Raw genomic sequence first — 205,699 nt, forward strand, 5'->3', positions numbered from 1 at the left:
ATTCCGTGGACCAGGAAAGCGAGCGCGATCCCGGAATGGTCGGCGCCGAACGACTCCAGCATCTGCGCCGACCAGGGCGAGGCGATGAGCGCGCCGCCGCCGAAGCCCATGATGGCGATGCCGGTGGCCATGCCCGGCCGGTCGGGGAACCACTTGATCAGGGTGGAGACGGGCGAGATGTAGCCGATGCCCAGGCCGATGCCGCCGACGAAGCCGTAGCCGAGGACGATCAGCCAGTACTGCTCGGTGGCGGCGCCGAGCGCCGAGACCAGGAAGCCCGAGGAGAAGCAGACCAGGGCGACCGTCATCGCCCAGCGCGGCCCGTTGCGCTCGACGAGCGTGCCGCCGAACGCGGCGGACAGGCCGAGCATGACGATGGCGAGCTGGAAGGGCAGCGCGCTCTGGGTGCCGCTGAGACCGAGCGCCGACTCCAGCGGGGGCTTGAAGACGGACCAGGCGTAGGCCTGGCCGATGGAGAGGTGGACGGAGAGGGCGGCCGGGGGCACGAGCCAGCGGCTCCAGCCGGGCGGTGCGACAGGGGGACTCATGAATCCCGAACGGTAGGAAGGAGCAAGGGCGTTGAGAAGACGGCGGGGTGACCGTCTGCGGTGAACGGTATGCAGTCTGCGCCGAACGGTCGGGCCGGCCGGTTTCTCCCGGATGGGGCGCGGACGGACACCGAGCGGGCCCGGCACGGCCGGAAGACCGGCTGCGGTGTCACCCCACACGTACAGGACAATGAGTGGGTGAAGGTCACCCAGCCGCTCGACAACCCGGTGACCCACGGCATTCTCTGCATCAAGGGCCGCTTCGGCTACCAGCACGTACAGAACCGGGGCTGATCACCACATGGGACGAGTGACCGAACGACGCAAGGTGCTCCGCATACGCGACGGGGCGGTGTCCACCCGTCCGGACACCCTCGTCGCCGAGGAGCCGATGGAGATCCGGCTGAACGGCAAGCCGCTCGCCATCACCATGCGCACACCGGGTGACGACTTCGCGCTGGCGGCCGGGTTCCTGGTCAGCGAGGGCGTGCTGGCCGACGTATCCGATCTGCAGAACATCGTCTACTGCGCGGGAGCGACCGCCGATGGTTCCAACACCTACAACGTCGTCGACGTGAGGACGTCCCCCGGGGTGACGCTTCCCGACTTCACCCTCGAGCGGAACGTGTACACCACGTCGTCCTGCGGTCTGTGCGGGAAGGCCAGCCTGGACGCGGTGCGGACGACGGCCCGCTGGCCGATCGCCGACACTCCCCCGGTCCGCGTCGACGCCGGTCTGCTCGCGGCGCTCCCCGACCGGCTGCGCGCGGCCCAGCGGGTGTTCGACCGGACCGGTGGGCTGCATGCGGCGGCCCTGTTCGGCGAGGACGGCGAGCTGCTGGACGTACGCGAGGACGTGGGCCGGCACAACGCGGTGGACAAGATCGTCGGGCGCGCGCTGCACAACGGTGACCTGCCTCTTTCGCGCACGATCCTGCTGGTGTCGGGGCGGGCCTCCTTCGAGCTGGCGCAGAAGGCCGTGATGGCGGGCATCCCGGTGCTGGCGGCGGTCTCGGCGCCGTCCTCGCTGGCCGTGGACCTGGCCGTGGAGACGGGCCTGACGCTGGTGGGCTTCCTGCGGGGCAGTTCCATGAACGTGTACGCGGGTGAGGACCGCATCGCCCTGCGGACCACGGCCGCCCGGGGGTGACTCGGACCTCCCGGGGCACGGCGGCTGGGCCCCGAACGGCGGGGAGCGCCCCCGGCGCCGCGGGGCCCGCCCCGGCTCAGTCCGCCGCCAGGCGCAGCCGCGCCGCCGGTACGACGGTGCCGAGGCGCGGGAAATCCAGTTTCACCGACGCCTCGTGCTCGGCCTCGGTGAGGGCGGCCATGGCGTCCTCGACGAAGACGAGGTCGTAGCCGAGGTCCGCGGCGGCACGGGCGGTGGACTCGACGCCGAGGTTGGTGGCGATGCCGCCGAACACGACGGTGGTGACGCCCCGGGCGCGCAGCGCCTCGTCCAGGCCGGTGCCGTGGAAGGCGCCGATCGTGCGCTTGACGATCTCCACGTCGCCCGGGGTGAGCAGCCCGTGGACGAGCCCGCTGCCGGGGGGCTGTTCGGCGACGCCGGGGCGTTCGACGCGAACGAGGACGACCGGTGCGCCGGCCGCGCGGAAGGTGCGCGCCAACTCCTCGGCGACGGACAGTACTTCGGTGCCCTTGCGGGGTTCCAGGGGCAGGGCGACGATCCGGTCCATCAGGTCGACGAGGACGAGGGCGGTGCGCGCGGGGGCGAGCGTGAGAGGTGCGGTCATGACGGAACGTTATCCGCCGTGAGCGATCCGTGCCCGGTATCCGGATCAACGGGCCCGTACGGCGGTCGCGTTCGGGTGTCTCACACCGGCGCCGAGGCCCGCTGCGCGAGGTCCGTCCGTGACTCCTCCAGCGGATCGCGCGCCCGCCGTTTGGCGATCACCGCGCACACCATCAGCTGCACCTGGTGGAACAGCATCAGCGGCAGCACGGCGAGCGAGGCGTGCGCGCCGAACAGGACGCTCGCCATGGGCAGTCCGGAGGCGAGGGACTTCTTCGAGCCCGCGAACTGCAGGGCGATCCGGTCCTCCCGGCCGAAACGCAGGGCCTTGCCTCCGTACCAGGTCAGGGCGAGCATCACGGTGAGCAGCACGGCCTCCACGGCGAGCAGCCCGCCGAGGCGCAGGGGGCTGACCTGGTGCCAGATGCCCTGGACCATGCCCTCGCTGAACGCGGTGTAGACGACCAGCAGGATCGAGCCACGGTCGACCAGGCCGAGGACCTTCTTGTGCCGGGCGACGAAGGGGCCGATCCAGCGGCGCGCCAGCTGTCCCGCGGCGAACGGCACGAGCAGCTGGAGCACGATCTCCACCAGGGAGTCGGCGGAGAAGCCTCCGGTGCCGCTGCCGAGGAGCGCGGCGGCGAGCAGCGGGGTGACGACGATGCCGACCAGGGAGGAGAAGGAGCCGGCGCAGATCGCGGCAGGAACGTTCCCTCGGGCGATCGAGGTGAAGGCGATCGACGACTGGACGGTCGAGGGGACGAGGGTGAGGAAGAGCAGGCCCTGGTAGAGCGGCTGGGTGAGGAGGCTCGGCACGAGGCCGCGGGCGGCGAGGCCCAGCAGCGGGAAGACGACGAAGGTGCAGACGAGGACGGTGGTGTGCAGCCGCCAGTGCTTGAGGCCGTCGAGGGCCTCGCGGGTGGAGAGGCGGGCGCCGTACAGGAAGAAGAGGAAGGCGATGGCAGCCGTGGAGGCCCCGGAGGCCACGACGGCGGCGGTGCCGCGGGCCGGGAACAGTGCCGCGAGGCCGACCGTTGCGAGCAACAGCAGGATGTAGGGATCGACCGGCATCCGGCGCGGCCACTGCAGGCGTTTCACGGTGCTCCACGTACGTTCGACGGTGTGCGTCGGGGCCGGAGGGCCCCCCTCCATCGTGCTCCTCCGGCCCGTGATCGGGAATCCGTCATACCGCTCTGACTGTGATCGCGGTATGCGATGACCAGTACAGTGCCGACTGTGTACGATCCCTCCCACCTGCGGACCTTCCTCGCCGTCGCCCAGACGCTGAGCTTCACCCAGGCCGCGCGTCGGCTCGGTCTGCGCCAGTCCACCGTCAGCCAGCACGTACGACGGCTGGAGGACGCGACCGGGCGGGCCCTGTTCACCCGGGACACGCACTCCGTGGAACTCACCGAGGACGGCGAGGCGATGCTCGGCTTCGCGCGCCGGATTCTGGAGGTCCACGAGCAGGCAAGCGCTTTCTTCACGGGGACGCGGCTGCGCGGCCGACTCCGTTTCGGCGCCTCGGAGGACTTCGTCCTGACCCGGCTGCCGGAGATCCTGGAGGGCTTCCGCCATCACCACCCCGAAGTCGACCTCGAACTGACCGTGGAGCTGTCCGGCACCCTCTACGAACAGCTCGCCGCGGGAAAGCTCGACCTGGTGCTCGCCAAACGGCGCCCGGAGGACCCGCGCGGCGAACTGGTCTGGCACGACGACCTGGTGTGGATCGGCGCCGAACGGCTCCGCCTGGACCCCGAGCGCCCGGTGCCGCTCATCGTCTTCCCGCCGCCGGGCATCACCCGCGCCCTGGCCTTCGAGGCGCTCGAACGGCAGGGGCGCGCCTGGCGGATCGTCTGCACCAGCGGCAGCCTCAACGGGCTGATCGCCGCCGCCCGGGCCGGGCTCGGCGTCATGGCGCACTCCCGGGGCCTCGTCCCGCCGGGCCTGGTCCGGATCCCCGACCGGGCGGGACTGCCGGAGCTGGGCCGCGTGGACTTCGTCCTGGTGCACGGGCGGCGGCGCCCCTCGGCCCAGGGAGCCGCGGACGCCCTGGCGGCGGCGATCCTGACGGGCGGGGACCGGCTGCAGCGACGACCGGCGGCGGGGCGCGGGGGTGGTCGGGGCGACTGAAGGGTGCGTACAGGATACGAAGAGGTGCAGATCGCATCCCGTATGCCGCATATCGCACACCAGGCAGGGGCCGGGAGGCGTAAGCGCTGCGGGCAGATTCGGTGGAGATTACGGCACCGAAACTTGCTCAAGCGTCAGTTTTCTGTCCGACCGTTCCCCATGTGAGCTGATTTTGCGGTACCGACCAGGGCAGACGAGAGCATCGCTCGCTTTCCGCCCCCCTCCCGCCCCGCCCGGGCGTGGGGTAGCTTTCACGGCGCTGCGCGGCCTGGAGAAGCGGGGTGCTGGATTGTGCGCGAGTTCACCAACCCTCCGTTGGCGTTGGCGCCGCCGGTCGGCGGTCTGGCCGACGTGGTCTTCCGGCACGCCCAGGAGGACCCGCTCCATGTGGCGCTGGGCCGCAAGGACGAGGACGGCCGATGGCGGGACGTGACCTCGGCCGAGTTCCGCGACGAGGTCCTCGCCCTCGCGAAGGGCCTGCTCGCGCGCGGTGTCCGGTTCGGTGACCGGGTCGCGATCATGTCCCGCACCCGATACGAGTGGACCCTGTTCGACTACGCGCTGTGGACGATCGGCGCGCAGGTGGTGCCGGTGTATCCGACGTCGTCGGCGGAGCAGTGCTTCTGGATGCTGTACGACGCGGAGTGCACGGCCGCCGTGGTGGAGCACGAGGACCACGCGATGACGATCGCCACGGTCATCGACCGGCTGCCGCTGCTCAGACAGCTGTGGCAGCTGGACGAGGGATGTGTGCAGGAGCTGTACGACGCGGGTGCCTCGGTGGAGGACGAGGTGGTGCACCGGCACCGGGAGGCGGTCACGCCGGAATCGGTCGCCACGGTGATCTACACCTCGGGCACCACGGGCCGCCCCAAGGGCTGTGTCATCTCGCACGGCAACTTCATGTTCGAGGCGGACACGGTCATCGAACGCTGGGAGCCGGTGTTCCACTCGCGCAAGGGCGACGAGGCGGCGACGCTGCTTTTCCTGCCACTCGCTCACGTCTTCGGGCGGATGGTGCAGATCGCCGCCATCCGCGGCAAGGTCCGTTTCGGTCATCAGCCCCAGCTGCACGCGGCGGCGCTGCTCCCGGACCTGGCCGCGTTCCGGCCGACCTTCTTCCTGGCCGTGCCGTACATCTTCGAGAAGGTGTTCGACGCGGCCCGCCGCAAGGCCGAACGGGAGGGCAGGTCGGGGCCGTTCGAGAAGGCGGTGGAGGTGGCGACGGCGTACGCGGAGGCGGTGGAGGCGAAGGCCTGGGGCACCGGGCCGGGGCCCTCGGCGGGGCTGCGGATGCAGCACCAGTTCTTCGACAAGGTCGTCTACGCGAAGGTGCGCGCGGCCATGGGGGGCCGGGTGCGGCACGCCATGTCGGGCGGTTCGGCGATGGACCGCCGGCTCGGGCTGTTCTTCGCGGGCGCGGGGGTGCAGGTGTACGAGGGGTACGGGCTGACCGAGTCGACGGCGGCCGCGACCGCCAACCCGCCCGGCCGCACCCGCTACGGCACGGTCGGGCAGCCCATCCCCGGGATGACCGTGCACGTCGCGGACGACGGGGAGATCTGGCTGCGCGGTGACAACGTCTTCCAGGGCTATCTCAACAACCCCAAGGCGACCGACGAGAGTCTGCACGACGGCTGGCTCGCCACCGGCGACCTGGGCTCCCTCGACGAGGACGGCTATCTCACCATCACCGGCCGCAAGAAGGAGATCCTCGTCACCTCGGGCGGCAAGAGCGTCTCGCCGGGGCTGCTGGAGGAGCGGGTGCGCGACCATCCGCTGGTCGGCCAGTGCATCGTCGTCGGCAACGACCGGCCGTTCGTCGCCGCGCTCGTCACACTCGACCAGGAGGCGGTGGAGCACTGGCTTCAGATGCGCGGCAAGCCGCGCATGACGCCTGCCGAGCTGGTGCGGGACCCGGATCTGGAGGCGGAGGTGCGCCGGTCGGTGGTGGCCGCCAACACCCAGGTGTCGCAGGCCGAGTCGATCCGCACCTTCCGTATCCTCGCCCAGCCGTTCACCGAGGAGCACGGGCTGCTCACCCCGTCGCTGAAGCTGAAGCGCAAGGCCATCGAGAAGGCGTACGCGAAAGAGGTCGACGCGCTGTACCGGACGTGAAGCCGCGGGTTCGAATCCGGGAGGCGGTATCCGGTATCCGGTATCGGGTATCCGGGATCCCGGGGTCAGGAATGCATCACGGCGTGTGATCGTTGACGATGGGAGTACGCACATGACGGACAACCGAAGGATCAAGAGCTCGTGAGCAGCAAGGTCCCCCCGATCATCCTCAACAACGGCGTGGAAATGCCCCAGCTGGGCTTCGGCGTCTGGCAGGTGCCGGACGACGAGGCGGAGCGGGCGGTGGCCACCGCGCTGGAGGCCGGGTACCGCAGCATCGACACAGCGGCGATCTACGGCAACGAAGAGGGCACCGGCAAGGCGATCGCCGCCTCCGGCGTGCCCCGCGAGGACATCTTCGTCACCACCAAGCTGTGGAACTCCGACCAGGGCTACGACGCGACTCTGCGCGCGTTCGACACCTCGCTCGGCAAGCTGGGCCTGGAGTACGTCGATCTGTACCTCATCCACTGGCCGCTGCCGGCCCGGGACAAGTACGTCGACACGTACAAGGCGTTCGAGAAGCTGTACGCCGACGGCCGGGTCAAGGCGATCGGTGTCTCCAACTTCCCCGTCGAGCAGCTCGAGCGGCTGACGGGTGAGACGGCGGTCGTCCCGGCGGTCAACCAGATCGAGCTGCACCCGCACCTCCAGCAGCACGCGCTGCGGGAGTTCCACGCGGAGCAGGGCATCGCCACCGAGGCCTGGTCGCCGCTGGGCCAGGGCAAGGGGCTGCTGGAGGTCCCGGCGATCGTCGCGATCGCCCAGAAGCACAACCGCACCCCGGCCCAGGTGGTGCTGCGCTGGCACCTCCAGATCGGCAACGTGGTGATCCCGAAGTCCGTGACGCCCTCGCGGATCAGGGAGAACATCGAGGTGTTCGACTTCGGCCTGGACACCGAGGACCTCGCGGCGATCAGCGCGCTGAACGAGGACCGGCGGATCGGTCCGGACCCGTCGACGTTCGACATCGGCTGAACCGGGGAGAGCGCCCGGATCGCCGGATCGGCATGGGAAAGGGGCGTCGCCACGGGCCACGCCCCTTTCTCGGTGCCGGGCCCTCACGCCGGCCCTTAGCTCTCAGGAGCCCTCTTCACCCCCGGCCCCTCACAGCCCGGACCCACAAGCCCGCCCCTCACAGGCGCGCCCGGCCGACCGGAGCCGCGCCGTCCACCGACTCGGAGAGGATCACGGGTACGGCGGTGGAGGGCGGGGAGGTGGGCGGCGCGAGCGTGCCGTCGCCTGCGACGAGATCACGGACGCACGCGTCGAACGCGGGGTCGGAGAAGTAGTCGGAGTGTCCCTTCGGGGGCTGGTAGCAGGTGTCGCCGGGCTGTTTGCACAGCTTCATCGGGTCGAGCAGTTGCCGGTCCCCGTGCTTCAGCCGTACGCCCGGCCGCAACGGCCGCGCATCCCGTACGACCCACCCGCCGATGGGGTCACTGGCGCGGTACAGGTTGTACCAGCGGGTGTCGTCGGCGAGGCCGGGTTTCCCCCCGGGCTCGGGCAGGGGCCCCACCCGGTGGGCCAGGATCTGCCCGAGGCGGTGTACGGAGTCCGCATTGAAGTACGCCGGGAAGAACCGCGCGTACAGCCTGGTCAGCGGGCAGCCGTAGGTCAGCAGGGCGGTGCGGACGCCGGCGGCGGTGTTCGCCTGCATCAGGACGGCCACCCCGATCACGGAACCCTGCGAATGGCAGGACAGCAGCACCCGGCCGCCCGGCGGCAGCTGCTGCTCCCCGGCGGTCGTACCGGTGAGGTGTTCCAGGCGGGTCAGCAGGTCGGGCACGGTCCGCTCGGCGTAGCAGGGCGGGGCGAAGGGGTGGGCGGCGCGCGGCCAGAAGGTGCCGACGTCCCAGAGGATGCCGACCGTGCGCCGGAAGCTCTCGCTGCGGTAGGCCTGGCGTCCGGCCCAGAGCAGTCCGGCGACCAGGCCGGTCAGGACGAGGTTGGCGGCGGTGGTCAGCCAGGGGGAGCCGTCGGTGACGAGCCGGGTGCCCAGGGCCAGGTCCAGGACGACCCCGGCCACCGCGATCACGACGGCGGCGAGCAGCAGCAGACCGAGACCGCCCTCGGCGGCGGGACTGAGGCCCCGCGCGCGAGCCCATACGCCGGCGATGTGCCGGCGCCGAGCCAGGGGCGCCCTCCCGGCGTCGTCGCGAGGGTAGAACTCCTGGACGTGGTGGAGCGCCGCCGCGCGGCCGCGGCGCATGACCGCCCAGGCGCGGGCGGCGAGGAGCAGCGCCACGACGGCGAGGGCGAGCGCGCACACCGCCGCCCAGAAGTAGGCGGTCGGCACCACCAGGGGGCGCTGGTTGCCGGTGGGGTGTCCGGGGACCGTGGGCGCGCCGAGGATCTCCGCCACGCGGAGCGTGACGCCGGCGGCGAGGGCGGTCGCCAGGAGGGTCGCGAGGAGGGCTACCCCGGCCATGCTCATGCCGCCCCAGGCGGGGTGCGGGAAGCGGGGGTTGCCGAGGGCGTTGCCGTCGGGCGGTGTCGTTCTCGCCGTGCCGCGCAGGACGTGGGAGGCGGCGAGGAGCAGCAGCAGCGCGCCTTGGGCGACGAGCAGCCAGCGCACGGCGCCGGTCTGCCAGGGCAGGGCGTGCAGCCCGGCCGTCGTGTCGGGCGGACCGGCCCTCGCCGCGCCCCAGCAGGCCACGGCGAGGGCACCGGCCACGAGCGTGGTCACGAGCCAGGGCAGGACGCGGTAGCCGTCGAGTTCGTCGGCCCTGCGGGCCGCGTCCTGTCCGGGCCGGTCCCGGTCCTTGACCAGCGGCACCTGGATCACGACCAGTGCCACGACGAGGAGCAGGGCGAGGAGCAGGAGGTTGCGGACGACGGCCGCCGCCGGGTGCCAGGTGTCGCCGTGGGACAGGCTGGTGAGGTCCGCGCCGGGCAGCAGCGGCGCGAGCAGCAGGACGCCCACGACGGCGAGGGCGCCGGCGACGTGCAGGGCGCGCAACTCGCGCACGGGTCCGCGGCCGTTCCACAACCGGCGGTCCTCCAGCGGCAGTCGGACGTCCGCGGTGCCCTTGATCTGCGGGACCTGCTGGGCCTCCATGGTGGCCCAGGTCCTGCGGGCGGTCCACCACAGCAGTGCGACGAGGGCGAGCGGCACGAGGGAGGTGACGGCGAGGTGCCGGCCGGTGGAGTCCAGCCAGCTGTAGTGCAGCCAGTTCAGCCAGAACCCGCCGCTGGAGCAGGCCGGTCGGGACGGCCCGGCGTGCGCCCCGCACTGCCAGCCGACCAGGTCCATCGACACGGAAGTGGCGGCCAGGACGTAGGTGCCGGTGAGGGAGAGCGCGAGGAGCCGCTGGACGGCGTTGCGTTCGGGTACGACGCGGGTGCGGTTGCCTACGACGCGGTGTTCCGGGTCCATGTAGTAGGCGAGGTTCAGGAACATGAAGGGCAGCAGAAGCAGCCACAGGGCACGGGAGTTGTCCCCCGAGGTGAGCTTGCCCCAGGAGTATCCCTCGCGGCGGAAGTCCGGCCCGTCGGGGGCGCCGCGGGCGCGTTCCCAGATCCGCCGGTAGAAGCCGGCGAGCCGGTCGCCCGCGACCAACGCGACTGCGGGGTGGCAGAGTTCGGCCTCGGGCGGGGTCCCCGACACTCCGTGCACACGCAACTCGGTCCAGCCGCTGATGTCCTGACTGACGTAACGGTCCATGACGGCCCCCGTCTTTCCCGCACGGCCGCGTCCGGGATGCCGGGTCCGAGCGGACCCGCCCTCCCATCCTACTGCCGAAATGTGACCCAGGTCACTATGGATGACGGAGGGGGCGAGGGCGGGCCGGGCAGGGGGAGGCGGCGGGGACGCGGAGGGGCGGAGCGGCTCGCCGTCCGGGCTACGCGGGCTTCACCGCCGTATGCACGGTGTGCGCGGCCAGCACGAACACATCGGACCTGCGCCGGATGCCGGCCGGGTCGGCGGGGTCGAGGAGGCGGTCGAGCACGGCGCGGTCCTCGGGGTCGAGGATGTCGCCGTAGATCTCGCGCAGCCGGCCCAGTGAGTCGGTGACGTAGGCGCGGGCCCGGTCGGAGGCGGGGGCGGGCAGGTCGAGCAGGAAACTGCGGCTGCGGGTGTGCTTCAGGCCGGCGGAGCCGAGCAGCGCCGGCCAGTCCTCGGTCACCTCGACGGTCCCGGGCAGGTCGGCCCGCATCTGGGCGAACCACTCCTCCTGGAGCGCGTCGAGCCGTGCCTCCAGGCCGGGTCGGCCGATGCCGATGTCCCGCGGCAGGAACCGGCTCGGCAGGCCGCCCTCCATGATCGCCAGCGTGCCGCCGGGCGCGAGCCGCTCGGCGAAGGCGGTGAGGGCGGCGCGCTGGTCGCCGAGGTGGTGGAGACTGCGGCCCGCCCAGAGCAGGTCGGCGGGGTAGTCCAACTCGGCCAGGATGTCCGGGAGTTCACCGGCGAGGGTACCGAAGCGGTCGGCGTACCCGAGCCGGGCGGCGCGCGCCTCGGCCTGCTCCAGCAGGGGCCCGGAGCCGTCGACCGCGAGGACCCGGGCGCCGGGGAAGGTCTCGGCGAACAGTCCCGAGACGACGCCCGGACCACTGCCCAGGTCGACGATCAGTCCCGGTTCGGTCACCTCCTTGCCGAGCCAGGCGAGGGCCCGCTCGTACAGCGGCGTGAACAGTTCCGCCTGGGCCACGAGGTGCGGGGCCATCTCCGCCCAGTCGATGTCGGTGTGGTGCCCGTGGCCGTGCCCGTGGCCGTGGCGGTGCTGAGGCTGGTGCTGGTGCTGATTCTGCTGCTGGTGGTCGCCGTGCTCGTGATCGCCGTGCTCGTGCGGGTGGTGCGCCATGGTGGTCAGCCTCTCGTCGGGGTGCCGCAAGCGTGCTCCGGCACACCGCACGAGGGCCATGATTGTTGCCGGGACCGCAAAAATTTCGCTCCTCCGGTCCCGGAATCCGCCGCGTCCGGCCGCTCCCGGAGCACAGGGAGCGGCCGGACGGGACGCCGCGCCGGTTCCTACAGCGGCGGGTAGGCGTTCTGCATCAGCTGCTGGAACTGGGCCGAGAACCAGTGCCCGGACAGCGGAGCGTTGGGCAGGGCTCCCGACATGCTGTTGCCGTTGCGGGGGTTGCCCGTGTACGTCGGGTCGCACATGCGGTCGAAGCCCTTGCCCTCGTCGTTGGCGACGGCGGAGCTGGCGCCGTCGGACTCACCCGGCGGCTTCATCCACACGTACGCGTCGATCCCGGCGGCCGGTGCGGCCTTCGGGCGCTCGCCGAGGCCGGCGCCGGACTGGTTGCACCAGTTGCCGACGTGGATACGGCGGTCGTAGCGGCCGCCGTTGACATAGGTGTCGACGGTGGTCGTGGCGCCCGGACCGGTGGGCCGTGCGGTGCCGCCCCAGCCGTTGCGGGAGGTGTCGATCAGCATGCCGATGTTCGACCGGAAGCCGGTGGTCACCAGCTGGTTGCGGAAGCCCTGGGCGTACGACAGCTCGTCGACGTACCGGTTCCAGTCCACCCACTTCGACTCACGCACCGACTTGCCGGCGACGTTGTCGTTGATGGTGAAGTTGTCCTCCTTCAGGGCACTGTAGTTGGCCGTGTTGGTGATGAAGCCGTGCACGTCGTCCACGGTCGCCCCCTCCGCGGTGGCGGCCTGGTACAGGATCTGGGCGGAGGGCGCGAAGTTGTCGTCCCAGCCGAGCCAGCCGTGATGGCCGGCGTCGACGTAGTTGTAGACGTTGGGGATCGCGCCGAGCTTCTTCAGCGCGTAGCCGACGCCCTTCACGTAGTTGCCGTTGGCCTTCATGGTGTCGCAGGCCGGGGTCGCCGTGGCCTTGCTGCCGGTGTTGGTGACCAGGTTCGGCAGCGAGTCGATCTCGACGGCGGTGACGATCCGGAGGCCCGCGTACTTGCTGTCCGCGAGGATCGCCGCGATCGGGTCGATGAACTGCGTCTTGTACTTGTCGATCTCGGTCGGGCCCAGCTCGCCGTTGGACGCGAGGGCGGAGCAGTCACGTCCCGGGAGGTCGTAGACGACCAGTTGGACGACTTCCTCGCCGCTGCCCTTCTGCGCGAGGGCCGCGTCCAGGTGGGCGCGCAGGCCCATGTGTCCGCCTGCGCCGTTGATCGCTGCGATGCGGTCGAGCCACACGCCGGTGGGCTGGCTGGAGACGCGCGAACCGCCGGGTTCGGCGGCGGCGTTCGCCGACCACTCGGGGTTGACGTACACCTTGGCGCCGGCATAGGGGTTGTCGACCCTGGTGGAGGGGGTGCCGGGGCCGGTCGGCGTGCCGGAGCCGGTCGGCGTGCCGGAGCCGGTCGGCGTGCCGGAGCCGGTCGGCGTGCCCGGGTCGGTGGTCCCGCCGCTGTCGACGTTGCAGGTGACCCCGTCGAGCGTGAACGAGGCGGGGACCGCGTTGGTGCCGCTGTAGGAGGCCTGGAAGCCGAAGCTGACCGAACCGCCGTTCGGCAGCGTCCCGTTGTAGGTCTCGTTGTTCGCGGTGACGGCCGTACCGGACTGGGTGATCTTCGCGTTCCAGCCGCTGGTGATCTTCTGGTTGCCGCCGTACGCCCATTTCACCGCCCAACTCGACTTGGCGGCGGAGTTGTTGGTCACGGTGACGTTGGCGGTGAAGCCGGTGTCCCACTGGTTCTGCACGGTGTAGGCCACGGTGCACGGGATGGCGGCGATGCCCGGATCGCCCGGGACCACCGCGAGTGCCGTCCCGGAGGCGGCGGCGACCAGCGCCAGCGCGGCGAGCATCGCTGTTCTGCTACGGCTCATGAGTGCGGGTTTCCTTGTCCTTCGCGGATGGTGTCCGTTCTGCCCGTTCCTGACGTCCCTTGCTGCTGGTGGCGCCTATCCGTCGAGGGCGCGCAGATGATCGCGCAGCCCGGTGCCGTACGCGGTGGGGGTTCCGTCGTAGCTGGAGATCAGCGACGGTCCCGAGGAGCAGTCCCAGGTGTTCCAGGTCCAGCCCAGGTAGGAAAGCTGCCGGTCGTCGAACCACTTCATGACCTGGTCGACGAACGCGTGCGAGCAGGTGTTCTCCCCGATCTCGCCCGCCACGAGCGGCACCTGGGCGGCGACGGGGGCGAGCGTGGAGCTCCAGCAGCTCGCGCTCGCGCAGGAGTTGAAGTTGTAGACGTGGTAGGCGGCGGCGAGATTGCCGGTCGGGTCGGTGGGTTTGTAGGTCAGCCACTGGCTGAGGTCGTTGGAGTAGGCGAGGCCGCCGGCGAGGATCACGTTGCGGGCGCCGGTCGACCGTATGGAGTCGACGAGATCCTGCATACCAGCGACCTCGTACCCGATGCCGGGGCAGGTGCCGCCGTCCCGCCAGCACTGCCAGGCCCGGGTGACGGTGGAGGTCGCCCGGTCCGGGTAGGGCTCGTTGAACAGGTCGAACACGACGGCCGGGTCGCCCTTGAACGTGTTCGCGACCGACGTCCAGAACGCGGGGGTGTACTGCATGTCGGGCATCGGTTTCTGGCAACTGGCGTGCACGTCCGCACAGCCGGCCGAGTTACCGGTGTACTGGCCGTAGGTCCAGTGCAGTTCGACGATCGGGGTCATGCCGTGGGCCTCGACGCGGGCGACCAGGTCCTTGACGGCGTTGACGTAGTTCACGCCGCCGTAGGCCGGGTCGATGTTCGACAGGCCCAGCCAGCACTCCTCGTTGAGCGGGACGCGGACCGTGTTCGCCTTCCAGTCGGCGATGGCGCGAAGGGCCGCGTCGTCGACCGGACCGTCCCAGATGCCACGGCCCTGGACACACATGAACTCGCCGCCGGACCGGTTCACCCCGAGCAGCCTGCGGGTGCGGCCGTCGGCGTCCACGAGCTTGTTGCCGGACACGTGCAGCCGGGGCGGTGCGTCACCTGTGCCGGGCGGGGTGGTCGGGGTCGCCGTGGGCGTCGGTGTCGGGGTCGGGGTGGAGCCGCTGTCGACGTTGCAGGTGGTGCCGTTGAGCCGGAACGTCGTCGGTACGGCGTTCGTCGCGCCCTTCGACGCGACGAAGCCCGCGTCGACGCTCGCGCCGGTGCCGAGCGAGCCGTTCCAGCTCTCGTTCGCCGCGGTGACGGCCGTGCCCGACTGGGACCACTTGGCGCTCCAGCCCTGGGTGACCCTCTGCCCGTTCGCGAAGTCGAAGGTCAGGGTCCAACCGGTCACGGGGGCAGCGTTGTTGGTGATCCGTACCGCGCCCTGGAAGCCGGCGTCCCACTGGCCGGTGACGGAGTACTCCACCGTGCACGCGGGCGTGGCTCCCTGTGCCGTCATGACCGGCAGGGCCGCGCCCGCCCCGAGGGCGACCGTGCCGGCGACGGCTAAAAGGATTGAACGAGGGGGGTGTCGCATGAGCGACTCCTTGCAGATCAGCGCGTCGTGACGGACGCGTCGACTGATGGAATCGCTCCCACTGGTGCCTCGAAGCTAGCGCCAAGCCCTGGCAAAGAACAGGGGCGACGCTGACTTTCCCTCAACTTTTCGAGTCGAATGTTTTCGACTCTTCAAGCACCTTGACCGCCTTCACCCCCTTCCCCACTATGGGAGCGCTCCCACTGGTTCAGAGCTTGTTGCTCCTCCCCCCACCGCTTAGAGCCGCAAGGAGGAACCGGAACCATGGATCCCGTACGCAGACGTCGCACGACGCGGCGCCTGTGGACCGCCGTAGTCGCGGCCCTCGCGCTTCCGTTCGCCATGCTGAGCACGCTGCCGACACCCGCCCAGGCGGCGGCTCTCCAGTGCAGCGTGGACTACAAGACCAACGACTGGGGCTCCGGCTTCACCGCCGACCTCACCCTCACCAACCGGGGCACCGACCCCATCAGCGGCTGGAGCCTCACGTACGCCTACACGGGCAACCAGACGCTGTCGAACGGCTGGAACGGCACCTGGTCGCAGTCCGGCCGGCAGATCACGGTGAACAGCGCCTCCTACAACGGGACCATCGCGGCGGGCGCCGCGGTAAGCACCGGCGCGCAGTTCACCTACAGCGGCACCAACACCGCTCCCACCGCCTTCGCCGTCAACGGCACCCCCTGCACCGGTGCGCACCAGCCGCCGGCCACCGTGCTGACCAGCCCCACGGCGGGCGCCGTCTACACCCAGGGCGACGCGGTGCCGCTCGCGGCGACCGCCGCGGCCGCCGACAGCGCGACCGTCACCAAGGTCGAGTTCTACGACGACACCACCCTGCTGGGCACGGACACCACCGCGCCGTACACCCTGTCGGCCTCCGGTTTGTCGGTGGGCAGTCACTCGCTGGTGGCGAAGGCCTACGACAGCCTGGGCGCGTCGGGGACGTCGACGCCGGTCGGTATCACGGTCGCCTCCGGACCGGCCGTGGTCGCCTCCACCAACCAGCTGGCGGTGCAGCAGGGCAAGACGGGCACCTACGAGGTGAAGCTGTCGACCCAGCCGTCGGCCGCTGTGACCGTCACGACCGCCCGGACCAGCGGCAACACAGGTCTGACGGTGACCGGGGGCGCCTCGCTCACCTTCACCCCGTCGAACTGGAGCACCGCCCAGAAGGTGACCGTCACCGCGAACGCCTCCGGCACCGGCGCGGCCGTCTTCGAGTCGACCGCCACCGGGCACGCGAAGGCGTCGGTCACGGTCACCGAGATCGCCGGCAGCAAGGTGTACGACGCCCGGTTCCTGGACCTCTACGGCAAGATCACCAACCCGGCGAACGGCTACTTCTCCCCCGAGGGCATCCCGTACCACTCGGTGGAGACGCTGATCGTCGAGGCGCCGGACCAGGGCCACGAGACCACGTCGGAGGCCTACAGCTACCTTCTCTGGCTGCAGGCCATGTACGGCAAGATCACCGGCGACTGGACCAAGTTCAACGGCGCGTGGGACATCATGGAGAAGTACATGATCCCCACCCACGCCGACCAGCCGACGAACTCCTTCTACAACGCGTCGAAACCGGCGACGTACGCGCCCGAGCTGGACACGCCGAACGAGTATCCGGCGCGGCTGGACACGGGTGCGTCGGTGGGATCGGATCCGATCGCCGGTGAACTGAAGACCGCATACAGCACGGACGACGTCTACGGTATGCACTGGCTGCAGGACGTCGACAACGTCTACGGCTACGGCAACGAGCCCGGCAAGTGCGAGGCGGGACCGACCGCGACCGGACCGTCGTACATCAACACCTTCCAGCGCGGTGCGCAGGAGTCGGTGTGGGAGACGGTTCCGCAGCCGACCTGCGACGCCTTCAAGTACGGCGGCAGGAACGGGTATCTGGACCTGTTCACCGGCGACTCGTCGTACGCCAAGCAGTGGAAGTTCACCAACGCCCCGGACGCCGACGCCCGGGCGGTGCAGGCGGCGTACTGGGCGGACGTCTGGGCGACCGCGCAGGGCAAGGGCAGCGCCGTGTCGGCGACCGTGGGCAAGGCCGCGAAGATGGGCGACTACCTGCGGTATGCGATGTACGACAAGTACTTCAAGAAGATCGGCAACTGCGTCGGTCCGAGCGCGTGTGCGGCCGGCACCGGCAAGGACGCCTCGCACTATCTGCTGTCCTGGTACTACGCCTGGGGCGGCGCCACGGACACCAGCGCCGGCTGGTCCTGGCGCATCGGCTCCAGCCATGTCCACGGCGGCTACCAGAACCCCCTGGCCGCGTACGCGCTGAGCAGCTACGCCGACCTCAAGCCCAAGTCGGCGACGGGGCAGGCCGACTGGTCGAAGTCACTCACCCGTCAACTGGAGTTCTACCGCTGGTTGCAGTCCAGCGAGGGCGCCATCGCGGGCGGTGCGACCAACAGCTGGGCGGGACGTTACGCCACTCCCCCGTCCGGCACGTCGACCTTCTACGGCATGTACTACGACCAGCAGCCCGTCTACCACGACCCGCCGTCGAACCAGTGGTTCGGGTTCCAGACCTGGTCGATGGAGCGGGTCGCCGAGTACTACCAGCAGACGGGGAACGCCGCCGCCAAGGCGGTCCTCGACAAGTGGGTCGACTGGGCGCTGTCCAAGACCACGATCAACCCGGACGGCACCTTCCGGATCCCCTCCACCCTCCAGTGGTCGGGCCAGCCCGACACCTGGAACGCCTCCAGTCCCGGTGCCAACACGGGACTTCACGTCACCGTCGCCGACTACACCAATGACGTCGGTGTGGCCGGCTCGTACGCCAAGACCCTGACGTACTACGCCGCCAGGTCCGGTGACACGAGGGCGAAGACGACCGCCAAGGCGCTCCTGGACGGCATGTGGACCAACTACCAGGACTCCCTCGGCATCGCGGTCCCCGAGACCCGCACCGACTACAACCGCTTCGGCGACGGCGTGTACGTCCCGAGCGGCTGGAGCGGGAAGATGCCGAACGGCGACACGATCAGCTCGTCCTCGACGTTCACCTCGCTGCGTTCCTTCTACAAGAACGACCCGGCGTGGTCGAAGATCCAGAGCTATCTCGCGGGCGGTGCCGCGCCCGTGTTCACGTACCACCGGTTCTGGGCCCAGGCCGACATCGCCCTGGCCATGGGCTCGTACGCGGAGCTCCTCGAATAAGTCCCCGCTAACGCTCCGCGTACCGCGCCGGGCGGCCCCTTCCCGCATGGGGGGCCGCCCGGTAGTGGCGCATCCCGCCCCGGCACGTCGTACTTCCCGCACCTCCCCCCGCACACATGGCTTCGCGAGGAAGGACCCCACCGTGCGAAGAAAGCGCATTCTGACGGCGGTGCTGGCGCTCGCCGCCGGCCTGCTCTCCGCCGGCCCGTCCGCACTGGCCGCCGACGCGACCCCGAAGGCGACGCTCGCCGCAGAGTCGTACACCTGGAAGAACGCCCGGATCGACGGCGGCGGTTTCGTCCCGGGCATCGTCTTCAACCGCAAGGAGAAGAACCTCGCCTACGCCCGTACCGACATCGGCGGCGCCTACCGCTGGCAGGAGTCGGGCAAGACCTGGACGCCCCTGCTGGACTCGGTCGGCTGGGCGCAGTGGGGCCACACCGGAGTGGTGAGCCTGGCCTCGGACCCGGTCGACCCGAACAAGGTGTACGCGGCGGTCGGCACGTACACCAACAGCTGGGATCCGACCAACGGCGCCGTACTGCGCTCCGGCGACCGGGGCGCCAGCTGGCAGAAGACGGACCTCCCGTTCAAGCTGGGCGGGAACATGCCCGGCCGGGGCATGGGCGAGCGGCTCGCCGTCGACCCCCACCGCAACAGCGTGCTGTACCTCGGCGCACCGAGCGGCAAGGGGCTGTGGCGGTCGACGGACTCGGGGGTCACCTGGTCGCAGGTGACCAACTTCCCCAACGTCGGCAACTACGTACAGGATCCCAGCGACACCAGCGGGTACACCAGCGACAACCAGGGGATCGTCTGGGTGACCTTCGACGAGTCGACGGGCACGTCCGGTACGGCGACGAAGACGATCTACGTCGGCGTCGCGGACAAGGACAACGCGGTGTACCGGTCGACGGACGCGGGAGCGACCTGGTCGCGGCTGGCCGGACAGCCGACGGGGTATCTGGCGCACAAGGGTGTACTGGATACCGTCAACGGCTATCTGTACATCGCATACAGCGACAAGGGCGGTCCGTACGACGGCGGCAAGGGCCGGCTGATGCGGTACGCGACGGCGACCGGGACCTGGACGGACATCAGCCCGGTGGCGGAGGCCGACACCTCCTACGGTTTCAGCGGGCTCACGGTCGACCGGCAGAAGCCCGGCACCGTGATGACGACCGCCTACAGTTCCTGGTGGCCCGACACCCAGATCTTCCGCTCCACGAACAGCGGCGGGACCTGGACGAAGGCGTGGGACTACACGTCGTACCCGAGCCGCGCCAACCGGTTCACCATGGACGTCTCCTCGTCGCCATGGCTGACCTGGGGAGCGAGCCCGACGCCGCCGGAGCAGACGCCCAAGCTCGGGTGGATGACCGAGGCGCTGGAGATCGACCCGTTCAACTCCGCCCGCATGATGTACGGGACGGGCGCGACGATCTACGGCACGGAGAACCTCACCAACTGGGACAGCGGCAGCCAGTTCACCGTCAAGCCGATGGTGCAGGGGCTGGAGGAGACGGCGGTCAACGACCTCGCCTCTCCCCCGGCCGGCGCACCGCTGCTCAGTGCGCTCGGTGACGTCGGCGGTTTCCGGCACACGGATCTGACGAAGGTGCCGTCGATGATGTTCACCTCCCCGAACTTCACGACGACGACCAGCCTGGACTTCGCGGAGACCACCCCGAACACGGTGGTCCGGGTCGGCGACCTGGACTCGGGCCCGCACGTGGCGTTCTCGACGGACAACGGGGCCAACTGGTTCGCCGGGACCGACCCTTCGGGGGTCAGCGGCGGCGGGACGGTGGCCGCGGCGGCGGACGGCAGCCGGTTCGTGTGGAGCCCGGCCGGCACCGGGGTGCAGTACACGACCGGTTTCGGTACGTCGTGGCAGGCGTCGAGCGGGATCCCCTCCGGCGCGATCGTCGAGTCGGACCGGGTCGACCCCAAGACCTTCTACGGCTTCAAGTCGGGCAAGTTCTACGTGAGTTCGGACGGCGGGGCGTCCTTCACCGCGTCGTCGGCGACGGGCCTGCCCAGTGGGGACAGCGTGCGTTTCAAGGCGCTTCCCGGAACGAAGGGCGATGTGTGGCTGGCCGGCGGGGCGAGCGACGGGGCCTACGGGCTGTGGCACTCCACCGACTCCGGCGCGACGTTCACCAAGCTGTCGAACGTCGAGCAGGCCGACACGATCGGCTTCGGGAAGGCGGCGACCGGTGCCTCGTACCAGACGCTCTACACCAGCGCCAAGATCGCCGGAGTGCGCGGGATCTTCCGTTCGACCGACAAGGGCGTGACCTGGACCCGCATCAACGACGATGCGCATCAATGGGGTTGGACGGGTACCGCGATCACCGGTGACCCACGGGTCTACGGCCGGGTGTACGTGTCGACGAACGGCCGGGGGGTCATCTATGGCGACACCTCCGACACGAGCGGAGGCGGCGGAGGTGGCGGTGGCGGTACGGATCCCAACCCGACCGGGGCCTGCGCGGTGACGTACACGATCACCAACCAGTGGTCCGGCGGCTTCCAGGCGGACGTGAAGCTCGCCAACACGGGTACCGCCGCGTGGTCCGGCTGGAGCCTCACCTGGTCCTTCCCCAACGGCCAGACGGTCTCCCAGCTCTGGAACGCCGACCACACCCAGTCCGGTGCGGCGGTGACCGCGAAGAACATCACCTGGAACGCCAATGTGGCGGCGGGCGCCTCCGTGAGCTTCGGCTTCACGGGCAGCTGGACCGGCACGAACGCGAAACCGACGGCGTTCAGGCTGGGGGATCAGAGCTGCACGGTGGTGTGACCGTGGGAGGCCCCGTCCGTGGTCGGGCGGGGCCTCCGCATGGTCCGGTCAGGAGACACGGACTTGATCCAGCCGGTCCGGGGCTGGTTCGACGCGGCCGCCGAGTTCAGGCGTCCGAGCGCGGCTCCGGCAGCGCGCGCGGTGGTTTGCGGAAGGCGCGCAGGGTGAACTCCGGTTCGGGGCGCGGGCGTTCCTGGTCGGGCAGGGCGGCGAGGCGGGCGGCGAACTCGTCGGCCAGCGGGTCTCCGGGCGGCAGGGTGACGAACCACCCGCGTCTGAGGTCCGCGATCGCCCGGCGCGGGCTGCGCCCCTGCCCCCGGCCCGCGAAGCGGGCCTGCCCGGCGGGGACGAGACCGCAGTCGGCGGTGTACGACTCGACGAGTGCCGCGGCGTCGGAAGCGGGGCGGCGCGGGCGGGACGAGAGGACTCCGTCGATGTCGCTGCCCACGTTGTGCGAGGCGCCCTTGTCGACGGTGGTGACGTACACCCCGCCCGGCCGCAGCACCCGGGCGCACTCGGCGACGATCCTGCGCACGTCGCCGGGGTCCTCGACGAGGTGCAGCAGCCACACGCTGCTCACCGCGTCGAACCGTCCGTCGGGGAAGGGCAGTCGGCGGCTGTCCGCGCGGACGATCGAGCCGGGCAGCCGGGCGCCCGCGTGCCGGGCCATCTCGGGAGACAGATCGACGCCGGTCACCCGAGGGGCGCCGGGGCCTGCGGCGAGCCGACGGGTGACGATGCCCGTGCCGCAGGCGACGTCCAGCAGACTGCGGGCTCCGGGCGGCAGCAGGCCGAGGACGGCTTCCGCCGCGGCGGCCGCGCGGGGTTCGCCGCCGCGCGAGGCGTCGTAGCGTTCGGCTTCCCGGTCGTAGTCCAGCACGCGCGCTCCCCCGTCCGCCCGTCGGGCCGTATGCGATGTGCGGTGTGTGATGTGCAGTGTGCGGTGTGCGCCGCACTGTATGCGGCTGGGCGCATACAGCCCGCCGTATGTCGTCCCTCGCATGCTGTCGACCGGATGCCGCCTACATCGCACCGCATACCGACGACCGGCGACCAGATCCTGTCCGCAGGAGTTCGCAGATTGCATACCGTCGCCGCCCCGACGGCCTCACTCCGCCCCGTGCACGCCCGCCGCCGTCTCCACCCGCTGCGCCAGCTCGAAGTCCAGCGCGGTGACGGCCCCGCCGACGCTGTGGGTGTTCACCGTCAGGGAGACCGTGTGGTAGCCGAGGGTCAGGTCCGAGTGGTGGTCCAGTTCGTCCTGGATCCGCGCCACGTGGACGACGAGGGCGGTCGCGGCGAAATGGGAGGCCAGGCGGTAGGTGCGGGTGAGGCGGTCGCCCTCCACGGCCCAGCCGGGCAGTTCGGTCAGGCGGTCCTCGATCTCCTTCGGGGAGAGCGGTTCCACAGCCACGGGGAGACTCCGTTCGTGGGGGGCGCGTACGCGTCCAGCCTGCCACAGCACGACAGCGGCGGCCCTGGTCAGAGGACTAACGTTGCTCCTCATGACGACCACCGGGACGGACACCGCCGAGGACATCACCGAGGATCTGATCCGCGCTCTGCTGCGCGAGCAGTACCCCCGCCTGGCGGATCGGCCCCTCAGACTCGGGGCGCGCGGCTGGGACAACCAGGTGTGGCGGCTCGGGGAGGACCTCGCCGTCCGGTTGCCCTGGGCGACGCCGACCGCGGACGCGCTGCTGCGCAAGGAGCACGCCTGGCTGCCCCTCCTCGCCCCGCGTCTTCCGCTGCGGGTCCCCGTCCCGCAGCACCTGGGTGAGCCCTCCGCACGGTTTCCGCGGCCCTGGCTCGTCACCACCTGGGTGCCGGGCGAGCCCGCCGACCGCGCGCCCGCCACCCGTGCCGCGGAGTCGGCCGACGGCCTGGCCGCCTTCCTGACCGCCCTGCACCGCCCGGCCCCCGACGCGGCGCCCGCGGGCCGGGACCGCGGGGGCCCGCTGGCCGGCACCGCCGGACACGTCACCCGGGGGCTCGACTCGGCCACCGGGCTGGGGCTGATCCCCGACCCGGAGGCCGTCCGCGCGGTCTGGGAGGACGCCGCCGCCGCGCCGCAATGGACCGGGCCGCGGCTCTGGCTCCACGGCGATCTGCACCCGGCCAACGTCCTGACCTCGGACGGCGCCTTCTGCGGGGTGATCGACTTCGGCGACCTCTTCGCCGGCGACCCGGCCTTCGACCTCGCCGCCGCCTGGCTGCTGCTGCCGGACGGGGCCGTCGACCGCTTCCACGCGGCCTACCGGCCGGTCCCGGACGCCGCGACCCTGCGCCGCGCCCGCGGCTGGGCGGTGCTGCGCGCGCTCGCCCTCCTGCACATCGGGGACGCGGGCGTCCACGGCCGCCCCGGCGGCAAACCCACCTGGGGTCCACCCGCCCAGGCCTCGCTGCGGCGTCTCACCTCGGCGTTCCGTCCCTGACGGCGTGCGCCGGCGGGAGGGCGTGAGGCCCGGTCGTCCACCACCTCTCGCCCGTACCCCCGCGCGGGCCGCGTCGACTACGGTCGTACGCATGGGCACTGTCGCGACCAGTACGAACGCCGCGTCCGCCGCTCCCGCCGGGCCGGGGGTGGGCCCGTTGCTGCGGGCCTGGCGCGAGCGGCGGCGGGTCAGTCAGCTGGAGCTGGCGCTGCGGGCGGGTTCCTCGGCGCGGCACATCAGTTTCGTGGAGACGGGCCGCTCGCGGCCCAGCGAGGAGATGGTGCTGCGGCTGGCGGAGCATCTGGAGGTGCCGGTCAGGGAGCGCAACGCGCTGCTGCTGGCGGCGGGTTACGCCCCGCACTACCCGGAGACGCCGCTCGACGACCCCGCGCTGGCGGGGCTGCGGGCCGGTCTGGAGCGGCTCATTCAGGGCTACGAGCCGTATCCGGCGCTGGTGGTGGACGCCAGGTACGACGTGGTGGCGGCCAACAGGGGCGTCGCGATGCTGCTGGAGGGGCTGCCGGAGTCGCTGCTCGCGCCGCCGCTGAACGCGATGCGGCTGACGCTGCATCCGTCCGGTCTGGCGCCGCGCATCCGCAATCTGCCCGAGTGGCGGGGCCATCTCCTCGCCCAGATGGAGCGTCAGATCGCCCTGCACCGTTCGGCTCCGCTGCGGGCGCTGTACGAGGAGGTGGCCGCGTATCCGGTGCCGCGGGAGAGGGGGTGTTCCGCTGCCGAACCCCCGGAGCCCGTGCCGTACTTCGCGCTGCCGATGCAGATCGAGCACGCGGGGCGGACCCTGTCGTTCATCTCGTCGATCTCCACGTTCAACACGCCGATGGACGTGACCGTCGCCGAGCTGGCCGTCGAGACGCTGCTCCCGGCCGATCCGGCGACGGTCAAGTACCTGCATTCACTGATGGGTTGAGGCCTTCAGGGCGACGTGCTGGAGTGCGGCGAAGCCGGCCACCGTCAGGGCCTGGAGCACGGTCCACACCGCGCCCGCCGCGGTCGGCGACAGCCACAGGGCGAGGGCGAGGCAACTGAGCGCGCTCCAGGCGAGGTTGGCCTCCACCACCGCACGCACCGGCAGGGCCGCCGGCCGGGCCCGCGAGGCCAGGACGCCGACGGCGACCGCGTAGACGGTGAGGAACGCGCCGAGGGCGAGGAGCAGCGTGGAGTCGACGCCGAGGAGGCGGCCGAGGGGGCCGGACGCGGCGAGGTAGGCGAGGCCGTTCACGCCGGTGACGACGGCGTCCGCGGCCAGGAAGCGGCGCAGGGCGGTGTACGGCTCGGCGGTGCGGGCGAGCGCGGTGAGCGGGGCGGACTGGGCTGCGGACATGGCGAATCACCCTCCGTCGAGGTCGGATCAGCTGGGGGCTCGGTCTCCCGGGCGGGTTCCGGGCCGGAGTGCGCCGGCCCGGAACCCGGTGACTTGACGATCCCGCACGGAAGGAGACGAGTCGATTACCCCGGACGTCATGAACGGCCGACCGCGGGTACCTCGGGGGTCACGCGTGGCGAGGACCTCATCGCCGTACCCGTGAGACTGCGGCTGGAACATGACAGACTGACCCGCGTGCCTCGACACGTAGGGGAGACGTGGCGTGAGTGAACGGCGGCCCGCGCCCACGGTGGGTCAGGTGGTGCTCGGCAGACGGCTTCAGGAGCTGCGCGAGGCGGCCGGTCTCGGCCGCGAGGAGGCGGCCCGCGCGCTGCGGGTGGCTCCGGGGACCGTACGGCGCATGGAGACGGCCGAGGTCGCGCTGAAGATCCCGTACGTGCAGGTGCTGCTGGACGCGTACGGCGTGTCCGCGGAGGAGGCCGAGGCGTTCGTCCGGCTCGCCGAGGAGGCGAACCTCCCCGGCTGGTGGCAGCGTTTCCACGACGTGCTGCCGGAGTGGTTCAGTCTCTACGTCAGTCTGGAGGGCGCGGCCCGGCTGATCCGGAGCTACGAACCGCACTTCGTACCGGGCCTGTTGCAGACGGAGCGGTACGCGCGTGCCGTACTGGAGGCCGGCACCGTCGGGCGGACCACGCCGGACGCGATCGAACGGCATGTGTCGCTGCGGATGGCCCGGCAGCGGCTGCTGGACGGTCCGAACCCGCCGCATCTGTGGGCGGTGCTGGACGAGACGGTGCTGCGCCGCCCGGTGTGCGAGGATCCCTCCGTCATGCGTGAACAGCTGGACAAGCTGCTGGAGTTGACCGAGCGGGACCGGATCACCGTGCAGATCGCCGAGTTCGCCGACGGTCCGCATCCGGGGACGGCCGCGCCCTTCTCGCTGTTCCGTTTCGCCGAGCCCGAACTGCCCGACATGGTCGTCACCGAGTATCTGACGGGCGCCCTGTATCTCGACTCACGGGGGGAGGTCTCCGCGCACCTGGAGGTACTCGACCATCTGACGACGCATGCCGCGTCCGCCCAGGAGACCCGGGGCCTCCTGGAAGACCTCCGCAAAACCCTCTGAGCGGCGTCTGGCCGCCCTGTCCGCCCCCACCCCCCCCCCACGCGAGGAGAAGAGCCCACATGACGACCGGACCCGAGGACCGGAAGGCACCCGTCCGTATCGACACCAGCAGACCGCATCCGGCGCGTGTCTACGACTGGTGGCTGGGCGGCAAGGACAACTACCCGGTGGACGAGGAACTCGCCCGGAAGATCCTCGCCGTGGACGGCACGGTGCTGCGCGGCGCCCGCGGCAACCGGCGTTTCATGCAGCGGGCCGTGCGCGCCGCCGCCGAGGCGGGGATCCGGCAGTTCCTGGACATCGGCACGGGTATCCCCACCGAGCCGAACCTGCACCAGATCGCCCAGCGCGTGGCGCCGGAGGCGCGGGTGGTGTACGCGGACAACGATCCGATCGTGCTGCGGCACGCCGAGGCGCTGCTGCGCGGCACCCCCGAGGGCTCCACCGAGTACGTGCACGCCGATGTGCGGGACCTGCCGACGCTGCTGGAGCGGGCTGCGGACTCCCTCGACCTCGACCGGCCGGTGGCGCTGTCGCTGGTCGCGCTGACGCACTACCTCGACGACGGCGCGTACGACCTCGTACGGGAGTACGTGGCGCGGCTGGCGCCGGGCAGCTGGCTGATCCTCTCGCAGGTGACCCCGGACCTCAGCCCGGAGGCCATCGAGAACGCGGCGAACCACTTCCGGCGCAGCGGCACCCCGTTCTTCCCGCGCTCCCTCACCGAGTTCGCGCGCTTCTTCGAGGGGCTGGAGCTGCTCGGCCCCGGTCTCATCCCGGTCTCGGGCTGGCGGCCGGAGCCGGAGGACGTGGCGGCGCAGGCGGAGGGCATCGTGCCGGTGTACGCGGGGGTCGCCCGCAAGGCGTGAGCCGGGGAGGCCGCGCCGTCACAGCCGGCGCGGCCGGGTGCACGGCTGCGGCTGCGGCTGCGGCTGCGGCGTCAGGCTCCCCTCGCCTGGTCGGTGTCGTCGTCGACGATCTCCGCGTCGACGACCGTCTCGTCGTCGTCCGTCGCCCCGCCGGTGTCCCGGCGGGCGCCGCGGTCGGTGTCGTGGTCGGTGTCGTGGTCCGCCGTGGGGGCGGCGGTCGGCGGCTGCTGGGCCTGGGCGTACATCGCCTGGCCCATCTTCTGGCTGACGGTGGCCAGGTGGTCGAGGCCGGCCCGCAGGGCGGCGGTGTCGGCCTGCCGCTCCAGCAGGTCCTTCAGGCCGGTGACCGCCGAGGAGACCTCCTGCCTGGTCTCGGCCGGTACCCGCTCCTCGTTCTCGCGGAGGAACTTCTCGGTCTGGTAGACGAGTTGCTCGGCCTGGTTGCGGGTCTCGGCGGCCTCGCGGCGGGCGCGGTCCTCGTCGGCGTACTGCTCGGCCTCGCGCATCATGCGGTCGATGTCGTCCTTGGGGAGCGCCGAGCCGCCGGTGACGGTCATCTTCTGTTCACGGCCGGTGGCGAGGTCCTTGGCGAAGACGTGCATGATCCCGTTGGCGTCGATGTCGAAGGCGACCTCGATCTGCGGGACCCCGCGCGGGGCCGGCGGCAGGCCGGTGAGGTCGAAGACGCCGAGCTTCTTGTTGTAGGCGGCGATCTCGCGTTCGCCCTGGTAGACCTGGATGCCGACGGAGGGCTGGTTGTCGGCGGCGGTGGTGAAGATCTCCGAACGGCGGGTGGGGATCGTGGTGTTGCGTTCGATGAGCTTGGTCATGATGCCGCCCTTGGTCTCGATGCCGAGGGACAGCGGGGTGACGTCGAGGAGGAGGACGTCCTTGACGTCGCCGCGGATCACCCCGGCCTGGAGGGCGGCGCCGACGGCGACGACCTCGTCGGGGTTGACGCCCTTGTGCGGGTCCTTGCCGGTCAGCTCCCGCACCAGATCGGTGACCGCGGGCATCCGGGTGGAGCCGCCGACGAGGATGACGTGGTCGATCGCGGACAGTGTGACCTTGGCGTCCTTGACGGCCTGGTGGAAGGGCGTACGGCAGCGGTCGAGCAGGTCGGCGGTGAGCTCCTGGAACTGCGCGCGGGTCAGTTTCTCGTCGAGGTGCAGGGGGCCTTCGGCGGAGGCGGTGATGTAGGGGAGGTTGATGGAGGTCTCGGAGGACGAGGACAGTTCGATCTTCGCCTTCTCGGCTCCCTCGCGCAGGCGTTGCACGGCCATCCGGTCGGCGCCGAGGTCGATGCCGTACTGCCCCTTGAACTTCTTCACGAGGTGCTCGACGATCCGCTGGTCCCAGTCGTCGCCGCCGAGCAGGGTGTCGCCGTTGGTGGCCTTGACCTCGATGACGCCGTCGCCGATCTCCAGGAGCGAGACGTCGAAGGTGCCGCCGCCGAGGTCGAAGACGAGGACCGTCTGTTCCTGGCTGCGGTCGAGTCCGTAGGCGAGGGCGGCGGCGGTCGGCTCGTTGATGATCCGCAGCACCTTCAGGCCGGCGATCTCCCCGGCTTCCTTGGTGGCCTGCCGCTGGGAGTCGTCGAAGTAGGCGGGGACGGTGATCACGGCGTCGGTGACGTCCTCGCCGAGGTAGGTCTCGGCGTCCCGCTTGAGTTTCTGCAGGACGCGGGCGGAGAGTTCCTGGGCGCGGTAGCGGGTGCCGTCGACGTCGCCGTGTTCGGGGAAGCGCCAGTGGGCGTCGCCCATGTGACGCTTGACGGAGCGGGCGGTGCGGTCGACGTTGGTGACGGCCTGCCGTTTGGCGACCTCGCCGACGAGTACCTCGCCGTTCTTGGCGAAGGCGACGACGGACGGGGTGGTCCGTGCGCCCTCCGCGTTGGCGATGACCGTGGGGTCGCCGCCCTCCAGGACGGCCACCACCGAGTTCGTGGTGCCGAGATCGATGCCGACCGGACGTCCCATCGCCGTCCCCTTCCGCCAGGGAGCCACCCGTGCCACCGGACTTCCAGCACAAATCGTGCGCGGGATTCTGTCAATGGGGCATGGGGGGGCGCACCCCCCGCGGCGGGCGCCCCGGCCGTCGGGGCCGGGGCGCGCGGCACCGGCCGGTACGCGGGTGCGGGCCGGCCGGTGGGGTGGGGTGTCGGGTCAGGCGAGCTTGGCCGACAGGGTGATCGTGGTGCCGGTGAGGGCCTGGCTGACGGGGCAGTTCTTCTTGGCGTCCTCGGCGGCGGCGGCGAACGCGTCGTCGTCGATGCCGGGGACCGTGCCCTCGACGGTGAGGTGGATGCCGGTGATGCCCTCACCCGGCTGGAAGGTGACGTCGGCCGAGGTGACGAGCTTGGTGGGCGGGGTGCCCGCGCCGGCCAGCCCGTGCGAGAGGGCCATGGAGAAGCAGCTGGAGTGGGCGGCGGCGATCAGCTCCTCGGGGCTGGTCTTGCCGTTCGCCTGCTCGGCGCGCGACGGCCACGACACCGGCTGCTGACCGATGCCGGAGGAGTCGAAGGTGACGACGCCGTTGCCCTCGAGCAGGTTGCCTTCCCAGACGGTGTGAGCGGAGCGCGTGGTGGCCACGGTTGTTCCTTTCGCGTGGGTTTCCCGTCGGACGGGTTTGTCGTGAGGCCCATCCGATCACATTCCGGCTCAGCGCACCCGGAACACGGGCCCCTGAGCCGTGAACGGCAGCCGGGCGCCCTGCGGAATCAGGTAGGCGTGCTCGCGGCGGACGCGCAGGGTGTCGCACCAGCCGTCGGTGATGATCAGCACGGGAGCGTCGCGCGGGAAGTCGTCGGCGCGGTGCACGAGGTCGATGCCGGGCTGCAGGACCGTACCGCCGCGGCCGCGTACCCGGACCCGGCCGGCGATCTCGGTGACGGGGAGGTAGCCGGCGTCGTGCGGGGCGGCGTCGCAGAAGACGACGCGGGCGGCCGAGACGTCGCGGGCCCCGGCGTAGGAGGCGATGGCGCCGAGGGCCTTGCCGAGGAGGGAGGTGTTCATGGAGGCGGAGGTGTCCAGGACGACGCCGAAGGTGCAGCGGGGCACCTCCTCGGGCGGGAACCAGCGGCCGGCGCGCGGGATGTCGGGGGTGGAGGCCTGCCGGCGCGCGGGACGGGCGTACGACCGGAGGGGCTCCGGGCGGGGGACGAACTCGTCGAACCAGCGGGCGAGGCGGGCGTCCCAGGGCAGCGGAGGATGGCTGAGGGCGCGGATCTCCTCGACGAGCCCGCCGGGGAGCAGCCCGCGTTCCTCGCGCTGGTGCAGGTCGAGGCCGTGGGCGAGGCCGCGCCGGTAGAAGCCGTCGAGGCCGGCGCAGTCCCGGGGCGGGCCGAGGGGGCCGCCGAGGACGTCACCGACGCCCTTGCCGCGCAGGGTGGACAGCCGGCGCAGTCGGCGCAGATCGCCGGCGATGCGGTCGTAGACCTCCTCGGAGGAGAGACCGGCGAGCCCGGGGTCGTACAGCAGCCCCTCGGGCATGGTGCCGATCTGCATCTCGCGCAGCCAGCCGTTGATGACGTAGTCGCAGGCGACGTTGAAGAGGTAGGGGTCGCGGGTGCCGCAGCGGTCGCCGTGGCGCAGGGCGGCGTGCAGCATCTCGTGGGCGAGGACGAAGCGCCATTCGTCGTCCTCGAGGTGGTGGAGCGGGTTGAGGTAGATCTCGCCGGCCTCGGCGTCGACGGCGGCGATCTGGATGCCGTGGGCGCGGGCGAGCTCGGCGTCGGGGACGAGCCTGATGCCCGCGGCGATGCCGCCGAGCAGGGGGTAGGAGGAGACGAACCAGCTCAGGGCGCGTTCCCAGGGGCGGGTGGGGTCGAGGTCGTCGTCGAGGGAGGCGCGTCTGCCGCCGGCCATGTCCATGGCGGCGGAGACGGTCCGGGTGAGGGCGGTGGCGAAGGCGAGCTGCCGGTCGGGGGGCCGGCCGTCCCGCCGGGTGTTCCAGGGCACGAGCAGCTGGTCGGGTTCCGGGCCGGCGGTGCCGCAGTGCTGGTAGGCGGTGGGCAGGCCGTCGCGGCGCCAGCGGGCGGCGAGCTGTTCCTCGTCGCCGTCGGGGTAGGTGAGCGGCTGGTCCTCGGCAGGGCTGCCGACGGGGAAGGTGAGCAGGAAGCGGTTGACGACGGCGCAGCGGGCGGCGATGTCGTACCGGTCGGGCTGGACGCGGGGGCCCTCGGCCGCCGGGAGGTGGCCGAAGCCGTGGTGGAGGGCGGCGTGGGCGAGGGACCAGGCCCAGACGGCGGGGTCGGCGATCCGGGCCGGGTGGACGTGGGCCGTGCCGTAGGAGTCGACCCGGACGAGGCCGCCCTGGGGCGCGATGTCGCAGTCCTCCTCGCGGCAGACGTAGAGGGCGACGGCGTCGAGGGCGGGATTGGCGTGCAGCAGCCGCAGTCCTTCGGTGAACGCCTCGGCCGCCAGGTCCCTCTTCTTCCTGCCCCGGCCGCCCTTGCTCACCGTCGTGTCTCCGTCCGTCTCGTCGCCGCGTCCGTGTCCTGTGTGTCGCCGGGTGCTCGCCGGCCCGTCCGGTGCTCGCCTCTCATCGCCGGGCCTCCACCAGCCGGGGCATGTCGCGGGCCGCCTCGACCAGGAACCAGGCGGGTAGGACGGGGTTGCCGTCGGGGTCGGAGGCGATGACGGTCTGGGCGACCTCGACGGAGATCTCGGCGAGCTGGACGAGGAGCGATTTGGCGCGGTGGGCGGTCTGCCGGCCGCCTGCCGACATGTGCTCCTTGACGGCGGGAAGTTCCTTGATCAGCCGGCCGCGGAAGGAGTCGGCGAGGTAGTAGAGCAGGTCGCGGTCCTCGACCCGGTGCGGCCAGGGCGCGTCGCCCCGCAGGACGGCCTCGATGCCGTACCGGCTGCGGACGATCTTGACGTAGCCGCAGAAGGCGGTGGCGTGCGCGGGGGTGAGCGTGCCGTGGGCGAGGACCTTGAGGGTGTCCTCGTCGAGGTCGCGGCCGAAGGAGTGCAGGACGTCGGAGAGCATGTGCCAGGAGCGGGGCGTGGAGAAGGGTTCCTCGGTCTTCGGCGGCTTGGACCACAGGTGGTCGGGCCGGTCGGTGAGGTGGTCGAGGACCCAGGGGTGGATGCCGTGGGCGGCCGCCCAGGCCAGCCAGTCCCTCGGGGAGGCCTCCAGGTGGACGTGGGTGAGGCGGTTGACGAGCGCGGAGGCGATGGGCCGGGCGAGTGCGTTGTCGGTGGCGCGGTTGCCGGCGCCTATGACGATCGAGCCCTTGGGCAGTTCGTAGCTGCCGATACGGCGGTCCAGGATCAGCGAGTAGAACGCCTTCTGCACGTCCGGGGTGGCCGCGTTCAGCTCGTCCAGGAACAGGCAGTACGGCTCGTCGCGGGCGATGGCCTCCGGCGGGCAGAACACCGACCGTCCGTCCCGGATCTGGGGTACGCCGATCAGGTCCTCCGGGGCGAGCTGGGTGCCGAGCAGGCTCACGCACTCCAGGCCCAGGGACTCGGCGAACTCCCGGACCAGGGAGGACTTGCCGATGCCGGGGGCTCCCCAGAGGAAGACGGGCCGCACGGTGGCGAGGCCGAGGAGGAGGTCGGGGATACGGGAGGGCGTGACGGTGACGGCAGCCTGCAACGCTGCTGCTCCTCGGGGCCGGAGGGAGGGTGACTCGGCCAGTGTGGGTGTACGGCCGTGGCGGCGCAGCCGATTTTCAGGCGGCCCGCTCCTCCGGGGCCGGCTCCAGCGGTATCTGGGGTCCGTCGGATTCGCGGAGCCAGCGGCGCAGGACGCGGTGCACGTGTTCGGCGCCGGTGAGGGGCTCGCCGTCGTCGGCGGGGGCGGACAGGACGAGCGGGGAGAGCAGGAAGGGCCGGGACTGGGCGCCGCCGAGGCCGCCGTGGGAGCCGATCTGCTCCTCGAAGGCGAGGACCTCGCCGTCGGCCGGGTCGTGGAGGGAGTTGACCATGATGTCGGCGGTGTGCGGGAAGGAGTGGGTGCGGCGCACGGCGTCGGCGGCGCCGGGCCCGAACGGGGCCAGCGGGCCGGGGTCGTCGTCGAGCCGGTCCAGAGGGGTCTCGGCGCCGTGGGCGCCGAGGACGACGCCGCCGTGCTCCTCGCTGCGGACGAGGAGGAAGCCGATGCCGGGGTGGTTGGCGAGGGTGGGCAGCAGTGCGGGGTGACGGGCGTCGATCTCCTCCTTGGTCATCCGGTGCGGGACGTCGGGGAAGGAGATCAGGCCGAGGTTCCCGGAGGCGAGGACGATCGGCTCGGAGCGGGGGCCGGCCGGGCGGTGGTGGGCGCCGCGCTCCTCGACGGGCCGGCGCAGGGCGGCGCGGACGGCCGCGCGGGCCTCGGCGCCGCTGTGCGTGCGTTCTGCGTGGCGTGGCACGGGCAGGCCGCTGCCGGCGCGCACCAGGTCGCCGAGGGTGAGGCCGTAGCGGGCGCGGAAGGTCTCGCCGGGGCTCTGGCCGTGGTCGGACAGGACGACGATCCGGTAGGGGCGGGGGGCGTGCTCGGCGGCCTTCTCGATCAGGGCGAGGGCGCGGTCGAGTCGGCCGAGGACCTGGTCGGTGTCCCGGCCGAGGGGGCCGGAGTGGTGGGCGACCTCGTCGTAGGCGACCAGATCGGCGTAGACGGCGGTGCGGCCGGCGAGGAGGTCGCCCATGACGGCGGCCACGACGACGTCGCGTTCGACGACGGTGGCGAAGGCGCGGACGAACGGGTACAGGCCGCCGCGGCGGACGCGCGGGCGCTCCTTGCGCAGCCGGGCGCGGGTGGACTGGGCGATCTCGCGGATCACCTCGGCGGCGAAGGACAGGGCGGTGCGCACGGCGTTGGCCGGGTCGGAGAAGTAGGCGAAGTAGCCGGCGCGGGAGCGGGTCTCGCGGCCTCGGCGGCGGGTGGCGATGGACAGCACGAGGGCCTGTTCGTCGGCTCCGCCGCCGAAGAGGTTGCCGCGGCTGGCGCCGTCGAGGGTGAGCAGTCCGCCGTCGCCGGTGCGCTCGACGGCGCGGCGCTGGAGTTCGGCGGCGCTGGTGGGGCGGTTGCAGACCATCACCTCCCGGCTGTCCTTCTCGTACCAGCGGAAGGCGGGGACGTCGTGGTTGCTGCCGTGCAGGATGCCGAGCTGGCTGGCGCCGGTCTGGCTGGACCAGTCGGTGTGCCAGGGGGTGAGGCGGTGGGTGGCCAGGGGGGTCGGGCGGGTGTCGTGGGTATCGGCGGGGGTGCCGGCGAGAAGATCGGCGGGAAGATCGGCGGGAAGATCGGCGGAGGGGGCGCGGCCGGTGCCCGGGGTGCGGCCGAGCCAGGTGGCGATCGTCGGCATCAGGCCCTTGTCGACGGCGGCGGACAGTACGTCGTGGCCGACGCCGTCGAGCTGGAGGAAGACGGTGCCCGGGGTGGTGGCGCAGGGCGGGCCGCCCCGGCGGCGGCGGTCGGCGAGGCGGTAGAGGCGGCGGCGGTAGGCGTCGTCGTCGCGGACGGCGAGGGCGCCGCCGGTCGCGGAGGCGACGGCGGACATCACGGCGGCGACGATGACGGCGGTCTGGGGCGCGGCCTCGGTCTGTCCGGAGGGCGTCAGCCGCAGCGCTATCAGCAGCAGGGAGCCGTTGAGGAAGAAGACCAGCAGGCCGAGGACGAGCGCCGGCACCAGCAGCAGGAGACGGACGAGGAGGGGCCAGACCAGCGCGGACAGGAGACCGAAGACACCGGCGCCGACGGCCGCGGTGACGGCGATGGTGGTGGCGCTGTCGCCGTCGGCGGACTGGAGCCGGAAGTCGGGCAGGATGCCCGCGAGCACCAGCATCGTCAGCGTGGAGACGGCCCACACGGCGAGGCTGCGCCCCACCTGGCTGACGGCCCCCCGCCACCGCACCCCTCGCACGCCCCGTCACCCGGCCCTTCCGGCCCCGACGCCGAAAGGAGGGGCCGCCGTCCACCCTGTCACACGGGACGGACAACCGGCCCGGTCACCGTCCGTCGTAGCCGGCCGTCGGCATCGACAGCCGCCGGTGGACGTGGGCCTTCATCTGGGCGTCGTAGGCGGGTTCCGCGTAGCCGACGGTCTCCACGCGCACCCCGCGGCGGGCGCACTCCTCGGTGAACTCCTCGACGTCCGACAGGGCGCTCTCGAGGACGCGGCGGCTGGGCGCGACGAACAGGTCGACGCCGGGCCGCACCCCGTCCCAGAGCACGCAGTGGTCGGCGCGCAGCCGGCGGACCAGCAGTTCGCGGCTGACGGTGTAGCCGCGCTGGGCGGCCCAGCGCGCGCACATGGCGTGCTGGCTGCGGGAGTCCACCAGGAAGGGATCGGCGTCCAGTTCCTCGAGCGGTGTCAGACTCGCGATCGCCGTGACCCGCACCGGTCCCATGGCGTCCCCCTCACCTCCGGGTTTCGCCGCCGACCCTACTCCTGCCCGTAGGCTTCGGGGGAGTCGCGCGGAGGAGGCAAAGGGGTGCCGGTGGAGATCACCTGGTGGGGTCACGCGACCTGTACGGTCGAGGATGCGAACGTGCGCGTGCTGACCGACCCTCTGTTCGCGCGCCGGCTCGCGCATCTGCGCCGCCGCCGGGGCGTGCTCCCCCCGCCGGCCGCCTGGCGGGCGGACGTGGCGCTCGTCTCCCATCTGCACGCCGACCATCTCCATGTGCCGTCGCTGGCGCGCCTCGCGCCGGGCACGCGCCTGCTGGTGCCCCGGGGTGCGCCGCGCGCCGTCCCGGGGCTGCGGCGGCTGACGCACCTCCAGGTCAGCGAGGTGGAGCCGGGTGAGGTGACCTCGGTGCGCGGGGTACGGATACGGGCGGTGCCCGCGCGGCACGACGGGCGGCGGCTGCCGGTGGGCCGGCACCGCTCCCCCGCGCTCGGGTTCGTCGTCGAGGGTGAGGCGCGCACGTACTTCGCCGGGGACACCGGGCTGTTCGAGGACATGGCGCGGGAGGTCGGGCCGGTCGACGTGGCGCTGCTGCCGGTCGGCGGCTGGGGGCCGTACCTGGGCGAGGGGCATCTGGACGCGGGCCGGGCGGCCGAGGCGCTGGCCCGGCTGGCGCCGGGGAGCGCGGTGCCGGTGCACTACGGCACGTACTGGCCGATTGGGATGGACGCCGTGCGCCCCCATGAGTTCCATGCGCCGGGTGAGGAGTTCGTGCGCCTTGCCGCGCTGCGTGCGCCGGGCGTGACGGTGCACCGGCTGGATCACGGCGAGAGCGTGCGCCCCGAGGTCGTGCGGTGAGGTGGTGGCTGGCCGCGGCCGCCACGACGGTCGTGCCGACGGAGTCCACCCAGCAGGCGCTCGGCTATCCGTCGCTGTTCCTGCTGGTGCTGATCGGGGCGCTGGTGCCGGTGGTGCCGACGGGGGCGCTGGTGAGTTCGGCGGCGGTGGTGGCGTTCCACCAGACCGCGCCGTTCTCGCTGGCGCTGGTGTTCGTGACGGCGTCGCTGGCGGCGTTCCTCGGCGACGCGACCCTGTACTGGCTGGGGCGGCGCGGGATGCGTTCGAGGAACGGCTCGCGCTGGCTGGAGGCGATCCGTGCGCGGGCGCCGGAGCAGCGGCTGGAGCAGGCGCAGACGCGGCTCGCCGAGCACGACGTGGCGGTGCTGGTGCTGTCGCGGCTGGTGCCGGCGGGGCGGATCCCGGTGATGCTGGCCTGTCTGCTGGCCGACTGGCCGCTGCGGCGGTTCGCGCGGGGCAATCTGCCGGCCTGTCTGGCGTGGGCGCTGACGTATCAGTTGATCGGGATCCTGGGTGGTTCGCTGTTCCCGGAGCCGTGGCAGGGGGTGGTCACGGCGATCGCGCTGACCGTGGTGATCAGCGCGGCGCCGAGTGTGTGGCGGAGGTTCCGTCCGGCCAAGTGAGACGGGGTGCCAAGTGAGACGGGGTGGGGCGGCCTTCTCAGGGGCGTTGCAGCAGCCGTGAGCCGCCGATGGGGAGGTCCCAGAGGTCCTCGCGGTCCAGGCCCGCGTTCTCCCAGGCCTTGCGGACCCGTTCCAGGGGTTCCAGGACCGGTTCCGCGGAGAGGACGAAGGTCGCCCAGTGCATGGGGGCCATACGGCGGGCGCCGAGGTCGAGGGCGGCCCGGACGGCCTCCTCGGGGTCGCAGTGGACGTCGCTGAGCCACCAGCGGGGGTCGTAGGCGCCGATGGGCAGCAGGGCGAGGTCGATACCGGGGTGGCGGCGGCCGATGAGGGAGAACCAGTGGCCGTAGCCGGTGTCGCCGGCGAAGTACAGGCGCTGTCCGTCGGGGGCGGTGAGCACCCAGCCGCCCCAGAGCGAGTGGCATGTGTCGAGGAGGGTGCGCTTGGACCAGTGGTGGGCGGGGACGAAGTCGAGCCGGACGCCGGACAGTTCGGCCGCCTCCCACCAGTCGAGCTCGGTCACGGTCGTGAACCGGCGCCGCCGGAACCAGCGTCCGAGTCCGGCGGGCACGAACACGGGTGTGTCGCGCGGCAGTCGGCGCAGGGTCGGGGCGTCCAGGTGGTCGTAGTGGTTGTGGCTGATGACGACCGCGTCGACGGGCGGCAGGTCCTCCCAGGGGACGCCCACGGGGGTGATGCGGGCGGGGGTGCCGAGGATGCGCCGGGACCAGACCGGGTCGGTGAGGACGGTGAGTCCGCCGATGCTCAGCACCCAACTGGCGTGTCCCGCCCAGGTGACGGCGAGGGTGCCGGCGTCCGCGCGGGGCAGCGGGGCGGGGGCGAAGGGCAGCCGGGGGACATCGGTGAGGCCTTCCCTGCCGGGGCGTACGGAGCCCTCGCGGGCGAAGCGGGCGAGGGCTTTGAGGCCGGGCAGCGGGGCGGTCAGCCGGTCGTGGAAGGAGCGCGGCCACACCCGCCGCTCGCCCAGCGGGCGGGGCTCGGCGAGCGGCGGAAAAGGGGGCGGCACCAAGGGGTCGGCGTCCCGCGGTGGCACCGATCCGCCCGGGATGGCAGGGCCGGCGGTGGCGGGTCCGGCAGTGGTGCCGGGTCCGACGGCGGCGGGTGCGGCAGTGGTGCCCGGTCCGACGGCGGCGGGTGCGGCAGTGGTGCCCGGTCCGACGGCGGCGGCGGTGGGTCCAGCGGCGGCGGCGGTGGGTCCGGCGGTCGGGGAAGGTTCGGCAGTGGTGGGCGACTCGGACTGCTGCGTCATCGAGGAGGCTCCCGTCGCTCAGCGTCGTCACGGAGATCGTCGAAGACCGACCTCAGATGCGTCAACGCGCGTTGCACGTGTGGCAGTTCCAACGGCGTGGGCGAGGTGAGGCATTCCGCGCGCTCGGCGTCCGTACCGCCCAGCAGGGGGCCGGTGGACAGCCGTACGCGCAGCGCGCCGAGGTCGTCCCCGAAGCGGTGGCCGCCGGGCGCGGGCATGCCGAGCCGGGCGGTGAGGTGGTCCTCCAGGTCCTGTGCGTCGCCCACCCCGCGCGCGGCGAGCGCCTCCCGCAGGGGGCCGAGGTCGGCGTACACATGGCGCCCGGCCTGCGGCGGCGCGGCGAGGGCTCCGGCGGCGACCACCGTGGCGTGCACGGCGCGGGCCACGCGCGCGTGCAGCCGTACGGTGGCGGCCCCGCGCGCGGTGACCGGCTCGGGCCCGGTCAGGGCGTACGCGGCGGCCGCGGCGACGGGGGCGGCCACGCGGGCGTCGAGCGCGGTGAGGACGTCGAGCACGCGTGCGTGCAGGTCGTCCCCGGCGGCCGTGGCGGGCAGCCGGGCGACGGCGGCGGGCCAGCCGCCGGGCAGCAGCGCGCCCGCCAGGTCGGTGACGACGGTGACCCGCTCGGGCAGCATCTCGGCGGGGCCGACCGGCACCGTTTCGAGAGGGGTGTGCAGGGTGTCGCGCCAGGTCTCGTCGCTGACCAGGTGCAGGCCCTCCCCGGCGGCGGCCTCGACGGCCTCGTGGAGCACCTCGGGCGGGGCGACGGTGGCGGTGGGGTCGTCGGCGGGGGACAGCACCAGCAGGCGCGGGTCCCCGCCCTCGGCGCGCACCCGGCGCACGGTCTCCAGCAAGGCGTACGGGTCCGGTACGCCGCCGCATTCGGCGGGGGTCGCCACGTGGAAGACGGGCCGGCCGAGGAGGCGGGCGTACGGCGCCCACCAGGCCGCGCAGGGCCGGGGCACCAGGACGTCACCGCCGAGCGCGGCGGTCAGCGCGACCAGCAGCGCGGGCGCTCCGGGCGCGGCGACGGTACGGCCCGGACCGGCGGGGGCGCCGCGCCGTTCCAGGTGGCCGCGGGCCGCGTCCCGCAGTTCGGGGCCGCCGCCGACGGGTTCGCCGTACGCGCGCGTGGCCGCCCGGGCGAGGACGTCGGCGAGTTCGGGGAGGACGGGCAGTCCGTCGGGCGGGAGCGAGGGGCCGTAGCGGACGGGCCCGTGGCCTTCCGGTTCCGTGCGCCGCATGGGGTCCTCCGCGCAGTCCGTCCCTGGTGGCGGTGCCGGCGCCCGGCGGGGCCGCGTGGGTGCGGTGCCGTGGGTGCCGGTGGTACGTGCCGTTTCCTCCGGGGCGGGTCGTGCCCCCGGGCTCTGTGTACCCCGTGGGTCCCGGACCCATGGCCGCCCGTCCGCGTCGCGCCGGTCACAGTGGGCCCGGACCGGCCGTCGACCGGGTCAGACTCCCGACGGGGTCCTGCGGCGGCGCAGCAGCCGGTGGGCGGCGGCGCCGCACGCGCCCGCGATCAGCAGTCCGCCGGCGACGAGGGCGGGCACGGAGTCACGGAAGGCACCGCCCGCACCGGCCCGTACGCCGTGGCCGACGGAGGCCGGGCCGGTGGGGCGCTCCACGGGGTGCTCCGGGGGGCGTCCCGTGGGGTGCTCCACGGGGTGCTCCGTGGGAGGGGTGATGGGGCAGGGCTTGTCGTGGGGGCAGGGCGGCACGCCGCCCCCACCGACCCCCGCGCCGGCCCCCGCCCCGATGCCGGCGCCGAGATCGGTCGCCGGATCCGTCGCGAGATCGGTCGCGAGATCCGTTGCGGGATCCGTTGCCGGATCCGTTGCGGGATCCGCGCCCAAGCCCGCGTCGAGGCCCGCTCCCCCGCCCGCTCCCCCGCCCGCACCGCCGTCCGCACCGCCGTCCCCGCCCGCGGTGGCGGGCCGGTCGACGTCGAAGGTGGCGCTCCAGGGGCTGCCCTGGCCGCCGGGGGGCGCCGGGCAGGTGCCGTCGACGGTCCAGGCGGTGTCCGGGCCGAGCCCGCCGTCGTCCGCGCCGAGGCCGGCGGCGACGACGGCGCTGCCCCGGTAGGCGGGTCCGGCGGCCGTCCCGTCGGAGCCGGGGACCTTGGCCAGCTTGACCGTCCCCGCGGAGAACGCCTGTGAGACGGCGTCCAGGGTGTCCGGGGCGGTGCCGCCGAGGGGGTCGCAGGAGACGGACACGGTGACGCTGCCCCCGGGTTCGACGCTGCCGGGGCCGACCTCGGCCGCCGGATCGGCGACCGCGACCGGCCCGGCGGCGACCAGCAGGGCGGCGGCGAGGAGGAAGGGGGCGGTGCGGCGCATGGGACGGCTCCTTCGGCCGACGGGGACGGGGCACGGCGTTCACGCCCCGCCCCCATCACAGCCGCAGACCCGCACGGCCGCGCGCGGCCGCGGTCCATTGGCGGGACGGGACCCGCCACACGGGTGATCCGCGGCCGGTACCGGGCACCGAGCCCGGGGCGGACGGGGGAAGAACCCTGAAGCCCATGGACCGCATGGAACTCGCGGAGCTCATGGAGCACAGGGAACTCGCACGGAACTCGCACGGAACTCGCACGGACCCCGTATGGAACTCGCATGGACCTCGTGCAACCCGTGTCGGCCCGCGCGCCCCGGGTACGCGGTGGGCCGAGCACCCGATGATCTGGAGGGAGACATGCAGCGAGGCAGCGACCGGTTGAGCGTGCACCGGGACGAAGAGATGAAGCACGAGTTGCAGGGCCTGCTCCGCTCGGGACACCCCACGCGGTCCACGGAGTGGCACGATCCGGAACCGTCCGCCGAGGACGATCCGCAGATCTGGGGCGGTCCGGTGGTACCGGGCTCCCCGCAGGCCTCCCTGGCGACGGTCCGTCAGGAGCTGGGCCGGATCCTGGGGCGCGGTTCCTTCCCCGCGCATCCGCGGGAGCTGTCCCAGGCCCTGCGCCGCAGGAACGCGCCCGACGCGCTGGTGGACGCCGTGCACCGGCTGTCGCCCGAGGCGCGTTACGCGAACGCGGCGGAACTGGCCGAGGCGGTGGTCACCGGCGCCCGGTGAAGGCGGCGCGCAGCTCCGAACAGGCGACTGTGCGGCGAACGTGTCCCCCGGACGGCATGCCGGTGGTTGCCGTGAATGGGTCGGCGTGTTGGGGTGCAAAAGGTGCAATCGTAACATACGGTGCACACTCGTAACGTTCAGTTACATCGCGAGACACACCACCCAGACAGCAAAGGGGATGTAATGCGCACGCTTCGCAAGGCCGGCCTCGTGGCCGCAATGATCGGCACCCTCACCCTGACCGGTGCGGGAGTCGCCTCCGCGGGCGGCTCGGACGGCAACGCCCAGAACTGCACCCAGACGGGCGAGGTCAACGTCGGCCTGGTGAACCTGTCGAAGCTGAACCTCGGACTCGGAGCGCTTCTCGGCCTCGGGTCGGCCGAGCAGGACAACGGTACCCAGTTCAGCTGCATCAACGGCAACGGCAACACCGGCGTACAGGCCGATGGCGGCGAGGACAGCAGCCGATAAGGCACGGAGCTGAACAGGGCGGCCCCGGGATCCGACCGCGGGTCCCGGGGCCGCCTCACGTCTGTCACGTCCGGACGGCCGCCGTGGCGGTCCGGACGGGTCCCGTCCGGACGGGTCATCCCGCCCCGGCGTCCGCGCCCGCCGAGCCCGGCCCCCACTTGCCGACCGGAGCCTGCGCGGCGACCGTCCCGCTCGCCGGGCGTGCGCCCCGCCCGCCGTTCGCCACGTCGGCCCGCTCCCTGGCCCCCTCGCGGGTGCGGCCGGGGGCGACGAAGCGGCCCGGGTTGCGGCGCAGGTACTCGCCCTCCAGCTGGGCCATACGGTCGTTGTGGGCGCGCAGGGCGTCGTTCGAGCCGTACAGCAGGGTGTCGTGGCGCGTGCGGTGGATCGTCTCCAGCTCTTTCATGAGCTGCTGGTCGTCCAGCCGGTCAGGGTCGACTCCGGTCATGGTGGTGCCCCGCTCGTCGTTCCGCCTACTGCGTCCCTTCCACTGTACGAACATTCGGGCCCCCGGGCCCCCGGGCGTCGCCTACCGGGCGCGCTCCACGCGCCGTTCGTCCCACACCGGCTCCGGCGTCTCGCGCACCCGGCCGTCGCTGCCGAAGACGAGGTAGCGGTCGAAGGAGCGGGCGAACCAGCGGTCGTGGGTGACGGCGAGGACCGTGCCCTCGAAGGCCTCCAGTCCCTCCTGGAGGGCCTCGGCGGACTCCAGGTCGAGGTTGTCGGTGGGCTCGTCGAGCAGGAGCGCGGTGGCGCCCTCCAGTTCCAGGAGGAGGATCTGGAAACGGGCCTGCTGGCCGCCGGACAGCTTGTCGAAGGCCTGTTCGGCCTGCTGGGTGAGCTCGTAGCGGCGCAGCCGGGACATCGCGGCACCGCGGTCCTGGGAGTGCTCCTTCCACAGGATGTCGAGGAGCGTGCGGCCCTGGAGTTCGGGGTGGGCGTGGGTCTGGGCGAAGTGCCCGGCCACGACCCGCGCACCGAGCCTCCACTCGCCGGTGTGGGCCACGCCGTCGCCGGCGAGGAGGCGCAGGAAGTGGGACTTGCCGGAGCCGTTGGAGCCGAGGACGGCGACCCGTTCGCCGTAGAAGACCTCCAGGTCGAACGGTTTCATCAGGCCGGTGAGTTCAAGTCCCTTGCAGGTGACGGCCCGTACGCCGGTGCGGCCGCCCTTGAGGCGCATCGTGATGTCCTGCTCGCGCGGCGGCTCCGGCGGCGGTCCGGCCTCCTCGAACTTGCGCAGCCTGGTCTGGGCGGCCTGGTAGCGGGAGGACAGCTCGTGGCTGATGGAGGCCGCCTGGCGGAGGTTCAGGACGAGCTTCTTCAGCTGGGCGTGCTTCTCGTCCCAGCGGCGGCGCAACTCCTCGAAGCGGGCGAAGCGTTCCCGGCGGGCCTCGTGGTAGGTGGCGAAGCCGCCGCCGTGCACCCAGGCGTCGGCGCCGGTGGGCGAGGGTTCCACGGAGACGATCTTCTCGGCGGCGCGGGAGAGGAGTTCGCGGTCGTGGGAGACGAAGAGGACCGTCTTGCGGGTCTCCTTCAGCCGCTCCTCCAGCCAGCGCTTGCCGGGGACGTCGAGGTAGTTGTCGGGCTCGTCGAGCAGCAGCACCTCGTCGGTGCCGCGCAGCAGGGCCTCCAGCACCAGCCGCTTCTGCTCGCCGCCGGAGAGGGTCCGTACGAGCCGGAACTGCGCCTTGTCGTACGGCACCCCGAGCGCGGCCGTGGTGCACATGTCCCACAGCGTCTCGGCCTCGTAGCCGCGCGCCTCGGCCCAGTCGGAGAGGGCCTGCGCGTACTGGAGCTGGGCGGCCTCGTCGTCGACGGTCATGATCGCGTGCTCGGCCCGGTCGACGGCCTTCGCGACGTCCTGGATCCGGGGCGAGGACACCGACACCAGCAGGTCGCGTACGGTCGTCTCGTCGCGCACGGAGCCGACGAACTGGCGCATCACGCCGAGGCCGCCGGTGACGGTGACGCTGCCGCCGTGGGGCTTCAGCTCGCCGGAGATCAGGCGCAGCAGGGTGGTCTTGCCCGCGCCGTTGGGGCCGACCAGGGCGACCACGGCCCCTTCGCCCACCCGGAAGGACACGTCGCCGAGCAACGCCCTCCCGTCGGGGAGGTAGTACTCGAGGTGCGCGGCTTCCAGGTGTCCCATGAGGAGGCATTCTGCGGGCCGTGCCCGCCGGGCGGCAAACCCTTAATCCCCGAGCCGCCCGGTGGCGGGCTCGCCCGCCGGGCCGCCCTCGCCTGCCGGCCGTACCGTGGCGCCCGCCCAGGTCAGGACCTGCCAGCCGGACGCGGGGTCGCCCTCCAGGATCACCGTGCCCGTGTTGGCGAGGCGGTGGGCGGCGGCGAAGGGGACGTCGACGTTGCGGGCGCGGGCGGCGGTCCAGGCGCGGATGGCGGCGCCGTGGCTGACCAGGGCCGCGGCGGACGCGCCGGCGGCGGCCTCGGCGACGACGGCGTCGTAGCGGGCGAGGAACTCGGCGCCGCTCTCGCCGCCCGGCATACGCAGGTCCAGGTCGCCGGCGGCCCAGGCGAACACGGTGCGCATGTAGAGAGCGGCCTCGGCGGACTCGCCGGGCCGCATCTCCAGGTCGCCGGCGAAGACCTCGCGGATGCCGTCGCGGACGTGGACGTCGAGACCGCGGGCGGCGGCCAGCGGGGCGGCGGTGAGCCGGGTGCGCACCAGGATGGAGGCGTACACCGCGTCGAGGTTCTCGTCAGCGAGGGCGTCGACCAGGGCGGCCGCCTGCCGCTCGCCGAGTTCGGTGAGGCCGGGGCCGGGGGCGGCGGTGTCGAGGAGGTGGTCGACGTTCGTGGGGGTCTGGCCGTGGCGGACGAGCAGCAGGCGCATGCGGGGACCCTCCCGGTCGCGGACGCCGCCCGCGCGGGCAGCGGCGGCATCAGGGTAGCCGACCTTCTCCTGACGCACCGTCAGTCCATATGGCAAAACGGATGGTCTCAATATGCGGTCGGCGGGCGTACGGTGAGGAGCATCGCCCGGACTCCCGGAGCCCGGGGCCGGGTACGTCGAGCAGAGGGGCCGAGCCATGCCGAAGGCACAGGAGACCGCCGTCTACACGCACGGGCACCACGAGTCGGTGCTGCGTTCCCACACCTGGCGCACCGCCGCCAACTCCGCGGCCTACCTGCTCGGCGCGCTGAAGCCGCACATGCGGATCCTGGACATCGGCTGCGGACCCGGCACGATCACCGCGGACCTGGCGGCCCTGGTGCCCGACGGGCACGTCACCGGCGTCGACCGTGCCGAGGACGTCCTGGGGCAGGCCCGGGACACCGCCGCCGCCCGGGGCCTGACCAACACCGACTTCGCCGTCGCCGACGTCCACGCCCTGGAGTACCCGGACGACTCGTTCTGCGTGGTCCACGCCCACCAGGTGCTCCAGCACGTCGGCGATCCGGTGCAGGCGCTGCGCGAGATGCGGCGGGTGACGAAGCCGGGCGGGTACGTCGCGGTGCGCGACTCGGACTACGCGGCGATGATCTGGTATCCCGCCTCGCCCGGCATGGACGACTGGCAGGACGTGTACCGGCGGGTGGCGCGGGCCAACGGGGGTGAGCCGGACGCCGGGCGGCGGCTGAAGTCCTGGGCACTGGCGGCCGGTTTCACCGACGTGACCGCGACCTCCGCCACCTGGACGTTCAGCAGCCCGCAGGAGCGGGCGTGGTGGAGCGGTCTGTGGGCCGACCGGACCCTGGCGTCGGCGTACGCGGACCGGGCCGTCGAGGGCGGCCACGCCACACCGGAGCAACTGCGGGCCGTGTCGCGGGCGTGGCGGGAGTGGGGCCGGCAGGAGGACGGCTGGTTCGCGGTGCTGCACGCAGAGATCCTGTGCCGAAAGGATGCCTGAGGCGCGGATGATTCGCGGATTCCGGGAAACCCGGAATGCAGGAGGTTCACACTATGGTTCCCATTCTGCTGGTCCTGCTGCTGGTGCTGATTCTTTTCGGCGCCGGATTCGCAGTGAAGTTGCTGTGGTGGATCGCACTCGCGGTTCTCGTCGTCTGGCTGCTCGGATTCCTCTTCCGGGGGACTTCAACGGCGGGAGGCAGGGGCCGTTGGTACAGGTGGTGAATTGAGCGGCATCCGATAAGAAGCACCGTCCGGTAAGCACCATCCGGTAAGCACCGTCCGGTAAGAAGCACCCAGAGGGCCCCGGGGCTCATTCCCTGGGGAGCAGCGGTCCGAGCGGCCCGAGGTCCAGATTCAGGTCCTCGGGCCGCAGTCCGTAGCGCTCGCGCAGCTCGGTCATGCGGTCGTCGAGCAGCATGAGCGTGAGTCCGATGCGCTCCTCCTGCTCCTCGCTGAGGTCTCCCTGGTCGACCCGGCGCAGGGCCTGGCGTTCCATCAGCTGGCGCACCAGCTCCACCACCGTGAGGACGAGTTTGACCAGGTCGCGTTCGACGGTGTCGGGTTCGAGGTCCATACGGTTGCGACGGGTGGCGGTCACCGCGCATCCTCCCAGGGCGAACGCACGTGGTCGTTGACGGAGCTGATCAGCGCGTTCAGGTCGATCCGGACGAGGTCGACGTCCGCGATGCGCAGGGTGACGTCCCCGGTGATGACGACCCCGCCGGCCAGCAGCCGGTCGAGGAGGTCCACCAGGGCCACCTCGCGCCGCTCGACGACGGTCATGGCCTCTCCTCCGGTTCACCGGATCGCTCCGCGTCACCGGATCGCTCCGCGTCCGCCTGCTCGACGAACGAATAGGCGGCCCACGGCCCGGTGAGTTCCACTCGCATTCCGGATTCCTCGCCCTTGGTGCGGTCCACGATCTCCACGAATTCCTCCGACCGGGAGCGCGGTACGAGATAGGCGGCATTCAGCACGTTCTGTCCCGCGCCGGCCGCGGAAAGCGAGGAGTTCTGCGGCGGGTGCAGCCGGGCGTCCTCGGCGTGCGCGCGCAGCGTCGCGTGCAGCCGGGTGGCGAACCGCTCGGCGCGCTGCCAGGTGTCCTCCCGCGTCCTCGCGCGCCGACGGCGCTGCTGGAGATAGTCCCGGCCGGAGGCGGGCCGCGCGGGCGAGGGCGTGGCCGCGACCGGCTCGGGCTCCGGTTCGACGTACACCTTGACGCCCCACTCCACTCGCCCGGTCAGCCGGTCCAGCGTGCGGCGGAAGTGGTCCTCCTGCTGTTCCATCATCACGCGTACGCCGCTGTCGTCGCGGAAAACGGTCGCGAGCCGCAGCGGCAGCGGGGTCGTGACGGCGGTGAGCGCGTCGACGACCTGCTGGTGGGCGCGGGCGGTGGCGGCCAGCCAGTCCAGGTCCTCCAGGCGGCGGCGCAGCGCCTCCTCGGAGAAGTCCCGTTCCGGTACATGGCTGACCACGGCGATAAGGCCGTGGTGGGCGAGCAGCCGGGGCGGATCGCCCGCGACCCCTGTCAGATCGGCCTGCAGGGGTGCGCCGAGCGGTCGGCAGACGGCGTAGACGTAACGCAGTCCGGTCATGGAGACTCCTCACGGACGTCCTGCGGGGCACGGGCCGGGGCCAGTTCCTCGAGCCGGGCGAGCCGGGTACGCAGCTCGGCGTTCTCCCGCGCGAGTTCGTCGCGGCGGGCGCGGGTGGACAGGTTCGGGTCGTCCTCCCACCAGTCGATGCCCATCTCCTTGGCCTTGTCGACGGAGGCGACGACGAGGCGGAGCTTGATGGTGAGCAGCTCGATGTCGAGCAGGTTGATCCGGATGTCGCCGGCGATGACGATCCCCTTGTCGAGGACGCGTTCCAGGATGTCGGCGAGGTTGGCGCCGCCACCCTGGGCGTACGGCTCCGGCAGCCGGCTCGGCACGGTCATCGCCTGCCTCCGCCCTCGTCGGCCGCGGTGTCCTCGGCGTCGTCGTACCCGCCCTCCTCGGCGTCGTCGTACCCGCCCTCCTCGTCCTCCTCGTAGGCGTCCTCCGGTTCCTCGTCGTACTCGTCCTCGGGCTCCTCCTCGTCGTACTCGTCCTCGGGCTCACCCTCCTCGTCCTCGTCCTCCTGGTCCTCGTCCTTCCGGTCCTCCTCGGGCTCCCGGGCCTCACCGTCCTGCTCGTCCTCGGCGCGGGGGCCGTCCTCGCCGTCCGGGCGGTCCTCCTCCTCGTCCTCCCGGTTCCCCTCATCGTCCTCCCGGGCGTCCTCCTCCGCGACCGCGTCCTCGTGGGAGCGCACGACCTCGCCGTCCCGGATCTCGCCGCGCCAGCCTTCGGCCGCCTCTCCCTTCAGGCTGATGAAGCGGGCGAAGTTCTTCAGGTCGAGCCGGACCCGGCGGCCCTGGGCACGCCAGATGTTGCCGGTCTTCTCGAAGAAGCCCGAGGGGTAGTACTCGATGACGAGCACGACGCGGGTGAGGTGGTCGGCGAGGCGGTGGAAGGAGACGACACCCTTCGTGGTGCCCTTGGCGCCCTCCGAGGTCCAGGAGATCCGGTCGTCCGGCACCTGTTCGGTGGTCTTCCCCTTCCAGCTGCGGCTGGACCAGAACACCTTCGCCTGCCAGTCGCTGGCGGTGTCGTCCGCGCGTGAGGCGCTCTTGACGCCCTTGGCGAAGGTGCTGAAGTCCTGGTAGCGGGTCCACTGGTCGTAGGCCGTGCGCAGCGGCACGCCGACGTCGATCTGCTCGATGATGACGGTCGGCTTGTGGCCGGCGCCGCCCTTGCCCTTGCCCTTCCCCTTGCCGCCGAGGTTCTTCAGGGCGCCGGTCACGCTGTCCTTGGCGTGCGAGGCGCCGAGCTCGAGGGCGGTGCGCACCGGGCCCTTGCCCTCGGCGAGCTTGCGGCCGCCGTCCAGTGCCGTTTTGGCGAGGCCGGGGCTGTTGCCCTCGGCGATGTCGTTGAGCTTGCCGGTGGTCTCGCCGAGCTTGCGGCCGACACCCGTCAGCAGGCGTTCGGCCTGGGCGGAGAGGTATTCCTGCACCTCCTCCTTCAGCCGGTCGGCGGCCTCGCTGTGGGCCAGCCCGGCCAGCGGATTCGCCCCGTCGGTGGCCGCGCCCGCCGCCTTGCCGGCGGTCCTGGAGGTCGCGGAGGTCGCGGATCCCACGGTCTCGGTCATCGGTCGTCGCCTCCCTCGCGTCCCCCGCCACTGCGGCTGCCGCCTCCGCCACCGCGGGAGGCCGTGCGCGCCCCGGTCTTGCGGGCGGCGGCCGACTTGCGGTCCGCGGTCTTCTTCGCCGGAGCCTTCCTGGCCGGTGCCTTCTTCGCCGCTGCCTTCTGGGCGCTCTTCTTCGCCGGCGCCTTGCGGGCGGGCCGCTTGCGCGCCGCGCCTCCGGCCTCTTCGTCCCCTTCCTCGTCCTCGTCCTCGTCCCCTTCCTCGTCCCCGTCCTCTTCCTCGTCCTCGTCGGTCTGCGCGTCCTCACGGTCCTCGGGGCGGTCCTCACGGTCCTCGGGCTCCTCGCCCTCGTCCGTGTCGTCGTACTCCCCCTCGGCCTCGGTGTCGTCCTCCCCGCCGTCGGACGCCACGCCCTCCAGCCGGTCGCGCACCTCGGCGGTACGGCCGTGCAGCCGGTCGGCGAGAGCCTCCATCTGCCGTTCCACCAGGGCGCCGGTGGCGGCCTTGCCGACTCCGCGCAGGTCCCCGCGGATCTCGTCACCGATCTCCTTGAACTGGGGGTTGTCCTTGAGCTGCTGTGACAACAGCTCCGTGACGGCCCGCGGGCTCAGGTTGAGCCGCTTGCCGGCCGCGAGCGTGCCGAGGGCGAACGCCAGTTTCAGCTTCTTCGTCCGTCCGAGGAGATATCCGGCCCCGAGCGCGAGGCCCAGTCCCATTCGGTTCATCGTGTCGTCCCGTCGTCCGTCGCCGCGCTCGTGCGCGTCGCGATCTCCAGCCGGTCGAGGAGTTCGTCCTCCAGCCGGTCGAACTCTTCCTCCGTGATCTCACCGGCCTCCAACAGCTCCTCCAGCCGGGCGAGTTCGGCCCGCACGGCGCCCGGGTCGTAGTAGATCCGCTCCGCCTCCCGCACCACCTGTCCGATCACCCACCCGCTCCCCCGCACGGGCGCGAACGGCAGCAGGAGCAGCTCAGAGATCAGTCCCATGGCTCACCTGCTCCCCGGTGTCGCCCGCGGGTACGGACGGTCCCGGTTCGACGAAGCTGTACGGCGGCAGCGGGCCGTTGACGCGCAGGTCGAGGTGCGGGCTGGCCTTGCGCAGTTTCTCGGCGGCCTCCAGGAAGTGGGCGGCCGCGTCCCGTTCCACCAGGAAGGAGACGTTGGCCAGCCAGCCGGTGGACTCGGGGCCCATGCTGGTGGCGGCGGCCAGCGGCCGCAGGGCCTGCTGCACCTCGGCCGCGTCCTCGGCCTCCCTGGCGCGGACCGCCGCGGCGACCACCTCGCCGAGCCGCAGCCGCTGCTCGTAGGTGCCGCCCCCGGCCTGCCGGTTGGCCTCGGCGAGGGTGCGCAGTTCGGTGCTGTCGGCCATGACCTGGTGCAGGACGACCTCCTCCACGTGCGCGGCCTTGACGTTGTACTCGACCTTGCCGTCGAGCGCCTCCAGGCGTTCCCGGTAGTGCTCGGCGCGCTCGGCGAGGACGGCGGTGACGGCCTCGTCGTCGGGGGCGACGCTGCCGAACCGCATGGGCAGCACACAGCCGGTCGCGCCGACCTCGGACAGCACGCTCTGGTGGGCGAGGAGTTCCCTGCGCTTGGGACGCAGTTCCTCGGGCGCGTCGCTGACCACGGCCGCCAGCTCGCCCGCCGTCAGGACGCGCAGCGGCCTCGGCGGGTCGCCGATGCCCGTGAGGCCCTCGGGCAGGGCGGGGTGGGACCGGGCGGCGATGCCGTAGACGTAGGTGCTCACGCCTCGTCCTCCTTCCTGCGGGCCGCGGTGCTCTTGCGGGGCCGCGGCCGGGACTCGCGCTCGGGCTCCTTCGAGGAGCTCTCGTCACGGGCCTGACGGAACGCGTCGGAAACGGTCTCGGCGGCGCCGGACAGCGCGCCCTTGGACTTGCCGCGCGCCCCGGACTCGGTGATCTCGCCGACCACGTCGGGCAGGCCCGGGGTCTTGTGCGGCCCGGCCTCGAGGTCCAGCCGGTTGCAGGCCTCGGCGAACCGCAGATAGGTGTCGACGCTGGCCACCACGACCCGGACGTCGATCTTGAGTATTTCGATGCCGACGAGGGAGACCCGTATGAACGCGTCGATGACGAGACCCCTGTCGAGGACGAGTTCCAGAACGTCGTAGAGACTGCCGCTGCTGCCTCCACCGCCGGCCTGCTGTGCCGGGACAACGGTCATGTCGACCGCGCCTCCTTGTCTGGGTGTGCGTTCGGGTGTGCGTCTGGATGTGCGGGGCGGACGGGCGTGCGACCTAGCGGCCGCCGCCCCGGTGTGCGTCGGACCGCCCCCGTTCGTAGCGGCTCACGCGCCGGTAGCCGGTGAGCCGGCCCTGCGGGTCGAGATCGACGCGGTAGCTCGCCATCAGGCTCATCGTGTCGGGAACCCGGGCGAGTTCCAGGACCTCGATGTCGAGGGTCCAGCCGTCCTCGGTGCGCTCGAAGGACGAGACGGTCTCGGCGTCCCGGCCGGTCAGCTCCGCGAGCTGGGCGCGCGCCTCGCGCAGCACCTCCATGGGGCTCGGCCCCTTGTCGTCGGCCATGCTGGCGTCCTCGCCCTTCGTGTGCCGTACGTCGCTCGTCGTGTCCGGTCTCTCGCGTGCGGTCCGCGTACGCGGTGCCTCTGTGGTGTCGGGCATGGCCACCTCTTCCCGGAAGGGCCACTTCTTCCCTCCGGGTGGCCTGAAGCCCCTTGGCCAAACCTTCACGACTCGCCGGAATCCCTCAGCCGGCGCGCAGGGCGTCGAGCCGGCGCCGGGCGGGTCCGAGGGAGCGGCCGCGCCGGGACGTCGTGGACCAGGGGCGGGTGCGGGCCTGCTCGGCGGCGTCCGCGACGGTCCAGCGGCGGGGGCCGAGCCCGGGGTCGTCGAGCTGCTCCCAGGTGATCGGTGTGCGACGGGCGCGCCGGGCAGGGCGCGCACCGTCCAGGGGGCGACGGCGGTCTGCGCGTAGGCGTTGCGGCCGGTGTCCAGGTAGAGGCGGTCGCCGCGGTCCTTCTTGCGGGCGGCGGTGGTCAGCCGGTCGGGGTACCGGGCGGCGAGCAGCCCGGCGGTGTCCCGGGCGAAGGAGCGCACCTCGTCGAAGCCGTGCCGCGGGTCGAGGGGGACGACGGCGTGCAGTCCGCGGGAGCCGGTCGTCATGAGGGAGGCCGGCAGCCCGAGTTCGCCGAGCAGTTCGCCCAGCCACCGGGCCGCCTCGCGGACCGTGTCGAAGTCGTCGCCGAAGGGGTCCAGGTCGAACACCATCAGGTCCGGGCGGTCGGGCCGCCCGGACCGCGACAGCCAGCGGTGCAGGGTGAGACAGGCCTGGTCGGCGAGGAAGGCGAGGGTCGCCGAGTCGTCGCACACGGCGTGCCGGACCGTGCCGCCCTCCTTCGGCAGCTCGGCCCGGACGATCCACCGCGGATAGTGGTCGGGGGTGTTCTTCTGGAAGAAGCGGGGCCCACCGGGACCGTCGGGGTGCCGCTCCAGCATCAGCGGGCGGTCCCGCAGCTGCGGCAGCAGGAACACGGCGACCGACCGGTAGTACGCGACGATGTCCGCCTTGGTGTACCCGCCGCCGGGGCCGCCGCCCCGCCCGCCCGGCAGGAGCACCTTGTCCGGCCGGTGGATCTCCACGGTCCGCCGGCCCGCCCGCACGGTGCGTACGTCGTCGCCGGCGGCCCGGGTCACGGCACCACCGCCGTCTCCACCAGCAGCCGGACGGCCGCCGCGATCGACTCGGCGTCGATGCCCGCGGCGTGCAGCTGCTCGGCCGGGGACGCGGAGCCCGGTGTCGTACGCACGGCGAGCCGCGCCAGACGGGGCACGGGACGGCCGTCGAGGAACGCCTCGAGGACGGCGTCGCCGAGGCCGCCCTGCGGATGGTGGTCCTCCACCGTGAGCAGACAGCCGGTCTCCTCGGCCGCGCGGCGCAGGGTGTCCCGGTCGACGGGCTTGACCGAGTACAGGTCGACGACGCGGGCCGCGATGCCCGCGCGCGCCAGCGCCTCGGCCGCCGCGAGGGCCTCGGGGACGGTGACCCCGGCCGCGACGATCGTGATCCGGTCGCGGTCGGAGGCGCGCAGCACCTTGCTGCCGCCGACCGGGAACTCCTCGTCGGGTCCGTAGAGCGCCGGGCCGCCGCCGCGCGAGGTGCGCAGGTAGCGGACCCCGTCGAGCCCGGCCATGGCGCCGACCAGCTGTGCGGTCTGGTTGGCGTCGCACGGGTAGAGGACGGTCGAGCCCTGCACGGCCCGGAACATCGCGAGGTCCTCCAGTCCCATCTGCGAGGGCCCGTCCTGCCCGATGGCGACGCCCGCGTGCGAGCCGACCAGGTTGATGCCGGCCCCGCTCACGGACGCCATCCGGACGAAGTCGTGGGCGCGGGTCAGGAAGGCGGCGAACGTGGAGGCGTACGGCACCCAGCCGCGCGTCGCGAGACCGACCGCGGCGGCGACGAGCTGCTGCTCGGCGATGTAGCACTCGAAGAAGCGGTCGGGGTGTTCCTTGGCGAAGTACTCGGCGCGCGTGGAGTCGCTCACCTCGCCGTCCAGGGCGACGACGTCGGGGCGGGCCGTGCCGAGGGCGGCGAGGGCCTGTCCGTAGGCGTCCCGGGTGGCGACCTGCTCGCCGGAGTCCTTCTCCCAGCGGGGCAGGTCGGGCCGTCCGGTGGGGACGGAGTGCAGGGAGCGGGCGGCGGGCGGCTCATGGACCTCGACGCGCAGGTCACGCAGGCCGCCCAGTTCCGCGATCGCTTCCTCGGGGTCGGGCAGCGGCTTGCCGTGCAGGCCCTCGCGGTCCTGGACGCTTTCCACGCCCCGGCCCTTGAGGGTGCGGGCGAGGATCGCGGTGGGCTGCCCCCGGGTGGAGACCGCCTCCCCGTACGCCCGGTCGACCGCGTCGACGTCGTGGCCGTCGATCTCCACGGTGTGCCAGCCGAAGGCCTGGAACCGGCGTGCGTAGGCGTCGAGGTCGTGGCCGTGCCGGGTCGGGCCGCGCTGGCCGAGCCGGTTGACGTCGACGATCACCGTGAGATCGTCCAGGTGCTCGTACGCCGCGTGCTCGGCCGCCTCCCACACGGAGCCCTCGGCCAGCTCGCTGTCCCCGCACAGCACCCAGACCCGGTAGCCGGTGCGGTCCAGTCGCTTGCCGGCGAGGGCGATGCCGACCCCCACGGGCAGCCCCTGGCCGAGCGAGCCGGTGGCCGTCTCCACCCAGGGCAGCCGCTGCGGGGTGGGGTGCCCTTCCAGCCGGCTGCCGAGCGTGCGGAAGGTGAGCAGCTCGTCGTCATCGATGACGCCGGCCGCCTTGTAGGCGGAGTACAGGAGGGGGGAGGCGTGGCCCTTGGAGAGGACGAAGCGGTCGTTGGCCGGGTGGGCGGGACGGTCGAAGTCGTAGCGCAGGTGGCGGGCGAGCAGCACCGCCATCAGGTCCGCGGCCGACATCGACGACGTCGGGTGCCCGGAACCGGCGGCGGCCGCGGCACGGACACTGTCCACGCGCAACTGCTGTCCCAATGCGTTGAGTTCGGTGAGTTCGGCGGTGTCCATCGGGCTACTGGCCTCCTTCGGAAGGGGTGCGGGGCGGGTCGCGCGGGCGTCGGCCCGGCGCCTGGCGACCTGCGGGGTCGGCGCCACCACGGCGGCGTGGCGGTGCTCCTCCGGGGCGCCGTCCGTCGGGCCGGATCGCGTCCGGCCGGATTCCGTCGGACCGGATTCCGGGGGGCGGGATTCCGTGGGGCCGGATTCCGCCGGGCCGGAGTCCGTCCGGTCCGGCTGCTGCCGGCCCTTCACGGCCTCGGGGGTGGGCGCCACCACCGCGGCGTGCCGCTCGTGGCCGCCGGTGCCGCCGGTTCCGCCGGTGTTCCTGGTGCGAGGCGGTGCCACGGTTCACCTCCCGGCCGGGGTGGCGCGTGTGCGGGGCTTCCGCGTCCCCCCGGCCGGGGCGGCCAAACGTGCGCGGCCCCGGCGCCGTCTGCGGCGTCAGGCCCGGTGGTGCGGGTTCTCCGGGTCGATCCCGTCCGCGCCCGCGGGCGGGGCGGGCGGCATCGCCGGGTAGGGGGTGCCGAGACCGGCGGCCGGGCCGGCCGGGGGCAGGGCGCCGGGGACGGGTCCGTGTTCCGCGCGCCGGGCGGCGTGGCCGAGTTCCGTTCCTCCCGCGCTCCCCTGCCCGGCGGGGCGGTGCGGCCGGGCGGCACCGCGCAGGGCGTACGCCACGGCGGCGAGGATCACGGCGGTGATCAGGGCGGCGGCCCAGCCGGGCAGCCCGATGTCGAGGGCGAGGCCCAGCCCCAGGGCGAGGGCCGCACCGGCATAGAGGGCGACGGCGCCGGATGCCGCGTAGAACGTGGCCCTGCGGCGCTGCCTGCGGGTCTGCTCGCGCAGTTCGTCGCGGATCGTCTCACGTGCCACCTGCGCGAGCTCGTCGACGAGATGCCTGTCCAGGTGGTCCAGGTGTTCCAGGTGTTCCGGATGGTCGATGCGCTCCATGGCCGCCGGGTACCCGCCGTCACGGGGGCGTAACGCCCCGGTGCCGACCCCGGCGGGCCGGTCAGCCCTCGCCGGCCGGGGCGAGCGCCGTGACCACCAGGTCGGTGAGGAGGGCGCACGCGGTGCCCTCGGGGTCCAGGTCGGGGTCGTAGATGGTGACGTTGAGGCCGACGCAGCGCGGGGAGGCGAGCAACGGCCGCAGCAGGGAGAGGAGTTCGTCCGGCAGCAGGCCGTCGGGGTCGGGGCTGTCCACCGCCGGCATGACCGTCGGGTCGAGCACATCGGCGTCCAGGTGGACCCAGAATCCGTCCAGTTCGGGGATCTCGAAGGCCTGGGCGGTGGCGTCGCCGAGTGCCCCGGGCTCCCAGGAGCGCAGTTCGCCCACGGTGACGACGGGCACCTTCAGGGCACGGAGTTCGACGACCTCGGGGTCCGAGGCGTAGGCGTCGCGGACGCCGAGGAAGCGGATGTCCTCGTCGCGGAGGTAGGGGCCGAGCCCCTCCAGGTCGGTGAGGTCGCGCTGGCCCCGGCCGGTGGCGAGGGCCGCCTCCTCGCCGCCCGCCGCGCCGATGCGGTCGGAGTTGCCCGGGTGGCGGAAGTCGGGCGACGCTCCCCCACTGCCTCAAGGGCGTGGGAGGTGCCCCCATCCGCCGCCAGCCCGTACCGGCCGAGACGGCGCAGCGCGAGCGACGCGCCGAGCTGGATCGAGCAGTCCCCGCCGAGGACGACGGGAAAGCCGCCGGCCCGCACATGCCGCTCGATCCGGTCGGCGAGCCGACGGGTGTACGCGGCGAGCGCGGCCGCGTTGAAGACACCGTCGCCCTCCCGCCAGTCCCCCCGGTCGTAGCGCGGCGGGACGACCACGCCGCCCTCGGCCGCGCCGAGCCGTCGCAGGATGCCCTGCTCGCGCAGGGCGCCGGCGAGCTTGTGGCAGCCGGGGACGGTGCCGGGCGCGGGCGGCCGCAGACCGAGGTTCGAGGGGGCGTCCACCACGACGAAATTCCGCATGCGGCGCATCCTCGCCGACATACCCTCGGTCGTCCAACTGGTTGAGCGAGGAGCGAACATGACCGAGCGGCACACCTACCGGGTGATCGTCCGGGGTACGTGGGACGGGCTGTCCGAGGAGGCCCGTGCCCGGCTGGTCGCCGAGGCCGCCGGCCACGGTCTGGACAGCATGCGCTTCACCGAGGAGGGCACGCTGTCGTACGAGCCGCGGCCGCTGAAGCACTTCTCGATGCGGTTCGTGGTGGTGTCCGACCCGGCGGACGGCGAGGAGATGGCGGGCGCGCTCGCCGAGGACCGGGCTCAGACGGCGCTGCGGGAGCTCGGCTACGGCTTTGCCGGGCTGAGGTCGACGGTGACGGACCTCGACACCATGAAGATCAACCGGAAGTCCGCATCTCGGCGGTGAGCGCCCACCGTTCGTGGTCGCGCCACTCCCCGTCGATGTGGATCATCTTCGGGGAGAATCCCTCCAGCCGGAACCCGCACGCCCGGGCGAGGGCGATCGAGGCGGCGTTCCCCGGCTGCACGTTGATCTCCAGCCGGTGCAGGCGCATCGGCCCGAACGCGTACCCGATCACCAGGTCGAGACCCTCGCGCATCAGCCCCCGGCCGGCCGCGTGCGCGAAGGCGCCGTAGCCGAGCGCACCGCACTGGAAGCCGCCGTGCACGATGTTGTTGATGTTGACGAACCCGGCGACGGCCCCGGCCGACGCCTTCTCGCACACGAGGAAGCCCGCCTTCGTGGGGTCCTCGATGAGTCGTCCCGCGTAGGCGTCGTACGCCTCGGGGGTGGCCGGCGGGAACAGCCACGGCCGGTGCAGGTCCTCGCTCTCCCGGACCCGCGCGGTGAACTCGGCCCCGTCGGCGTAGGTGAAATGACGTATCCCCACGCGGGGGCCCTCGGCGAGGTGGCGGGAGGCGGTGTGCGGCATCCCGTCAGCCTACGACCGGTCAGCGGCGACGGCGGCCCAGACAGAAGTACGCCCCGCACAGCGCGCCGATCAGCCCGGTGGCGAGCAGCGCCGCCCACAGCGGCATGGTCACCTCGGGGATCAGCAGTCTGATCTTCGTCTCCTGCGTGTTCTCGAAGATGAAGATCAGGGTGAGCGCGGCGAGCACGAGCATGGTGATCCGGCCGGCCGTCAGCGACGCGCGCCAGCCACGGGAGCCGCGATGGGTCCCCGAGGCCTTCCCGGACTTCCCCGTCTTCGCGCCCTTCGTGGTCTTCGCGGTCATACGTCCAGGGTGGGCCGCGAACGGCCGCCCCGCACGTCAGCGCAGGGCCGGCGCGTCCAGGGTGAGGGTGCCGGCGTCCGCGTCGAGCTCGGCGCCCACCCCGAAGGGCACGGTCAGCGCGCCCTCGCAGTGCCCGAAGCCGAGTCCCTCGACGACGGGCACACCGAGCCCGCCGAGCCGGTCGGCGAGCACCGGCCGCAGCTCCTCGTACGGCCCGCAGCGGTCCCAGGAGCCGAGCGCGATCCCGGCGACGCCGTCCAGCCATCCGGTGCGCAGCAGCTGGGTGAGCGCGCGGTCCACGGCGTACGGCGGCTCGGCCACGTCCTCGACGAGCAGCAGCCCGCCGCGCGCGCCGGTCCTGGTGTGCGGGGTGCCGAGCCCGGTGGCGAGGAGGGTGAGACAGCCGCCGAGGGTGACGCCCCGGGCCCGGCCGGGGGCGAGAGCGCCGCCGGGGGTGGCGCAGGTGAGGGTGCGGACGGTCTCGGGGGCGAAGAGGGTGGCCCTGAGGTGGTCCTGGGCGCGGGCGTTCTTGACGAAGTCGATGCCGGCGGCGACCGGGCCGTAGAGCGTGACCAGTCCCAGGCGGACCGCGAACGCCTCGTGGACCGTGGTGCTGTCGCTGAACCCGACGAACACCTTCGGCCCGGCCGCCCGCATCGCGTCCCAGTCCAGCAGGTCGACGACGCGCTGGGCGCCGTAGCCGCCGCGGGCGCACAGCACGGCGTCCACGGACCGGTCGCACCAGGCCCGCTGCAGATCGGCGGCCCGGTCGGCGTCGGTGCCGGCGAGGTGGCCGAGGTCCGGGTGGCGGTCCAGGACGTGGGGCGCGGCCACCGGGTCGAGGTCCCAGCCGCGCAGCAGGTCGAGCCCGGCCTGGAGCCGCTCCTCCGCCACCGGTCCGCTGGGGGCGACGACGGCCACCCGGGCGCCGGGGGCCAGCCGGGACGGCCGCACGAGGTCCTTCACTGCGTGAACTCCAGGGTGGGGATGCCGGGCGGGCGCAGCCCGAACACCTGAGCGTACAGGGACAGCTCGGCCTCCAGCGCCCGCACGGTGGTCTCCGCCCGCCGGAACCCGTGCCCCTCGCCCTCGAACGCGAGATGGGCGTACGGCACCCGCCGACCCGCCAGCCGGGCCAGGAACCGCTCGCACTGCTCCGGCGGGCAGATCACGTCCTCCAGTCCCTGCAACAGCAGAAACGGTACGGTGATCCGCTCGGCGTGCTCGACGGGCGAGCGCTCGGCGTAGCGGGCGGGCACCTCGGCGAGCGGCCCGACCAGGGACTCCGGGTAGCGGGACTCCAGGTCGTGGGTCCCGCCGGCCGCCCAGCCCACCAGGTCGAGTACGGGATACCGGATGGTGGCGCACGCATACACCTCGGTGCCGGTCAGCGAGACGGCGGCGGTCCAGCCGCCGGCGCTGCCGCCGCGGATCGCCAGCCGGGCCCGGTCGGCGGTGCCCTCGTCGGCGAGCGCCCGGGCCACGGCCGCACAGTCCTCGACGTCGACCACTCCCCACTGCTCGCGCAGGCGCTCCCGGTACTCCCGCCCGTATCCGGTCGACCCGCCGTAGTCGACCTCGGCGACCCCGATACCGCGGGAGGTGAAGTAGGCGATCTCCAGATCCAGCACCAGCGGGGCCCGGTCGGTGGGGCCGCCGTGCGCCCACACCACGTAGGGCGGCAGCTCGTGCCCGGGGGCAGCGCAGGCGGGGTGGTGCGGGGGGTAGACGTGGGCGTGGACCTCCCGCCCGTCGGGGCCGGCGAAGGTGCGGATCTGGGGCTCGGGGTAGTACACGGGATCCACCCCGTCCTCGTGCGCGCCCCCGATCACGTGGGCCCGCCCGGTGCGCGCGTCCAGCTCCACCACCTCGTAGCCGGTCCTCGGGCTGGCCGCCACCGCGACCACCCGGTCCCCGCGCACGGCCAGCGTGGAGGCGAACTCCGTCCACGGCCCCGCCGCGTCGACCAGCTCCCCGGTCTCCGGGTCGAGGACGCCGAGCGCGGTGGTGCCCCGGCCGTGCACCACGGCGACGAGCCCGTTGTCCAGCGGGGCGAACCAGCGCAGGCCGAGCTTCCACAGGGCGCCACCGAACTCCTCCTCGCGGGGGCAGAGGGGTGCGTGGTCCCGGTAGAGGTTCCACCAGCCGGTGCGGTCGCTCACATACAGGAGGCGGTCGCCGGGAGACCGGATGGGGTCGCCGGAAGGGTGTGTGAGGTCGGCGGTGGACTGCGGGCGGTCGGCAGTGGGCGGTGGGCGATCGGCAGCGGACTGCGGGCGGTCGGCGGTGGACTGCGGGCGGTCGGCGGGGGACTGCGTACGGTCGCCCGTGGACCGGAGGTCGTCGACCGCGGAATGCATCCCGCTGCCTGCGGACCGGACGTCGTCGACCGCGGACCGCATACCGTCGGCCGTGGACCGGACACCGTCGACTGCGGACCGGTCACCGTCGGCCGTGGACCGGACACCGTCGACTGCGGACCGGTCACCGTCGACCGCGGACCACGGATCGTCGGCCGTCGACCGCTGCCAGTCCACCTGGGCGATCGACTCCTCCGGGCCGCCCGCCACCACCCGTGCCCCGGCCAGGGTTCCGTCCGGGGTGACCTCGGCGACGATCACCTCGGTGCCGTCCCAGGGCATCCGGGGGTGGTCCCAGACCAGCCAGGCGGCGTGCCGGCCGTCGGGGGAGAGTCGGGGGCCGGTGAGGAAGCGGTGCCGGTCGTCGGTGAGTTCACGGACGGCGCCTCGGTCGTCGGCGGCCGAGCCGTCGAGGGGGACGGCGGCCAGGAGACGACGGACGTCGGTGGGGGCGGGTCCGGTGAACTCCTCCAGCACGCACCAGACTTCGCCCCGGTCCAGGAGCAACAGGGGTTCCGCCCAGCGCAGTCCGCCGCCGAGGGCCGACCGTGGGGTCAAGGGGCGCGGCTGGTCGCCGGGGCGGCGGACGTACAGACGTTGGTCGGTGTGGTGGACGAAGACCAGCAGCGGGCCGTCGCGGAGGGGGACGGCCGCCCAGGGGTGGCCGCCGTACTCGTGGACGCGGCTGCGGACGTTCCACGGCGCGGGCAGCAGCGACTCCTCGGTGCCGTCGGGGTGGCGGCGGACGAGGGTGCGGCGGCCCTCCTCGGTGGGCCGGGGCGCGGTCCACCACACCTCGTCGCCGACGAAACCGACGTACTCGGGCCGCCCGTCGTGGGCGGCGGCGAGCCGGGCGTCGATGGGTGAGGGCCAGGAACCGTAGGGCAGGATCTGCACGTCTCCCCGCTCGTCTAGGCCGTGCGCAGGAACCGGTCGAGGACGTGGACGCCGAAGTGCAGGGCCTCGACGGGGACGCGTTCGTCGACGCCGTGGAAGAGGGCCTGGTAGTCGAAGCCCTCGGGCAGCCGCAGCGGGGCGAAGCCGTAGGCGGCGTCGATGCCGAGGCGGGAGAACTGCTTAGCGTCGGTGCCGCCGGACATGCAGTACGGCACGACGTGCCCTTCGGGCGCGAACTCCCGTACGGCGTCCCGCATCTTGGCGAAGAGGGGTGCGTCGACGGGCGCCTGGAGGGCGACGGAGCGGTGGCGGAACTCCCAGTCGACGTCGGGGCCGGTGAGTTCGTCGAGGGTGGCGACGAACTCGTCCTCGGTGCCCGGAAGATAGCGTCCGTCGACATGGGCGACGGCCTCACCGGGGATGACGTTGAGCTTGTAACCGGCTTCCAGCATCGTGGGGTTGGCGCTGTTGCGGACCGTCGCCTCGACGAGGGAGGCGGCCGGGCCGAGCTTGTCCAGCAGGATGTCCACGGCGTCGGGGTCGTCGAGGGTGCTGTGCAGGCCGTAGAGGGCGGCGAGTTCGGTGAGGGCGGCGCGGACGGTGGGGGTGAGGCGCACCGGCCAGGCGTGCTCGCCGATGCGGGTGACGGCGGCGGCGAGCCGGGTGACGGCGTTCTCCCGGTTGACCTTGGAGCCGTGTCCGGCGCGGCCGCGCGCGGTGAGGCGGAGCCAGCCGGTGCCGCGCTCGCCCGCCGCGATGGGGTAGATCTCGCGGCCGGCGCCGTCGTGGAAGGTGAACGCGCCGGATTCGCCGACGGCCTCGGTGCACCCCTCGAAGAGGGCGGCGTGCCGCTCGGCGAGGAATCCGGCGCCGTCCTCGGCGTCGGCCTCCTCGTCGGCGGTGAAGGCGAGGACGATGTCGCGGCGGGGGCGTACGCCCTGCCGGGCCCAGGCGCGCACCACGGCGAGGATCATCGCGTCCATGTTCTTCATGTCGACGGCGCCGCGGCCCCACACCACCCCGTCACGGACCTCGCCGGAGAAGGGGTGAACGGTCCAGTCGGCGGCCTCGGCGGGGACGACGTCGAGGTGGCCGTGCAGGAGCAGGGCATCGGCCGAGGGATCGGTGCCCTCGACGCGCGCGACGACGTTGGTGCGGCCGGGGGTGCGTTCGAGGAGGACGGGTTCGAGGCCGGCGTCGGCCAGTTGCGCGGCCGCGTACTCGGCGGCGGGCCGTTCGCGGCAGTCGCCGCCGCCCCGGTTGGTGGTGTCGATGCGGATGAGGTCGGAGGTGAACCGGACGACCTCGTCCCCGGCCTGCGCGTCAGTCATCCCGCTCCTGTTCCCGCCGTACGGCCCTGTCGCCGTGCCGCCCTGCCGTTCTGCCGCCCTGCCGGATTGCCGGACTCCCGGTCTGCCGGTCTGCCGTAGAGCCGCTCAGCCGTACTGCTCCTCGATCGCGGCCGAGACGACGGTGGTGACCGCCTTGAAGGTGCGGATGCACTCGTACATCGTGCCGCTGGTGTACGCGATCCTACGTTCGCCGGTGCGCCGCACGCCCGGTACGACGGTGGCGGCGAGGGCGAGGTGTTCGGCGTCGACCTCGACGGCGACCGTGTACGGTCCGCCGTCGACCGGGTCCCGCCGTACGGCGAGGGCCGCCGCCTCCTTGGCCGCCGCGCGGATGTCGGCGGCGGTGCGGGCCGGAGTCCGGCACACGGCCGCGTAGCGGGAGACGTGGTCCTTGACGGCCACCTTCAGTGCCTCGGGGGCGTAGCCGAGGGCGTCCTCGCAGGCGACGTCATCGCCGGTGACCAGGACGACGGGGACGCCGTACTCGGCGGCGACGCGGGCGTTGAGGAGGCCCTCGCTGGCGCGTACGTCGTTCAGCCAGACGCCGGTGAGGGAGTTGGCGAGGTAGGTGTGGGCGAGGACGCCCTCCATGCCGGCGCCGGCGTGGTAGCCGACGAACGCGATGCCGTCGATGTCCCCGTGCTGGACGCCTTCCACCATGGAGAGGGACTTGTGCCGGCCGGTGAGCATCTCGACGCGGTCGTCGAGGTGTTCGAGGAGGAGGTTGCGCATCGTCCAGTGGGCCTCGTTGACGACGACCTCGTCGGCGCCGCCGTCGAAGAAGCCGAGGGCGGCCGCGTTGACGTCGGAGGTGAACATCGACCGGCACCGTTCCCACTGCGGGGTCCCGGGCAGCACGTCGGCCGGCCAGGTGACGCCGGTGGCGCCCTCCATGTCGGCGCTGATCAGGATCTTCACGTCCGGTTCCCTTCCCGCTGCGGGCTGCCGAGCCTAGGGGGCGGCGGCCTGCCCGCCCCGGAAGCGACTCCGGCGACATCCGAATGGAATACCCCCGGGGGTATCACTGTTACAGTGAAGGACAGATACCCCGGGGGGTAATTTCAGCCGGAGAGCCAGAGAGGGAGAGCCCCGTGTTCTTTGCCGACGTCGTGAAGACCGAAGGACTGGGAAACCGCAGCTACCTGGCGGGCGGTGCCCGGGCCGCGGTGGTCGTGGATCCGCCGCGGGACATCGACCGGGTGATCGCCGCGGCGGCCCGGCGGGGAGTGCGGATCGTGGCCGTCGCCGAGACTCACGTCCACAACGACTACGTGTCCGGGGGCCTGGAGCTGGCCCGGCTGACCGGGGCCCGCTATCTGGTGCCGGCCGGGGCGGAGGTGGCGTACCCACGCGTGGCGGTCGGGGACGGGGACCTGGAGCCGGTCGACGAGGGCCTGGCGCTGCGCGCGGTGGCCACGCCCGGGCACACCCCGCACCACACGGCGTACGTCCTGGAGGAGTCGGGGCGGCCGGTGGCGGCGTTCACCGGCGGGTCGCTGCTGATCGGCAGTGTGGGCCGCCCCGACCTGGTGGAACCGCGGCTGACCGAGCCGCTGGCCCGGGCCCAGCACGCCTCGGCGCACCGGCTCGCGGCCGCGCTGGGCGACGAGGTGTCCGTGCTGCCGACGCACGGGTTCGGCAGTTTCTGCTCCGCCGCGCAGGCGGGCGGCGAGAGCAGCACCATCGGCGCGGAGAAGGCGTCCAATCCGGCGCTGGCGCAGGACGTGGACACGTTCGTGAAGGAGCTGCTGGCCGGGCTGGACGACGTGCCCGCGTACTACGCGCACATGGGCCCGGCCAACGCGCGCGGGCCGGCGCCGGTGGATCTGACGCCGCCCCGGCGGGCCGACGCGGCCGAGCTCGCCCGGCGGCTCGCGGCCGGTGAGTGGGTGGTGGACCTGCGCGGCCGGGTGGCGTTCGCCGAGGGGCATGTGGCGGGCACGTTCAACTTCGAGGTCGACGGGCAGCCGGCGACCCATCTCGCCTGGATGATCCCGTGGGGCCGGCCGGTGACGCTGCTCGCGGCAAGCGCCGAGGACGTCTCGCGGGCGCAGCGGGAGCTGACCCGGGTCGGCATCGACCGGCCCGTCGCGGCGGCCGTCGGCTCCCCGGCCGACTGGCTCCCGGAGGGGACGGCCCCCGCCTCCTTCCCCCGGTCGACCTTCGCCGGGCTCGCCGCGGCCCGGGCGCGCCAGGACGACGTGGTCGTGCTGGACGTACGCCGTGACGGCGAGCGGGCCGCCGGCTGGATCGAGGGCAGCGTCCACCTCCCGCTGCACCAGCTGCACCGGCGGCTGGCGGAGGTGCCGGCCGGCACGGTGTGGGTGCACTGCGCGGGCGGGATGCGGGCGGCGATCGCGGCGTCGCTGCTCGACGCGGCGGGCCGGTCGGTGGTGGCCGTCGACGACGGCTTCGCCGCGGCGGCCGGGGCCGGCCTGGTCGCCGCGAGCCGTGTCACGCCGGCCCGGGCGCATCGGCTGCTCCAGGTGGGGTCGGCCGTGCTGGTCGACGTCCGGGAGGAGGACGAGTTCGCCGCCGGGCATGCGCCGGGCGCCGTCCACCTGCCGCTGTCCGTCCTGGCGGACGGATCGGCGGGGCTGCCGGACGGCCGGGACCCGGTGCTGGTCTGCCGGTCCGGCAACCGCTCGCGGCAGGCGGCCGAACTGCTGGCCACGCGTGGTGTGTCCGTGCCGGACATGGTCGGCGGGATGCGGGAGTGGGCCGCCCAGGGGCTGCCCGTCGAGAGCGCGCGCGGGGCCGCCGGGACGGTGCGGTGAGCGCGTTCGCGGCGGCGCTGCTCGCCGGGGCCCTGGTCGGTGTGGCCCTGGGCGCACTGGGGGCGGGCGGCAGCATCCTGACCGTACCGGCGCTGATCTACCTGCTGGGTTTCGACCCGGCTTCGGCGACCACCGCGAGCCTGGTCATCGTGATCGTCACCTCGGTCACCGCCCTGGTGGCCCACGCGCGCGTGGGGGCGGTGCGCTGGCGGGCGGGGCTGCTGTTCGCGGCGGCGGGTGTGCTGCCCGCCGCGACGGCCGGCGCCCTCTCCGCCCGGATCCCGCAGGCCGCGCTGACCGCGATGTTCGCGGTGCTGGCCGCCGTGGCGGCGGTACGGATGCTGCGGCGCGGCGCGCCACGCGCGGGTACGACGGTCTCGGCGGCCCGGGCGACGGGGGCGGGGGCGGGTCTCGGCGCGGTGACCGGGTTCCTCGGGGTCGGCGGGGGATTCCTCGCCGTACCGGCGCTGGTGGGTGTGCTGGCCGTGCCCATGGGGGCCGCCGTGGGGACGAGTCTGCTGGTGATCGTCACCAACGCGGTGGTGGCCCTCACGGCGCGCGCCCACAGCGCGAGCGGGCTGGACTGGGCCCTGATCATGCCGTTCCTCGCGACGGCCGTGCTGGGGGCGTGGGACGGGCGGCGGCTCGCCGCGCGGGTCTCCCCCGCCACCCTCCAGCGGGTCTTCGGGGCGGTGCTGCTCGCCGTCGCGGCGGGGATGGGCCTGACGGCCGTGCGGTGACCCCTGACGCCACCGCTCCTCCCCGGGGCAGCGGCTCAGCGGCATCAGCGGCTCAGGGCCGCTCAGGGCCGCTCAGGGCCGCTCAGGCCAGCGACAGGAACAGCTTCTCCAGGCGGGCGCGCATCTGGACGGAGTCCCGTACCTCCGGGTCCTCGCTGGTCATGCACTGCTCCAGGCCCGTGGCGATGATCGCGAAGCCGGCCCGGTCCAGGGCCCGGGAGACCGCGGCGAGCTGGGTGATCACGTCCTCGCAGTCCCGCCCCTCCTCGATCATCCGGATCACGCCGGCGAGCTGTCCCTGGGCGCGGCGCAGCCGGTTGAGCGCGGACTTCAGCTCCTCGGCCGACATGTCGAGTTGCACGTTTTCTCCTCCTTCATACCCCCGCGGGTATCCTACCCGTGCGGGACAACGCCCCTGAGAAAGGTTCTGTTCCGTGCACGTCTCGCACACCACCCCGGCCGTCCCGGCCGCGCTGACCACCGCCGAGGCGGCCGCCCGGCTCGACGCGTTCACCGTCGTGGACGTACGCACACCGGGCGAGTACGCCTCGGGTCATCTGCCCGGCGCGCACAACGTGCCGCTGGACCGGCTCGGCGAGGCCTCGGCCGCGTTGACGGAGGCGGCCGGCCGGCGCCCCCTGTTGCTCGTGTGCGCCTCCGGGGCCCGATCCGCGCGGGGCGGTGCCCGGCTCGCCGACCTCGGGGTCCCGGCGGCCACGCTGGAGGGCGGCACCGGGGCGTGGGCCGCGGCCGGGCATCCGCTGGAGCGGCGGGCCGGTGCCCGCACCCCGTGGCCGATGGACCGCCAGGTGCGGCTGGCCGCGGGCTCCCTGGTCGTCGCCGGGTTCCTGGCGGGCCTGGCCCTGCCGCCGGCCCACTGGCTGTCAGGGCTGATCGGCGCCGGACTGGTGTTCTCCGGCGCGACCGGCACCTGCGGCATGGCCATGCTCCTCGCCCGGCTGCCGCACAACCGGCCCGGCAGGGACGCGCTGCCCTTCGAGGAGACACTGACCCGGCTCACGGCCTGACCCGGCCCGACGGCCGGGCGGCCGGGCGGCCGGGCGGCCGGGCGGCCGGGCGGCCGGGCGGCCTCCGGGCGGGACACGCCCCGACCGGTTCGGCGGCGGCACGGCGCCATGCCCCGCCCGCCGCCGAACCGGCACCGGACCGGGACCGGACCGGGACCGGACCGCCCCACCACCCGACCGGGACCGGAACTGGCCCACCCCCCGACCGGGACCGGCACTGGCTGGCGCATCCGGCCGCCGGTGTTCGGTCCGCCGGGCGCGGCCCCGTGCTCCAGGGACGTCCGCCCGACCCGCCGCTCAAGGGCGCCCGCCCGACCGATGGTCGGCACAGCCGGGCCGCCCTGTCCTCAGGCCGCCGGGCGCGGCCCGGTGGTCAGGTCGCCCGGCCGGCCACCAGCCAGTTCGACGGCAGTTCTATCAGCGTGCCGTCGGGGGTGGACTCGGTGGTGATGAGCGGGAGGCTGCCGCTCGCGAGGACGGTGAGGCCGGCCGCCTCGAGGTGGGCCGGCACGGCGGCGTCGGCGACCTCGCCGGGCGCTATGCCGTGGCGGAAGATCGGGGCGAGCTTCGGGGGCGGGCCGGCCGGGCCGTGGGCGAGGCCGCCGAGGACCGCGCCGGCGGCCTCGGCGGGTTCGACGAGGAAGACCCGGCCCCGCGCGCCGAGCAGGACGGCGATCCCGTCGGCGAGGGGCTGCCGGTCGGCGGGCTCGCACTGGTGCAGGACACCCCGCATGTAGACGTGGGCGTCGCCGAGTTCGGCGTGCAGGGCCTCGGCGGCGCCCCGTTCGGCGGCGTCCAGCAGCCGGTACCGGGCACGGCCCCCGGGGTCGGCCTGCCGGGCGTGGTCGAGGGCGGCGGCGGCCAGGTCGACGCCGAGGACCTGCGGGAAGCGGTCGGCGAGGAAGCGGGTCTGGGTGCCGTTGCCGCAGCCGAGGTCGATCAACGGCAGGGCGGTGCCGGTGACGTACGGCTCGAACAGGGCGAGGTGCGGGGCCGCGGTCACCTTCGGGTCCGCGTCCCAGAACACCGCGCCGGTGTCATGGGAGGCCTCGCGCCAGAAGCCCTCCCAGGCCTCCCGGTATCGCATCGTCACGCTCATCCCAACTCCCCAGGGTGCGGCGCCGATCCGTCATGAGTGACGGGCGAGTACGGTCTACCGCCCCCGAGTTGCGGCCACAAGCAGGACGGGCGGTTCCAGCGCGCCCGGTGCACACCCGCAACGCGCCTTGGTGGAGCGTGAGTTGTTCAGCGCCTCGGCAGGGTGAGTTCGAACCACACCGACTTGCCCGCGCCGGTGCGGCTGGTGCCCCACTCACGGGCCAGGGTGCTCACCACGCGCAGTCCGCGTCCGGCTTCGTCCTCGGGTCCGGCGCTCAGCAGGGTCGGCAGGTCGTGGTCGTCGTCGTCCACCTCGCACAGCAGGGTCTCGCCGCGCACCAGTCACACGGCGACGGGCAGCCGGTGGGAGTGCCGTACGGCATTCGTGACCAGTTCGCCGACCATCAGCTCCGCGACGTACGCCAGTTTCGCGAGCCCCCAGTCGTGGAGCTGTTCGCGGACGGCCGCGCGGGCCCGCGGGACCTCCGCCGGGTCGAGGGCGAAGCGCCATTCGGCGACGTCGTCGGGTTCGATGCCGTTGAGGCGGGCCATCAGCAGGGCGACGTCGTCCTTGCGGTCGCCGTGGCCCGCTTCGGTGAAGGTCGCGGCGAGGGCGCGGATGATGGTGTCGCAGGCGTCGTCCATGGAGGCGGCCGGGTGGGCGGCGGACTCGCACAGGGTCGCCAGGCCCACGCCGATGTCCTCGCCGCGCACCTCCACCAGGCCGTCGGTGCACATCACGAGCCGGTCGCCGGGTTCCACCCGCACGGTGACCGCTTCGAAGGGCACGCCGCCGACGCCGATGGGGGCGCCGGTGGGCAGGTCGAGGAGTTCGGTGCGGCCGTCCTCCGCGCGGACCAGCACCGGCGGGATGTGGCCGGCGTTGGCGAGGTGGAGTTCGCCCGCGATCGGGTCGTAGACCGCGTACAGACAGGTCGCGAGGTAGCTGTCGCCGAGGCGCTGGGCGAGGTCGTCGAGGTTGCGCAGGAGCCGGGCGGGCGGCAGGTCGAGGGCGGCCATGGTCTGTACGGCGGTGCGCAACTGGCCCATCATGGCGGCCGAGTTGAGGCCGTGGCCCATGACGTCGCCGACGACCAGGGCGGTGCGGGCGCCGGGGAGTTTCACGGAGTCGAACCAGTCGCCGCCGACCCGGCCGAGGAGGGTGCCGGGCAGATAGCGGGTGGCGATGTCGCAGCCCGCCATGCGCGGCGGGATGTGCGGCAGCATGCTGTCCTGGAGGGTCTCGGCGACGGACTCCTGGTAGGTGTACATCCGGGCGTTGTCGAGGACGAGGCCCGCGCGGGCGGCGAGTTCGGCGCCGGTGACCCGGTCCATGTCGTTGAACTCTACGCGCTCGGGGTGGCGCAGCAGGACCATGAAGCCGAGGACGACGTTGCGGGCCTTGAGCGGGACGACGAGCATGGAGCGGCCGGTGATGAGGGGCCGGATGTCGCGTTTCTCGAACTGTGCGGCGATGGCGTGGCCCATCTGCTCGCTGATGCGCGGCACGAGGACGGGCTGTCCGGTGGTCATGCACTGGAAGAACGGGGTGTGGGCCGGGAAGGGCATGGCCTCGCCGACGGGGACGACGTCGTCCCAGCGGCCGGGTTCGTCGGTGTGTTCGACGGCGACCCGGTGCCACAGGGTCCGGGTGTCGGGCACACCGTCGGGGAAGCCCTCGCCGGCGACGACCTGTTCGCGCAGGTAGGTGCCGGCGACGTCGGTGAAGCGGGGGACGACGGCCTTGCTGACCTCGATGATGGTGCGGGAGAGGTCCAGGGAGGTGCCGATGCGTCCGCTGACCTCGTTGAGGAACTCCAGGCGTTCGCGGACGGCGGCGTGTTCGAGGTCCTCGCCGTCGTCGGCGACGTCGTCGGGCAGGGGCAGCCCCTCGGCGGCGGCGCGGGCCGCCCGCTCCCGGCGGGCCTTGCGTTCGGCGCGGCGGGCGACACCCCAGTCGGGGGTGACCGGGACCCGGTCGTTCTGGCTGAACTCCAGGACGGGGTAGCCGAGTTCGAGGACCTGGGCGACGATGCGGGCGCTCTCGCCGACGCTCATGCTGGGCAGGATGTCGGGGAGCCGGCGGGCGAGTTCCTCGGCGCCGGGGAAGTCGGTGTGCAGGGCGAAGCCGGGCGCGATGCGTTCGACGGCCACGGCGGTGGCCGAGGAGGGGGACTCCGGGGCACGCTGCTCCGGGCGCAGGACGGCGGTGGCGTCGGCGGCGAGGACCAGGAGCCGTTCGCGGCCGGGGCCGACCAGCGGGTAGGCCCACCACAGGACGTCGGCGCGCTCGCGGTCGTGTCCGGGGACGGTGAGGCGGGCACGTCCGGCGGCGGGGTAGCCGAGGCCCTGGTCGAGGGAGGAGTCGAGGCCCGGTCCCGGGCCGTCGTAGGCGCCGTACTCGCCGTATTCGCCGTATTCGCCGTAGGCGTCCTCGGGTTCGGGGAGGGCGCCGGAGACGGGGAGCAGATCGATGGCGGGCGCGCCGATCGCCTCCTCCTTGGCGACGCCGAAGAGCCGGCGTGCGCCGGTGCTCCAGTGGGAGACGAGGCCGTCGCGGTCGACGACGACCACGGCCAGGGGGACGCGTCCGGGATCGGCGGTGTCGTCCGCCGCCGCGCTGTTCGCTCCGCGGCGGGGAGGTGCGTCCCTCTCGGTGCCACGGTCCATGGCCCAGGCCCTCTCTCCCCAGAGCTGTGCAAGATCTGTCCGCAGCAACAACCGTACGGCGCGCGCAGGTCGGGATGTGCGGCAATTCTGTAATTGGTTTCACCGGAGCGCGCCGGGGTACGCCGCGGGGCGCGGGGTCCGGTCGGTCCTGGTGGCCGAGCCGCGGGTCGTGTTCGGCGCGGGCGCCGCCGGTGGCCTTCGGGGCGGTGGCGACGGGCGGGGGGCCGACCGTCTCCGGGGAGTCCGTGACGGTGGCGGGGAGGGCGGAGGGCCGGAAGGGGCGGGGGCTCGGGGGCGCCGCCCGGCGGACGGCGGGGGCGCCGCCCGGCGGACGGCGGGGGCGCCGCACCCGCGTGGTGGGGCCGTTCCCCTCGTCGCACCTGCCGCACGGTTCCCGCGCGAGGCGGCAACTCGGGGCAGGTGCGCGGGGTCGCGGCGCCGTTCCGGTCGCGGGCGCGGTGCGCCCGTACCGGTGAGGGGCAACGGGTGTCCGTCGCCGGGGGTGTCTACTTCTCGACCTCGGTGGCGAGCTTGACGAGGATCTCGTCGTAGATCCGGGCGAGGCCCTTGGGCGCGAAGGTCCGCTCGAAGAAGCCGCCGATGCCGCCGGCGCCCTTCCAGGTGGAGGTGACGACCACGCGGGCCTTGCCCTCGCCGGCCGGGGTGACGCGCCAGACGGTGACCATGGAGGAGTTGCGGTCCTTCTCCACGAGTTCGCCGTCGGTGGGCTCGGTGACCTCCAGGAGGCAGTCGCGGACGCGCTTGCTGGTGGCCTGGAGCTTCCAGTGGACGAGGGTGCCCTCGCCGTCGCCGCCCTCGCGCACCTCGTACTCGCTGAAGTGGGCGGGCAGCAGGTTCGCGCGCGTGCCGCTGTAGTCGGCCAGCGTGTCGAACACCTTGTCGGGGTCCGCCGCGACGACCCGCTCGGTGGTGGCCTCGACCTGCGCCATGAAGTTCCTCCAGGTCCGTGTTGCTCAGGATTGCTCGGGGTTCCCGGGCAGGGCAAGCCAACCACCCCGCTCCACGGCCGCCCAAATCGGGGTGGGGGAAACGATCACGGGGTGCGCGAAACGCCGAGGCAGACGCCCGTTCGCACGATCATGGGAACAGATGTTCTATTGTGGGTCCAGACGCATGGGCAGTGCTACGGAGGAGGCGTCATGCGCTGGGAGAATCTCGCCCTGGAGTCCCGCCACGACCGTCCGGCCGACCCCGCCCTGTTCGGCGCGGACGCGGTCACGACCCGTACGTTCGACACGCCCGAGTTCGCCGGCATCACGTTCCACGAGGTGCGGGCCCGCACGGTCCTCAACCGGGTGCCGGGCGCCTCCCGGATGCCGTTCGAGTGGACCGTGAACCCGTACCGGGGCTGCACGCACGCGTGCGTCTACTGCTTCGCGCGCAAGACGCACAGCTATCTCGACCTGGACACCGGGATCGGCTTCGACACCCAGATAGTCGTCAAGGTGAACGCGCCGGAGGTGCTGCGCCGCCAGCTGGCCTCGCCGCGCTGGCACGGGGACCACGTGGCGATGGGCACCAACGTCGACTGCTACCAGCGCGCGGAGGGCCGCTACCGGCTGATGCCCGGCATCCTGGCCGCCCTGCGCGACCGGGCGAACCCCTACTCGATCCTGACCAAGGGCACGCTGATCCTGCGCGACCTGGAGCTGCTGAAGCAGTCCGCCGCGGTGACCGACGTCGGCCTCTCCGTCTCGGTGGGGTTCACCGACACCGAGCTGTGGCGGACCGTGGAGCCGGGCACCCCGGCCCCCGAGCGGCGGCTGGACGTCGTGCGGACCTTCACCGGGCACGGTCTGGGCGCCGGGGTGCTGATGGCGCCGGTGATCCCGTTCCTGTCCGACGAACCGGCGCAGCTGCGGGCCACCGTGCGGGCGATCGCGGCGGCGGGGGCGACCTCCGTCACCCCGCTCGTGCTGCATCTGCGGCCCGGGGCGCGCGAGTGGTTCATGGCCTGGCTCACCCAGCACCACCCGCACCTGGTGCGCCGCTACGAGCGGTTGTACGCCGACGGCGCGTACGCCCCCACGTGGTACCAGCGCCGGATCACCCGCCAGGTGCACGAACTGGCCCAGGAGTACGGCATCGGGCCGGCGCCCGCGGGGATGCCGCGCCGGATCCGGCCGCCCGAGCAGGAGGAGCACGGGCTCGCGGGGGAGGAGTCCGCGCCGACCCAGCTCACGCTGCTCTGAGCGCGTCCGGGCGCATCGCGCGCCCGAACGGGTCAAATCGCCCGGCAATACGTATCTCCGGACGATCTTTCCGGGACGATGCCGCGAGGGCCGTGAGCCACGCGGCCCGGCCGCTTCGAGGCCCCCCGGCGTCCTGGGAGGACTTTCTTGAACACTCGCGCAGCCGTGCTGTGCGCCACCGCCGTCGTCCTGGCCGGGACCGTCACGGCCGCCCCGGCCGGGGCGGCCCCGGCACCCCCGGCCGCCGCCCGGGCGACGCAGCTCACCTGGAAGAAGTGCGCCACCGCCGACCAGCCGACGCTCCAGTGCGCGTCGCTGAAGGTGCCGCTCGACCACGACGACCCGGACGGGGAGCGGATCACCCTGGCGCTCTCCCGGGTCCCGCACACGGCGAAGACGTACCAGGGTCCGCTGCTGGTCAACCCCGGCGGGCCCGGTGGACGCGGTCTGTCCCTCGCCGGTTTCGTCGCCTCCGCGCTGCCGAAGGCGGTCGCGGCACAGTACGACGTCATCGGCTTCGATCCGCGCGGAGTGGGCAGGAGCACGCCCGCGCTGGACTGCGCCCCCGGCCACTTCGCCCCCGTGCGCCCGGACTCCGTGCCGGCCGCCGAGGCGGTCGAGAAAGCCAACCTGGAGCGGGCGCGGTCCTTCGCCGAGGCCTGCGGCAGGAAGTACGCGCGCGTGCTGCCGTACATCGACACGATCAGCACCGTGCGGGACATGGACGCGATCCGCGCCGCCACCGGCGCGCCGAGGCTGAACTACTTCGGCTACTCGTACGGCACCTACCTCGGCGCGGTCTACGCCAAGCTGTACCCGCGGCGGGTGCGGCGCCTGGTCCTCGACTCCGTCGTCGACCCCACCGGCGTCTGGTACGACGACAACCTGGCCCAGGACCTCGCGTTCAACGACCGGCACCGCGCGCTGATGGCGTGGATCGCCCGGTACGACGCCACCTACCGGCTGGGGAGCGACCCGGACGAGGTCGAGGCGAAGTGGTACGCGATGCGGGCGGCGCTCGCCCGCAGGCCGGCCGGCGGCACGGTGGGCGCCGCGGAACTGGAGGACACCTTCCTGCCGGGCGGCTACTACAACGGCTACTGGCCGCACCTGGCCGAGGCGTTCGCGGCGTACGTCAACGACAGGGACACCGGCCCGCTGGTGCGGGCGCACGAGAACTTCGGCGCCGTGGACGCCGCCGGGGACAACGGGTACAGCGTCTACGCCGCGGTGCAGTGCCGGGACGCCCACTGGCCGCACGAGTGGTGGCAGTGGCGCTCGGACAACTGGGCGACGTACCGCAAGGCGCCGTTCATGGCCTGGAACAACGCCTGGTACAACGCGCCGTGCGCGTTCTGGCCGACCCGGTCGCGGGGTCCGGTGAACATCCTCAACGGCGCCCTGCCGCCCGCCCTGTTGTTCCAGGCGACGGACGACGCGGCCACCCCGTACGAGGGCGGCGCCCTCGTCCACGCCCTGCTGCGCGGTTCCAGCCTCGTGGTCGAGCAGGGGGGCGGGAACCACGGCATCACACTGAGCGGGAACAGCTGCCTCGACCGGCACCTGGCGGCCTATCTGACGGACGGCACGGTCCCGCGCGGCATCGGCTCGGTCGACGCGACGTGCCGGGCCCAGCCCGACCCCGGGCCGCTGACCGGCAAGGTCGCCTCACCGGCGGCACACGGCTCGGTCCTGCACGGGCTGCTGGGCTTCCGCGGCTGAGACAGGGGTTCCGCGACGGTTTCGCGAGGGCTCCGCGAGGTCGCCGTTGACCGCACGGAGCCGTTGCGCCGGTCCCGGAGGGGCCGCCGGAGGGCCGTCACCTCGCTGGGACGGGTCGCTCCGGGGTCAGGCCGAAAGGCCCGCCTCGCGCCCGGCGTACGTGCTGAACCGCAGGTACAGACCGATGTCCGCGGGCGTCCGCGGCGAGATCGTGCGGTAGCTGCACAGCTCCTGGAGCATGCCGGTGACCCCCGGTCCGCCCGCTCCCAGTTCCCGCAGGACGCCGGCGAGCGGACGGGGGTCGACCCCCTCCAGGTCCATGAGCCGGGCGACGCGCGCGGCCGCCTCCGTGTCGTCGCGGGCGTTGTCCGGCAGGCGCAGATAGAGGTTGGCCTCCTCGGGGCCCGGCGCACCCTCGCGGAACGCCAGGCAGGTCATCGGCTCGTTGCTGACGGTGCCGCCGTCCCGCCCGTAGATGACGGACCGCGCGCGGGCCGCCCGTTCGGGCTCGTAGCGGTGCGCCAGGGCCGCCACCGCGTCCAGTTCCTCCATCTCCATCGGCAGGTGCCGGTAGTAGACCTTGACGCGGGAGGTGCTGCCGGCGTCCAGGTCGAGGGCCATGAGCTCCAGTTCGTGGCCCTGCTTGGCGAGTTCGCGCCCCCGCTCGGCCACCGGCCGCCAGGCGTCCGCCAGGCCCAGCCGGTGCATGGCCTCGGCCATCACCTCGTACGCCCGGTCCAGGCCGTTGACCTGGGGGTTGAGGTAGACCTTGTAGTGGGGCCGGTGTCCCGGTCTCCAGGCCAGGGAGTGCCAGAGGGTGGCCCGGTAGCGCTCGGGGTCGGACGTGAGGAACAGGTCCTCGATGCTCAGGTAGCGCGCGATGTCCGTCCCGGGGCTTGCCGCGAGCCGGCGCGTCAGTTCCCGGCCGGCCTCCTGGCAGCCGAGCGGGGTGCCGTCGGAGCCGAGGGACTCGAAGAGGACGCGGACCTCGGGCCGGCCGGCCTTCCAGCTGACGGAGAGTTCGGCGGGGAAGCCGTCGGCCGAGACGAACGAGGGCGGTTCGCAGTGCGTTCCGACGGGCCGCGCGCCCCAGGGGTGAAGCACCTCTCGCAGGTCGCCGAGGACGGTCTCCGTCTGCCGCGGGTCCGTGCCGAGCCCGCGGCAGACCGCCCGCCACTTCTCCTCCAGGAATCCGCCGAATGTTTTTACCGGGTCTTGACGTAGGGCCAGGCCGGATATCTCGTCCATCTCGTCCGGGAGTTGCGCACTGGTCACTGTCTCTCACCCTCCGTGGCCGGAATGGTCCGGCCTTGTCCGCGGTCAGTTCGGCAGCAGCCCTGCGGGCACACCGAGCCGGATTTCGGCGGAAGGCGATCTTCCCGTCGAACGGGTATTCAAATCTCGAACTAATTGGCGATAAAACGCTGTTGACGGCAAGTCAGCACCGGCAGGCCGACACCGGCGCGTCAGCGCTGCCGGGGAATCCGGGCCAGCGCGTGCACGGCCGCCTCGGCGAGCGCCGGATGGGCGAGGGCGTCGCTCAGGACGGGCCGGGCGCGGGCGTCGCCGAGCGCGCCCAGACCCTCCACGCAGGCGAGGGCCACGCGCCGGTAGGGGTCGTGCGGTGTCAGGCGCCTGCGGAGGGTGGTGATCAGCGCGGGCACCGACTCCGGCGCCCGCAGCTCCACCAGGAGGCGCACGGGATGCAGGGCGTAGGCCACCCGCAGTTCGTTGGTGGCGAGGGCCGCCGCCGCGCGGGCGGTCCTGGGGTCGCCGAGCCGGGCCAGGGCATGGGCGGCCCCGGCGCAGCGCGGCGGGTCCCGGTGGTTGAGCAGCAGGACGAGCGCCTCGAAGGCGCGCCTGTCCCCCGCGACGCCCAGCCGGAAGGCGGCGAGCTCCCGGGCCCACAGCGGCCGCCCCGGTTCGCTGAGCACCGCCGCCAGTTCGTCCGGGCCGGCCTCGGCCGCCAGCCGCTCGAACGCCGCCGTGCCGCCCGACTCCTGCCGTAAGCGCTCCGTGAGCGCCCGCAACTCCTCGTCCATGCGTCGAGCCTAGGGGTGGGCGGCGCAGCGAGTCAGCTCACATGTCGAGGGACTGGCGCGCTCGTTACCCGCCGGTTAAGCTCAGAGGAGCGAGTCACCCACTCGCATTCCTCCTCGCGGCGGCCTGGTGACGCAGCCTCCGCGCAGGACGTCGGTTCGGTACCACGTACCGCTGTACGACCCGGCCACGGGACAGGGCCGGTCGGATCTCCCGTTCGTCCGCGGGGCGTTGTGCGCGCCCTCGGAGACCCGGCACCGGGCGTGTGCGCTCGCAGCCCGGCACCACCCGCATCCCTTTTCCGCACCCGGTGCGCCCGGACCTCGCAGAGGTCGTCCCGGCGCACCCGGGGGCGTTCCCAGTCGTCACCCTCTTCTTCTGGAGTCCCGCGATGGCCACTCCCCTCTCCGACATCTCTCTGTCCCCGCTCCGGACGATCGCCGTCGTCGGCCTCGGCACGATGGGCACCGGCATCGCCGAGGTCCTGGCCCGGGCCGGCCGTGAGGTGATCGGCATCGACGTCAGCGAGGAGCGCACGGCCCGTTCGCTCTCGGTGCTGGAGTCCTCCACCGCCCGCGCCGTGGGGCGCGGCCGGCTCACCGGGCAGGAGCGCGACGACGCCCTGGCCCGGATCCGCACCGCCACCGACCTGCGCGCGGCGGCCGACGCCGATCTGGTGATCGAGGTGGCTCCGGAGTCGTACGAGATCAAGCAGCAGATCTTCCGCGAGCTGGACGGGATCGTCCGGCCGGAGACGATCCTCGCCACCGGCACCAACGCCCTGTCCGTGACCCGGCTCGCCGCCGAGTCGGCCCGTCCGGAGCGCGTGCTCGGTCTGCACTTCTTCAACCCGGCGCCCGCGATGAAGCTGGTCGAGGTGGTGTCCTCGGTGCTGACCGCGCCGGCCGCCGTCTCCGCCGTCACCAACCTCGCCCTCGACCTCGGCAAGGAGCCGGTCGCGGTCGGCGACCGTCCCGGATTCGTCGCGGACGGGCTGCTGTTCGGCTACCTCAACCAGGCCGCCGCGATGTACGAGGCGCGCTACGCCTCCCGCGAGGACATCGACGCCGCGATGCGGCTCGGCTGCGGGCTGCCGATGGGCCCGCTGGCGCTGCTGGACCTGATCGGCGTCGACACGGCCCGTACGGTCCTGGAGGCGATGTACGCCGAGTCGCGCGACCGGCTGCACGCGCCCGCCCCGATCCTCAAGCAGCTCAGCGAGGCCGGTCTGACGGGCCGTAAGGCGGGCCGCGGCTTCTACACCTACGCGGCGCCGGGCGCAGCCACGGTCGTCCCGGACGCGCTGACGCCCGCCGCCGACGGCTCGGGCGTCCCCGGCCGCGAGGTCCGCAGCGTCGGAGTCGCCGGGTCCGGGACGATGGCCTCCGGGATCGCCGAGGTGTTCGCCAAGGCGGGCTACGACGTCGTCCTGGCCGCCCGCAGCGAGGAGAAGGCGCAGACGGCGAAGGCCCGGATCGGCAAGAACCTGGCGCGCTCGGTCGACAAGGGCCGGATGACCGCCGAGGCCGCCGCGCAGACCCTGGAGCGGATCACCCCGGCCGGCTCCTACGACGCGTTCGCCGACGTCGACCTGGCCGTCGAGGCGGTCGCCGAGGACCTGGAGGTCAAGCGGCAGCTGTTCGCGGCCTTCGACAAGGTCTGCAAGCCGGGTGCCGTGCTGGCCACCACCACCTCCTCGCTGCCGGTCGTCGCCTGCGCCCGGGCCACCTCGCGCCCGCAGGACGTCATCGGCATGCACTTCTTCAACCCGGCGCCGGCCATGAAGCTGGTCGAGGTCGTCCGTACGGTGCTGACGGCCGAGGACGTCCACGCGACGGTGCACGAGGTGTGCGCACGGATCAGGAAGCACGCCGTCGACTGCGCGGACCGCGCCGGGTTCATCGTGAACGCCCTGCTGTTCCCGTACCTCAACAACGCGATCAAGATGGTGCAGGAGCACTACGCGTCCCTGGACGACATCGACGCCGCCATGAAGCTCGGCGGCGGTTACCCGATGGGTCCCTTCGAACTGCTGGACGTCGTCGGGCTGGACGTCTCCCTCGCGATCGAGAGGGTCCTGCACCGGGAGTTCCGCGACCCGGGCCTCGCCCCGGCCCCGCTGCTCGAGCACCTGGTGGCCGCGGGCTGCCTCGGCCGCAAGACGGGCCGGGGTTTCCGCGAACATGCCCGCCGCTGACGGCGCCGGCGACCGGCTCGCTGCCGACCGGGACTGGGGCGGACTGCTCGACCCCGGCGGGCCCCTCGCGCCCGCCGGGCCCGGCTCTCCCCCGCCGGCCAGGTCTGGGGGAAACCCCGGACCTGCGCACCGAGCTGCGCGCATGCAGTACGTTCGGGGCATGTCCCAGCCCGCCAGGTCCCCACGTACATCAGCCACGCCCGACGTCCCGGAGAGTGCCGCGGGCGGCCGCGCGGCCGCCCAGCGGCTCAGGATGCGCCGCGAACTGGCGGCCGCGGCCATGGAACTGTTCGCCACGAAGGGGTACGAGGCGACCACCGTCGACGAGATCGCGGCCGCGGCCGGCGTCGCCCGCCGCACCTTCTTCCGCCACTTCCGCTCCAAGGAAGAGGCGATCTTCCCCGACCACGACGACACCCTGATCCGCGCCGAGGCCGTCCTCAACGCGGCCCCGGCCCACGAGCACCCCCTCGACACGGTGTGCCGCGGCATCAAGGAGGTCATGAAGATGTACGCGGCGCGGCCGGAGATCTCCGTCGCCCGCTACAAGCTGACCCGCGAGGTACCCACCCTGCGGGAGGCGGAGATCGCCTCGGTGGCCCGCTACGAACGGCTGTTCACCCGCTACCTCCTCGGCCACTTCGACGAGCACGCGCACGACGACGACGCCAACGACGACCCGCTGCTGGCCGAGGTCGCCGCCTCCGCCGTGGTCACGGCCCACAACCACGTCCTGCGGCGCTGGCTGCGGGCGGGCGGCCAGGGCGACGTCGAGACCCAGCTCGACCATGCCTTCGCGATCGTCCGCCGGACCTTCGGCACCGGCATCGGCGCCGGGCGCAGCGGCGGCGCGCCGGCCAGGCCGGCCCCCGCGGCCGTCTCCGCGCAGGGCGAGGTGCTGGTGACGGTCGCCCGGACCGACGCCCCGCTCGACGAGGTCATGCGCGCCATCGAGCAGGCCCTCAAGGAGCGCTGACCGCGGCTTCGCCCTGTGATGACGGCCACCCGCCCGGGTGGCCGTTTTGGCATGTCAGGGCAGCTTTTCGGGCGGATTTCAGGGCCCGTTCGATCGATCATCGCTCATTTGTTACGTAAAGATTTCATCTGAGGAGAAGTTCTGGCACTCAGTGCCTTGCGAGGTGACACGCGGTGTCATACGTTGAAGGTGTCCGGGCGGCCGGCGTGCAGAGACCTTTCGTACGCCGGCTGTCCCCGCAGCGCACGGCCTGCGCCCGCCCGGACGCCTGCGTCACAGGCAACCTCCCGCGCCACAAAGCGCCGCCGAACAGCATCGAACCAGCCCTCAGCGCCCCTCCCTCAGGGCGCTCACCGCCGGAGGCAACACCGTGACCACTCAGGACATCCTGGACGCGATCCAGTCCCCGGACGCGACGCCCGCCGACTTCGCGGCGCTGCCGCTTCCCGAGTCGTACCGCGCGATCACCGTCCACAAGGACGAGACCGAGATGTTCGCCGGGCTCGAGACCCGCGACAAGGACCCGCGCAAGTCGATCCACCTCGACGAGGTTCCGCTGCCCGAGCTCGGCCCGGGCGAGGCCCTGGTGGCCGTCATGGCCTCCTCGGTCAACTACAACTCCGTGTGGACCTCGATCTTCGAGCCGCTGTCCACCTTCGGCTTCCTGGAGCGCTACGGCCGGCTCAGCGAGCTGACCAAGCGGCACGACCTGCCGTACCACATCATCGGCTCCGACCTCGCGGGCGTCGTCCTGCGCACCGGCCCCGGCGTCAACGCCTGGAAGCCGGGCGACGAGGTCGTCGCCCACTGCCTCAGCGTCGAGCTGGAGTCGTCCGACGGCCACAACGACACGATGCTCGACCCGGAGCAGCGCATCTGGGGCTTCGAGACCAACTTCGGCGGCCTCGCCGAGATCGCCCTGGTCAAGTCCAACCAGCTGATGCCCAAGCCGGACCACCTCAGCTGGGAGGAGGCCGCCGCCCCCGGTCTGGTCAACTCCACCGCCTACCGGCAGCTGGTCTCCCGCAACGGCGCCGGGATGAAGCAGGGCGACAACGTCCTGATCTGGGGCGCGAGCGGCGGCCTCGGCTCCTACGCCACGCAGTTCGCCCTGGCCGGCGGCGCCAACCCGATCTGTGTCGTGTCCTCGCCGCAGAAGGCGGACATCTGCCGGGCGATGGGCGCGGAGGCGATCATCGACCGCACCGCCGAGGGCTACCGGTTCTGGAAGGACGAGCAGACACAGGACCCGAAGGAGTGGAAGCGCTTCGGCAAGCGCATCCGCGAACTCACCGGCGGCGAGGACATCGACATCGTCTTCGAGCACCCGGGCCGCGAGACCTTCGGCGCCTCCGTCTTCGTCACCCGCAAGGGCGGCACCATCACCACCTGCGCCTCGACCTCGGGCTACATGCACGAGTACGACAACCGCTACCTGTGGATGTCCCTGAAGCGGATCATCGGCTCGCACTTCGCCAACTACCGCGAGGCCTGGGAGGCCAACCGGCTCATCGCGAAGGGCAGGATCCACCCGACGCTGTCGAAGACCTACTCCCTGGAGGAGACCGGGCAGGCCGCGTACGACGTGCACCGCAACCTCCACCAGGGCAAGGTCGGCGTGCTGTGCCTCGCCCCCGAGGAGGGTCTCGGCGTGCGCGACGAGGAGATGCGCGCCCAGCACATCGACGCCATCAACCGCTTCCGCAACATCTGAGACACCCGAGGTCATAGATGACTGAGCGTCAGCCCGCCGCAGGCACGCGGGAGAAGGACCGGCCGTGGCTCATGCGCACGTACGCCGGCCACTCCACGGCCGAGGCGTCCAACGAGCTGTACCGGCGCAACCTCGCCAAGGGCCAGACGGGCCTGTCGGTGGCGTTCGACCTGCCGACCCAGACCGGCTACGACTCCGACCACGTCCTCGCCCGCGGCGAGGTCGGGCGGGTCGGCGTGCCGGTGGCCCACCTCGGTGACATGCGCCGGCTGTTCCAGGACATCCCCCTGGAGCAGATGAACACCTCGATGACGATCAACGCCACCGCCATGTGGCTGCTGGCGCTCTACCAGGTCGTCGCCGAGGAGCAGGGCGCGGACATCACCCGGCTCCAGGGCACGACCCAGAACGACATCGTCAAGGAGTACCTGTCCCGGGGCACGCACGTCTTCCCGCCGGGACCGAGCCTGCGCCTGACGACGGACATGATCGCGTACACGGTCTCCCACATCCCGAAGTGGAACCCGATCAACATCTGCAGCTACCACCTGCAGGAGGCGGGCGCCACGCCGGTCCAGGAGATCGCGTACGCGATGTCCACCGCGATCGCCGTGCTCGACGCGGTGCGCGACTCGGGGCAGGTCCCCGCCGAGAAGTTCGGCGACGTCGTGGCCCGGATCTCCTTCTTCGTGAACGCGGGCGTCCGCTTCGTCGAGGAGATGTGCAAGATGCGGGCGTTCGGGCGGATCTGGGACCAGGTCACGCGGGAGCGCTACGGCATCGAGGACCCCAAGCAACGCCGCTTCCGGTACGGCGTCCAGGTCAACTCGCTCGGGCTGACCGAGGCGCAGCCGGAGAACAACGTCCAGCGGATCGTGCTGGAGATGCTGGCCGTGACGCTGTCGAAGGACGCCCGCGCGCGTGCCGTGCAGCTGCCGGCCTGGAACGAGGCGCTGGGCCTGCCCCGGCCCTGGGACCAGCAGTGGTCGCTGCGGATCCAGCAGGTCCTCGCGCACGAGAGCGACCTGCTGGAGTACGAGGACCTCTTCGAGGGCTCACACGTCGTCGAGGCGAAGGTCGCGCGGCTCGTCGAGGAGTCCCTCGCGGAGATGGCGCGGATCGAGGAGATGGGCGGCGCGATGGCCGCCGTGGAGTCCGGCTACCTGAAGTCGCAGCTGGTCTCCTCGCACGCCGAGCGCCGCGCCCGGATCGAGTCCGGCCAGGAGAAGATCGTCGGCGTCAACATCTTCGAGACGACCGAACCCAATCCGCTCACCGCCGATCTCGACACCGCCATCCAGACGGTCGATCCGGCCGTCGAGGCCCGGGTCGTCGCCTCCCTGCGGCGCTGGCGCGACACCCGCTACCAGCCGCCCTTCAACCACCCTCGCCCCTGCAAGGCGCTGGAGCGGCTGAAGGAGGCCGCCAAGGGCACCGACAACCTCATGGAGGCCACCCTGGAGTGCGCCCGCGCCGGGGTCACGACCGGTGAGTGGGCCGGGGCCCTGCGCGAGGTGTTCGGCGAGTTCCGGGCGCCGACGGGGGTCTCCTCGGCGCCGGTGGCGGTCCCCGCCGAGGAGGGCTCGGCCATGTCGGAGGTCCGCCGCAGGGTGGAGACGACCGCGAAGGACCTCGGCACGGGCAAGCTGCGCTTCCTGGTCGGCAAGCCGGGCCTGGACGGGCACTCAAACGGCGCCGAGCAGATCGCCGTGCGCGCCCGCGACGCCGGCTTCGAGGTGGTCTACCAGGGCATCCGGCTCACCCCGGAGCAGATCGTGGACGCGGCCCTCGCCGAGGACGTGCACGCGGTGGGTCTGTCGATCCTGTCCGGCTCGCACGCGCAACTGGTGCCGGACGTGCTGGAGCGGCTCCGTGTGGCCGGTGCCACAGATATACCGGTGATCGCCGGTGGCATCATCCCGAATGGTGACGCCGAGCAGCTCAGGGCGGCCGGAGTGGCCGCGGTCTTCACCCCGAAGGACTTCGACATCACCGGAATCATCGGCCGCATCGTCGACGAGATCCGCAAAGCGAACAAGCTCGACCCCCTGGAGGTCCCCGCATGACCGTCAACCGTCTGCGTCCGCGCCGCTCGTGTCTCGCGGTCCCGGGCAGCAACCCCCGCTTCCTGGAGAAGGCGCAGGGCCTGGCGGCGGACCAGGTCTTCCTCGACCTGGAGGACGCGTGCGCCCCGCTCGCCAAGCCCGAGGCGCGGCACACGATCGTCAAGTTCCTGAACGAGGGCGACTGGACCGGCAAGACGCGGGTCGTGCGCGTCAACGACTGGACGACCGAGTGGACGTACCGTGACGTCGTGACGGTCGTCGAGGGGGCCGGCCCCAACCTCGACTGCATCATGCTGCCGAAGGTGCAGAACGCCCAGCAGATCGTCGCGCTGGACCTGCTGCTGACGCAGATCGAGAAGACCATGGGCTTCGAGGTCGGCAGGATCGGCATCGAGGCACAGATCGAGAACGCGCAGGGGCTGAACAACGTCAACGAGATCGCGCAGGCCTCCCCGCGCATCGAGACGATCATCTTCGGGCCGGCCGACTTCATGGCGTCGATCAACATGAAGTCGCTGGTCGTGGGCGAGCAGCCGCCCGGCTACCCGGCGGACGCCTACCACTACATCCTGATGAAGATCCTGATGGCCGCCCGCGCCAACGACCTGCAGGCGATCGACGGCCCCTACCTGCAGATCCGCAACGTGGACGGCTACCGCGAGGTCGCGCGGCGCGCCGCCGCGCTCGGCTTCGACGGCAAGTGGGTGCTGCACCCGGGCCAGGTCGAGGCGTCCAACGAGATCTTCTCGCCCTCGCAGGAGGACTACGACCACGCCGAGCTGATCCTGGACGCGTACGACTACTACACCTCCGAGGCCGGCGGCAAGAAGGGCTCGGCGATGCTCGGCGACGAGATGATCGACGAGGCCAGCCGCAAGATGGCGCTGGTCATCTCGGGCAAGGGGCGTGCCGCCGGCATGCAGCGCACCAGCACGTTCGAGATCCCGGAGGCCTGAGCGCGATGCAGTTCGGACGCACCTACGAGGAGTTCGAGGTCGGGGCGACGTACAAGCACTGGCCGGGCAAGACGGTCACCGAGTACGACGACCATCTGTTCTGTCTCCTCACCATGAACCACCACCCCCTGCACATGGACGTCAACTACGCCGAGAACACCACGGACTTCGGCAAGAACGTCGTGGTCGGGAACTACATCTACTCCCTGCTGCTCGGCATGTCGGTGCCGGACGTGTCCGGCAAGGCGATCGCCAACCTGGAGATCGAGTCGCTCCGGCACGTGGCGCCGACCTTCCACGGCGACACGATCTACGGCGAGACGACCGTGCTGGACAAGTGGCCCTCGAAGTCGAAGAACGACCGCGGGATCGTCCATGTGGAGACCAAGGGCTACAAGCAGGACGGCACGCTCGTGTGCGTGTTCCGCCGCAAGGTGATGGTGCCGACCGAGACGTACATCAAGGAGCGCGGCGGCGAGCAGCCGGGCCGCCCCGAGCTGAAGCAGCAGGAGAAGTAGCCATGGCGCGACTTGCCCAGACCGCCGGTCTGACCGACGTCCAGCAGGAGATCCTCTCCACCGTCCGCGACTTCGTGGACAAGGAGATCATCCCGGTCGCCACCGAGCTGGAGCACCGCGACGAGTACCCGCAGCAGATCGTCGACGGTCTGAGGGAACTCGGCCTGTTCGGCCTGATGATCCCCGAGGAGTACGGGGGTCTGGGCGAGTCGCTCCTGACCTACGCGCTGTGCGTGGAGGAGATCGCCCGGGGCTGGATGTCGGTCTCGGGGATCATCAACACGCACTTCATCGTGGCGTACATGCTCAAGCAGCACGGCACGCAGGAGCAGAAGGACCACTTCCTGCCGCGGATGGCGGCCGGCGACGTCCGGGGCGCGTTCTCGATGTCGGAGCCGGGCCTGGGCTCGGACGTGTCGGCGATCACGTCGAAGGCGGTGAGGGACGGCGAGGAGTACGTCCTGAACGGTCAGAAGATGTGGCTGACGAACGGCGGTACGTCGTCACTGGTGGCCGTTCTGGTCAGAAGTGATGAAGGACACCCCGAGGGTACGGCGCCCCACAAGTCGATGACCACCTTCCTGATCGAGAAGGAGCCCGGCTTCGGAGAGGTCCGCCCCGGCCTCACCATCCCGGGCAAGATCGACAAGATGGGCTACAAGGGTGTCGACACCACCGAGCTGATCATGGATGACCTGCGGCTTTCCGCCGATCGGGTGCTCGGCGGGGTCACCGGCCGGGGTTTTTACCACATGATGGACGGCGTCGAGGTGGGACGCGTGAATGTGGCGGCGCGTGGCTGCGGCGTCGCTCAGCGTGCCTTCGAGCTGGGCGTCCGGTACGCGCAGCAGCGGCACACCTTCGGCAAGGCGATCGCCCAGCACCAGGCGATCCAGTTCAAGCTCGCCGAGATGGCTACCAAGGTCGAGGCCGCGCATGCCATGATGGTGAACGCGGCACGCAAAAAGGACTCCGGCGAACGAAACGACCTTGAGGCCGGTATGGCGAAGTACCTCGCCTCCGAGTACTGCAAGGAGGTCGTGGAGGACGCCTTCCGGATCCACGGCGGCTACGGCTTCTCCAAGGAGTACGAGATCGAGCGCCTCTACCGTGAGGCCCCGATGCTGCTGATCGGTGAAGGTACCGCCGAAATCCAGAAAATGATCATCGGGCGCCGACTGCTCGAAGAGTATCGGTTCCAGGGCTAGATGTCCGGGTTGGGGGTGTTTTCTTCGAGAAGAAGATCACACCCCGTCAACTTCACCCGGCAGCCGACTCGGCTTCCTGGCTTACCCAGTTGCGCCCCCGAACCGCTACGATCGCCGGAAAGCCGCCGTCCCCCGTCGAAGCGCGGCATCGTCCGCTACGAAGGTCATCCATGCCCCACAGCCAAACCTCTGCACACCGCGACCGCCTGGTAGGCGCACGCCTCGCGCGCGGAGCATCGCCGTGGCTTCTGCCGACCGTCGCCACCGCAGCCGTCAGCCTGGTCCGCGCCCGCCGCTCGGGCGTCGCGAAGGCCGTCGCCGTCCCCGCCACCGCGCTGGCGGCGGGCATGCTGTGGTTCTTCCGCGACCCCGAGCGCGAGATCGCGCCGGGCCGGGTCATCTCCCCCGCCGACGGAGTGGTGCAGAGCATCATGCCGTGGAAGGACGGACGCACCCGGGTGGCGATCTTCATGAGCCCGCTCAACGTCCACGTCAACCGCGCGCCGCTCTCCGGCACGGTCACGTCCGTGGAGCACATCCCCGGCGGGTTCGTTCCGGCGTTCAACAAGGAGAGCGAGAACAACGAGCGCGTCGTCTGGCACTTCGACACCGAACTCGGTGACATCGAGATGATCCAGATCGCCGGTGCCGTCGCCCGCCGCATCGTCCCCTATCTCCCCGAGGGCACGAAGGTCGAGCAGGGCGACCGGATCGGCCTCATCCGCTTCGGCTCCCGCGTCGACCTCTACCTGCCCGAGGGCGTGGAGGTCGCGGTCGAGGTCGGCCAGAAGACCGTGGCGGGGGTGACTCGCATTGACCGTGATTGACCCTGAGACCCAGGCGGGCTGGGTGCCCGAGGCCGACGACGCGGACGACGAGGAGGAGATGCCCCTCTCGCTGCGTCTGTCGATAGCGGACACCCTCACCCTCGGCAACGCCACGTGCGGCTTCATGGCGGTGTACTTCACCACCACCGGCATCCTGATCCCGCACCTCACCGGGGACCAGGAGACCGGGATGGCCCGCCACAGCGCGGCCACCGCCGTCATCCTGATGCTCTGCGCGGCCGTCTTCGACCTGTTCGACGGTCTGGTCGCGCGCAAGCTGCGCAGCTCCCCCATGGGCGCGGAGCTGGACAACCTCTCGGACCTGATCAGCTTCGGCCTGGCGCCGGCGTACTTCGTCCTCGTCTACGGCATGGTCGCCGACGACGCCCACCAGCGGGTGGCGGCGGTCGGCGCGATCGTCGTCCTGCTGGCGGTGGTGCTGCGGCTGGCGAGATTCTCGTGCGTGACCCCGCCGAACGGCATGTTCCAGGGCATGCCCTCGCCGTTCGGCGCACTGACCGTGGTCTCGATCGTGCTGCTGGAGCTGCCCTTCGTGGCGACGCTGCTGGCCATCCTGGGGACCGCCTGGCTGATGGTGAGCCGGGTCGAGTACCCCAAGCCGCGGGGCCGCCTCGCCGGCGCGGTGCTCGTCTGGATCGTGCTGTCGATAGGGCTGCTGGCGGCGTGGGCGTTCGACGCCCCGAGCGGCCAGCTGCTGCTGCAGACCGGCTGCGCGCTGCAGCTCGTCATGGGCGCGGTGATCCCGCTGTTCGCCACGGCCCGCCGGGTGAACAACTTCCGCGACAACCGACGCGAGGCACGGGCGGCCCAGCTGCCCTGACCCTCCCTCACCGCACACGGGTGCGGCCCGAGCCCCTTCCGGCTCGGGCCGCACCCGTTTCGGCTTCAAGGGCGTCCGCGGTGTGCCCTTGACCTGTCAACTACCCGCGATCCGCGAGCGGTTGCACAGCGTGAGGAAGGAGAGGACGGTGGAAGAGGGGGTAATTTGCCAGAATTTGACCCATTCATACCCCGCTCTGGGAGATGGTCATGTCCTCACTCATCCTCACGGAACACAAGGTCCCGCACGTCTCCACGATCCCGGCGAACGACATGGAGCCGGTGCAGCTCCCCGTACGGGAGTACGACGGCACCAACGGGAACAACCCGCGCAAGCCCGTCCTGATGCTGCACGGCAGGAGCGTGCCGGCGCTCGCGGGCTTCGACCTCCCGCCGGTCCCCGGCGGCTCCCCCACCCGCTACAGCTGGGCGCAGGAACTGGCGGGCGCCGGTTACGACGTCTTCATCATGGATCTCCAGGGATCCGGACGGTCGCCCCGCCCCAGGATGGACGACGCGTGCAACGCCAACCCGGCCCAGCAGGAGCAGCTCCTCGTCCCGAACCCCCTCCCGGCGGCCTGCCCGCCCCCCTACCCCCACCAGCTCGGCAACTCGGAGAGCGAGGAGGCGGAGCTGCACACGGTGGTGCAGTACATCAGGGGCCTGCAGGGCAGGGACAAGCCGGTCCGCTTCGTGGGCTGGTCCGCGGGCGCGCTGGTGATGGGCCCCTACACCCTCAAGCACCCGGAGGACGTCGAGAGCCTGTTCCTGCTGGCACCGATCTTCCCGCCGAAGGGCCGGTGGTCGGAGAACCCGGCCGACCCCTTCGGACGCCCGCCCGGAGCCCAGACGCTGCCGGTGTCCACACCGCCCGCCACGTTCGGCTTCCCGATGCACGTGGCGAGCAAGACGGGGGTGAAGGCATCGCTCAGCAGCACCCCCAGCCTGTGGGAACCCGGCATCGAGGACGTCGTGTGGGACGCCTGCATGCAGAGCGACCCGGTGGGCAGCAAGTGGGGCCCCGAGGAGGGACCCGGCGACTACGAGGGCGTCCTGCGGTACCGGAACACCTACTGGTGGGGCTGGAACAACCAGACCGCGCCGTCCAAGGACCCCGGCGGCACGTATGTGCTCGGTGACCGGGTTCCCGTGGCGATCGTCTACGGCCAGCTGGACCGGACGGCCAACACTCCGGCGACCTTCCCCGACGTCCTGCGTTTCTCCGTGCCGGACCTCTACACGGCCGTCAAGGGACCGAAGAAGCTGATGTTCTGCCTCGAAGGCGCCGGCCACTCCCTGGTCTGGGAGACCACCGCGAAGACCGTCCACCACATCGCGAGGCAGTGGTTCAAGAACGGCAAGGCGTACGGCCTGGACCACGGCAGCTACTTCAGGGACCTGAACGGCGAGCTGATCGGCTTGCCGTGACCCCGGCTCAGGTCAGGAAGTCGTGACCGATCCGCTCCGCGACCCGTTCCAGGATCGGGCCGGCGTCGGAGATGCAGGTCGCCACGTCCGGCTCGATCTCCGTCAGGGGGTACGCCCGGCGGATCCCCGCCCGGCCGAGGGCCTGCGGTGGCAGGGCCAGGCGTCCGCAGACCGCGACGACCTCCTTGCCGGCGGCACGGGCGGCGGCCGCGACCCCGGCGGGGGCCTTGCCGTGCAGGGTCTGCTCGTCCAGCGAACCCTCGCCGGTGATCACCAGCTCGGCCCGCTCCAGGGCCGGTGCGAAGCCCAGCACGTCCAGCATCACCTCGATGCCGGGCCGGAACCGGGCCCCCAGCAGCAGGGCGCCGTAGCCGATCCCGCCCGCGGCGCCGGCCCCGGGCGCGGCCGCGTACGCCGCGGCCCGTGGGCCGACCTCCGTCTCCAGCACCTTCGTGTAGTGCGCGAGCGCCTCGTCCAGCGCCTGGACGTCGTCCGGGGAGGCGCCCTTCTGCGGCCCGTACACCGCCGGCGCGCCCTTCGGGCCGGTCAGCGGGTTGTCGACGTCGCTGGCGAGGACCAGTTCCACGGACGACAGCCGCGGATCGAGACCGGACAGGTCGGCACGGTCCAGGGCGGCGAGTCCGCCGCCGCCCGGCGCCACCGGCTCGCCGTCCCCGTCCAGGAACCGGGCCCCGAGCGCGGACAGCATGCCCGCGCCGCCGTCGGTGGTCGCACTGCCGCCGACGCCGAACACGATCGTGCGGACACCCGCGTCCAGCGCGGCGCGCAGCAGCTCACCGGAGCCGTACGTCGAGGCCGTCAGCGGGGCGAGGACACCGGCGGGCAGCCGTTGCAGACCGCTCGCCTCCGCCATCTCCACCACGGCGGTGTCGCCGCGCAGCGCGAACGCGGCGGTGACCTCGTGCCCGAGGGGACCGGCGACCCGTACCTCCCGGCGTTCGAAGCCGGCCGCGACCGCCGCGGCGACCGTGCCGTCGCCGCCGTCGGCGACCGGCAGGGCCTCCACCTCGACGTCCGGCGCGGCCCGGCGCAGCCCGGCCGTCACCCGCTCGGCGACCTGTACGGCCGTCAGCGAGCCCTTGAACTTGTCCGCGGCCACGAGCACCCGTCGTCGGGTGCCCTGCGTTGCAGCGTCCGCCACCGTTTCCATCCCCTTGCTCTCCGGGCCCCGCGCACGTCAGGGCCGGTCGCGCCGCAGCGACCTTAACCGGAGGACGCCCGCGCCGTCATGCGTCGCCCGCCCCCTGGGACGGACTGAGGACCTCCTGTGGAGGCCGCCGGAAACCGCGCGAGGGCGCCCGGAATCGGGTAGACCGGAGCCATGACCGCTGTGGGGACCTCCCCGACCGCCGGGCCCGCCCTCGCCGACCGTGTGCTCGGCGGCTGGCTGGGCCGGATCGCCGGCAACATGCTCGGCAAACCGGTCGAACAGGGGGAGGTGTGGACCCGCGAGCGCATCGACGGCTATCTGCGCCGCGCCGGCGCGCTCCCCCTCACCGACTATCTGCCCGAGCCCGCCACCGAGGAGGACCGCGGGCGGCTGCGGCCCGAGTGGCGCAGCTGCGTGCGCGGCCGCGTCCACGGCAGCTGCCGCGACGACGACATCGACTACGCGATCCTCGGACTCGACCTGCTGGAGCGGCACGGGTTCGCGTTCACCACCGAACAGGTGGGCGACCTGTGGCTGCTGCGGCTGCCGTACCTCCAGACGTTCACCGCGGAACGCGCCGCCTACCGCAACCTCGCGGGCGGCATCAGACCGCCGCTGACGGCGACGTACGACAATCCGTACCAGGAGTGGATCGGCGCCCTCATCCGCGCCGACGTCTACGGCTGGACCAGTCCCGGCGCCCCCCGGCGCGCGGCGTCCCTCGCCCGCCGGGACGCGGTGCTCTCGCACACCGGGAACGGGGTCTACGGCGCGATGTGGTCGGCGGCGCTGATCGCGGCGGCGTTCACCGCGCCGACGGTGCGCGGCGCGCTGGCGGAGGCGATGGCCGTCATCCCGGCGAGCAGCCGTCTGGCCCGGACCGTCCGCCGGGTCACCGCCCTCCACGACACGGGCCTGGGCTGGGAGGACACCCTGGCCACGGTCGGCGCCGAGACGTCCGGCCTCGGCTGGATCCACACCGTCCCCAACGCCGCCGTCCTGACCGCGGGACTGCTCTACGGCGACGGCGACTTCACCCGCACCCTCGCCCTCACCGTCCGCGGCGGCCTGGACACCGACTCCAACGGCGCCACGGCGGGCTCGGTGGCCGGTGTGATGACCGGGGCACGGGCGATCCCCGCGCACTGGACGGACCCGCTGGAGGACACCGTGCACAGCGCGGTGTTCGGCTTCGACGGGGCCCGCATCAGCGAGCTGGCGGAGCGGACGGTGCGGTTGGTGGGGGCACCGGGCTAGGGCAGAGGGGCGCGGAGGTGTGTGCGGGGGCGTGCGAGCGCACCGGGGTGCCACGGGCGGGCGCGTGCGGTGGCGGGCGGCGGGAGCGGGTGGCGGAGCTGGATACCCTGCTGGGATGACTGCCTCCAGCGCCTCCGACTTCGCCGCGTACATCGCCTCCCTGCCGCGCATCCTGGCCGGTGCCGCCGTCCTCTTCCGGGACGTGGAGGGGCGGGTGCTGCTCGTCGAGCCCAACTACCGGGACGGCTGGGCGCTGCCGGGCGGCACGGTGGAGTCCGACCAGGACGAGACGCCCCGGCAGGGCGCGCGCCGCGAGACGCTGGAGGAGATCGGCCTCGACCGTCCGCTCGGGCGGCTGCTCGCGGTGGACTGGTCGGTCGGACCGGGCAGGCCGCCGCTGGTGGCGTACCTCTACGACGGTGGGACCCTCGACGAGGACGACCTCAAGGCGATCCGGCTCCAGGAGGAGGAACTGCTGTCCTGGCGGCTGGTCCCGCGCGAGGAGATCACGGGACATCTGCTGGGCTCCCTCGGCCGCCGCGTCCTCGCCGCCCTCGACGCCCTGGCGGACGGCTCGGGACCGGTCGAGCTGGAGAACGGCCGCCCGGTGGGCTGACCCGCGGACGCCGCCGGCTCAGCCCTCGGGGTTGCGCGGTTCGCCGTCCACCTCGCGCAGCGCCTCGTCGCGGGCGGCGACCCGGGCCTCCGTGCGGTGACCGCGCTCGATGTAGTCCCGGACGACGAGTTCGACGGCGTCCTGGGGGTTGCCCACCCCGGAGAGAACCATGACCTCGACGACGAGCTGGGCATCGAGGGAGACGGTGACCTTGGCCATGCCGGGACGGTACCAGCGCACGGGGAATCCGCCCAGGCGGTGATCGGCCGGCGGCCGCGGTCCCCGGGCCCTGGCTCCCTGCCGACCCTGCGGCCGGCGCCCCGGATATCCGTTCGCCCCGAGCGGGCGGGAACCCTACCCTCGGGCCCATGAACAGGCCACTCGTCGCCCTCCTCACAGGTGCCGGCATCTCCACCGACTCCGGGATCCCCGACTACCGCGGTCCGAACGGGCTGTGGCGACGGGACCCCGAGGCCGAGAAGCTCGTCACCTACGACTTCTACATGCGGGACCCGGAGATCCGGCGGCGGTCGTGGCTGATGCGGCGGGAGACCGGCGCGCTGCGCGCCGAGCCGAACGCGGCGCACCGGGCCGTCGCCGGGCTGGAGCGGTCCGGGATCCCGGTGCGGGTGATCACCCAGAACGTGGACGGCCTGCACCAGCGCGCGGGCCTGCCCGACCGCAAGGTGCTGGAGCTGCACGGCACCGCGCACGGTGTCGTCTGCACGAAGTGCCACGCCCGCGGGACGATGGCGGACGCCCTCGCCCGCGTCGACGCCGGCGAGCCGGACCCGCCCTGTCTGGAGTGCGGCGGGATCCTGAAGACGGCCACCGTGATGTTCGGCGAGCGGCTCGATCCGGTCGTCCTCGGTGACGCGCTCGCGATCAGCAAGGCCTGCACCGTGTTCATCGCCGTCGGCACCAGCCTCCAGGTCCAGCCCGCCGCGGGCCTCGCCGGTGTCGCCGCCGACCACGGCGCCCGGCTGGTCATCGTCAACGCCGAGCCGACCCCGTACGACGAGATCGCCGACGAGGTCGTCCGCGAGCCCATCGGAGAGGCCCTGCCCCGGCTGCTGCGGGAGCTCCGGGAGCAACCGGTCTGACGCTCTCACGTGAGGGGTCAGAACAGCGCCGCACCGCTCTCGAAGTCCAGCAGGCGCTGCTTGCGGTCCAGGCCGCCGCCGTAGCCGGTGAGGCCGCCGCTCGCGCCCACCACGCGGTGGCAGGGGACGATGATCCCGATCGGGTTCCTGCCGTTGGCGAGGCCCACGGCCCGGGAGGCGCCCGGATTGCCGAGGAACCCCGCGAGTTCGCCGTAGGAGCGGGTCTCGCCGTACGGGATCCTGCGCAGCTGGTCCCACACCTCGCGCTGGAACGGGGTTCCCGACATGCGCAGGGGGAGGGTGAACTCCTTCAATCCGCCCTCGAAATAGGCCTCCAGCTGTTCCTCGGCCGCGCCGAACAGGGTGTCGTCGCGGGGGCCGAAGTTCTCCTGCGGCGGCCGGTGACGCTGTTCGGCCATGTAGAGGCCGCACAGCACACCGTCGTCGGCGACGAGGGTGAGGGGCCCGTACGGGCTGTCGATGACGGTGTGGTTCTTCATGCGAACGTCCCTAGACAGGAAGGAAGTTGATCGGGTGGCTGTCGGTCGCCCACAGGTACTGGACCGCGTAGGCCCGCCAGGGACGCCAGGCCGCCGCGCGGGCCGTGAGGGCCGCCGGGGTGGACGGCAGGCCCAACTCCTGTGCGGCACGCCGGATTCCGAGGTCGGTGGGGAGGAAGGCGTCGGGGTCGCCGAGGGCGCGCATGGCGATGACGTCGACGGTCCACGGGCCGAAGCCGGGGAGGGCGAGGAGCCGGGCGCGGGTCTCGGGCCAGTCGCTCTCGGGGCCCAGGTGGAGGGTTCCCTCGGCGAGGTGGCGGACGAGGGTGGTGAAGGTGGTGCGACGGGTGCGGGGCATGGCCAGGGACTCGGGGTCGGCCTCGGCGAGGGCCTCGGGGCTCGGGAAGAGGTGGGTGAGGCCGCCTTCCGGGTCCTCGACCGGGTCGCCGTACGCGGTGACCAGACGGGCCGCGTGGGTGCGGGCGGCCGCCGTGGACACCTGCTGCCCCAGCACGGCGCGTACGGCGAACTCGGCCTCGTCGACCGTGCGCGGCACCCGGCGGCCGGGCGCCTTGTCCACGAGGGGGGCCAGCAGGGGGTCCGTGCGCAGCTGGTCGTCGACGGCGACGGGGTCGGCGTCGAGGTCGAGCATGCGCCGGCAACGGCTGGTGGCGACGGTGAGATCGCGCAGGTCGGTGAGGGTGAGCCGGCAGCCGATGTGGTCGGGGTGCGGGGTGAGCGCGACGACCGCGTGGCCGTACGGGAGGCGCAGGGTGCGCCGGAAGGCGCCGTCACGCCACTCCTCGACGCCGGGGACACCGGTCGCGGCGAGGTGGCCGAACAGGTTGTCGGGGTTGAGCGGGGCGCGGAACGGCAGCCGGAGCTGGAGGGTGCCGCCGGTGGCCGGTGCCCCGGGGCCGGGGGCCGGTGCCCGGTCCTTTGCCTGGTCCTTGTGCGGGACCCGGGCGCGCAGTTCGCTCGGGGACAGCGCGAACACCTCGCGCACGGTGTCGTTGAAGGTGCGCACGGAGGAGAAGCCGGCGGCGAACGCCACGTCCGCCATGGGCAGTCCGGTCGTCTCGACGAGGAGGCGGGCCGTCTGGGCGCGCTGGGCGCGGGCCAGCGCCAGGGGGCCCGCGCCGAGTTCGGCGAGGAGCTGGCGTTCCACCTGACGGGTGCTGTAGCCGAGGCGGGCGGCGAGTCCGGGCACGCCGTCCCGGTCGACGACCCCGTCGGCGATCAGCCGCATGGCGCGGGCGACGAGGTCGGCGCGCCGGTTCCACTCCGGGGAGCCCGGGCTGGTGTCCGGCCGGCAGCGCTTGCACGCACGGAAGCCTGCCTGCTGGCAGGCGGCGGCGCTCGCGTGGAAGACCATGTTCTGCGGCTTGGGCGGTACGGCGGGGCAGCTCGGCCGGCAGTAGATGCCGGTGGTCAGGACCGCGGTGAAGAACCATCCGTCGAACCGTGCGTCCTTCGACTGCACGGCGCGCACACAGCGCTCGCGGTCGGTGTGCATCGCGTTCTGCATGTGTCCAGCATCGACCACCCGTCGCGTCGGCGCTGGCGAGAATCCGACATGGACATCATCCGCGCAGGCGGGCTCGGGGCGCTTCCGGTCGCGTCCGCTCCGGGAGCATGGCCAGGGACCAGATCACGAACACGTCGATCGCCATCACGGTGACCGACCACGGCGGTTCGTACGGCAGGAACAGCCACTGGGCGACCAGGCTGAGCGCGGCCAGGAGGATGCCCGCCGGGCGGGCCCGGGCCACGCCCCGCAGGAGGGCCGCGCCGGTGGCGGCGGCGAGGACGCCGAGCGTGAGGTGGATCGCGCCCCAGCCGGTGAGGCTGAGTGCGTAGACGTAGGAGCCGACACGGGCGTAGACGTCGTCGCCGGAGAGGGCGACCACGGCCTGGAGGACGGCCAGGAGTCCGCCGCAGAGCAGCAGGATTCCGGAGAAGACCCTCCCGCCGGAGGCGAAGCCGTCGTGCGCGGCCGGCGCGGACCGGCGCGGGCCGCCGGGCGGGACGGACCAGGCGGTGCCGATCTCGCCCCCGGTGTGGCCGATGGGGCCGTGGGCGGAGGGGTGGGAGGTCATGGGCGGGCGTCCCTTCCGGTGCTGCGCCGCGCGCCGTCGCTCGGGTCCTGCGGCTGCTGCCAGGACATCCCGGGCGTCGGGGGGCGGCGAGCGCGGCGGGGCCGTTCGGACGAGCGACCCGTCCGGCCCCGCCGCCGCCCTCACATGTTGATCATGTGTCCGGCGAGGCCGTGGACGGCTTCCTTGACGGCTTCGCCGAGGGTGGGGTGGGCGTGGACGTTGCGGGCGACCTCGTGGACGGTGAGGTCCCACTGCTGGGCGAGGGTGAGTTCGGGCAGCAGTTCGGTGACGTCGGGGCCGATGAGGTGGCCGCCGATCAGCTCGCCGTACCTCGCGTCGGAGATGAGCTTGACGAAGCCGGTGGTGTCGCCCAGGCCGTGCGACTTGCCGTTGGCGCTGAAGGGGAACTTGGCGACCTTGACGTCGTAGCCGAGCTCGCGGGCCTGGGCCTCGGTGTAGCCGAAGCTGGCGATCTGCGGCTGGCAGTAGGTGGCGCGCGGGATCATCGCGTAGTCGAGTTCCATCGTCTCCGCGCCGGCGAGGGTCTCGGCGGCGATCACGCCCATGGCCTCGGCGGTGTGGGCGAGCATCAGCTTGGCGGTGACGTCGCCGATGGCGTACAGGTGCGGGACGGAGGTGCGGCAGCGGCCGTCCACCTCGATCGCGCCGCGCTCGGTGAGGGCGACGCCGGTGTTCTCCAGGCCGAAGCCGGTGACGTTGGGGGCGAAGCCGATGGCCTGGAGGACCTTGTCGGCCTCCAGCACCCGCGGCGCGCCGTCCTTGCCGGTGACGGTGACCCGGACCTGCGGACCGGACTCGTCGATGGAGTCGACGCGGGTGGAGGTGAGGACGTCGATGCCCAGCTTGCGGTACTGGCGGGCGAGTTCGGCGGAGACCTCGGCGTCCTCCAGGGGCGCGACGCGGTCCAGGAACTCCACGACGGTGACCTTGACGCCGTAGTTGTTCAGGACGTAGGCGAACTCGATGCCGATGGCCCCGGCGCCCGCGATGATCACGGACTGCGGGAGCTCCTCGGCGAGGATCTGCTCCTCGTAGGTGACGACGCGGGAGGTGCGGCGGGTGCCGGGGAGCAGGCGGGGGGTGGCGCCGGTGGCGATGACGCAGTCCTCGAAGCCGATCGTGCGGCTCTCGCCGTCGTAGCCGGTGACCTGGAGGGTGTGCGGGTCGAGGAAGGTGCCGCGGCCGTCGTACTCGGTGATCCCGTTCTTCTTCATCAGGTAGTGGACGCCCTTGACACGGCCGTCGGCGACCTTGCGGCTGCGGCGGTAGGCCTCGCCGTAGTCGAAGGAGACCGTGCCGTCGACCTTGATGCCGAAGGTCTTCGCCTCGTGGGTGACGATGTGGGCGAGCTCGGCGTTGCGCAGCAGGGCCTTGGTGGGGATGCAGCCCACGTTCAGGCAGACGCCGCCCCAGTACTTCTCCTCGACGACGGCGACGCGCTTGCCCAACTGGGCGGCCCGGACCGCGGCCACATAGCCGCCGGGGCCGGCGCCCAGTACGACGACGTCGAATCGCTCGTCCTGCTCGGTCATGAGAGGTTCCTGTTCCCTGGGTACCGTTTCGTGTTCCGTGGGGAAACGGTACCCAGGGCGGGGCCGCCGACGGGCCCCGGACGGCCCCGGACGGTCCGCCCGCTACCGGGTGGCCGTGGGCCGGCGCGTGGCCCGCGTCGCCCCGGCCAGGTCGGTCAGGGGGCGCAGCCGGTAGGTGTAGGCGTAGTCGCGGTCGGCGGGGAGTTTGTAGGCGTCGTGGGTGTGGGCGCCCCAGCTGTTGTCGCCGCCGACGCCCATCTGGCGGTGGTTCACCCGCAGGACGACCTCCCGCCGCGGGGTGAGCTGGTAGTCGTGGCGGGCGCCGACGGAGAGGTCCTCGGGGGTGAAGTGGGAGGCGTTGAACTCCAGCAGCGGCTCGCCGCTGACGAGCAGCCCGGTGCCGTCGCGGCCGGTGAGGGCGACCCAGCGGACGTCGGTCTTGTTGCCGTTCTCCTGCGGGCGCAGATAGGGGGTCCACTGGCCGGTGACGGTGCCGGAGTGCAGGCCCACGTCGGTGGCGTCGTTGCGGTCCCAGTGGTTCTCCTCGGGGCCGCGGCCGTAGTAGTACAGGCGTTCGAGCCGGGCGGGCAGGAAGAGCAGCGTGCCCACCTCGGGGAGGTAGGGCAGGGTGGCGGCGCCCGGGTGCAGGGTGTGGTCGACCTTGATCTCGCCGTTGCCGAAGACGGTGTAGGTGGTGGTGTACGCCGACTCGGTGGTGGTGGGCAGCGTTCCGGTGACGTGGATCTCGACGGCCCGGTCGCCCAGGGTCCGTACGGCGGTCCCGGTGACCCTGCGGCGGGCGCCGGCGTCGCGCCAGGTCTGGTTGCGGGTGTGCTGGCCGTTGCCGCGGTCGTTGTCGGTGGGCGCGCGCCAGTAGTTGGGGGTGGGTCCCGAGACGACGAGTGAGGAGCCGCCGCAGCGGTAGGAGGTGATGACACCGGTCCGCTTGTCGACGGTGACGGAGAAGTCCTCGCCGGTGACGGTGACGGACGTGGCGCCCTCCTCGTGGGTGAGGGCGGGGACGGCGGCGAGGGGCACGGGGGTGACGGCGGGGCTGCCGGCGTCGACCGGGATCTGCCGGCGGGCCACCTCGAAGCCCGCCTCGGCCCACGGGGTGCGCTCGCGGGTGGTGAAGGAGAGGTTCAGGAAGTACTCGGTGCCGGGGGCGGGCCGGCGCGGCGGGTGGAAGGGGACGGTGATGTCCTTGGCGGACAGCGGGGGCAGCTTCAGCCGGTCCCGGCTCAGTCTGCCGCGCTGCACCGGCTCGCCGTCGGCGAGCAGTTCCCAGTGGCCGTCGAAGTCGCGCAGGTCGGTGAAGAGGTACTCGTTGGTGAGGGTGACCGGGTCGCCGGGGGTCAGCGTCCCGCCGGTCGCGGGGCGGGCCCCGATTGCCTGGTAGACGCGTTTGACCTGGGCGGACTTCCCGGTGAGGCCGCGGTCGGCCAGCACGATGCCGTCCCCGGAGAACGCGCCGTCGTTGGGGTTGTCGCCCCAGTCCCCGCCGTAGGCCATGAAGGTCTTCTCGCGGGGCCGCTTCTCGGTGACCTCGACGGTGGCCGCGTCGAACCAGAACCGTACGCCGTCGTCGCCGGGGCCCCGGTCGCCGGAGGCGAGTTCGGCGGCGGTCAGGGCGCGGGCGTAGACGCGGGCGGCGCGGATGGTGCCGCTGAACTCGCGGGTCGGGTTGTCGACGTCGGTGGCCAGGGACAGGGGGGCGGTGTTGACGGCGGGGCGCACGGTGGTGGTCCGGGTGGCGCGGACCGTGCCGTCGACCTGGAGGGTGAGCGTGCCGGCGTCGGCGTCGTAGACACCCGCGACATGGTGTTCGCGGCCGGTCCAGTCGTCGGGGACCGCCCAGCTCGCGCTGACCCACTGGCCGCTGCCGTGGATGAAGAACTCCAGGGTGCGGCCCGACTGCTTCAGGGAGTAGTGGGTGTCGCCCTTGACCAGGATCGGCTGGTGGTAGCCGGTCACGTGCGGGGTGACCCAGGCCTCCAGGGTGAGGGAGCCGGTGAGGTCCAGTCGCGGGTCGCGGGCGAAGACCGTGGCACCGGAGACGCCCTTGTCGCGGTCGAAGCCTCCGCTGGGGTTGACGATCTCGCCGGTCAGCGCGGCGGGCCCGGACTCGGTGAACAGGGTGCGGGCCGGGGTGGGCCAGCTCAGGGCCTGGTCGACGAAGTCCCAGATCCAGCCGCCCTGGAGGACGTCGTGGCGGCGGACCAGGTCCCAGTACTCGGTGAGGTTGCCGGTGGAGTTCCCCATCGAGTGGGCGTATTCGATCATCACGTACGGCCGGGTGTCGGCGGTGTCCTTCGCACGGGCCTCGACGCGGGCCGGGGTGTCGTACATCTCGGAGCGGATGTCACTGATGCCGGGGCGGTCGTCGCCCTCGTACTGGATGACGCGGGTGGTGTCGTAGGAGCGGATCCAGTCGTGCATGGCGGTGAAGGTGCTGCCGCCGCCCGCCTCGTTGCCGAGGGACCAGATGACGACCGAGGCGTGGTTCTTGTCGCGGTGGACCATGTTCTGGGCGCGGGCCACGCAGGCCGCGGTCCACTCGGGGTGGTCGCCGGGGTACTGGCCGCGGATGCCGTGGGTCTCCAGGTTGGTCTCGTCGACCAGGTAGAGGCCGTAGGCGTCGGCGAGCTCCAGCCAGAGCGGGTTGTTGGGGTAGTGGGAGGTGCGGACGGTGTTGATGTTGAGGCGTTTGATCAGCCGGATGTCCTCGACGAGGTCGGCGCGGGTGAGGGCGGAGCCGCGCACCGGGTGCATCTCGTGCCGGTTGGTGCCGCGCAGGGAGACGGGCTTGCCGTTGATGCGCATCAGCCCGTCCTTCAGGACGAACTCGCGCAGGCCGACGCGGTGGGAGAGGGTCTCGATCACCCGGCCGCCCGGATCGCGCAGCCGGAGCACGGCGGTGTAGAGGTACGGGTGCTCGGCCGACCACAGGCGCGGCGCGGGCACGGCCTTCTCGGCCTGTACGGTCCGCTCCTCGCCGGCGCCGAGGTCGACCGCCTGGCGCAGCGGCCGGGACCAGACCGGGTGGCCGCCCGCGTCGTAGAGCTGGGTCTCGACGGCGTACCGGCCGGCGCCCTCGCCGCCGTAGTCGCGCACGCTCGCGGTGACCGCCAGCGCGGCCGTCGTGTGCCGGTCGCCGAGCGGGGTGTCGAGGCGGAAGTCGCGCAGGTGCACGGCCGGGGTGGAGTAGAGGTATACCGAGCGGAAGATGCCGCTCAGCCGGATCATGTCCTGGTCCTCCAGCCAGTCGCCGTCGGAGTAGCGGTAGACCTCCACGGCGATCTGGTTGGTGCCGGCTCTCAGGTGCGGGGTGATGTCGTACTCGGCGGGGGTGTAGGAGTCCTCGTGGTAGCCGACGAGTGCGCCGTTGATCCAGACGTAGTGGGCGGACTTGACGCCCTCGAAGTGGAGGAAGGTGCGCCGGCCCGCCCAGCCGCGCGGGACGGTGAAGGTCCGGCGGTACTGGCCGACGGGGTTGAAGCGCGTGGGGGCGGCCGGCGGCTGGGCGTCCTCGCCGAGTCCGTTGGGGCCCCACCAGGGGTAGGTGATGTTGACGTAGAGGGGGCGGTCGTAGCCGTGCAGCTGCCAGGCGGAGGGGACCGGGAGGGTGCCCCAGCCGCTGTCGTCGAGGTCGGTGCGGTGGAAGCCGGGGTCGCGGTCCTCGGGCCGGTCGGCGTGGGCGAACTTCCAGGTGCCGTCCAGGCTCAGCCGGTACGGGGAGCGGGTGCGGTCGGCGGCGAGGGCCTGGGCGAGGTCGGCGTACGGCATGAGGGTGGTGTGCGGGGCCTCGGTGCCGAGCCGGAAGACGTCGATGCGGCCGTTCCACTCGGGGTTGTCCACGACGGCGCCCGCGGCGGCCGCGCGGTGGGTGCCGGCCGGGGCGGACAGGGCGAGGGCGCCGAGGACGGCGGCCGATCCCTCGAGCAGACGGCGACGGCTGACGGCCACCCGCTCGGGGCGGTCCGGCCGGTCCATGGGCGACGCGTACGGGTGCGACATGACCACGACCTTCCTCTGGGGGACCCGTGCGACGGCACGGACGGAGGGTGCGTCAGATCTTGTCGGATAGTGTTGATAAACCGAACAGGGGCGCGCCGTTCTGGCCGGATTTCACCGGTCAGTACACGTCTCGGAGGTAACGCGAAGCGTGCATTACGCAGGTGTCTCCCCGGTGGGGCGCCGGGGGTTACGCGTGCCGCACAGCGGGGGTGGGGCGGGTGTGAGCGGGGCCGTCGCGGGTGCTCGCCGCCGGATTCCTTTGCCGAATCCTGGGTGACATGGACGCGTCAGTCCTGTCAGGCTTCCCCCACCCGTCGCACACCGCCGCTCTCCCTCCGGCACACCCCTGCCGGGGGTCCGGACGCCTCGAAGGAGCCACGTGTGAGACCCACCCCCCGCAAGGCCCTCGCCGCGAGCGCGCTCGCCCTCGCCGCGACGGCCGCCCTCGTCCTGCCCGCGGCCCCCGCGAGCGCCGCGCCCGCGGCGGCCGCGGCCTGCACGCCCTCCCAGGCCGTCGCCAACGGCGGCTTCGAGAGCGGCGCCACCTCCTGGACCCCGTCCTCGGCCACCGTCGTCACCAACCGCACCGGCCAGAGCGCGCACGGCGGCGGGTACTACGCGTGGCTGGACGGCACCGGCGCCACCCACACCGACACGCTCACGCAGACCGTCACCGTCCCGTCCGACTGCGCGAAGGCCACGCTCACCTTCTGGCTGCACATCGACACCGCGGAGACGACGTCGTCCACCGCCTACGACAGACTCACCGCCAAGATCGGCTCGACCACCCTCGCCACGTACTCGAACCTCGACAAGAACACCGGGTACGTCCAGAAGTCCTTCGACGTGTCCGCGTTCGCCGGCCAGACCGTCGCCCTGTCCTTCACCGGCACCGAGGACTCCAGCCTCCAGTCGAGCTTCGTCCTCGACGACATCGCCCTGAACACCTCCGACGCGACCACCCCGCCCGCCGACGCGACCCGGACGCCCGCCGCACCGGCCTACACCGTCAGCCTCACCAGCAACACCGCCGGCACAGTGTGGAACGGGCACGAGACCGCGACCTTCACCAACGCCTCCGCCACCGCGCTGAGCGAGGTCTACCTGCGGCTGTGGGACAACTACCACGGCACCTGCTCCGCACCGCCGATCACCGTCACCAACGTCAGCGGCGGCACGGCCGGCACGCTCGCCGTCTCCTGCACCGCCCTGCCGATCACCCTGGCCACGCCGCTCGCCCAGGGCCAGAGCGCCACGATCGGCTTCGACCTCGGCATCGCGGTGCCCAGCGGCGCCGACCGGTTCGGCTCCGACGGCTCCTTCAGCTTCATCGGCAACGCGCTGCCCGTGCTGGCGGTCAAGGACGGCGCGGGCTGGCACCTGGACCCGTACACCAACAACGGCGAGTCCTTCTACTCCCTGGCCGCCGACTTCCGGGTGACCCTCGACCACCCGACCACCCTGCTGGTCCCGGCCACCGGCACCTCCGTCGACACCGCCGGCTCCAGCGGACGTACCGTCACCACGGCCACCGCCACCCGGGTCCGGGACTTCGCCTGGGCGGCCGGCCCCTTCAGCAAGATCTCCGGCACGTCCGCCGCGGGGACGCCGATCAACGTCTACTCGGTCTCCGGGATCAGCTCCAGCAGCGCCCAGTCGATGCTCAGCACCGCCAGAACCGCCGTCGACGCGCACGCGGCCCGCTTCGGGGCGTACCCGTACGGCGAACTGGACGCGGTCATCGACAACAATTTCTGGTTCGGCGGAATGGAGTACCCCGGATTCGTCCTCGACCTGGTCAGCACCACCGCGCTCACCCATGAGATCGGCCACCAGTGGTGGTACGGCATCGTCGGCGACGACGAGTACAACAGCCCCTGGCTGGACGAGTCGTTCACCGACTACGCCACCGACCTGGCCCTCGGCAGCACCGGCACGAACTGCTGGAACAGCGTCTCGTGGGCGTCGTCCGCCGAGAAGATCACCAACTCGATGGCCTACTGGGACGCCCATTCCTCCCGGTACAGCACGGTCGTCTACGGCTACGGCAAGTGCGCCCTGCACGACCTCAGGCGGCTCATCGGGGACACGGCGATGGCCAACCTGCTGAAGAGCTACGCCACTTCGCACTGGTACGGGGTGTCGACCACGGCCGAGTTCAAGGCGGCCGCCCAGGCCGCCACGACCACGGACCTCACCTCGTTCTGGAGCACGCACCGCATCGAGGGCTGAGCGGGCGGCGGTTCGTCACGGGTGGCGCCGGTGCGGCGTCACCCGTTCGCCTGTGAGGGCGTCAGCACGGTGAATCGGGTGGGTCAAGCGGGTGAAGCGGCTGCGGCCCGAGGCGGTGTCCGCCGTGCGGGGCAATGCATGAAGACCGCGGACCCATTCCGGTGGAGTCGGCCGACATGAATGCCTGGAGGCGAGTGATGAAGGAATGACGAACGAGATGGCCGGCGAAGCCGGCGAGAGGGTCCACAGGGTCCCGGTCCTCATCGTCGGCGGTTCCCTGGTGGGCCTGTCGACGTCCCTGTTCCTGGGTCGGCTGGGGGTGCGGCACACCCTGGTGGAGCGCCACGCCGGCACCTCCGTCCACCCGCGCGGCCGCGGCAACAACGTCCGCACGATGGAGCTGTTCCGGGTGGCCGGAGCCGAACCGGGGATCCACCGGGCCGCGGCGACGCTGGCCGAGAACCACGGCATCCTGCAGACGCCCACCCTGGTCGGCGACGCGGGCGAGTGGCTCTTCAAGGACATCGACCCGGGCGGCGGCCTGGCCCGGTTCAGTCCGAGCGGCTGGTGCCTGTGCAGCCAGAACGACCTGGAGCCGGTCCTGCGCGACCGGGCGGCGGAACTCGGCGGCGATCTGCGCTTCCACACCGAGCTGATGTCCTTCGACGCCGACGACCAGGGCGTCACCGCGCTGGTCAAGAGCCGGGACACCGGCGAGCACACCACCGTCCGCGCGGACTACCTGGTCGCCGCCGACGGCCCGCGCAGCCCCGTGCGGGAGGCGCTCGGCATCGGGCAGAGCGGCCCCGGCGACCTGTTCCACAACATCAGCATGACGTTCCGCTCGCGCCGGCTCGCCGAGGTGGTGGGCGAGCGCCGCTTCATCGTCTGCTACCTCACCGAGCCGGACGCCGACGGCGCGCTGCTGCCCGTGGACAACCGCGAGAACTGGGTCTTCCACGCCCCCTGGCACCCCGAACACGGCGAGACGATGGAGGAGTTCACCGACGAACGCTGCATCGCGCACATCCGCCGGGCGGTCGGGGTCCCCGACCTGGACGTGGAGATCACCGGCAAGGCGCCCTGGCACGCCGCCCAGCGGGTGACCCGCGCCTACCGGTCGGGGCGGGTGTTCCTGGCCGGCGACTCGGCGCACGAGATGTCCCCCACCGGCGCGTTCGGCTCCAACACCGGCATCCAGGACGCCCACAACCTCGCCTGGAAGCTGGCCGCGGTGCTCGGCGGCTGGGCCGGCGACGGGCTCCTCGACACCTACGACGCCGAGCGCCGGCCGGTCGCGGAGGCCACCAGCGCCCGCGCCGCCGCCCGCTCGGCCGAGCACAGCCACCCCGGCTTCGCCCCGCCGCCCGGCGCAGGGGCCGGCGGACCCCAGCGCGGCATCCTGAACGTGGCCCTCGGCTACCGCTATCCGCGCGGCGCCGTCGCCGGCGCCGACCCGGCGGCCCCCGTCGTCCCGGACGGGCTCTCCCTGACCGGGGAGCCCGGCAGCAGGGCACCGCACCTGTGGGTACGGCGCGCGGGCGAGCGGATCTCCACGCTCGACCTGTACGAGCGCACCCTGGTCCTGCTCAGCGACGCCGACGACACGGACGGCGGCGGTGAGCCGAGCGCCTGGCAGGAGGCCGCCGCCCGCCTCGCCGACCGGGAGGCGATCCCGCTGACCCCGTACCGGGTGGGCACCGGTCGCGACGCCGACCTGACCCCGCTGGAGGGTCCCGCGGGCACCGACTGGCGCGCCGCGCACGGCGTCGGCCCCGGGGGCGCCGTCCTCGTCCGGCCGGACGGATTCGTCGCCTGGCGCTCCCCCGGTCCGGTCGCGGACCCCCAGTCGACGCTGCGTCAGGTACTGGACACCGTCCTGTCCTTGCCCTGACCCGCGCCCCCCCGCACCACCTCGGCCGGCAGCCCTCGCGCTGCCGGCCGACTCGTTTGGCGGGGCCCGTTCACCCGCGTGACCGCCCCGAGTGGTGGGCGGCGGCGGTGTGACTGACGGTGGATCACGTCAGGGCCGGGTCATCCCAGCTGACGAAGCACCAGCTGCCCGGCCGTGGCGGAAGGATCCCCGCACATGCGTTCTGCTCGCATCATCCTGGCCAGCGCGGCGGCCTCGGCCGTCCTCGCCCTCACCGCGCCCGGCGCCTTCGCGGCCGACGGCGACTGGGAGAAGGGCGACTCGTCCTACAGCAAGAAGGACGAGTCGTCGACCAAGGAGGACTCCTGGAACAAGGACGACTCCGCCAAGGACGACTCCTCCTGGAGCAAGGAGGACTCCGGCAAGGAGGACTCCGGCAAGGAGCACGGCAAGCCCCACGGCGGTGTGCACACCGGCGGCGGCGCCCTGACCCTCGTGACCGACGGCCACGAGAAGGGCGGCAAGGAGTGGAGCAAGGAGGACGGCTCCAAGGAGGAGTCCTGGAGCAAGGACGACTCGTCCAAGGACTCCTGGAACAAGGACGACTCCTCGTGGAGCAAGGAGGACGGTGAGGACTCCTGGAGCGGCAAGGACAAGCCCCACGGCGGTGTGCACACCGGCGGTGGCGCCCTGGCCGCTCCGGCCGTGACCGCGGGCGGTCTGGCCGTCCTCGCGGTCGCCGGGGCCGGTCTGTACGGCGTGCGCCGTAAGAAGTCGGCCCACGGCCTGGCCTGACCATGCCGGACGCGATAGAGCCGCGGCCGCCACCGGTGCATCGTGTGGCGGCCGCCCGGCCGCATCCCGGCCCCGCCCGTCCGCCCCCGCAGACCTGCCCTGTCCGAGGTGTTCCCCGATGGCAGTCCCCCCTCCCTCCCCCGCCGCCGCCGAGCAGGGCGGCCAGGAGTCCCGCTCCACGCTGACCGTGCTGTGCGCCGTGGCGCTGCTGATCCTGGCGGTGAGCCTGATCGGCGGCAACGACGCGTCGTCCTCCGGCTCCCCCTCGCTCCCGCCGCAGGCCCGGCAGGCACCCCAGGTCTCCGGGACCGCCCTCGCCCCGGCGCCACCGCGGTCCTCCACCCCCGGCGCCGGTGCCGCCCAGCCGGTGGGCCGGCATCTGCCCCGTTCCCGGCCGGTCCGGCTGCGCATCCCGCGGATCTCGGTCGACGCCCCCTTCACGGACCTCTCCCTCAACGCCGAGGGACAGCTCCAGGCCCCGCCCCCGGACGACACCAACCTCGTCGGCTGGCACGCCGCCGGCCCCTCCCCGGGCGAGCGCGGCACCGCGATCATCGCCGGTCACGTCGACACCAAGACCTCCGCCGCCGTCTTCGCCGGGTTGCAGTACCTGAGGAAGGGCGACGTCTTCGACGTGCTGCGGGCCGACCGCAGCGTCGCGCACTTCGAGGTCGACGACACCGAGACGTTCGCCAAGGACGACTTCCCGAGCGAGCGGGTCTACGCCGACACACCACGGGCCGAGGCCCGGCTGATCACCTGCGCCGGCGACTACGACCACTCGGTCAAGGACTACAAGGACAACCTGGTCGTCTTCGCCCACCTCCGATGAACCGTCACCCGGCCCGTCACCCCAAGGAGTGAGCGGTCACCCGCGTAGTCCCCACCGAATCGCGCGCCCGCGGGCAGCGGCCCACGATCGAGTCACGCCCACCGCGCGGACGGTGACCCCGCCCTGCGGCAGCGCGGGCGAAGACCACCGCCCCTTCCCGCGAAGGAGATGTGCCCCGCATGACCACCACGCCCGCTCCCGCCTCCGCCCCCCTCACCCGCCGTGTGTCGCAGCGGGTCTCCCAGTCCGTGTTCGACGGCTCCCGGCTCCGGGTCGTCCTGCTCGTGGACGTCCACGACGGCGCCCAGCAGCAGTTCCTGGAGGCCTACGAGCAGCTCTGCAACCAGGTCGCCTCCGTGCCCGGCCATGTCAGCGACCAGCTCTGCCAGTCGATCGAGAACCCCTCCCAGTGGCTGATCACCAGCGAGTGGGAGAGCGCCCCGCCGTTCCTCACCTGGGTGAACAGCGAGGAGCACGTGGAGATGGTCAAGCCGCTGCACAGCTGTGTCCGCGACACCCGCAGCCTGCGCTTCCACGTCGTACGGGAGACGGGCGGGCCGGCGTCGGCCGCCGCGCGCAGCCTGCAGACCGCGCCCCGGATGGGGGACGGCGTGATCCGGCACGCGCTCACCTTCACCGTGAAGCCGGGCAGCGAGGAGGCCGTCGCGAAGATCCTCGCCGACTACGCCTCCCCCGAACCGAAGGTCGACGAGACCACCCGGCTGTGCCGCACCTCGCTGTTCATGCACGGCAACCGGGTGGTGCGGGCCGTCGAGGTGCGCGGCGACCTGCTCGCGGCGCTGCGCCACGTCGCCCGGCAGCCCGAGGTGCGGGCGGTCGAGGAGGCCATCAACCCCTACCTGGAGCAGGACCGGGACCTCGACGACCCGGACTCCGCGCGGGTCTTCTTCACCCGGGCTGCGCTGCCCGCCGTCCACCACGTGGCGGCGGACCAGGAGGACCCGAAGGCCGAGCGGCACGCCCTGTACTACCCCGCGAAGACCGGCCACGGTCTGGAGCTGGCCCGGCTGCTGGCCGAGCAGGACGAGGCCGCCGCGGACGACCCGACGTGCCCGGTGCTCAGCAGCACGATCTTCCAGCGCGACGACGTCGTGGTGCGCCTGGTGGACGTACGGCGCGGCGTCCACGCCGACGACCCCGCCCTGTCCCCGAAGGCGGCCGAGCTGAAGCGGCTGCTGGACGGCCGCGCCGCCCAGGGTGGCGCCGGGCCCACCCGGATGACCCTCGTCACCGACCGCCGCTCCCCCGGCGCCTGATCCGTCCCGCCCCCGCCCCCTCGGCACAGCACAGCACACGATCGGAGCAACGTCGTGATCAATTCCCGTCCCAGAGTCGTGGATCTCAGCGAGGTCGAGCCCAACACCCGGCGCGGCGGCGACCTGCGCGCCATGCTCACCCCGGCCACGGTCGGCTCCACCAGCGGTTTCATGGGCGTGGCCCTCATCCAGCCCGGTGACCGCATCGGCGAGCACTACCACCCGTACTCCGAGGAGTTCGTGTACGTCCTGTGCGGGCGGCTGGAGGTCGACCTGGACGGCGAGCCCGTCCCGCTCCAGCCGGAGCAGGGCCTGCTGATCCCCATGCACATGAAGCACCGCTTCCGCAATGTCGGCAAGGTGGAGGCGCGGATCGTCTTCCACCTGGGGCCGCTGGCCCCGAGCCCGCCGCTCGGTCACGTCGACACCGAGGAGACCGCCGAGGTCGTCTCATGAGCAGGCGGGTGGCGGTCACCGGCATAGGTGTGGTCGCACCCGGCGGCATCGGCGCACCGGCGTTCTGGGACCTGCTCTCGCACGGGCGGACCGCGACCCGGGGCATCACCTTCTTCGATCCGGCCGGCCTGCGGTCGCGGATCGCCGCCGAGTGCGACTTCGACCCGGCGGCCTCCGGTCTCGCCGCCGAGGAGGTCGCCCGCAGCGACCGGTACATACAGTTCGCGCTGGTCGCCGGGGAGGAGGCGGTGCGGGACTCGGGCCTCGACCTGGCCCGGGAGAACCCGTGGCGCATCGGGGTGTCGCTGGGCACCGCGGTCGGCGGCACCACCCGGCTGGAGCACGACTACGTCCTGGTCAGCCATCACGGGCAGCGCTGGGACGTCGACCAGGAGCGGGCGGAGCCGGAGCTGCACCGCGCGTTCACGCCCGCCACGCTCGCGGCCACGGTGGCCGAGCGGTTCGAGGCGCGCGGCCCGGTGCAGACGGTGTCCACCGGCTGCACCTCGGGGCTGGACGCCGTCGGATACGCCTTCCACACGATCGAGGAGGGCCGGGCCGACGTCTGCATAGCCGGCGCGTCGGACTCGCCGATCTCCCCGATCACCATGGCCTGCTTCGACGCGATCAAGGCGACGTCGCCGAACAACGACGACCCCGCCCATGCCTCGCGCCCCTTCGACGCCGACCGCAACGGCTTCGTGATGGGCGAGGGCGGCGCCGTCCTCGTCCTGGAGGAGCTGGAGCACGCGCGGGCCCGCGGGGCACGCGTGTACTGCGAGCTGAGCGGCTACGCCACCTTCGGCAACGCCTACCACATGACCGGCCTGACCAAGGAGGGCCTGGAGATGGCGCGGGCGATCGGCTTCGCCCTCGACCACGCCCGGCTCGACCCGACGGCCATCGACTACGTCAACGCGCACGGCTCGGGCACCCTGCAGAACGACCGTCATGAGACGGCCGCCGTGAAGCGGGCCCTGGGCCAGCACGCGTACGCGACCCCGATGAGCTCCATCAAGTCCATGGTGGGTCACTCGCTCGGCGCGATCGGCGCGATCGAGGTCGTCGCCTGTGTCCTGGCCATGGCCCACCAGGTGGTACCGCCCACCGCGAACTACGAGACCCCCGACCCCGAGTGCGACCTGGACTACGTGCCGCGGGTCGCGCGGGAACGGACGCTGGACAGCGTGCTCTCCGTGGGCAGCGGGTTCGGCGGGTTCCAGTCCGCGGTGGTCCTGACCCGGCCGAGGGAGAGGACATGAGGACATGATGAGCGCACCGCGTTCCCGGCGCGCCGTCGTCACCGGCATCGGTGTCGTCGCGCCGAACGGATCCAGCACCCAGGCCTTCTGGAAGGCCACGCAGGAAGGCATCAGCGTCCTGGACCGGATCACCCGCGAGGGGTGCGAGCACCTGCCGCTGCGGGTGGCCGGCGAGGTCCGGGACTTCGACGCGGCGGCCGCCGTCGAGGAGCGCTTCCTCGTCCAGACGGACCGGTTCACGCACTTCGCGATGGCCGCCGCCGATCTCGCGCTGGACGACGCGGGGCTCGGCCAGGCGGACACCGCCGAGGCCCCCTATTCCGTGGGGGTGGTCACCGCGGCCGGCAGCGGCGGCGGCGAGTTCGGGCAGCGCGAGCTCCAGCAGCTGTGGGGCAAGGGCAGCCGGTTCGTCGGGCCGTACCAGTCGATCGCCTGGTTCTACGCGGCGAGCACCGGCCAGATCTCGATCCGCCGCGGCTTCAAGGGCCCCTGCTCGGTCGTCGCGGCGGACGAGGCGGGCGGCCTGGACGCCCTCGCGCACGCGGCGCGGGCGGTACGGCGCGGCACGGATGTGCTGGTCACCGGTTCGACCGAGGCCCCGCTGGCCCCGTACTCGATGGTCTGCCAGCTCGGTTACGACGCGCTGAGCACCGTGGCGGAGCCGGAGCGCGCCTACCGGCCGTTCACCGACTCGGCGTGCGGGTTCGTGCCCGCCGAGGGCGGCGCCATGTTCGTCGTGGAGGCGCAGGCCTCGGCGCTGGAGCGGGGGGCCCGGGTGCGGGCCACCCTGGACGGGCACGCGGCGACGTTCACCGGCGCCGGCCGCTGGGAGCAGTCGCGGGAAGGACTCGCCCAGGCCGTCCGGGGCGCCCTGGACGAGGCGGGCTGCGCCCCGGAGGAGATCGACGTGGTCTTCGCCGACGCCCTCGGGGTGCCGGAGGCGGACCGGGCGGAGGCGCTCGCGATCGCCGACGCGCTCGGCGCGCACGGCCGCAGGGTGCCGGTGACGGCGCCGAAGACCGGCATCGGCCGGGCCTTCGGCGGGGCTCCGGTGCTGGACACGGCGGCCGCCGTGCTGGCGATGGAGCACGGTCTGATCCCGCCCACCCCCCATGTCTTCGACATCTGCCATGACCTCGACCTGGTGACCGGACGTGCCCGTGCCGCGGACATGCGCACGGCGCTGGTCCTCAGCCGGGGCCTCATGGGGTCGAACTCGGCGCTGGTGCTGCGGCACGGCGCCGCAGCCCACGCCTCGTAGCGGGGCGCGGCACTGCACAGCACGGCACTGCACAGCACTGCACAGCAGTGCACAGCACGAAGGAGAGGGATCGCATGAGTGACCGCATCACCCTGGACGAACTCGCCGGTCTGATGAAGAAGGCCGCCGGGATCACCGTGACACCGGAGCAGCTGAAGGAGCACGCGGACGGCGAGTTCGGCGAGCTCGGCATCGACTCGCTGGGCCTGCTCGGCATCGTGGGCGAGCTGGAGAACCGCTTCGGCGCGCCCCTGGACCTGGACATGGAGGCCTGCCGGACGCCCCGGCAGTTCGTCGACCGGGTCAACAGCGCGCTGCCGGCGGGGGCGTGACGCCATGACCGGACACACGCAGAACGAGATCACCATCGGCGCTCCGCTCGACCTGGTCTGGGACATGACCAACGACCTGGAGAACTGGCCGCGGCTGTTCAGTGAGTACGCGTCCGTGGAGATCCTCTCCCGCGAGGGACGCAGGACCACGTTCCGGCTGACCATGCACCCGGACGACAACGGCAAGGTCTGGAGCTGGGTCTCCGAGCGCGAGCCGAACCGCGAGACGCTCACCGTCCGCGCCCGGCGGGTGGAGACGGGACCGTTCGCCCACATGGACATCCACTGGCGGTACGAGGAGGTGCCGGCCGGGGTGCGGATGATCTGGACGCAGGACTTCGCGATGAAGCCGGACGCGCCGGTCGACGACGAGTGGATGACCGACAACATCAACCGGAACTCCAAGGTCCAGCTGGCCCTGATCCGGGACCGCATCGAGAAGGCCGCCGCGGAGCGCGGAACCACTCCTGGCCTGACCGACTGAGCCGGACGGAGGACACTCCCCCATGCACCAAGCCCTGATCGTCGCCCGTATGGCCCCGGGCTCCGCCCCCGACATCGCCCAGGTGTTCGAGGAGTCGGACCGGGGGGAGCTGCCGCATCTCGTCGGGGTCGCCCGGCGCAGTCTCTTCCAGTTCGGCGACGTGTACCTGCATCTGATCGAGTCGGAGCGCGACCCCGGCCCGGCCATCGCGAAGGTGACGAACCATCCCGAGTTCCGGGACGTCAGCGAGCGGCTGACGGCGTACGTCAGCGCGTACGACCCCGAGACCTGGCGTTCCCCGAAGGACGCCATGGCTCGGCGCTTCTACCTCTGGGAGCGCGAACCGGCCGGCTGAGTCCGCGCGCCGGTGTCACCGGTCGCCGGGTCCGCGACGCTGCGGACCCGGCGACCGGTGGTTCGGGGGTCAGCCGGGGACGTGGCAGTCGAAGGCGTGCAGATAGGGGTTGACGGGCCGGATGTCGTCGATGACCAGGCCCGCGTCGGTGAGCCGGCTCACCATGGACTCGGTGGTGTGTTTGGCACCGCCGACGTTGAGGAGCAGCAGCAGGTCCATGGCGGTGCTGAACCGCATGGAGGGGGTGTCGTCGACGAGGTTCTCGATGACGACGACCCGGGTGCCGGGGCCGCCCGCCCCGATGACGTTGGCGAGGGTCCTGGCGGTGGACTCGTCGTCCCACTCCAGGATGTTCTTGATGACGTAGACGTCGGCCTGGACGGGGACGGCCTTGCGGACGTCGCCGGGGACGATCCGGGCGCGGCCCGCGAGGTCGCCGCCCTCGCGCAGCCGCGGCACGGCGTTGTCGACCACGCGGGGCAGGTCGAGCAGGGTGCCCCGCATCGCCGGGTACTTGTCGAGCAGGCTGGCCACCACATGGCCCTGGCCGCCGCCGATGTCGGCGACCGAGGCGGCGCCGGACAAGTCGAGCAGGGCGGCGACCTCCCGTGCGGACTGTTCGCTGGAGGTGGTCATGGCCCGGTTGAAGACCTCGGCCGACTCGGGGGCGTCCTCGTTGAGGTAGGTGAAGAACTCCTTGCCGTAGAGGTCCTCCACGACGTTGTGGCCGGTGCGCACCGCCTCGTCCAGCTTGGGCCAGGCGTCCCAGGTCCAGGGTTCGGTGCACCACAGGGCGATGTTGCGCAGGCTGTGCGGGTCGTCCTCGCGCAGCAGCCGGGACATGTCGGTGTGGGCGAACATGCCGTCGGGGCGCTCGGCGAAGACTCCGTAGCAGGACAGGGCGCGCAGCAGCCGGCGCAGCGGCTTCGGCTCGGTCTTCACCGCGGCCGCGAGGTCCTCCACGGTCATGGGGGCCTCGCCGAGGGCGTCGGCGACGCCGAGCCGGGCCGAGGCACGCAGGGCGGCGGCACATGCCGCCCCGAACACGAGCTCCCGCAGCCGCATGGGTGGGGGCGGGGCGCTTTGAGCGGTCGTCATGTGCCGCCTTTCTTCTCGGGGGAACCTGTCAGGGGGACGGGTGTCCGGTCAGCACAGGCCCGCGGGCCGGGAGGCCTTGCAGGAGTTGCGCTCGAAGGTGTTGCCCTTGCCCTCGGTGTCGGTGACGACGAGGTCGGCCGGCGCGTTGCCGGACAGGGTGTTGTCGGTGATCCGGTTCCGGTCGCTGGTGGTGCCCACGAAGCTCTTCAGCAGGACGATGCCGCCGGACAGCGAGGAGGTGCCGGCGTTGTCGCGGATCACGTTGTGGGTGATCACGCTGTCCTCGGCGCCGGTGAGGACGATGCCGGTGCCCTGGAGGGCGTCGAGCCGGGCCGTCTTCGGGCAGGACTTGTTGTTGGCGACGATGCGGTTGTCGCGGACGGTGACGAGGCCGGCCTTGGGCTTGTTCTCGTCGCCGACGACGAAGACGGCCGCGCAGTTGCCGGTCATCTCGTTGCGGGCGACGGTGAGGTCGCGCAGCCGGCGGACGGTGACGCCGATCCGGTTGCCCTCCAGCTTGTTGCCCAGGACCCGGGTGCCGCGGGTGTCGGTGGCACCCTGCTCCTCCTTGACGTTGTTGGCGAGGAACAGTCCGGCGTCGCCGTTGTCGCGGGCGGTGTTGGCGCGCAGGACGGTGCGCTCGGAGGCCTCGGTGGCGATGCCCCAGACGCCGTTCTTCTCGGCCGTGACGTGACGTACGGTCAGTTTGTCGGTGGCGGTGGCGTACACGCCGTTCTTGGTGAAGCCGGTGACGGTCAGTCCGGCGACGGTGACGTCCTTGACCTTGTGGTTCTTGGTGCCGGTCACGCAGATGCCGTTGCCGTCGGCGGCGCAGGTGCCGACGGCCTTCTTCTTGGCCGGAGCCGGGCTCAGCACGGCCCGGGGGCCGCCGGCCAGCGTCACTCCGTCGGTGGCGATGGTGACGCTCTCGCGGTAGGTCCCGGCGGTCACGTACACGGTGTCGCCGGGGGCGGCGGCGTCCACCGCCTTCTGGATGGATTGTCCCGGCCGGACCACATGGGTCACGTGGTGGGGGTGCACGGCGGCCGCCGGGGCGGCACCGAGCCCCGTCCCGACGATCGCGGCGGTGCACGCCAGGTACAGAACATGGCATTTCGTCATATTTCAGAAGATATGTCCGATGGTTGCGGAAGCCGCGGCATGGGCCGTCCGGCGGCGTGTCCTCTCATCCGGCCTGCCGCGCGAACGCCGCGTACGCCCGCTCGTCGAACAGCACGAACCTGATCTCCTCGACCCGGGTCGGCGTGGTGCGCACCGTCTCCACCGCGACGCGGGCGGCGTCGTCCAGCGGCCAGCCGTAGATGCCGGCCGAGACGGCGGGGAAGGCGACGGTACGGGCGCCCAGTTCGTCCGCGACGCGCAGGGACTCGCGGTAGCAGGAGGCCAGCAGGTCGGAGCGGTCCTCGTCGGCGCTGTACACGGGGCCCACGGTGTGGATCACCCAGCGGGCGTCCAGCCGGCCGGCGGTGGTGGCGACCGCCTGGCCGGTGGGCAGGCCCCTGCCGTAGTGCGAGGCGCGCAGGCGACGGCAGTCGGCGAGGATCTCGGGGCCGCCCCGGCGGTGGATGGCGCCGTCGACGCCGCCGCCGCCGAGGAGCGAGGAGTTGGCCGCGTTGACGAGGGCGTCCACGGACTGGCCGGTGATGTCGCCCTGGACGAGCGTGATGGTGGTCATGGCTGTGTATACCAACCGGCCGCCCCGGTCGGCCCGCGCATGTGTGCAGGTGTCAGGACTGGGCGCGCAGCCTGCGCCACACCGCCTTCGCCGCGTTGTGACCCGACATGCCGTGGACGCCGGGGCCCGGCGGGGTGGACGAGGAGCAGAGGAACACCGCCGGGTGCGGGGTGGCGTACGGGCGCAGGGAGAGCTTGGGGCGCAGCAGGAGCTGGAGGCCGGTGGCGGCGCCGGCGGCGATGTCGCCGCCGACGTAGTTGGCGTTGCGGGCGGCGAGTTCGGCCGGTCCCGCGATCGCGCGGGCCAGGACGCGGTCGCGGAATCCCGGTGCGAAGCGCTCCAGTTGGCGTTCGACGGCGTCGGTGAGGTCGCCGGTCCAGCCGTTGGGCACATGCCCGTAGGCCCAGAAGACCTGCTTGCCCGCCGGGGCGCGGGTGGGGTCGACGACGGTGGGCTGGACCGTGATCAGGAAGGGGCGCTCGGGTGCGCGGCCCTCCTGGGACGCGGCGCGCAGGGCGGTGCGGATCTCGGTGCTGTCGGCGGCGATCTGCACGGTCCCGGCCACCCGGGCCTCGGGCGCGGTCCAGGGGACCGGGCCGTCGAGCGCGTAGTCGACCTTGAAGGCGGCGGCGCCGTAGCGGTAGCGGGCGTAGTGGCTGCCGAATCCGGCGATACGGGCGAGGGCGGTGGGGGTGGTGTCGAAGACGTAGGCGCGGGCCGGGGGCAGGTCGTCGAGGCGCTTGACCTCGTAGTCGGTGTGGACGCTGCCGCCGAGGTCCTTCAGGTACGCGGCGAGGGCGTCGGAGATGGCCTGGGAGCCGCCGCGGGCCAGCGGCCAGCCGCGGGCGTGCGCGGCGAGGGCGAAGACCAGGCCGACGGCGCCGGTGGCGAGGCCGCCGAGCGGGGCCATGACATGGGCGACGAGTCCGGCGAAGAGGGTCCTGGCCGGTTCGTCGCGGAAGCGGCGCATGAGCAGGGTGGACGGGGGCAGTCCGGCCAGGCCGAAGCGGGCCAGGGTGACCGGGTCGCGCGGGAGCGCGGTGAGCGGCAGCGACATGAAGTCGCGGACGAGGGTGTCCCAGTGGGGCAGGAACGGCTCGACGAGCCGACGGTAGGTGCCGGCGTCGCGCGGGCCGAAGGAGGCGGCGGTCTCGGCGACCGAGCGGGAGAGCACGGCGGCGGTGCCGTCGGGGAACGGGTGCGCCATGGGCAGCTCGGCGTGCAGCCACTCCAGGCCGTACCGCTTGAGGGGCAGGGCGCGGAACGCGGGTGAGTTGATGCCGAGGGGGTGGGCCGCGGCACAGGGGTCGTGCCGGAAGCCGGGGAGGGTGAGCTCCTCGGTGCGGCATCCCCCGCCCACGGTATCGCGGGCCTCGAACAGCGCCACGGAGAAGCCGCGCCGGGCCAGCTCCACTGCGGCGGTGAGCCCGTTGGGCCCCGCCCCCACCACGACCGCATCGAGCATCGACGGCACTTCCGACCCCTTCGTCAGCGGGCGGCCCCCGCAGCCCGGCGGCCTCCGGGTTCAGGATATGCCGGGGGTACGACACCCCGCCGAGGGCACCCGTCCCCGGCCGCCACCCCGACATCGGACGCACCGCCCCCGCCGGGTACGGCGCCTGCCGCCCGGCCCCGCTCAGCAGCACCGGCCGGCCCACCGACGGCGAAGCCGACGGCCGAGGCCGGGCCCGCCACCGACGGCCGGGCCGGCGTCGACGGCCGGCCCGGCAGGCCGGTCGACCCACAGCGGACGGCAGGCCCGCGGAGGCCGGTTGACTCGCGGTGCACGGTCAGCCAGGCGGCGCCAGTCAGCCCGAGGCAGACGGCCGGCCTGCGGAGGCCGGTCAGCCCCCAGCGGACGCTCGGCCCGGGGGCAACGGCCGCCGCGCGGAGGGAGGCGGCCCCCGAAGGCCGGTTAGCCCGGGGAGACGGGTCGCCCCCCGGAGGCCGATCAGCCGACAGTGGACGGCCGGCCCGCGGTCGACGCTCGGCCCGCCACCGACGCCCGCCCCGGCGGCAACGGCCGGCCCGCGCAAGCCGGTCCCCGCGGCGGCAGGTCAGCCCGCAGCAGCCGGTCCGCCCGCCAGGAGGTTCGCCACGTGGCGGGCGGTGGTCGCGTCGCGGGCGGCCGTGAAGGGCAGGGAGTTGCCGCCGGTGATGCGGAACGGCTCACCGGTGAGGGTCAGATGGGCGCCGCCCGCCTCCTCGACCAGCAGCAGTCCGGCCGCGTGGTCCCAGGCGGCCTCCCAGGAGAAGGCTGTCGCGTCCAACTCGCCCCGGGCTATGGCGAGATACTCCAGCCCGGCCGATCCGCAGGGGCGGGGCGCGACGCCCTCCGTGCGCAGCGCGAGCAGGGCGCGCTTCTGGTCGTCGGTGGTGTAGTCCGGGTGCGACGTGGCCACCACCAGGTCACGGCCGGGCGCGGGCGGTCCGGCGAACAGCCGCTCCCCGTCGAGGAAGGCGCCGCCGCCGCGCACCGCGGTGGCGAGCCGGTCGCGGGCCGGGGCGTAGGTCCAGGAGGCGAGGAGGACACCGCGGTGGACGAGGGCGACCAGGGTGCAGAAGCCCTCCTCGCCGCGGACGAACTGCCGGGTGCCGTCGACCGGGTCGACGATCCACACCGGTGCGTCGCGCCGGATCGCCTCGTACGACGCCGGGTCGGCGTGGACCGCCTCCTCGCCGACGACGACCGAGCCGGGCAGCAGGGCACCGAGGACCCCGGTGAGGAACAGCTCGGCGCCCCGGTCGGCGTCGGTCACCAGGTCGTGGGGACCGCTCTTCTGGTCGACCTCGTGGTCGGCGAGCTGCCGGAAGCGGGGCATGATCTCGGCCGCGGCGGCCTTGCGGACCGCTTCCTCCACGTCGGCCGAGTGACGGGCGAGAAACGCGCCGAAGCCGTCGAGGGGCTCCCTGTCTTCGATCATGTCTCCATGAGAGCACGCCCCACTGACAATCCGGACCCGGCCGGTGCACTCCGGGCGGAATCGGGATGAAGAACGGGTGCGGGGCCCGCACGGCTCACCCGCGGTCAGCGGTCAGCGGTCAGCGGTCAGCGGTCAGCGGCCCACCGCGTACCCCTGCATCCCGCGCCGTTCGCCGCGGCCGACAGGATGCCGGTCCACCGGTCGCGGGCGCGCCGCTGGTGTCCCGCGTGCCGGGCGGCCTGGCGGAGCAGTGCCTCGGCGACGAAGCCGGTGCGCCACACCTCCCGCCCGACCTCTATGCGCACCTCGCGGTCTCGGCGGCCCCGGCGGTCCCGGCGGTCTTGCGAGGCCGGCCAGTGCGTGGAGGACACCATGCCGAAGGTGCCCTGGAGGGTGGGGCGGGTGGTGAAGCTCATCCCGGCAGGCTAGCCGCCCGGGCCGGGCTCACGCGGGTTGCGGAGTGAGGCGTTTGTGGCCCTTGCGGTCGTAGTAGCGGGTCATCGAGAAGCCGAAGACGAGGGCGAGGGCCGTGCCGATCGCGATCATGATCCAGGAGCGGGTCAGTCCGGCGTCGCCGCGCGCGTCGAAGAAGAGGATGGCGCGGACACCGTCGCTGAGCTGGCGCATGGGCTCGAAGTTCGCCAGGAAGCGGTAGAAGTCGGGCACCGCCTGGAGGGGGACGGTGGCGCCGGAGGACGGCAGGCCGAGGACGATGAAGACGAACAGGGACACCAGCTGGCCGACGCCGCCGAAGGCCGCGTTGATGGCCTGGACGCCGAGGCCGACGGCGAGGGTCGCGCAGTAGGAGTAGATCCACAGCAGGGGCAGGTGCGAGGCGTCCATGTCCAGGATCGCCACACAGGCGAGCATCACCAGCGAGACACTGACGAGGGTGATGCCGGCGGTCATCACCATCTTCAGCAGCAGGGTCTGGGTGCGGTCGATCGGCACGGTGGGGCGGCGGGTGTGCCAGGGGCCGATCTCGTTGTCGGCGTAACCGAGGGCGGTGTCCACGCCGTTGCTGATGACATTGCCGCCCATGAAACCGGCGAGGACGAGGAGCAGGGTGTAGTAGAAGGCGGTCAGACCGAGACCGCTGTGGGTGCCGATGGGGTGCCCGACCCGGGTGACGACGTTCACGGGGTCGGCGAGCAGCAGGGCGGTCGTGGAGTCGGCGGCCGGGGCGGCGGCGGTGAGCTGCTTGCCGATGGTCAGGGAGACCTGGTGGGCCGCGCTGGTGGTGATCCGGCTCGCCAGGGAGGAGCCGAGGCTGCCCTTGCCTGGGTTGGTGAGGGTGGTGATCGTCGGCCGCACGGTGGCGTGGGTGGTGGTGAGCGCGGTGAGGGAGTCGGTGAAGTCGGCGGGGATGACGAGCGCGCCGTACACCTTCCCGGAGTCCAGTTCGTCCTGGGCCTCGGCGCGGCCGAGGAGGCGCCAGTCGACGGAGCCGCCCCCGGTGTCGGCGGCGATGGCGGCGGCGGCCTGGGTGCCCAGGTTCTGCCGCTGCCCGGCGGGCGGGGCGCCCGTGTCGCTGTTGACGAGGGCGACGGGCAGGTCGCGCAGGTCACCGTTGGGGTTGACGATGCCGCCCATGTAGAGGAGGGACAGCAGCAGGGCGAGCAGTCCGGTCAGGACCGTGGGCAGCAGCCACAGCTTGGGGCGGCCCAGCAGGGTGCGGGCGCGGGCCTCGGGGGCGGCGGATTCGGGCATGGCTCTCCGTAGGTGACTGGTCGTGGTGCCAATTTATCCCCGTACACCCGAAAAATCCGACGATATGTCAGGAGGGGTGCGCCTTCTCGTGCCCCTTCGTCACCACGCGTGCACGCTGCGAGTTTTCGCTTCCGCCCCACAGGGAGTCGTGTGACACTGGCGTCCTTGTCCGCACTGCGGGCTGCTGTCCGCACCGTCCCCCACGAAAGTGCGCCGTGCGTTCTCTTCCACTGCCGCTCGCCCTCACCGCGCGTCTGACCCCGGTGGCCGTGCTGGCCTGCGCGGGCTGGGTGCTGTCCTCCGGTCCGGACGCCGACGCCCAGGACACCTCGGCCAACGGCACCCAGCAGACCCAGTCCGAGAAGAAGGCCGACGGCGGCCCGTCCGACCCCGCCGCGTCCAGGAAGACGTACGACACCGCTCTCGCGCCCTGCACGAGCGTGGCCGTCAAGACGATCACCTCGCTGGTGCCGGGCGCCAAGACGGCCGGCAAGGAGATCCCCTCCACGGATACCAGGCTGCGCCGCACCTGCTCCTGGAACGCGCTCAAGGGGTTCGACTACCGCTGGCTCGACATCTCCTTCGAGATCACGGACTCCGACGCGGCGGCGCAGTCGTCGTACACGGACCGGCTGAAGGAGAAGAGCGGCGGCGGCGCGGTGCCGGGCCTCGGCGACGCCGGGTACTCCGTGGTGAACCTGACCACGGAGGACAAGCAGCAGACCCGCGAGGGCACCGTCATCGCCCGGGTCTCCAACGCGCTGGTCGTCGTCACCTACAACGGCAGCGACTTCGAGACGAAGAAGGCCCCCGGCACGGATGTGATCAACACGGGGGCGATCAAGGCGGCGAAGGAGGCCGTGGCGGCGCTCCGGACGAGCGCCGGCTGAGCGGCCCGTGCCACGGCGACGGCCCAAGGAGCCCCGCTCGGGGTCCTTGGGCCGTCGCCGTGTTGCTGTGTCGCCGTGTTGCTGTGTCGCGGCGTCGCCGCGGGTCAGACCGCGCTCCGCTCCTTTCGCCCGGTGACGGTCATCAGGACCAGGTACACCAGGGTCGAGGTGCCGAGGCCGACCGCCCAGCCGTAGTCGGCCAGCGGCTCCAGGGCCGGGATGGGTCTGCCGTCGATGATCGGCTTGAAGCTGGCGCCGCCGATCGCGAGGACGCCACCTGTCAGGAAGGCCACCACGGCGGGCCAGTTCCAGCCGCCGTCGTACCAGTAGCGGCCGCCCGCGCGGTACAGGTCGGTCAGGTCCAGTCTGGCGCGGCGCAGGATCCAGTAGTCGGCGATGAGGATGCCGGCGACCGTGCCGAGCAGACCACCGACCAGACCGAGCCAGGTGAAGATGTAGCCCTGCGGGTCGGAGTACAGCTTCCAGGGGAAGATCAGCACCCCGATGACACAGGTGGCGAGGGCGCCGGTGCGGAAGCTGATCCTGCGCGGCGCCACGTTGGAGAAGTCGAACGCGGGCGAGACCAGGTTGGCCGCGATGTTCACCGACAGGGTCGCCACCAGCACCGTCACCAGCGCGAACAGCAGCCCGAAGACGTTGTCGGTCTTGGCGGCCAGTTGGACCGGGTCCCAGATCGTCTCGCCGTAGACGGCCTGCGAGCCGGAGGTGACGAGCACCGACAGCAGCGCGAACAGCGTCATCGTCGTGGGCAGGCCGAGCGCCTGGCCCCAGGTCTGCGCCTTCTGGGACTTGCCGTAGCGGGTGAAGTCGGGGATGTTCAGCGACAGCGTGGACCAGAAGCCGATCATGCCCATGAGGGAGGGCCAGAACAGCTTCCAGAAGTCGCCGCCCCAGCCGAGCTTGGAGGGCTGGTCGAGCAGCGGGCCGAAGCCGCCCGCCTTGTTGCTCATCCAGATCAGCATGACCAGCGCGCCGACGATGACGAACGGCGCCGCCCAGTTCTCGAAGCGGCGGATGGTCTCCATCCCCCGGTAGATGATGGCGACCTGGATCGCCCAGAAGATCGCGAACGACAGCCACATGGTCCAGGGGTGGCCGCCGAACGTCCCGGCGTCGCTCCAGCCGTTGCCGATCAGCTTCCCGGCGAGGAAGTAGATCGCCTCACCGCCGATCCAGGTCTGGATGCCGAACCAGCCGCAGGCCACCAACGCCCGTACGACGGCGGGCAGGTTGGCCCCTCGGATACCGAAGGAGGCGCGGGCGAAGACGGGGAAGGGGATGCCGTACTTCGGCCCGGCGTGCCCGGTGAGCAGCATCGGGACCAGCACGATCACATTGGCCAGGGCGATGGTGAGCACCGCCTGCTTCCAGTCCATGCCGACGGCGATCAGACCGGAGGCGAGGGTCCATGACGCCGTGTTGTGGGCCATGCCGACCCACAGCGCGGAGAAGTTGTACGTGGTCCAGGTGCGCTTGTCGACGGGAACCGGCAGCAGGTCCTCGTTGGCGTAGGGGCCACTGGGCGGCGGGGAACCGGGGGCGAACTCCACGCGCCCGTCGGGGCGGGTCACTTGGTCGGACACGGGTATCGCCGTGGGAGCGGTGTCGGTCATGGGCAGGCCAATCAAACGAGGGCGGATCCGGAAAGGCCGTGCGGGTCTCCGGCCCCTCCCCGGGACGGCGGGGAGGGGAGAACTGGAGTGGGGGGAGGGGGAGTTGCTCCTGCTGATACCGGGGCGCCGGGTCAGCCGTTGACGGCGGGGATGACCGTCGTGCCGTACGCGTCGATGACCTTCTCGCGCGCGTCGTGCATGTCGTAGACGGCGAACTGGTCGACGCCCAGCGCGCGCAGGGCGTTCAGCTTCTCGATGTGCTTCTCGACGGGGCCGATGACGCAGAACCGGTCGACGATCTCGTCGGGCACGAACGCGGTGTCGGGGTTGTCGCTGCGGCCGTGGTGGGAGTAGTCGTACCCCTCGCGGGCCTTGATGTAGTCGGTGAGTTCCTCGGGCACCTGGGAGGAGTGCGCGCCGTACTTGGACACCAGGTCGGCGACGTGGTTGCCGACCATGCCGCCGAACCAGCGGCACTGGTCGCGGGCGTGGGCGAGGGCCTCGGGCGAGTCGTCGTCGGTGACGTAGGCGGGGGCGGCGACACAGATCTTCACGTCACCGGGGTCCCGGCCGGCCGCGACCGCCGCGTCCTTGACCGCCTTCACCATGTACTCGGTGAGGTACAGGTCGGAGAGCTGGAGGATGAACCCGTCGGCCTCCTCACCGGTCATCTTCAGCGCCTTCGGCCCGTACGCGGCCATCCAGACGGGAAGCTCGGCGCCCTCCTTGATCCAGGGGAACCGGATCACCGTGCCGCCGAGGTCCGCCTCCTGGCCCGAGCCGAGGGCGCGGATGACCTTCATGGCCTCGCTGATCCGGGCGAGGGTGTTCGGGGCGCGGCCGGCCACCCGCATCGCGGAGTCGCCACGGCCGATGCCGCAGACCGTGCGGTTGCCGAACATGTCGTTGAGGGTGGCGAAGGTGGAGGCGGTGACCTCCCAGGTGCGGGTGCCCGGGTTGGTCACCATCGGCCCGACGGTCAGCCTGCTGGTGCCGGCCAGGATCTGGCTGTAGATCACGAACGGTTCCTGCCACAGCACGGCGGAGTCGAAGGTCCAGCCGTAGGTGAAGCCGTTGTCCTCCGCGCGTTGCATCAGCTCGACGACCTTCGAGGCCGGCGGGTCGGTCTGCAGGACGAGTCCGAAGTCCATGGGCACCCTTCCTAGGTGAGGTACTGACAGGTGGAGCGCGGGGTGTAGACGCCGTGGCCCGCGCGTCCGGTGTACTCCCGCTCGGTGATGACGAGTTCGCCCCGCGACAGGACCGTCTCGACCCGGCCGGTGAGCCGCCTGCCCTCGTACGCCGAGTAGTCGACGTTCATGTGGTGGGTCTCGGCGGAGACCGTCTGCTCGGTGTGCGGGTCGTAGATCACGACGTCCGCGTCGGCGCCGGGGGCGATGGTGCCCTTCTTCGGGTACATGCCGAACATCCGGGCCGGGGTCGCGCAGGCGATCTCGATCCAGCGGCGGCGCGTGATGTGCCCGTCGACGACGGCCTGGTGCAGCAGGTCCATCCGGTTCTCGACGCCCGGCAGACCGTTGGGGATCTTGGAGAAGTCGCCGCGCCCCAGTTCCTTCTGCCCCACGAAGCAGAACGGGCAGTGGTCCGTGGAGACGACCTGGAGGTCGTTGGTGCGCAGGCCCTGCCACAGCTTGGCCTGGTGCTCCTTCGGCCGCAGCGGGGTGCTGCACACGTACTTCGCACCCTCGAAGTCCGGTTCGGCGAGGTTGTCCGTCGACAGGAACAGGTACTGCGGGCAGGTCTCGCCGAAGACGTTCAGCCCCTCGTCGCGCGCCCGGGCCAGCTCCGCGACCGCCTCCATCGCCGAGACGTGCACGACGTAGAGCGGGGCACCGGCGACCTGGGCGAGCCGGATCGCGCGATGGGTGGCCTCGGCCTCCAGGAGGGCCTTGCGGACCTCGCCGTGGTAGCGCGGGTCCCGCTCGCCGCGGGCCAGCGCCTGCTCCACCAGGACGTCGATGGCGATGCCGTTCTCGGCGTGCATCATGATCAGGCCGCCGTTGTCGGCGGAGCGCTGCATGGCGCGCAGGATCTGGCCGTCGTCGCTGTAGAAGACCCCCGGGTAGGCCATGAACTGCTTGAAGGAGGTGACGCCCTCCTCCACCAGGTGGTCCATCTCCTTGAGCGTCTCCTCGTTCACATCGGAGACGATCATGTGGAAGGCGTAGTCGATCGCGCAGGTGCCCTCGGCCTTGGCGTGCCAGGCGTCCAGGCCGTCGCGCAGGCTCCGGCCGACGCTCTGCACCGCGAAGTCCACGATCGTGGTCGTACCGCCCCAGGCGGCGGCCCGGGTGCCGGTCTCGAAGGTGTCGGAGGCGAAGGTGCCGCCGAACGGCAGCTCCATGTGGGTGTGGGCGTCGACCCCGCCCGGGATGACGTACTTCCCGGTGGCGTCGATGACCTGCCCGTCGGTCCAGGCCTCGGCGGCGGGGGTGCCGGAGGCGGCGAGAGCGGCGATACGGCCGTCCTCGATCAGGACGTCGGCGTGGATCTCGTCGGACGCGGTGATGACGAGACCGCCGCGGATGATTTTACGGCTGCTCATGTTTCCGGCTCCGGAGAGGTAGGAGGTCGGGTGCGGGTCGGTGGGGGCTGGTCGCGCAGTTCCCCGCGCCCCTGCCGGGGCGCGGGTGCCGCCCTGATCTACGGCGCTGTCAGCGGACCGTACGCCTCCGGGCGGCGGTCGCGGTAGAACTGCCAGCGGTCGCGGACCTCGCGGAGCTTGGCCATGTCCAGGTCGCGGACGACGAGTTCGCTCTCCTTGTCGCTCGCGACCTCGCCGACGAACTGCGCCTCCGGGTCCACGAAGTAGGAGGTCCCGTAGAAGTCGTTGTCGCCGAGCTCCTCGATGCCGACCCGGTTGATCGCACCGACGAAGTACTCGTTGGCGACGGCCGCCGCCGGCTGCTCCAGCTGCCAGAGGTAGGCGGACAGGCCGCGGGAGGTGGCCGAGGGGTTGAAGACGATCTCGGCGCCCGCGAGGCCGAGCGCCCGCCAGCCCTCGGGGAAGTGGCGGTCGTAGCAGATGTAGACGCCGATCCTGCCCACGGCCGTGTCGAAGATCGGCCAGCCCGCGTTCCCCGGGCGGAAGTAGAACTTCTCCCAGAAGCCCTTGACCTGCGGGATGTGGTGCTTGCGGTACTTGCCGAGGTAGGAGCCGTCGGCGTCGATCACCGCGGCGGTGTTGTACAGGACGCCCGGCTGCTCCTCCTCGTACATCGGGAGCACCAGGACGATGCCGTGCTCCCGGGCGAGGGCCTGGAAGCGCTGGACGATCGGGCCGTCCGGGATCTGCTCGGCGTACTCGTAGAACTGCGGGTCCTGGACCTGGCAGAAGTAGGGCCCGTAGAAGAGCTCCTGGAAGCACAGGACCTGGGCGCCCTGCGCGGCCGCGTCGCGGACCGCCTGCTCGTGCACCTGGATCATCGATTCCTTGTCGCCGGTCCAGGCCGTCTGGAACACGGCGGCGCGGATCACTCTGCTCATCGGGACCTCCACTCGCTCGGTGTGAGAGGACCTTAGAAAGCCCGCGCGCCCGCTTTGAGTGGCACGGTGTCACGTCTGGGGCAGCTGGGCGTGCCACCGTGTCACGTCCGCCAGGGCCCATGTTTCACCGCCGTTTTCGCAGGTCGTTGCATGTTTCGGGGCTGTTGCCCGGGGCTGCCGGGACCGAGGGGGTCAGGCTTGCTGGGCGTCGTGCGCGAGCAGCGCGATATGGACCGAGGCGGCCTGTTCGAAGTCGTCCAGGTCCACTCCGAGCCGGGCCTGTATCGCCTCCAGGCGGCGGTAGAGGGCGGGCCGGGAGACGTGGTGGAGCTGCGCGGTGCGGGACTTGTTGCGGCCGGTGGCGAGATAGGTGCGCAGCACGGCGAGGAGGTCGTCGCCGGCCGCGCGGAGCAGTCCGTCCAGCTCGCGCTCGGCGAAGGCCTGGACGTGCGGGTCGTCGCGCAGCAGCCGGATCAGACCGCGCAGATGGACGTCCTTGAGGCGGACGACGGGCGGCAGGGCGAGGGCGGCCGAGGACTCGGTGACGGCGTCGGCGACGTGCTGGGCCTCGCGCAGCCCGGCCGGGACGTCCTCCCACAGGGTGCGCGGTCCGGCCGAGGCGACGACCGTGCGGGCCTCGCCGGACTCGGTGCGCAGGCGGGCCGCGAAGTGCGCGGCGAGGGCCTCGGCGTCCTGGTCGCGGGCGAGGCTGAGCAGCACGGCGGTGGCTCCGTCGGCGAGCTCCGCGACCAGCCCGCGCAGGCCGAGCAGGCGCAGCACGCGGTCGAGCTGGGCGGGGTCGCCGTCGCGGACGACGAGCGGGACGAAGGTGCGCCGGTTGACCGGCAGCCCGGCGGCGCGGGCCCGGGGCAGCAGCTGCCGGGCCGGTACGACGCCGGAGGCGAGGTCGGTGAGCAGGCTCTGCGCGGACTGCTCTTCCCAGGTGTGGGCGGAGGCGCCGCCGAGCATGCGGTGCAGGACGAGCGCCTCGGCCGCCCGGTCGGCGAGCAGCCGGCCGCCGGCGGTGTCGCCGCGGTAGCCGCAGAGCATGATCTCGCCCCACCGTTCGCCGCGGCCGCCGAGTTCGGCGCGGATCCAGCCGTCGCCCTCGCTGCCGCCGGCCTGCCGGGCGATGCGTTCCCAGTCCCGCAGCACGTCGTCGACCGCGGAGCGCTCGCCGCCGGTGGCCAGCACCCGGTGGGCGAGGTTGGTGACGACGACGGGACAGCCGGTGTGGTGGGCGATCTCGTCGAGCAGCCGCTGGAGCGGTGCCCCGGCGGTCATCAGCCCGGTCAGGGCGGTGCGTACGGCCTCCGAGAGGCTGACGGCGGCGAACTTGCGGCGCACCAGCCGCGACTGGACCTCCTCGGTCAGCTCGGCGAACGGGAACGGCCGGTGCAGCACGACCAGGGGCAGGCCGCAGCGCTCGGCGGCGCGCCGCATCGCGTCGGGCGGGGCGGGGAAGGCGCGCCCGAGGCCGAGGACCACGGCGGCGGCCTCGGCGCGGTGCAGGGACCGGATGTACTCGGCCTGGGCGGTCTCGTCCCCGGCGAGCAGCACGCCGGTGGTGAGGACCATCTCGCCGCCGGTGAGCATCACGCCGACGTCCGGCGCCTCGGCGACGTGCACCCAGCGCACCGGCCGGTCGAGCCGGTCCGCGCCGGCCACCACCTCGGGGTCCCCGGCCAGGACGCGCTCCAGGGACAGGACCTGGCGGACCGACAGGGCGGGTTCCAGGGGCTCCACGGGGCCCCAGGTCTCCAGGGTGCTGGTCATGGCGGTGTTCCCTTGCTCGACCGGCGCGGTGGGCGCCGGGACTACGCGGCGGTGCCGGGCTGCGCGGCGGGTGCCGCCGCTACTGCGTGCTCCTCAGCGCGCTCTCGAGGATCGCGGCGCCCTCCTCGGCCTCCGCGACGGTCAGCGACAGCGGCGGGGCGATCCTGAGGGCGCTGGTGTCGTGCCCGCCGCCCTTGCCGATCAGCAGGCCGCCCGCGCGGGCCGCCTCCAGCACGGCGGACGCCCGCTCCGGGTCGGCCCGGTCGGTGCCGGGTCTCGTCAGCTCCACGCCGATCATCAGACCGCGGCCGCGCACCTCGCGTACGCCGGGGTCCTGGGCGGCGACGGACCGCAGCCGCTCGATGAGCAGACCGCCGACGCGCCGGGCGTTGCCCTGGAGGTCGTGTTCCAGGAGGTAGGTGAGGTTGGCGAGGCCGGCGGCCATGGTGAGCTGGGTGCCGCCGAAGGTGGAGATGCTGTTGGCGTCCAGGCAGTTCATGATCTCGGCGCGGGCGATCACCCCGCCGATGGAGGAGCCGTTGCCGATGCCCTTGGCGAAGGTGACGATGTCGGGCGGACCGCTTCGGCCGTGCGCCTGCCAGCCCCAGAAGTGGTCGCCGGTGCGGCCCCAGCCGGTCTGGACCTCGTCGGCGATCCACAGGACGCCCCGCTCGTGCAGCACCTCCCGGAAGGCCGCGTACAGGCCGTCGGGGGGCGAGGTGAAGCCGCCCACGCCCTGGATGGGCTCGGCGATGAGGGCGGCGGGCGGGCGGGTGTGTCCCAGCAGGTCGCGGAGGTCCTCGACACAGGCCGCGATGTACGCCTCGTCGTCCAGCCCGGCGAACGGGCCGCGGCCGCGCACGCCGCCGTGCACGTACAGCGTCTGCAGCGGGGACAGCGAGGTCGGGGACCAGCCGCGGTTGCCGGTGATGCCGACGGCGCTGAAGGAGCGGCCGTGGTAGCTGTTGCGCATGGCCAGGACGGTGTTGCTGCGCCGGTAGGTGGTGGCGAGCAGCAGGGCGGTGTCGTTGGCCTCGGTGCCGGAGGTGGTGAAGAAGACACGGGCGTCGGGGACGCCGCTGAGCTGGGCGATCCGCTCGGCGAGCTCGACCATCGGGCGGTTGAGGTACAGCGTGGAGGAGTGCACGATCCGGCCGGCCTGCTCGCTGACCGCCTTGGTCACCTCGGGCAGGGCGTGCGCGGTCATCGTGGTCAGGATGCCGCCGAAGAAGTCGAGGTACTTCGTGCCGTCGGCGCCCCAGACGTGCCGTCCCTCGCCGTGGGTGATCTCCAGGGGCTCCTCGTAGTAGAGCGCCAGCCAGTCCGGCAGGACGTTCCGGTGGCGCGCGTACAGGTCGCTCACGGCTGTACCAGCCCTTCGTAGGCGTCGGGGCGGCGGTCGCGGTAGAAGGCCCACTGCTGCCGCACCTGTTCGATCAGGTCGAAGTCCAGGTCGCGGACGACGAGTTCCTCGCTCCTGTCGCTCGCGACCTCGCCCACGAACTGTCCTCGCGGGTCGACGAAGTACGACGTCCCGTAGAAATCGTTGTCCCCGTACTCCTCCACTCCCACACGGTTGATCGCGGCGACGAAGTACTCGTTGGCGACGGCCGCGGCGGGCTGCTCCAGCTGCCACAGGTGGCTGGACAGGCCGCGGTGGGTGGCGGAGGGGTTGTAGACGAGCTGCGCGCCGTTGATGCCGAGCTGCCGCCAGCCCTCGGGGAAGTGGCGGTCGTAGCAGATGTAGACGCCGACCTTCCCGACGGCCGTGTCGAAGACGGGCCAGCCGAGGTTCCCCGGCCGGAAGTAGTACTTCTCCCAGAAGCCCTTGACCTGCGGGATGTGGTGCTTGCGGTACTTGCCGAGGTAGGAGCCGTCGGCGTCGATCACCGCGGCGGTGTTGTAGTAGAAACCGCTCTGCTCGACCTCGAACACGGGGACGACGATCACCATGCCGGTCTCGCGCGCGAGGTCCTGCATACGACGCACGGTCGGCCCGTCCGGCACCGGCTCGGCCCAGCGGTAGTGCTCGGGCTCCTGCACCTGGCAGAAGTAGGGGGCGTTGAAGACCTCCTGGAACCCGATCACCCGGGCGCCCTGCCGGGCCGCCTCGCGGGCGTGCTCCTCGTGTTTCGCCACCATGGACGCGGTGTCGCCGGTCCAGGTGGCCTGGACCAGTGCGGCACGTACGGCGTCGGTCATGAGCTGCTCCTTCGACGGGACGTCAGAGCCTCTACGCCCGTAGACGAAGGTCGTAGAGGGACGAACGTAAGCCTCCGGGGAGGGCTTGCCAAGACCATCGTCGTTAACCCGCGAAGTCGATCGCGTTTCACACTCACGTGGGTGAGCCGGGGCGCGTACGGCGTACCGCGCGCTGTCCCGTCAGGCGCTGAAGCCGGCCACCCGCAGGGCGTGGACCAGGTCCCAGCGGCGCTGCTCCGAGACGCCCCGGGCGGCCTCCAGGAGCAGCGGAACGAGGGCCTGGGGGTCGGGGGCGGCGCCGCGGGCGGCCTCCTCCGGGGGGCGGACGCGGACGTAGGCGTCGAGCAGGGCGCGGGCCTCGCGGCGGCGGCCGCCCCGGTGCAGGCCGAGGACGGCCTGCCCGATCTCCTCGGCCGGGCGGGCGACGCCCTGCCGCAGGAGCTGCTCGCCGTCGGCCGTGCGCCCCACCGCGACCAGGGCGTCCGCGGCCTCCACCAGCCGGTCGGCGGGCAGTGAGGCGGCCTCCCAGAGCAGGGTGGTCCAGTCGGCGCCGAGCCCGGCGCGCCGGAGCTCCGCGGCGAGCAGCGGGATCCGGGCGGCCGGCCAGTACGCCAGCTCGACGAGCAGCGCGTGCGCCTCGCCGCTGCGGCCCTCCGCGCGCAGCGCCACCAGCTGCTCCACCGCCCGCACGGTCTCCCCCCGCGCCTCGGCGTCCAGCGGCTCCCGCTGCGGCTCCTCCCGCCGTTCCGCACGGGCGGCCGCCCCGGCGAACCGGGCGCCGCGCAGCGTACGCCGGGCGGCGGAAGGGGGCTCGGGCGCCACCGGCCCGGCACTCGGCGGTACGGCGACGGAGGCGTCCTCCTCCTGAGCCATCCCGGCGAACCGCGCACCGCCCCGACGCCGCCTCTTCTGCTTGGCGCCCTTCTCGGGCCCGGCGGCGTCCCGCCCGCTCACGTCGCCCGCCGGACCGGCGTCCTCATCGGAACCGGGGTCAGCTCCTGCCGGCCCCGCGAGACCCCGCTCCGAGGGGGCAGCCGAGGTGGGCCCGGCGGACACACCGGCAGCCGGCCCCGCGACGCCGCGATCTGTGCCCGCCGACGGCTCCCCGTGGCGAGCGGGAGCCGGGGAAGCGACCGCCGCGCCTGCGCCGTACCCCGAGGGATCGGGGGCCGACAGCGTCCCGTCGCGCACGTACCCGGGCGCGGACACCGCCTCACCCCGCAGGTGGTGCCCCTCGGAGAACCGCACCGCCTCACCCCGCAGGTCACCACCGGCCCCCGACACCGCCTCACCCCGCAGGTGCCCCTCGGAGAACCGCGCCGTCTCGCCCGGCGCGTCGTCGCCGGACGTCCGCACCGCCTCGGCGCGCAGGCGGCTGCCGAGCGTCGGCGCCGTCTCGTCGTACAGCCGGCCGCCGGACGCCTCCCCGGCCTCGCCGCGTCCGTGATCGCCGGGGGCCGGGACGGGGGCGGGGCGCAGGTGGGCCTCGGGGGACGGCTCGGCGCCGGTCTCCCCTGTGGGCCCGCCGGGTCCCGCCGTCACCTCACCGCCGCGCCACGGGTCCGGGCGGGACGCGTCGGCCTGCGTGCCGTGCCCGGGGGCCCCGGCGCCGCTTTCGTTCCCGCTCCCGCTGCCACTTCCTCCGTACGACGACGTCGGCCCGTACACGGTCGACGGCCGGCGTACCGCGTGGGCGTCGGTGATCCGCCCCTCCCCCGCCCGGCGCTCCCACTCGGCCATCCGGTGCCGGAGTTCGGCACAGCGCGCGACGGCGCGTTCGTGGTCGTCGTGGGCCCAGGCGAGGTCGAGGCGGATGGCCTCGGCGTCCTCCTGCGTGGCCGCGGTGCCGAGCAGGCGCCCCAACTCGGCCTGCCGCTCGGCGGCGTAGCGCTGCTCGCGGAGCATCACGTCGAGCCGGTCGCCAAGCGCCTCACGGCCGCCGGGACGGGCGTCGTACGCGATGAGCGCCGCGGTGTGCAGGGACCGGGCGTGCTCGGCCTCCCGCGCGGCGGCCGGGGTGCCGTACACGGCGGCGAGGTCCTGGAGCACGGCTTCCACGACGTCCCAGGGCGGCATCTCGCGCCCGTCGAGGCAGGCCTGCATACCGTCCGGATCGCGCTGCCAGAACACCGCGCACCAGCCGGCCCCCTGATCGAGGCGCGCCAGCAGCCCGTTCAGGTAGTTAGCGAACTCCCCCACCCGGCCCGGGAGTTGATCCACACCCATCGCTCAGCTCCCGCCCCACCGGAACACTCCGCCCGACAGAAAACACCAGCAGTGTTACAGCGGGGCTACGGCGAGTTTGCAAAGCGGACGCGGAGGGCGCCGCACGCGACCTTGGCCGGAAAGCGCCCCTGCCCCGGCCGCGTTGACGTCCCGCTCACACCCCGGCCGGCGTGCACCGTCCGGCCAGCTCGTCCATGGACAGCCCCAGCGCGACGGCCAGCGCGGCGACGGTGAAGAACGCCGGGGTCGGCGCCCGTCCGGTCTCGATCTTGCGGAGGGTCTCGGCGGAGATGCCCGCGCGCGCCGCGATCTCGGCCATGCTCCGGCCGCCGCGCGCCTCGCGCAGCAACCGCCCGAGCCGCTCGCCGCGCTCGCGCTCTTCGGGGGTCAACGGGTTACGCACCATGCCGCCATTCTAATACCGGTATAGTAATTGGCATGATGGAACTCAAGACCCGGGCGTCGATCGACGCGATGTACGAAGCCGGACAGGTCGTCGCGCGGACCCTGACGGCGGTGCGCGAGGCGGCCGGCGTGGGTGTCTCCCTGCGGGAACTGGACGAGGTGGCGCGGGACGTCCTGCGGGAGGCGGGCGCCGACTCGCCCTTCCTCGGCTACCGCCCGTCCTTCGCGCCGACCCCGTTCCCCGCGGTGATCTGCGCCTCCGTGAACGACGCGATCGTGCACGGCATCCCCACCGGCCTGCGGCTGCGCGACGGCGACCTCGTCTCCGTCGACTGCGGGGCACGGCTGGGCGGCTGGGTCGGCGACTCGGCGATCAGCTTCACCGTGGGCCGGGCACGCCCGGCGGACGTCCGGCTGATCGAGACGGCGGAGCGGGCCCTGGCGGCCGGCATCGCGGCGGCGGTCCCCGGCAACCGCATCGGCGACATCGCCCACGCCGTCGGCACGGTGTGCCGCGCGGGCGGCTACGGCATCCCCGACGGCTTCGGCGGCCACGGCATCGGCCGCCAGATGCACGAGGACCCCGGGGTCCCCAACGAAGGCCGCCCCGGCCGGGGCCTGCGCCTGCGCGCCGGCATGGCGATCGCCATCGAGCCCATGCTCATCGCGAGCGGTCGCGACGACTGGCACACGGCCCCCGACGGCTGGACCCTCAGGACGAACGACGGCTCCCGGGCGGCCCACACGGAGCACACGGTGGCCATCACGGAGGACGGCCCCAGGGTCCTGACGCAGAGGCGGTAGGACAGCCGGCCCGAAGAGGCGCGCGGTGGCCCTCCCGCGGAAGGCGGGCGGGGCGGCGGGCGGGGAACTGCGCGAGAACCCCCCACGCCCCGCACTCGCCCCACCGCACCGGCCCCTCAGGACATGCCGCCCCCCACCGATCGTGCAATCGTGGTGTAGCCCGGCACGGCCAGGGCACCCGTCCGCCCGGCCACGCACGTCGATCGAACGGAACGCCATGACCAGCGGCTACATCGGCCCGGAGGGCGACCCCTTCGGTGAATTCCTGGCCCGCTTCTTCGGCGGACCCCGCCCCGGCCCCCGCCAGATCAACATCGGCCAGCTCCTGAGCCAGCCCGCCCGGGAACTGGTCCGGGGCGCCGCCCAGTACGCCGCCGAGCACGGCAGCCGTGACCTGGACACCGAGCACCTGCTGCGCGCGGCCCTCGCCGCGGAGCCGACCCGGAGCCTGCTCAGCCGGGCCGGTGCGGATCCGGACTCGCTGGCGACGGAGATCGACAAACGGTCCGGGCCGGCGCAGCACCCGCCGGGCGAGGCACCCCCGCCGACCTCGCTGTCCCTCACCCCGGCCGCCAAGCGGGCCCTGCTGGACGCCCACGACCTGGCCCGCTCCCGCGGGGCGGGGTACATCGGCCCCGAGCACGTGCTCAGCGCCCTCGCCGCGAACCCGGACTCGGCGGCCGGGCACATCCTGAACGCGGCCCGGTTCGCGCCCGCCGCACTGCCGCCCGAGGCCGCGGAGACCGCGCAGGCGCACCCCGAGCGGCAGCGGCCCACCGGCACCCCCACCCTGGACAAGTACGGCCGGGACCTCACCGAGCTGGCCCGCCAGGGCCGGATCGACCCGGTGATCGGCCGGGACGACGAGATCGAGCAGACCATCGAGGTGCTGTCCCGGCGCGGCAAGAACAACCCGGTGCTGATCGGGGACGCGGGCGTCGGCAAGACCGCCGTGGTGGAGGGGCTCGCCCAGCGCATCGCGGACGGCGACGTGCCGGACGTGCTGGACGGCCGCCGGGTGATCGCCCTGGACCTGACCGGGGTGGTCGCGGGCACCCGCTTCCGGGGCGACTTCGAGGAGCGTCTGAACACCATCGTGGGCGAGATCCGCGCCCACTCCGACCAGCTGATCGTGTTCATGGACGAGCTGCACACGGTGGTCGGCGCGGGCGGGGGCGGCGAGGGCGGCTCGATGGACGCCGGGAACATCCTCAAACCGGCGCTCGCCCGCGGCGAGCTGCACGTCGTGGGGGCGACGACGCTGGAGGAGTACCGGCGGATCGAGAAGGACGCGGCGCTCGCCCGCCGCTTCCAGCCGATCCTGGTACCCGAGCCGACCGTGCCGGACACGATCGAGATCCTGCGCGGGCTGCGCGACCGCTACGAGGCCCACCACCAGGTCCGCTACACCGACGAGGCGCTGGTGGCGGCCGTGCAGCTGTCGGACCGCTACCTCACCGAACGCCGGCTGCCGGACAAGGCGATCGACCTGATCGACCAGGCCGGGGCCCGGGTGCGGCTCGGCGCCCGCACCAAGGGCACGGACGTACGGGCCCTGGAGCGCGAGGCCGAGCAGCTCGCCCGCGACAAGGACCAGGCGGTCGCGGACGAGAGTTATGAGCTGGCCACCCAACTGCGCGACCGGATCACCGAGTTGAAGCAGCGCATCGCGGACGCCTCGGGCGAGGAGGAGGTCGACGAGGGCCAGCACCTGGAGGTCACCGCGGAGGCCGTCGCCGAGGTGGTGTCCCGGCAGACCGGCATCCCGGTGGCGAGCCTCACCCAGGAGGAGAAGGACCGGCTGCTCGGGCTGGAGGAGCATCTGCACGAGCGGGTGGTGGGCCAGGAGGAGGCCGTACGGGTCGTCGCGGACGCGGTGCTGCGCTCACGCGCCGGGCTGTCGAGCCCGGACCGCCCGATCGGCAGCTTCCTCTTCCTCGGGCCGACCGGGGTGGGCAAGACCGAGCTGGCCCGGGCGCTCGCGGAGGCGCTGTTCGGCAGCGAGGAGCGGATGGTCCGGCTCGACATGAGCGAATACCAGGAGCGGCACACCGTCAGCCGGCTGGTGGGCGCCCCGCCCGGGTACGTCGGCCATGAGGAGGCCGGTCAGCTCACCGAGGTGGTGCGCCGGCACCCGTACTCGCTGCTGCTGCTCGACGAGGTGGAGAAGGCGCACCCGGACGTCTTCAACATCCTGCTCCAGGTCCTCGACGACGGGCGGCTGACCGACTCCCAGGGCCGTACCGTCGACTTCACCAACACGGTGATCGTGATGACGAGCAACCTGGGCTCGGAGGCGATCGGCCGGCGCGGTGCCGGCATCGGCTTCGGATCGGGCGGCACCGAGGCGGACGAGGAGGCGCGGCGGGAGCAGATCCTCAGGCCGCTGCGGGACCACTTCCGGCCGGAGTTCCTCAACCGCATCGACGAGATCGTGGTCTTCCACCAGCTCACCGGCGACCAACTGCGCCGGATCACCGAGCTGTTGCTCCAGAGGACCCGACGGCTGCTGCAGGCGCAGGGCATCGGTGTGCAGTTCGCGGCCGGGGCGGTGGACTGGCTGGCCGAGCGCGGTTACCAACCCGAGTACGGGGCGCGGCCCTTGCGCCGCACGATCCAGCGCGAGGTGGACAACCGGCTGTCGCGGCTGCTGCTCGACGGCCGGGTCGGGAACGGGGACCGGGTCCGGGTGGAGGTCGAGGACGGGCAGCTCGCGTTCCGCACCGAGCCGCCCGCCCCCGCCCCGGAGCTATGACGCCGGACGCACGACCTGGGCCGAGCCGCCGCCGCGCCGTACGGTCTCTGCGGCGGCCAGCCACTTCCCGCCGGGCAGCCGCTGCACCCCGGTCGCCGCGCCGATCTCGGCGTTCAGCTTGAACGAGTGCCCGATCGCCTCCAGTCGGGACCGGACGCCGTCCGGGCTGGTGTCGTTGTAGAGGGCGGGTTCCATATCGGTCTGGGCCGCGTTGCGCTGGCTGACGCGGGGCGCGGCGATCGCGTCGACGAGCGGCAGGCCCCGGTCGAGGAACTCGGTGAGGGTCTGGAGCACGGTGGTGATGATGGTGGAGCCGCCGGGTGAACCGAGCGCGACCACCGGCCTGTCCTGCCGGTCCAGGACGATCGTCGGGGAAATGGAGGAGCGCGGCCGCTTGCCCGGGCCCGGCAGGTTCGGGTCGTGCACGGCCGGGTTGGCGGGGGCGAAGGAGAAGTCCGTCAGCTCGTTGTTGAGGAGGAAGCCGCGGCCCGGGACGGTGATCGCGCTGCCGCCGGTCTGCTCGATGGTGAGCGTGTAGGCGACGACGTTGCCCCACTTGTCGGCCACCGTCAGATGGGTGGTGTTCTCGCCCTCGTACGTCGTCGGCGCCGTCGTGCCGCCGGTGCCGCAGGCGGCCGGGTGGCGGGGGTCGCCGGGCGCGACGGGGCTGGTGAGCACCGCGTCGTCCTTGATGAGGCAGGCCCGCGAGTCGGCGTACCGCTGCGACAGCAGCGCTTGCGTCGGTACGTCCTCGAAGGCGGGGTCGCCGACCCAGCGCCCCCGGTCGGCGAACGAGATCCGGCTGGCCTCGATGTAGTGGTGCAGGTACTGGACCTCGCTCGCCTTCGCGAGGTCGGTGTTCTCCAGGATGTTGAGGGCCTCGCCGACGGTGGTGCCGCCGGAGGAGGAGGGGGCGATGGAGTAGACGCCGAGGCCGCGGTACGTCGTCCTGGTGGGCGCCTGGAGCTTGGCGCGGTAGGCGGCGAGGTCGTTGGTGGTCAGGGCGCCGGGCCGGGCCTTCCAGCCCGAGGCCGGGTCGACGGGCGGGTGGTTGACGGTGTCGACGACGTCCTCGCCGAGGTCGCCCCGGTAGAGCGCGGAGACGCCCGTGCGGCCCAGTTCCCCGTAGGTCCGCGCGAGGTCGGGGTTCTTGAACGTGGAGCCGACCGCAGGGAGCCGGCCGCCGGGCAGGAACAGCTTCGCGGTGTCCGGGAAGTAGCGGAAGCGGGTCTCGTTGGCGGCGGTCTGGGAGCGGAAGGTGTCGTCGACGGTGAAGCCCTCGCGGGCGATGCGCTCGGCGGGCTTCAGGACCGAACCGAGCGTGCGGCTGCCCCACTGGTCCAGTGCGGTGGCCCAGGTGGCGGGGGTGCCGGGGGTGCCGACGCTCAGGCCGCTGCTGACGGCGTCGGCGAAGGCGAGCGGGGCGCCGTTCTCCAGGAACAGGTTCGCGTCGGCGGTGAGCGGCGCCCGCTCACGGCCGTCGATGGTGTGCACGGTACGGGACTTGGCGTCGTAGTAGACGAAGTAGCCGCCTCCGCCGATGCCGGAGGAGTAGGGCTCGGTGACGCCGAGGGCGGCGGCGGTGGCGACGGCCGCGTCGACGGCGTTGCCGCCCTTGCGGAGCACCTCGATGCCGGCGGCCGAGGCGTCCGCGTCGACGCTGGCGACGGCACCGCCGTACCCCACGGCGACGGGGACCTTCGCAGGGGTCGCTCTCCCGGCGGCGGGCGGCGCGGCGGCCCCCACCGTGACCACGGCGGCCGAGACCGCCAGGACCGACAGTTTCCGCGCGACAGGGCGACGCATCCGTACCTCCAGTCGGGAACCGTCCGCGCAGCGTAGCCAGATTCACAGGGCCCCGACAGGTGCCTTCCGGGCACTGTCATACGACTGCCACACCTCGAACACGGGTACGTCACAGGCATGTCCGCCCGCTACCATGCGCGCCCATGAACGACGACGTGCGCAACATCGTCCTGGGGGTCATCGCGACCGGTCTGAGCGCCGCGCTCGGCTGGGTGGCCCGGACCTACCTGTGGCGCCGGAAACTCCGGCGCAAGCAGGCCTTCTTCGGGCTCCCGGAACACTCCGAGTGCCTGCTCGTCGTCAACCGCGACGCGGGCAGCCCCGATCTCGCGGTGCACCGCCACGACGTCTTCGCGCTGCTGGAGCTCTCCGCGCTCATCAAGGACTGCGGGGCGGGCGCCGAGGTGGTCACCCAGGACGCGGCCCGGCAGGGGTTCGGGGAGCGGACGGAGTTCTGTGTGGGCGGCCCGGGGTCCAACCGGCGGATGGCGGCCCATCTCCAGGCGATGCTGCCGGGGGTGCGGGTCAACACCGACCGGGAGCCGGGGCCGGACCGCCTCGCGTTCCGGATCGGCGAGCAGCAGTACCGGATGGACGCGGGCGTCACCGAGTACGTCCTGCTCGCCCGGCTGACGGCGGGTCAGCGACGGGAGCAGCGGCCGGTGTTCCTGTTCTGCGGGCAGCGCGCCATCAACAACCAGGCCGCCACCCGGTATCTCGTCCGGCACCACGAGCGGCTGGCCCGCAAGCACGGCGGCAACTCGTTCGTCCTGCTGCTGAAGGTCGTCAACTCGCAGGCGTACGGCCCCGATGTGGTCGAACTGGTCGAGGATGTGACCCGGGCGGCCCAGACACCGCTGCCTGCCGAACCAATCGTTACTCCCACGTAACTCACTGACGGGTTACCCCCGGTAGGGCCACCGGTTACCGTCGGGTCACTTTTGCATCGCCGCATGCCGAGGAGTGCCCCGTGGGACGACGACCGCACCGCAGGACCCTGCGCACGACCGCCGTCGGCGCCGTGTCCGCCTCCCTGGTCGCCGGAAGTGTCCTCGGTCTCGCCCCCGTCGCGCGGGCCACCGCGGGCGCGGTCCGGTACGTCGACATCGCCGGGGACGGCGGCACGGTCCTGAAAGCCAACGTGATCACCCCGGCCGGCGCCGACGGCACCCGCCGCTACCCGCTGATCGTGCTCCCCACCAGCTGGGGCTTCCCGCAGGTGCAGTATCTCGCCCAGGCGCAGCGGCTCGCCGACGACGGGTACGTCGTGCTGAGCTACAACGTGCGCGGCTTCTGGCAGTCGGGCGGCGAGATCGATGTGGCGGGTCCGCGCGATGTGGCCGACGCGTCCCGGGTGGTGGACTGGGCACTCGCCAACACCCCGGCGGACGCCCGGCACATCGGGATGGCGGGCGTCTCCTACGGCGCGGGCATCAGCCTGCTGGCCGCCGCGCACGATCCGCGCGTCAAGGCCGTCGCCTCGCTCAGCGGCTGGGGCGATCTGCTCGACTCGATCTACTCCGGCCGCACCCAGCACCTCCACGCGGCCGCCGTGCTCGACACGGTGGGCACGGTCACCGGCCGGCAGAGCGCGGAGTCCCGGAAGATCTTCTCCGCCTTCTACGACTCCGACCTGTCGAAGGAAGAGGAGATCGTCGCCTGGGGGGAGAAACGCTCCCCCGCGAGCTACCTGGACCGGCTCGACAAGAACGGCACCGCCGTGCTGATGGCCGGCGCCTGGGGCGACACCATCTTCCCGCCCAACCAGTCCGCCGCCTTCTACGAGCGCCTGTCCGGCCCCAAGCGGCTGGAGCTGCGCCCCGGCGACCACGCGACCGCCGAACTCACCGGTCTGTTCGGCGTGCCCAACGACGTGTGGACGGACACCCGGCGCTGGATGGACCACTACCTCAAGGGCGTCGACAACGGCATCGACCGCGAACGGCCCGTCCAGCTCAAGTCCCGCTCCACGGACGGCTACGAGGGCTACCCGGACTGGAAGTCGGTGGGCTCGACCCGCGAGAGGATCGCCCTCGCCGGCACGGCCACGGTCCACACGAACGTCGACTCGGGCGCCGACGGCGGGATCGTGTTCCTCTCCAGCATCCTCGACCAGGTGGCACGGGTCCCCCCGATGGCCTCGATCCCCCTGCTCCCCCGGTACTGGGCCGCCGTATGGCAGTCGGGGAAGTACCCCACGGCGCAACGCGTGCGGGGCACCGCCCGGTTGCACACCACGCTCACCCCGACCGAGGAGAGCGGCACCCTCGTCGCCTACCTCTACGACGTGGGGCCGCTCGGCCTCGGCAAGCTGGTCTCGCACGCGCCGTACACCTTCCACGGGCGGACGCCCGGAAAGCCGTTCGGTCTCGACCTGGAGCTGTTCTCCACGGCCTACGACGTCCCCGCAGGGCATCGACTGGCCCTGGTCGTCGACACGGTCGACCCGCTCTACGTCGAGCACAACCCGTCCGGCGCGCGGCTGACCTTCTCCTCGCCGGCGACCGACCCGTCGTACGTGTCGGTCCCGCTGCGCGAGCAGTGATCTGCGACCGGCGCCGGCCGGGCAGGGCTCTGTGACTTCCGCCCCCTACGGCCGGATTGCCGCGGAGAGTCCCCCACCACCTGGCAACAGCGTCCCCGGTTCTGCCGCCGCGGCGGTCGCGACCCCGGTTCTGGGGGATGAACGGCCCATCCTAGTCGCCCCCTTCAGTGCTTGAGAATCTTGGAGGAAACTATCCAGGGCGGCACCACCCCAGGACACGACACGCACCCCGGGGACATAAGCCGTATTTACGTCGGGCTCCCCCGTCGGCCGGGAGCTCAGGCCTCGGCCACCTCGCCGTAGAGCTGGGACAGTTCGGGCACTCCGTTCGCCGCCCACTCGTGCCCGCACTCCACGACGTCGAACTCCCGCCCCGAGGTCAGCCGTACGACGGGCTGCCCGTCCGCCCGGAAGTCCCACACGGCGCCGGGCACGGTCCGCACGATGACGGTGCCCAGATAGAGCCCGGCGTCGTTGCCGAGCCAGAGCAGGGTCTCCTCGTCGTCGCGCCAGCGCGGCACCATCTGGTCGAGCGCCTCCAGCGAGGCTGCGGTGTCGTCCAGTCCGATCCCCGCCCGGGCCGCCTGGGAGCGCAGCAGCTCGCACTCGGAGAGGAGCTCCGCGACCCCCTCGGGGTCGGCGGCCAGGACCGCTTCGCCGTGCTTCTTGCGCTTGTTGCCCAGGAAAGGGATGTACATACGTCCAGCGTGTCATTCGCACCGGCGTACGCACCACAGGCGCGCGGGCGCATACGTACGGTCGAAACCCCGGCCCGCCCCCGCATGGCGCGTTGACCGGGGCGCGACCGCTGCCTAGCGTCGCGAGGCGCTGCCACGGGCCGGCTCCCGGGGCGCGCGCCGACCGTGCGCGGCGTCCGGCCGGCCTGGCCGCCCCTGCGCCCGCCGGGCTCCCCCGACAACGTCCGCACCGCGGCGCAGCCCGCACGGGCCAGGGGGCACGGCGGCGCCCTCGCCTTCCTCGTCACGAGCACCGGCGGCCGGACGGCGGGCGCGGCACCGCGCTCCATCCCCGGTGCCGCTGTCCTTCGGCGGCGCGCAGGGGGTCTGCGGTCCGCTGCCGTTCGCCGTGCCCGCGGACACGGATCTGCTGGTGAGCGTCCATCTGCCCGGCGCGGTGACCTGGCGGCCCTGGCAGGGCCTCGCGGTGCAGCGGTCGTACCTGAGCGGGCCGGGCGACCACACGGCGGACGCGGACGGAAGGGCGTACCCCGCCGCGATCGGGACCTGGCCGCTGCTCACCAGGGTGGACGTGGGCGGCGGGCCCGGCGCGGTGGTCGGGCTCGGGGACTCGATCACCGACGGCGACCGGTCCACGGTGGGGGCCGCTGCGCCGACGGGGCGCCCTCCCGCGCTACGGCGTCCTCCACGCGGGGATCGCGTCGAACCGGGTGACGGCCGACCGCTACCTCGGCGACGGGATCGCCCCGGTGGGCGGCGGGGTCGCCGCCCCGCACCGGCTGGACCGGGACGTCCTCGCACAGACCTCGGTCCGCGATCTGCGGGACGGGACGGCGGCCGCCGAGGGGGCCGCCGGGCTGCGGGAGATCGCCGGCCGGGCGCGGGCGCACGGGCTGTGGGTGCTCGGCGCGACGCTGCCCTCCCGCGGGGCTCTGCGCTCCGGCCGTGGAGGCCGGACGGGACGCGCTGGACGCCTGGATCCGGACCACCGGCGCCTTCCACGCCGTCCTCGGCCTCGACCGCGCCCTGCGCGACCCGGCCGCCCCGGAGCGCATGCTCGCCGCGCACGACAGCGGCGACCATCTGCACCCCGGGGACGCGGCTACGCGGCGCACGCCGAGGCGGTCGGCCTGCGGCTGCTGTGAGCGCCGGACGTGCGGCCCGGACCGGGCGGCCTAGACGTCGAGGTCGACGACGACCGGCGCGTGGTCGGAGGCGCCCTTGCCCTTGCGCTCCTCGCGGTCGACGTAGGAGTCCTTGACGGCCTTCGCGAACGGTTCGTTGCCGTAGACCAGGTCGATGCGCATACCGCGGTTCTTGGGGAAGCACAGCTGGCGGTAGTCCCAGTACGTGAACGGATGGTCGTACTTCAGGGGCCTCGGGAGCACGTCGGACAGACCGGCCTCGCGCAGGGCGGCCAGGGCGGCGCGCTCGGCCGGGGTGACATGGGTGAGGCCCTCGAAGGCGGCCAGGTCGTACACGTCGTCGTCCGTCGGCGCCACGTTGTAGTCGCCGAGGACGGCGAACGGACGCCCGCCCGCCGCGTCGCCCGCGACGGCCGCCTTCAGGGCCTCGAACCACTGGAGCTTGTAGGCGTAGTGCGGGTGGTCCACCTCGCGGCCGTTCGGCACGTACACCGACCAGACGCGGACCGGGCCGCAGGTCGCGGAGATCGCCCGGGGCTCGACCGAGCCCTCGTAGCCCGGGTCGCCCGGCAGGCCCTTGACGACGTCCTCGATGCCCACCCGGGAGATCACCGCCACGCCGTTCCACCGGCCGGTGGCGTTGACCGTCGCCTCGTAGCCCAGCTCGCGCAACTGGTCGAAGGGGAACTGCTCCTCGGCCAGCTTGGCCTCCTGGAGGCACAGCACGTCCGTGCCGCTGCTCTCCAGCCAGGCCAGCAGCCGCGGCAGGCGGGCGGTGATCGAGTTGACGTTCCAGGTCGCGATGCGCATGTCCCCCAACCTACCGGGCCCCACCGACACTCACAGTGCCGTGCTCTCCCCGGCCGCCAGCCGCGCGTGCGGCGCGCCGCCGAGGGCGCCGATCTGGTTGTCGTAGATCGGGCGGGCGAGGTCGGTGAGCAGGGCGTCGTGGATGTCGTAGGCGCGCCGCGGCGCCACCTCGCGCACGTAGTCGATGACCTCGGAGATCTTGCTCCACGGGGCCATCACCGGGAGCATCAGCGTCTCGACGGACCGGTCGGGGACGGTGAGGGCGTCGCCGGGGTGGAAGACGCGGCCGTCGTCGATCAGGTAGCCGACGTTGGTGATGCGCGGGATGTCCGGGTGGATGACGGCGTGCAGTTCGCCGTGGACCTCGACGTCGAATCCGGCCGCGCTGAAGGTGTCGCCGTGGCCGACGGTGTGCACGCGGCCCGGGAAGGCCGCCGAGATCTTCTCCGCGACCGCGCGCAGGGTCCAGATCTCCGTGGCCGGGTCGGCCTCCAGGGCCGCCCGCAGCCGCCCCTCGTCGAAGTGGTCCGGGTGCTCGTGCGTGACCAGGATCGCCTCGGCGCCCACCGCCGCGTCCGCCTCGCTGAACCCGCCCGGGTCGAGGACGAGCGTGCGCCCGTCCTTCTCCAGACGGACGCAGGAGTGGGCCTTCTTCGTGAGTTTCATGGTCGTCGTGCTCGTCATGGGATCCATCCTCCCTCGTCCGTCGTCCGTCCTCCTGCGGTCCGGGCGGCGCGGCTCAGTCGACCGGGGTGGTCTCCTCCCGGATGATCTGCTGGGCCACCCGGAAGGCGCTGTTGGCCGCCGGTACCCCGCAGTACACCGCCGCCATCAGCAGCACCTCCTTGATCTCGTCGGGGGTCAGGCCGTTGCGCAGGGCGGCCCGGGTGTGGAAGGCGAGTTCGTCGAGGTGACCGCCGGCGACCAGCGCGGTCAGCGTGACACAGGAGCGCGACCGCCGGTCGAGGCCGGGGCGGTCCCAGATCTCGCCCCAGGCGTAGCGGGTGATGAACTCCTGGAAGTCCCCCGAGAAGTCGTCGGCCTGGGACAGCGCCCGGTCCACGTGTGCGTCCCCGAGGACCTCGCGGCGCACCTTCAGACCGGCGTCGTACGGGTCCGGACGGCCCATGACCTGCGCCGGCTCCTCGATCGGGGCGGGCGCGATCTCGGCGATGGCCACCGGCTGCGGCGGCGGGCCCGCGGTGGGGACCGGGGTCTGGGTCGTCACCGCGCGGACGGGGATGCCCGGCACGGCCGTCTGCCCGGTCGCGGACTCGTAGACGGGCTGCCAGGCCGTGGAGAAGTGCCGCACCAACAGGTCGGTGACGGCGGCGGGCTGCTCCACCGGGACCAGATGGGAGGCACCGGGTACGACGGCCAGGCGGGCGTCGGGGATGCCGGCGACCAGGGTGCGCGCCTCGGCGGGCCCGGTCACCTGGTCGTCGGAGCCGACGAGCACGAGCGTGGGGACGCCGATCCGGGCGAGTTCGGCGCGGACGTCGAACGCGGCGAGCGCCTCGCACGCCGCGATGTAGCAGCCGGGGTCGGTGGTGCGCACCATCTGCACGGCCCACTCGGTGATGGCGGGCTGTGCCGCCGCGAAACCGGCCGTGAACCAGCGGTCGGGCGAGGTGCGGGCGATGGGGTCGAGCCCGTTCGTCCGCACGATCACCCCGCGCTGACGGAACTCGTCCGCGGTGCCGAACCTCGGCGAGGCGGCGATCAGCCCCAGCGAGGCGACCCGTTCCGGGTGACGCAGTGCCAGTTCCACGCCGACCGCGCCGCCCAAGGCGCAGCCCGCGTAGCCGAAGCGCTGCACCCCGAGCCCGTCGAGGGTGGCGAGCAGCCGCTCGGCGAGATCGGACACGGAGCCGGCCGGATAGGCCGGGGCGCCGCCGTGACCGGGCAGGTCGTACCGGAAGATCCGCCACTGCTGGGCCAGTTCGGGGACCTGCCGGTCCCACATGTGCCATGTGGTACCCAGGGAGGGGCCCAGGATCAGGACGGGAGCCTCTTCTGGCCCGTCAAAGCGGTATTGCAGGGTGTTCGACGGTGTCTCACTCACGCCTCAGACCCTCTCACGTATCACGGACGCCCCTATAACGCAGGGGCGCGGAAAACCGGTCTGACCAGGTTAAAGACCTCGCGGGCGGCATACCGCTTGAGGCATCGGATGATCTCACGGCGGGTCTTGCCCTCCTGGGTGCGGCGTTCGCAGTACGCCTGGGTGCGCGGGTCGTGGCGCAGGCGGGTGAACACGATGCGGTGCAGGGCCGCGTTGGCCTGCCGGTCGCCGCCGTAGTTGAGCCGTCGCGTGACTCGCCGCCCGGAGGAGTACTCGATGGGGCTGACTCCGCAAAGGGCAGCAAAGGACGCCTCGGTGTTCAGCCGCTCGGGATTGTCTCCCATGGTGATCAGGAGAGTGACGGCGCTGTCCGGACCGATGCCCATCGGTACGAGCAGTTGCGGCGCGTGGCGTTCGACGAGTCGGGTCAGGCGTTGGTTCAGCGCATTGATCTGCCCGGTGAGCTGTTCGATGCGTTCGGCGAGCATGCGTAATGTCATGTGGGTGGCCTGGGCCACCGCTTCCTCGTCTCCCCCACCATCGGGTGGGCTGAGGGTCGCGCAGGTGCGGAACAGCTCGGCATTGCCCAAGCTCGACAACCGTTCCCGCAGTGCGGGATCGGCGATGACCAGGACGGCCTTGAGCTGGTTGATCGCCTGGGTACGGGCCTTGACCGCGGAGTCCTTGGCGAGCTTGAAGATCCGGGCGCTGTGCGCCGGACCGTCGCCGGACTTGGCCCGGGCCCGGGCACGACCGCTGAGCACGGCCCGCGCGGCGGCCTGCGCATCGAGCGGGTCCGACTTCCCCAGCAGCCGGCGGGCCGAGCGGTCGGGTCGGTTCACTTCGAACACCTGGATCTGCTGGGCGAGAAGGTAGCGGGACAGGCCCGCGCCGAAGGTGCCGGTGCCCTCCACACCGGCCCGGCGCACCGTACCGCGCTTGCGGGCCCACACGAGGAGCTGTCGGTAGCCGGCCGCCGTCGCGGGAAAGGACTCCGTTCCCAGGATCTTCCCGAGCGGGGAGATCACGGCGGCGACATGCACCTCGCCGTGCGTGTCCACGCCCAGGACGACCTCGCGCCGAACGGGCGGATCCGTGCTCGATGAGGTGCTGCGCTGTCGGGTCGTCACGATGGTTCGCCTCCCACATGCTGACGTGCTGGCTAGGGTGAATGGCACCGGCCTGCTCGGGCGGTCTGAACCGTGATGGCGCCTGGAACTCGGCAAGGCCCCTATTGGGACACGCCCTGTGGCTCGGTGACAGCAGAAGCCAGCCCGCAACGACGGTCGACAAGCCTGTGACTGGACACTTCGGTCAAAGATCTCAAGAGTCAGACCCCCGTCCGGGACGGCATCGCGCAACCGTCGCATCGATCCCGGCGTATCGGCATCTACCGACCACAGCCGGATGGCTTCGCCCGAACCAATGCCCAACCTGGCCGGAGCAGGCTGAGAATGAGTTGACTCCCCGCCCACTCGCGACCGGCAATGACAGACAGCCGCCTGGGCCGCCTTACGGTCGCCCTCCATCGGCCATCGCACGAACGGCTTCGAGCCCTCATTCTGGTGCACGGTTGTCCGCAAGTCATGGCGCGGGCTGCCAAAGAGGCTGCCTAGCAACTCGGCAAAGGCACCGGCGAGTGCTTGGGAACTCGGTCTACTCGAGTAACGGGGAACAGCAGCACCGCACGAAGGGGCGCCCGCGTGGAAGGCATGGCGCATGTGGGCGCTGCCGGACCCGATGCTCGCGGCCCCCGTCACCGACCCGGCGCCGCCCGATGGGTGGGCCGCCGAGGAGAAGTGGGACGGTTCTCCAGACACCTCGTGATGTCTCATTCGCGTTGGCACCGTTCACCCAGGTCACGACTGGTCCTTCGTGCGTGCGGCTGAGGCTTGCCGGGTGTCTGCGCCGCTGCTGACGTGCCGCTGGGTCTCCTGGGGGCCGTGCCAGTCCAGGCAGACGGCGGTGGCATCGTCTTCGAGCCGGCCGTCGGCGGCGTCCCGGACCGCGGACGTCAGCGCCAGCGCGGTCTCCCTCGGGTGCAGATTCCGGGTGCACCCCAGCAGGGCGGGCAGATCGACCTTCTCTCCGTGACGTTCGAGCATGCCGTCGGTGAACATGAGCAGACGGTCACCGGGCCGCAGGTCGAGGTCCTGCACACGGTACGGGTGGGGAGTCAGCTCAGACAGCCCGAAGGGATGGTCCACCTCGCAGGTGATCGTCTCCACAGCCCCGTCGCGCATGCGCAGCGGCCAGGGATGACCGGCGTTGACGAATTGGGCCCGCCCGGTATGGAGATTGATGCGCAGGAGCTGCCCGGTGGCATGACCGTGGCCGTGTTCGATCAGTGCCTGGTCTGCCCGGTGGGCCTGTTCGCCCAGGCCGGTGCCCGCCCGGCGGGCACCGCGCAGGGCGCCCACCAGGACCGTGGCGGCCAGGGCGGAATCCATGTCGTGGCCCATGGGATCGGTCACCGACACGTGCAAGGTGTCGCGGTCCACGGTGTAGTCGAAGGTGTCGCCGCTGAGGTCCTCGGAGGGCTCCAGGTTCCCGCACAGGGTGAACTGTGCGGCCTCGCACGACAGCGACAGGGGCAGCAGCTGGTACTGGATTTCAGCTGCCAGGGTGGCCGGCTTGGACCGTTTGCCCCAGGTGTAGAGATCGGTGAAGCGGCCGTTGGCGATCACGATGTAGGCCAGGATGTGGGCGGCTTCCCCGACTGCGTCGAGCACGTCCTCGCCAGGGCCGGTCGGCAGGAGCAGTTCCAGCAGCCCGATCGCATCCCCGCGGTTGGTGACGGGCACGATCACCCGCTGCCCCTCGCCGGTCGCGTCCTGATACAGGCGCTGGGTACGGATCACCTCCTCGTAGACACTGCCGAACAGGGGAACCCGCTCGGCCTGCCGCCCACCTTGAGTGGGAGCGGTGGACAGCCGAGCCACCGCCTTCCCTGTCAGGTCCACGATGAGGAAAGAGACCTTAGTGGCCTCGAAACGCCGCCGCAGGTCCTCCGCGATCACGTCGACGGCGTCCGCCGGCGCCGCTGTCTCCGCTGCTGTCAGCAATCGGGTGAGCCCACTTTGTCCACCGCTCACGACCGCAGTCCCTTCCGCAACCCCCCACCAGCTTGGTAATAACCGCAGTGAGCGTCAATCCGTGAACAGTCACGCTCCGGCGTTCGCCCGCGGACGGGGCCGCCACGGCTGCTCTGTACAAAAGCGGCTCGACGGGCCCATGTCCTAGGAGACACGCCAGAGTCTGGATAACGATGGCTGGAGAGCGCTGCTCTCTCTGGATGCCGGGCGTTTGGTGTTGCGCTCGCGCAGGGACAGGAACCTCGCACCCTCCTTCCCCGAGGTTCGTTCCGGGCACGGTCCAGCTGCCGACGCGACGGCCCTGGACGGCGAGCTGGTCGTACGGGAAATCCAGCAGGCTCGCCTTCGAGCGACTCCAGGGTCGCCTCCAGCGGCGCGGTGCCGGCGCTGCCCGGCTCGCCGAGCAGTGGCCCGCCCACTTCGTTACTGGAGTACGCGCAGGTTCCTGGGGGGACTCTGAGTGCGATCGCTTGCGTCTTAGCAGGCCGGAGACCTGTGTTCGACATGTCCCTCCGTGGCTGGATTTTCCGTAGAAACTCGCAGAATCCGCGAGTGGCACTCGTAATCTGCGTGATCGTGGATGAATCCGGAACCCGTCGCGTAACGGCGGTGCTAAGGCCGACGGACGAGCATGGCGGGGCCGGTCTGGCTGAGGTCTTCCAGCTGCATCGTGTTCGAGGCGAGCGGACTGGGATGTCGGAGCGGGACTACTTCTTCGACACGCTCGCCGAGTACCAGTGGGCGCGCGATGCCGCAGGCTTGGTGCCGGAATCGGTCGACAAGCTCGTGAAGCCCGTGATCGAAATCTGTGAGTACCTGGATCTCGCACCGTGGCGCCTGCAGCCGCGGGACCTGGACCGCTACTTCGCCGGACCGGGCAAGCGGGCGCGTTCCACCGTGCGCAGCAAGATCAACTGTATCGACGGGTACTTCGCGTTCCTTGAGCAACGGTATGCCGGTGAGATCAGCCGTCGTTTCGGCGTGGTCGTGGAGTCACCCGTCGATCCGTTCAACCGGCCACGCCACCGTGGCGACTTCGGGCTGCGGGTGCCGCCGTCGCAGCAGGCCATGCGCGAGTTCTTCGCCGCGTGGCGGCGTGCCCTGCCGCAGGCGCGCAAGGAGGCGGTCGCGTGCCGCGACTATGTCATGGCGAAGATCGCCTATTTGTCGGGGGTACGGGCGGCGGAACTGTGCGGGGTGTGCATGCGCGATGTGCACTGGGAGTCGGGCCAGTGGGGCCGCTTCCTCGTGCAGGGCAAGGGAGCCCGCGGGTCAGGGCCACGGCAGCGCGAGGCCTTTATGTTCGAAGAGGGGCGGGAACTGCTGTGGTGGTACGTGGAGGAGGTGCGCGGGTTGTTCCGCGATGACCCTGAGCACCCCTCGGCGCCACTATTCCCCTCCGAGCGGTTGCCCGTTGCGGTGGCAGCGCTGAACATGCCGGTCGCACCGAAGATGGTGCCCTCGACGTTCCGACGGGCGCTGAGGACGGCCTCGGCAGCACATCTTCCCGGCCCGGTGGATGAGTTGTTTCCTCATTTGCTGCGTCACGCGTGCGCGACGCACAACTATGAGCGGGGGATGTCGCTGTGGGAGGTGCAGCGATTGCTGGGCCACTGGTGGAGTACGACCACGGTCCGGTATCTCCTGACAGCGCAAGGCGATCCGGAACAGGCGGCGCGGCGGGCGTCGGCCGAACGGGCAGGGCAGCGGCTGGTGGCAGACACAGGGAGCCTTCGGTGAAATGGAATCTGCGCTGGGTGGCGGCGCGGCAGGACATCTGGCGTCCGACGGACTTGCTGGTGGCTTTTCGACGGGTTGGCTTCCACCCGTCGTTGAGCAAAGTGTCCGCCTTGTGGGGCGGCACGCCGGTCACGGTGCGGCTGGAAGACCTGGATCTGATCTGTCAGGCACTGGGATGCACGGTGGCCGATCTCCTGGAGGCCGAACCGGCCGCCACCGGCGCTGGGGAGGCGGGGGTAATTACCCGGGCGGCCGCAGGTGAAGAAGGCGGCTCTGGCCCGGTGCGTCCGATGCCGCGACGCGATGGCCCGCGACGCCTGCAGCCCCCGAACTGAGCCGCGCGAATGGAGCGGATGAGGCAGTGCGAGGACTGCCTGGCATTGGCCCCGGGCTCGTCCCGGCGCAGCTGGCGGTGCCGCGGGTGCCAACTGTGGCGTCGCCAGTACCCGCAGCGCGGGGTGTGCCCCCGCTGCCGGTGCCAACAGCACCTCGGTCAGGACGGACTGTGCCGCGGGTGCGTGCTGAGCGTGCGCGACGAACAGGCCACAGACACCGTGCTCGATTTTCCGGCTCCGACACAGCTTCGGCTGCTGTTTCCCGGCGCGGCGCGGGAGGCTTGGCGCCTGGGCCGGCTGGCCGCTGAACGACCTTTGGAGTCCCGCCGATGTGTGCTGCCGGCGGTCATGCCCGGACAGCAGGTGCTGTTCCCAGTGCTCCGCCGGCTTGGCGCGCCGGAACTGGTCGATCTGGCCGGAAGGCGCTGGCCCGAGGAGGAGGCGCTCAAGCAGCACACGCTGGTGCTGGCGCGGCAGCGCGGCGTGGGCCGGGAGTGGTGTGCGCAGGTGGGGCGGCGGCTGCGTCTGGCGCTGGCTGTGCGGGATGCCGAGGGCGAGAGGAAGGTCTCGCGCGAGATCCTCGACCAGGGCCGCGGGATGCAGTTCGGTGCGGCCGCCGCACAGGAAGTCCTGGAATACGCGGGCCTGTGGCACGGCCCGACGCAGGTGACCGACCAGATGCGCCCGCACCGTAAGGGAGTGCCCGCCGGCATCGTGACAGGCTGCGCGGATTGCGGCAGCTGGGGTATCACCACCCGCCTGTGCAATGCCTGCGTCGGCTGGCATCGTGGTGAGCACCGCTCGATGGGCCGGTGCTCCCGCTGCGCCCGCGACGGCCTGCCTGTGCACCCGAAAGAGGGCCTTTGTCGTGGGTGTCTGGCGTTCGTGCGAAACGTGCGTCCGACGCCCGCGGGCTTCACCCAGCTCACCTTCGCCGGATCGCTTGCCCACCAGCTGGTGGGCAAGACAGCGAAGCCGCCCCTGACGCCGGCCGTGGAGCACGACGGTCACGCCGCCTCGCTGTCCACCTGTGATCACGTGATCCAGGGGCAAACCACCCTACTGTCCGTCCCACGCGATTGGAGAGCCGTTCACGCTGTGCCTCACGGCGCCTTGCCGCCGCTCAGCTCCGAAGCAGTAGTGCTGCTGGAGCAGTTCACGGTCTGTCTTCCCGCCACAGCCGGGGGACAGCAGAATCACGCCCACTCCATCGAGCTCCTGCACCGCGTGCTGGCCTACACCGGCATGGCGGAACCCATCGCCGAGCGGGACGTGCGGACGCTCGCGGCCCTGGGGCCGAAAGTCTCCCTGCACCGGATCGTGTTCTTTCTGCACGAGCGCGGCCTGCTCGAACCCGACCGCCAGCGGGCAACAGCCGCCGCCCCTTCGCTTGCCCGCCTGGACAAGGCCCGTATGGACGCCCGCCACCGCCAGGCCATCGAAGACAAGCTCCAACGGCTTCCCGACGCCATGGCTGGCCAGGTGCGGACGTGGATCGCCGTCCGCCGGGGAGAAGGTCGCCGGCCCCACCCTCCCGCCGACTACACACGCATCCGGCGCGACCTGAACGTCGTGCTTCCGGTCCTGACCCTTTGGAGCCAGGACGGGCTGGATCTGCGGCAGATCACCACAGGGGACGTGACGTCCGCGCTCAGCGACCGACGGGGACACCAAGCCCGCGGTGTCCACCACGTCTTGCTCAGCATCTTCCGCGCCCTCAAACAAGAACGCGTCGTCTTCGCGAACCCGCTCGCCAGGCTCTCCCTCACCACACCCGTGCGCCTTCCCGAACCACTTCCCAGCGACCGGCTGCGCGGCCTGCTGGACGTGATCGACAGCGCGATGGGGCGTCTGGCCGTCGGCCTGGTCGCCGTCCACGCCATCAAGGTCACCGACGTCGCCCAGCTCCCTCTGACCGCGCTCGACCTCGCCCACGCCACTCTCCACCTTCGCCTGCGTGGACAGCCGCACACGGTCTACCTCGACACACTGACCCGCCGCCTGGTGGACGACTGGCTCCACGAGCGGCAGCAGCAGTGGCCCGCCTCTCCCAATCCACACCTGCTGGTCACGACGCACTCAGCGCACCACCCCGCCCTCCCACCCGTCAGCTACTGCGCCCTGCGCCACGCATTCGACCGCACCGGAATCACCCCTCGCCAGCTGTGGAGCGACCGAGTACTGGACGAGGCCCGACAAACCGCCGATCCCGTACACCTGGTGCAGTTGTTCGGTATCCATCCAGGCACCGCTGTCCGCTACGTCCACACCGCGCATCCCGACAAGGCGCTGCCCCGGATCCGCTGACCGGGCAGCGCTGTCCAGCCCCTCTACAGCCGCATGCCTTGACCGGGAGTGTCATGAATCAGGTGTGAGCCTCCACGAAGGAGTCACCTGATGAGTACGACGATGGATCACCGGATCGAGACCTCCAGCAGCGTGTCGCTTGCCGTGGCCGCCAGCAGTGTTGAGGGCGCCGACGTGAAGTCGATGCCGGTATCGCCGAACGGTCTGTCCAGCGAACTGCTGGAGGAGCTCGCCGCGCTCGCGGCTGAGAAGGTCCGCGGGGAAGGGCTGCGGCTGATGGGCGACGGTGGACTGCTGCCCGAGCTGGCCCAGCACCTGATGCAGGCCGCCCTGGAAGCCGAGATGGACGAACACCTGGCCGCCGAGGCCGGCCGGACCAGCGGGCGCGGGTCCCGCTCGGGCGGCAACATGCGCAACGGCTACCAGGCCAAGGAGGTCATGACGGAGGTCGGCGCGGTGACGGTGCAGGTCCCCAGAGACCGGCTGGGCACCTTCCGGCCCCGGATGCTGCCCGCGCACCCGCACCGGCGCGCTGGACGACCTGGTGATCTCGCTGACCGCAAAGGGCCTGACCTCCGGCGAGATCGTCTCCCACCTCGCCCAGACCTACGGGATGACGACCACGAAGGAGCCCATCTCCACGATCACCGACAAGGCCCGACCGCCGAGCGCCGCTGGGGTGCCGGAGCAGGTCTCTCCCCCGGAACTCCCGATCTGCCCTCGCACTCCCCCTGTTTGGTCAAACGCTGGCAGGACACCGATGCAGCGTTGGACGACCGCTGGGGGATGTGTGGGCAAAGGTGTTGGAAATTAACACGAAGTGGGGCGATCTCCGCCCCTTGGGACCCGCACATCCACAGCGGCGCCTCACCGAAGCGGGGGACCGCCCACAGTCCAGCGGGTGCCGACAAGGTGCCGGGGCGTCATGCGCTGCCCAGCGGCTGGTGGCAGAACTTCCTCCAGCGCGGTTCGGGGCCGTGCGCCAACCGTGCGGGCGGGGTCATCCCGCGACGACTGCCATCCGGTCGCTGATCTCGTCGGCTGTGGTGAGGACTTTCTGGGCGATCTCCGTCTCGGCTTCCGGGTAGATCCGGGAGGCGAGGGCGGCGACGCTGACGGCGGCGACGACTTGTTTGTTCTCGTCGCGGATCGGGGCAGCGATGCCAACCACGTCGGGGTCGAGTTCGCCGCGGGTGACGGAGTAGCCGAGGCGGCGGATCCGGCCGAGGCGTTCCATCAGGGCGTCGACGTCGGTGAGGGTGGCCGGGGTGAAGCGGCGCAGTACGGCGTTCTCCAGCAGTCTGCGGGCTTCTTCTTCGGGGCTCCAGGCGAGCAGGACGAGGGCGGAGGCGCCGGCGTTGATGGGCAGGGCGCTGCCGCGTTCGTAGGAGATGCGCACCGCGCGGGTGCTTTCCGCGCGGTCGACGCAGACCACCAGGTCCCCGGTGCGCCGGGTCAGCAGCACGGTCTCGTGCACGTCCTCGGCAAGCGTCTCCATCGACGGCTGCGCGACCTCGGAGAGGCCGTAGCTGCGGCGGGCCAACCGGGCGATCTCCAGCACCCGCAGGCCGAGCCGGAAGCCGCCGCCGGGGGCTTCTTCGAGGAAGCGCCCGTTCACCAGGCTCTGGAGGTAGCGATAGGCGGTGGAGCGTGCCACGCCGAGGTGATCGGCAACGGCGGTTCCGGAGATGACGAGGTGGACGTCGTCGAACATGGCCAGAATGTCGAGTGCCCGGTCGGCCGTGGAGTTGCGGTCGCGGTAACTGGGGGACGCGTTTCCTGACATGCGAGACACTGTAGCGGATGGTCGCGGGCCGTTGCGGGCCGCGCCCATCCGCCCGCCTGTCCGGTCTACAGCCGGTCCTTGACGACGGTGTTGCGCAGCTCTCCGATGCCTTCGACCGCGGTGACGAGTTCCTGTCCGGGGCGCAGGAAGACCTTCGGGTCGCGGCCGGCGCCGACGCCGCCCGGGGTGCCGGTGAGGATCAGGTCGCCAGGCAGCAGCGTGATGATGGTGCTGACGTAAGCGATGGTGTCGGCGACGTCGAAGAGCAGGTCGGCGGTGTTGGACTTCTGCATGGTGTGGCCGTCGACGCTGCAGGAGATGTCCAAACCGGAGGCGCCGAGCGGGAGTTCGTCCGTGGTGACGAGGACGGGGCCGACCGGGGTGGTGGCCTCGAAGGTCTTGCCGGAGAGGAACTCCCTGGTGCGGTGCTGCCAGTCGCGGACGGTGACGTCGTTGGCAACCGTGTATCCGGCGACGTGCTCCAGGGCCTTCTCGCGCGGCACGTGACGGCCGGGGCGTCCGATCACCACCCCCAACTCGGCCTCCCAGTCGAGGTCGTCGCTGACGGGCGGCATGTGGATGTCGTCGTGTGCGCCGATGAGAGCACCGTCGTACTTCGCGAAGAGGGTGGGGTGGGCGGGGGTGGGGCGGCCCATTTCCTTGATGTGGGTGGCGTAGTTCAGGCCGAGGCAGATGATCTTGTTGGGGTGAGGGACGAGCGGGGCGAGCGACACTTCGGCCAGGGGCAGGCGCTCGCTGTCCGCGGTGGCCGCCCGCTGCGGCCAGTCGTCTCCTGCGGCGAGCAGCGCGCCGACGTCGGAGAAGGGAAGCAGGACGAGTTCGTCTCCGTCCTGCCGGGCGGCGGCGGTCCCGTGGTCGTGGGCGACACGGACGGTGCTGAGCCTCATCGGCGTACTCCTGGGGAATCAGGCTGGATCTCGGGGTCGGGAAGGGTGAGGGCCGGGAAGGGGGAGGTGAAGTGCCGAAGCTTCGCGTCGACGTACTCGGCCTTATCCGGGGTGAACACGGCGGCCACCAGACGGTCGGGGCGTACGAGGACGAAGTGCCCGGCCAGCCCGGTGAAGAGGGCGTCCAGCTGACCGTCGGCGTCGGCGATCTCTGCCCGGCCGGCACGGTCGCGCGGTGCGCGGTCGTCCAGGAGGACATCCACGGAGACGGCGTCCGGGAGACCGGTCCGTGCTACGGCGGTCCAGTCGGCGTCGGTCACGCCGACCCCCAGCAGGCTCCAGCCCTGTCCCAAGACGTCATCGAGCCGTATGACGTGGTGGTCCTGTCCCCGCAGCACCCGCGGCTGCGGCAGCATCGTGCCGACGAGCCCGCGGCCCGGTCCGTCGATGCCGACGACGGCGCCCGATGTCGCGCGGGTGTCGGGGCGGTAGCGCATCTCTGTGAGGTAGCGGCGTCCGGGTGGTGTGTACATGGCAGTGCGTATCAGCAGGTCGCGCAGGAGGGCGCGGGGGCGGCTGGTGGTCATGACGATCCGGCCGAGGCGTACGGAGAGGTCGATCACGGCCCGGGCATGGGGACGCCGCTCGGTGTCGTAGGTGTCGAGCAGCCTGTCGTTCGCCCGGCCCGCCAGGACCTCGCTGATCTTCCAGCAGAGGTTGGCCGCGTCCCGGACACCGGAGTTGAGGCCCTGCCCCGCGAACGGCGGCATCATGTGCGCGGCGTCGCCGAGCAGGAAGCAGCGGCCGTCGCGCAGGCGGTCCGCCAGCAGCGCGTGGAAGCTGTACGCGACCGCACGCTCGACCTGCTCGGATGTGATCTCCCGGTAGGGCGCGAGGAGTTCGCGCACCAACGAGAACGGCGGCGGGGTGCCGGCGTCGCACTCGCCCGGCTTCAGGCGGAACTCGTAGCGGCAACGTCCGTCCCGTCCTGCGACGATGACGACGGGGCGGTCGGGGTCGCCGTGGTGCATGCCGAAACGCTGGTCGTGCGTGTCCTGAAGAGTGTCGACCACCAGCCACACGTCCGGGAAACTGCGACCCTGCATCGGGATGGACAGCAGGTCGCGTAGGGTGCTGCGGCCGCCGTCGCAGCCGAGGACGTAGGACACGTCCAGTTTCTCGACCGGCCCGTCCTCCCCGCCCGTACGCAGCATGACGCGCACCAGGTCGGAATGCTGGGTGACGACATCTGTCAGGCGGGTGTCGAAGCGGACGTCGACGGTGGGGAGGCGGCGCAGTTCCTCGCGCAGCACTCGTTCCAGGTCGGGCTGGGCGAAGGGGTTCTTGAAGGGATGTCCGTAGCGCTGGTCGCTGGTGCCGCGGGCGTGGAAGAGCATTCGCCCACCGATGCCGAAGTACCTCGTCCCGGTGCCCGGCACCAGGATCGGGTAGACGGCCTCGTCGAGACCATCGGCCGACTGAAGGGTGCGCAGCGACTCGTCGTCGAGGCTGATTGCCTTGGCGTCGTTGCTGGTGGTGGTGTTGCGTTCCACCAGCAGCACCCGTACGCCCCGGGAGCCCAGCAGGTGGGCGGCCGTCAGTCCGGTCGGGCCTGCGCCCACGACGAGCACGTCCGGTGGTGGCGGTGTCATGAGGGACCTTCCGTCGTTCCGCCGGCTACTGGACCGGCTGGTAGGCCGGGCCGCCCTCGGTCAGCAGCCGCTCGACCTCGGCGAAGATCTCCTCGGGGGACAGGTCGAGATCGAGGGTCTTGCGGAACGGCTGGCGTACATCACGCTCCAGCCGGAGGTAGACCTCGTTGCGGTTGCCCTCGGGGTCGAAGAAGTAGATGCCGATCGCGTTGCCGTGGGTGACCTCCTGCTGGACCTCGATGCCCTCGGCGCGGAACCGGTGGTGGAAGTCGATGATCGACTCCAGGGAGTCCACGCGCCACGACACCTGGTGGGTCAGCTTGGCACCGGCGGGTGCGGTTCGGCCCCGCTGCAGGACGAACTCGTGGTGCTCCTCCTCGGGGCACGAGGAGAAGAACACGATGCCCTTCTCCTCGTCCTCGTCGGTGACGGTCAGACCCAGCACCCGCTCGTAGAAGTCGCGCATCTTCTCCAGGTCGTCGACCCAGAAGCCGGTGTGCCCCAGTCCGGTTATGGCCATGATGCGTCTCCTTTTACAGGACTAAGGTTTCGTTTTACAGGACGTTAGACCTCCAGGCGGCCGAGGTCAACCGTGAGGAAACAGCGTCCTGCCTCTTGACGTCACACGCCCTTTCAGTGCAGCGTCCTGCATCGAGACATACATGTCCGAATATGCGGGACGTCGGCACTGCTTTTGGGAGCCTGCCGGGACCGCTGAAGTCACTACGGGAGGCGCCTCATGGCCCATTCCGATGCCGGGCGAGCCAGCTCGGCCACCGTCGTCCGGGCTGCTCGCCGGGATCGACGTCCCGTGGAGGCACTGCGAAGTCACTGACCGATCAGGCCCGGCCGTGACCCGCGCGGGCGCCCGCAGCACGGCCGTCCACCGACCCGCGGGCCCGACTCACCCCAAGGAGATCCCCGTGTTCCGCTTCTATCGCAGCACCACGTCCCGGACGGCCGGGCTGCACGGCGCCGCGCTCCTGATTCCGCGGGCCGTGACCGGGTGGCTGTTCGTCCTGCACGGCCTCTACAAGTTCGGCCTGCACACCGGTGTCCTCGGCCCCAACGGGGTGGGGGAGCCGAGATCGATTTCACGTACCTCGTGGTCGGCTTGCTGGTCTTCGCCGCCGGACCGGGTGCGCTGGCTCTGTCTGGAGCCTTCCGCAAGGTGAGACCACGGCTGTGACCTGAGACACCGCGCAACACAATTTTCGCGATACGACACATAACCTTCGCGCCACGACGCGCTACTGGAACGGGACACCATGACGTTTTTGGACAGCAGCACCTGGGACGGCCGCATCTTCTCCGGCTCGGGCGAGTGGATCAGCGGCTCCGGCGAGGTGTACGACGCCGTCGAGCCCGCAACGGGCAAGAGACTGGCGCGTGTCGGGTCTGCCACGCGGGCCGACGTTGACAAGGCGGTGGAGCAGGCGGTGCGGGCCCAGCGGGAGTGGGCCGCCCGGCCGTACTCGGACCGCGCGGCCGTGCTGCGCCGAGCAGCGCGTCTCTTCGAGGAGAACCAGCAGGAGATCGAGACCTGGCTGATGCGGGAGTCCGGAGCGATCCGGCCGTTCGCCGCCCTGCAGGTCACCAGCGGTGGTGCGGAGGAGTGTCACGAGGCCGCCGCCCTCGCCGGGGCGCCCTACGGTGAGCTGCTGCGTTCCGGGCAGCAGCGGCTGTCCTTCTCCCGCCGTGTCCCTGTCGGCGTGGTCGGGGTGATCGCCCCGTTCAACGTGCCGGTCATCCTGGCCATGCGGGCGGTCGCTCCGGCGCTGGCCCTGGGCAACGCGGTCGTTCTCAAGCCGGACCCACGGACCGCGATCAGCGGCGGTGTCGTCTTCGCCCGGGTCTTCGAGGAGGCGGGTCTGCCGCCCGGTCTGCTGCACGTCCTGCCCGGCGGCGCGGACGTCGGCGCGGCCGTCGTCGAACACCCGCAGATCCCCGTCATCGCCTTCACCGGCTCCACCCGGGCCGGACGCGCCATCGGCATCGCCGCGGCCGAGCACCTCAAGCGGGTCCACCTGGAGCTGGGCGGGAACTCCGCGCTCGTCATCATGGACGACGTCGACCTGGAGAAGGCCGCCTCGGTGGGCGCCTGGGGATCCTTCGTGCATGCCGGCCAGATCTGCATGGCCAGCAGCCGCCACCTCGTGCACTCCTCGGTCGCCGACGACTACACCGCCCTGCTCGCCCAGCACGCCGACGCGCTCCCGGTCGGCGATCCGCTCGGTGAGAACGTCGCCCTCGGACCGGTCATCGACGCCGGCCAGCGCGACAACATCCACCGCATCGTCACCGAGACGGTCGAGGCGGGCGCCCGGCTGGCCGCGGGCGGCACCTACGAGGACCTGTTCTACCGGCCGACCGTGCTCACCGACGTACCGCTCATCGCACCCGCCTACGCACAGGAAATCTTCGGCCCCGTGGCGCCCGTCGTCCCCTTCCAGGACCTCGACGAGGCGGCCCGCCTGGCCGCCGGCACCGAATACGGGCTGTCCCTCGGCATCCTCACCCGGGACGTCATGAAGGGCCTCGCCCTGGCCGAACGCGTGCCCAGCGGGCTGGTCCACATCAACGACCAGACCGTCAACGACGAGGCGCTCATCCCGTTCGGCGGGGTCGGCGACTCCGGCACCGGATCCCGCCACGGCGGCGCCGCCGCCAACCTCGAAGCCTTCACCGAACAGCAGTGGGTCACCGTACGGGGCGAACTCCCGCAGTACCCCTTCTGACCACCCCAACCCCCAAAGCTGTACGGAGAGTTCCATGCCCATGGACCCCATCACCGTCGTCCCCCGGCAGATGCGGAAAGCCGACGCGGGGGCCGACTGGCCCACCGACAACAAGTTCCTCAACGGACCCTTCGCGCCCTGGACGGAGGAGAGCGAGGGGTATGACCTGGAGGTGGACGGCGAGATACCGGCCGACCTTGCGGGCGCGCTGTTCCGCGTCTCCTCCAACCCCCGCTTTCGGCCCCGCAACACCGACCGCTACCACTGGTGGGAGGGCGACGGCATGGTGTGCGGCATCTACCTGCGCGAGGGCCGGGCCGCCTACCGCACACGTTGGGTGGAGACCGACTCGATGAAGGTCGAGGTGGAGGCCGGAGAAGCGATCTACAGCGGCTTCGTCAACGGCGGCACTCCCGCTCGACTGCCCGAGGGAGCCCCGCCCGCCAAGAACGTCGCCAACATCAACGCAGGCCTCTTCGACGACCACCTGATCGTCTACTTCGAGGGCGGACTGCCGCACGCGCTGGACCCCGAGACCCTGCGCACCATTGGCACGTACGACTTCCACGGCGGCATCGACGTGCTGTGCACCGGCCACTACAAGACCGACCCGGACAGCGGCGACATGCTGTTCTTCGCCGCCGTCGGACCGACGATCACCTGGTACCGCGCCGACGTGAAGACCGCCGAGATCATCGACTCGCACTCCTTCGACATCGGTGTGCCGGTCCTCATGCACGACTTCGCCGTCAGCGACACCTACGCCGTCTTCTTCGTCACCCCGGCCCAGTTCCGCCTCGACCTGGTCGCGCAGAGCAGGCCCGGCGTGGTCTGGGACGAGGACTCCCTCGAACACGGCGTGCAGATCGTCCTGATGAACCGCCACACCCACGAGGTCACCTGGCACGAGCTCGGCGGCCACTGGGCCAACACCCACTTCTTCAACGCCTACGAGCAGGAAGGCCGGCTGGTCATCGACGGCCACCGCATCAGCCGGCTCGGCACCCCGATCGACCGCATCGGTACGCCGGTGACCTCCCACGAGTGGTTCCCCCCGGCCCAGCCCTACCGGTGGCGCGTCGACCTGGCGACCGGAAGGGCCACCGAGGAGATGATCAGCGGCGTCCTCGGGGAGTTCCCGAAGATCAACGACGCGTACACGGGCCGCCCCAACCGCTACGGCTACTTCGTCACCACTCGCGGCCTGGCCGACGACATCATGTCCGACGGACTGGCCCGCCACGACTACCTCCTGGACCGCACCACCGTCGTCGAAGGCCCGGACGGCCTCACCAGCCCCGGCGAACCGGTCTTCGTCGCCCGCGAGAACGCCCGCGCCGAGGACGACGGCTACCTGCTCTCCCTGTGGTGGAATCGCAGCACCAACCTCAGCGAACTGCTGATCCACGACGCCGCCGACCTGCGCCGCACCCCGCTGGCCCGGGTCAAGCTCCCCAGCCGAGTGCCCTTCGGCTTCCACGGCAGCTGGGCCGACCACGCCACCCTGGACCGCGCCATCGCCGTCCACCGCGGCAACGACTGACGGCCATGCGAGACCTCGCGGGCAAGACCGCCTTCATCACCGGCGGAGACAGCGGGATCGGTCTCGGCGTGGCACAGTCGCTGTGCCACGCCGGAATGAACGTCATCATCTGCGGAGTCGTCCCGGAGACGCTTCAGAGCGCGCAACGCGAGCTCGCGCGCATCGGCAAGGCCGAGGCCATCGAGCTCGACGTACGCGACCGGGAGGCGTTCGCCGCCCTCGCCGACCGACTCGACCGTGGCTACGGCGGCGTGGACGTGCTGGTCAACAACGCGGGCGTCGGATTCCTCGCACCGGTGGCCGAGGCGACGTTCGAACAGTGGGACTGGGTGCTCGACATCAACCTCACGGGCGTCTTCAACGGCATACGGACCTTCCTGCCGCGCATGCTGGCCTCCGGCCGCCCCGGGCACATCGTCTCGACCGCGTCGATCGGCGGTCTGCTGGGCACACCCGGAGCGCTCTACGTGGCCGCGAAATTCGGTGTGGTGGGGCTGATGGAGGCGCTGGCAGCCGAACTTTGGGACACCCCGGTGAACGTCTCCGTCCTGACGCCGGGAATCGTCCGAACCAACATCCACAAGGGACCGCCACCCCCCGGCGAGCCGCGGCCGCACGCGCCGGGCGCCACCGCGGAGGCCGATCTGCACGAGACGGCGATTCAGCCGCGGGAAGTCGGCGAGCGGGTCCTGCAAGCGATCCGAGAGGAAAGGCTCTACGTGCTGACGCATGCCGAGCATCGGGAACTGCTCGCCCGCCGGTTCGACGCGATCCTCGCATCGGTCCCCACCGACCAGGGGGACCCGCGCCGTGCCGCGGTGGAGAGGACGGTCCTCGCCAACCCCATCTACGACGAGATCCTGACCGCGGCGGAGGCCCGACAGTGACGACGCACGACATGGAGGGCTCGGTCGTGCTCGTGACCGGTGCCGGCTCGGGCATCGGGCGGGCGGCGGCGGAGCTGTTCGCCGAGCGCGGTGCCTCCGTCGTCGCGGCAGACCGCTCCGAATCCGGCGCGGACACCGTCGCCACCATCACCGCGGCCGGCGGCAAGGCCGTCTTCGTCCAGGTGGACGTCTCGGTCGAGAAAGAGGTCGAGAACATGGTGGCCACGGCGGTCGACACCTACGGTGCCCTGAACGCCGCGTTCAACAACGCGGGCATCGCGCCGCCGGTCGGCCCGATCGAGCAGCTCAGCAGCGACAGCTGGGAGCTGTCCGAGGCGGTGAACCTGCGTGGCGTCTGGCTGTGCATGAAGCACGAGCTGGCCGTCATGGTGCGGCAGGGACACGGCGCGATCGTGAACACCTCGTCGGTCGCCGGCCTGGTGGGCAACCCCGGTGGCGGGGCCGCGTACTCCGCCTTCAAGCACGGCATCGTCGGGCTGACCAGGTCCGCGGCCGCCGAGCACGGCCGGCACGGGATCCGCGTCAACGCGATAGCCCCGGGCATCACCCGCACCGGAATGCTGCGGCACCTGGAGGAACACGAGAACCTCGACGCCGCCGCCGTCGCCGCCGGGACCCCGCTCGGCCGCGTGGCCGAGCCGCGGGAGGTCGCCGAAGCCGCGTACTGGCTCGCTTCACCGAAGTCGAGTTTCGTCACCGGCCATGTCCTGGCCGTCGACGGCGGCGAAACCTGCGTCTGACGCCCGGCGTCCGGAAAGGAAGCAGCATCCATGACTCGTGTGACCGGCGGCGACCTCGTCGTCCGTATCCTCCAACAGGCCGGTGTCGACCGGATGTTCGGCATCAACGGCGCGCACATCGACTCCGTGTACCAAGCCGCGCTCGACCATCGGCTGCCCATCGTGGACGTGCGGCACGAGATGAACGCGGGCCATGCGGCGGAGGGCTACGCCCGGGTGCGCAATGCCCTCGGGGTCGCGTTGCTCACTGCCGGCGGCGGGTTCACCAACGCGGTGACGTCGATGGCCAACGCACACCTGGACCGCACTCCCGTGCTCTACCTCGCCGCGTCCGGACCGCTCGCCGACGACCAGACCAACACCCTGCAGGCGGGCCTTGACCAGGTGGCCATCGCGACGCCCGTCACCAAGTGGGCGCACCGGGTGACACGTGCGTCGCTGATCCCCCGCATCCTGGCCCGCGCGATCCGCACCGCGCTGTCCGCGCCCCGCGGGCCGGTGCTCGTGGACATCCCCTGGGACGTGCTGACCGAGCAGATCGACCTGCCCGACCTGGCGACGGAACTCCTGAACGGGGCCGATCATGGGCCCGGGCTCTCACAGGCCGGGGCGCAGCAGATCCTCGGGATGCTGTCGGAGGCCCGGCGGCCCGTGATCATCGCCGGATCCGAGGTGCCGAGATCCGGCGCCGACGCCGAGCTACGGGCCTTCGCCGAGCGACTCGGCGTACCCCTGATGTCGGACTACGAGGGCCTTGGCGCGATCACGCTCAGCCCCGTGAACTTCGGTCTGCTGCAGGGGCTGAACGGGCTGCCGTCCGGAGCAGAGCCCGACCTGGTGATCATGGCGGGGCTCCGGTTCGGCCTCACGACTGCGCACGGCTCGGGTGCGCTGATCCCGCGCGGCGCGCGGGTGGTGCAGATCGATCCCTCCGGTGGCGAGCTGGGACTCCTGCAGCCGGTCGCGCTGTCGGTCGCCGCAGATCCGCTGCCCGTGTTCCAGGATCTCAACCGGGAACTCGCGGCCGGGCAGGCCACCGGTCCGGATCTGGCGGGCTGGCGGAACACCCTGCGGGCGCATCTTCAGCGGCGGCGCGAGGCCGTGGCCGCGCAGGTCGTCCACGACGAGCGCATCCACCCGTACGACACGGTACGCGCCATCGCCGCGGCGGTGCCCGAGTCGTCGGTGGTCGTCGCCGACGGCGCGCTCACCTACCTCTGGCTGTCGGAGACGATCTCCGAGACGCCGGTGTCCGCGTTCCTCTGCCACGGCTATCTCGGCTCCATGGGAGTCGGGATGGGAGTAGCGCTGGGAGCACAGGCGGCCGCTCGTGACACGAACGTCGTGCTCGTGACCGGTGACGGGTCCGTCGGCTACAGCCTCGGCGAGTTCGACTCGATGGTGCGCGCCGGGCTCGGAGCGGTCGTCGTCGTGCTCAACAACCGGGCGTGGGGCGCCACTCTGCATGCGCAGGAGATCATTCACGGCAAGGACAGGGTGGTCAACAACCGGCTGGAAAACGGCTCCTACGCCGCCGCCGCGATCGCGCTGGGTGCGGACGGCCACCAGGTCCGCACACTCGACGAACTCGCGCCCACCCTCGCCAAGGCTCTGCAGAGCGGGCGGCCGTCCTGCGTGGAGGTGCACGTGAGTCTCGACCCGATCCCGCCGGAGGAACGGGTGATCATGGGCGGCAGCCCGTTCTGAGCGTGCCCCTGCCACCACGCCCGCAGCGCGGGAAGTGGTGCGACAGCGGCCGGGAGCGGACCACGCTTCCGATACGTCATGGAGCCGGTCGACTGTGCCGGCTCACGATTCATCAGGGACTTGCCATGTTGTTCGACTTCGGCCAACCGACCGACGGCCTCATCCAGCTGGCGTTCGTCGTCGAGGACCTCGACGCGGCGATGGCTCGGTTCAGCGAGAGCTTCCGGGTCGGGCCGTGGACGGTCCTGCGCGACTTCGCGGGCGAGAATCCCCGCTACCGGGGTGAACCCGCCCAGGCACGCGCGCATGTGGCGCTCGGTTTCGGCGGGCACATGCAGTACGAACTCATCCAGCCCGTCGACGACCTGCCGTCCGTGCATCGTGACGTGATCACCCAACGGGGATACGGCTTCCACCATTTCGGCTACGCCACGACCGCCTTCGACGAGGCGGTGGAGGCGATGCACCGGAGAGGGTACGAAACCGTGTTCACGGCCTCCGTCGGGTCGGACTCCCGTGTCGCCTATTTCGACACCCGCGACATCCTTCCCGGCATGACCGAGCTCATCGAAGCGAGCCCGGGCCTCAACGAAGCCTTCACCGACATGTACAGGGAATCCCTCGGCCAGGTCAGTCGGCCCCGGTGAGCCTCCCGTTCATCCGGCTCGCCGAAGTGAACGTGAGCTCTGCGGCGAAGTGACCGAAGACGGTGTCGTCACCGTAGTCGGCCGGCCAGGTCTGACCGACGCCGTCCCCCCGGAGCTGTCCTGGGCGGCCGGCTGCGAGGTGCCGCCGGAACCGTCGGCGGCGGCGAAGGAAGCGGCCGCACCCGCGGCCAGGACGAGGGGCAGCCGGACGGCGGCAAGCGATGTGCGGGACGGCTGCATCGGAATTCGTCCACCCGTAAAGGTGAGTTCGAAGAGGTGGGCCGGCGGCATGAAGGCGCTGCGCGACCACGAGGGCTGAGGCGCGCCCCTGAGGCGAGGGCCGCAGGTTGGCGAGGCGCTCCAAGCGCGAGTTCCGCGGGCGCGCTCGCAAGTAATCCTGAAAGACCGGACCTTGCTCCTGATAAACCGGACCTCTCTAGCATCAATGAGAGGCTCTGGCGGCCACCGGGGAGTCGCCTCCTCTGGCGATGCGCGGGATCGCGGTGTCCCCCACAGGGAGGGGTGCCGGATAACCGCCTGTGCCGTGCGATGACGTGCCGGCCGCAGATCGAGGCGTCTATCGTCCGGTATCCCTTGGCCTGGAAGCCAGCACCCCGGACCGTCTGCCGGATCCGTCGGCCAGTCGGCGGCCCGTTACGGCGCCGATGCGCTGCCTGCCGACCCTACATCGCGACCCTCGGTGGTGGTGACGCACCTCTTCTGAATGTCCCGTGAATTAGGACTAGCGTTTCGACATGAGGGACCGTACGCTTCGCGGAAGTTACGGTCAACCACTCGCCGCGTGACATCGGGGGCATTCCCGGCGCGGCGGTGAGGAGTCACGGCATGAACAGACTGGATGCTGAGACGACCCCCCACGCCGGGGGTGGCGATGCCGATGTGTCGTCCCCGCCAGGGGCCGAACCTCGTACCGCAGCCTCGTCCGCAACCCTGCGAGGCACCTCGCCCGGAGCCCCTCTTCAGGTGCGAGGACTCGCCAAGCGTTTCGGCGGTGTCACGGCTCTCGACGGCGTCGACCTCTCGGTGGCGTCCGGAGAGGCAGTCGCTGTCATCGGTCCCAACGGCGCGGGCAAGAGCACACTGCTCAAACTGATCTCCGGAGTTCACCGCCCGACCGAGGGCGAGGTCTGGCTGGGAAAGCAGCGACTGGACCGGATGCCGGTGCACCGCATCACCCGCACCGGTGTCGCGCTGGCCCACCAGGTCCCGCGGCCCTTCCACGGACTGACCGTCCGGGACAACGTACGCATCGGAGCCATGGCGGGCCGACCGCACCTGCACTCCGACGAGATCGACGAGATCCTCGCTCAGTGCCGACTGGACACCAAGGCGTCCCGTCCCGCTGACTCCCTGCGGGTCCTGGACCTGAAGCGACTGGAGGTGGCGCGGGCCCTGGCCACCCGTCCCCGGTTGCTCATGTTCGACGAGGTCGCGGCGGGGCTCGTCGGCCGCGAGCTGGACGAGGCGATCGACCTGATCCGCCAGGTCCACGCCCAGGGCATCACCGTGCTTCTGGTCGAGCACATCGAGCGGGTGGTACGAGAACTCGTCGACCGTGTCTTGGTCCTCAACTGGGGCCGCCCCATGGCCGAGGGCGCACCCGCCGAGATCGCCGCCAACGAGGAAGTGCGTGCCGTTTACCTCGGCGACGGCGACGAGACGCGGACGCCTGCCGCCCGACGTGCGGCCACCCCCACGGCATCGGATGCCGCTGTTGTACTCGCTCTCGAATCGGTCAGCGCCGGTTACGGCGACATGCTCGCACTGCGGGACTTCTCGGTGCGCGTCCAGGCCGGGCAGATTGTGACCGTGCTGGGTGCCAACGGGGCCGGCAAGTCGACTCTGTGCGCCACGATCATGGGCGCCGTCGAGGCGAGGTCGGGATCCGTGCACGCCCTCGGCCAGGACATCACCGGCATGGCCACCCACCACCGGGCGCGCCTGGGCATCGCCCACTGCCAGGAAGGCCGCCGTATCTTCACCGGCCTCACCGTCGCCGAGAACCTGATGCTCGGTGCCCCGCTGGCACTGGCCAGGGATGAGGTACGCGGTCGTATGGAGCGTGTCCACGCGATCTTCCCGGTGCTGGCCGAACGCGCCGACCAGCCGGCCGGGACCATGTCCGGCGGCCAGCAGCAGATGCTGGCCGTGGGACGGGCCCTCATGGCCGACCCTCAGGTGCTGATCTGCGACGAGATCTCGCTCGGGCTCGCACCGGTGGCCATCGACGCCCTGTACAGGGCGCTGGCCGAGATCAACTCCCAGGGCGTCGCGATCGTGCTGGTGGAGCAGAACGTCAAGCGGGCGCTGGGCATCGCCGACCACGCCGTCGTGCTCTCCCGCGGACGTGTCTCCTACAGCGGCAGCCCCGAGGCCCTGCTCAGCGACCAGGCCCTGGACGCCGCCTACTTCGGCACCGCCGACGACGCATCCGCCGCCGGCTCCTCCCCACCCCCCGTCCCCTCCGCTCCCCATCCGCTCAGCGCATCCGAAGGAGACCTCTCGTGATCAGATCCACCAGCCGCCGCATCCACGCACTCGGCGCGGCCGCACTGCTAGCCGCGACCGCGGGCTGTGCGGGCAACGCCTCGAGCAGCAGCGGCGGCAAGAACGACGACGGCGGCCCCATCGTCATCGGGACCAGCATCTCGCTGTCCGGCACCACCGTCCTCAACCAGATCCGCGACGGCTACCTCCTGGCCGTGCAGAAGGTGAACGCCGAGGGCGGCCTGGAAGTGGGCGGCAAGAAGCGGAAGGTCGAGCTGAAGGTGCTCGACAACCGCACTGACACCAACACCATGGTCCAGCAGGTGCGTTCCCTGGCGCTCACGGACCACGTCGTGGGGCTGCTGGGCTCGTGCTGCCAACAGAACATCGACATGCAGGGCCAGGCCGACGCGCTGAAGGTGCCGCTGGTGATGGGCGCCCTCCCCGTCGAGCTGTTGCCCAAGGGCAAGGGCTACACCTGGGACTCCTTCCAGTCACTCGCCGACGGGGCCAAAGACTTCTACACCGTCGCCACCGGGGCCAAGACCGACAAGAAGACGCTGATCGTCACCAACAATGACGCACAGGGCATATCCACCGGCAAGCTGTGGGGTGCCACCGGCACGAAGGCCGGTTTCACCATCGCCGCCACCAAGGCCGTCCCCACCGGCACCACCGACTTCTCCGACGTCATCAAGGCCGGGAAGTCCTCGCACGCGCAGGTGCTGATCGCAGCCATGGCCCCTCCGGACTGCTTCGCGATGTGGAAGCAGATGAAAGCCCTGGCCTACAAGCCCAAGGTCGCCGTCGGCGTGCAGTGCGCGCAGACGCCCGGCTGGGGCTCCCTCGGCAAGCTCGGCGACGGCACCCTCGTCCAGCTGAACTGGTCCGACACGGCCGGCCTGCCGGAGACGAACCTCATCGTCAGCAAGTACGGCAAGAAGTACACCAACCTCACCGACCTCGGCTCGGTCGCCCTCGGACTGCACGAGGCGACCATCCTCCTGGACGCCATCAAGTCCGCCGGAAGCACCGACGCCGACGCCATCAACAAGGCACTGGCCAAGAGCACCACCGTCTCCGCGCAGGGCCCCGTGAAGTTCGTGGACAACAAGAGCGTGACCCCCACCTTCATCGGTCAATGGGAAGGCGGCGCCATCAAGCAGGTCTGGCCGGCCAAGGGCGGTTCCCCGCTCGCCTCGCTGACCGGGCTCGGCTGAGGCCCGGCATGAGCGCGCCACGACCCGCCACGAGCGTGAACGAACGGAGCACATCGTGACCCTCGACGTCCTGGCCGCCGGTATCCTCTCCGGCGGCCTCTACGCCCTGATCGGACTGGGCATCTCCCTGGTGTTCGGCGTACTGGGCCTGATGAACCTGGCCCACGGCGAACTCGTCATCGCTGGCGCCTACTTGGCATCCCTGCTGGTGGTGGACTCCGGCTGGGACCCGTTGCTGGCCCTGCCCCTCGCCATGGCGGGCGTCGCCCTGATCGCCTATCCCCTCCAGCGGTATCTGCTCACCCCTCTCCTGAGAGGGGACAAGAGCGCCCCGCTGGTGGGCACCTTCGGGCTGTCCCTGCTCGCCCAGGCACTGTTCCAGGGCGTGTTCGGCACCCACCCCAAGAGTCTGCCCGCCTCCTACGCCGACTCGGGCATCTCCGTCCTCGGCCTGCGGATCCAGACGATCTATCTCATTGCCTTCGCGCTGACCACCGTCCTGTGCGCCGCCACCCACCTCGTCCTGACCCGTACGCGTGCCGGAAGCGCGGTCCGGGCGGCCTCGGCAGACCCGGCCACCGCCGCCGTGCTCGGCATCAACGTGTCGACGGTGTACGCCATGACCTTCGCCGGAGCCGCGGCCCTGGCCGCAGCCGGAGGAGTCCTGACCGGCGTCGCCCAGAGCTTCACTCCCACCAGCGGGCTGCCACTGCTGCTGACCGGCATGGCCGTGATGGCCCTGGCCGGCATCGGCAGCGTCGGCGGGGTCCTCCTCGCCGGCATCGCTCTCGGCGTCCTGCAGTCGGCCAGTGTCCAGCTGTTCGGCGGCGGCATGCGCGACGTCGTCGTCTACCTCGCCTTCTTCCTCGTCCTCGCCGTACGCCCCCAGGGCCTGTTCCGAAAGGCGGCCACCGGATGAAAACCCCGTCCGTCCCAACAGGGGCATCGAAGGCCCTGTGGCCCGCGGCCTCCCTCGCGGCCCTCACCGTCGCCGCTTTTGCGCTCGCCCCGGCGCTCTCCCTGGGACAGCTGGACCTGAGCGTCACCCTGCTGACGTATCTGACCATCGCCCAGGCCTGGAACGTCCTCGCCGGCTTCAGCGGCCAGATCTCCCTCGGCGCCGCCGCGTTCATGGCGACCGGCGGCTACACCACCGCCCTGACCCTGGTCCACACCGGCCTGCCCTGGCCCGTCGCTTTCCTCGGCGCGGGCGTCGGCGCGGCACTGCTCGCCCTGCTGCTCGCCGTACCGCTGCTGCGGCTGCGCGGCGACTACTTCGCCGTGGGCACCCTGGCCGTCTCCATCGCCATCCAGGCCCTGCTCAGCAACTGGAACTGGGCCGGCGGTGCCAGCGGCCTCACTCTCCCCACGGAGCGGATCCCCAGCGGCGGCAACCTGTACCAGATCGCGGTCCTCGTCGCCGCCCTGGCCATGGCGCTCACGCTCTACGTCCGGCACAGCGCCTTCGGACTGCGGCTCACCGCCGTACGCGACAACGAGCCGGCCGCTGCGGGCCTCGGTGTGTCCGTCTACTGGCACCGGCTCGCCGCACTGGTCCCCACCAGCGCGCTCACGGGGCTGGCCGGAGCAGTGATCGCCTTCCAGTTTGTCGTCATCTCCCCAGACGGCGTGGCCAGCGTCAACTGGAGCCTGAACGCCGTCCTGATGTCCGTGGTCGGCGGCGCGGGCACCGTGCTCGGACCTGTCGTCGGCGTGGGTGTCGTCTACTACGGGCTGACCCGTCTGCTCCAGGACCAGCAGACGCTGTCCCTGGTCATCGAAGGTCTCCTGCTGGTCCTGATCGTGCGGTTCGCCCCGCAAGGAGTCTGGCCCCTCGTCTGCCGCGCGGTACGGTTCCCGGCCGCCCGTCGGCGGGTCTCGCCGGCCACTGCGGAGACCGGCTCTGACAGCAGCCCCCAGAGGGTGTGTCAACCTTAACGGCTCTGGCCCGTAGTCGATGGTAACGCGGAGTAGCCGTCAGGGCAGGAGGATGCGGTGGCGGAGGAGGTGGAATCCGGCGCGTCCGTGCATCTGTCGCATGATCCTCTTGGTGCGGGTGTTGACGCCTTCTGTGCGGCCGTTGTGGTAGGGCAGGGTGAGGCCGGCGTTCACGGCGGCCCGGTCGATTCGAGACCATTGGTGAAGCTGCGCACGTGAGGCAGGCCGATGGCCCGGGCGGTCGTGATCCATCCGATGAGTTTCACGTCGTTGCCCTCGGCTGGTTTCAGCAGGGTGGCGAAGCCGCGTACGAGATCGGCGAGTGCGGTCATCTCCGGGCAGGCCGCAGAGATCTTCTCCAGCAGGGCCGTTTCCTTCGGGCGCAGGTTTTCGGGATCGGTGAGCAGGAGGCGGCTGGCGTGACGTGGGGTGGTGACGGGCGGTCGCCTTCGGCGCGGCCCTGGTTGACGTAGCGGACCAGCAGATTGGCGCTGCCGGTGTAGCCCAACTCCCGGATTTCTTCAAGGAGGTGGGTGACCGGGACGGCGGGATCTTTGGCACGGCGCCGGCGCAGGTGCTCGCGGTAGGGGTCGACGAGGGTGGGCCGGTAGGCGGGGCGATGCGCAGGGCCTGGGGTTCGGGCATGCGGGCGTAGCGTTTGACGGTTTTCAGGGCCAGGTTGAGGCGGCGGGAGCAGTCGAGCAGGCCGACGCCCTGGCCGAGGAGATCGGCGCAGACTGGCTTCCTCGGGGAGCCAGCTACAGATCCGCAATCCAGCGGTGCCCCGGGTGTACGCGGTCGAGTAGCTCGGCCAGGGTCTCGCGCTGAGCCGGGGACATGTGTGGGACGGTCGCGTTGAAGTCTGATTGATCTTTGCGACGGGCGTGCTTTGCCTTGAACAGCAGGACCAGTTCGGGCGCCAGATACGGGATGCCGTCTCGGGTGCGGTGGATGACGTCGCTGTAGGGAAGCCGGATCCTCTCATCTCGTCGGCAGATCCAGGTGTCGCCGTCGTGCGGTTCGCGGAACACGTCGAGCAGGTAGTTGCCGGTGGCCGGATCGCGGAGCCAAGTCTGATGTACGGCGCCAGCACCTCCGGTATGGCGTCCTCCCAGATCCGGCCACTGCCTACCGCGTCGAAGACGTATCCGGGGAAGCGGTAGCGGACCTCAGGAAAGCGCGCGGCCGGAATCGCGATCTCGATGTCCCCATGAGCGCGCGTTTGCCTGCCACGGAAGAGGTCCAGCGCCCAGCCCGCGGCCACGTACCAGGGCGTGCCGATCCCGGCCAACTGCTGCGCAACCTCACTCGGGGTCCAGCAAGACGACCACTTGACGTGGAGGGCGTCGATCTCGCCGGGTGACAGTTCAATCCCGCCGCTGGGCAGTTGCTCGCTCACCGCAGGAATCTATCAGCGGTCTCCAAGGGAGCCCCAGGCCAAGATCGATAAAACAGGCCAGCGGCACCCGGAGCCGGACATGGTGCATGCTCTAACCCGTCCGCGATATCGCCGAGATCACCGGCCAACACGCGAGTTCCCCTCCACGCAGGGCCGAGATTCTGCGAACCGGTGCGCTTCCGCCTTCGACTTGTTGCGCCTGGCGGGCACCGACACGACCAGATGGCCGTACGCGGGCGCCAGGGCGGCTGCTCCGGAACTCTTCGAACGGCACCCCGATGCGGCTCGAGGGGCACTTGGTTCCGGCACGGACACCGCTCCTGAACAAGATCAGCGAGTTGCAGACGGAAATCGGTCAGCTGCAGGAGGCCGTCGTCTCCCACACCGTGGTGGACCAAGCGATCGGTGTGGTCATCACCCTCGGTGGCCTGCGTCCCGAGCAGGGCTTCCAACTGCTACGAGAGGTCTCACAGCACACCAATACAAAACTGCGGCAGGTCTCCGAACTGATCGTGGAGTGGGTACGCAGCGAACAGCTGCCCGATGAGATCCGCACCTCCCTGGACAAGGCACTGGCCACCGCACGGTCCATCTGAACGCAGCACAGCTCTGCCGCCCGCGTTCCGAGCCGGACGGCAGGGCGGGCGGACGGTTGAATGCCAGCTCACTTCCGAACCCGCACGCGACGCGACCTCCGCTCAACGCGTCCCCGAACCCATCTGACCAAAACGTCGCACGCCAGACTTACCGGCGGTCGCTGATGACGCACGCTCCGGAGCACTCGCCGGCGTGCTCGCAAGGGCCCCACGATCACGGAGTCTCCCCCGAGTCGCGCGAACGGTTGCGTGGTTGCCGTGTGCAGCGGATCGGACGCCTCCTGCGCGGCCGGCAGCCGCCCGGCCGACAACAGGAGCGGGCCGGCGCCGCGAAGCACCCGGGACAGCGGGCCCGTCGCCGTCTCCGGCACCGGCGGCAACGGTCCCGTCAGGCCGGTCAGGGCCGCGTCGGGGTCAAACAGACCCGCTCGGCGGCGCCGTCCTCGTCCACCAGACCGGCCGCGGACCAGTCGGCCAGTCCCGGCACCAGCACGCGGCACACCCGTCTGAGCCCCTCGACCGCGTCCAGCGTGCTCGACAGCGCCGCCGCGCTCCGGGTGGCGAACGCCAGCTGGTCGAGCGCCGCTCGCAGCGCCGCGTCCGCGTCATCCTCGTCCATGGCGACCACCTGCCCGCCTGGTGGCCCCGCGGCCGCTTCCGCCCTGGGAAACCAGCTTGCCGAACGACGGTTCGTGGGGCCTGTGCCCGCGCCGCCGCTCATGCCGCGTCGCGCCAGGCGGCGATACCGGTCACCGTGACCGCGACGGTGACCGGCTCCGCGGCACCGTGGGTGGCGAGGTGGGTGACGAGGGCGGCTGTCACCCGGTCGTGGACGATTCGGGCGATGTCCAGCGCCCGCCGACCCTCCGTCAGGACGCAGCGCACCTCGATGTGCCATCCCGACCCGTCCGGCGCCCGGTCGGCGCGTATGCCGGCCTCGGGTGGCGTGGTGTCCGCCCGGGTGGGCGCGGCGGCTGCCGCGAGGCGCCGGACGAGGCGGGGTTGCAGGGCGGCCACGCCAGGAACCGCGAGGGCTGCCTCGGCCGCGACGCCGAGGAGCGCGGTGGTGCCGGTGGCGGTCATCATGCGCCACCGCCCGTCGGGAGGCGGGGACCTGGGGTCGGCCCCGGTTCCAGAACGTCGGCCACGGTGATGTCGACGGCTGTCACCGTAAGCCCCAGGTCCTGTCCGGCCGAGTGGAGGACCGTTCGGCGTACCTGGTGGACCCGGTCGGGCAGCGGGCGGTCGAGGGCGGCGGCCAGGGTCATGGTCACCCGCACGTCGGTGCCGTTGCCCTCGGGTACGAGCCGGCAGCAGGTCGCGGCCCTGGCACCGGGGACCGTGTCCGCGGCCTGCCTCAGCACCTTCGCCGCGGCGCTCTCGGCGATCCGCAGGTCGCGGTCGGGGTCGGCCAGGGGCCAGGAGGGACCGGCTGTGCCGCTGGACGAGAACGGCGAAGGAGTCCTCGTCCCCCTCGGCCGCCCGTACGGCCAGCAGGCGGTCGGGCAGGTCGCATCCCAGTCGTGGGGAAGCAGTGCGTTCGATCATGGCGCTCCCACGCAGGCTCGGAACAAGCGTGTACCCCTGAACCGAGCTGTGATGCATGTCACACATCGGGCATGTGAGGAACACGCCGCCCGGTATGTCCAACCTTTGACGGGCACCATTCCGGTGTCCGGCCGACCGATCGAGGCGGCCGCCATGACGGACAACATCACCAGCGTCGGCGGGGGCAGCCGGCCCGAAGCGGACGTGAGCGCGCTCAAGGGCCGCACCGGGGCCGGGGCTCCGGCCGAGACACGGGGCAGGACCACCATCGCGGACGGTGTGGTGGCCAAGATCGCGGGCATGGCCGCCCGCGAGGTACCGGGCATCCACAGCCTGGGCGCGGGGATGGCCCGCGCCTTCGGCGCCATGCGCGAACGCGTCCCCGGCGCAGGCGCAGGCGGAGGCGGAGGCGGAGCGGTCACCCGCGGCGTCAAGGTCGAGGTCGGGGAACGGCAGGCCGCGGTGGACCTGGACGTCGTCGTCGAGTACGGCGTCTCCATCGTCGACGTCGCGGGCGGCGTACGCACCAATGTCATCAGCGCCGTGGAGCGGATGACGGGCCTGGAGGTCGTCGAGGTGAACATCGCCGTCGACGACGTCCACCTGCCCGACGACGACGAGGAACAGACCGAACCGAACGAGGGCCGCGTGAGATGACCGCTGCCGGGAGCACCGCCGTGTCCTCGGGCCCGAGCGGATGATCACGGCGAGAGGGACGCTCGCGAGACGGGTGAGTGCGAGATGAACACAGCAACGACGGGACTCGCGGCCGGCATGGCCCTCGGCTTCGCCGGCTACTTCGGCGGCTTCTGGGCCTTTCTGCTGGTGCTGGTCCTCGGTGCGGCGGGGCTGATCGTCGGCCTCGTCGTACAGGGCGACCTGGACCTCCGGACACGGAGGCAGCGGTGAAGACCCGGCCCGGTTCCCCCGGCGAGGGGTCGGGCCCGCCGGCGCCGGCCGCCGGGCTGCCGCCCCCGGCCGAGCGGGGCGCCACCGTCATCCCCGACAGGGTGGTCGCCCGTATCGCCGCCCAGGCCGCACGCACGGCCCAGTCCCGGCGCGCCGCCGTACCACCCGACCGCGGCGGACCGGCGGCACCCCACGCCTCCGCCGCCGTCCGCACCGGATCGGTGCGCCTGCATCTGACCATGGACCTGCCCTACCCCACCGACATCCCCCGTGTCTGCGAGCGGATCCAGCGGGACGTCGCCGAACGGGTCGCCCAGCTGACCGGGCTGCGAGTGGGAGAGGTCCTCCTCACCGTCCGGCGGCTGGTGACCGCCGCCGACTCGAGCCGGGGGCGGGTCCGGTGAGCGGCCGGGCGGCCCGGGTCACCGGGCACGCCGTGCAGGAAGGGCGATCGCGATGACATCCGGTCCACGTCCCCCGGGCCGCGGCTCCGAGTCGACCACGCACCCTGCCGCGGTGCCCCTGGCGAAGGAGCCCGACCCTCCCGAACGCGACGTGTCCACCTCCGACCTCACAGCCGGTGAGCGCGAAGGAGGACACCGAACACATCGCAAGTGGTCCGCGCGCCGCGTCACGGCGGCGATGGTCGCCGCGGTGATCCTCGTGGCCGCGGTCGCGGCGCTCGTCGACGTCGTCGCCGTACGGGTGGGACGTCCGGCGGCGGCCTGGCGGCGGCACCTGGCCGACGAACTGGCGACCCGCCCGGTGGACGACGTGTGGATGCTGACGGGGGCCGCCGTGGCCGCCGCCGTCGGCGTCTGGCTGATCGTCCTGGCCCTCACCCCCGGTCAGCGACGCTGGCTGCCCCTGCGCTCACCCGCCGGCTGCCCGCGATTGCGGGCCTTCGTGGACCGCAAACAGCGCCGCCGTCCTGCTGCGCGACGCCGCCATGCGGGTCCCCGGAGTCGGCGCGGCGCACGTCATGGTGGGCCGCCACCGCATCAAAGCCCGCGCGGACGTCCGCTTCCGAGACCCCCGACAGGTGAAGGACGACCTCACCGCCGTCCTCGACGAGGAGCGCGACCGGCTCGCCCTCGCCCGTCCTCCCCGCATCGCCGTACGGACGCGGCGACGCACCCGCTGACACAAACCCGGAGCACCGGAGCCCGCCATGACGCCGCGATCCGCCCTCAACCGCACCCTGCTGGCCCTCGCCGGACTGGTTTTCCTCGGCGGCGGACTGCTCATCCTCTTCGCCGGGCTCGACCTCTACCGGCGGCACGATCTGGCCCCACCCGCCGGCTGGCCCCTGACCACCCCGGCCGACGTCCTGCTCGGCTCCGCCGACCGGGCACGCTGGAGCAGCCAGGGCTGGTGGTGGTGGCCCGCGGTCATCGCCGCCCTCGTCCTCACCGCCCTGCTCGCCCTGTGGTGGCTGCTCGCCCAGCTGAGCCGACACCGCCCCGGCTCACTGCCCGTCGGCGGCACACCCCCGCAGGAGGGCGTCGAACTGCGCGACCGCGCACTCAGCGAAGCGATCGCGAACGAAGCCGGTGCCCTGCCAGGGGTAGGCCATGCGGCCGTAGTCATCACCGGCCGACCGGCCCGCCACCGCACCCGCATTGACCTCACCCTCACCCCCGAGGGCACGCCCGGCGCCACTCTCGGTGCCCTGTGCGAAGGCCCGATCGGCACCGCGCGTCGGTCCACCGGCCTCATCGACATGCCCGCCGAGGTCCGCCTACAGGTCAGCCGCCACGGACCACACCGTGTGGAGTAACGAGGAGATCGGCCGTTCCCGCCGACGCCCTTGCGGCCCATAGCAGTTCGCGGGCGCGCCGGCACCACCCCCCGAAGGAGACATCATGATCATCCTGGGCGTCATTCTGCTCGTCGTCGGCTTCCTCACCGGCCTGTCCATCCTGTGGACCATCGGGATCATCCTGCTGGTCGTCGGAGCCATCCTGTGGATCCTCGGCGCGATGGGACACGCCGTCGCCGGCCGACGCCACTACTGGTAGGCGGGATCACTGCCCTGCAGGGCAGTCATCCATGCTGCGGGCAGGCCGGCAGACGGCGCGGACCCCACCAAGATGTTCGCGGCGGCGGACGACGACGGCGAAGAGGTCGATCCGCCTGAGGCCGCCGCCGGTGCCGGCCAGCCGCCGCGGCTCGGACGCGGGGCGCCCGGTGGCCGTTGTGCCGGTCCTCGCCGCACGAGCGCACGGCCGACTCGTTGGGGAGTCGGTGGATCGGCCCCCACGGTCCGGGCGGAAGTTCCCCACCGCGTCGGCCGGTGAGTCTCCGTCGGGAGTTCGTATGCACAGCACCTTCGTGAGGATCCGCCCGAACGTCCCCCGGGGCCACGGCGATGACGGGCGGTGAGCGGCAAGGACCCGCGGAAGGCTCCACCCGGTCGGAGCACTTCGGGGAGGAGTTTCTGGGAGTCCTGCTGGACCAGGGGCACGAGTTGCCGCCGCACGAGCTCGGTCCGCTCGTCGCACGGCAGATCGGCAGGCTCGACGGCCGCGAGACCTCTTTCTTCCTGCAGGACTACGGCCAGGTGTGGCTCGTCCCCCTGCCGGGCGACGGGCTGGCGGCCGGGGAACCGCAGCCGATCGACGGCTCCGACGCCGGACGCGCCTTCCGGGAAGCGCGTCCCGTCGAGGTTTCGCAGGCCGACGGTGTACGGGTCTATATGCCCCTGCTGGACGGTGGCGACCAGGTGGGCGTCCTGGCCGTCACCCTGGACCGCGTCCACGACGACGAGCGACGGCTGCTGCGCAGGCTCGCCTCGCTCGTGGCCGACATGCTGGTGACCAAGCACGGTTACACCGATCTGTTCTTCCGGCTGCGCCGCAGAGAACCGATGAGTGTGGCGGCGGAGATCCAGTGGTCGCTGCTGCCACCGCTGGCGATGTCCACGCCCCGGGTCGAGCTGGCCGGGATGCTGGAACCCGCCTACGACGTGGCCGGCGACAGCTTCGACTACGCCCTCAACGGCGATGTCCTGCATGTGGCCATGGTCGACGCGATGGGCCACGGACTGGACGCCGCCACGATGGCCACGGTGGTCATCGGAGCCTACCGGCATGCCCGGCGCATCAGCGTCGGCCTGTCGGAGATCTATACGTTCATGGACCGGGCCGTCGCCGATCAGTTCGGCCCCGACCACTTCGTGACCGCTCAGATGATGCGGCTCAACACGGCAACGGGCAGGCTTCAGTGGGTCAACGCCGGACATCCCGCTCCTCTGTTGATCCGTGGACACCGTGTCGTACGACGGCTGCAGGGCCCGACGACGCTGCCCGTCGGCTTCGGCGGTCACGAGCCCCGGATCAGTGAAGTGGCTCTCATCCCCGGCGACCGGATCCTGTGCTTCACCGACGGACTGATAGAGGAGCGCGATGTCGGCGGTGAGGAATTCAGTGAGGAGCAGCTCATCGGGTGGGTGAACCGCCTTGAGCCCACGGCCCAGCAGATCCGGACGGTGGCGCGCTCCCTCTCCCACACGCTGCAACGGGCGCGGGGCGGGATCACGACGGACGATGCGACGCTCCTGCTGATCGAATGGCGCGGGAGCGCCACCGACGACCTCGCCCTCCCGGAGTGAGCCGGCCTCCCACCCCCAGGGAAAGGCCGACGGCACGCAGCCTTTCCCCCACCGCCGATCTCTCACACTCCTGCTGCCGCGGTGGGCACGTGACGGGTGACCGGTCCGTCAGGAGTGCGTGAGGCGGGGTGGGGGGCGTCGTGTCCGCCTTCGGAGTCCCAGACCGCCTCCCGGAGCGAGTCCGAGTCGGCCGCTGCCTCTGCCGCGGCCCGGAAACGTTCGGCCTCATGGATCAGGCCGGTCGCCGTGAGGCTCCGCGACGGGTCGGTGGCCGTGGCCATGAGCCGGGCTGCGGTGGCCGGGACGGTCTCCGGTGGGATCACCAGCAGGTCCCAGCGGCCGAAGGTGTGGGACAGCAGCAACAGCTTGTGCGGGTCCTGCCCGGCGTTGGACCAGCCGACGCGCACCATGTGGCCGTGCGCGGGCACTTCACCCGGGATGACCGGCCACAACGTGCGGCTCACCGCTATCCGGGTGATCCGCCCCCACAGCGGGTCGAGACATTCGACGAGCGCCGGGAGCTCCTCCGTCAGGTTGCGCGAACGGGGCCACCAGGCACCGTCGATCAGGGCCGGAGGGGCGCCGGCCCGCGCCAGCGTGAGTCGGAGCGGTGACGAAGAAGGGGCCCGGTCTCCGACTGCGGGTGTGAACGGAATGGTCGCGGTCATGACGCGGACCCAACCCCGGGCCGGTCACGGCCGGCCCGGTTGCCATGAATCGCCGAGAACGACCCGGCGTGGAAGCCGGTGTACGAGATGCTCTCGGTAATCACCAGGATACTGAGCCAGGGGAGTGCTGGGCCGGGGCATGCGGGCCGTCGGGCGTGAGACCGGTCCGGGAGCCGGCATACGAAGGGCCCCGGCGCCCTCGGCCCACTGCCGCCGGTATATCGACAGCCGCTTCACCGAATGCGGCGGCGCCTCCACAACCGCCCCGGCGTGTGCGGAGTACCGTGGACAGCACCGAGGGCATTTCGCACACCGGCTTCCACGCCGGGTCGTTCTCGGCGAGAGACGAAACCCGGGTCGCCGCCAAGGCGGCCCGGAGACCGGTCCGCTCATGTCGGCGACCTTGCACCAAGCCCTGCCACACCACGAGCCCGTCGCAGCCCCGGCCGCGCGTCTCGCGCTGAAGACCGACGGCCCGTCGCGCGGCCTCCTGGACGGTGCCTGGTGGCCCCGCTCCCGGGACCTGCTGAGCGAGCTGCCCGCGCTGACCGATGCGCTGGACCCTCTGTGGGGCCGCATCACCCGCATCGCCGTCAACCCGACGTACTGGCCGGTCATCCCGCACAAGATCCCCGTGGGCGGTCATGTCGTCAAGGCCGGATGGTTCACCCCGGAGATCGACCCGCACAAGCTGCTGCTGCTCTCCTACGGCACCGGCCGCTGGGACCTGCTGGTCATCCCACCCGAGACCGAGACGAAGTCGGCGGCCCGCCTGATGGCGGCCGCGTCCGACTACGACGGCCCACCGCTGACCGCAAGCGCTCTCATGGCCGCGGACGAGACCCGGCACGCCGTCTCCGCCGCCGACCGGCCACTCGAACCCGACGAGGCAGGGAAGTACGGGGAGGACGGCCCCGCCTCAGCGGCCGTTCCGGCAGGGACGGATCGCGCCAGTCGCCTGGTCATCGGCATGTGAGACGGCCGCCCCGACCGGTGCCTTCCCGGGTTTCGGCCCTGCCTCGCGAACCGGCGCAGGCACATGCAGGGGTCTCGACCGGCGGATCCCCGCCCCCGTGGTCCTCGTCCCGAGGAGCAGTACGTGCAAGCCCTGATCGTTCTCATCGTCGTGATCGGCCTTCTGGCCGTCCTGGCCCTCGCCCTGTCCGTGAAGGTCGTCAAGCAGTACGAGAAGGGAGTGCTGTTCCGCTTCGGCCGACTCGTCGGAACACGCTCCCCGGGGCTGCGGTTCATCATCCCGTTCGTCGACACCCTGCACCGGGTGTCGCTGCGGGTCGTCACCATGCCGATCCAGTCCCAGGGCATCATCACCCGGGACAACGTGAGCGTGGACGTGTCGGCGGTCGCCTACTTCCGGGTCGTCGACGCCGTGAAGTCGGTCGTCGCCGTGGAGAACGTCAACGCGGCGATCAACCAGATCGCCCAGACCACCCTGCGGAAGGTCGTCGGCCGGCACACGCTCGACGAGACGCTGTCGGAGACGGACCGTATCAACCTGGACATCCGCCAGATCCTCGACGTCACCACCGTCGACTGGGGTGTGCAGGTCACGCTGGTCGAGCTCAAGGACATCCAGCTGCCCGACACCATGAAGCGCGCCATGGCCCGCCAGGCCGAGGCCGAGCGGGAGAAGCGAGCGAAGATCATCAACGCGGAGGGCGAGTCCCTGGCCGCAGCCGCGCTCGGCGACGCCTCGGACACCATGATGGCCCACCCCCTGGCGCTTCAACTGCGCAATCTCCAGAGCCTGGTGGAGATCGGTGTCGACCAGAACACCACCGTCGTCTTCCCGGCCCCCCTCATGAGCACGATCGGCGAGCTCGGCTCCTTCCTCGCCCGGGAAACCGCTGCCGCCGCGCCCGCCGCGGCAGCGCCACCGGCCGGCACCGGCCGCACCGACAAGTCCCTCAGCCCGGCAGGCAGCGCGCCCGGCACCGCGGCGTGAAGCCGACTACGGCCCGAGCGATCCGTGGCACCAGGGAGGATTCGTGACCGTCGCCTGTCGCGCGTCCTCCGGGCACCGGCTGATGATGGGGGTACGGCCGAACACGCGGAGCTGATCATGACGGGTTGGCGGGTCAGGGACTACACCGAGGACGATCTCGAAGCGGTGATCCGTGTCGACATGCAGAGCGGCACGACCGAGGAGCCGCCGCTCTTCCCGCTCTCGGACGCCGTGACGGCTCTCCAGACCCGCCACCCGGCTGTGGTGGCCACGGCCGACGACGTGCTGATCGGCGCCGCGGTGAGCAGGCTAGAGGGCGAACGGGCATGGATCCTGCGCATCTGCATGGCGCCGAGCTGGCGGCAGCGCGGGCTGGGCAGTGCCCTGATCACCGCCCTTGAGCAACGGCTCTTCGCCGCCGGCGTCCGCGCGGTGCACGCCGCCCTGCCCGAGGGCGAGACCGGTGCCACCGCCCTGCGCAACTGCGACTTCGGCGCCCGCCCCGGGCTGGTCTTCTTCGAGAAACGCGGACCGGTGACCCCGCAGTCGGCCGGCACACTGTCCTCGCTCGGAGCGGAGCTGCCACCGGGGGGACTGTGGCAGAAGGTCGCGGGGATGCAACGGGAGAAGCGGCTCATCGAGCGGCGCCTGGTCCTGCCGCTGGCCCATCCCGAACTGGCCGCCCAGCACGGAGTGGAACCGCCACGGGCGGTGATGCTGTTCGGCCCGCCCGGGACCGGCAAGAGCACGTTCGCGCACGCGATCGCCGGCCGCCTGGGATGGCCCTTCCTCGAACTGTTCCCCGCCCGTCTGGCCGCCGAGTACGGCCTGGCGACCGGGCTGAACCGGCGCTTCGACGAGATCGCCCGGCTCGACCACGTCCTCGTCTTCATCGACGAGGTCGAGGAGGTCGCCGGCGAACGCGGCGGCGCGGACGCGACCGCTGTCGGCGTCGTCAACGAACTACTCAAAGCGATCGTCCGGTTCCGAAGCCAGGACGGGCGGCTGCTCGTCTGTGCCACGAACAACGTGACCACGCTCGACTCCGCGTTCCTGCGGCACGGCCGCTTCGACTACGTGCTGCCGATCGGCCCTCCCGACCACACCGCCAGGACCGCGCTGTGGGAGAGCTACCTGGCCCGAGCGGACGCGCGGGCCGACAGCACGGCACTCGCTTCCGCCAGCGAGGGGTTCACCCCCGCCGACATCGCCCACGCGGCGCGTACCGTCTCCCAGGCCCAGTTCGAGCGCACCTTCGACACCGGAACCCGGACCACCCCCACCACCGACGACTACCTGGACATGATCCGCGACACCAAGCCCACGGTCAGCGCTGCCATGGCCCGGGAATTCGCCCAGCAGACGGAGGAGTTCGCCCGCATCTAGCGTCCAGGCCGGTGGAGAGTCGATCTGCGACGGACGTGTCAGGCCGGCGTAGGTGGCGTGTCGCTGCCCGTATCGATGAGGATCTGCCTGGCCTCGGTGACGTTGTCGGCCCGTACGGCCCTGGCCATCGCGGCGCGTGCCGCGTCGGGCGACGTGTCCGGAGGGACCAGCATCAGGGAGAAGTGGTCCCGGTCGCCCCGGGTGATGAGGATGGTGCCGTCACCGACCGGGAAGGAGTCGATGTGCACGACCCGGTCGTCGACCATCACCCGGGTCGGCAGTCCGTCCCAGGCGCTGCCGTCCAGACCGACCCGGGTGACGGGTCCGAGGTGCTCGGTCAACGCGGAGATCAGCGAGGGCAGCTCCGCACCGATGTTCCGGGACCGCGGCCACCATGCGCCGTCCAGGATTCGCTCGCGTGCGTGGGTGGTCTCCAGTCGCAGCAGGGCCGTCCCGGGGTGCACCGACCGGTGGACGGCGTCCGGCAGGAGCCTGGGGAAGTCGGGGTGTCTGAGCCTGCCATGGTGTCCGCCCGTCCGCAGAGAGCAGTGCGACCGCACGGCGTGCTACCACGATACGACCCTGCTACCTCACGGTACTCCGCACGACGCTCCCGCGAGCGCTTCGCCGCAGGCGCGGTTGCGGAAACAGGCAACGGCTCCGGCGTATACCCGCCGGAGCCGCCCTTCCGGGTCATTGCACGTGAGCGTGCGCCGACCCGCTTTCCAGGTTACGTCAAAGGGACTAATCCGCCATAAGCAATCCTTGCGAGGGTTCACTTCGGTCCGAGAAGCCGACGCGGCGGCTCAGCCACGCCCTTCCTCTTCCGTCTCCATCTGCCGGATCCCCTGGTGCGTCAGCGTGATCATCGCGGGCGTGTTGCCCCTCTCCCAGTCCACGACGACCCAGCCTTCACCTGCCAGGTACATACAGGCAGCGGCCATGTCCTGCTCAGGGATACCCAGGTCCGTGCGGAGCTTCGCCCCATCGACACCCAGGAGGCGATTGCCCTCGGCGGCCTGGTACAGAGCCTGCATAATCCTCTCGCGGTACGTCTTCCGGTCCCGCAACATCGCCATGACACGCCTTCCTCTACTGCCCACGGTCGGGCCGAAGCCGATGTCATCCGCGGTCGCCGTCGCGGTGGGGCGCGTCGGAACGGTCGCGTCCACCGACCGACGGTGTCTCCGGGGCCGACGCCCGATCCCCGGCAGAACATCGCTGTAGTGGAAGGCAGCGATCCGTTCGGCGTGCTGGCCGTTGAGCCGGTGGATCAGAACGACTCCGACGGCGATCAGGACGAGCAGCACGGCCACGGCGATGACGAGCATGGGATCTCACCTCCGCCGACCGGCGGGCGAAGGCCCTGCCGAGCCGATGGGCCGGGGCCGGGACGACGGTCGACCTGCTCCGCCGTCGGCCTCCCAGGCTTCTTCCCTGTTTCGTGCATCGATCCTGTCTGCTGCTTGCTCCCGGGCCGAGGCATCGACGCCGTCGCCGGCCATCAGCTGCGCGGCAACATCCGCACCGGTTTCCGGCGGAATCACCAGCACGTCCCGGCGGCCGTCAGCGGAGAGAAGAGTGAGTCTGTGGGGATCCTGCTCCTCGGTGGACCAGCCCACCTGCACGGTGCGCCCGGCGTAGGACACCCAGTGCGGCAGGACGGGCCAGTAGGCCGGGTGCACGGTGACACCCGTGATACGACCCCAGAGATCGCCCAATGCGGCCGTCAACGACGGCAGCTCACGGGTGAAGGCACGGGAGCGAGGCCACCACATACCGTCCAACCCGCCCGGCGCGGGCGTGAGGGACAGCCGGGCCGGATGGGGCGGCGCGCGCCTGCTCGATGTCGTACGGTCAATGGTCACGGCCATGGCGCGAACCTGTCTCCGGGCTCGTGGGTGCGGCCCGGCGCTGTCGATCACCGGGAACGGCACCCACAGCGGAGCCGGTGCGCGAAGAACTCCCGGTGTCTTCAACACTACTCCGCTCACCGGTCCGAAAAGCCCGGGATGACCAGGCAGTTTCCTGCCTTCGGGACCTGGTCGCCGGTGCCGATGCCGGTCAGAGCCAGTCCTTGCGCTTGAACGTCAGATACAGCAATGCGGACAGGAGCACGATGACTGCGGCGGAGGTGATGAATCCCGACTCGCGGCCGAAACCGGGATAGGGGAGGTTCTGGCCGTAGTAGCCGGTGATCGCGGTGGGTACGGCGATGATCGCGGCCCAGCTCGTCACCTTCTTCATGATCAGGTTCATGCGATTGGCCTGGACCGAGAGGTTCGTCTCCATGACCGAGGCCACCAGGTCCCGCAGCGATTCCGTCCACTCGGTGGCACGCAGCACGTGGTCGTAGACGTCCTGGTAGTACGGGGCGAGAGGGTCGTTGATCAGGTGCAGGCCGGGGCGCATGAGGGTGTTGACCACCTCACGCATCGGGAGCACGACGCGGCGCAGCTGGACGAGCGACTTACGCAGTGCGAAAACGCGGCGCTGCACGGCTTCGATCTCACGGCGCCCGGCCGCGAAGAGCAGACCCTCCACGTCCTCGATGCTGTCGTCCAACTGCTGGACCGCGGCGAAGTGTCCGTCCACGAGATGGTCGAGCAGACCGTGCAGCAGGAATCCGACGCCATGGCCGGCCAGGTCCGGGCTCTCGTCCCAGCGGGCGACGACGTCCTCGATGTCGAGGCCGTCGTCCTTGCGGACTGTGATCATGGCCTGGCTGGTGAGGAATACGGCGATCTCGCTGTACGTCAGTTGCGCACCGTCCGGGCTGACGGTCACGGCGTAGGCGCTGAGGAACTCGTGGGTGCGATAGCGGTCGAGTTTCGGCCGCTGTCCATGGTGAGCGGCATCCTCCAGAGCCAGTTCGTGGATGCCGAACTCCTGACCGAGCATGGTGAGTTCAGCGGCTCCGGGCCGGTGCAGGTCCAGCCACAGGACCGACGCCGGATCAGCGAGATGCGCAGAGACGTCACTGACGGGAAAGCCCTCCAGGACCAGAGTGCCGTCGTGATACAGCCGGGTACGCGTCACCATGGCCCGAGGCTAGTGTCTTATACCCCTGTCATGCCGCTTCGCCCCGATTGCCAGCGCGGCAGGTTCATCGACAGCAGCCACCCTCCGTGGGGGCCTTACGTCAAAGCCCGCGACATCCGGAGCTCCGACCGACGAGCATCGGGTGCCGGTCCGAAGGCAGGGATGTGGGTACCCGGCTACCGCATCGCATCCGGCGTACACCGCACGACCGGATGCGGCCCGTCAGCCGGGAAGGACACTCCGAGACCATGACCACGCATACCCCGCGCCGTCGCCCGCCTCCCCCCGCAGGTGGCAGTGATTTCGCCCGCCTGTCCAAGAAGATCGCCGAGGCCGGCCTGATGAACCGGCGCCCCGGCTACTACACCGTCCGCTCCATCGCCGTGGCCGTCGCCTACGCCGGGGGCTGGAGCGCGTTCGTCGTCATCGGCGCCGGGTGGTGGACCCTGGCGCTCGCCGCGTTCCTCGCCGTGATGTTCGGGCAGGTGGCTCTGCTCGCCCACGACGTCGCGCACCGCCAGGTCTTCCGCCGGCGCCGGCCCAGCGAGACGGCCGGCCGCATCGCCGGGGCCGCGATCGGGATGGGCTACGGATGGTGGCAGGACAAACACACCCGCCACCACGCCAACCCCAACCACGAGGACCTCGACCCCGACATCGCCCCCGACCTGCTCGTGTGGTCCCAGGACCAGGCCCGCGCCGCGACCGGACTGCCGAGGATCATCGGCCGTCGGCAGGCGTTCCTCTTCTTTCCCCTGCTCCTGCTCGAAGGGGTCAACCTTCATGTCTCCAGCGCGCGAGCACTGGGCAACCGCGCCCTGAAGAACCGCGCCCTGGACGGCACGCTGCTCTACGGGCACACCGCCGCCTACCTGACCGCAGTGTTCCTCGTCCTCCCACCCGGCATGGCGATCGCGTTCCTGGCCGTCAACCAGGGCCTGTTCGGCCTCTACCTCGGCTGCCTCTTCGCCCCCAACCACAAGGGCATGCCGACCCTGACCGGCAACGACCGCCCCGACTTCCTGCGCCGGCAGGTCCTCACCGCACGCAACGTACGCGGCAGCTGGTTCACCGACCTCGCCCTGGGCGGCCTGAACCACCAGATCGAACACCACCTGTTCCCCAGCATGCCCAGCCCCCACCTGCGCAGGGCCCGGCCCATCGTCCGCCGCTACTGCCAGGGCCTGGGAGTCGACTACCTGGAAACCGGACTGATCGCCTCCTACCGGCAAGCACTCGCCAGCCTCCACCGAGCAGGAGCGCCACTGCGGCGAGCCCGTATCGGCAGCGCCCCAGCATGACGCACCGGCGCCGGCGGCGTACTCCAGAGCCCTGTCCCGGTGCCCGGCTGCAGTGATCCGGTGAAACGCAACTGCCGGAACAGCCCCGTCGGCTTCCCGGCGGGGCTGCGCCGCCTCACGGCTCCCCTTGAGGTGGCTGCTAACGCGGTCGCGCGAGCGCGGCCACCAGGCGGTGCAGCAGGGCCGGTGCGGAACCGGTGGGAGCGAGCGTGAGGCGAAGGACGGGGCGAGCCCGCCTTCGGGTGAAGCCGGGCGGGAGATGGTCGCAGTCATGACGCGAACCCTGCCTCGGGCGGACCGGAACCGGCCCGGCGTATTGGATCACCGAGAACTACACAGACATGAAGGCCGGTGTTCGAAGGGTCCTCGGTAACTCCAGCGTACTTCTGGGCAGTACGACTCAGTGGTCTGCGTCGTAAGTCTTTCGGGGGTTGACTTCGCGGCTGGGCGTCGGCGGGCTTGTGGGCCAGGTGACGGGGCGGATCTGGCATGCGATGCCGAGGGCATTCTCGGGTGCCGATGGGAATGCCGGCGTACAGGAGGCGTCTGATCGGGGGAGGCTGGCTCGCCCGGGCCCGCCTTGTCCCGGGCGCGCCTGGGGCCGAGGCGGCGGAGGGATGTGGCGTCAGGAGTCAGGCGACGGGCTGTGCTTCGAGGAATGCGAGGGCTCTGGCCACGAACTCGTTGTGGAACTGGAAGATCCCGCCGTGTCCGGCGTCCGGGTAGAGGGGGACGAGTTCGCTCCGGGGCAGGCGTGCGGCGAGGTCGAGAGTGTTCTCGCTCGGCACCATCCGGTCGCTCTCGCCGTTGGCCACCAGCACTGGCTGGTGGATGCGCGACAGGTCCGCGGGCGCCTGCAGGCCCCATCGGTGGATGGCCTTGAGCTGGGCGCGGAACGACGTCAGTGAGATGGCCCTGTCGCGGTCGCTGGTGCGTTCCTTCAGCCGTTTGAGGAAGGCGCGTGCTTCGCGTCGGCCGTGTTCGGTGTCGGTGAAGAAGAGGAACTGCTTGGGGTCCTTGCGGGTCAGGAAGCCCTTCAGGATGTCCTGGAGGGTCAGTGCGGTGACCTTATCGATGCCCGGGCCTCCGGCGGGGCCGGTGCCCGCGAGGACGACCCTGCGCACCAGCTGCGGTTCCTCGGCTGCGATGACCTGGGCGATGAAGCCGCCCATCGACAGGCCGAGCAGGTCGACCTGCTCGAAGCCCAGGGCTCGGATGAACAGCACTGCGTCGCGGGCCATCGCTTCGATGGTGTCGGGGGTGGAGCCGCCCGACGCGCCGACTCCGCGGTTGTCGAAGGCGATCACCTGGCGCCTAGCGGCGAGTCCGTCGACGACGCGGGGGTCCCAGTTGTCCAGGACAGCGGTCAGGTGGTGGAGCAGGATCAGTGGTACGCCGTCTCCTTCCGAGCCGAGCTGGCGGTAGACGAAGTCGACGCCGCGCACGGACACCGAACGGGTCGGTGCATCTTTGTACGTCGACGGGGCGGGCCTGGGGGTGGGGGACCTGCGCGGTGCGCTCATGATCGGTTCCTGGGGTGTGGAGGGTAGGGGTGGTGGGGTGTGGGATCCTCTCGCCGCCCGGGGCCTGGCGATGGAGCGGCGGGGGCTGGTGCTCACACCGTCGCGATGACGACCTTGCCGGCCTTGGCGCGTCCCTTCTCGGCGTACTCCATGGCTTCGCGGCCCTGCTCGAAGGGGAAGACACAGTCGACGACGGGGCGGATCTTCCCGGCGTCGACGAGCCGGGTGATCTCGCGCAGCTGCTCGCCGTCGGCCTTCATGAACAGGAAGGAGTACGTCACGCCCTGGCGCTTGGCGTGGCGCCGGGTCGTGAAGCTCAGCGCGTTCATCGCCTGGCGCAGGACCGGGTTCGCGCCCAGCTCGCGGGCGAAGTCCGCGTCGGGGGGCCCGGCGATGCTGATGACCTTCCCACCGGGCTTGAGGATGCGCAGGGACTTCTCCAGGGTCTTGCCGCCGAGGGTGTCCAGGACGACGTCGTAGCCGTCCAGGACGTCCTCGAAGTCCTGGGTGCGGTAGTCGATGACGACGTCCGCGCCGAGCTCCTTGGACAGGGCGGTATTGGCCGCGCTCGCGGTAGTGGCCACGTGTGCGCCCAGGTGCCTGGCCAGTTGGAGGGCGATGGCGCCCACCCCGCCGGAGCCCGCGTGGATGAGGACCTTCTGGCCCGGCCGGACCCGTGCCTTCTCGACCAGCGCCTGCCATGAGGTGAGGGCGACCAGGGGAAGGGAGGCGGCCTCCGCCATGGTGAGGGTGGCCGGCTTGTGGGCCAGGTCGTCCTGGTGGACGGCGATGAGTTCGGCGAAGGTGCCGATGCGGTCCTTGTCGGGCCGCGCGTAGACCTCGTCGCCCACCGCGAAGCGGGTGACGGCCGAGCCGACCTTGACCACCACTCCAGCGAGATCGTTGCCCAGGATGAGAGGCAGGCGGTACGGGAGGATCCGCTTGAAGGCACCGTCGCGGATCTTGAAGTCCAGCGGGTTGACGCTCGCCGCGTGGATCTTGACCAGCACGTCGTCGGCGCCCGGCTTCGGATCGGGCAGCTCGGCGGCGCGCACCGCGGACTGGTCACCGTACTTCTCGATCAGGTACGCCTTCATCATCATCTCCGTTTTCCGCCCGCAGGGGGACGGGGTCTCCGCTCGCTCCAGGCTTGCCCCGGTACGAGGTACTTTCTTGTCTGCACTGCTGGTTCAGAGGGCTCCGCGCCGATGCGGCGGGGGCGCCTCACCCCGCATTCGGCGCAGCGGCCAGGCCCTGCTTCACGTGCCGGGTGACGTCGTCGGCGAGGACCTCGGGCAGGCCCGTCTCGATGCCTGACAGAGCCTGGGCGGCGACCTCGGCCGGGTCGGCCTTCTGCTCCGCGGGAACGCTGGCGGCCATGTCGGTGTCCATGTATCCGACGTGCAGCGCCGTCACGGCGATGCCGCGGGGCACCAGCTCCTCCCGGACCGCACCGGTCAGCGCCCAGGCGGCGGCCTTCGCCGCGGCGTAGGAGCCGAGGCCGGCCGGGTGCAGCCAGGACAGGACGGACAGCACGTTGAGCACGGCGCCGCCACCGTTGGACTCGATGACCGGGGCGAAGGCCCGGGTCACGGCGAGCGGGCCGAAGAAGTTCACCTCCATCTCCAGGCGCACCGCTTCCAAGCCGCCCGCGATCAGCGGCGTGCCGGTGGAGATGCCGGCGTTGTTCACCAGCAGCGTCGCGTCAGAGGCGGTGCGGGCCGCCTCCCGGATCGACTCCGCGTCCGTCAGGTCGAGCCGCAGCGGGACGGCCCCGGGCAGGTCCACCGTCTCGGGGCGGCGGGCCGCCGCGTACACCTTGGCCCCGCGCGCCATGAGCTGGGCGGCCAGATGCCGCCCGAGCCCCCGGTTGGCGCCGGTGACCACCGCGACCGCGTCCTTCAGTTCCATGAGCACTCCCAGCGTTGAGCGCGGCGACGACCGCACGATAGATTGCATCCGTCATCTAAATCTCAGCCTAGAATAGATTTCGCTCGACATCCAACTGGGAGGGGTGACCGATGGGCCGCGTATCGCAGGCACAGGCACAGGAGAACCGCCGACGGGTCGTGGAGACCGCCTCTCGGCTGCTTCGGGAAGAGGGCACCCGCCTGAGCGTCGCCGACCTCATGAAGTCGGCCGGCCTGACCCACGGCGGCTTCTACAAGCAGTTCGCCTCCAAGGAGGCCCTCATCGACGAAGCCACCGCCCACGCGTTCGCCGAACTCGCCCAGCACCACAAGGACGGGCTCGATCAGTACGCCGGGCAGCGCGACGCCGCCCAGCGGGCGCTGATCGACGCCTACCTCTCCGTCGAACACCGCGACAGCCCGGCTGACGGCTGCCCCGCCGCCGCACTCGCCACCGACATGGCCCGCGACGGCGGAGAGACCGAGGCCCACCGCGTCTACAGCCAGGGGGTGGGCGACTTCGCCGACTTCCTCGCCACCGAGGACCAGGACGGCATCACCCGGCTGTGCACCATGCTCGGCGCACTCGTCCTGTCCCGAGCCACCAACGGCACCCCGCTCTCCGACGAGATCCTCACCGCCGCACGCACGGCACTGATCGGCACCAACTGACCACAGAGACGGTGCAGGGCGGCACGCCGCAGGAAGGGCGCGCTTCTTTGCACCCCGTCGCCATCCACTTCTCGTGCACGGCTCTCCCGCGTTGCATCGCACCGCCGCATGCCCGATCGTCCTGACGGCCTCCGAGCGTGAGCGGCTGAAGAAGATGGCCTACGGCCACAAGACAGAGCACCGGCTGCGCCAGCGCGCCCAGGTCGTCTTGTACGCGGCTCGGGGCCGCTCCAACGCGCGCATCGCCCGCGAGACCGGGCTGCAGGTGGAGACCGTCCGCACCTGGCGCGACCGTTTCGCCGGGAACCGGCTGCCCGCCCTGTCCGACCGCAAGCGTTCCGGGCGTCCCGCTTCCTTCGCCCCGTTACAGAGGGCCAAGGTCAAGGCGCTGGCCTGTCAACTGCCCGCGGAGAGCGGCACGCCACTGTCCCGCCGGTCGGCCTCGGAGCTGGCCCGCGAGGTCATCGCCCGCGCCATCGTCGACACAATCTCCGCTTCCACAGTGCGACGCTGGCTCGTCCAGGACGCGACCAAACCCTGGCAACACCGGTCCTGGATCTTCATCAGCGACCCCGGCTTCCGGCTCAAGGCAGCCCGTGTCCTTGCCCTGTACACCCGCGCCTGGGACGGCGAGCCGCTCGGCGCGGACGAGTATGTGATCAGCGCGGACGAGAAGACCTCCATCCAGGCCCGCTGCCGCTGTCACCCCACCCCTCGCCCCCGGGCAGGCCAGGGCGGTGCGGGTCAACCACACCTACGGGCGCGGCGGAGCACTGGCCTACCTGGCCGCCTACGACGTCCACCAGGCGAAGGTGTTCGGCCGCTGCGAGCCGACCACCGGCATCGGCCCGTTCATGAACCTGGTCACCCAGGTCATGAGCCAAGAACCCTACGCCAGCGCGAAACGCGTGTTCTGGATCGTCGACAACGGCTCCTCCCACCGCGGCAAGGCCGCAACAGCCCGGCTGACCACTGGGTTCTCGAACGCGGTACTGGTCCACACCCCCGTGCGCGCCTCTTGGCTGAACCAAGTCGAGGTCTATTTCTCCGCCGTACAGCGCAAGGCCTTCTCGCCCAACGACTTCACCGACCTTTGCCAAGTCGGGAACCGGCTCCGAGCCTTCGAAGACCGCTACAACGCCACGGCGCAGCCGTTCCAGTGAAAGTTCACCACCTCCGACCTGGACGATCTGCTGGCCAGGCTCGACCGACACGCCGCCGATCGCCCAGAAGAATGCTTGCCCCGACTCGCCGCATGATCAACCCCCGAAGGACTTACGACGAAGACTACTCAGACCGGTCGAGACGAGCCCGTTCCCTGCCGCTCGGGCATAGCGTTGATGCAGGTCGTACCGATCGTTGTCAACTCCGCAGTCGTCGATCCGCTGGTGTGTCGGCCTGCCAACGCGTCCGCGGTTTCCGGCGAGGGTTTGCATGGCTGGAAAGGCGGCATGGTGGAGGACATGGGAGATGAGGGGCGGTGCCGGTCGGTGGCCGAGCCGGATTTCTGGCGGCAGGTCGTCCGACGGCTGGGCACAGCTCTCATCGTGGTGGACCCCACTGGACGGATTCTCGCGGCCAACCCGGCTGCCGAGCGCCTGCTGGGCCGTGCCGCCGCCGCCATGCGGGGCGAGGACGCACACGACCTGCTGCACCGGGACGCGGCCGGCGGCCCGGTGCCCCGGGAGCAGTGCCCACTACTGCGGTCCCTGGCCGAGAGAGCCGAGGCACGGGGGGAGGGTGAGATCTGTCTGCGCGGTGACGGCCGTCTGACCGCGATCTCCTGGTCCGCTTCCCCTCTGAGGGACGACAGCGCCTTCCAGGGCATGGCCGTGCTGTTGACCGACGCCGCCGGCAACCGCAGCACGCGCCGGGAGCGTGCGGCCTACACGCGGGCTCTGGAGGACCGCACCGAGCGGCTGACGCTGGTGGCGGAGATCACCGACGTGCTGGGTCAGACACTCGAGATCGACGAGGCCCTCGCCCGGCTGGGCCGCCTGCTGGTTCCCCGTCTGGCCGACTGGGCGGCGGTAGACCTGCGGGTCGGTACCGGACAGGTCCACCGTGTGGCGGTGACGGGCCCGGGGGGCCGACACGCCGCGCAGGAGGACTGGCGCGAGCGCCTGCCCCAGACGGAGGTGGGAAGAGCCCACTCTCCGCTCGTCCAGGTGTTGAACGGCGGTGATCCCGTCCTGCAGCGCGAAGCAGACGTCACAGAGCCGGCCGGCTCCGCCCTGGCCGCCGTCCACAGCGGCTTCCTGCGGGCGGTGGGCGCGACATCCGCCATCACCGTGCCGCTGGGCTCCGCCCGTCAGGTCACCGGCGCCCTGACGCTGGTGCGCACCGACCCGGAGTCCCCCTTCGACACCGACGATCTGAAAGTGGTGGGCGACATCGGCCGCCGGGTCGGCCTGGTCATCGACAACGCCCGCCGGTTCGGCCGCCAGCGCGCCGTCGCCGAGGCCATGCAGCGCAACCTGCTCGCCCCGCTGCCCCGGCTCGGCCGCCTGCAACTGGCCGCCCGCTACCAGCCCGCCCCGGCCGGCTCCCAGGTCGGTGGCGACTGGTACGACGCCTTCGAGCTGAAGAACGGCACGCTCGCGCTGGTCATCGGCGACGTCGTGGGTCACGATCTCACCGCCGCGGCCGGCATGGCACAACTGCACGGCATCCTGCGGTCACTGGCCTGGGACCGCACCGGCCCACCCGGTGCTGTCGTGGACCGCCTCGACGACGCCCTGCCCGCCATCACCACCGTCCCCATGGCCACCCTCGTCCTCGCCCTGCTCGAAGGCAGCCCGCACACCGGCCCATGGACGCTGCGGTGGACCAGCGCCGGGCATCCGCCGCCCCTCCTGCTGGCCCAGGGCGGACAGGCGCAGTACCTCGAAGCCGGGCAGGGGCTCCTCCTTGGCGCCGGTTCGAGCACCGTCGGCAGCCGACCGAACGCCGCGCAGTCGCTGCCGCCGGGTTCCACCCTGCTGCTCTACACCGACGGCCTGATCGAAATCCCCGGCAGCGACCTCGACACCGGCCTCACCCGTCTGCGCCACCACGCCCTCGCTCTCGCCCACGAACCGCTCGACACCCTGTGCGATCAGCTACTCGGCCGCATGCCACCCGGCAACACCGACGACGTGGCCCTGCTCGCCCTGCGGATGCCGTCCTGAACCATGACGTGGGCAACTACAGGCGTGGACATCATCTTGCGGAGCGGTCGCGGAGCGTTACCTCCTCCTGGTCGATGACGAGGAGACGGGTTCGCGTGAGACCCGCACGCCTGCCCTTCTTGGTGGAAGGGATCTGGTGTGACGTGGACGCGACCGTTTCCAGTACGTCGGCCGCACGACCACGCACCGAGTTCACCGACGCTCGGTTGGTCGCGTGGGCGCGGTTCGCGATCCGCCCGGCCTCGGAGAGACATGCCGTGCCGTAGACACTCCCCAAAGGCCGATGAGTTTGCAGAAGCGAAGAGTGCCTCCCGCTTGGGCGCGGAGAGTCCCTGGGTGACAGGCTGTGCCTCGGCCGTCAGAGCGGCGGCGTCGCCCCCTCCTTGCTTCGGGTGCTCAGGAGGGGAGAAGCCGGGCACAACGGTGCCCTCGGCGGACGTTGCACGCACCTGTTTGAGAAGCCCCGTCGGACCGCACCGGCGAGGCTTCTCGTCGAACACCGCTATCACACACCTGTCACCGACTGCGTCGACTCACGCGGACCAAAACGCTCTGACCTGGAATTGTGCGGTCACCTTGGACTGACCTGGACGCCGACAGACGGTCTCTACAACCTGTGCCAGGTGGTGCCCAGGGAGGGGCCCAAGATCAGGACGGGAGCCTCTTCTGGCCCGTCAAAGCGGTATTGCAGGGTGTTCGACGGTGTCTCACTCACGCCCCAGACCCTCTCACATATCACGGACGCCCCTAAAACGGGGAGCTGGATACGGGTCTGCCCCGGTGGAAGACCTCGCGGGCGGCGCATCGCCTGAGACATCGGATGATCTCACGTCGGGTTGTGCCCTGCTGGGTGCGGCGTTCGTGGGAGGGCGCCTTGGTCGACGAGTTCGCGGGCACGGGCGACGATGCGCAGCTGATAGCGGGAGTGGCGGCGGTGGCCGCCTTCGGAGCGCAAAGGTGTGATCAGGCGGTGTTCGCCGAGGGCGCGCAGGAAGGCGGCGGTGGTGCCGAGCATGTCGGCGGCCCGACCCGTGGTGCAGGCGGGGTGGTCGTCGTCATCGAGAGGGGTGACGGCGGTTCAGCGAGAGAGGACGAGGACGCCCAGAGTGTTGCCGTGTCCGCCGGCCACGGGCGGGGCCCCGAGCCGGCGGCAGCGCATCTCACGCCCGGCTTCGGCCCTCGTGGCCGGCGGCGACGCGAAGGGCTCGATGACATCGGCGATGTCACTCAGGCGGATCCGGTCCGTGTATCCGGAACCGTCACGGACGGCCGTGAGCCGGTCCCGGGTGACCAGGCCGGTGCCCATACCGTCCTCGTCGCAGACGACCAGCCGACCTGTACGGGCGGCGGCCATCACGGACAGCGCCACCTCGACGGTCATGTCCTCCCAGACCTGCGGTCCGGCCGCGTCCGCGGGATCGGCCGCCGTCTGCACGGCGTTGGTAGGTGTGGAGCGGAACTGCGTCTGGTCCAGCGTCAAAGGGTTCCTCCTGCGGAGTTGGGCGGGCTTCCTGACACGAAGGTTCTATGCCGCCGCACCCGTGGTGGACTGCCGTACGGGCGCGCGGCGGGCCGCCGAGACGGGGCGGCGCCGACCGCGTGAGGTGGCGGCGCGCTTCTTGGGGCGTTCGACCACCGGTGCGGTGATGACGACCGGGATGCCGGAAGGGGCCTGGGCGCCGGTGATGCGGTGCAGGGCCTCTTCGCCGACCCGGACCTGGGTGGTCTGCGGGACGATGCCGGCCGCTGCCATGAGGCGGGTCATGCCGCGGCGCTGGTTGGGGGTGACCAGGGTGACGACGCTGCCGGACTCTCCTGCGCGGGCGGTACGGCCGCCGCGGTGGAGGTAGTCCTTGTGGTCGGTCGGCGGGTCGACGTTGACGACGAGGTCGAGGTTGTCGACGTGGATGCCGCGCGCCGCGACGTTGGTCGCCACCAGCACGTTGACGTGTCCGGTCTTGAACTGTGCCAGTGTGCGGGTGCGCTGCGGCTGTGACTTCCCGCCGTGCAGAGCGGCGGCCCGTACCCCGCTGTTCAGGAGGTGCTGTGTGAGGCCGTCGACGGCGTGCTTGGTGTCGAGGAACATGATCACGCGGCCGTCGCGTGCGGCGATCTGGGTGGTTGCCGTGTGCTTGTCGGCGGCGTGAACGTGGAGCACGTGGTGCTCCATCGTCGTGACCGCGCCGGCCGAGGGGTCGACGGAGTGCACGACGGGATCGCTGAGATAGCGGCGCACGAGCAGGTCGACGTTGCGGTCGAGAGTGGCGGAGAACAGCATGCGCTGGCCCTCGGGGCGGACCTGGGCGAGGAGGGCGGTGACCTGCGGCATGAAGCCCATGTCGGCCATCTGGTCGGCCTCGTCGAGGACGGTGATGGAAACCTGGTTCAGTCGGCAGTCGCCACGGTCGATGAGGTCTTTGAGGCGTCCCGGCGTGGCGACGACGATCTCGGCGCCGGCGCGCAGCGCGCTCGCCTGTCGGCCGATCGGCATTCCGCCCACCACCGTGGCCAGCCGCAGCCTCACGGAGCGGGCGTACGGGGCGAGTGCGTCGGTGACCTGCTGCGCCAGCTCGCGCGTGGGTACGAGGATCAGCCCCAGCGGCTGCCTCGCCTCGGCGCGCTGCCCGGCCGTACGGGCCAGCAGCGCCAGCCCGAAGGCGAGGGTCTTGCCGGAGCCGGTGCGGCCACGGCCCAGTACGTCCCGGCCGGCGAGGGAATTAGGCAGGGTCGCGGCCTGGATCGGGAAGGGTACGGTCACGCCTTGCGAGCTGAGCGCGCCCAGCAGCGCCCTGGGCATGTCGAGATCGGCGAAGCTCTCCACGGCGGGGAGCGCGGGAGTGATCGTCCTGGGCAGCGCGAACTCTCCCTGGACCGCGGCGGGCCGGCGGCCGTAACCACCGGAACGGCCCGGCCCGCCGGAGCGGCTCCTGGCCGACGAAGCGAATCGGCTGCCGCCCCTTCCGGATTCGGCACTGCCGTTACGGGTGCGGGTGAAGCGGTCTTTCGTGCGGGTGCGGTTCATGCGGAACCTTCCTCGATGCGGCACATATCAAGGAATTCCGGCAGCGATCAGCAGCACAGAGAATTGCAAGAATGGACCGGTGGAATGCGAAAACGAATCTCACCGACGAAAAATCCGTGCGGCGCAGGAGCTGGAATGAACGGCGCGAAGTGGACGCAATGTTCGGGCGTCCGCCGCGATGCAGCCATGAAGGGATGCGTGCACCCTGAAGGATGCCCCGTATGCGGTGAGTCGGGCCGGATTTCCCGGTTGTCGTCCGCAGGCGAAACCGCTGCGTAAAATGCGAGTAGCCGGGGCCCGCACCCCGAAGGACGCGGGCCCCGGCTACGACTACGCGACAGTCAGCGTCAGGCGAGAACGATGTTCTCGGCCGTCGGGCCCTTCTGGCCCTGCGCGATGTCGAACGTCACCTTCTGGCCCTCCAGCAGCTCGCGGAAGCCCTGGGCGGAAATGTTCGAGTAGTGGGCGAACACATCAGGACCGCCACCGTCCTGCTCGATGAAGCCGAAGCCCTTTTCCGCGTTGAACCACTTCACAGTACCAGCAGCCATATCTTTTCTCCTTTGGGGCAGTGCGTCGGGATCCGCACTGTACGGACCCCGTGTCGCCGCGATGATCACCCCGCCGGGAAAAATACCGGACAATAAAAGTGCTTCCAGTGGCGCAGGCGCCGCCCGGAGGGCACTTGAAGTTTTGGGAACCACAACTGCAACTGGGATCGACAGTAGCACGCCGAAGCGGCCTGTGTACGGCGAGGAATCCCACCCCCACTTAATGCGATAGAGAATCTGTCTGCCTGTCCTGTTGAAACCTCAGCTCGCGGACACAGATTTTGCCCCAGCCGGAGCGCAACGTTTCGGGAATCTTTGGGAGCGCGGCCGGCGTAAGGGCTGCGCCTCAAAAGACGGTGCGGGCGGGCGTGGAGATCAGGGTGGTTCCGGCAAGCGTCACGGCCCGTCTCCGGCGCACGCCCGGGAGCGGCCATATCGAAGGCGAGGAACGGACGGTCCGGGCGGAGGAAGACCTCCTCCTCTCCCGGTTGCACGACACGATGGACACCGGCCGGCTACGCACACTCGGCACCACCTGGGCGGCGGTGCGACAGATCACCCCCACGCAGCCGCGCCCCGTCATGCCCTGGCGGCCTCCCGGGAACGCCCTGCTGGGTGTGCCGCTGAGCGAGGCTCCGGGTATCGGCAACTCCGCCTCACGACGCAGACGTCACCCCGGACAGCCGCAGTCGTTTTTCACAGCGGTACAGGGGCACATGAGTCCCCCGGCTACGCCCCGCCCGCGACGCGCCCATGGGCATACGCACGTCGCGGGACTCATCGACTCAGCCGCCGCTCTTGCGCCTGAACGACCGCTGGCTCGCAGCCGGGCCGTGCGCCGAACGCACCTTCGACGCATCGGACTTGGCGGCAATATCAGCGGCGTCCGCCTGCGCACCGCGCTTGCGCGCCAGGGCTTCGCGGAACTTGCGCTTGAGGTCATAGTTGCCCTCGCTGTCCGGCTCCAGAGGGGACGTTTCGGGGGCATCCGGCTCCGAACCTTCCGTAGATACGGGCTCTGCGGTCATGGTGACCTCCTGGGTTCGGGGGGGTGGGCAAGCACAGCTTGTCATGCCGGGCACAGTGCGAGGCGCCGGCAACACCATCGTGCTCCGTTTCTGCGGCATCCCTTCGCGGCCAAAGGCGTTTACTTCGCGTGCGATCCCGTGGCCAGGCTGCCAGGGCAACGGCTCTCAGCCGTTGCGACGCACGAGGGCGGCCCTGCGGGCCTCGGCGAGCTTGCGGGCCTCGCCCGCCTGTCAGGACTTGCCGCCGGCGCCGCGGGAGGTGCCCTTGCTGGTGCCGAGGCCGCGGAAGGGAGCATTGGTGTTCTTGGGTCGGGGGACGGCGGGCTCGCCGTCGAGCGGAATCCCGGAGGGAGTCCTGGCGCCGGTGATCCGGCTCAGCTCCGCCTCGCCCGAGCGCACCTTGGTGACGGTCGGCTCGATGCCCGCCCCGGCCATCATGCGGCTCGTCTCGCGGCGCCGGCCCCGCCGGCACGAGCGTGACCACACAAGATCGAGGTCTTCGACGTGCAGGCCATGGGCCGCGACACCGGTCGCCACCAGAACGGTGATCTGGCTGTTCTTGCAACTGCGCCAGGGGCCGTGTGCGCTGTGGCTGGGACTTGCCGCTGTGCCGGGCCCCGGCGTTGACCCTGCCGGCCCGCAGATGCCGGGTGAGCCGCTTGACGGCGTGCTCGGTGTCGAGGAATAGCACCGAGGCAGGCCCTGTAGAGGACCATGCGGGTCAGCAAGCCGGACGCGGGAGACGCGGCGGCGGCACAGCGGAAGGCAGAGGAGACCACCGCGGCGTCCAGCGGCCCCCGCAAGCCGGCCACCACACCGCGAAGCCGGTGCCACGCCAACCGGCACGCCGCGTCATCCCGAGGAAACGCGGAACTCGAACTCGGGACGGTCCCACGGTACGGCGGGCGGGTTCGCGAGCGCGGTCCCGATCCGCACTGCACCGGCGCGGTAGTAGAAGCCCTCGGCGGGAAGATGCGACACGACCTTGACACGGTCGAGCCCGGCGGCACGGGCCTCGGACCGCATGTGCGCGACGAGCAGCCGTCCAATACCCCGTCCTTGCGCTTCGTCAGCGACGAACAGCAGGTCGAGCTCCGGTGGAGCGAGGACGAGCGAGTAGAACCCGAGGACCCGGCCTCCATGCTCGTCGGCGCCGACGGCCACAAAGGCGCGGTGGGCCTCGATGTAATCAGGCCCGACCCGGTAGCCCGCGACCGCGCCTGCGTACTTACCCGCGTAGGCGCCTGAGCCACGCACGAGCCGCGTGAGCCGTTTGGCATCCCGCGCGACGGCCCTCCGTATCGTGATCGGCCGGCCGATCGGGGAAGTGCGTGAACTCATCGGGAGAGTATGTCGTACCGGGGCGTACCGTCGTGCGGCGGGTCGGCTGCTCGGCCGAGTCACCAACCTCCGGGGACAGAACACCTAGCCGGCGCGACCCGGCCCGGCAAGGAGCGTGACGCTCGCTGAAGCTCTCCAAAGGGACATCAGCCGGACTTCGCGGACCCGGGCGCCACCGGCGTACTCCGGGACGTGCCGCCGCTCGCCCCCTGGCGGACCAGGGCCGGCAGCGGTCGCGTCCCGGTGTCGTCAGCGCGTCCCACGTCCCTGTCGACGTGGGGTCAGCTCGTCACACGGAAGGTGGCGTCGCCGCGTCCCGTCGCGGTGGTGATCGGGTCGAGGCGCAGCTCGTAGGCGTAGTGGCGGATGTAGCGGTCGGGGTAGTTGTACGACTGGAACGACGACCAGCCGGCGTCGGCGAGGCCGACGACCTTGCGGAAGGTGGCGTCCGCGGCGAACTGGGTGGTGCCGTCGTTGTGGGCGAGCTGGAAGTCGAAGTTGAAGTGGCGCAGGAAGTAGCCGGGGTGGTTCACCGACTCGAAGGAGACGGTGCCGGTGCCCGCCAGGCCGGGGCGCAGCCGGAACTGGCCGTCCTCGGCGGGGCTCACGTCGGGATCGATGCGCACGTCGAAGTTGGTGTGGCGCACGTACCGGTCCTGGAAGTTGTACGACTGGAGCCGCTGGGCGGGGGTGTTGGGCCAGCGGGCGAGGACGCGGCTCTCCTCGGCGGCGGTCAGGTTCATGATCCAGCCGTGGCGCTTCTTCGTGCCGCCCATGGTGTAGCTTCCCGAAGCCTGCCTCTGGTAGGAGGCGGGATTGGACGGGTCGGTCGTCAGGACCGGCATGTAGCCGCCGCCGGAGGCGTACTGGTCAAGGTAGAGGGCCCACTTGTCGGTGCCGTTGAACTTCATCCACATCGGGCCCTCGACCATCGACCCGGTCAGACCGATGCCGGACAGGTCACCGAGGCGGGTCCAGGTTCCGAGGATGGAGTTGCTGCCCTCGAGGGTGATCTGGCCGTCACCGGAGGCCCGCACGTAGCGGTAGGTGCCCACTCCGGCCGGCACCTCGATGATCTGGGTGTCGATGATCTCCTGCGTGCCGGGGCGCTCGATGTAGGTCTGCGGGGTGGTGACGGTGCGGAAGTCGCTGGTGCGGGCGTAGTAGATGCGGTGCTTCGTCTTGCCGTCGAGGGGCACGTTGGTCGCCCAGTACAGGACGTAGTCGTTGGTCTGCGGGTCCCAGATCGCCTCGGGCGCCCAGGCGTTGCGGCCGTCGGGGATGGCGCCGGCGACGTTGAGCAGCCACGGCTGCGACCAGGTGACCAGATCCGTCGACTCCCACACCACCAGGTTGCGGCTGCCATTGTTGATGGCGGCGTTCCAGTCCTGCCCGCAGCTGATGCACAGGTCGGTGGCGATGATCCAGTACTTGCTGCCGTCGGGGGATCTCACGAATGCGGGGTCGCGCACCCCCTTCGTGCCGACCGTGGAGCGCAGGACCATCCCGCCGCCGTTGAGGTCGTTCCAGTGCAGGCCGTCGGTGCTGTGCGAGAGGTACATCTGCTGATTGGTCGCCCCCTCACCGGTGAAGTGCACCATCAGGTAACCCGGATCGGCTGCGTCGGCCCGTTGGGGCGTGGTCAGGGCCTGGCCGGCGAAGAGGAGGCATGCGGCGAGCAATATCACCGTCAGCCGGGCGCGGAGCGCGGACATTCGGATCTCCTGTCTTCGTGCAGGTGCCACCGTCGGGAGAGGGGAAGATCTCAGAGGGCTCTTGTTGCCTGTGGTCCGGCACGGCGGTGGCGGCCTTCGGAATGCTGCGATATCGGCGGCGGTGACCGAGGTGGCGCCTCAGCCAACCCGAAGCCGACCCGCCATAGTGCGAAATATCGAACAACGTTCGTAGAATCGGGCAGACATTAAGTGGGGGCATCGGGATGCGTCAATACATCCGACAATCCATGGGCCTTTCGCGGCGGGCGTCGGCCAAGTCGCCGGATGCTTCTTTGACCAAAGCGTTGACGGGGGCGACCGCAGGACTTAAGTTCTGGCCGAATTCACGAACGGCGTTCGAAATACCGGCACTTGAACGGACGGTTTCTCTGCGCCGCCCGCACACGAGGGAGCAATCCGTGAGACCTGCGCTCACCCGTCGATCGGTCCTCGGCTTGATCGCCGGCTCGGCCGCCGCCACCGTCACCGGTGTCTCGGCCGGTACCGCCCACGCCGCCGTGCCCGCGTCACCAGGCGTGACGTACACCAACACCATCGCCGAGCAGCGGGCCGACCCGCACATCTTCAAGCACACCGACGGCTTCTACTACTTCACCGCCACGGTGCCGGCGTACGACCGCATCGTGCTCCGCCGTGCCACCACGATCCAGGGGCTCACGTCGGCCGCCGAGACGACCGTCTGGACCAAGCACGCCAGCGGTGCGATGGGCGCACACATCTGGGCCCCGGAGATCCACTTCATCGACGGCAAGTGGTACATCTACTTCGCCGCCGGCGATGCCAACGACATCTGGCACATCCGGCCCTACGTCCTGGAGTGCGCCGCCGCGAACCCGATCACGGGGAGCTGGACGGAGAAGGGGCGTATCGCGCTGCCGCTGGACACCTTCTCGCTGGACGCGACGACCTTCGTCGTGAACGGCACGCGCTACCTCGCCTGGGCGCAGAACGACCCGGCCGTCGGCGGCGGCACCAACATCTACCTCGCGCAGATGTCCAGCCCCTGGACCATCACCGGCACACCCGTCATGCTCAGCAGGCCGACCGCCGCGTGGGAGACCGCCGGAGGCGAGACGGTCAACGAGGGCCCCGCCGTCATCCAGCGGGGCGGCAAGGTCTTCCTGACCTTCTCGGCCAGCGCCACCGACGCCAACTACTGCATGGGCATGCTGACCGCGTCCGCCTCGGACGACCTGCTGAGCGCCTCGTCGTGGGCCAAGAGCGCCGGCCCGGTCTTCGCCAGCCACGCCGCCACCAGCCAGTACGGCCCCGGGCACAACCAGTTCACGGTCTCCGAGGACGGCACGTCGGACATCCTCGTCTACCACGACCGCAGCTACAAGGACATCAGCGGTTCCCCGCTCAACGACCCCAACCGCCGCACCCGCGTCCAGAAGATCTACTGGAAGGCCGACGGCACACCCGACTTCGGCATCCCCGTCGCCGACGGCCTCACCCCGATCCGGCTCTCCTCCTACAACTTCCCGGACCGGTTCATCCGGCACTGGGACTACCGCGCCAAGATCGAGGCGAACGTCTCGCCGCTGGCCGACTCGCAGTTCCGGGTCGTCACGGGTCTGGCCGGCACGGGCACCGTCTCCCTGGAGTCGGCCAACTTCCCGGGCTACTTCCTGCGCCACAAGAACTACGAGGTGTGGGTGGAGAAGAACGACGGGACGGCGCAGTTCGCGTCCGACGCCTCCTTCACCGCCCGGGCCGGCCTCGCGGACTCCGCCGGGGTCTCGTACGAGGCGTACAACCTCCCGGGCCGCTACATCCGCCACTACAACTACCTGCTCTACGTCCAGGCCCCCAGCACCGCGACCGACCGGGGCGACGCCACCTTCTACACGCAGTGAGCCACAGCGACCCGGTGCGGCCCGCCCCACTGTGCGGCGGTGGGCCCGGCTAAGGCTCCTCGGCGGTGCCCAGGCCGGTCAGGGCGCCCACCGGGTCGGGGTCGGGGGTGCCGCGGGGCCACCAGTCGTCCTGGCCGGGCTCGGACTCGTACGGGTACCACAGGCCGTCGCGCCCGAAGCGGAGCTGGACGTGGCCGGCGGGGTGGGTGAGGTGGTTGCGCCAGGGGCGGAAGGCGGGGAGGTCGGCGGCGAGGAGCAGCGGGCGGGCCCGGTCGAAACGGCCCGCCGGCGGGTCCCAGGGCTCCTCCAGGACGGTGAGGCCGTCCGGTCCGCCCTGCCGCCAGGCGGCGACCGCGCGCGCCAGTTCCGACGGGGTGCGGCCGGCCGCCGAGGCGAGCGAGGCGTACAGGGAGCGGGTGGCGAGGGTGAGTCCGGAGCCGGGGCGGGCGGCGGCCAGCCGTACGGCGTCCTGCCACAGCGTCAGTTCGCCGATCTCGTCGCGGCCGGTGACGAGCAGGGCGTGGGCGCGGGCGGCGGCGTCGGTGGCGAGCTGGTCCAGGGCGAAGGAGTCGGGGCCGTTCGGCGCGGAGGGGTAGGCCGGGGGCTGCCCGGGGTGCGGCGGGACGGGCAAGGGGGCGGGCAGCGGCGGCAGTCGACGTCCCGGGCCGCCGCCCGGGGCCATCGCCTCCGTGGCGCGGACGCCCGGCAGATCGGCCGCTTCCTGATCCTGCGCGGCCCGCGCCGCGCGGGTGGCGTTGCGGCGGGACAGCGCGTCCAGCAGCTCGCGTTCGCCCCGTCCGCGCAGCAGGAGCAGGACGAAGGGGTCGGCGTCCAGGAGTCGCGCGGTCTGGTAGCAGAGGGCGGCGGCGTGTTTGCAGGGGTGTGCGCGGTCGGGGCAGCTGCAGTGCGGTTCGAGGTCGCCGGGGCCGGGGAGCAGCGGCACCCCGCAGTCGGCGAGCGACTCCGGCATCTCCTTGTCGAGCAGCGCGGCGATGTACGCGGGCCGGTCCACCGCGGTGGCCAGGAACCGCTCCCATTCCTCCTCCCCCAGCGTCCGCAGCCGCACCTGTACGCGGTACGGGCGGGGCCGGCTGCCCTGCACGTACGCGAGGACGAGTCCGGGGGTGACGGTGATGGCGTCGACGTGCCCCTGCTGGGCGTAACCCCGGCCCCGCGCCAGCCGCTTGACGTCCAGCGCCCCTTCCTCCAGCGCGGCCACCCAGGCATGCCCCCACCAGGTCTCGGCGAACCGGGACTGCTCGCCGTCCCCCCGTCCGGGCAACGCCGGGAAGGCGGGAAAGGTACGCCGGTGCTCCCCGTCCCGGGAGGGGGCGGCCATGGAGCGGGGGGTGACGGGGGCGGGAGGGGGCGGGTCGGCGGGTGCCGGGGTGGGGCGTCGGTCGGGTGCGGTGGACGACGGCGGGTCGTCCGAGGGCATCCGGAAGGCGTCGGCGAGTGACTCCCGTACGAGCCGGGCGCGTTCGCGGGCTGTACGGTCACCGCCGCCGAGGTCCCCCGGTCGGCTCGGGCGCCGCAGGACCGGGGCGGCGGTGCCGGGGACGGCGGGACGTTCAGCACCCGCGGCCCGGGCGGACGGCCGGGTGGCCCGCCCGGCGTCCGGTTCCCTGTCGTCGACCGCTTTCTGCCGCGCCTGGGCGCGGGCGGCCCGCAACGCCTCCCGCGCGATGTCCCCGGGCCGGGCGGTCGGCCCGGGGGAGCTCACGGCGGGAACACCGGGGCCGCCGGGGCCGCCCGTGGCTCCGGGGGCGGAGCGGCCCGCGGAGGAGTCGGTGATCGGGGCGGCACCACCGCTGGGGGCGGGACCGCCGCCGGGGGCGGGACCGCCGCCGGGGGCGGGACCGCCGCCGGGGGCGGGACCG

General features: G+C 71.8%; 178 protein-coding genes and 12 pseudogenes. 85 read left to right on the top strand and 105 right to left on the bottom strand.

The features are described from left to right. On the bottom strand, positions 1–548 hold a 548-nt coding region (locus AQJ58_RS06470), incomplete at its 3' end, for an MFS transporter (RefSeq protein WP_159056218.1). 159 nt (positions 549–707) lie between these two features. Here AQJ58_RS06470 and AQJ58_RS40460 point away from each other — a divergent pair. Together AQJ58_RS40460 and fdhD are read left to right on the top strand one after the other, a co-directional pair. Then, positions 708–842 (top strand): annotated as a pseudogene (locus tag AQJ58_RS40460) (Fe-S-binding domain-containing protein); the annotation flags it as partial. Between the two features lie 7 nt (positions 843–849). Then, positions 850–1,698 (top strand): formate dehydrogenase accessory sulfurtransferase FdhD, encoded by an 849-nt coding sequence (gene fdhD, locus AQJ58_RS06480; protein WP_067245964.1) that lies wholly within the window; start codon positions 850–852, stop codon positions 1,696–1,698. A 76-nt stretch (positions 1,699–1,774) separates the two neighbouring features. Here fdhD and AQJ58_RS06485 read toward each other — a convergent pair whose 3' ends face one another. Then, positions 1,775–2,302 carry an isochorismatase family protein gene (locus AQJ58_RS06485; RefSeq protein ID WP_067245967.1) on the bottom strand — a complete coding sequence of 176 codons (528 nt, stop codon included), beginning with the start codon at positions 2,300–2,302 and terminating at the stop codon, positions 1,775–1,777. An 80-nt stretch (positions 2,303–2,382) separates the two neighbouring features. Beyond that, positions 2,383–3,399: a bile acid:sodium symporter family protein gene (locus AQJ58_RS06490; RefSeq protein WP_079078823.1), complete on the bottom strand. Its 1,017-nt coding sequence runs from the start codon at positions 3,397–3,399 to the stop codon at positions 2,383–2,385. 138 nt (positions 3,400–3,537) lie between these two features. On the opposite strand from AQJ58_RS06490, the gene AQJ58_RS06495 reads away from it, so the two are divergent. From AQJ58_RS06495 to AQJ58_RS06505, 3 genes are all read left to right on the top strand, one after another. Beyond that, positions 3,538–4,434, top strand: a complete 897-nt coding sequence (locus AQJ58_RS06495) for a LysR substrate-binding domain-containing protein (protein WP_067245972.1) — start codon at positions 3,538–3,540, stop codon at positions 4,432–4,434. A gap of 291 nt (positions 4,435–4,725) precedes the next feature. Next, the gene (locus AQJ58_RS06500; protein ID WP_067245975.1) at positions 4,726–6,552 is read left to right on the top strand and encodes an AMP-dependent synthetase/ligase; all 1,827 of its coding nucleotides are present in this window, start codon (positions 4,726–4,728) and stop codon (positions 6,550–6,552) included. A gap of 141 nt (positions 6,553–6,693) precedes the next feature. Further along, entirely contained in the window at positions 6,694–7,530 is an 837-nt protein-coding gene (locus AQJ58_RS06505; protein WP_067245978.1) for an aldo/keto reductase, read from the top strand. A gap of 157 nt (positions 7,531–7,687) precedes the next feature. Here the strand turns inward: AQJ58_RS06505 and AQJ58_RS06510 are convergent, their stop codons facing one another. From AQJ58_RS06510 to AQJ58_RS06525, 4 genes are all read right to left on the bottom strand, one after another. Then, entirely contained in the window at positions 7,688–10,219 is a 2,532-nt protein-coding gene (locus AQJ58_RS06510) for a hypothetical protein (protein ID WP_067245980.1), read from the bottom strand. 178 nt (positions 10,220–10,397) lie between these two features. Then, positions 10,398–11,357, bottom strand: a complete 960-nt coding sequence (locus AQJ58_RS06515) for a class I SAM-dependent methyltransferase (RefSeq protein ID WP_067247620.1) — start codon at positions 11,355–11,357, stop codon at positions 10,398–10,400. Between the two features lie 167 nt (positions 11,358–11,524). Further along, on the bottom strand, positions 11,525–13,297 hold the full coding sequence (locus tag AQJ58_RS06520; protein ID WP_067245982.1) for a glycoside hydrolase family 6 protein: 1,773 nt from the start codon (positions 13,295–13,297) through the stop codon (positions 11,525–11,527). A 75-nt stretch (positions 13,298–13,372) separates the two neighbouring features. Further along, complete coding sequence (locus tag AQJ58_RS06525; RefSeq protein WP_079078741.1) at positions 13,373–14,869, bottom strand: cellulase family glycosylhydrolase; 1,497 nt, start codon at positions 14,867–14,869, stop codon at positions 13,373–13,375. A gap of 264 nt (positions 14,870–15,133) precedes the next feature. On the opposite strand from AQJ58_RS06525, the gene AQJ58_RS06530 reads away from it, so the two are divergent. Continuing rightward, complete coding sequence (locus AQJ58_RS06530; protein ID WP_067245985.1) at positions 15,134–18,049, top strand: glycoside hydrolase family 48 protein; 2,916 nt, start codon at positions 15,134–15,136, stop codon at positions 18,047–18,049. Between the two features lie 142 nt (positions 18,050–18,191). After that, on the top strand, positions 18,192–20,855 hold the full coding sequence (locus AQJ58_RS06535) for a cellulose binding domain-containing protein (RefSeq protein ID WP_067245987.1): 2,664 nt from the start codon (positions 18,192–18,194) through the stop codon (positions 20,853–20,855). A gap of 106 nt (positions 20,856–20,961) precedes the next feature. On the opposite strand, the gene AQJ58_RS06540 is transcribed toward AQJ58_RS06535, so the two are convergent. After that, on the bottom strand, positions 20,962–21,735 hold the full coding sequence (locus tag AQJ58_RS06540) for a class I SAM-dependent methyltransferase (protein WP_067245990.1): 774 nt from the start codon (positions 21,733–21,735) through the stop codon (positions 20,962–20,964). Positions 21,736–21,963: 228 nt separating this feature from the next. Continuing rightward, entirely contained in the window at positions 21,964–22,269 is a 306-nt protein-coding gene (locus AQJ58_RS06545; protein ID WP_067245992.1) for a 4a-hydroxytetrahydrobiopterin dehydratase, read from the bottom strand. Positions 22,270–22,360: 91 nt separating this feature from the next. Here AQJ58_RS06545 and AQJ58_RS06550 point away from each other — a divergent pair, with 91 nt between their 5' ends. Together AQJ58_RS06550 and AQJ58_RS06555 are read left to right on the top strand one after the other, a co-directional pair. Then, positions 22,361–23,290: an aminoglycoside phosphotransferase family protein gene (locus AQJ58_RS06550; RefSeq protein ID WP_067245994.1), complete on the top strand. Its 930-nt coding sequence runs from the start codon at positions 22,361–22,363 to the stop codon at positions 23,288–23,290. Between the two features lie 91 nt (positions 23,291–23,381). Then, positions 23,382–24,218 (top strand): helix-turn-helix domain-containing protein, encoded by an 837-nt coding sequence (locus AQJ58_RS06555; RefSeq protein ID WP_067245996.1) that lies wholly within the window; start codon positions 23,382–23,384, stop codon positions 24,216–24,218. On the opposite strand, the gene AQJ58_RS06560 is transcribed toward AQJ58_RS06555, so the two are convergent. Beyond that, positions 24,204–24,632, bottom strand: a complete 429-nt coding sequence (locus tag AQJ58_RS06560; RefSeq protein ID WP_067245999.1) for a hypothetical protein — start codon at positions 24,630–24,632, stop codon at positions 24,204–24,206. The genes AQJ58_RS06555 and AQJ58_RS06560 overlap by 15 nt on opposite strands. Before the next feature lie 265 nt (positions 24,633–24,897). On the opposite strand from AQJ58_RS06560, the gene AQJ58_RS06565 reads away from it, so the two are divergent. Next, on the top strand, positions 24,898–25,761 hold the full coding sequence (locus AQJ58_RS06565; protein ID WP_067246001.1) for a helix-turn-helix domain-containing protein: 864 nt from the start codon (positions 24,898–24,900) through the stop codon (positions 25,759–25,761). A gap of 59 nt (positions 25,762–25,820) precedes the next feature. Continuing rightward, a complete protein-coding gene (locus AQJ58_RS06570; RefSeq protein WP_067246004.1) occupies positions 25,821–26,630 on the top strand; it encodes an SAM-dependent methyltransferase in 810 nt (269 codons plus the stop codon). Between the two features lie 71 nt (positions 26,631–26,701). Here the strand turns inward: AQJ58_RS06570 and dnaK are convergent, their stop codons facing one another. From dnaK to AQJ58_RS06600, 6 genes are all read right to left on the bottom strand, one after another. Further along, on the bottom strand, positions 26,702–28,609 hold the full coding sequence (gene dnaK / locus AQJ58_RS06575; protein ID WP_067246007.1) for a molecular chaperone DnaK: 1,908 nt from the start codon (positions 28,607–28,609) through the stop codon (positions 26,702–26,704). Between the two features lie 186 nt (positions 28,610–28,795). Beyond that, complete coding sequence (locus AQJ58_RS06580; RefSeq protein ID WP_067246010.1) at positions 28,796–29,221, bottom strand: OsmC family peroxiredoxin; 426 nt, start codon at positions 29,219–29,221, stop codon at positions 28,796–28,798. Positions 29,222–29,290: 69 nt separating this feature from the next. Further along, positions 29,291–31,090, bottom strand: coding sequence for a vWA domain-containing protein (locus AQJ58_RS06585; RefSeq protein WP_067246013.1), 1,800 nt, complete (start codon positions 31,088–31,090; stop codon positions 29,291–29,293). Positions 31,091–31,172: 82 nt separating this feature from the next. After that, positions 31,173–32,234 (bottom strand): ATP-binding protein, encoded by a 1,062-nt coding sequence (locus tag AQJ58_RS06590; protein ID WP_067246016.1) that lies wholly within the window; start codon positions 32,232–32,234, stop codon positions 31,173–31,175. 76 nt (positions 32,235–32,310) lie between these two features. Then, positions 32,311–34,482, bottom strand: a complete 2,172-nt coding sequence (locus tag AQJ58_RS06595; protein ID WP_067246019.1) for a phage holin family protein — start codon at positions 34,480–34,482, stop codon at positions 32,311–32,313. Between the two features lie 85 nt (positions 34,483–34,567). Continuing rightward, entirely contained in the window at positions 34,568–34,969 is a 402-nt protein-coding gene (locus AQJ58_RS06600; RefSeq protein WP_067246023.1) for a hypothetical protein, read from the bottom strand. An 84-nt stretch (positions 34,970–35,053) separates the two neighbouring features. Here AQJ58_RS06600 and AQJ58_RS06605 point away from each other — a divergent pair, with 84 nt between their 5' ends. Together AQJ58_RS06605 and AQJ58_RS06610 are read left to right on the top strand one after the other, a co-directional pair. Further along, positions 35,054–35,827: an MBL fold metallo-hydrolase gene (locus AQJ58_RS06605; protein WP_067246025.1), complete on the top strand. Its 774-nt coding sequence runs from the start codon at positions 35,054–35,056 to the stop codon at positions 35,825–35,827. Then, positions 35,824–36,450 carry a DedA family protein gene (locus tag AQJ58_RS06610; protein ID WP_067246027.1) on the top strand — a complete coding sequence of 209 codons (627 nt, stop codon included), beginning with the start codon at positions 35,824–35,826 and terminating at the stop codon, positions 36,448–36,450. Before AQJ58_RS06605 ends, AQJ58_RS06610 begins: the two co-directional genes overlap by 4 nt. Positions 36,451–36,487: 37 nt before the next feature. On the opposite strand, the gene AQJ58_RS06615 is transcribed toward AQJ58_RS06610, so the two are convergent. The 3 genes from AQJ58_RS06615 to AQJ58_RS06625 all read right to left on the bottom strand — a co-directional run bounded on the left by AQJ58_RS06615 (position 36,488) and on the right by AQJ58_RS06625 (position 40,056). Beyond that, on the bottom strand, positions 36,488–37,720 hold the full coding sequence (locus tag AQJ58_RS06615; RefSeq protein WP_067246029.1) for an MBL fold metallo-hydrolase: 1,233 nt from the start codon (positions 37,718–37,720) through the stop codon (positions 36,488–36,490). Further along, positions 37,717–38,964, bottom strand: a complete 1,248-nt coding sequence (locus tag AQJ58_RS06620) for an aminotransferase class I/II-fold pyridoxal phosphate-dependent enzyme (RefSeq protein ID WP_067246032.1) — start codon at positions 38,962–38,964, stop codon at positions 37,717–37,719. The genes AQJ58_RS06615 and AQJ58_RS06620 overlap by 4 nt, the downstream gene beginning before the upstream one ends. Before the next feature lie 207 nt (positions 38,965–39,171). Beyond that, complete coding sequence (locus tag AQJ58_RS06625) at positions 39,172–40,056, bottom strand: hypothetical protein (protein WP_067246035.1); 885 nt, start codon at positions 40,054–40,056, stop codon at positions 39,172–39,174. Between the two features lie 355 nt (positions 40,057–40,411). Here AQJ58_RS06625 and AQJ58_RS06630 point away from each other — a divergent pair, with 355 nt between their 5' ends. Both AQJ58_RS06630 and AQJ58_RS06635 read left to right on the top strand, forming a co-directional pair. Then, a complete protein-coding gene (locus tag AQJ58_RS06630) occupies positions 40,412–40,792 on the top strand; it encodes a DUF2795 domain-containing protein (RefSeq protein ID WP_067246038.1) in 381 nt (126 codons plus the stop codon). 183 nt (positions 40,793–40,975) lie between these two features. Then, positions 40,976–41,263: a hypothetical protein gene (locus AQJ58_RS06635; protein ID WP_067246041.1), complete on the top strand. Its 288-nt coding sequence runs from the start codon at positions 40,976–40,978 to the stop codon at positions 41,261–41,263. Between the two features lie 229 nt (positions 41,264–41,492). Here the strand turns inward: AQJ58_RS06635 and AQJ58_RS06640 are convergent. The 3 genes and pseudogenes from AQJ58_RS06640 to AQJ58_RS06650 form a co-directional block, all read right to left on the bottom strand. Then, positions 41,493–41,765: pseudogene (locus AQJ58_RS06640) on the bottom strand (DUF6158 family protein); the annotation flags it as partial. A 27-nt stretch (positions 41,766–41,792) separates the two neighbouring features. Next, a complete protein-coding gene (locus AQJ58_RS06645) occupies positions 41,793–43,412 on the bottom strand; it encodes an ABC-F family ATP-binding cassette domain-containing protein (protein ID WP_067246044.1) in 1,620 nt (539 codons plus the stop codon). Positions 43,413–43,454: 42 nt separating this feature from the next. Next, the gene (locus AQJ58_RS06650; RefSeq protein ID WP_067247626.1) at positions 43,455–44,114 is read right to left on the bottom strand and encodes a histidine phosphatase family protein; all 660 of its coding nucleotides are present in this window, start codon (positions 44,112–44,114) and stop codon (positions 43,455–43,457) included. A 196-nt stretch (positions 44,115–44,310) separates the two neighbouring features. On the opposite strand from AQJ58_RS06650, the gene AQJ58_RS06655 reads away from it, so the two are divergent. Both AQJ58_RS06655 and AQJ58_RS06660 read left to right on the top strand, forming a co-directional pair. After that, the gene (locus AQJ58_RS06655; protein WP_067246047.1) at positions 44,311–45,132 is read left to right on the top strand and encodes a methyltransferase domain-containing protein; all 822 of its coding nucleotides are present in this window, start codon (positions 44,311–44,313) and stop codon (positions 45,130–45,132) included. Between the two features lie 53 nt (positions 45,133–45,185). Beyond that, complete coding sequence (locus tag AQJ58_RS06660; protein WP_067247629.1) at positions 45,186–45,356, top strand: hydrophobic protein; 171 nt, start codon at positions 45,186–45,188, stop codon at positions 45,354–45,356. 88 nt (positions 45,357–45,444) lie between these two features. On the opposite strand, the gene AQJ58_RS06665 is transcribed toward AQJ58_RS06660, so the two are convergent. The 14 genes and pseudogenes from AQJ58_RS06665 to AQJ58_RS06730 all read right to left on the bottom strand — a co-directional run bounded on the left by AQJ58_RS06665 (position 45,445) and on the right by AQJ58_RS06730 (position 55,776). Then, positions 45,445–45,708, bottom strand: coding sequence for a gas vesicle protein K (locus AQJ58_RS06665; protein WP_067247632.1), 264 nt, complete (start codon positions 45,706–45,708; stop codon positions 45,445–45,447). A gap of 20 nt (positions 45,709–45,728) precedes the next feature. Continuing rightward, positions 45,729–45,917 carry a gas vesicle protein gene (locus tag AQJ58_RS06670; protein WP_067246048.1) on the bottom strand — a complete coding sequence of 63 codons (189 nt, stop codon included), beginning with the start codon at positions 45,915–45,917 and terminating at the stop codon, positions 45,729–45,731. Then, positions 45,914–46,729, bottom strand: coding sequence for a GvpL/GvpF family gas vesicle protein (locus tag AQJ58_RS06675; RefSeq protein ID WP_067246051.1), 816 nt, complete (start codon positions 46,727–46,729; stop codon positions 45,914–45,916). The genes AQJ58_RS06670 and AQJ58_RS06675 overlap by 4 nt, the downstream gene beginning before the upstream one ends. Further along, on the bottom strand, positions 46,726–47,073 hold the full coding sequence (locus tag AQJ58_RS06680) for a gas vesicle protein (protein WP_067246053.1): 348 nt from the start codon (positions 47,071–47,073) through the stop codon (positions 46,726–46,728). Before AQJ58_RS06680 ends, AQJ58_RS06675 begins: the two co-directional genes overlap by 4 nt. Further along, positions 47,070–48,302, bottom strand: a complete 1,233-nt coding sequence (locus tag AQJ58_RS06685) for an SRPBCC family protein (RefSeq protein ID WP_067246055.1) — start codon at positions 48,300–48,302, stop codon at positions 47,070–47,072. The genes AQJ58_RS06680 and AQJ58_RS06685 overlap by 4 nt, the downstream gene beginning before the upstream one ends. Further along, positions 48,299–49,024 (bottom strand): DNA primase, encoded by a 726-nt coding sequence (locus tag AQJ58_RS06690; RefSeq protein ID WP_067246058.1) that lies wholly within the window; start codon positions 49,022–49,024, stop codon positions 48,299–48,301. Before AQJ58_RS06690 ends, AQJ58_RS06685 begins: the two co-directional genes overlap by 4 nt. Further along, on the bottom strand, positions 49,021–49,284 hold the full coding sequence (locus tag AQJ58_RS06695) for a gas vesicle protein GvpG (RefSeq protein ID WP_067246061.1): 264 nt from the start codon (positions 49,282–49,284) through the stop codon (positions 49,021–49,023). Before AQJ58_RS06695 ends, AQJ58_RS06690 begins: the two co-directional genes overlap by 4 nt. Further along, positions 49,268–50,044 (bottom strand): GvpL/GvpF family gas vesicle protein, encoded by a 777-nt coding sequence (locus tag AQJ58_RS06700; protein WP_067246064.1) that lies wholly within the window; start codon positions 50,042–50,044, stop codon positions 49,268–49,270. The genes AQJ58_RS06695 and AQJ58_RS06700 overlap by 17 nt, the downstream gene beginning before the upstream one ends. Further along, entirely contained in the window at positions 50,041–50,481 is a 441-nt protein-coding gene (locus tag AQJ58_RS06705) for a gas vesicle structural protein GvpA (protein ID WP_067246066.1), read from the bottom strand. Before AQJ58_RS06705 ends, AQJ58_RS06700 begins: the two co-directional genes overlap by 4 nt. A 73-nt stretch (positions 50,482–50,554) precedes the next feature. After that, the gene (locus AQJ58_RS06710; protein ID WP_067246069.1) at positions 50,555–50,938 is read right to left on the bottom strand and encodes a gas vesicle protein GvpO; all 384 of its coding nucleotides are present in this window, start codon (positions 50,936–50,938) and stop codon (positions 50,555–50,557) included. 85 nt (positions 50,939–51,023) lie between these two features. After that, positions 51,024–51,937, bottom strand: a pseudogene (gene ligD / locus AQJ58_RS06715) (non-homologous end-joining DNA ligase). Between the two features lie 29 nt (positions 51,938–51,966). Further along, positions 51,967–53,829 (bottom strand): transketolase, encoded by a 1,863-nt coding sequence (locus tag AQJ58_RS06720; RefSeq protein WP_067247635.1) that lies wholly within the window; start codon positions 53,827–53,829, stop codon positions 51,967–51,969. A 432-nt stretch (positions 53,830–54,261) separates the two neighbouring features. After that, on the bottom strand, positions 54,262–54,768 hold the full coding sequence (locus tag AQJ58_RS06725) for a phage holin family protein (RefSeq protein WP_067246072.1): 507 nt from the start codon (positions 54,766–54,768) through the stop codon (positions 54,262–54,264). A gap of 61 nt (positions 54,769–54,829) precedes the next feature. Beyond that, positions 54,830–55,776: pseudogene (locus AQJ58_RS06730) on the bottom strand (arginase family protein). Between the two features lie 58 nt (positions 55,777–55,834). On the opposite strand from AQJ58_RS06730, the gene AQJ58_RS06735 reads away from it, so the two are divergent. Continuing rightward, positions 55,835–56,182: a DUF6204 family protein gene (locus tag AQJ58_RS06735; RefSeq protein ID WP_067247638.1), complete on the top strand. Its 348-nt coding sequence runs from the start codon at positions 55,835–55,837 to the stop codon at positions 56,180–56,182. On the opposite strand, the gene AQJ58_RS06740 is transcribed toward AQJ58_RS06735, so the two are convergent. From AQJ58_RS06740 to AQJ58_RS06765, 6 genes are all read right to left on the bottom strand, one after another. Beyond that, entirely contained in the window at positions 56,154–56,708 is a 555-nt protein-coding gene (locus AQJ58_RS06740) for a GNAT family N-acetyltransferase (RefSeq protein WP_067246076.1), read from the bottom strand. The two genes, AQJ58_RS06735 and AQJ58_RS06740, sit on opposite strands and share 29 nt — an antisense overlap. 19 nt (positions 56,709–56,727) lie before the next feature. Then, a complete protein-coding gene (locus AQJ58_RS06745; protein ID WP_067246077.1) occupies positions 56,728–57,012 on the bottom strand; it encodes a lipopolysaccharide assembly protein LapA domain-containing protein in 285 nt (94 codons plus the stop codon). Positions 57,013–57,048: 36 nt separating this feature from the next. Next, positions 57,049–57,978 (bottom strand): S66 peptidase family protein, encoded by a 930-nt coding sequence (locus AQJ58_RS06750; protein ID WP_067246080.1) that lies wholly within the window; start codon positions 57,976–57,978, stop codon positions 57,049–57,051. Continuing rightward, positions 57,975–60,269 carry a prolyl oligopeptidase family serine peptidase gene (locus AQJ58_RS06755; protein ID WP_067246083.1) on the bottom strand — a complete coding sequence of 765 codons (2,295 nt, stop codon included), beginning with the start codon at positions 60,267–60,269 and terminating at the stop codon, positions 57,975–57,977. Before AQJ58_RS06755 ends, AQJ58_RS06750 begins: the two co-directional genes overlap by 4 nt. 14 nt (positions 60,270–60,283) lie before the next feature. Then, positions 60,284–61,600, bottom strand: a complete 1,317-nt coding sequence (locus AQJ58_RS06760) for a M20/M25/M40 family metallo-hydrolase (protein ID WP_067246085.1) — start codon at positions 61,598–61,600, stop codon at positions 60,284–60,286. A 105-nt stretch (positions 61,601–61,705) separates the two neighbouring features. After that, positions 61,706–62,539: a M55 family metallopeptidase gene (locus tag AQJ58_RS06765; protein ID WP_067246088.1), complete on the bottom strand. Its 834-nt coding sequence runs from the start codon at positions 62,537–62,539 to the stop codon at positions 61,706–61,708. 173 nt (positions 62,540–62,712) lie between these two features. Between AQJ58_RS06765 and AQJ58_RS06770 the strand changes: the two genes are divergently transcribed. Continuing rightward, on the top strand, positions 62,713–64,398 hold the full coding sequence (locus AQJ58_RS06770; protein ID WP_079078742.1) for an MBL fold metallo-hydrolase: 1,686 nt from the start codon (positions 62,713–62,715) through the stop codon (positions 64,396–64,398). Further along, positions 64,395–65,138 (top strand): sulfite exporter TauE/SafE family protein, encoded by a 744-nt coding sequence (locus AQJ58_RS06775; protein WP_067246090.1) that lies wholly within the window; start codon positions 64,395–64,397, stop codon positions 65,136–65,138. The genes AQJ58_RS06770 and AQJ58_RS06775 overlap by 4 nt, the downstream gene beginning before the upstream one ends. Before the next feature lie 82 nt (positions 65,139–65,220). On the opposite strand, the gene AQJ58_RS06780 is transcribed toward AQJ58_RS06775, so the two are convergent. Beyond that, positions 65,221–65,499, bottom strand: a complete 279-nt coding sequence (locus AQJ58_RS06780) for a metal-sensitive transcriptional regulator (protein WP_067246092.1) — start codon at positions 65,497–65,499, stop codon at positions 65,221–65,223. A 73-nt stretch (positions 65,500–65,572) separates the two neighbouring features. On the opposite strand from AQJ58_RS06780, the gene AQJ58_RS06785 reads away from it, so the two are divergent. Beyond that, positions 65,573–66,166 (top strand): rhodanese-like domain-containing protein, encoded by a 594-nt coding sequence (locus AQJ58_RS06785; protein WP_067246095.1) that lies wholly within the window; start codon positions 65,573–65,575, stop codon positions 66,164–66,166. 373 nt (positions 66,167–66,539) lie between these two features. On the opposite strand, the gene AQJ58_RS06790 is transcribed toward AQJ58_RS06785, so the two are convergent. From AQJ58_RS06790 to AQJ58_RS06800, 3 genes and pseudogenes are all read right to left on the bottom strand, one after another. Then, positions 66,540–67,265 (bottom strand): class I SAM-dependent methyltransferase, encoded by a 726-nt coding sequence (locus tag AQJ58_RS06790; RefSeq protein WP_067246098.1) that lies wholly within the window; start codon positions 67,263–67,265, stop codon positions 66,540–66,542. Positions 67,266–67,411: 146 nt separating this feature from the next. Further along, positions 67,412–69,934, bottom strand: a pseudogene (locus tag AQJ58_RS06795) (SpoIIE family protein phosphatase). A gap of 506 nt (positions 69,935–70,440) precedes the next feature. Next, positions 70,441–70,884, bottom strand: a complete 444-nt coding sequence (locus tag AQJ58_RS06800; protein ID WP_067246100.1) for an SRPBCC family protein — start codon at positions 70,882–70,884, stop codon at positions 70,441–70,443. A 210-nt stretch (positions 70,885–71,094) separates the two neighbouring features. Here AQJ58_RS06800 and AQJ58_RS06805 point away from each other — a divergent pair, with 210 nt between their 5' ends. Beyond that, positions 71,095–72,147: an Rv2578c family radical SAM protein gene (locus tag AQJ58_RS06805; RefSeq protein WP_067246102.1), complete on the top strand. Its 1,053-nt coding sequence runs from the start codon at positions 71,095–71,097 to the stop codon at positions 72,145–72,147. A 147-nt stretch (positions 72,148–72,294) separates the two neighbouring features. Then, on the top strand, positions 72,295–73,869 hold the full coding sequence (locus AQJ58_RS06810) for an alpha/beta hydrolase (RefSeq protein WP_067246105.1): 1,575 nt from the start codon (positions 72,295–72,297) through the stop codon (positions 73,867–73,869). Between the two features lie 126 nt (positions 73,870–73,995). Here AQJ58_RS06810 and AQJ58_RS06815 read toward each other — a convergent pair whose 3' ends face one another. Continuing rightward, positions 73,996–75,144, bottom strand: coding sequence for a tryptophan dimethylallyltransferase family protein (locus tag AQJ58_RS06815; RefSeq protein ID WP_234359974.1), 1,149 nt, complete (start codon positions 75,142–75,144; stop codon positions 73,996–73,998). A 191-nt stretch (positions 75,145–75,335) separates the two neighbouring features. Next, positions 75,336–75,911 carry an adenylosuccinate lyase gene (locus tag AQJ58_RS06820; RefSeq protein WP_067246108.1) on the bottom strand — a complete coding sequence of 192 codons (576 nt, stop codon included), beginning with the start codon at positions 75,909–75,911 and terminating at the stop codon, positions 75,336–75,338. Between the two features lie 389 nt (positions 75,912–76,300). Between AQJ58_RS06820 and AQJ58_RS06825 the strand changes: the two genes are divergently transcribed. From AQJ58_RS06825 to AQJ58_RS06870, 10 genes are all read left to right on the top strand, one after another. Beyond that, positions 76,301–78,106 carry a 3-hydroxyacyl-CoA dehydrogenase family protein gene (locus tag AQJ58_RS06825; protein ID WP_067247645.1) on the top strand — a complete coding sequence of 602 codons (1,806 nt, stop codon included), beginning with the start codon at positions 76,301–76,303 and terminating at the stop codon, positions 78,104–78,106. A 160-nt stretch (positions 78,107–78,266) separates the two neighbouring features. After that, entirely contained in the window at positions 78,267–79,082 is an 816-nt protein-coding gene (locus tag AQJ58_RS06830) for a TetR family transcriptional regulator (protein WP_234359975.1), read from the top strand. Between the two features lie 370 nt (positions 79,083–79,452). Continuing rightward, complete coding sequence (gene ccrA, locus AQJ58_RS06835; RefSeq protein WP_067246111.1) at positions 79,453–80,796, top strand: crotonyl-CoA carboxylase/reductase; 1,344 nt, start codon at positions 79,453–79,455, stop codon at positions 80,794–80,796. Positions 80,797–80,813: 17 nt separating this feature from the next. Further along, complete coding sequence (locus tag AQJ58_RS06840) at positions 80,814–82,862, top strand: protein meaA (RefSeq protein ID WP_067246113.1); 2,049 nt, start codon at positions 80,814–80,816, stop codon at positions 82,860–82,862. Beyond that, complete coding sequence (locus AQJ58_RS06845; protein ID WP_067246115.1) at positions 82,859–83,818, top strand: HpcH/HpaI aldolase/citrate lyase family protein; 960 nt, start codon at positions 82,859–82,861, stop codon at positions 83,816–83,818. The genes AQJ58_RS06840 and AQJ58_RS06845 overlap by 4 nt, the downstream gene beginning before the upstream one ends. A gap of 5 nt (positions 83,819–83,823) precedes the next feature. Continuing rightward, positions 83,824–84,336 carry a MaoC family dehydratase gene (locus AQJ58_RS06850; protein WP_067246118.1) on the top strand — a complete coding sequence of 171 codons (513 nt, stop codon included), beginning with the start codon at positions 83,824–83,826 and terminating at the stop codon, positions 84,334–84,336. A 2-nt stretch (positions 84,337–84,338) separates the two neighbouring features. Then, entirely contained in the window at positions 84,339–85,544 is a 1,206-nt protein-coding gene (locus tag AQJ58_RS06855; RefSeq protein ID WP_067246121.1) for an acyl-CoA dehydrogenase family protein, read from the top strand. Between the two features lie 170 nt (positions 85,545–85,714). Next, complete coding sequence (locus AQJ58_RS06860; RefSeq protein ID WP_067246122.1) at positions 85,715–86,371, top strand: phosphatidylserine decarboxylase; 657 nt, start codon at positions 85,715–85,717, stop codon at positions 86,369–86,371. After that, positions 86,358–87,212 (top strand): CDP-diacylglycerol--serine O-phosphatidyltransferase, encoded by an 855-nt coding sequence (gene pssA, locus AQJ58_RS06865; RefSeq protein WP_234359976.1) that lies wholly within the window; start codon positions 86,358–86,360, stop codon positions 87,210–87,212. Before AQJ58_RS06860 ends, pssA begins: the two co-directional genes overlap by 14 nt. Before the next feature lie 209 nt (positions 87,213–87,421). Further along, positions 87,422–88,639: an alpha/beta hydrolase gene (locus tag AQJ58_RS06870; RefSeq protein WP_079078744.1), complete on the top strand. Its 1,218-nt coding sequence runs from the start codon at positions 87,422–87,424 to the stop codon at positions 88,637–88,639. A 7-nt stretch (positions 88,640–88,646) separates the two neighbouring features. On the opposite strand, the gene AQJ58_RS06875 is transcribed toward AQJ58_RS06870, so the two are convergent. Continuing rightward, positions 88,647–89,765 carry a glycerate kinase gene (locus AQJ58_RS06875; protein ID WP_067246128.1) on the bottom strand — a complete coding sequence of 373 codons (1,119 nt, stop codon included), beginning with the start codon at positions 89,763–89,765 and terminating at the stop codon, positions 88,647–88,649. 216 nt (positions 89,766–89,981) lie between these two features. On the opposite strand from AQJ58_RS06875, the gene AQJ58_RS06880 reads away from it, so the two are divergent. Together AQJ58_RS06880 and AQJ58_RS06885 are read left to right on the top strand one after the other, a co-directional pair. After that, positions 89,982–91,067 (top strand): ADP-ribosylglycohydrolase family protein, encoded by a 1,086-nt coding sequence (locus tag AQJ58_RS06880; RefSeq protein ID WP_067246131.1) that lies wholly within the window; start codon positions 89,982–89,984, stop codon positions 91,065–91,067. Between the two features lie 115 nt (positions 91,068–91,182). Then, a complete protein-coding gene (locus AQJ58_RS06885) occupies positions 91,183–91,683 on the top strand; it encodes an NUDIX domain-containing protein (protein ID WP_067246133.1) in 501 nt (166 codons plus the stop codon). 18 nt (positions 91,684–91,701) lie between these two features. Here AQJ58_RS06885 and AQJ58_RS06890 read toward each other — a convergent pair whose 3' ends face one another. Beyond that, positions 91,702–91,902 (bottom strand): type II toxin-antitoxin system VapB family antitoxin, encoded by a 201-nt coding sequence (locus AQJ58_RS06890; RefSeq protein WP_067247653.1) that lies wholly within the window; start codon positions 91,900–91,902, stop codon positions 91,702–91,704. 149 nt (positions 91,903–92,051) lie between these two features. On the opposite strand from AQJ58_RS06890, the gene AQJ58_RS06895 reads away from it, so the two are divergent. Beyond that, positions 92,052–92,786, top strand: a complete 735-nt coding sequence (locus tag AQJ58_RS06895; protein WP_067246136.1) for an SIR2 family NAD-dependent protein deacylase — start codon at positions 92,052–92,054, stop codon at positions 92,784–92,786. A 17-nt stretch (positions 92,787–92,803) separates the two neighbouring features. On the opposite strand, the gene AQJ58_RS06900 is transcribed toward AQJ58_RS06895, so the two are convergent. The 5 genes from AQJ58_RS06900 to AQJ58_RS06920 all read right to left on the bottom strand — a co-directional run bounded on the left by AQJ58_RS06900 (position 92,804) and on the right by AQJ58_RS06920 (position 100,955). Beyond that, the gene (locus AQJ58_RS06900; protein ID WP_067246139.1) at positions 92,804–93,286 is read right to left on the bottom strand and encodes a methylated-DNA--[protein]-cysteine S-methyltransferase; all 483 of its coding nucleotides are present in this window, start codon (positions 93,284–93,286) and stop codon (positions 92,804–92,806) included. 10 nt (positions 93,287–93,296) lie between these two features. Next, complete coding sequence (locus AQJ58_RS06905; RefSeq protein ID WP_067247656.1) at positions 93,297–94,802, bottom strand: AlkA N-terminal domain-containing protein; 1,506 nt, start codon at positions 94,800–94,802, stop codon at positions 93,297–93,299. A gap of 67 nt (positions 94,803–94,869) precedes the next feature. Further along, complete coding sequence (locus AQJ58_RS06910; protein ID WP_067246142.1) at positions 94,870–95,385, bottom strand: DUF7144 family membrane protein; 516 nt, start codon at positions 95,383–95,385, stop codon at positions 94,870–94,872. A gap of 140 nt (positions 95,386–95,525) precedes the next feature. Beyond that, positions 95,526–96,938, bottom strand: coding sequence for a dihydrolipoyl dehydrogenase (gene lpdA, locus AQJ58_RS06915; protein WP_067246145.1), 1,413 nt, complete (start codon positions 96,936–96,938; stop codon positions 95,526–95,528). 102 nt (positions 96,939–97,040) lie between these two features. Then, on the bottom strand, positions 97,041–100,955 hold the full coding sequence (locus tag AQJ58_RS06920; RefSeq protein WP_067246147.1) for a glycoside hydrolase family 2 TIM barrel-domain containing protein: 3,915 nt from the start codon (positions 100,953–100,955) through the stop codon (positions 97,041–97,043). Between the two features lie 381 nt (positions 100,956–101,336). Between AQJ58_RS06920 and AQJ58_RS06925 the strand changes: the two genes are divergently transcribed. The 11 genes from AQJ58_RS06925 to AQJ58_RS06975 all read left to right on the top strand — a co-directional run bounded on the left by AQJ58_RS06925 (position 101,337) and on the right by AQJ58_RS06975 (position 112,114). Continuing rightward, positions 101,337–103,187, top strand: coding sequence for a M1 family aminopeptidase (locus tag AQJ58_RS06925; RefSeq protein ID WP_067246150.1), 1,851 nt, complete (start codon positions 101,337–101,339; stop codon positions 103,185–103,187). A gap of 217 nt (positions 103,188–103,404) precedes the next feature. Further along, positions 103,405–105,081: an FAD-dependent oxidoreductase gene (locus AQJ58_RS06930; RefSeq protein WP_199844541.1), complete on the top strand. Its 1,677-nt coding sequence runs from the start codon at positions 103,405–103,407 to the stop codon at positions 105,079–105,081. 195 nt (positions 105,082–105,276) lie between these two features. Then, positions 105,277–105,855 carry a hypothetical protein gene (locus tag AQJ58_RS06935; RefSeq protein ID WP_067246155.1) on the top strand — a complete coding sequence of 193 codons (579 nt, stop codon included), beginning with the start codon at positions 105,277–105,279 and terminating at the stop codon, positions 105,853–105,855. Between the two features lie 118 nt (positions 105,856–105,973). After that, positions 105,974–106,687: a class F sortase gene (locus AQJ58_RS06940; RefSeq protein WP_067246158.1), complete on the top strand. Its 714-nt coding sequence runs from the start codon at positions 105,974–105,976 to the stop codon at positions 106,685–106,687. Between the two features lie 179 nt (positions 106,688–106,866). Next, entirely contained in the window at positions 106,867–107,964 is a 1,098-nt protein-coding gene (locus AQJ58_RS06945) for a SchA/CurD-like domain-containing protein (protein WP_067246159.1), read from the top strand. A 54-nt stretch (positions 107,965–108,018) separates the two neighbouring features. Beyond that, entirely contained in the window at positions 108,019–108,420 is a 402-nt protein-coding gene (locus AQJ58_RS06950) for a cupin domain-containing protein (RefSeq protein WP_067246162.1), read from the top strand. Next, positions 108,417–109,682, top strand: a complete 1,266-nt coding sequence (locus AQJ58_RS06955) for a beta-ketoacyl-[acyl-carrier-protein] synthase family protein (RefSeq protein WP_067246164.1) — start codon at positions 108,417–108,419, stop codon at positions 109,680–109,682. The genes AQJ58_RS06950 and AQJ58_RS06955 overlap by 4 nt, the downstream gene beginning before the upstream one ends. Before the next feature lie 7 nt (positions 109,683–109,689). Then, a complete protein-coding gene (locus AQJ58_RS06960; protein WP_067247659.1) occupies positions 109,690–110,943 on the top strand; it encodes a ketosynthase chain-length factor in 1,254 nt (417 codons plus the stop codon). Between the two features lie 74 nt (positions 110,944–111,017). Beyond that, positions 111,018–111,275 carry an acyl carrier protein gene (locus tag AQJ58_RS06965; protein WP_067246167.1) on the top strand — a complete coding sequence of 86 codons (258 nt, stop codon included), beginning with the start codon at positions 111,018–111,020 and terminating at the stop codon, positions 111,273–111,275. Positions 111,276–111,279: 4 nt separating this feature from the next. After that, a complete protein-coding gene (locus tag AQJ58_RS06970) occupies positions 111,280–111,759 on the top strand; it encodes an SRPBCC family protein (RefSeq protein WP_067246169.1) in 480 nt (159 codons plus the stop codon). A 22-nt stretch (positions 111,760–111,781) separates the two neighbouring features. After that, positions 111,782–112,114, top strand: a complete 333-nt coding sequence (locus AQJ58_RS06975; protein ID WP_067246171.1) for a TcmI family type II polyketide cyclase — start codon at positions 111,782–111,784, stop codon at positions 112,112–112,114. Between the two features lie 69 nt (positions 112,115–112,183). On the opposite strand, the gene AQJ58_RS06980 is transcribed toward AQJ58_RS06975, so the two are convergent. The 7 genes from AQJ58_RS06980 to AQJ58_RS07010 form a co-directional block, all read right to left on the bottom strand. After that, positions 112,184–113,212 carry a methyltransferase gene (locus AQJ58_RS06980; RefSeq protein WP_067246174.1) on the bottom strand — a complete coding sequence of 343 codons (1,029 nt, stop codon included), beginning with the start codon at positions 113,210–113,212 and terminating at the stop codon, positions 112,184–112,186. A 48-nt stretch (positions 113,213–113,260) separates the two neighbouring features. Beyond that, entirely contained in the window at positions 113,261–114,334 is a 1,074-nt protein-coding gene (locus AQJ58_RS06985; RefSeq protein ID WP_067246176.1) for a right-handed parallel beta-helix repeat-containing protein, read from the bottom strand. A gap of 64 nt (positions 114,335–114,398) precedes the next feature. Next, positions 114,399–114,908: an O-acetyl-ADP-ribose deacetylase gene (locus AQJ58_RS06990; RefSeq protein ID WP_067246178.1), complete on the bottom strand. Its 510-nt coding sequence runs from the start codon at positions 114,906–114,908 to the stop codon at positions 114,399–114,401. 52 nt (positions 114,909–114,960) lie between these two features. Beyond that, the gene (locus tag AQJ58_RS06995; RefSeq protein WP_067246180.1) at positions 114,961–116,373 is read right to left on the bottom strand and encodes a phytoene desaturase family protein; all 1,413 of its coding nucleotides are present in this window, start codon (positions 116,371–116,373) and stop codon (positions 114,961–114,963) included. A gap of 592 nt (positions 116,374–116,965) precedes the next feature. Then, a complete protein-coding gene (locus tag AQJ58_RS07000; RefSeq protein ID WP_067246183.1) occupies positions 116,966–117,832 on the bottom strand; it encodes an inositol monophosphatase family protein in 867 nt (288 codons plus the stop codon). 125 nt (positions 117,833–117,957) lie between these two features. Next, entirely contained in the window at positions 117,958–118,248 is a 291-nt protein-coding gene (locus AQJ58_RS07005; protein ID WP_067246186.1) for a hypothetical protein, read from the bottom strand. A 28-nt stretch (positions 118,249–118,276) separates the two neighbouring features. Beyond that, positions 118,277–119,542: a YhgE/Pip domain-containing protein gene (locus tag AQJ58_RS07010; RefSeq protein WP_067246188.1), complete on the bottom strand. Its 1,266-nt coding sequence runs from the start codon at positions 119,540–119,542 to the stop codon at positions 118,277–118,279. 215 nt (positions 119,543–119,757) lie between these two features. On the opposite strand from AQJ58_RS07010, the gene AQJ58_RS07015 reads away from it, so the two are divergent. Further along, positions 119,758–120,432, top strand: coding sequence for a hypothetical protein (locus AQJ58_RS07015; RefSeq protein WP_067246190.1), 675 nt, complete (start codon positions 119,758–119,760; stop codon positions 120,430–120,432). A 104-nt stretch (positions 120,433–120,536) separates the two neighbouring features. Here the strand turns inward: AQJ58_RS07015 and AQJ58_RS07020 are convergent, their stop codons facing one another. The 9 genes from AQJ58_RS07020 to AQJ58_RS07060 form a co-directional block, all read right to left on the bottom strand. Next, positions 120,537–122,066 (bottom strand): NCS1 family nucleobase:cation symporter-1, encoded by a 1,530-nt coding sequence (locus tag AQJ58_RS07020; protein WP_067246193.1) that lies wholly within the window; start codon positions 122,064–122,066, stop codon positions 120,537–120,539. A 131-nt stretch (positions 122,067–122,197) separates the two neighbouring features. Next, positions 122,198–123,217 (bottom strand): TIGR03842 family LLM class F420-dependent oxidoreductase, encoded by a 1,020-nt coding sequence (locus tag AQJ58_RS07025; protein WP_067246195.1) that lies wholly within the window; start codon positions 123,215–123,217, stop codon positions 122,198–122,200. Between the two features lie 11 nt (positions 123,218–123,228). Next, positions 123,229–124,632 carry a dihydropyrimidinase gene (gene hydA, locus AQJ58_RS07030; RefSeq protein WP_067246198.1) on the bottom strand — a complete coding sequence of 468 codons (1,404 nt, stop codon included), beginning with the start codon at positions 124,630–124,632 and terminating at the stop codon, positions 123,229–123,231. 98 nt (positions 124,633–124,730) lie between these two features. Beyond that, complete coding sequence (locus AQJ58_RS07035) at positions 124,731–125,573, bottom strand: nitrilase-related carbon-nitrogen hydrolase (RefSeq protein WP_067246201.1); 843 nt, start codon at positions 125,571–125,573, stop codon at positions 124,731–124,733. A gap of 192 nt (positions 125,574–125,765) precedes the next feature. Beyond that, positions 125,766–127,349 carry a PucR family transcriptional regulator gene (locus AQJ58_RS07040; protein WP_067246203.1) on the bottom strand — a complete coding sequence of 528 codons (1,584 nt, stop codon included), beginning with the start codon at positions 127,347–127,349 and terminating at the stop codon, positions 125,766–125,768. 79 nt (positions 127,350–127,428) lie between these two features. Continuing rightward, entirely contained in the window at positions 127,429–128,712 is a 1,284-nt protein-coding gene (locus AQJ58_RS07045) for an aspartate aminotransferase family protein (RefSeq protein ID WP_067246206.1), read from the bottom strand. After that, positions 128,709–129,551 (bottom strand): nitrilase-related carbon-nitrogen hydrolase, encoded by an 843-nt coding sequence (locus AQJ58_RS07050; RefSeq protein ID WP_067246208.1) that lies wholly within the window; start codon positions 129,549–129,551, stop codon positions 128,709–128,711. The genes AQJ58_RS07045 and AQJ58_RS07050 overlap by 4 nt, the downstream gene beginning before the upstream one ends. A 180-nt stretch (positions 129,552–129,731) precedes the next feature. Beyond that, the gene (locus AQJ58_RS42340) at positions 129,732–131,777 is read right to left on the bottom strand and encodes a hypothetical protein (protein ID WP_067246211.1); all 2,046 of its coding nucleotides are present in this window, start codon (positions 131,775–131,777) and stop codon (positions 129,732–129,734) included. A gap of 154 nt (positions 131,778–131,931) precedes the next feature. Next, entirely contained in the window at positions 131,932–132,183 is a 252-nt protein-coding gene (locus tag AQJ58_RS07060) for a helix-turn-helix domain-containing protein (protein WP_067246214.1), read from the bottom strand. A 32-nt stretch (positions 132,184–132,215) separates the two neighbouring features. Between AQJ58_RS07060 and map the strand changes: the two genes are divergently transcribed. Next, positions 132,216–132,986 carry a type I methionyl aminopeptidase gene (gene map, locus AQJ58_RS07065; protein WP_067246217.1) on the top strand — a complete coding sequence of 257 codons (771 nt, stop codon included), beginning with the start codon at positions 132,216–132,218 and terminating at the stop codon, positions 132,984–132,986. 217 nt (positions 132,987–133,203) lie between these two features. After that, entirely contained in the window at positions 133,204–135,741 is a 2,538-nt protein-coding gene (locus AQJ58_RS07070; RefSeq protein WP_067246219.1) for an ATP-dependent Clp protease ATP-binding subunit, read from the top strand. Here the strand turns inward: AQJ58_RS07070 and ggt are convergent. Next, complete coding sequence (ggt, locus tag AQJ58_RS07075) at positions 135,736–137,547, bottom strand: gamma-glutamyltransferase (protein ID WP_067246222.1); 1,812 nt, start codon at positions 137,545–137,547, stop codon at positions 135,736–135,738. The genes AQJ58_RS07070 and ggt overlap by 6 nt on opposite strands. A 143-nt stretch (positions 137,548–137,690) precedes the next feature. On the opposite strand from ggt, the gene AQJ58_RS07080 reads away from it, so the two are divergent. Together AQJ58_RS07080 and AQJ58_RS07085 are read left to right on the top strand one after the other, a co-directional pair. After that, positions 137,691–138,437, top strand: coding sequence for a hypothetical protein (locus AQJ58_RS07080; RefSeq protein ID WP_067246225.1), 747 nt, complete (start codon positions 137,691–137,693; stop codon positions 138,435–138,437). An 80-nt stretch (positions 138,438–138,517) separates the two neighbouring features. Beyond that, positions 138,518–140,092 (top strand): alpha/beta fold hydrolase, encoded by a 1,575-nt coding sequence (locus AQJ58_RS07085; RefSeq protein WP_067246227.1) that lies wholly within the window; start codon positions 138,518–138,520, stop codon positions 140,090–140,092. Positions 140,093–140,370: 278 nt separating this feature from the next. Here the strand turns inward: AQJ58_RS07085 and AQJ58_RS07090 are convergent, their stop codons facing one another. Next, complete coding sequence (locus tag AQJ58_RS07090; protein WP_067246230.1) at positions 140,371–140,790, bottom strand: DUF6278 family protein; 420 nt, start codon at positions 140,788–140,790, stop codon at positions 140,371–140,373. A 945-nt stretch (positions 140,791–141,735) separates the two neighbouring features. Here AQJ58_RS07090 and AQJ58_RS07095 point away from each other — a divergent pair. Next, positions 141,736–141,969, top strand: coding sequence for an SGNH/GDSL hydrolase family protein (locus tag AQJ58_RS07095; protein ID WP_067246233.1), 234 nt, complete (start codon positions 141,736–141,738; stop codon positions 141,967–141,969). Here the strand turns inward: AQJ58_RS07095 and AQJ58_RS07100 are convergent. From AQJ58_RS07100 to AQJ58_RS07120, 5 genes are all read right to left on the bottom strand, one after another. Further along, positions 141,966–142,745, bottom strand: a complete 780-nt coding sequence (locus AQJ58_RS07100) for an exodeoxyribonuclease III (protein ID WP_067246235.1) — start codon at positions 142,743–142,745, stop codon at positions 141,966–141,968. The two genes, AQJ58_RS07095 and AQJ58_RS07100, sit on opposite strands and share 4 nt — an antisense overlap. 30 nt (positions 142,746–142,775) lie before the next feature. Continuing rightward, positions 142,776–143,411, bottom strand: coding sequence for an MBL fold metallo-hydrolase (locus tag AQJ58_RS07105; RefSeq protein WP_067247662.1), 636 nt, complete (start codon positions 143,409–143,411; stop codon positions 142,776–142,778). A 73-nt stretch (positions 143,412–143,484) separates the two neighbouring features. Next, positions 143,485–144,810 carry a bifunctional 3-oxoadipate enol-lactonase/4-carboxymuconolactone decarboxylase PcaDC gene (pcaC, locus tag AQJ58_RS07110; RefSeq protein ID WP_067246238.1) on the bottom strand — a complete coding sequence of 442 codons (1,326 nt, stop codon included), beginning with the start codon at positions 144,808–144,810 and terminating at the stop codon, positions 143,485–143,487. Between the two features lie 32 nt (positions 144,811–144,842). Next, positions 144,843–145,940 carry an IS110 family RNA-guided transposase gene (locus AQJ58_RS07115; RefSeq protein ID WP_234359977.1) on the bottom strand — a complete coding sequence of 366 codons (1,098 nt, stop codon included), beginning with the start codon at positions 145,938–145,940 and terminating at the stop codon, positions 144,843–144,845. A gap of 729 nt (positions 145,941–146,669) precedes the next feature. Next, positions 146,670–147,875 carry a PP2C family protein-serine/threonine phosphatase gene (locus tag AQJ58_RS07120; protein ID WP_067246241.1) on the bottom strand — a complete coding sequence of 402 codons (1,206 nt, stop codon included), beginning with the start codon at positions 147,873–147,875 and terminating at the stop codon, positions 146,670–146,672. Between the two features lie 582 nt (positions 147,876–148,457). Here AQJ58_RS07120 and AQJ58_RS07125 point away from each other — a divergent pair. The 4 genes and pseudogenes from AQJ58_RS07125 to AQJ58_RS45840 form a co-directional block, all read left to right on the top strand. After that, positions 148,458–149,645, top strand: coding sequence for a tyrosine-type recombinase/integrase (locus AQJ58_RS07125; protein ID WP_234359978.1), 1,188 nt, complete (start codon positions 148,458–148,460; stop codon positions 149,643–149,645). Beyond that, positions 149,642–149,980: a helix-turn-helix domain-containing protein gene (locus tag AQJ58_RS40480; protein ID WP_079078746.1), complete on the top strand. Its 339-nt coding sequence runs from the start codon at positions 149,642–149,644 to the stop codon at positions 149,978–149,980. The genes AQJ58_RS07125 and AQJ58_RS40480 overlap by 4 nt, the downstream gene beginning before the upstream one ends. 192 nt (positions 149,981–150,172) lie before the next feature. After that, entirely contained in the window at positions 150,173–152,287 is a 2,115-nt protein-coding gene (locus AQJ58_RS07130; protein WP_159056219.1) for a site-specific integrase, read from the top strand. 183 nt (positions 152,288–152,470) lie between these two features. Then, positions 152,471–152,942: pseudogene (locus AQJ58_RS45840) on the top strand (transposase); the annotation flags it as partial. 345 nt (positions 152,943–153,287) lie between these two features. On the opposite strand, the gene AQJ58_RS07140 reads toward AQJ58_RS45840, so the two are convergent. The 4 genes from AQJ58_RS07140 to AQJ58_RS07155 all read right to left on the bottom strand — a co-directional run bounded on the left by AQJ58_RS07140 (position 153,288) and on the right by AQJ58_RS07155 (position 157,153). Further along, positions 153,288–154,073, bottom strand: a complete 786-nt coding sequence (locus tag AQJ58_RS07140; protein ID WP_067246250.1) for an IclR family transcriptional regulator — start codon at positions 154,071–154,073, stop codon at positions 153,288–153,290. A 65-nt stretch (positions 154,074–154,138) separates the two neighbouring features. Continuing rightward, positions 154,139–154,981, bottom strand: coding sequence for a fumarylacetoacetate hydrolase family protein (locus tag AQJ58_RS07145; protein ID WP_067246252.1), 843 nt, complete (start codon positions 154,979–154,981; stop codon positions 154,139–154,141). Continuing rightward, the gene (locus AQJ58_RS07150; protein ID WP_055542995.1) at positions 154,978–156,633 is read right to left on the bottom strand and encodes a bifunctional 3-(3-hydroxy-phenyl)propionate/3-hydroxycinnamic acid hydroxylase; all 1,656 of its coding nucleotides are present in this window, start codon (positions 156,631–156,633) and stop codon (positions 154,978–154,980) included. Before AQJ58_RS07150 ends, AQJ58_RS07145 begins: the two co-directional genes overlap by 4 nt. Positions 156,634–156,658: 25 nt before the next feature. Next, a complete protein-coding gene (locus AQJ58_RS07155) occupies positions 156,659–157,153 on the bottom strand; it encodes a VOC family protein (RefSeq protein WP_055542996.1) in 495 nt (164 codons plus the stop codon). A gap of 403 nt (positions 157,154–157,556) precedes the next feature. Between AQJ58_RS07155 and AQJ58_RS07160 the strand changes: the two genes are divergently transcribed. The 11 genes from AQJ58_RS07160 (at position 157,557) to AQJ58_RS07210 (ending at position 170,582) form a co-directional block, all read left to right on the top strand. Further along, positions 157,557–157,808 carry a hypothetical protein gene (locus tag AQJ58_RS07160; RefSeq protein ID WP_055542997.1) on the top strand — a complete coding sequence of 84 codons (252 nt, stop codon included), beginning with the start codon at positions 157,557–157,559 and terminating at the stop codon, positions 157,806–157,808. A gap of 93 nt (positions 157,809–157,901) precedes the next feature. After that, complete coding sequence (locus AQJ58_RS07165) at positions 157,902–159,371, top strand: aldehyde dehydrogenase family protein (protein ID WP_067246255.1); 1,470 nt, start codon at positions 157,902–157,904, stop codon at positions 159,369–159,371. 34 nt (positions 159,372–159,405) lie between these two features. Then, entirely contained in the window at positions 159,406–160,914 is a 1,509-nt protein-coding gene (locus tag AQJ58_RS07170; RefSeq protein ID WP_055542999.1) for a carotenoid oxygenase family protein, read from the top strand. 5 nt (positions 160,915–160,919) lie between these two features. Next, entirely contained in the window at positions 160,920–161,801 is an 882-nt protein-coding gene (locus AQJ58_RS07175) for an SDR family oxidoreductase (RefSeq protein ID WP_055543000.1), read from the top strand. Further along, positions 161,798–162,562 (top strand): SDR family NAD(P)-dependent oxidoreductase, encoded by a 765-nt coding sequence (locus AQJ58_RS07180; RefSeq protein ID WP_199844542.1) that lies wholly within the window; start codon positions 161,798–161,800, stop codon positions 162,560–162,562. Before AQJ58_RS07175 ends, AQJ58_RS07180 begins: the two co-directional genes overlap by 4 nt. A gap of 30 nt (positions 162,563–162,592) precedes the next feature. Beyond that, positions 162,593–164,269: a thiamine pyrophosphate-binding protein gene (locus AQJ58_RS07185; protein WP_055543001.1), complete on the top strand. Its 1,677-nt coding sequence runs from the start codon at positions 162,593–162,595 to the stop codon at positions 164,267–164,269. 125 nt (positions 164,270–164,394) lie between these two features. Next, a complete protein-coding gene (locus AQJ58_RS07190; protein WP_067246258.1) occupies positions 164,395–164,916 on the top strand; it encodes a VOC family protein in 522 nt (173 codons plus the stop codon). A 984-nt stretch (positions 164,917–165,900) separates the two neighbouring features. Further along, entirely contained in the window at positions 165,901–167,445 is a 1,545-nt protein-coding gene (locus AQJ58_RS07195; RefSeq protein WP_067246261.1) for an ATP-binding cassette domain-containing protein, read from the top strand. Then, on the top strand, positions 167,442–168,644 hold the full coding sequence (locus AQJ58_RS07200) for an ABC transporter substrate-binding protein (RefSeq protein ID WP_067246264.1): 1,203 nt from the start codon (positions 167,442–167,444) through the stop codon (positions 168,642–168,644). Before AQJ58_RS07195 ends, AQJ58_RS07200 begins: the two co-directional genes overlap by 4 nt. A 55-nt stretch (positions 168,645–168,699) precedes the next feature. Next, complete coding sequence (locus AQJ58_RS07205) at positions 168,700–169,563, top strand: branched-chain amino acid ABC transporter permease (protein WP_055542293.1); 864 nt, start codon at positions 168,700–168,702, stop codon at positions 169,561–169,563. Further along, positions 169,560–170,582 (top strand): branched-chain amino acid ABC transporter permease, encoded by a 1,023-nt coding sequence (locus tag AQJ58_RS07210; RefSeq protein WP_055542292.1) that lies wholly within the window; start codon positions 169,560–169,562, stop codon positions 170,580–170,582. The genes AQJ58_RS07205 and AQJ58_RS07210 overlap by 4 nt, the downstream gene beginning before the upstream one ends. A gap of 39 nt (positions 170,583–170,621) precedes the next feature. Here AQJ58_RS07210 and AQJ58_RS07220 read toward each other — a convergent pair. Next, positions 170,622–171,311 (bottom strand): annotated as a pseudogene (locus tag AQJ58_RS07220) (transposase); the annotation flags it as partial. Positions 171,312–171,340: 29 nt separating this feature from the next. Next, positions 171,341–171,981 (bottom strand): annotated as a pseudogene (locus AQJ58_RS40485) (nucleotidyltransferase domain-containing protein). A gap of 338 nt (positions 171,982–172,319) precedes the next feature. Here AQJ58_RS40485 and AQJ58_RS07230 point away from each other — a divergent pair. Further along, positions 172,320–172,577, top strand: coding sequence for an ANTAR domain-containing protein (locus AQJ58_RS07230; protein WP_324613739.1), 258 nt, complete (start codon positions 172,320–172,322; stop codon positions 172,575–172,577). Between the two features lie 397 nt (positions 172,578–172,974). Here AQJ58_RS07230 and AQJ58_RS07235 read toward each other — a convergent pair whose 3' ends face one another. The 3 genes from AQJ58_RS07235 to AQJ58_RS07245 form a co-directional block, all read right to left on the bottom strand. Further along, on the bottom strand, positions 172,975–173,196 hold the full coding sequence (locus AQJ58_RS07235) for a hypothetical protein (protein WP_158926425.1): 222 nt from the start codon (positions 173,194–173,196) through the stop codon (positions 172,975–172,977). Between the two features lie 98 nt (positions 173,197–173,294). Beyond that, a complete protein-coding gene (locus AQJ58_RS07240) occupies positions 173,295–173,663 on the bottom strand; it encodes a hypothetical protein (protein WP_234360010.1) in 369 nt (122 codons plus the stop codon). After that, the gene (locus tag AQJ58_RS07245; protein WP_234360017.1) at positions 173,660–173,941 is read right to left on the bottom strand and encodes a hypothetical protein; all 282 of its coding nucleotides are present in this window, start codon (positions 173,939–173,941) and stop codon (positions 173,660–173,662) included. The genes AQJ58_RS07240 and AQJ58_RS07245 overlap by 4 nt, the downstream gene beginning before the upstream one ends. A gap of 337 nt (positions 173,942–174,278) precedes the next feature. Between AQJ58_RS07245 and AQJ58_RS07250 the strand changes: the two genes are divergently transcribed. The 7 genes from AQJ58_RS07250 to AQJ58_RS07270 all read left to right on the top strand — a co-directional run bounded on the left by AQJ58_RS07250 (position 174,279) and on the right by AQJ58_RS07270 (position 178,647). Beyond that, the gene (locus AQJ58_RS07250; RefSeq protein ID WP_067247666.1) at positions 174,279–174,782 is read left to right on the top strand and encodes an Asp23/Gls24 family envelope stress response protein; all 504 of its coding nucleotides are present in this window, start codon (positions 174,279–174,281) and stop codon (positions 174,780–174,782) included. A gap of 84 nt (positions 174,783–174,866) precedes the next feature. Further along, positions 174,867–175,034: a hypothetical protein gene (locus AQJ58_RS43765; RefSeq protein WP_030645371.1), complete on the top strand. Its 168-nt coding sequence runs from the start codon at positions 174,867–174,869 to the stop codon at positions 175,032–175,034. Then, positions 175,031–175,438, top strand: a complete 408-nt coding sequence (locus AQJ58_RS07255; protein WP_067246275.1) for an Asp23/Gls24 family envelope stress response protein — start codon at positions 175,031–175,033, stop codon at positions 175,436–175,438. Before AQJ58_RS43765 ends, AQJ58_RS07255 begins: the two co-directional genes overlap by 4 nt. Positions 175,439–175,983: 545 nt before the next feature. Beyond that, positions 175,984–176,178: a DUF6286 domain-containing protein gene (locus AQJ58_RS44260; RefSeq protein WP_234359979.1), complete on the top strand. Its 195-nt coding sequence runs from the start codon at positions 175,984–175,986 to the stop codon at positions 176,176–176,178. A gap of 27 nt (positions 176,179–176,205) precedes the next feature. Then, complete coding sequence (locus AQJ58_RS07265; RefSeq protein ID WP_067246277.1) at positions 176,206–176,814, top strand: hypothetical protein; 609 nt, start codon at positions 176,206–176,208, stop codon at positions 176,812–176,814. An 85-nt stretch (positions 176,815–176,899) separates the two neighbouring features. Next, positions 176,900–177,055 (top strand): DUF6131 family protein, encoded by a 156-nt coding sequence (locus AQJ58_RS43770; RefSeq protein ID WP_099054839.1) that lies wholly within the window; start codon positions 176,900–176,902, stop codon positions 177,053–177,055. 350 nt (positions 177,056–177,405) lie between these two features. Continuing rightward, the gene (locus AQJ58_RS07270; RefSeq protein WP_067246279.1) at positions 177,406–178,647 is read left to right on the top strand and encodes a PP2C family protein-serine/threonine phosphatase; all 1,242 of its coding nucleotides are present in this window, start codon (positions 177,406–177,408) and stop codon (positions 178,645–178,647) included. Between the two features lie 62 nt (positions 178,648–178,709). On the opposite strand, the gene AQJ58_RS07275 is transcribed toward AQJ58_RS07270, so the two are convergent. Beyond that, on the bottom strand, positions 178,710–179,315 hold the full coding sequence (locus AQJ58_RS07275; protein WP_067246282.1) for a DUF5994 family protein: 606 nt from the start codon (positions 179,313–179,315) through the stop codon (positions 178,710–178,712). A 391-nt stretch (positions 179,316–179,706) separates the two neighbouring features. Between AQJ58_RS07275 and AQJ58_RS07280 the strand changes: the two genes are divergently transcribed. The 3 genes from AQJ58_RS07280 to AQJ58_RS07290 all read left to right on the top strand — a co-directional run bounded on the left by AQJ58_RS07280 (position 179,707) and on the right by AQJ58_RS07290 (position 182,664). After that, complete coding sequence (locus tag AQJ58_RS07280; RefSeq protein ID WP_234359980.1) at positions 179,707–180,291, top strand: DUF5994 family protein; 585 nt, start codon at positions 179,707–179,709, stop codon at positions 180,289–180,291. A gap of 123 nt (positions 180,292–180,414) precedes the next feature. Further along, entirely contained in the window at positions 180,415–181,278 is an 864-nt protein-coding gene (locus AQJ58_RS07285; RefSeq protein WP_067246285.1) for a slipin family protein, read from the top strand. Between the two features lie 117 nt (positions 181,279–181,395). Then, positions 181,396–182,664 (top strand): ATP-binding protein, encoded by a 1,269-nt coding sequence (locus AQJ58_RS07290; RefSeq protein ID WP_067246288.1) that lies wholly within the window; start codon positions 181,396–181,398, stop codon positions 182,662–182,664. A 38-nt stretch (positions 182,665–182,702) separates the two neighbouring features. On the opposite strand, the gene AQJ58_RS07295 is transcribed toward AQJ58_RS07290, so the two are convergent. From AQJ58_RS07295 to AQJ58_RS07305, 4 genes are all read right to left on the bottom strand, one after another. Next, positions 182,703–183,128 carry a DUF5994 family protein gene (locus AQJ58_RS07295; RefSeq protein WP_420712139.1) on the bottom strand — a complete coding sequence of 142 codons (426 nt, stop codon included), beginning with the start codon at positions 183,126–183,128 and terminating at the stop codon, positions 182,703–182,705. A gap of 342 nt (positions 183,129–183,470) precedes the next feature. Then, a complete protein-coding gene (locus AQJ58_RS07300; RefSeq protein WP_067247669.1) occupies positions 183,471–183,743 on the bottom strand; it encodes a hypothetical protein in 273 nt (90 codons plus the stop codon). Positions 183,744–184,001: 258 nt separating this feature from the next. Next, entirely contained in the window at positions 184,002–184,538 is a 537-nt protein-coding gene (locus AQJ58_RS40495) for a DUF5994 family protein (RefSeq protein ID WP_079078750.1), read from the bottom strand. Between the two features lie 190 nt (positions 184,539–184,728). Then, entirely contained in the window at positions 184,729–185,706 is a 978-nt protein-coding gene (locus tag AQJ58_RS07305; protein WP_067246291.1) for a magnesium transporter CorA family protein, read from the bottom strand. A gap of 248 nt (positions 185,707–185,954) precedes the next feature. Between AQJ58_RS07305 and AQJ58_RS07310 the strand changes: the two genes are divergently transcribed. Then, a complete protein-coding gene (locus AQJ58_RS07310) occupies positions 185,955–187,007 on the top strand; it encodes a fatty acid desaturase family protein (RefSeq protein ID WP_067246293.1) in 1,053 nt (350 codons plus the stop codon). A 632-nt stretch (positions 187,008–187,639) separates the two neighbouring features. On the opposite strand, the gene AQJ58_RS07315 is transcribed toward AQJ58_RS07310, so the two are convergent. The 3 genes from AQJ58_RS07315 to AQJ58_RS07325 form a co-directional block, all read right to left on the bottom strand. Continuing rightward, positions 187,640–188,530: an alpha/beta fold hydrolase gene (locus AQJ58_RS07315; protein WP_067246296.1), complete on the bottom strand. Its 891-nt coding sequence runs from the start codon at positions 188,528–188,530 to the stop codon at positions 187,640–187,642. Between the two features lie 92 nt (positions 188,531–188,622). Beyond that, positions 188,623–189,627, bottom strand: coding sequence for an NADP-dependent oxidoreductase (locus tag AQJ58_RS07320; protein WP_067247671.1), 1,005 nt, complete (start codon positions 189,625–189,627; stop codon positions 188,623–188,625). A 127-nt stretch (positions 189,628–189,754) separates the two neighbouring features. Next, positions 189,755–190,441, bottom strand: coding sequence for an SDR family oxidoreductase (locus AQJ58_RS07325; RefSeq protein ID WP_030645402.1), 687 nt, complete (start codon positions 190,439–190,441; stop codon positions 189,755–189,757). 110 nt (positions 190,442–190,551) lie between these two features. Between AQJ58_RS07325 and AQJ58_RS07330 the strand changes: the two genes are divergently transcribed. From AQJ58_RS07330 to AQJ58_RS07340, 4 genes and pseudogenes are all read left to right on the top strand, one after another. Continuing rightward, positions 190,552–191,112: a TetR/AcrR family transcriptional regulator gene (locus AQJ58_RS07330; protein WP_030645405.1), complete on the top strand. Its 561-nt coding sequence runs from the start codon at positions 190,552–190,554 to the stop codon at positions 191,110–191,112. Between the two features lie 154 nt (positions 191,113–191,266). Beyond that, positions 191,267–191,617 (top strand): annotated as a pseudogene (locus tag AQJ58_RS44265) (helix-turn-helix domain-containing protein); the annotation flags it as partial. A 232-nt stretch (positions 191,618–191,849) separates the two neighbouring features. Next, positions 191,850–192,275 (top strand): transposase, encoded by a 426-nt coding sequence (locus AQJ58_RS44270; RefSeq protein ID WP_234359981.1) that lies wholly within the window; start codon positions 191,850–191,852, stop codon positions 192,273–192,275. A gap of 300 nt (positions 192,276–192,575) precedes the next feature. Further along, entirely contained in the window at positions 192,576–194,282 is a 1,707-nt protein-coding gene (locus AQJ58_RS07340; RefSeq protein ID WP_234359982.1) for a SpoIIE family protein phosphatase, read from the top strand. 616 nt (positions 194,283–194,898) lie between these two features. Here the strand turns inward: AQJ58_RS07340 and AQJ58_RS44275 are convergent. The 9 genes and pseudogenes from AQJ58_RS44275 to AQJ58_RS07375 form a co-directional block, all read right to left on the bottom strand. Beyond that, a pseudogene (locus AQJ58_RS44275) lies at positions 194,899–194,997 on the bottom strand (3-oxoadipate enol-lactone hydrolase); the annotation flags it as partial. A 156-nt stretch (positions 194,998–195,153) separates the two neighbouring features. Then, a pseudogene (locus AQJ58_RS40505) lies at positions 195,154–195,357 on the bottom strand (MerR family transcriptional regulator); the annotation flags it as partial. Between the two features lie 3 nt (positions 195,358–195,360). Then, the gene (locus tag AQJ58_RS07345) at positions 195,361–195,762 is read right to left on the bottom strand and encodes a CBS domain-containing protein (protein ID WP_067246302.1); all 402 of its coding nucleotides are present in this window, start codon (positions 195,760–195,762) and stop codon (positions 195,361–195,363) included. Positions 195,763–195,807: 45 nt separating this feature from the next. Beyond that, on the bottom strand, positions 195,808–197,304 hold the full coding sequence (locus tag AQJ58_RS07350; protein WP_067246305.1) for a DEAD/DEAH box helicase: 1,497 nt from the start codon (positions 197,302–197,304) through the stop codon (positions 195,808–195,810). 347 nt (positions 197,305–197,651) lie between these two features. After that, a complete protein-coding gene (locus AQJ58_RS07355; RefSeq protein WP_053746402.1) occupies positions 197,652–197,855 on the bottom strand; it encodes a cold-shock protein in 204 nt (67 codons plus the stop codon). Positions 197,856–198,640: 785 nt separating this feature from the next. After that, positions 198,641–198,883: a DUF5302 domain-containing protein gene (locus tag AQJ58_RS07360; RefSeq protein WP_067246308.1), complete on the bottom strand. Its 243-nt coding sequence runs from the start codon at positions 198,881–198,883 to the stop codon at positions 198,641–198,643. A gap of 165 nt (positions 198,884–199,048) precedes the next feature. Further along, positions 199,049–199,574, bottom strand: a pseudogene (locus AQJ58_RS07365) (helicase-related protein); the annotation flags it as partial. 161 nt (positions 199,575–199,735) lie between these two features. Then, the gene (locus AQJ58_RS07370) at positions 199,736–200,224 is read right to left on the bottom strand and encodes a GNAT family N-acetyltransferase (protein ID WP_079078752.1); all 489 of its coding nucleotides are present in this window, start codon (positions 200,222–200,224) and stop codon (positions 199,736–199,738) included. Between the two features lie 281 nt (positions 200,225–200,505). Beyond that, complete coding sequence (locus AQJ58_RS07375; protein ID WP_067246310.1) at positions 200,506–201,939, bottom strand: glycoside hydrolase family 43 protein; 1,434 nt, start codon at positions 201,937–201,939, stop codon at positions 200,506–200,508. 455 nt (positions 201,940–202,394) lie between these two features. Here AQJ58_RS07375 and AQJ58_RS07380 point away from each other — a divergent pair, with 455 nt between their 5' ends. After that, complete coding sequence (locus AQJ58_RS07380) at positions 202,395–203,819, top strand: family 43 glycosylhydrolase (protein WP_067246313.1); 1,425 nt, start codon at positions 202,395–202,397, stop codon at positions 203,817–203,819. Between the two features lie 49 nt (positions 203,820–203,868). Here the strand turns inward: AQJ58_RS07380 and AQJ58_RS07385 are convergent. Then, on the bottom strand, positions 203,869–205,699 hold a 1,831-nt coding region (locus AQJ58_RS07385), incomplete at its 5' end, for an SWIM zinc finger family protein (RefSeq protein WP_234359983.1).

The sequence above is a fragment of the Streptomyces sp. DSM 15324 genome (genome assembly GCF_001514285.1).
Classification (GTDB): Bacteria; Actinomycetota; Actinomycetes; order Streptomycetales; family Streptomycetaceae; genus Streptomyces.

Coding starts and splice junctions, on each gene's coding strand:
- AQJ58_RS06695 (WP_067246061.1), bottom strand. CDS start 49,284: ATGGGACTGATCTCTGAGCTGCTCCTGCTGCCGTTCGCGCCCGTGCGG.
- AQJ58_RS06830 (WP_234359975.1), top strand. CDS start 78,267: ATGTCCCAGCCCGCCAGGTCCCCACGTACATCAGCCACGCCCGACGTC.
- AQJ58_RS06905 (WP_067247656.1), bottom strand. CDS start 94,802: ATGCACACCGACCGCGAGCGCTGTGTGCGCGCCGTGCAGTCGAAGGAC.
- AQJ58_RS06705 (WP_067246066.1), bottom strand. CDS start 50,481: ATGACCGTTGTCCCGGCACAGCAGGCCGGCGGTGGAGGCAGCAGCGGC.
- AQJ58_RS06745 (WP_067246077.1), bottom strand. CDS start 57,012: ATGACCGCGAAGACCACGAAGGGCGCGAAGACGGGGAAGTCCGGGAAG.
- AQJ58_RS06860 (WP_067246122.1), top strand. CDS start 85,715: ATGCCCCACAGCCAAACCTCTGCACACCGCGACCGCCTGGTAGGCGCA.
- AQJ58_RS07300 (WP_067247669.1), bottom strand. CDS start 183,743: ATGGCGATGTTGCGGGACCGGAAGACGTACCGCGAGAGGATTATGCAG.
- AQJ58_RS06570 (WP_067246004.1), top strand. CDS start 25,821: ATGACGACCGGACCCGAGGACCGGAAGGCACCCGTCCGTATCGACACC.
- AQJ58_RS07235 (WP_158926425.1), bottom strand. CDS start 173,196: ATGGACGAGGATGACGCGGACGCGGCGCTGCGAGCGGCGCTCGACCAG.
- AQJ58_RS07270 (WP_067246279.1), top strand. CDS start 177,406: ATGACGGGCGGTGAGCGGCAAGGACCCGCGGAAGGCTCCACCCGGTCG.
- AQJ58_RS07320 (WP_067247671.1), bottom strand. CDS start 189,627: ATGAAGGCGTACCTGATCGAGAAGTACGGTGACCAGTCCGCGGTGCGC.
- AQJ58_RS07035 (WP_067246201.1), bottom strand. CDS start 125,573: ATGAGCAGAGTGATCCGCGCCGCCGTGTTCCAGACGGCCTGGACCGGC.
- AQJ58_RS06805 (WP_067246102.1), top strand. CDS start 71,095: ATGCGCTGGGAGAATCTCGCCCTGGAGTCCCGCCACGACCGTCCGGCC.
- AQJ58_RS06670 (WP_067246048.1), bottom strand. CDS start 45,917: ATGACCGTCGTCGAGCGGCGCGAGGTGGCCCTGGTGGACCTCCTCGAC.
- lpdA (WP_067246145.1), bottom strand. CDS start 96,938: ATGACCGAGCAGGACGAGCGATTCGACGTCGTCGTACTGGGCGCCGGC.
- AQJ58_RS06725 (WP_067246072.1), bottom strand. CDS start 54,768: ATGGAGCGCATCGACCATCCGGAACACCTGGAACACCTGGACCACCTG.
- AQJ58_RS07305 (WP_067246291.1), bottom strand. CDS start 185,706: ATGGTGACGCGTACCCGGCTGTATCACGACGGCACTCTGGTCCTGGAG.
- AQJ58_RS07310 (WP_067246293.1), top strand. CDS start 185,955: ATGACCACGCATACCCCGCGCCGTCGCCCGCCTCCCCCCGCAGGTGGC.
- AQJ58_RS07370 (WP_079078752.1), bottom strand. CDS start 200,224: ATGAGTTCACGCACTTCCCCGATCGGCCGGCCGATCACGATACGGAGG.
- AQJ58_RS06665 (WP_067247632.1), bottom strand. CDS start 45,708: ATGGACCTCGAACCCGACACCGTCGAACGCGACCTGGTCAAACTCGTC.
- AQJ58_RS07040 (WP_067246203.1), bottom strand. CDS start 127,349: ATGACCAGCACCCTGGAGACCTGGGGCCCCGTGGAGCCCCTGGAACCC.
- AQJ58_RS07000 (WP_067246183.1), bottom strand. CDS start 117,832: ATGATCGAAGACAGGGAGCCCCTCGACGGCTTCGGCGCGTTTCTCGCC.
- AQJ58_RS07250 (WP_067247666.1), top strand. CDS start 174,279: ATGACGGACAACATCACCAGCGTCGGCGGGGGCAGCCGGCCCGAAGCG.
- dnaK (WP_067246007.1), bottom strand. CDS start 28,609: ATGGGACGTCCGGTCGGCATCGATCTCGGCACCACGAACTCGGTGGTG.
- AQJ58_RS07050 (WP_067246208.1), bottom strand. CDS start 129,551: ATGACCGACGCCGTACGTGCCGCACTGGTCCAGGCCACCTGGACCGGC.
- AQJ58_RS07185 (WP_055543001.1), top strand. CDS start 162,593: ATGACTCGTGTGACCGGCGGCGACCTCGTCGTCCGTATCCTCCAACAG.
- AQJ58_RS06650 (WP_067247626.1), bottom strand. CDS start 44,114: ATGCGCCTGCTGCTCGTCCGCCACGGCCAGACCCCCACGAACGTCGAC.
- AQJ58_RS07170 (WP_055542999.1), top strand. CDS start 159,406: ATGCCCATGGACCCCATCACCGTCGTCCCCCGGCAGATGCGGAAAGCC.
- AQJ58_RS06945 (WP_067246159.1), top strand. CDS start 106,867: ATGACCACCACGCCCGCTCCCGCCTCCGCCCCCCTCACCCGCCGTGTG.
- AQJ58_RS07080 (WP_067246225.1), top strand. CDS start 137,691: ATGAACGACGACGTGCGCAACATCGTCCTGGGGGTCATCGCGACCGGT.
- AQJ58_RS07290 (WP_067246288.1), top strand. CDS start 181,396: ATGACGGGTTGGCGGGTCAGGGACTACACCGAGGACGATCTCGAAGCG.
- ggt (WP_067246222.1), bottom strand. CDS start 137,547: ATGCGTCGCCCTGTCGCGCGGAAACTGTCGGTCCTGGCGGTCTCGGCC.
- AQJ58_RS07165 (WP_067246255.1), top strand. CDS start 157,902: ATGACGTTTTTGGACAGCAGCACCTGGGACGGCCGCATCTTCTCCGGC.
- AQJ58_RS07005 (WP_067246186.1), bottom strand. CDS start 118,248: ATGAGCTTCACCACCCGCCCCACCCTCCAGGGCACCTTCGGCATGGTG.
- AQJ58_RS06525 (WP_079078741.1), bottom strand. CDS start 14,869: ATGCGACACCCCCCTCGTTCAATCCTTTTAGCCGTCGCCGGCACGGTC.
- AQJ58_RS06870 (WP_079078744.1), top strand. CDS start 87,422: ATGTCCTCACTCATCCTCACGGAACACAAGGTCCCGCACGTCTCCACG.
- AQJ58_RS06965 (WP_067246167.1), top strand. CDS start 111,018: ATGAGTGACCGCATCACCCTGGACGAACTCGCCGGTCTGATGAAGAAG.
- AQJ58_RS06955 (WP_067246164.1), top strand. CDS start 108,417: ATGAGCAGGCGGGTGGCGGTCACCGGCATAGGTGTGGTCGCACCCGGC.
- AQJ58_RS06880 (WP_067246131.1), top strand. CDS start 89,982: ATGACCGCTGTGGGGACCTCCCCGACCGCCGGGCCCGCCCTCGCCGAC.
- AQJ58_RS07315 (WP_067246296.1), bottom strand. CDS start 188,530: ATGAGCGCACCGCGCAGGTCCCCCACCCCCAGGCCCGCCCCGTCGACG.
- AQJ58_RS06735 (WP_067247638.1), top strand. CDS start 55,835: ATGACCGAGCGGCACACCTACCGGGTGATCGTCCGGGGTACGTGGGAC.
- AQJ58_RS07090 (WP_067246230.1), bottom strand. CDS start 140,790: ATGTACATCCCTTTCCTGGGCAACAAGCGCAAGAAGCACGGCGAAGCG.
- AQJ58_RS07265 (WP_067246277.1), top strand. CDS start 176,206: ATGACGCCGCGATCCGCCCTCAACCGCACCCTGCTGGCCCTCGCCGGA.
- AQJ58_RS06910 (WP_067246142.1), bottom strand. CDS start 95,385: ATGACCTCCCACCCCTCCGCCCACGGCCCCATCGGCCACACCGGGGGC.
- AQJ58_RS07010 (WP_067246188.1), bottom strand. CDS start 119,542: ATGCCCGAATCCGCCGCCCCCGAGGCCCGCGCCCGCACCCTGCTGGGC.
- AQJ58_RS07105 (WP_067247662.1), bottom strand. CDS start 143,411: ATGAAACTCACGAAGAAGGCCCACTCCTGCGTCCGTCTGGAGAAGGAC.
- AQJ58_RS06515 (WP_067247620.1), bottom strand. CDS start 11,357: ATGGCGCACCACCCGCACGAGCACGGCGATCACGAGCACGGCGACCAC.
- AQJ58_RS06760 (WP_067246085.1), bottom strand. CDS start 61,600: ATGACTGACGCGCAGGCCGGGGACGAGGTCGTCCGGTTCACCTCCGAC.
- hydA (WP_067246198.1), bottom strand. CDS start 124,632: ATGAGCAGCCGTAAAATCATCCGCGGCGGTCTCGTCATCACCGCGTCC.
- AQJ58_RS40495 (WP_079078750.1), bottom strand. CDS start 184,538: ATGGCCGTGACCATTGACCGTACGACATCGAGCAGGCGCGCGCCGCCC.
- AQJ58_RS06820 (WP_067246108.1), bottom strand. CDS start 75,911: ATGGACGAGGAGTTGCGGGCGCTCACGGAGCGCTTACGGCAGGAGTCG.
- AQJ58_RS06620 (WP_067246032.1), bottom strand. CDS start 38,964: ATGCGGCGCACGGAACCGGAAGGCCACGGGCCCGTCCGCTACGGCCCC.
- AQJ58_RS06655 (WP_067246047.1), top strand. CDS start 44,311: ATGCCGAAGGCACAGGAGACCGCCGTCTACACGCACGGGCACCACGAG.
- AQJ58_RS06600 (WP_067246023.1), bottom strand. CDS start 34,969: ATGGGACCGGTGCGGGTCACGGCGATCGCGAGTCTGACACCGCTCGAG.
- AQJ58_RS06970 (WP_067246169.1), top strand. CDS start 111,280: ATGACCGGACACACGCAGAACGAGATCACCATCGGCGCTCCGCTCGAC.
- AQJ58_RS06975 (WP_067246171.1), top strand. CDS start 111,782: ATGCACCAAGCCCTGATCGTCGCCCGTATGGCCCCGGGCTCCGCCCCC.
- AQJ58_RS06550 (WP_067245994.1), top strand. CDS start 22,361: ATGACGACCACCGGGACGGACACCGCCGAGGACATCACCGAGGATCTG.
- AQJ58_RS06625 (WP_067246035.1), bottom strand. CDS start 40,056: ATGCGCCGCACCGCCCCCTTCCTCCTCGCCGCCGCCCTGCTGGTCGCC.
- AQJ58_RS06800 (WP_067246100.1), bottom strand. CDS start 70,884: ATGGCGCAGGTCGAGGCCACCACCGAGCGGGTCGTCGCGGCGGACCCC.
- map (WP_067246217.1), top strand. CDS start 132,216: ATGATGGAACTCAAGACCCGGGCGTCGATCGACGCGATGTACGAAGCC.
- AQJ58_RS06560 (WP_067245999.1), bottom strand. CDS start 24,632: ATGTCCGCAGCCCAGTCCGCCCCGCTCACCGCGCTCGCCCGCACCGCC.
- AQJ58_RS06850 (WP_067246118.1), top strand. CDS start 83,824: ATGCAGTTCGGACGCACCTACGAGGAGTTCGAGGTCGGGGCGACGTAC.
- AQJ58_RS07140 (WP_067246250.1), bottom strand. CDS start 154,073: ATGTCAGGAAACGCGTCCCCCAGTTACCGCGACCGCAACTCCACGGCC.
- AQJ58_RS42340 (WP_067246211.1), bottom strand. CDS start 131,777: ATGGGTGTGGATCAACTCCCGGGCCGGGTGGGGGAGTTCGCTAACTAC.
- AQJ58_RS06995 (WP_067246180.1), bottom strand. CDS start 116,373: ATGCTCGATGCGGTCGTGGTGGGGGCGGGGCCCAACGGGCTCACCGCC.
- AQJ58_RS43770 (WP_099054839.1), top strand. CDS start 176,900: ATGATCATCCTGGGCGTCATTCTGCTCGTCGTCGGCTTCCTCACCGGC.
- AQJ58_RS07145 (WP_067246252.1), bottom strand. CDS start 154,981: ATGAGGCTCAGCACCGTCCGTGTCGCCCACGACCACGGGACCGCCGCC.
- AQJ58_RS06920 (WP_067246147.1), bottom strand. CDS start 100,955: ATGTCGCACCCGTACGCGTCGCCCATGGACCGGCCGGACCGCCCCGAG.
- AQJ58_RS06960 (WP_067247659.1), top strand. CDS start 109,690: ATGAGCGCACCGCGTTCCCGGCGCGCCGTCGTCACCGGCATCGGTGTC.
- AQJ58_RS06615 (WP_067246029.1), bottom strand. CDS start 37,720: ATGACGCAGCAGTCCGAGTCGCCCACCACTGCCGAACCTTCCCCGACC.
- AQJ58_RS07175 (WP_055543000.1), top strand. CDS start 160,920: ATGCGAGACCTCGCGGGCAAGACCGCCTTCATCACCGGCGGAGACAGC.
- AQJ58_RS07150 (WP_055542995.1), bottom strand. CDS start 156,633: ATGACACCGCCACCACCGGACGTGCTCGTCGTGGGCGCAGGCCCGACC.
- AQJ58_RS06930 (WP_199844541.1), top strand. CDS start 103,405: ATGGCCGGCGAAGCCGGCGAGAGGGTCCACAGGGTCCCGGTCCTCATC.
- AQJ58_RS06980 (WP_067246174.1), bottom strand. CDS start 113,212: ATGACGACCGCTCAAAGCGCCCCGCCCCCACCCATGCGGCTGCGGGAG.
- AQJ58_RS06720 (WP_067247635.1), bottom strand. CDS start 53,829: ATGGACACCGCCGAACTCACCGAACTCAACGCATTGGGACAGCAGTTG.
- AQJ58_RS06685 (WP_067246055.1), bottom strand. CDS start 48,302: ATGACCGAGACCGTGGGATCCGCGACCTCCGCGACCTCCAGGACCGCC.
- AQJ58_RS06680 (WP_067246053.1), bottom strand. CDS start 47,073: ATGACCGTGCCGAGCCGGCTGCCGGAGCCGTACGCCCAGGGTGGCGGC.
- AQJ58_RS44260 (WP_234359979.1), top strand. CDS start 175,984: ATGCGGGTCCCCGGAGTCGGCGCGGCGCACGTCATGGTGGGCCGCCAC.
- AQJ58_RS06985 (WP_067246176.1), bottom strand. CDS start 114,334: ATGACGAAATGCCATGTTCTGTACCTGGCGTGCACCGCCGCGATCGTC.
- AQJ58_RS07070 (WP_067246219.1), top strand. CDS start 133,204: ATGACCAGCGGCTACATCGGCCCGGAGGGCGACCCCTTCGGTGAATTC.
- AQJ58_RS06520 (WP_067245982.1), bottom strand. CDS start 13,297: ATGAGCCGTAGCAGAACAGCGATGCTCGCCGCGCTGGCGCTGGTCGCC.
- AQJ58_RS07060 (WP_067246214.1), bottom strand. CDS start 132,183: ATGGTGCGTAACCCGTTGACCCCCGAAGAGCGCGAGCGCGGCGAGCGG.
- AQJ58_RS07020 (WP_067246193.1), bottom strand. CDS start 122,066: ATGACCGACACCGCTCCCACGGCGATACCCGTGTCCGACCAAGTGACC.
- AQJ58_RS07210 (WP_055542292.1), top strand. CDS start 169,560: ATGAAAACCCCGTCCGTCCCAACAGGGGCATCGAAGGCCCTGTGGCCC.
- AQJ58_RS06855 (WP_067246121.1), top strand. CDS start 84,339: ATGGCGCGACTTGCCCAGACCGCCGGTCTGACCGACGTCCAGCAGGAG.
- AQJ58_RS06690 (WP_067246058.1), bottom strand. CDS start 49,024: ATGAACCGAATGGGACTGGGCCTCGCGCTCGGGGCCGGATATCTCCTC.
- AQJ58_RS06740 (WP_067246076.1), bottom strand. CDS start 56,708: ATGCCGCACACCGCCTCCCGCCACCTCGCCGAGGGCCCCCGCGTGGGG.
- AQJ58_RS06530 (WP_067245985.1), top strand. CDS start 15,134: ATGGATCCCGTACGCAGACGTCGCACGACGCGGCGCCTGTGGACCGCC.
- AQJ58_RS06660 (WP_067247629.1), top strand. CDS start 45,186: ATGGTTCCCATTCTGCTGGTCCTGCTGCTGGTGCTGATTCTTTTCGGC.
- AQJ58_RS07190 (WP_067246258.1), top strand. CDS start 164,395: ATGTTGTTCGACTTCGGCCAACCGACCGACGGCCTCATCCAGCTGGCG.
- AQJ58_RS06630 (WP_067246038.1), top strand. CDS start 40,412: ATGCAGCGAGGCAGCGACCGGTTGAGCGTGCACCGGGACGAAGAGATG.
- AQJ58_RS43765 (WP_030645371.1), top strand. CDS start 174,867: ATGAACACAGCAACGACGGGACTCGCGGCCGGCATGGCCCTCGGCTTC.
- AQJ58_RS06635 (WP_067246041.1), top strand. CDS start 40,976: ATGCGCACGCTTCGCAAGGCCGGCCTCGTGGCCGCAATGATCGGCACC.
- AQJ58_RS07280 (WP_234359980.1), top strand. CDS start 179,707: ATGTCGGCGACCTTGCACCAAGCCCTGCCACACCACGAGCCCGTCGCA.
- fdhD (WP_067245964.1), top strand. CDS start 850: ATGGGACGAGTGACCGAACGACGCAAGGTGCTCCGCATACGCGACGGG.
- AQJ58_RS07275 (WP_067246282.1), bottom strand. CDS start 179,315: ATGACCGCGACCATTCCGTTCACACCCGCAGTCGGAGACCGGGCCCCT.
- AQJ58_RS07325 (WP_030645402.1), bottom strand. CDS start 190,441: ATGGAACTGAAGGACGCGGTCGCGGTGGTCACCGGCGCCAACCGGGGG.
- AQJ58_RS06555 (WP_067245996.1), top strand. CDS start 23,382: ATGGGCACTGTCGCGACCAGTACGAACGCCGCGTCCGCCGCTCCCGCC.
- AQJ58_RS07360 (WP_067246308.1), bottom strand. CDS start 198,883: ATGACCGCAGAGCCCGTATCTACGGAAGGTTCGGAGCCGGATGCCCCC.
- AQJ58_RS07155 (WP_055542996.1), bottom strand. CDS start 157,153: ATGGCCATAACCGGACTGGGGCACACCGGCTTCTGGGTCGACGACCTG.
- AQJ58_RS06845 (WP_067246115.1), top strand. CDS start 82,859: ATGACCGTCAACCGTCTGCGTCCGCGCCGCTCGTGTCTCGCGGTCCCG.
- AQJ58_RS07355 (WP_053746402.1), bottom strand. CDS start 197,855: ATGGCTGCTGGTACTGTGAAGTGGTTCAACGCGGAAAAGGGCTTCGGC.
- AQJ58_RS06935 (WP_067246155.1), top strand. CDS start 105,277: ATGCGTTCTGCTCGCATCATCCTGGCCAGCGCGGCGGCCTCGGCCGTC.
- AQJ58_RS06825 (WP_067247645.1), top strand. CDS start 76,301: ATGGCCACTCCCCTCTCCGACATCTCTCTGTCCCCGCTCCGGACGATC.
- AQJ58_RS07240 (WP_234360010.1), bottom strand. CDS start 173,663: ATGATGACCGCCACCGGCACCACCGCGCTCCTCGGCGTCGCGGCCGAG.
- AQJ58_RS06645 (WP_067246044.1), bottom strand. CDS start 43,412: ATGGGACACCTGGAAGCCGCGCACCTCGAGTACTACCTCCCCGACGGG.
- AQJ58_RS07330 (WP_030645405.1), top strand. CDS start 190,552: ATGGGCCGCGTATCGCAGGCACAGGCACAGGAGAACCGCCGACGGGTC.
- AQJ58_RS07375 (WP_067246310.1), bottom strand. CDS start 201,939: ATGTCCGCGCTCCGCGCCCGGCTGACGGTGATATTGCTCGCCGCATGC.
- AQJ58_RS06510 (WP_067245980.1), bottom strand. CDS start 10,219: ATGGACCGTTACGTCAGTCAGGACATCAGCGGCTGGACCGAGTTGCGT.
- AQJ58_RS06790 (WP_067246098.1), bottom strand. CDS start 67,265: ATGAGCGTGACGATGCGATACCGGGAGGCCTGGGAGGGCTTCTGGCGC.
- AQJ58_RS06900 (WP_067246139.1), bottom strand. CDS start 93,286: ATGAAGAACCACACCGTCATCGACAGCCCGTACGGGCCCCTCACCCTC.
- AQJ58_RS06675 (WP_067246051.1), bottom strand. CDS start 46,729: ATGACCGGACTGCGTTACGTCTACGCCGTCTGCCGACCGCTCGGCGCA.
- AQJ58_RS06710 (WP_067246069.1), bottom strand. CDS start 50,938: ATGCCCGACACCACAGAGGCACCGCGTACGCGGACCGCACGCGAGAGA.
- AQJ58_RS06885 (WP_067246133.1), top strand. CDS start 91,183: ATGACTGCCTCCAGCGCCTCCGACTTCGCCGCGTACATCGCCTCCCTG.
- AQJ58_RS06940 (WP_067246158.1), top strand. CDS start 105,974: ATGGCAGTCCCCCCTCCCTCCCCCGCCGCCGCCGAGCAGGGCGGCCAG.
- AQJ58_RS07340 (WP_234359982.1), top strand. CDS start 192,576: ATGGGAGATGAGGGGCGGTGCCGGTCGGTGGCCGAGCCGGATTTCTGG.
- AQJ58_RS06840 (WP_067246113.1), top strand. CDS start 80,814: ATGACTGAGCGTCAGCCCGCCGCAGGCACGCGGGAGAAGGACCGGCCG.
- AQJ58_RS06895 (WP_067246136.1), top strand. CDS start 92,052: ATGAACAGGCCACTCGTCGCCCTCCTCACAGGTGCCGGCATCTCCACC.
- AQJ58_RS06485 (WP_067245967.1), bottom strand. CDS start 2,302: ATGACCGCACCTCTCACGCTCGCCCCCGCGCGCACCGCCCTCGTCCTC.
- AQJ58_RS06990 (WP_067246178.1), bottom strand. CDS start 114,908: ATGACCACCATCACGCTCGTCCAGGGCGACATCACCGGCCAGTCCGTG.
- AQJ58_RS07025 (WP_067246195.1), bottom strand. CDS start 123,217: ATGGACTTCGGACTCGTCCTGCAGACCGACCCGCCGGCCTCGAAGGTC.
- AQJ58_RS07350 (WP_067246305.1), bottom strand. CDS start 197,304: ATGAACCGCACCCGCACGAAAGACCGCTTCACCCGCACCCGTAACGGC.
- AQJ58_RS07100 (WP_067246235.1), bottom strand. CDS start 142,745: ATGCGCATCGCGACCTGGAACGTCAACTCGATCACCGCCCGCCTGCCG.
- AQJ58_RS06890 (WP_067247653.1), bottom strand. CDS start 91,902: ATGGCCAAGGTCACCGTCTCCCTCGATGCCCAGCTCGTCGTCGAGGTC.